This is a genomic window from Fictibacillus halophilus, assembly GCF_016401385.1.
GTDB classification, from domain to species: Bacteria; Bacillota; Bacilli; order Bacillales; family Fictibacillaceae; genus Fictibacillus; species Fictibacillus halophilus.
Genome location: NZ_JAEACF010000001.1, coordinates 974,242 through 1,204,927, shown reverse-complemented (window position 1 = coordinate 1,204,927; position 230,686 = coordinate 974,242). Strand labels below are relative to the sequence as shown.

At 39.4% G+C, this 230,686-nt stretch carries 224 protein-coding genes, 1 riboswitch and 1 other annotated feature (2 of these 226 running past the window's edge); of the genes, 8 read left to right on the top strand and 216 right to left on the bottom strand.

Annotation, left to right across the window (positions count from 1 at the left end; all coding sequences use genetic code 11):
* The 10 genes from I5J82_RS06320 to yneA all read right to left on the bottom strand — a co-directional run.
* A protein-coding gene (locus I5J82_RS06320; RefSeq protein WP_408610385.1) for an ABC transporter ATP-binding protein crosses the window boundary here: on the bottom strand, positions 1–1,129 show its 5' portion. Its footprint begins 674 nt before the window's first position; the window shows 1,129 of its 1,803 coding nt (coding positions 1–1,129); it begins with the start codon at positions 1,127–1,129; its stop codon lies off the left edge, out of view.
* Positions 1,126–2,877, bottom strand: a complete 1,752-nt coding sequence (locus tag I5J82_RS06315; RefSeq protein WP_198767113.1) for an ABC transporter transmembrane domain-containing protein — start codon at positions 2,875–2,877, stop codon at positions 1,126–1,128. The genes I5J82_RS06320 and I5J82_RS06315 overlap by 4 nt, the downstream gene beginning before the upstream one ends.
* Before the next feature lie 133 nt (positions 2,878–3,010).
* Positions 3,011–4,057, bottom strand: coding sequence for a tRNA 2-selenouridine(34) synthase MnmH (gene mnmH / locus I5J82_RS06310; RefSeq protein ID WP_198767112.1), 1,047 nt, complete (start codon positions 4,055–4,057; stop codon positions 3,011–3,013).
* 89 nt (positions 4,058–4,146) lie between these two features.
* Complete coding sequence (locus tag I5J82_RS06305) at positions 4,147–4,365, bottom strand: YneF family protein (RefSeq protein WP_066241071.1); 219 nt, start codon at positions 4,363–4,365, stop codon at positions 4,147–4,149.
* A gap of 77 nt (positions 4,366–4,442) precedes the next feature.
* Positions 4,443–4,883 (bottom strand): sporulation inhibitor of replication protein SirA, encoded by a 441-nt coding sequence (sirA, locus tag I5J82_RS06300; RefSeq protein ID WP_198767111.1) that lies wholly within the window; start codon positions 4,881–4,883, stop codon positions 4,443–4,445.
* 149 nt (positions 4,884–5,032) lie between these two features.
* Entirely contained in the window at positions 5,033–7,036 is a 2,004-nt protein-coding gene (tkt, locus tag I5J82_RS06295; RefSeq protein ID WP_408610384.1) for a transketolase, read from the bottom strand.
* 173 nt (positions 7,037–7,209) lie between these two features.
* Positions 7,210–7,494 carry a HesB/YadR/YfhF family protein gene (locus I5J82_RS06290; protein WP_198767109.1) on the bottom strand — a complete coding sequence of 95 codons (285 nt, stop codon included), beginning with the start codon at positions 7,492–7,494 and terminating at the stop codon, positions 7,210–7,212.
* Between the two features lie 103 nt (positions 7,495–7,597).
* Positions 7,598–7,837: a DUF896 domain-containing protein gene (locus tag I5J82_RS06285; protein WP_198767108.1), complete on the bottom strand. Its 240-nt coding sequence runs from the start codon at positions 7,835–7,837 to the stop codon at positions 7,598–7,600.
* A 59-nt stretch (positions 7,838–7,896) separates the two neighbouring features.
* The gene (locus I5J82_RS06280) at positions 7,897–8,541 is read right to left on the bottom strand and encodes a YneB family resolvase-like protein (RefSeq protein WP_198767107.1); all 645 of its coding nucleotides are present in this window, start codon (positions 8,539–8,541) and stop codon (positions 7,897–7,899) included.
* An 18-nt stretch (positions 8,542–8,559) separates the two neighbouring features.
* Positions 8,560–8,826, bottom strand: a complete 267-nt coding sequence (yneA, locus tag I5J82_RS06275) for a cell division suppressor protein YneA (protein WP_066393884.1) — start codon at positions 8,824–8,826, stop codon at positions 8,560–8,562.
* Positions 8,827–8,986: 160 nt separating this feature from the next.
* Between yneA and lexA the strand changes: the two genes are divergently transcribed.
* Entirely contained in the window at positions 8,987–9,601 is a 615-nt protein-coding gene (gene lexA, locus I5J82_RS06270) for a transcriptional repressor LexA (RefSeq protein WP_066289770.1), read from the top strand.
* 804 nt (positions 9,602–10,405) lie between these two features.
* On the opposite strand, the gene I5J82_RS06265 is transcribed toward lexA, so the two are convergent.
* From I5J82_RS06265 to spoVK, 7 genes are all read right to left on the bottom strand, one after another.
* Positions 10,406–11,431, bottom strand: a complete 1,026-nt coding sequence (locus I5J82_RS06265) for a hypothetical protein (protein WP_198767106.1) — start codon at positions 11,429–11,431, stop codon at positions 10,406–10,408.
* A gap of 101 nt (positions 11,432–11,532) precedes the next feature.
* On the bottom strand, positions 11,533–11,892 hold the full coding sequence (locus tag I5J82_RS06260) for a hypothetical protein (RefSeq protein ID WP_198767105.1): 360 nt from the start codon (positions 11,890–11,892) through the stop codon (positions 11,533–11,535).
* A 789-nt stretch (positions 11,893–12,681) separates the two neighbouring features.
* A complete protein-coding gene (glnA, locus tag I5J82_RS06255; protein ID WP_198767104.1) occupies positions 12,682–14,016 on the bottom strand; it encodes a type I glutamate--ammonia ligase in 1,335 nt (444 codons plus the stop codon).
* 74 nt (positions 14,017–14,090) lie between these two features.
* Complete coding sequence (locus I5J82_RS06250; protein ID WP_066393870.1) at positions 14,091–14,492, bottom strand: MerR family transcriptional regulator; 402 nt, start codon at positions 14,490–14,492, stop codon at positions 14,091–14,093.
* Positions 14,493–14,628: 136 nt separating this feature from the next.
* Complete coding sequence (locus I5J82_RS06245; protein WP_198767103.1) at positions 14,629–15,897, bottom strand: methionine gamma-lyase family protein; 1,269 nt, start codon at positions 15,895–15,897, stop codon at positions 14,629–14,631.
* Between the two features lies 1 nt (position 15,898).
* On the bottom strand, positions 15,899–17,155 hold the full coding sequence (gene hflX / locus I5J82_RS06240) for a GTPase HflX (protein ID WP_198767102.1): 1,257 nt from the start codon (positions 17,153–17,155) through the stop codon (positions 15,899–15,901).
* A gap of 39 nt (positions 17,156–17,194) precedes the next feature.
* Positions 17,195–18,148, bottom strand: a complete 954-nt coding sequence (gene spoVK / locus I5J82_RS06235; protein ID WP_198767101.1) for a stage V sporulation protein K — start codon at positions 18,146–18,148, stop codon at positions 17,195–17,197.
* Between the two features lie 274 nt (positions 18,149–18,422).
* On the opposite strand from spoVK, the gene I5J82_RS06230 reads away from it, so the two are divergent.
* Positions 18,423–19,046 carry a YitT family protein gene (locus tag I5J82_RS06230; RefSeq protein WP_198767100.1) on the top strand — a complete coding sequence of 208 codons (624 nt, stop codon included), beginning with the start codon at positions 18,423–18,425 and terminating at the stop codon, positions 19,044–19,046.
* A gap of 130 nt (positions 19,047–19,176) precedes the next feature.
* Here the strand turns inward: I5J82_RS06230 and I5J82_RS06225 are convergent, their stop codons facing one another.
* Complete coding sequence (locus I5J82_RS06225; protein WP_198767099.1) at positions 19,177–19,755, bottom strand: YhcN/YlaJ family sporulation lipoprotein; 579 nt, start codon at positions 19,753–19,755, stop codon at positions 19,177–19,179.
* Positions 19,756–19,857: 102 nt separating this feature from the next.
* Between I5J82_RS06225 and I5J82_RS06220 the strand changes: the two genes are divergently transcribed.
* Complete coding sequence (locus I5J82_RS06220; RefSeq protein ID WP_198767098.1) at positions 19,858–20,838, top strand: tyrosine-type recombinase/integrase; 981 nt, start codon at positions 19,858–19,860, stop codon at positions 20,836–20,838.
* 76 nt (positions 20,839–20,914) lie between these two features.
* On the opposite strand, the gene hfq is transcribed toward I5J82_RS06220, so the two are convergent.
* The 118 genes from hfq to smc all read right to left on the bottom strand — a co-directional run bounded on the left by hfq (position 20,915) and on the right by smc (position 143,415).
* Positions 20,915–21,151: an RNA chaperone Hfq gene (hfq, locus tag I5J82_RS06215; RefSeq protein WP_066393852.1), complete on the bottom strand. Its 237-nt coding sequence runs from the start codon at positions 21,149–21,151 to the stop codon at positions 20,915–20,917.
* A gap of 31 nt (positions 21,152–21,182) precedes the next feature.
* On the bottom strand, positions 21,183–22,130 hold the full coding sequence (gene miaA, locus I5J82_RS06210) for a tRNA (adenosine(37)-N6)-dimethylallyltransferase MiaA (RefSeq protein ID WP_198767097.1): 948 nt from the start codon (positions 22,128–22,130) through the stop codon (positions 21,183–21,185).
* Between the two features lie 9 nt (positions 22,131–22,139).
* Positions 22,140–24,026, bottom strand: coding sequence for a DNA mismatch repair endonuclease MutL (gene mutL, locus I5J82_RS06205; RefSeq protein WP_198767096.1), 1,887 nt, complete (start codon positions 24,024–24,026; stop codon positions 22,140–22,142).
* A gap of 14 nt (positions 24,027–24,040) precedes the next feature.
* Complete coding sequence (mutS, locus tag I5J82_RS06200) at positions 24,041–26,632, bottom strand: DNA mismatch repair protein MutS (RefSeq protein WP_198767095.1); 2,592 nt, start codon at positions 26,630–26,632, stop codon at positions 24,041–24,043.
* 104 nt (positions 26,633–26,736) lie between these two features.
* On the bottom strand, positions 26,737–27,309 hold the full coding sequence (cotE, locus tag I5J82_RS06195) for an outer spore coat protein CotE (RefSeq protein ID WP_198767094.1): 573 nt from the start codon (positions 27,307–27,309) through the stop codon (positions 26,737–26,739).
* Positions 27,310–27,767: 458 nt separating this feature from the next.
* Positions 27,768–28,202, bottom strand: coding sequence for a YlbF/YmcA family competence regulator (locus tag I5J82_RS06190; RefSeq protein WP_137789602.1), 435 nt, complete (start codon positions 28,200–28,202; stop codon positions 27,768–27,770).
* The gene (miaB, locus tag I5J82_RS06185; protein ID WP_198768930.1) at positions 28,202–29,713 is read right to left on the bottom strand and encodes a tRNA (N6-isopentenyl adenosine(37)-C2)-methylthiotransferase MiaB; all 1,512 of its coding nucleotides are present in this window, start codon (positions 29,711–29,713) and stop codon (positions 28,202–28,204) included. Before miaB ends, I5J82_RS06190 begins: the two co-directional genes overlap by 1 nt.
* A 236-nt stretch (positions 29,714–29,949) precedes the next feature.
* Positions 29,950–31,125, bottom strand: a complete 1,176-nt coding sequence (locus I5J82_RS06180) for a glycine C-acetyltransferase (RefSeq protein WP_198768929.1) — start codon at positions 31,123–31,125, stop codon at positions 29,950–29,952.
* A 24-nt stretch (positions 31,126–31,149) separates the two neighbouring features.
* Positions 31,150–32,190 carry an L-threonine 3-dehydrogenase gene (tdh, locus tag I5J82_RS06175; RefSeq protein ID WP_332873634.1) on the bottom strand — a complete coding sequence of 347 codons (1,041 nt, stop codon included), beginning with the start codon at positions 32,188–32,190 and terminating at the stop codon, positions 31,150–31,152.
* A gap of 182 nt (positions 32,191–32,372) precedes the next feature.
* On the bottom strand, positions 32,373–33,239 hold the full coding sequence (locus I5J82_RS06170) for a 2-oxoacid:ferredoxin oxidoreductase subunit beta (RefSeq protein WP_198767093.1): 867 nt from the start codon (positions 33,237–33,239) through the stop codon (positions 32,373–32,375).
* Position 33,240: 1 nt separating this feature from the next.
* Positions 33,241–34,983: a 2-oxoacid:acceptor oxidoreductase subunit alpha gene (locus I5J82_RS06165; protein WP_198767092.1), complete on the bottom strand. Its 1,743-nt coding sequence runs from the start codon at positions 34,981–34,983 to the stop codon at positions 33,241–33,243.
* A 354-nt stretch (positions 34,984–35,337) separates the two neighbouring features.
* On the bottom strand, positions 35,338–35,598 hold the full coding sequence (gene spoVS / locus I5J82_RS06160; protein ID WP_010193268.1) for a stage V sporulation protein SpoVS: 261 nt from the start codon (positions 35,596–35,598) through the stop codon (positions 35,338–35,340).
* Between the two features lie 331 nt (positions 35,599–35,929).
* The gene (gene rny / locus I5J82_RS06155) at positions 35,930–37,495 is read right to left on the bottom strand and encodes a ribonuclease Y (protein WP_066393834.1); all 1,566 of its coding nucleotides are present in this window, start codon (positions 37,493–37,495) and stop codon (positions 35,930–35,932) included.
* A gap of 375 nt (positions 37,496–37,870) precedes the next feature.
* A complete protein-coding gene (gene recA, locus I5J82_RS06150) occupies positions 37,871–38,917 on the bottom strand; it encodes a recombinase RecA (protein ID WP_198767091.1) in 1,047 nt (348 codons plus the stop codon).
* Positions 38,918–39,043: 126 nt separating this feature from the next.
* Complete coding sequence (locus I5J82_RS06145; RefSeq protein ID WP_198767090.1) at positions 39,044–40,285, bottom strand: competence/damage-inducible protein A; 1,242 nt, start codon at positions 40,283–40,285, stop codon at positions 39,044–39,046.
* 155 nt (positions 40,286–40,440) lie between these two features.
* Entirely contained in the window at positions 40,441–41,019 is a 579-nt protein-coding gene (gene pgsA, locus I5J82_RS06140) for a CDP-diacylglycerol--glycerol-3-phosphate 3-phosphatidyltransferase (protein WP_066393829.1), read from the bottom strand.
* Between the two features lie 42 nt (positions 41,020–41,061).
* Positions 41,062–41,928, bottom strand: a complete 867-nt coding sequence (locus I5J82_RS06135) for a helix-turn-helix domain-containing protein (RefSeq protein WP_198767089.1) — start codon at positions 41,926–41,928, stop codon at positions 41,062–41,064.
* 18 nt (positions 41,929–41,946) lie between these two features.
* Positions 41,947–42,723, bottom strand: a complete 777-nt coding sequence (locus I5J82_RS06130) for a DUF3388 domain-containing protein (RefSeq protein ID WP_066393823.1) — start codon at positions 42,721–42,723, stop codon at positions 41,947–41,949.
* A gap of 134 nt (positions 42,724–42,857) precedes the next feature.
* Positions 42,858–43,115, bottom strand: coding sequence for a DUF3243 domain-containing protein (locus tag I5J82_RS06125; RefSeq protein ID WP_066393818.1), 258 nt, complete (start codon positions 43,113–43,115; stop codon positions 42,858–42,860).
* Between the two features lie 69 nt (positions 43,116–43,184).
* Positions 43,185–43,910: an elongation factor P 5-aminopentanone reductase gene (gene ymfI, locus I5J82_RS06120; protein ID WP_198767088.1), complete on the bottom strand. Its 726-nt coding sequence runs from the start codon at positions 43,908–43,910 to the stop codon at positions 43,185–43,187.
* A 59-nt stretch (positions 43,911–43,969) separates the two neighbouring features.
* Positions 43,970–45,259 (bottom strand): EF-P 5-aminopentanol modification-associated protein YfmH, encoded by a 1,290-nt coding sequence (gene yfmH / locus I5J82_RS06115; RefSeq protein WP_198767087.1) that lies wholly within the window; start codon positions 45,257–45,259, stop codon positions 43,970–43,972.
* Positions 45,240–46,538 carry an EF-P 5-aminopentanol modification-associated protein YfmF gene (gene yfmF / locus I5J82_RS06110; protein WP_198768927.1) on the bottom strand — a complete coding sequence of 433 codons (1,299 nt, stop codon included), beginning with the start codon at positions 46,536–46,538 and terminating at the stop codon, positions 45,240–45,242. The genes yfmH and yfmF overlap by 20 nt, the downstream gene beginning before the upstream one ends.
* A 364-nt stretch (positions 46,539–46,902) precedes the next feature.
* Entirely contained in the window at positions 46,903–47,865 is a 963-nt protein-coding gene (locus I5J82_RS06105) for an ABC transporter permease (RefSeq protein WP_198767086.1), read from the bottom strand.
* Positions 47,865–48,917, bottom strand: a complete 1,053-nt coding sequence (locus I5J82_RS06100; protein WP_198767085.1) for an ABC transporter permease — start codon at positions 48,915–48,917, stop codon at positions 47,865–47,867. Before I5J82_RS06100 ends, I5J82_RS06105 begins: the two co-directional genes overlap by 1 nt.
* Positions 48,907–50,433, bottom strand: a complete 1,527-nt coding sequence (locus I5J82_RS06095; RefSeq protein WP_198767084.1) for an ABC transporter ATP-binding protein — start codon at positions 50,431–50,433, stop codon at positions 48,907–48,909. Before I5J82_RS06095 ends, I5J82_RS06100 begins: the two co-directional genes overlap by 11 nt.
* An 81-nt stretch (positions 50,434–50,514) precedes the next feature.
* Positions 50,515–51,582 carry a BMP family lipoprotein gene (locus I5J82_RS06090; protein WP_269819564.1) on the bottom strand — a complete coding sequence of 356 codons (1,068 nt, stop codon included), beginning with the start codon at positions 51,580–51,582 and terminating at the stop codon, positions 50,515–50,517.
* A 90-nt stretch (positions 51,583–51,672) separates the two neighbouring features.
* Positions 51,673–52,398, bottom strand: coding sequence for a GntR family transcriptional regulator (locus tag I5J82_RS06085; RefSeq protein WP_198767083.1), 726 nt, complete (start codon positions 52,396–52,398; stop codon positions 51,673–51,675).
* A gap of 196 nt (positions 52,399–52,594) precedes the next feature.
* Positions 52,595–54,961 (bottom strand): DNA translocase FtsK, encoded by a 2,367-nt coding sequence (locus tag I5J82_RS06080; RefSeq protein ID WP_198767082.1) that lies wholly within the window; start codon positions 54,959–54,961, stop codon positions 52,595–52,597.
* 119 nt (positions 54,962–55,080) lie between these two features.
* Positions 55,081–55,290: a YlzJ-like family protein gene (locus I5J82_RS06075; RefSeq protein WP_137789615.1), complete on the bottom strand. Its 210-nt coding sequence runs from the start codon at positions 55,288–55,290 to the stop codon at positions 55,081–55,083.
* Positions 55,287–56,027, bottom strand: coding sequence for a ClpP family protease (locus I5J82_RS06070; protein ID WP_198767081.1), 741 nt, complete (start codon positions 56,025–56,027; stop codon positions 55,287–55,289). The genes I5J82_RS06075 and I5J82_RS06070 overlap by 4 nt, the downstream gene beginning before the upstream one ends.
* Before the next feature lie 92 nt (positions 56,028–56,119).
* Positions 56,120–57,787, bottom strand: coding sequence for a ribonuclease J (locus I5J82_RS06065; protein ID WP_198767080.1), 1,668 nt, complete (start codon positions 57,785–57,787; stop codon positions 56,120–56,122).
* Positions 57,788–58,519: 732 nt separating this feature from the next.
* Positions 58,520–59,389: a 4-hydroxy-tetrahydrodipicolinate synthase gene (gene dapA, locus I5J82_RS06060; RefSeq protein ID WP_198767079.1), complete on the bottom strand. Its 870-nt coding sequence runs from the start codon at positions 59,387–59,389 to the stop codon at positions 58,520–58,522.
* A 12-nt stretch (positions 59,390–59,401) separates the two neighbouring features.
* Complete coding sequence (gene dapG, locus I5J82_RS06055; RefSeq protein WP_198767078.1) at positions 59,402–60,667, bottom strand: aspartate kinase; 1,266 nt, start codon at positions 60,665–60,667, stop codon at positions 59,402–59,404.
* Positions 60,668–60,688: 21 nt separating this feature from the next.
* On the bottom strand, positions 60,689–61,732 hold the full coding sequence (asd, locus tag I5J82_RS06050) for an aspartate-semialdehyde dehydrogenase (protein ID WP_198767077.1): 1,044 nt from the start codon (positions 61,730–61,732) through the stop codon (positions 60,689–60,691).
* A 153-nt stretch (positions 61,733–61,885) separates the two neighbouring features.
* Positions 61,886–62,479, bottom strand: coding sequence for a dipicolinate synthase subunit B (gene dpaB, locus I5J82_RS06045; protein WP_198767076.1), 594 nt, complete (start codon positions 62,477–62,479; stop codon positions 61,886–61,888).
* A 5-nt stretch (positions 62,480–62,484) separates the two neighbouring features.
* Positions 62,485–63,375 (bottom strand): dipicolinic acid synthetase subunit A, encoded by an 891-nt coding sequence (gene dpaA, locus I5J82_RS06040; protein ID WP_198767075.1) that lies wholly within the window; start codon positions 63,373–63,375, stop codon positions 62,485–62,487.
* Positions 63,376–63,676: 301 nt separating this feature from the next.
* Positions 63,677–64,918 carry a M16 family metallopeptidase gene (locus I5J82_RS06035; RefSeq protein WP_198767074.1) on the bottom strand — a complete coding sequence of 414 codons (1,242 nt, stop codon included), beginning with the start codon at positions 64,916–64,918 and terminating at the stop codon, positions 63,677–63,679.
* A gap of 78 nt (positions 64,919–64,996) precedes the next feature.
* A complete protein-coding gene (locus I5J82_RS06030; RefSeq protein WP_332873633.1) occupies positions 64,997–65,971 on the bottom strand; it encodes a polysaccharide deacetylase family protein in 975 nt (324 codons plus the stop codon).
* Between the two features lie 193 nt (positions 65,972–66,164).
* The gene (pnp, locus tag I5J82_RS06025) at positions 66,165–68,279 is read right to left on the bottom strand and encodes a polyribonucleotide nucleotidyltransferase (protein WP_198767072.1); all 2,115 of its coding nucleotides are present in this window, start codon (positions 68,277–68,279) and stop codon (positions 66,165–66,167) included.
* A 193-nt stretch (positions 68,280–68,472) separates the two neighbouring features.
* Positions 68,473–68,742: a 30S ribosomal protein S15 gene (gene rpsO / locus I5J82_RS06020; protein WP_066240919.1), complete on the bottom strand. Its 270-nt coding sequence runs from the start codon at positions 68,740–68,742 to the stop codon at positions 68,473–68,475.
* A gap of 139 nt (positions 68,743–68,881) precedes the next feature.
* Positions 68,882–69,820 carry a bifunctional riboflavin kinase/FAD synthetase gene (locus tag I5J82_RS06015; protein WP_198767071.1) on the bottom strand — a complete coding sequence of 313 codons (939 nt, stop codon included), beginning with the start codon at positions 69,818–69,820 and terminating at the stop codon, positions 68,882–68,884.
* A gap of 24 nt (positions 69,821–69,844) precedes the next feature.
* Positions 69,845–70,756 carry a tRNA pseudouridine(55) synthase TruB gene (truB, locus tag I5J82_RS06010; RefSeq protein WP_198767070.1) on the bottom strand — a complete coding sequence of 304 codons (912 nt, stop codon included), beginning with the start codon at positions 70,754–70,756 and terminating at the stop codon, positions 69,845–69,847.
* 80 nt (positions 70,757–70,836) lie between these two features.
* The gene (rbfA, locus tag I5J82_RS06005) at positions 70,837–71,220 is read right to left on the bottom strand and encodes a 30S ribosome-binding factor RbfA (protein WP_198767069.1); all 384 of its coding nucleotides are present in this window, start codon (positions 71,218–71,220) and stop codon (positions 70,837–70,839) included.
* A 31-nt stretch (positions 71,221–71,251) separates the two neighbouring features.
* Complete coding sequence (locus I5J82_RS06000) at positions 71,252–71,530, bottom strand: DUF503 domain-containing protein (protein WP_198767068.1); 279 nt, start codon at positions 71,528–71,530, stop codon at positions 71,252–71,254.
* Positions 71,527–73,818 carry a translation initiation factor IF-2 gene (gene infB, locus I5J82_RS05995; protein WP_198767067.1) on the bottom strand — a complete coding sequence of 764 codons (2,292 nt, stop codon included), beginning with the start codon at positions 73,816–73,818 and terminating at the stop codon, positions 71,527–71,529. The genes I5J82_RS06000 and infB overlap by 4 nt, the downstream gene beginning before the upstream one ends.
* Positions 73,819–73,833: 15 nt before the next feature.
* Positions 73,834–74,139, bottom strand: coding sequence for a YlxQ family RNA-binding protein (locus tag I5J82_RS05990; RefSeq protein WP_144700714.1), 306 nt, complete (start codon positions 74,137–74,139; stop codon positions 73,834–73,836).
* Positions 74,136–74,402 carry an RNase P modulator RnpM gene (gene rnpM, locus I5J82_RS05985; protein ID WP_197220793.1) on the bottom strand — a complete coding sequence of 89 codons (267 nt, stop codon included), beginning with the start codon at positions 74,400–74,402 and terminating at the stop codon, positions 74,136–74,138. The genes I5J82_RS05990 and rnpM overlap by 4 nt, the downstream gene beginning before the upstream one ends.
* 20 nt (positions 74,403–74,422) lie before the next feature.
* A complete protein-coding gene (nusA, locus tag I5J82_RS05980; RefSeq protein ID WP_066393741.1) occupies positions 74,423–75,526 on the bottom strand; it encodes a transcription termination factor NusA in 1,104 nt (367 codons plus the stop codon).
* Positions 75,527–75,545: 19 nt separating this feature from the next.
* Complete coding sequence (rimP, locus tag I5J82_RS05975; protein WP_137789633.1) at positions 75,546–76,016, bottom strand: ribosome maturation factor RimP; 471 nt, start codon at positions 76,014–76,016, stop codon at positions 75,546–75,548.
* Positions 76,017–76,172: 156 nt separating this feature from the next.
* Positions 76,173–80,474 (bottom strand): PolC-type DNA polymerase III, encoded by a 4,302-nt coding sequence (locus I5J82_RS05970; protein WP_198767066.1) that lies wholly within the window; start codon positions 80,472–80,474, stop codon positions 76,173–76,175.
* A 217-nt stretch (positions 80,475–80,691) separates the two neighbouring features.
* Complete coding sequence (locus I5J82_RS05965) at positions 80,692–82,404, bottom strand: proline--tRNA ligase (RefSeq protein ID WP_198767065.1); 1,713 nt, start codon at positions 82,402–82,404, stop codon at positions 80,692–80,694.
* Between the two features lie 27 nt (positions 82,405–82,431).
* Positions 82,432–83,694 carry an RIP metalloprotease RseP gene (gene rseP, locus I5J82_RS05960; protein WP_198767064.1) on the bottom strand — a complete coding sequence of 421 codons (1,263 nt, stop codon included), beginning with the start codon at positions 83,692–83,694 and terminating at the stop codon, positions 82,432–82,434.
* A 5-nt stretch (positions 83,695–83,699) separates the two neighbouring features.
* Positions 83,700–84,857: a 1-deoxy-D-xylulose-5-phosphate reductoisomerase gene (gene dxr / locus I5J82_RS05955; RefSeq protein WP_198767063.1), complete on the bottom strand. Its 1,158-nt coding sequence runs from the start codon at positions 84,855–84,857 to the stop codon at positions 83,700–83,702.
* A gap of 16 nt (positions 84,858–84,873) precedes the next feature.
* Positions 84,874–85,662, bottom strand: coding sequence for a phosphatidate cytidylyltransferase (locus I5J82_RS05950; protein ID WP_198767062.1), 789 nt, complete (start codon positions 85,660–85,662; stop codon positions 84,874–84,876).
* Positions 85,663–85,675: 13 nt separating this feature from the next.
* Entirely contained in the window at positions 85,676–86,431 is a 756-nt protein-coding gene (gene uppS / locus I5J82_RS05945) for an undecaprenyl pyrophosphate synthase (RefSeq protein ID WP_198767061.1), read from the bottom strand.
* A 167-nt stretch (positions 86,432–86,598) separates the two neighbouring features.
* Positions 86,599–87,156, bottom strand: coding sequence for a ribosome recycling factor (gene frr / locus I5J82_RS05940; protein ID WP_198767060.1), 558 nt, complete (start codon positions 87,154–87,156; stop codon positions 86,599–86,601).
* Positions 87,156–87,881 carry a UMP kinase gene (gene pyrH / locus I5J82_RS05935; protein WP_066393724.1) on the bottom strand — a complete coding sequence of 242 codons (726 nt, stop codon included), beginning with the start codon at positions 87,879–87,881 and terminating at the stop codon, positions 87,156–87,158. The genes frr and pyrH overlap by 1 nt, the downstream gene beginning before the upstream one ends.
* 335 nt (positions 87,882–88,216) lie before the next feature.
* Positions 88,217–89,095, bottom strand: a complete 879-nt coding sequence (gene tsf / locus I5J82_RS05930) for a translation elongation factor Ts (protein ID WP_066393722.1) — start codon at positions 89,093–89,095, stop codon at positions 88,217–88,219.
* Between the two features lie 102 nt (positions 89,096–89,197).
* Positions 89,198–89,923 (bottom strand): 30S ribosomal protein S2, encoded by a 726-nt coding sequence (rpsB, locus tag I5J82_RS05925; protein ID WP_144700734.1) that lies wholly within the window; start codon positions 89,921–89,923, stop codon positions 89,198–89,200.
* A gap of 157 nt (positions 89,924–90,080) precedes the next feature.
* On the bottom strand, positions 90,081–90,449 hold the full coding sequence (locus I5J82_RS05920) for a DUF6115 domain-containing protein (protein ID WP_198767059.1): 369 nt from the start codon (positions 90,447–90,449) through the stop codon (positions 90,081–90,083).
* A gap of 73 nt (positions 90,450–90,522) precedes the next feature.
* Entirely contained in the window at positions 90,523–90,798 is a 276-nt protein-coding gene (locus tag I5J82_RS05915) for a hypothetical protein (protein WP_198767058.1), read from the bottom strand.
* An 18-nt stretch (positions 90,799–90,816) separates the two neighbouring features.
* A complete protein-coding gene (locus I5J82_RS05910) occupies positions 90,817–92,157 on the bottom strand; it encodes a FapA family protein (protein WP_198767057.1) in 1,341 nt (446 codons plus the stop codon).
* Positions 92,158–92,168: 11 nt separating this feature from the next.
* Positions 92,169–92,933: a FliA/WhiG family RNA polymerase sigma factor gene (locus I5J82_RS05905; RefSeq protein ID WP_198767056.1), complete on the bottom strand. Its 765-nt coding sequence runs from the start codon at positions 92,931–92,933 to the stop codon at positions 92,169–92,171.
* Positions 92,934–92,959: 26 nt separating this feature from the next.
* On the bottom strand, positions 92,960–93,448 hold the full coding sequence (locus I5J82_RS05900; RefSeq protein WP_198767055.1) for a chemotaxis protein CheD: 489 nt from the start codon (positions 93,446–93,448) through the stop codon (positions 92,960–92,962).
* On the bottom strand, positions 93,441–94,073 hold the full coding sequence (locus I5J82_RS05895; protein WP_198767054.1) for a chemotaxis protein CheC: 633 nt from the start codon (positions 94,071–94,073) through the stop codon (positions 93,441–93,443). Before I5J82_RS05895 ends, I5J82_RS05900 begins: the two co-directional genes overlap by 8 nt.
* Position 94,074: 1 nt before the next feature.
* Positions 94,075–94,539: a chemotaxis protein CheW gene (locus tag I5J82_RS05890; RefSeq protein ID WP_233096419.1), complete on the bottom strand. Its 465-nt coding sequence runs from the start codon at positions 94,537–94,539 to the stop codon at positions 94,075–94,077.
* Between the two features lie 11 nt (positions 94,540–94,550).
* On the bottom strand, positions 94,551–96,557 hold the full coding sequence (locus I5J82_RS05885) for a chemotaxis protein CheA (protein ID WP_198767053.1): 2,007 nt from the start codon (positions 96,555–96,557) through the stop codon (positions 94,551–94,553).
* Between the two features lie 18 nt (positions 96,558–96,575).
* Positions 96,576–97,622 carry a protein-glutamate methylesterase/protein-glutamine glutaminase gene (locus I5J82_RS05880; RefSeq protein ID WP_198767052.1) on the bottom strand — a complete coding sequence of 349 codons (1,047 nt, stop codon included), beginning with the start codon at positions 97,620–97,622 and terminating at the stop codon, positions 96,576–96,578.
* Between the two features lie 7 nt (positions 97,623–97,629).
* The gene (locus I5J82_RS05875; RefSeq protein WP_198767051.1) at positions 97,630–98,487 is read right to left on the bottom strand and encodes a MinD/ParA family protein; all 858 of its coding nucleotides are present in this window, start codon (positions 98,485–98,487) and stop codon (positions 97,630–97,632) included.
* Positions 98,480–99,601 carry a flagellar biosynthesis GTPase FlhF gene (flhF, locus tag I5J82_RS05870; RefSeq protein WP_198767050.1) on the bottom strand — a complete coding sequence of 374 codons (1,122 nt, stop codon included), beginning with the start codon at positions 99,599–99,601 and terminating at the stop codon, positions 98,480–98,482. Before flhF ends, I5J82_RS05875 begins: the two co-directional genes overlap by 8 nt.
* Entirely contained in the window at positions 99,601–101,634 is a 2,034-nt protein-coding gene (gene flhA / locus I5J82_RS05865; protein WP_198767049.1) for a flagellar biosynthesis protein FlhA, read from the bottom strand. Before flhA ends, flhF begins: the two co-directional genes overlap by 1 nt.
* A 23-nt stretch (positions 101,635–101,657) precedes the next feature.
* A complete protein-coding gene (gene flhB / locus I5J82_RS05860) occupies positions 101,658–102,737 on the bottom strand; it encodes a flagellar biosynthesis protein FlhB (protein ID WP_198767048.1) in 1,080 nt (359 codons plus the stop codon).
* 4 nt (positions 102,738–102,741) lie between these two features.
* Positions 102,742–103,515, bottom strand: a complete 774-nt coding sequence (gene fliR, locus I5J82_RS05855; protein ID WP_198767047.1) for a flagellar biosynthetic protein FliR — start codon at positions 103,513–103,515, stop codon at positions 102,742–102,744.
* A 4-nt stretch (positions 103,516–103,519) separates the two neighbouring features.
* The gene (fliQ, locus tag I5J82_RS05850) at positions 103,520–103,789 is read right to left on the bottom strand and encodes a flagellar biosynthesis protein FliQ (protein WP_066393686.1); all 270 of its coding nucleotides are present in this window, start codon (positions 103,787–103,789) and stop codon (positions 103,520–103,522) included.
* Between the two features lie 13 nt (positions 103,790–103,802).
* Complete coding sequence (gene fliP / locus I5J82_RS05845; RefSeq protein WP_198767046.1) at positions 103,803–104,483, bottom strand: flagellar type III secretion system pore protein FliP; 681 nt, start codon at positions 104,481–104,483, stop codon at positions 103,803–103,805.
* Complete coding sequence (locus tag I5J82_RS05840; protein WP_198767045.1) at positions 104,476–105,138, bottom strand: flagellar biosynthetic protein FliO; 663 nt, start codon at positions 105,136–105,138, stop codon at positions 104,476–104,478. The genes fliP and I5J82_RS05840 overlap by 8 nt, the downstream gene beginning before the upstream one ends.
* A 7-nt stretch (positions 105,139–105,145) precedes the next feature.
* Positions 105,146–105,508, bottom strand: coding sequence for a response regulator (locus tag I5J82_RS05835; protein ID WP_197127729.1), 363 nt, complete (start codon positions 105,506–105,508; stop codon positions 105,146–105,148).
* An 18-nt stretch (positions 105,509–105,526) separates the two neighbouring features.
* On the bottom strand, positions 105,527–106,663 hold the full coding sequence (fliY, locus tag I5J82_RS05830; protein WP_198767044.1) for a flagellar motor switch phosphatase FliY: 1,137 nt from the start codon (positions 106,661–106,663) through the stop codon (positions 105,527–105,529).
* Positions 106,657–107,646, bottom strand: coding sequence for a flagellar motor switch protein FliM (fliM, locus tag I5J82_RS05825; protein ID WP_198767043.1), 990 nt, complete (start codon positions 107,644–107,646; stop codon positions 106,657–106,659). The genes fliY and fliM overlap by 7 nt, the downstream gene beginning before the upstream one ends.
* A gap of 34 nt (positions 107,647–107,680) precedes the next feature.
* A complete protein-coding gene (gene fliL / locus I5J82_RS05820; RefSeq protein ID WP_198767042.1) occupies positions 107,681–108,109 on the bottom strand; it encodes a flagellar basal body-associated protein FliL in 429 nt (142 codons plus the stop codon).
* Positions 108,110–108,322, bottom strand: a complete 213-nt coding sequence (locus I5J82_RS05815; RefSeq protein ID WP_198767041.1) for a flagellar FlbD family protein — start codon at positions 108,320–108,322, stop codon at positions 108,110–108,112.
* 48 nt (positions 108,323–108,370) lie between these two features.
* Positions 108,371–109,174 (bottom strand): flagellar basal body rod protein FlgG, encoded by an 804-nt coding sequence (gene flgG, locus I5J82_RS05810; RefSeq protein WP_198767040.1) that lies wholly within the window; start codon positions 109,172–109,174, stop codon positions 108,371–108,373.
* 83 nt (positions 109,175–109,257) lie between these two features.
* Positions 109,258–109,632, bottom strand: a complete 375-nt coding sequence (locus I5J82_RS05805; RefSeq protein ID WP_198767039.1) for a TIGR02530 family flagellar biosynthesis protein — start codon at positions 109,630–109,632, stop codon at positions 109,258–109,260.
* A gap of 21 nt (positions 109,633–109,653) precedes the next feature.
* The gene (gene flgD / locus I5J82_RS05800; protein WP_198767038.1) at positions 109,654–110,097 is read right to left on the bottom strand and encodes a flagellar hook assembly protein FlgD; all 444 of its coding nucleotides are present in this window, start codon (positions 110,095–110,097) and stop codon (positions 109,654–109,656) included.
* A gap of 6 nt (positions 110,098–110,103) precedes the next feature.
* Entirely contained in the window at positions 110,104–111,261 is a 1,158-nt protein-coding gene (locus tag I5J82_RS05795; protein WP_233096572.1) for a flagellar hook-length control protein FliK, read from the bottom strand.
* A 23-nt stretch (positions 111,262–111,284) separates the two neighbouring features.
* Entirely contained in the window at positions 111,285–111,851 is a 567-nt protein-coding gene (locus I5J82_RS05790; protein ID WP_198767036.1) for a MotE family protein, read from the bottom strand.
* Between the two features lie 14 nt (positions 111,852–111,865).
* The gene (fliJ, locus tag I5J82_RS05785; RefSeq protein WP_198767035.1) at positions 111,866–112,303 is read right to left on the bottom strand and encodes a flagellar export protein FliJ; all 438 of its coding nucleotides are present in this window, start codon (positions 112,301–112,303) and stop codon (positions 111,866–111,868) included.
* Positions 112,303–113,619: a flagellar protein export ATPase FliI gene (gene fliI / locus I5J82_RS05780; RefSeq protein ID WP_198767034.1), complete on the bottom strand. Its 1,317-nt coding sequence runs from the start codon at positions 113,617–113,619 to the stop codon at positions 112,303–112,305. Before fliI ends, fliJ begins: the two co-directional genes overlap by 1 nt.
* Entirely contained in the window at positions 113,616–114,407 is a 792-nt protein-coding gene (gene fliH, locus I5J82_RS05775) for a flagellar assembly protein FliH (RefSeq protein WP_198767033.1), read from the bottom strand. Before fliH ends, fliI begins: the two co-directional genes overlap by 4 nt.
* Positions 114,400–115,413, bottom strand: coding sequence for a flagellar motor switch protein FliG (gene fliG / locus I5J82_RS05770; protein WP_066393658.1), 1,014 nt, complete (start codon positions 115,411–115,413; stop codon positions 114,400–114,402). Before fliG ends, fliH begins: the two co-directional genes overlap by 8 nt.
* A 14-nt stretch (positions 115,414–115,427) precedes the next feature.
* On the bottom strand, positions 115,428–117,020 hold the full coding sequence (gene fliF, locus I5J82_RS05765; RefSeq protein WP_198767032.1) for a flagellar basal-body MS-ring/collar protein FliF: 1,593 nt from the start codon (positions 117,018–117,020) through the stop codon (positions 115,428–115,430).
* An 81-nt stretch (positions 117,021–117,101) separates the two neighbouring features.
* Positions 117,102–117,401 carry a flagellar hook-basal body complex protein FliE gene (gene fliE / locus I5J82_RS05760; RefSeq protein ID WP_153238548.1) on the bottom strand — a complete coding sequence of 100 codons (300 nt, stop codon included), beginning with the start codon at positions 117,399–117,401 and terminating at the stop codon, positions 117,102–117,104.
* 12 nt (positions 117,402–117,413) lie between these two features.
* A complete protein-coding gene (flgC, locus tag I5J82_RS05755; protein ID WP_198767031.1) occupies positions 117,414–117,860 on the bottom strand; it encodes a flagellar basal body rod protein FlgC in 447 nt (148 codons plus the stop codon).
* Between the two features lie 2 nt (positions 117,861–117,862).
* Positions 117,863–118,249: a flagellar basal body rod protein FlgB gene (flgB, locus tag I5J82_RS05750; RefSeq protein WP_198767030.1), complete on the bottom strand. Its 387-nt coding sequence runs from the start codon at positions 118,247–118,249 to the stop codon at positions 117,863–117,865.
* An 820-nt stretch (positions 118,250–119,069) separates the two neighbouring features.
* Entirely contained in the window at positions 119,070–119,849 is a 780-nt protein-coding gene (codY, locus tag I5J82_RS05745; protein ID WP_066393642.1) for a GTP-sensing pleiotropic transcriptional regulator CodY, read from the bottom strand.
* 24 nt (positions 119,850–119,873) lie between these two features.
* Positions 119,874–121,268: an ATP-dependent protease ATPase subunit HslU gene (gene hslU, locus I5J82_RS05740; protein ID WP_198767029.1), complete on the bottom strand. Its 1,395-nt coding sequence runs from the start codon at positions 121,266–121,268 to the stop codon at positions 119,874–119,876.
* Positions 121,269–121,288: 20 nt separating this feature from the next.
* Positions 121,289–121,828, bottom strand: a complete 540-nt coding sequence (gene hslV / locus I5J82_RS05735; RefSeq protein ID WP_198767028.1) for an ATP-dependent protease subunit HslV — start codon at positions 121,826–121,828, stop codon at positions 121,289–121,291.
* Positions 121,829–121,852: 24 nt separating this feature from the next.
* Entirely contained in the window at positions 121,853–122,758 is a 906-nt protein-coding gene (gene xerC / locus I5J82_RS05730; RefSeq protein ID WP_198767027.1) for a tyrosine recombinase XerC, read from the bottom strand.
* A gap of 61 nt (positions 122,759–122,819) precedes the next feature.
* Entirely contained in the window at positions 122,820–124,124 is a 1,305-nt protein-coding gene (trmFO, locus tag I5J82_RS05725) for an FADH(2)-oxidizing methylenetetrahydrofolate--tRNA-(uracil(54)-C(5))-methyltransferase TrmFO (RefSeq protein ID WP_198767026.1), read from the bottom strand.
* A gap of 13 nt (positions 124,125–124,137) precedes the next feature.
* Positions 124,138–126,213, bottom strand: a complete 2,076-nt coding sequence (gene topA, locus I5J82_RS05720) for a type I DNA topoisomerase (RefSeq protein ID WP_198767025.1) — start codon at positions 126,211–126,213, stop codon at positions 124,138–124,140.
* Positions 126,214–126,312: 99 nt separating this feature from the next.
* Positions 126,313–127,179 (bottom strand): DNA-processing protein DprA, encoded by an 867-nt coding sequence (gene dprA / locus I5J82_RS05715; RefSeq protein ID WP_198767024.1) that lies wholly within the window; start codon positions 127,177–127,179, stop codon positions 126,313–126,315.
* Between the two features lie 78 nt (positions 127,180–127,257).
* Positions 127,258–128,172 carry a succinate--CoA ligase subunit alpha gene (sucD, locus tag I5J82_RS05710; RefSeq protein ID WP_198767023.1) on the bottom strand — a complete coding sequence of 305 codons (915 nt, stop codon included), beginning with the start codon at positions 128,170–128,172 and terminating at the stop codon, positions 127,258–127,260.
* 35 nt (positions 128,173–128,207) lie between these two features.
* A complete protein-coding gene (sucC, locus tag I5J82_RS05705) occupies positions 128,208–129,368 on the bottom strand; it encodes an ADP-forming succinate--CoA ligase subunit beta (RefSeq protein ID WP_144700801.1) in 1,161 nt (386 codons plus the stop codon).
* A 201-nt stretch (positions 129,369–129,569) separates the two neighbouring features.
* Complete coding sequence (locus tag I5J82_RS05700; protein WP_198767022.1) at positions 129,570–129,728, bottom strand: small, acid-soluble spore protein, alpha/beta type; 159 nt, start codon at positions 129,726–129,728, stop codon at positions 129,570–129,572.
* Positions 129,729–129,773: 45 nt separating this feature from the next.
* On the bottom strand, positions 129,774–130,049 hold the full coding sequence (locus I5J82_RS05695) for an EscU/YscU/HrcU family type III secretion system export apparatus switch protein (protein WP_198767021.1): 276 nt from the start codon (positions 130,047–130,049) through the stop codon (positions 129,774–129,776).
* Complete coding sequence (locus I5J82_RS05690; RefSeq protein ID WP_198767020.1) at positions 130,046–131,509, bottom strand: hypothetical protein; 1,464 nt, start codon at positions 131,507–131,509, stop codon at positions 130,046–130,048. The genes I5J82_RS05695 and I5J82_RS05690 overlap by 4 nt, the downstream gene beginning before the upstream one ends.
* Positions 131,502–132,287 carry a ribonuclease HII gene (locus I5J82_RS05685; protein ID WP_269819563.1) on the bottom strand — a complete coding sequence of 262 codons (786 nt, stop codon included), beginning with the start codon at positions 132,285–132,287 and terminating at the stop codon, positions 131,502–131,504. The genes I5J82_RS05690 and I5J82_RS05685 overlap by 8 nt, the downstream gene beginning before the upstream one ends.
* A 268-nt stretch (positions 132,288–132,555) precedes the next feature.
* Complete coding sequence (gene ylqF / locus I5J82_RS05680; RefSeq protein ID WP_198767018.1) at positions 132,556–133,419, bottom strand: ribosome biogenesis GTPase YlqF; 864 nt, start codon at positions 133,417–133,419, stop codon at positions 132,556–132,558.
* An 11-nt stretch (positions 133,420–133,430) separates the two neighbouring features.
* Entirely contained in the window at positions 133,431–133,982 is a 552-nt protein-coding gene (lepB, locus tag I5J82_RS05675) for a signal peptidase I (RefSeq protein WP_144700811.1), read from the bottom strand.
* A gap of 84 nt (positions 133,983–134,066) precedes the next feature.
* Complete coding sequence (gene rplS, locus I5J82_RS05670; protein ID WP_066393605.1) at positions 134,067–134,408, bottom strand: 50S ribosomal protein L19; 342 nt, start codon at positions 134,406–134,408, stop codon at positions 134,067–134,069.
* 113 nt (positions 134,409–134,521) lie between these two features.
* Positions 134,522–135,262, bottom strand: a complete 741-nt coding sequence (gene trmD, locus I5J82_RS05665; protein ID WP_198767017.1) for a tRNA (guanosine(37)-N1)-methyltransferase TrmD — start codon at positions 135,260–135,262, stop codon at positions 134,522–134,524.
* Positions 135,262–135,777, bottom strand: coding sequence for a ribosome maturation factor RimM (rimM, locus tag I5J82_RS05660; RefSeq protein WP_198767016.1), 516 nt, complete (start codon positions 135,775–135,777; stop codon positions 135,262–135,264). Before rimM ends, trmD begins: the two co-directional genes overlap by 1 nt.
* Before the next feature lie 512 nt (positions 135,778–136,289).
* Positions 136,290–136,517 carry a KH domain-containing protein gene (locus I5J82_RS05655; RefSeq protein WP_066393598.1) on the bottom strand — a complete coding sequence of 76 codons (228 nt, stop codon included), beginning with the start codon at positions 136,515–136,517 and terminating at the stop codon, positions 136,290–136,292.
* A gap of 21 nt (positions 136,518–136,538) precedes the next feature.
* Entirely contained in the window at positions 136,539–136,811 is a 273-nt protein-coding gene (gene rpsP, locus I5J82_RS05650; protein ID WP_066393596.1) for a 30S ribosomal protein S16, read from the bottom strand.
* Between the two features lie 82 nt (positions 136,812–136,893).
* Positions 136,894–138,240 carry a signal recognition particle protein gene (gene ffh, locus I5J82_RS05645; RefSeq protein WP_198767015.1) on the bottom strand — a complete coding sequence of 449 codons (1,347 nt, stop codon included), beginning with the start codon at positions 138,238–138,240 and terminating at the stop codon, positions 136,894–136,896.
* Between the two features lie 15 nt (positions 138,241–138,255).
* Positions 138,256–138,579, bottom strand: a complete 324-nt coding sequence (locus I5J82_RS05640) for a putative DNA-binding protein (protein WP_198767014.1) — start codon at positions 138,577–138,579, stop codon at positions 138,256–138,258.
* A 274-nt stretch (positions 138,580–138,853) separates the two neighbouring features.
* Positions 138,854–139,834: a signal recognition particle-docking protein FtsY gene (gene ftsY / locus I5J82_RS05635; protein ID WP_198767013.1), complete on the bottom strand. Its 981-nt coding sequence runs from the start codon at positions 139,832–139,834 to the stop codon at positions 138,854–138,856.
* A gap of 14 nt (positions 139,835–139,848) precedes the next feature.
* Positions 139,849–143,415 carry a chromosome segregation protein SMC gene (smc, locus tag I5J82_RS05630; protein WP_198767012.1) on the bottom strand — a complete coding sequence of 1,189 codons (3,567 nt, stop codon included), beginning with the start codon at positions 143,413–143,415 and terminating at the stop codon, positions 139,849–139,851.
* A gap of 215 nt (positions 143,416–143,630) precedes the next feature.
* On the opposite strand from smc, the gene I5J82_RS05625 reads away from it, so the two are divergent.
* Positions 143,631–143,855, top strand: coding sequence for a DUF1128 domain-containing protein (locus I5J82_RS05625; RefSeq protein WP_198767011.1), 225 nt, complete (start codon positions 143,631–143,633; stop codon positions 143,853–143,855).
* A 50-nt stretch (positions 143,856–143,905) separates the two neighbouring features.
* Here I5J82_RS05625 and rnc read toward each other — a convergent pair whose 3' ends face one another.
* From rnc to I5J82_RS05570, 11 genes are all read right to left on the bottom strand, one after another.
* On the bottom strand, positions 143,906–144,616 hold the full coding sequence (rnc, locus tag I5J82_RS05620) for a ribonuclease III (protein WP_231607268.1): 711 nt from the start codon (positions 144,614–144,616) through the stop codon (positions 143,906–143,908).
* Positions 144,617–144,801: 185 nt separating this feature from the next.
* Positions 144,802–145,035, bottom strand: a complete 234-nt coding sequence (gene acpP / locus I5J82_RS05615) for an acyl carrier protein (protein ID WP_066240701.1) — start codon at positions 145,033–145,035, stop codon at positions 144,802–144,804.
* Positions 145,036–145,297: 262 nt separating this feature from the next.
* On the bottom strand, positions 145,298–146,038 hold the full coding sequence (fabG, locus tag I5J82_RS05610) for a 3-oxoacyl-[acyl-carrier-protein] reductase (RefSeq protein WP_198767010.1): 741 nt from the start codon (positions 146,036–146,038) through the stop codon (positions 145,298–145,300).
* Positions 146,031–146,981 (bottom strand): ACP S-malonyltransferase, encoded by a 951-nt coding sequence (fabD, locus tag I5J82_RS05605; RefSeq protein ID WP_198767009.1) that lies wholly within the window; start codon positions 146,979–146,981, stop codon positions 146,031–146,033. The genes fabG and fabD overlap by 8 nt, the downstream gene beginning before the upstream one ends.
* Positions 146,982–146,984: 3 nt before the next feature.
* Entirely contained in the window at positions 146,985–147,983 is a 999-nt protein-coding gene (plsX, locus tag I5J82_RS05600) for a phosphate acyltransferase PlsX (protein ID WP_198767008.1), read from the bottom strand.
* A 6-nt stretch (positions 147,984–147,989) separates the two neighbouring features.
* Positions 147,990–148,562 carry a transcription factor FapR gene (gene fapR / locus I5J82_RS05595; protein ID WP_198767007.1) on the bottom strand — a complete coding sequence of 191 codons (573 nt, stop codon included), beginning with the start codon at positions 148,560–148,562 and terminating at the stop codon, positions 147,990–147,992.
* Positions 148,563–148,733: 171 nt separating this feature from the next.
* Positions 148,734–150,770: an ATP-dependent DNA helicase RecG gene (gene recG / locus I5J82_RS05590; RefSeq protein ID WP_198767006.1), complete on the bottom strand. Its 2,037-nt coding sequence runs from the start codon at positions 150,768–150,770 to the stop codon at positions 148,734–148,736.
* A gap of 2 nt (positions 150,771–150,772) precedes the next feature.
* Positions 150,773–151,660: an L-serine ammonia-lyase, iron-sulfur-dependent, subunit alpha gene (gene sdaAA / locus I5J82_RS05585; protein WP_198767005.1), complete on the bottom strand. Its 888-nt coding sequence runs from the start codon at positions 151,658–151,660 to the stop codon at positions 150,773–150,775.
* A 12-nt stretch (positions 151,661–151,672) separates the two neighbouring features.
* The gene (sdaAB, locus tag I5J82_RS05580; RefSeq protein WP_198767004.1) at positions 151,673–152,335 is read right to left on the bottom strand and encodes an L-serine ammonia-lyase, iron-sulfur-dependent subunit beta; all 663 of its coding nucleotides are present in this window, start codon (positions 152,333–152,335) and stop codon (positions 151,673–151,675) included.
* A 96-nt stretch (positions 152,336–152,431) separates the two neighbouring features.
* Positions 152,432–154,108 carry a DAK2 domain-containing protein gene (locus I5J82_RS05575; protein WP_198767003.1) on the bottom strand — a complete coding sequence of 559 codons (1,677 nt, stop codon included), beginning with the start codon at positions 154,106–154,108 and terminating at the stop codon, positions 152,432–152,434.
* 15 nt (positions 154,109–154,123) lie between these two features.
* A complete protein-coding gene (locus tag I5J82_RS05570; RefSeq protein WP_066240675.1) occupies positions 154,124–154,486 on the bottom strand; it encodes an Asp23/Gls24 family envelope stress response protein in 363 nt (120 codons plus the stop codon).
* Positions 154,487–154,720: 234 nt separating this feature from the next.
* Here I5J82_RS05570 and rpmB point away from each other — a divergent pair, with 234 nt between their 5' ends.
* On the top strand, positions 154,721–154,909 hold the full coding sequence (gene rpmB / locus I5J82_RS05565) for a 50S ribosomal protein L28 (protein ID WP_066240673.1): 189 nt from the start codon (positions 154,721–154,723) through the stop codon (positions 154,907–154,909).
* Between the two features lie 222 nt (positions 154,910–155,131).
* Here rpmB and spoVM read toward each other — a convergent pair whose 3' ends face one another.
* The 17 genes from spoVM to I5J82_RS05480 all read right to left on the bottom strand — a co-directional run bounded on the left by spoVM (position 155,132) and on the right by I5J82_RS05480 (position 172,810).
* Positions 155,132–155,212, bottom strand: coding sequence for a stage V sporulation protein SpoVM (gene spoVM, locus I5J82_RS05560; RefSeq protein WP_007202502.1), 81 nt, complete (start codon positions 155,210–155,212; stop codon positions 155,132–155,134).
* A gap of 104 nt (positions 155,213–155,316) precedes the next feature.
* Complete coding sequence (locus tag I5J82_RS05555; protein ID WP_198767002.1) at positions 155,317–155,961, bottom strand: thiamine diphosphokinase; 645 nt, start codon at positions 155,959–155,961, stop codon at positions 155,317–155,319.
* Positions 155,958–156,530: an energy-coupled thiamine transporter ThiT gene (gene thiT, locus I5J82_RS05550; RefSeq protein ID WP_144700844.1), complete on the bottom strand. Its 573-nt coding sequence runs from the start codon at positions 156,528–156,530 to the stop codon at positions 155,958–155,960. The genes I5J82_RS05555 and thiT overlap by 4 nt, the downstream gene beginning before the upstream one ends.
* A gap of 88 nt (positions 156,531–156,618) precedes the next feature.
* Positions 156,619–156,725: riboswitch (TPP riboswitch) on the bottom strand.
* A gap of 20 nt (positions 156,726–156,745) precedes the next feature.
* Positions 156,746–157,393 (bottom strand): ribulose-phosphate 3-epimerase, encoded by a 648-nt coding sequence (gene rpe, locus I5J82_RS05545; RefSeq protein ID WP_198767001.1) that lies wholly within the window; start codon positions 157,391–157,393, stop codon positions 156,746–156,748.
* Positions 157,393–158,283: a ribosome small subunit-dependent GTPase A gene (rsgA, locus tag I5J82_RS05540; protein WP_198767000.1), complete on the bottom strand. Its 891-nt coding sequence runs from the start codon at positions 158,281–158,283 to the stop codon at positions 157,393–157,395. Before rsgA ends, rpe begins: the two co-directional genes overlap by 1 nt.
* A 2-nt stretch (positions 158,284–158,285) precedes the next feature.
* Entirely contained in the window at positions 158,286–160,307 is a 2,022-nt protein-coding gene (gene pknB / locus I5J82_RS05535) for a Stk1 family PASTA domain-containing Ser/Thr kinase (RefSeq protein WP_198766999.1), read from the bottom strand.
* Positions 160,304–161,062 (bottom strand): Stp1/IreP family PP2C-type Ser/Thr phosphatase, encoded by a 759-nt coding sequence (locus I5J82_RS05530; protein ID WP_198766998.1) that lies wholly within the window; start codon positions 161,060–161,062, stop codon positions 160,304–160,306. Before I5J82_RS05530 ends, pknB begins: the two co-directional genes overlap by 4 nt.
* Positions 161,063–161,069: 7 nt before the next feature.
* The gene (gene rlmN, locus I5J82_RS05525) at positions 161,070–162,155 is read right to left on the bottom strand and encodes a dual-specificity RNA methyltransferase RlmN (RefSeq protein ID WP_144700850.1); all 1,086 of its coding nucleotides are present in this window, start codon (positions 162,153–162,155) and stop codon (positions 161,070–161,072) included.
* Positions 162,148–163,521, bottom strand: a complete 1,374-nt coding sequence (gene rsmB / locus I5J82_RS05520; protein WP_198766997.1) for a 16S rRNA (cytosine(967)-C(5))-methyltransferase RsmB — start codon at positions 163,519–163,521, stop codon at positions 162,148–162,150. The genes rlmN and rsmB overlap by 8 nt, the downstream gene beginning before the upstream one ends.
* 2 nt (positions 163,522–163,523) lie before the next feature.
* Positions 163,524–164,453 (bottom strand): methionyl-tRNA formyltransferase, encoded by a 930-nt coding sequence (fmt, locus tag I5J82_RS05515; protein ID WP_233096418.1) that lies wholly within the window; start codon positions 164,451–164,453, stop codon positions 163,524–163,526.
* A 2-nt stretch (positions 164,454–164,455) separates the two neighbouring features.
* Complete coding sequence (gene def / locus I5J82_RS05510; RefSeq protein WP_198766996.1) at positions 164,456–164,929, bottom strand: peptide deformylase; 474 nt, start codon at positions 164,927–164,929, stop codon at positions 164,456–164,458.
* An 18-nt stretch (positions 164,930–164,947) separates the two neighbouring features.
* The gene (gene priA, locus I5J82_RS05505) at positions 164,948–167,356 is read right to left on the bottom strand and encodes a primosomal protein N' (RefSeq protein WP_198766995.1); all 2,409 of its coding nucleotides are present in this window, start codon (positions 167,354–167,356) and stop codon (positions 164,948–164,950) included.
* A complete protein-coding gene (gene coaBC / locus I5J82_RS05500; RefSeq protein WP_198768923.1) occupies positions 167,353–168,561 on the bottom strand; it encodes a bifunctional phosphopantothenoylcysteine decarboxylase/phosphopantothenate--cysteine ligase CoaBC in 1,209 nt (402 codons plus the stop codon). Before coaBC ends, priA begins: the two co-directional genes overlap by 4 nt.
* 141 nt (positions 168,562–168,702) lie before the next feature.
* Positions 168,703–168,909, bottom strand: a complete 207-nt coding sequence (gene rpoZ / locus I5J82_RS05495; RefSeq protein ID WP_066393535.1) for a DNA-directed RNA polymerase subunit omega — start codon at positions 168,907–168,909, stop codon at positions 168,703–168,705.
* On the bottom strand, positions 168,909–169,526 hold the full coding sequence (gene gmk, locus I5J82_RS05490; RefSeq protein ID WP_066393532.1) for a guanylate kinase: 618 nt from the start codon (positions 169,524–169,526) through the stop codon (positions 168,909–168,911). The genes rpoZ and gmk overlap by 1 nt, the downstream gene beginning before the upstream one ends.
* A 15-nt stretch (positions 169,527–169,541) precedes the next feature.
* Positions 169,542–169,799 (bottom strand): extracellular matrix/biofilm regulator RemA, encoded by a 258-nt coding sequence (remA, locus tag I5J82_RS05485; protein WP_066240628.1) that lies wholly within the window; start codon positions 169,797–169,799, stop codon positions 169,542–169,544.
* Between the two features lie 338 nt (positions 169,800–170,137).
* On the bottom strand, positions 170,138–172,810 hold the full coding sequence (locus I5J82_RS05480; protein ID WP_198766994.1) for a calcium-translocating P-type ATPase, SERCA-type: 2,673 nt from the start codon (positions 172,808–172,810) through the stop codon (positions 170,138–170,140).
* 97 nt (positions 172,811–172,907) lie between these two features.
* Between I5J82_RS05480 and I5J82_RS05475 the strand changes: the two genes are divergently transcribed.
* A complete protein-coding gene (locus I5J82_RS05475) occupies positions 172,908–174,617 on the top strand; it encodes an Rqc2 family fibronectin-binding protein (RefSeq protein ID WP_198766993.1) in 1,710 nt (569 codons plus the stop codon).
* Between the two features lie 586 nt (positions 174,618–175,203).
* On the opposite strand, the gene I5J82_RS05470 is transcribed toward I5J82_RS05475, so the two are convergent.
* The 47 genes from I5J82_RS05470 to I5J82_RS05240 all read right to left on the bottom strand — a co-directional run bounded on the left by I5J82_RS05470 (position 175,204) and on the right by I5J82_RS05240 (position 225,528).
* Entirely contained in the window at positions 175,204–175,863 is a 660-nt protein-coding gene (locus I5J82_RS05470; RefSeq protein ID WP_233096568.1) for a class I SAM-dependent methyltransferase, read from the bottom strand.
* 31 nt (positions 175,864–175,894) lie between these two features.
* Positions 175,895–176,533, bottom strand: coding sequence for an orotate phosphoribosyltransferase (pyrE, locus tag I5J82_RS05465; RefSeq protein WP_198766991.1), 639 nt, complete (start codon positions 176,531–176,533; stop codon positions 175,895–175,897).
* Positions 176,502–177,236 carry an orotidine-5'-phosphate decarboxylase gene (gene pyrF / locus I5J82_RS05460; RefSeq protein WP_198766990.1) on the bottom strand — a complete coding sequence of 245 codons (735 nt, stop codon included), beginning with the start codon at positions 177,234–177,236 and terminating at the stop codon, positions 176,502–176,504. The genes pyrE and pyrF overlap by 32 nt, the downstream gene beginning before the upstream one ends.
* Positions 177,209–178,147 carry a dihydroorotate dehydrogenase gene (locus tag I5J82_RS05455; protein ID WP_198766989.1) on the bottom strand — a complete coding sequence of 313 codons (939 nt, stop codon included), beginning with the start codon at positions 178,145–178,147 and terminating at the stop codon, positions 177,209–177,211. The genes pyrF and I5J82_RS05455 overlap by 28 nt, the downstream gene beginning before the upstream one ends.
* Entirely contained in the window at positions 178,144–178,914 is a 771-nt protein-coding gene (locus I5J82_RS05450) for a dihydroorotate dehydrogenase electron transfer subunit (RefSeq protein ID WP_198766988.1), read from the bottom strand. Before I5J82_RS05450 ends, I5J82_RS05455 begins: the two co-directional genes overlap by 4 nt.
* Positions 178,911–182,117 carry a carbamoyl-phosphate synthase large subunit gene (gene carB / locus I5J82_RS05445; RefSeq protein ID WP_198766987.1) on the bottom strand — a complete coding sequence of 1,069 codons (3,207 nt, stop codon included), beginning with the start codon at positions 182,115–182,117 and terminating at the stop codon, positions 178,911–178,913. Before carB ends, I5J82_RS05450 begins: the two co-directional genes overlap by 4 nt.
* Positions 182,110–183,207, bottom strand: coding sequence for a carbamoyl phosphate synthase small subunit (locus tag I5J82_RS05440; RefSeq protein ID WP_198766986.1), 1,098 nt, complete (start codon positions 183,205–183,207; stop codon positions 182,110–182,112). Before I5J82_RS05440 ends, carB begins: the two co-directional genes overlap by 8 nt.
* A complete protein-coding gene (locus tag I5J82_RS05435) occupies positions 183,204–184,496 on the bottom strand; it encodes a dihydroorotase (protein ID WP_198766985.1) in 1,293 nt (430 codons plus the stop codon). Before I5J82_RS05435 ends, I5J82_RS05440 begins: the two co-directional genes overlap by 4 nt.
* Entirely contained in the window at positions 184,471–185,391 is a 921-nt protein-coding gene (locus tag I5J82_RS05430; RefSeq protein WP_198766984.1) for an aspartate carbamoyltransferase catalytic subunit, read from the bottom strand. The genes I5J82_RS05435 and I5J82_RS05430 overlap by 26 nt, the downstream gene beginning before the upstream one ends.
* A 128-nt stretch (positions 185,392–185,519) precedes the next feature.
* Positions 185,520–186,839 carry a solute carrier family 23 protein gene (locus I5J82_RS05425; protein WP_198766983.1) on the bottom strand — a complete coding sequence of 440 codons (1,320 nt, stop codon included), beginning with the start codon at positions 186,837–186,839 and terminating at the stop codon, positions 185,520–185,522.
* 182 nt (positions 186,840–187,021) lie between these two features.
* Positions 187,022–187,564: a bifunctional pyr operon transcriptional regulator/uracil phosphoribosyltransferase PyrR gene (gene pyrR, locus I5J82_RS05420; RefSeq protein ID WP_197127665.1), complete on the bottom strand. Its 543-nt coding sequence runs from the start codon at positions 187,562–187,564 to the stop codon at positions 187,022–187,024.
* Positions 187,565–187,749: 185 nt separating this feature from the next.
* Positions 187,750–188,664, bottom strand: a complete 915-nt coding sequence (locus I5J82_RS05415) for an RluA family pseudouridine synthase (RefSeq protein ID WP_198766982.1) — start codon at positions 188,662–188,664, stop codon at positions 187,750–187,752.
* The gene (gene lspA / locus I5J82_RS05410; RefSeq protein WP_198766981.1) at positions 188,651–189,121 is read right to left on the bottom strand and encodes a signal peptidase II; all 471 of its coding nucleotides are present in this window, start codon (positions 189,119–189,121) and stop codon (positions 188,651–188,653) included. Before lspA ends, I5J82_RS05415 begins: the two co-directional genes overlap by 14 nt.
* A 342-nt stretch (positions 189,122–189,463) precedes the next feature.
* Entirely contained in the window at positions 189,464–192,226 is a 2,763-nt protein-coding gene (gene ileS, locus I5J82_RS05405; protein WP_198766980.1) for an isoleucine--tRNA ligase, read from the bottom strand.
* A gap of 92 nt (positions 192,227–192,318) precedes the next feature.
* Positions 192,319–192,544: a binding site (T-box leader), on the bottom strand.
* Between the two features lie 45 nt (positions 192,545–192,589).
* Positions 192,590–193,093, bottom strand: a complete 504-nt coding sequence (locus I5J82_RS05400; protein ID WP_137789726.1) for a DivIVA domain-containing protein — start codon at positions 193,091–193,093, stop codon at positions 192,590–192,592.
* A gap of 76 nt (positions 193,094–193,169) precedes the next feature.
* Positions 193,170–193,943 carry a YlmH family RNA-binding protein gene (locus I5J82_RS05395; RefSeq protein WP_198766979.1) on the bottom strand — a complete coding sequence of 258 codons (774 nt, stop codon included), beginning with the start codon at positions 193,941–193,943 and terminating at the stop codon, positions 193,170–193,172.
* Between the two features lie 9 nt (positions 193,944–193,952).
* Positions 193,953–194,228 carry a YggT family protein gene (locus I5J82_RS05390; RefSeq protein WP_233096567.1) on the bottom strand — a complete coding sequence of 92 codons (276 nt, stop codon included), beginning with the start codon at positions 194,226–194,228 and terminating at the stop codon, positions 193,953–193,955.
* 25 nt (positions 194,229–194,253) lie between these two features.
* Complete coding sequence (locus I5J82_RS05385; protein ID WP_198766978.1) at positions 194,254–194,676, bottom strand: cell division protein SepF; 423 nt, start codon at positions 194,674–194,676, stop codon at positions 194,254–194,256.
* 12 nt (positions 194,677–194,688) lie between these two features.
* Complete coding sequence (locus I5J82_RS05380) at positions 194,689–195,369, bottom strand: YggS family pyridoxal phosphate-dependent enzyme (protein ID WP_198766977.1); 681 nt, start codon at positions 195,367–195,369, stop codon at positions 194,689–194,691.
* A gap of 7 nt (positions 195,370–195,376) precedes the next feature.
* Positions 195,377–196,198: a peptidoglycan editing factor PgeF gene (pgeF, locus tag I5J82_RS05375; RefSeq protein WP_198766976.1), complete on the bottom strand. Its 822-nt coding sequence runs from the start codon at positions 196,196–196,198 to the stop codon at positions 195,377–195,379.
* Positions 196,199–196,271: 73 nt separating this feature from the next.
* A complete protein-coding gene (locus I5J82_RS05370; RefSeq protein ID WP_066289211.1) occupies positions 196,272–196,556 on the bottom strand; it encodes a YlmC/YmxH family sporulation protein in 285 nt (94 codons plus the stop codon).
* An 89-nt stretch (positions 196,557–196,645) separates the two neighbouring features.
* Complete coding sequence (sigG, locus tag I5J82_RS05365; protein ID WP_066240567.1) at positions 196,646–197,428, bottom strand: RNA polymerase sporulation sigma factor SigG; 783 nt, start codon at positions 197,426–197,428, stop codon at positions 196,646–196,648.
* A 121-nt stretch (positions 197,429–197,549) separates the two neighbouring features.
* Complete coding sequence (sigE, locus tag I5J82_RS05360; RefSeq protein WP_137789730.1) at positions 197,550–198,272, bottom strand: RNA polymerase sporulation sigma factor SigE; 723 nt, start codon at positions 198,270–198,272, stop codon at positions 197,550–197,552.
* 56 nt (positions 198,273–198,328) lie between these two features.
* On the bottom strand, positions 198,329–199,240 hold the full coding sequence (gene spoIIGA / locus I5J82_RS05355; protein WP_198766975.1) for a sigma-E processing peptidase SpoIIGA: 912 nt from the start codon (positions 199,238–199,240) through the stop codon (positions 198,329–198,331).
* 642 nt (positions 199,241–199,882) lie between these two features.
* Positions 199,883–201,067: a cell division protein FtsZ gene (ftsZ, locus tag I5J82_RS05350; RefSeq protein ID WP_198766974.1), complete on the bottom strand. Its 1,185-nt coding sequence runs from the start codon at positions 201,065–201,067 to the stop codon at positions 199,883–199,885.
* Between the two features lie 32 nt (positions 201,068–201,099).
* Positions 201,100–202,383, bottom strand: a complete 1,284-nt coding sequence (ftsA, locus tag I5J82_RS05345) for a cell division protein FtsA (protein ID WP_197127656.1) — start codon at positions 202,381–202,383, stop codon at positions 201,100–201,102.
* 137 nt (positions 202,384–202,520) lie between these two features.
* Positions 202,521–202,874 (bottom strand): small basic family protein, encoded by a 354-nt coding sequence (locus I5J82_RS05340; protein ID WP_198766973.1) that lies wholly within the window; start codon positions 202,872–202,874, stop codon positions 202,521–202,523.
* Position 202,875: 1 nt separating this feature from the next.
* Positions 202,876–203,583, bottom strand: coding sequence for a DUF881 domain-containing protein (locus I5J82_RS05335; RefSeq protein WP_198766972.1), 708 nt, complete (start codon positions 203,581–203,583; stop codon positions 202,876–202,878).
* A 5-nt stretch (positions 203,584–203,588) separates the two neighbouring features.
* A complete protein-coding gene (locus tag I5J82_RS05330) occupies positions 203,589–204,284 on the bottom strand; it encodes a DUF881 domain-containing protein (RefSeq protein ID WP_198766971.1) in 696 nt (231 codons plus the stop codon).
* Positions 204,271–205,044, bottom strand: a complete 774-nt coding sequence (locus I5J82_RS05325) for a cell division protein FtsQ/DivIB (RefSeq protein WP_198766970.1) — start codon at positions 205,042–205,044, stop codon at positions 204,271–204,273. The genes I5J82_RS05330 and I5J82_RS05325 overlap by 14 nt, the downstream gene beginning before the upstream one ends.
* A 227-nt stretch (positions 205,045–205,271) precedes the next feature.
* The gene (murB, locus tag I5J82_RS05320) at positions 205,272–206,183 is read right to left on the bottom strand and encodes a UDP-N-acetylmuramate dehydrogenase (RefSeq protein ID WP_198766969.1); all 912 of its coding nucleotides are present in this window, start codon (positions 206,181–206,183) and stop codon (positions 205,272–205,274) included.
* Positions 206,184–206,621: 438 nt separating this feature from the next.
* A complete protein-coding gene (gene spoVE, locus I5J82_RS05315; RefSeq protein WP_408610409.1) occupies positions 206,622–207,689 on the bottom strand; it encodes a stage V sporulation protein E in 1,068 nt (355 codons plus the stop codon).
* Between the two features lie 69 nt (positions 207,690–207,758).
* Positions 207,759–209,111, bottom strand: coding sequence for a UDP-N-acetylmuramoyl-L-alanine--D-glutamate ligase (gene murD / locus I5J82_RS05310; RefSeq protein WP_198766967.1), 1,353 nt, complete (start codon positions 209,109–209,111; stop codon positions 207,759–207,761).
* A complete protein-coding gene (gene mraY / locus I5J82_RS05305) occupies positions 209,112–210,086 on the bottom strand; it encodes a phospho-N-acetylmuramoyl-pentapeptide-transferase (protein WP_198766966.1) in 975 nt (324 codons plus the stop codon). It abuts the gene before it with no gap.
* Complete coding sequence (locus I5J82_RS05300) at positions 210,083–211,465, bottom strand: UDP-N-acetylmuramoyl-tripeptide--D-alanyl-D-alanine ligase (RefSeq protein ID WP_198766965.1); 1,383 nt, start codon at positions 211,463–211,465, stop codon at positions 210,083–210,085. Before I5J82_RS05300 ends, mraY begins: the two co-directional genes overlap by 4 nt.
* A complete protein-coding gene (locus tag I5J82_RS05295) occupies positions 211,462–212,928 on the bottom strand; it encodes a UDP-N-acetylmuramoyl-L-alanyl-D-glutamate--2,6-diaminopimelate ligase (protein ID WP_198766964.1) in 1,467 nt (488 codons plus the stop codon). The genes I5J82_RS05300 and I5J82_RS05295 overlap by 4 nt, the downstream gene beginning before the upstream one ends.
* A 224-nt stretch (positions 212,929–213,152) precedes the next feature.
* Positions 213,153–215,087 carry a stage V sporulation protein D gene (locus I5J82_RS05290; RefSeq protein ID WP_198766963.1) on the bottom strand — a complete coding sequence of 645 codons (1,935 nt, stop codon included), beginning with the start codon at positions 215,085–215,087 and terminating at the stop codon, positions 213,153–213,155.
* 63 nt (positions 215,088–215,150) lie between these two features.
* Positions 215,151–217,373 carry a penicillin-binding protein gene (locus I5J82_RS05285; protein ID WP_198766962.1) on the bottom strand — a complete coding sequence of 741 codons (2,223 nt, stop codon included), beginning with the start codon at positions 217,371–217,373 and terminating at the stop codon, positions 215,151–215,153.
* Positions 217,374–217,388: 15 nt separating this feature from the next.
* Positions 217,389–217,748, bottom strand: a complete 360-nt coding sequence (gene ftsL / locus I5J82_RS05280) for a cell division protein FtsL (protein WP_144700931.1) — start codon at positions 217,746–217,748, stop codon at positions 217,389–217,391.
* Between the two features lie 14 nt (positions 217,749–217,762).
* Positions 217,763–218,695, bottom strand: coding sequence for a 16S rRNA (cytosine(1402)-N(4))-methyltransferase RsmH (gene rsmH / locus I5J82_RS05275; RefSeq protein WP_198766961.1), 933 nt, complete (start codon positions 218,693–218,695; stop codon positions 217,763–217,765).
* A gap of 31 nt (positions 218,696–218,726) precedes the next feature.
* Positions 218,727–219,158, bottom strand: coding sequence for a division/cell wall cluster transcriptional repressor MraZ (gene mraZ, locus I5J82_RS05270; protein ID WP_144700935.1), 432 nt, complete (start codon positions 219,156–219,158; stop codon positions 218,727–218,729).
* A 128-nt stretch (positions 219,159–219,286) separates the two neighbouring features.
* A complete protein-coding gene (gene bshC / locus I5J82_RS05265; protein ID WP_198766960.1) occupies positions 219,287–220,909 on the bottom strand; it encodes a bacillithiol biosynthesis cysteine-adding enzyme BshC in 1,623 nt (540 codons plus the stop codon).
* Positions 220,910–220,989: 80 nt separating this feature from the next.
* Entirely contained in the window at positions 220,990–221,373 is a 384-nt protein-coding gene (locus tag I5J82_RS05260) for a DUF3397 domain-containing protein (protein WP_198766959.1), read from the bottom strand.
* 4 nt (positions 221,374–221,377) lie between these two features.
* The gene (locus I5J82_RS05255; protein WP_198766958.1) at positions 221,378–222,265 is read right to left on the bottom strand and encodes a ketopantoate reductase family protein; all 888 of its coding nucleotides are present in this window, start codon (positions 222,263–222,265) and stop codon (positions 221,378–221,380) included.
* 91 nt (positions 222,266–222,356) lie between these two features.
* Entirely contained in the window at positions 222,357–223,895 is a 1,539-nt protein-coding gene (locus I5J82_RS05250) for an acyl-CoA carboxylase subunit beta (RefSeq protein ID WP_198766957.1), read from the bottom strand.
* Between the two features lie 54 nt (positions 223,896–223,949).
* Positions 223,950–224,162, bottom strand: a complete 213-nt coding sequence (locus I5J82_RS05245; protein ID WP_144700945.1) for an acetyl-CoA carboxylase biotin carboxyl carrier protein subunit — start codon at positions 224,160–224,162, stop codon at positions 223,950–223,952.
* A 22-nt stretch (positions 224,163–224,184) separates the two neighbouring features.
* A complete protein-coding gene (locus I5J82_RS05240) occupies positions 224,185–225,528 on the bottom strand; it encodes an acetyl-CoA carboxylase biotin carboxylase subunit (protein ID WP_198766956.1) in 1,344 nt (447 codons plus the stop codon).
* A 166-nt stretch (positions 225,529–225,694) separates the two neighbouring features.
* On the opposite strand from I5J82_RS05240, the gene I5J82_RS05235 reads away from it, so the two are divergent.
* A complete protein-coding gene (locus I5J82_RS05235; RefSeq protein WP_198766955.1) occupies positions 225,695–226,174 on the top strand; it encodes an N-acetyltransferase in 480 nt (159 codons plus the stop codon).
* A 32-nt stretch (positions 226,175–226,206) separates the two neighbouring features.
* Here the strand turns inward: I5J82_RS05235 and I5J82_RS05230 are convergent, their stop codons facing one another.
* From I5J82_RS05230 to I5J82_RS05215, 4 genes are all read right to left on the bottom strand, one after another.
* Positions 226,207–226,779 carry an RsfA family transcriptional regulator gene (locus tag I5J82_RS05230; RefSeq protein ID WP_198766954.1) on the bottom strand — a complete coding sequence of 191 codons (573 nt, stop codon included), beginning with the start codon at positions 226,777–226,779 and terminating at the stop codon, positions 226,207–226,209.
* 87 nt (positions 226,780–226,866) lie between these two features.
* On the bottom strand, positions 226,867–227,628 hold the full coding sequence (locus I5J82_RS05225; RefSeq protein ID WP_198766953.1) for an enoyl-CoA hydratase/isomerase family protein: 762 nt from the start codon (positions 227,626–227,628) through the stop codon (positions 226,867–226,869).
* Positions 227,629–227,708: 80 nt separating this feature from the next.
* Positions 227,709–227,882 carry a 50S ribosomal protein L32 gene (gene rpmF / locus I5J82_RS05220; protein ID WP_066240492.1) on the bottom strand — a complete coding sequence of 58 codons (174 nt, stop codon included), beginning with the start codon at positions 227,880–227,882 and terminating at the stop codon, positions 227,709–227,711.
* 51 nt (positions 227,883–227,933) lie between these two features.
* Positions 227,934–228,452 (bottom strand): YceD family protein, encoded by a 519-nt coding sequence (locus tag I5J82_RS05215; RefSeq protein WP_066393415.1) that lies wholly within the window; start codon positions 228,450–228,452, stop codon positions 227,934–227,936.
* Positions 228,453–228,602: 150 nt separating this feature from the next.
* On the opposite strand from I5J82_RS05215, the gene I5J82_RS05210 reads away from it, so the two are divergent.
* Complete coding sequence (locus tag I5J82_RS05210; RefSeq protein ID WP_198766952.1) at positions 228,603–229,808, top strand: nucleotidyltransferase; 1,206 nt, start codon at positions 228,603–228,605, stop codon at positions 229,806–229,808.
* Between the two features lie 132 nt (positions 229,809–229,940).
* Here the strand turns inward: I5J82_RS05210 and I5J82_RS05205 are convergent, their stop codons facing one another.
* Positions 229,941–230,686: the 3' portion of a SepM family pheromone-processing serine protease gene (locus tag I5J82_RS05205; protein WP_198766951.1), read on the bottom strand. The gene runs 298 nt beyond the window's last position; 746 of the gene's 1,044 nt are visible here — the last part of the coding sequence; its start codon lies off the right edge, out of view; its stop codon occupies positions 229,941–229,943.

The following is a 230,686-nucleotide window of genomic DNA, read 5'->3' as shown; positions in this document are numbered from 1 at the left end:
TAAAAGAGATCCCTTTAAGAACTTCCTGTTCTCCATCATAAGAAAACGACACTTCTTTGAATTCGATCTTACCTCTTGAAATCGCCGGAAACTCATTCCCTTTCTTCACCGGCGCAGACTCTTCTTCATCCATGACTGTAAATACACGTCCTGCAGATACGATAGCTTGCTGAAAAATGGAAAGGCGCATCATCATCATATTAACCGGTTCAAAAAAGCGATCTAGATAATTGATAAAAGCATAGATGACACCGATCTCAACGGGAGAATTAAAAGATTTTATGCCAAAGAAGGAAAGAATCATTAACAAAGCAAGCATATAAACAAGATCAACGGCAGGCCTTAGCAACAAACCGTTGTATTTAATATTTCTGATCTGTGCATCATTATGCTCTTGATTGATTTTTGCAAACTCTTTTCGAAGTCTCTTTTGTTGATTGAACACTTGTACGATTGACATCCCTTGAAGAGATTCATTCAATTTTGCATTCAACTGGCTAAGTTTTTCTCTCATATCGTAAAACGACCTGGAACTATATTTACGGTACAACCACATGATCAAAACGATGAACGGCAAGATCCCTAAACAGAATAAAGCAAGTTTTACATTTAAATAGAACATGAACCCAAAAATACCAAATAAAAATACGATATTTTGAACAAACGTTGAGAGTACACTTACATAAAGATCTTTTACCGCCTCTGTGTCGTTCGTAATTCGCGATACTAAGCTTCCAACTGGTGTGCGGTCAAAGAATTTTAATCCTAACGAATGGACCTTTGTAAACACTTGGATTCGCAGTGTTTGAATAATATCTAGAGCTACAGATTGGAACAAAACGAATTGAACGTAGTTTACAACCGCTGAGATTACGATCAATGCAATGTATCCTGAAGCAAGTATCACCATAGCTCTTTGTTCAAAATTTCGAGGTGTGACAAAATCGTCGATGAACGTTTTAACGAGAATAGGACCCGTTAATTCAGCTGCAGTTGCGACTAATAACAAAAAGAAGGCGAATGCCAAACGCTTTTTGTGTGGTTTTGTATAAGACATGAGTCTTTTAAAAACAGACCACTGCTTCATTTGCTGCAATTCATCAAGTGTTGGTTCTTGTTCGGCACTCATTTGATTACACCTCCCTGTGAAATCAGCGTTTCCAAAGCTTGTTTTTCATATGTGTCTTTGTACCATCCTTCTTCGTTCAACAAGTTGTAATGAGTACCTCGTTGTACGATTGTTCCATTTTCCAAAACGATGATCAAATCGCAATGCGCGACCGATGATAATCGATGAGCTGTTATAATTGTCGTTTGATTTTGGCGTTTGCTCTTCAATTGCTGAAGGATGGATTCCTCTGTTTTTGCATCAACTGCAGAAAGTGAGTCATCTAGAATTAAAATTTCCGGACTCTTAATCAATGCTCTTGCAATAGAGATCCTTTGTTTTTGTCCCCCTGAAAGGGTGACTCCCCTCTCACCTACGACCGTTTCATAACCGTATTTAAATTGCGTTATATCTCTATGAATTGAAGCGAGTTCGGCAGCTTCTTTTATTTGCGAAAAAGGTGATTCAATCTTAGAGAATGCAATGTTTTCCGCTATAGTAGCTGAAAATAAAAAATGATCTTGAGGTACATAGCCGATCGAACTTCTTAATGCATGCAGTTTATAATCACAGATATCGTGATCATCAATAATAATATCTTCTGATTTTAATGGGAATTCACGCAGTAACAACTTGCATAGCGTTGTTTTACCACTACCTGTCTTTCCGACAATCCCAAGTGTCTGACCCCGTTTTAAAGTGAAATATATATCACTTAAAACAGGAGTGTTTGCAGTGTATGAAAATTGTTTCAACTGAAATGAGATATCACCTTTAGGACTATTTTCGATTGAACCACTATCCTCTATCTCTTCTTTAACAGCAAGAAGTGATTCAACACGATCATAAGAAGCTCTTCCTCGCTCTACGATATTAAACAACCAGCCAAATGCAAGCATAGGCCATATTAACAATCCGAGATAACTAGTAAAAGATACAAGATCTCCTATTGTTAGTTCGTTACGCGTTACGAGAATCGAGCCATAACCTACCGCTAAGAAAAAGGAGAAACCAATGATTAGTGATATTGTAGGATCGAACAAGGAATCAATACGAGCAACTGCCATGTTCTTCTTTACGGCATCTTTAGAAAGATCCGAAAAGCTATCTATATCATCTCTTTCTTGACCAAAAGCTTTAATCACCCTCGTTCCAGAAATACTTTCTTGCACTTTATCGTTTAAAGTCGAAAATGCCTCTTGTGCACTGTGAAATCTTTTATGCAGCATCGTACCATATTTGTTTGTTGCCCAAGCCATAACTGGTAAAGGCAGAAGACTAACAAGTGTCAGTTTCCAACTGATCGTTGTAGCCATTGCGATCAGCGTAAATCCGCCCATCATCAAGGAATCTACTAAAGTTAAAACGCCATCCCCTGCAGTCTGTTGTATAGCTTGCAGATCGTTTGTAGAATGAGCCATCAAATCTCCAACACGCCTCTTATGGTAGAACTGCTGTGATTTTTTTGTGAAATGTTCGTACAGCCTATTTCTTAATAACATCGCCAATTTAACGGCTGAACCGAATATCAAGATTCTCCAGATATACCGAAGAACATAGATGCCTATCGCAATTCCGATTAAAACAGCAGCATATTTCCATAAAATCTCTTCCGTTACCGTACCTTCTTCAATATGATCGACAATTAGCCCGACCACTTTTGGCGGGACCAATAACCCCAATGAGACAAATGCAAGCATCACGATTCCGCCTAGATATCGCCACTTTTCTTGTTTAAAATACCACATCAACTGCAGAAAAACCCTCAAAGCCCGTTCCCCCTTGTTTGCATATCAAAACAATTATAGTTTACCAATATATGAAAATTCCGAAAAGGAAAAAGTTTCACAAAAAAAGACCCAATCTGATGGGTCGTTTTTTTCAAAACACTTTAATCATCGATCAACTTAATAACTGATCTAATTGATTCTTAACTTCTGAATAGATGTCTTGATAAGAGTCGCTATACAGTCTAATGCACTCGCTGTCATATTGCTGTTGTGCGTAATCATATTTTGGATCATAATAGTTCTCTAGCAACAGCGCTACAACTTTTTCATAATTTAACGTGTTCAAGTTCTGTTGAATGTCTATCATGATCGATGAGGGAATTCTCTTTGAAAGCTTATTGACCGCTTCAACTATCTCATCTTTATGCAAAAGCGGCTCGTACACATTACAAATATATTGAACTCGTAAATGAAAAGGTAATTCCACATGAATTCGAACACCACTGTATTTACCTTCTAACAGAAAATCGGGTACGACTACTCTTCCAATTCGTTTACTCTCTGATTCAATAATAAATGATGAAGATTTCTGTAACTTTTTAAGCCGTTCGTAAAGTCTTGATTCAAATTTCTTTTGTGAAGAAGGGTGTTCTCCGATCTTTCCGAAAATCGAACCTTTGTGTCCTGCCATTTCTTCAAGGTTTAGTACGGGATATCCTTCTTCTTGCAACTGCTTTAAAAGTTTCGTCTTCATCGTACCGGTATGACCTTCGAGTACGATGATGTTTCTTGGTTCATCAGCCATCTTCCTAAAGGTAGATTCAATTTTCTTTCGATACGACCGTATGCCACCATCAAGCTGTAGGGTCTTCATTCCCATCATGTTCATCGTTTGAACAATGCTTTTTGAACGAAACCCACCTCGTGCGCAATAGATAACCACTTGTTTTTCAGGATTTTCATTACTTTGTGTATGGATTTTTTTATATAAAGATGGAAGTTTTGGTGCAACAACCTGAAGACCGCGCTCCATCGCTGCTTCTTTACTTTCCTGTTTATAGAGCGTACCGATTACTGCTCTTTCCTCATTAGAAAATATACTTAAATTATACGAACCAGGAATATGATACTCTTCAAATTCTTTAGGAGATCTTACATCAAAAAGCAAATATTGATTTGCATCTAACTCATCTATAGAAATCGTCTTAATGTTGTTCACTGCCATCATCCTTTTGTTGATGCATACCGCAATCTTAGAGTAGAACGAAAACAAGCACCCGATTCATTATCAGGGTGCTTGTCCAACATTTACTTCATCTGTTTGTTCATAGCCTGCATCATTTGATTGATTTTCTTTTGTGAAGGCTTTTGCCCCATCTGCATCATCATCACACGCAACATATTTTCATTAATCGGTGGATTTTTTTGTAAATAACTCATCATATACTTGCGGGCAATAAAAAATCCGATCGCAACACCTGCAATCAGTGAAAGTGCACACACAAGGATTATCATACCAGTACCCATTGTTAAAACTTCCTCCTTCATGTTGTCTAGAACTAGTTTACTACAAGTTTACCTACACATACAAGATTGAAAGAGAATTAAGTGGCATAGACCATGTTCAATTTAAACGGTGAGAGCCACCCAAATTTTCTTTCCCCGAAGTCCATCGCAAGAAAATAAGGTTCATATTGGCGTAATGCCTCAAAAATTACCGTTTCTGCTTCAAAGTTACCGATACTGTATAGATGCATATATTGATCTGTGAGTTCGATTCTCACGATGCTATCTTTGCAAGATAAAGAATACGTTTCTCCTTCTGAACGCCATTCATGCGTTTCTTTCAAATGGTTCCAGAAGTGTTTTTCTAACTGAGAAACAGATAGTAGAGAGGTTATGTAGCTGATTTGCTTTTGTAGGATGGTTTTAGATAAACCACTCGAGCGCTGTTCTTCAAAAAATAACTGAAATAGCTTATTTTCCTTGCCATAATAGGAATGGGCAACTTCTTTTGTAATTAGATAGATATAAAATTCTCTCATGATTAAGCTCCTCTCCGTTCATTTTCTAAGAGTATATACAATATACGGAAAAAAGCTTGTCTAAAAAGGTGCGCAAAATACAACTACTTTTGTCGAAACAGTAAGAAAAGGAGGTTTCCAGATGGAAACCCCCTTTTCATGTGCATATTTTATTGATTCAACATGTCTTTAACACGTTTTACGATGTTCTCAGGTGTGAATCCAAACTCTTTTTGGATGACTTCTCCAGGAGCAGATGCACCAAACGTATCGATTGTTAATGTGTCTCCCTCAAGACCGACATATTTATGCCAACCGAGTGAAGCTCCCATTTCAATCGCTAGACGCTTCGTAATATGTCTAGGAAGAACAGATTCTTTGTAGTCGCGATCTTGCTTATCAAAACTTTCCCAAGATGGCATTGAAACAACAGAAGCTGAAATTCCTTCTTTTTGAAGTAGTTCTTGTGCAGCAACTGCAATATTAACTTCTGATCCTGCAGAAAGAAGCAATACATCTGCATCCGTTTCAGCTGGTGAAACTACATAAGCTCCACGCTTAACACCTTCATATGCCTTCTCTTTTGTGTTCTTTAATATCGGCAAGTCATGACGGCTTAATACCAATGCCGTTGGTTGGTCCTTACTCTCAAGCGCTAACTTCCAAGCTGCATTAGACTCATAGCCATCAGCCGGACGAATCAAGTTAAGATTAGGCATCGCACGAAGAGAAGCAAGTTGCTCGACTGGTTCATGAGTTGGACCATCTTCTCCTACCATTACACTATCATGTGTCAATACATAAGTTACAGGAAGCCCCATTAGAGCAGATAGACGAATTGCAGGTCTTACATAATCAGAGAACACAAAGAATGTTCCACCAAATACATTTAGACCGCCATGCAGAGCCATTCCGTTCAGAGCAGCCCCCATAGCGAACTCACGAACACCAAACCAGATGTTTCGTCCGCTATAATCGTTGCGGCTGAAGTTATTTTCCCCTTCAATAAGCGTCTTGTTAGAACCTGCTAAGTCAGCAGATCCACCAAATAATGATGGTACACTCTTAGCTAGAGCATTGATCGCCTTACCTGAAGAAGAACGAGTAGCAATCGCTTTATCGTAGTCTGGAAGATCTTTATCCCAATTTTCTGGAAGATTTCCTTTGATTGCTTCTTGAAGTTCTTGAGCGAGTTCTGGATAAGCTTCTGAATAAGCTTTGAATTGCTTATTCCACTCTTCCTCTTTTCTTTGCCCTTCATTTTTCAGTTGTTCAAAGTGTGATTGTACTTCTTCAGGAACATGGAAATCTTCTTCAAACGTCCATTTGTACGCTTCTTTTGTAAGTAAGATTTCATCCTTACCGAGTGGTGCGCCGTGAGAAGCAGATTTGCCTGATTTATTCGGAGAACCATGACCAATAATGGTCTTGACTTCAATAAGTGTTGGCTTATTAAGTTCTTCACGAGCTTCTGATAATGCTTTTTCGATCTCTTCTAGATTTGTTCCATCTTCTACATAAAGTACTTGCCAACCGTATGCTTCGAATCTTTGTTTTACACTTTCTGAGAAAGAGTGATGAAGATCGCCATCTAAAGAAATATCATTGGAATCGTAAAGTACGATCATTCTTCCTAGTGCAAGATGACCTGCAAGTGAAGCAGCTTCAGCAGAAACACCTTCCATAAGGTCACCATCACCACAGATCGAATAAGTAAAGTGATCGATCACTTCATGTCCATCACGGTTATATTTTGCAGCTAAATGACGCTCAGCCATAGCCATTCCTACTGCCATTGCAATTCCTTGACCAAGTGGACCAGTTGTTGCTTCAACACCAACAGTATGACCAAATTCAGGGTGACCCGGAGTCTTACTACCCCATTGTCTGAAATTCTTCAGATCATCAATTGTTAAGCCATACCCACTTAAATGTAGCAAGCTGTATAACAACATCGATCCGTGCCCTGCTGATAATACAAAACGGTCACGGTTGAACCATTCAGGATTTGCAGGATTGTGGTTCATAAATTTTGACCATAAGCTATATGCCATAGGCGCAGCACCCATCGGCATACCTGGATGCCCTGAGTTCGCTTTTTCTATGCTGTCGATAGAAAGTGTTCTTATCGTATTAATTGCTAATTCATCAATAGTTCGTGACAAAAAAATCATCCCTTCATATGTACTAAACAGTTTTGACTTTCATAATAAACGTTCACGTGCAATTAGACAAGACAAACACATTATTAGCTATAGTTATTTTACCATCTACTCATGAAAACATACAAAAACCGCCTGTTTTCCTACAACATTTTCGTTGTATTAGAACAGGCGGTAAAATTCTATTAAGCGAGCCCTGGTAAGTGACATGAAAAATAATCTGTGCTTTCATCATAATCAAGTTTCATATTCTCCACCAACCATTTTTCTTCATTCCGAACAAAGAACCGAAGACCTTCGACCTCTTGAACGTAATCGTCCTCTTCAGGCACTGCAGGCGTCACACCAAGTGAAAACCCTCCCGAGTCGCCACTTCCTGCATATTTAACAAATAGTCTTAAAGCCTCTGACGCTTCTAAAGTTATGTCCTTATAAAGGTTCGCAGCTGCACTTGTAATTGAAAAAGTCAAAATATTCTCCCCTTTCAAAGTTGTTATATAACAGTATATACTAATATCTATTTAATGCAACAGAAAAAATGCCTATTTACAGGGAGTAAATAGGCATTTCATATTAATGTTTAAGGTTATTTTTATTATCTTTACTTCTTTTTAATTTTTCAGGTGTTACATCATCACCATTCGGATCAACAAAAGTCATACCATGCAAATCTTGAACGAAAGATTTCCGGAAAACTTGTAAATATTCTTCTCGTAGTTTCTTTTGTTCAGCTTTTTCTGCTGATGTTAGATTGGTTTGTTTTGATTTTCTAGACAGTTCATTTATCCGTTGCATTTTATCTTTAGATAACATATTAAAACCCCTTTTCAAAGCATTCTTCACTCTATCCTACAGCAGAATGAAAGGAATTTCTAGTTATCTGTATTTTCCACATGTTCTTTGTATCTTCTATGTACGGTCGCTTTAGAAACATCAAAGCCCAACCCTCTAAGTGTTAAGGCTATGTCATGAAATGTAAGCTTCATGTTCTTTAATCGTACGATTTCAGAAATCGGCACTTCTTTTTTGTCTCTGCCACCACCGGTTTGATTTTTTAAGTTTTTTTGAGGTTTATAGCCTTCTTTAACAGCTTTTCTCATTCCACGCTTAATCTTCATGTTATGAAGCTTGCGTTGGTATTCTTCTACAGTAGACACAATATCAAGCACCATTTCATCCGCTTCTGTTAACGTGTATTCTCCATTATTAGAGAGTGTATATACTTTAATGTTGTATTTGATCAACTGATGAAGTATAGCCATTTTTGCTTTTCCTCTGCCTAAACGAGTATCATCTTGTACAAGTAGGCATTGAAACTCTCCATCCCTTGCAAGATCTAATACATTTAACAATTCTTCTCGATCTAATGAAAATCCACTTGCCTTTTCACGGTAACAATTCACAACTTCAAATTTAAATTGTAGCGCTAACTTCATTAATTCCGCTTCTTGTCGTTCTAATGAAGTTATTTGTTCTTCTTTATCTGTACTAACTCTGGAATAAATGATTGCTTTCATTGTTTAAAACCCGCTTTTTTATTTATTGACTGGTATGATTACTTTCTGACCTGGAAAAACAGCTGCCGCATTTACACTGTTCTTTTTTTCGACCCATTTTATAAATTCCCAATTGGAATAATGATGTTTGGCATTATACTCTTCAGAAAGACTCCACAGTGAGTCTCCCTCCTGTATGGTTACTTCAATATATTGAGCTTCTTGTGAGGCAAGATTTGATAACGTAAAAAATATACCACCTAACAACCCTAAAAATACAATAACATGCATTGTCCCTTGTTTCATTGTGATATCCCCTTTCAACAAACGTTTGTTCGCATCTCTTAATAGTATAATAACTGGAACGTTTGTTCGGTGTCAACTATTTTTTCGAACTTATGTTTGTATCTCGTAATTCCCCATGATATACTTTTTATAGATAAAAAATTCGGTGAGGTGCTAAAAAATGACTAAGTTATCCAGACGACAATTGGATATATTGGCTTTCATAAAAGAGGAAGTATCACAAAAAGGGTATCCGCCTTCAGTTCGTGAAATCGGAGAGGCAGTTGGCCTTGCTTCAAGCTCAACAGTTCACGGACATTTAGCAAGACTTGAAAAAAAGGGTCTTATTCGAAGAGATCCAACAAAACCAAGAGCGATTGAAGTTTTAGGATTAGAAGACAACATTCCCTCTGTCCGTTCTGTATCAATTCCTGTTATCGGTAAAGTAACAGCAGGTCTCCCTATCAGTGCGGTTGAGAACGTAGAAGAATACTTCCCGTTACCTGAGCACGTTGTTGGTGATGAGAACGTCTTCATGTTATCTGTTGTTGGTGATAGTATGATTGAAGCAGGTATCTTTAATAAGGACTTAGTGGTTGTGAAACAGCAACCTACAGCAAATAACGGAGATATTATCGTGGCTATGACCGATGAAGATGAAGCGACTGTAAAAAGATTCTTCAAGGAAAAAAACCATATTCGATTGCAGCCTGAGAACTCATCAATGGAACCTATCATCTTACAGAGCTGTACCATATTAGGTAAAGTAATCGGCGTATATCGAAGCATTCATTAACTGTACATAAGAAGCGTCTATAGCTGTAGATGCTTCTTTTTTATTGACTTCGTTCAGCATGGATACGACAACTTTTTATGCAAGAAAGACGACATCGTTCAGTTCTTTTGGAACAGTGACCGCAGCGTGATGGTAATAATCAATTATACACAGATGAAAGGTTTATATATTTATCGAGATAGGGTTGGGTGAAAACGTGACTATATATAATAGGTTGCGTTTTTTCATCCACTCACGTTAAAATAAATCAAAGAACTCTCTAGCTTTGGTCGGCAGGGTGGGTTACTTTTTTATGCATTTCTATCAAACTTGTCCCGGCTCCATATACTCGCTCAGCCTTCCTCACTTTCGTTCAGAAGGACGCTTTCTGCTCTTCACGAGATATTCCGCCTCGTTTATTGAAACACAATTATTCCGGAAAATTTTCAATTAGCTTCGTTTTAAATGAATTTCGTTCAATTAAAAATTGATATGCTATCTTTTTTGTACATTATTGAATGTGTAAAAAAACACCCTTTATTAATTCCTTCACTATTATCAATAGATTGAACCATTTCCTTGCCACTACCCAGTTTCGCCAAATTAAAATTTGCCTTACTGGTGAATTATGAAAATAAGGTCCCCTTAGAATCTCAGCATTTTTCCATATAAAATTAACAAACTCATTGTTTTTTAATATTTCCATTTTTAATGGCACCCTCTAGCTCAGGATATATAAAGACTAATCTCCTTTATTCAGCCCAATTTAAAAAAGACCAGAAAAAATACTGGTCTTTACAGTAACCAAATTTATGCCTGTTAACATTAATTTAATTTAAATTTAATAAGCTTAGATTCTTCAATCCAGCCAATAAAAGCATCTGTATTTGTTTCAACTTCAACCAGTATCCAATTTCCCTCTTTCTTAATAGGAAATACAACAGTATTTTTCGATACAAGCTCAGGAGAGGCTAAACGAGATTGTTTCTGAGGACGATTTCTAAGATGGCTCTCTATTCTTAAAAAGCCCAGTTCTCCCATAGGTTTTTCAATTTCGGGATTTTTAATAAATGCCTTTTTTACTGTTTTAACATCTTCATTCTGACTGATTTTTTGGCTAATCTCTTTGGCAACTTCATAATCATGATTACTTGCTGCAATGCTTGCTAAATAAATTGTAAGTCCTAAGAATAAATTCTTTAAAATAGCTTTGGCAATATCTACACTTACACCCTCAATAACCATCCACAAGAAACCTCGTAAACGATCCTTTGGTGCCATTTTTTTAGCATGTGTAGATTCTATTGCATTCTCAATTACAGCCCTGAATTCAGCTTGAGTCATATTACCTACCAGTTCTGATTTATCGACAGTTAAAGAGTTAGTTATATCCGTAGTGTCTTCCTGCTGCTTTAAATTTTTTATTTTATCTTCTGCCAAAATTTCATTAATAACACTTAAATGATCAAAGGTTATGTCTTTGAACAAATTATTAAAATTTATAGCACTTGTTTTGTTAAAAATGTATTTCATAAAGTATGAGTAATTATCCGAATTTGTAATTGCAACATTCTTAATAAAGTCATTTTGAATATGGCTTATACTCTTAAGACGGTCCAGAGTTTGTGTATTTTCAGGGGAAATATGAGAATAATTCTGTTTAAATTGAATAAGCGCAGCACTATAGTTCACTCTTTTTAACATATTATTATAATCATTAGTAATATCGGTAAACTTTCTTATATCAGCAAGCACTTTTTGTTGCTCCTTTAAAGAAGGAATTGATAAAAGTTTGTTAATTTCTTGTTGGTGCTTCCTAAATGCATCCAAAGCATCTGTTATGTTACTCATTTGGCTCTCTCTCCCAATAATTATAAAGTCGTACATATATGTACGTATCATCCAGCTTAAATAAACAACAGGACAAAGCTTTATTATCTATAAAAGTGTTTTCACTTAAGAATTCTTTTTCTTGTAATTTCATCGGTAATTACTTTTATACTATCTAACGTAGATTCTTTATGTTTCTTAATCTTGCGAGTTATTTCCGAAGAACTTAGATGTTCTACGAAATGTTCTACTCTGTCGTGCGGAGGTGAGGTTTCTTCATTATAATAACTTTCATAATGTCCTAAGCTTCCATCATCTAAAGTAGCGATCAATTCATCGAAAGTTTGTGTAATATTTGCCATCTGTTTTAATACAAATTGTAGGTTTTCTTCGCCTTCTATGGTTTTTACAAGCGTAGATGAGTTAGCCATCAATTTGTTTGCTAACAATAAACGAATTTCTTCTAATTTGCTTACCATCATATCAAATTCCTCCAAATCATTTCTTTTATGTGATTTATAGAATGAAAGAAAATTATTCCAATTACAACTCTACATTATTCATTGCGTTTATTCATTAATTATCTATCAATAAGTTAGTTTTTAATGTTAAGAGGATTATGAAATAAAATTTGGAACGTAATTGAGTATTCGGGAAAACGACCGTTTAATTGACAAATTTAAAAAAGTAAAGAAGACGGTTTTTTTGTAAAAATCAAGAAAAAATGTCCGAAAAAGGGTGCTATGGGCAAATATTAAATTTTGGTGAAAGGAAGCGACAAGAACTAAAAAAACCATGTGGTTATTTTCACATGGTTTTCCTGTGTTGCCAGCTTTTTTAGGTTCATGGCAGCGAAAGTAAGCATCGCTTGCAAAAAAGGGGGGAAGCAGTTTGGAATTAACCAAAGAAGAAAAATATAAGATTTATCTACAGGAAAAAGAACGAATGGAACAGCTGCTACTGGACGAAGAGAGAATTACTCTTTTCGATTGATTATCGAGGAAACTTTTATTTAAAAACTAAATATCAGTTAAACGACTCGGTCATAGAGACATTACGGTGACAAGTAATACCTATGCGCACGTAACCGATAAGTTGAAAACTTCATCTGTCGATATCAGTACGAAAAATACATGGACAGTTTGTCTGATGTCAAAGAAAAATAAAAATTGCGGGGCAATCATGGGGCAATCTCTCCTAATAGAGAATCACCTCACGAGTTACCACGCAATTTTTTTGTCAAAACGCTGTTATATCAACGTTTTAAAGGATTAATACATGCTCATATATTGTTCGCGTTCCCAAGGGTGAACTTGTGTACGGAACATATCCCACTCGATCTCTTTTGCTTCAATGAAGTGCTCTGTAGCATGTGCTCCAAGAGCTGTTGTAAGAACTTCGTTTTTGCTGAATAGAGTTAGAGCTTCTTTTAATGTTGCTGGAAGATCTTTGATACCTTCTGCTTCGCGCTCTTCTTTATCCATAACATAGATGTTTCTATCGATTGGCTTTGGAGCGTTTAGCTTGTTCTTGATTCCATCAAGACCAGCTGCAAGCAATACTGCCATAGCTAGATAAGGGTTAGCTGTTGGGTCAACGCTTCTTACCTCAATTCGAGTACTGATGCCACGAGAAGCCGGGATACGAATAAGCGGGCTTCTGTTTTGCATAGACCATGCCACATAACAAGGCGCTTCGTAACCAGGTACAAGTCGCTTATAAGAGTTTACAGTCGGGTTCGTGATCGCTGTAAAGTCTTGTGCATGCTTTAAGATACCTGCTAAGAAATGCATGGCAGTTTCGCTTAAACCTGTTTCTGATTTCGCATCATAAAACACGTTTTCTCCATCTTTGAATAGAGACATGTTCGCGTGCATACCTGATCCGTTCACACCGAACAACGGTTTAGCCATAAATGTTGCATGAAGACCATGTTTACGTGCGATTGTTTTAACGGCTAATTTAAACGTTTGAATGTTATCACATGTGCTAACCGCATCAGCATATTTAAAATCGATCTCATGCTGACCAGGTGCTACTTCATGGTGAGAAGCTTCAATTTCAAAGCCCATATCTTCAAGTTCTAGAACGATATCTCTACGGCAGTTTTCACCAAGATCTGTAGGTGCTAGGTCAAAATACCCACCTTTATCGTTTAGTTCTAGAGTCGGCTCACCCTTCTCATCATTCTTGAATAAGAAGAATTCTGGTTCCGGTCCAATGTTGAAATCAGAGAACCCTAGCTCTTCCATCTCTTTTAAAACACGCTTTAAGATTCCACGAGGATCTCCATCAAACGGGTTTCCATCAGGCATAAAGATATCACAGATCAAACGTGCAACTTTACCCTTTTCAGAAGTCCATGGGAAAATCATAAATGTATCTAAATCAGGATAAAGATTCATATCTGATTCTTCAATTCTAACGAAACCTTCGATTGAAGATCCGTCAAACATCATCTTGTTATCTAAAGCTTTTTCAAGCTGACCGATCGGAATCTCAACATTTTTGATAACACCCAATAAATCAGTAAATTGTAAACGGATAAATCTTACGTTTTCTTCTTTTACCATTCTTAAGATATCTTCTTTAGTGTACTTAGACAAATCTTTCTCCTCCTTTAAATATAAAGCGCCTAAATATGGCGATTGTTCACATCGTAAGTATTATTTAATGATCTTTAATGAAAAAACCTGGAAAGTTCTCCTTGTATCAATGAGGTTTTTCCATGCCTGCCAGCATGAATCAATTCCCTTTTTAACCTGCGATGAAGCGCAGATTCGGAAATTTGTTGAACACCTTGCACATTCGGCTGGTTTTTGATTAATTCGGCTGCCTGTTCATTCAATTCAAAGACACGTTTGATTCCAGCTAAATTTACGCCTTGTTCAAGAAGTGCTTTGATCTCAAGAAGTTTATCAACATCATTAAATGAAAATAAACGACGGTTCCCTTCAGTTCGTGCAGGATGAATTAGATCATGCTCTTCGTAATATCGAATCTGACGAGCTGATAGTTCAGTCAGCTGCATAACGATGCTGATGGGGAACAAAGGTAAGTTCCTACGATTCATATCGTTCATATTGCCTACCTCCTTTCAACTTCTTTTTATATCTTATGTCACAAAAGCTCACATGTCAATCCTAATGTTAGAAAAATTAACATCAAAATAAAAAAAGAGACGAATCGCCTCTTTCCCTTGTTTCGTTTATAATTTTTTATTTATTAATAAGCCCATGAGTTAAAAGTTCATCGACAGCTGATAATACGGCAATCTTTACGTGTTCATAGGTGAGACCACCCTGTACGAATGCTATATATGGTGGGCGGATCGGGCCATCAGCTGTAAGCTCAATGCTCGCTCCTTGAATAAAAGTACCTGCTGCCATGATTACATCGTCTTCATAACCAGGCATATAATCGGGATATGGAATCGCATAAGAGTTGATCGGAGATGCTTTTTGTATAGCTTGACAGAATTTTATCATACGATCACGGTCTTTAAAGATTACAGATTGGATAAGATCGGTTCTCTTAGCGTCATAAGAAGGACGCGTTTCCATTCCTAGTTCTTCTAATAGAGCAGCTGTGAATACCGCTCCTTTTAATGCTTGTGCAGTTACATGTGGCGCAAGGAAGAACCCTTGGTACATTTCTTGAAGACTATAAAGCGACGCTCCTGCTTCGCGGCCAATACCAGGGGAAGTTAATCGATAAGAAATCCTGTTGATCAAGTTCTCTTTTCCAGCGATATAGCCACCTGTTTTGGCAAGACCTCCACCAGGATTTTTAATCAATGAACCTGCAATAATATCGGCTCCTGCTTCGATTGGTTCTCTTTCCTCAACAAACTCCCCATAGCAGTTATCCACAAACACAATCACATCTGATTTGATTTCTTTCACGAAAGTAATCATCTCTTCTATTTCAGTTACAGAAAAAGATGGACGATCCGCATAACCTTTAGAGCGTTGAATTCCGATCACTTTCGTACTTTCAGAAATCGCACGCTGAACTTCCGCGAAGTTAATCGTGCCTTCAGGAGTCAGATCTACATGTTGATACGAAATGTTGTATTCCTTTAATGACCCTTCACCCGTTCCCCTGATTCCTACAATTTCTTCAAGCGTATCATAAGGTTTACCCGTTATATAAAGCAGTTCATCTCCAGGACGAAGCATTCCAAATAAAGATAGTGTGATTGCATGAGTACCTGAAATGATTTGCGGCCTAACGATTGCAGCCTCTGCTCCAAAAACATCGGCAAATACCTTTTCTAAAGTATCTCGACCAGAATCATCGTAGCCATAACCAGTAGAAGGATGAAAATGGTGGTCTCCTACTTGATTATTTTGAAAAGCCCTCAACACTTTAATCTGATTTTTTTCACATATGTCATCAATAAGATTATGTTGTTTAGTTATACGTTCTTGTACCGTTTTTGCAGTATGTTTTAGTACCTCTTCATTTTGAAACTGTGAATACATGTTATTCTCCTTTGTTGCTTATGGACGGAATGGAAGAGGTAGATAAAGCGTATCCCTTGCATTCATAGACCAAGTCTTCTTTATTGAACTCTTGACTGATTAGTATCGTTTCTCCACGTAGTTGTGATAGAAGCTTACCATCATGTGCTGGAACTTTAACCTCATAAAATGTCATCTGCTTCATCACTTCTTTTTCGATCCTTTCAAGTAATAAGGAAACATCCTTACTCTCTAAAGCAGAAATGGATATGGATGGATTTTCTGGAATGAAATCTTCTCCGAACTGGTCTTTTTTATTATAAACCGTAAGCATCGGTATGTGGGATGCTTTTAGATCACTTAAAATACGTTTGACCGTTTGTTCATGTTGGATGCGATCCTCACTAGACCCGTCGATCACATGGATAAGAAGATTTGCTTCTGCTGCTTCTTCAAGTGTAGACCTGAAAGCTGCGATCAATGACGTTGGTAGATCTTGAATAAAACCTACCGTATCTGTTAACAGCATCTGAAACCCACTTTTTAGTTTAACTTTTCGAGTCAAAGGGTCTAGCGTTGCAAAGAGTTGATCTTCTTCATAACTATCAGCTTCTGTTAATTTGTTAAAGATCGTTGACTTCCCTGCGTTCGTATAACCTACAAGAGCTGCTTGAAAAGCGCCCTGGTGTTTACGGCGTTCTCTGTATCTTTCTCTATGACTTACAACTGAATTGATCTGTGTTTTAAGTTCGTGTATACGAAACCGAATATGACGTCTATCTTTTTCGAGTTTGGTCTCTCCGGGACCTCGAGTTCCGATCCCTCCACCTAACCTGGAAAGACTTGCGCCTATACCTGATAAACGAGGGAGTAAATATTCAAGCTGAGCAAGTTCTACTTGAAGCTTTCCTTCCCTCGTCTTGGCACGTTGTGCAAAGATATCTAATATTAACTGTGTTCGATCAATTACTCTAGCGTTGAAGTGCGAAGATAAGTTGCGAACTTGAGAAGGTGATAACTCACTGTTAAAAATAATGATATCTGCTTCAAGCTCTTCTTCAAGTGTGATAATTTCTTCAACTTTACCTTTACCGATAAAAGTAGCTGAATCATATCGGTCTCTTTTTTGCGTAACAACAGCACAAACAGTACCTTGAGCTGTTTTCGTTAAAGATTTTAATTCTTCCATTGAATAAAAAAAACGCTCGTCGTTCTGCCGTGGAAGCTGACATCCGACGAGTATCGCTTTTTCATGAACTGAATCGTTGTTTTTGTTCAAATTTGCGATCCCTGCTTTCCATAGTCTCCTCTCATCATATCAAATCGAATCCCGTTCTTCTAGCACAAGGTCATCACTTTGAATCGTCATTAATGCCCTTCTATCTTGATTACTTTCGTTTAAGAGCCTGACTGATTGCCTTCTTACCGCCTTTTCAACCATATTACGGATGTATCTTCCGTTTGAAAACGATCCTGGATTGCTGTTCTTTATCCGCTCGATGTGACTTTTTAGTTTCCATTCACAATCTCTTGTCAGAATGTACTCCCTTTCTGTGATCATTCTCTTTGCAATTTCCATTAATTCCTCGACCGAATAATCAGGAAACGAAATAACAATTGGAAACCTAGAAGGTAAACCCGGATTTAGTTTTAAAAATCGATCCATTTCTTTAGGGTAACCAGCTAAAATAAGTATAAAATCGTGCTGTTGATCTTCCATAGCTTTTACGAGGGTGTCGATCGCTTCTTTACCAAAGTCTTTCTCTCCACCTCGACCTAAAGAATACGCTTCATCAATGAACAATATTCCACCGCTTGCTTTCTTTAAAAGCTCGCGTGTTTTTTGAGCAGTATGCCCAATATATTCTCCGACCAAATCAGCCCGCTCTGCTTCGATCAGATGACCTTTTGAGAGGACTTTCATCTCATGAAACAAAGTGCCTAATTTTCTTGCTACGGTAGTCTTTCCAGTACCTGGGTTACCTTTAAATAGCATATGAAGAGCTTGTTTCTCCGCTTTTAATCCTAATTCTTGACGGCATTTATTAATATGAAGCCAAGCATAGATCTCCTTAACATGAAATTTTAAGTCGTCCATTCCGACTAAACGGTTCAAATCTTTTTCCATCTTGATGAGAGGTTGGTGCTTTTCGATTGTTTTCTCTTTTTTTCCTGCTAGTGCTGCTCCATCGTCGATTTTTGATTTTTCATTCGCTTGGTTTAAAACGATATTGATCTGCCTTTGCTTTTTTATTGCAATAGGTTCATTCAATAGGAACCACCTCACTTTGCCAGTCAAATCATAATACGCAACAATATCCGTTCCCGTGACAAATGCCTATATTGTTTCTTGATCCACTGTTATTTAATTTATGTTGAAGTCTTATGATCTACTACAAAGACAAGCTTTGTTTTTGTGATGAATAAATATATAGATATTTGTAAGCGCTTTCTATTTTCAGATGAATAAAAATACTCAAGTATGCAAGATTTCCGTGTTATGTTAAATAATGTGAAAAAGTACAAATTGAATGGAAGAAGAAATCATGCATATCAAACTACAAAAAAGCTTGTTAATCTTAATCGGATTGTTTTTAACGGCGATTGGCATAAAATTATTAAACATACACACACTTACGTTTGGCGGTACAGCTGGCATCGCTACACTAGTTTCATTTATGACGAATTGGTCATGGGGCATTTTATTCCTTATCGTGAACTTACCCTTTTTTATTCTATCGATCAGAAAATTAGGTTGGAATTTCTCACTCCTGACGTTTCTTTGCATCATCCTCATCTCAGCCATCTCAGATTTGATGGATTACCTTACTCTTCCTCTGATCTCGCCGATTGCTGCGGCGATCATTGCTGGAAGTCTGATTGGGATAGGCGTTAGTTTTGTATTAAATTCAGGAGCATCATTAGGTGGCATACACATTCTAGCTCTATATTTAGAGCAAAAATCTAATATTAATCGAGGAATCTCCTTGTTTGTTACAGATTTTATTATCGTTTCTTCTGCTGTAGTCATGTTTGGATTTAAAAATGCACTAATATCTATCATCGCAATATCTGTCGCTTCCTTTTTGACCGGAAAATTAAAAAGCGCTGTTAAACCATCAGAACCTGTGTATCAGACAACTGATACAGAAACCCTTCAAAATAGTTAAGAGCATTCTCCGTAATAAGAGAATGCTCTTTTTAATTTCGTTCAAACATTATTTGTTTACATAGTAATTATTATGTAAACACGCTGTCTATCTTTGTCATTTTCTGCGCTTGCTTAGGAAATAAAAGTTTTTATTCGTAGAGATCATCACGATTATGATTCATCTCTTCGTGCATTTCTTGCCTCTCTGTAGATTTCGACTGCCCTTTTAATGGCTTAATTTTCCCGATTAAAATCCCAAGCTCATTATAGACTCCACTTTTTGAATCATGTTTACTATGTGACGCAGTTTTTCCAAGCTTCTTGATTTGCTCTATCTTATCTGGGTCCGTTGTAATGGCCGCATTTCTTCCATGCGCATTTCCTTTTAACCCGTTATAAACGTCTTGGCGCAGTTGATCGTTTTCTTTCCCCGGTGAAACAGGTTCTTCAGGAGCGATGCCGACTAGTGTATAGATACCACTTACAATGACATAGGCCTTATCTACTCCGTTTACTTTTTCCGCCAGCTGTACAAGATCCTTTGATTGATGAACTTCATCAGAGTTTTCAACCACTAACGGTGAATCTATCTGTGTATTCGGTTTTCGTTCTGATGGATCGTATTTTACTTGCTCGGTATCTAGCGTTTCATCTCCAGAACCGGTTTTGCCTGAACAAGCACTTAAGAGAAGAACTGAAGATAGAACGAACATTGCTGATTTCCGCATATTTAACCATCCTTTTTTCCATAGTTTTCATTGGACTTTGTTGAAATATGCAAAAAATAGACGCTTTGCTATAATGGGAAAAAGAGGTTATAGGAGGCAATTATGGAAGATTATCCACACTTACCCGAATATGCCGATTCATTTATTGTTCACTTACAAAAAAAAGATAGAACGAACAGCACGATAAAACGCTATTATTATGATCTTTTAGATTTTTTTGCATGGGTTAGGGTTATGAAGGAAAACGATGATTTACAAGTGATACAGCACCTGGATGCTGTTACGTTAAATGAATACTTTCTTTTTCTTTCCGAACAACGAGAATATCGAACCGCCACAAGCAAACGAGTTTTCACCGTTATTAAAAGTCTCTTTTCCTTCCTGCACGCTAATAGAAAGATTTCATCCAATCCTTTTTCTGACCTAGAGCAAACCCTTAAAGAAGACACTCATTTTACGGATGATGATTTTATTTCTGATGAAGAATACAAGGTGCTTTTTCAAACACTATCTTCATATGAGGGACTAACGGAGAAACAGCAAAAATATAGACACCTTTTGATCAAAAGAAATGAAGCGATCCTCTCACTTCTCTATCGTTATGGCATCACACTTCAGGAAATCACGCATATTGAAATGAAGCATGTGCATTTCACACAGCATGAATTAAAAGTAATCAACAAAAAAGAAACAAGATTGATCTCTCTTGACGATGAGACACAACATCTATTATACGAATATAAGGAAGATATTCCTGAAGCCATAAGGCCAAGAAAATATTCTTCAGATCGTTTCTTTATCGCGTTTGATTACCAAAGAGGAACATATCGGTTTGACTATGGAAAGTATGAGCCAAAACCGTTAACGGTTATCGCGATACAGAAGATGCTAAGACAAGAGATCCGTCGCTCTGGTCTAAGAGAAGGAATCAGCTCTCAACACTTAAGAAGAACAGCCATCTTAAACCTTTTAAAAGAAGGAAAAGCTGAGGAAGACGTTCAATTATGGTTTGGATTAAAATCAAATCTCACTCTAAACCGCTATGAAGCCTATTTAGAAACAACTGAAATGAAAAAGGAATAATCAAGAGGCAGACATATCTTGTACAATTTAAAAACTCCCTATCAACCTTATGTTAGGTCGATAGGGAGAGTTTTTTTTATTCATTTGTATTTGCAGAAGACAAATCGACATTTCGATGTGGGGTGAACGTTGAAATGGCATGCTTGTATATGAGGTGCTGTTTTCCTTCTGCCTCTAGTACAACCGTAAAGTTGTCAAACCCCTTTACTAAACCTTTAAGCTGAAAACCATTCAGCAAATATACGGTCACATAAATGTTTTCGCGACGTAACTGGTTTAAGTAATGATCCTGTAAATTGATTGATTGCTTCATGTGAACAGATCCTCCTCTTTGGGCATTACCCTTATACATTCTCGGAAATTTCTAATTTCCCTTCAACAAAGTGCTGAATTTCTTGAAATTTTTTGTGAAACGGATCTTCGTCCATGGCAAACCATTCTACATCCATCTGGTTACGAAACCATGTGAATTGTCTTTTTGCGTATCGCCTGGAGTCTCTTTTTAACAATGTGATCGCTTCCTCTAAAGTACTTTCCCCCGAAAGGTACGGAAAAAACTCTTTGTAACCTATCGCTTTAGCGGCCAGACTATTTGTAATGTCTTGTTCAAAAAGCATCTTCGCTTCGTTAAGTACCCCTTTTTGAACCATAAGGTCCACTCGCTCGTTTATACGTTTGTATAAGCGCTCTCGATCCATCGTCAATCCCACTAAGGCTAATTGATATAAAGATTCCTCTTCGTTCATCTTTCCTTGTTCAGTAGACGGGGCATTGCCTGTTGTATAGTAGATTTCCAGTGCTCTTATAACACGTTGCACATTGTTCGGATGAATTTCTTTAGCTCGCTCTGGATCGACTTTGTGTAGTTCAGCATGCAATGCCTCTGAACCTTCAATCTCTGACTTTCTTTGTAGTTCGTCTCGCATCTTGTTATTTCGGTTCGCATCTGAGAATTCATAATGATGAGTAACAGCTCGAACGTACAACCCCGTTCCACCTACAATTATCGGAATCTTACCCCTTTGATTAATATCTGTTATTCGTTCCCTCGCTAGCTTTTGAAATTCAGCAACTGAGAATGACTCTTTAGGATCCTTAATATCGATCAAATAATGAGGAATACCTTCTTTCTCTTCCTCAGTAATTTTGGCTGTACCGATGTCGAGACCTCTATAGATCTGCATAGAATCGCCGCTAATTATCTCACCATCGATCGCCTTAGCAAGTTCGATACTGGTTTTTGTTTTTCCAACAGCCGTTGGGCCTACGATCACTACTAATTTTTCTTTCATCGTTTACTCCTACATCACTCTTTTGAACATCTTCTCAAGTTCATACGTTGATAAATGAATCGTTATCGGTCTACCGTGTGGACATGTATAAGGATCTTCAGATGTTCGCAAAGATTCTAACAAAGCAAAAATCTCATCGTTCCTTAAATGATGGTTCGCTTTAATAGAGCCTTTACATGACATCATGATCGCTGCATCTTCTCTTAATTTTTCTATATCGATTCTTCTATAATCGAGTACCTGCTGGATAATATCCATCATGATTTCTCTTTCATATCCTTTTGGAAACCATTGCGGGTGCTCTCTTACGATAAAAGTATTCTGTCCAAAGGTTTCTAAAAACAGACCTACTTCCCCGAGAGTCTCTAAATGACTCTCAAGAAAGGCAGATTCACTCGCCGTGAATTCGAACGTGTATGGAACTGCTAAAAGCTGCACTTCTCTGTCCACTTGTCCCACTTTTTTTCTAAAATACTCATATTTAACTCGTTCTTGCGCAGCGTGTTGATCGATTAGATACAATCCGTTCTCATTCTGAGCAAGAATATACGTTCCATGCATCTGTCCGATCGGGTACATAACAGGAATTTTATCAACAGATGCATCTGGAAGATGATGTTCATACTCTTTCGTTACTGGTATCTCAATCTCTTCAGAATTCGGTAGTAAATCTACCGCAGACTCATCAATCTCATCAACTTCCTGTGAAGTCTCCCTAATTAGAGAAGGATCAGCATCTGGAGTCGGACTCATGATTGAACGGTTAACACTTTGAGCAATTGTAAAATCTGCTGTTACGTTTTTGGGAACTTCTTCCTTTTTACTTTGATAATCAAAAGAAAATGAAGGCTGTTCTTCTCGATCATTCTCTCTTTGTTCTTTTTTCTTAAATTGAACATCTGGAATTAACTGCTGATTTCTGATTACTTTTCTGAGCTCGTTTTCAACAAGTTGGACCAGTTCCGCTTCTTTACTCAACCTTGCTTCATGTTTGGATGGATGAACGTTAACATCTATAATTGTCGGATCCATCTTAACGGATAATATGGCAATCGGAAAACGGCCGATCGGAAGGAACGTGTGATAAGCATTCTGTACAGCTTTTGATAGTGCATAGTTCTTGATATATCTTCCGTTCATAAAGAACGACATATACTGACGGGACGCTCGGTTTATTTCAGGTTTTGCTATATATCCTGTTACTTCATAATCTAATGAAGAAAACGAAACTGAGATCATATTTTTTGCGGTTTGTATCCCATATACAGATGCAATGATCTGCAGCAGGTTTCCGTTACCAGAAGTGTGCAGAAGCTCTTTTCCGTTATGCTTTAAACGAAATGAAACATCCGGGTTAGCAAGAGCAAGCCTGTTCACTAGATCGCTGATCGTACCTAATTCTGTCTGAATGGTCTTAACATGCTTCAATCTGGCTGGTGTGTTATAGAATAAGTTACGAACAGTAAGGTCTGTGCCTTTTCTGCTATTTGTCTGCTGCTGTTTTACGATTTTACCATTCTCAATGAACAGGTAAGCACCTGGCCCATTACCTGTTGATGATTTAAGTTCGACTTGAGAAACAGAGGAGATACTAGGTAAAGCTTCTCCTCTAAAACCCATAGTACGAATATGGATTAAATCTTGTTCACTTTTAATCTTACTCGTCGCATGTCGGTTAAAAGCAAGTACACAATCCTCCGGCTCGATTCCGTCCCCGTTATCTAGAACACGAATGAGTGATAACCCACCTTCTTCAACTTCAATCTCTATTCTCGTAGCGTTCGCATCGATTGAATTTTCTACAAGTTCTTTTACAACAGAGGCTGGGCGTTCAACAACTTCACCAGCAGCGATCTTATTGGAAAGATGTTCATCTAGCTGTACAATTTTGCCCATTCGTCACGCCTCCTTTATTTTACTTTTTTTTGCAGTTTGTATAACGCGTTCATCGCATCAAGAGGAGTCATCTCTAATACATTTAAACTTCTTAACTCTTTGATCAACTCTTGCTCTTTAGGGTCTCTTCTATTCGTCGTCTCCTTTTTTTCAACAAAAAGACTCAACTGACTTTCTTGAAGATCCTCTTCCTTGGTGACTGAAACTTCCTGAATAGGAAGTGCTTCTCGTTTTTCTTGATTTTCATAGGTTTGTAAAATTGTTTTTGCTCTAGAGATCACCGGTTCTGGAAGTTCAGCGAGCTCTGCCACTTGTATACCAAAACTTTTATCTGCTTGTCCATCAATGACTTTATGCAAAAATACAAGACTGCCATTCTCTTCAACTGCACTTACAAACACATTTTTTAAAGATTTAAGAGACTCTTCTAAGACGGTAAGTTCATGATAATGAGTAGAGAACAGCGTTTTTGCAGCAATTTCTTCATGAATGAATTCAATGATGGATTGCGCTAATGCCATCCCATCATATGTTGAAGTCCCTCGTCCGATCTCATCTAAAAGAATCAAACTGTTTTCAGTTGCACTCGTCAGAGCAAAGTTCGTCTCAAGCATCTCGACCATGAACGTACTTTGTCCTCCGACTAGATCGTCAGCCGCTCCAATACGCGTGAAGATCTGATCAAACATGGGAAGCTCAGCACGATCCGCTGGAACAAAGCATCCAATCTGCATCATGACAGCTGTAAGTGCTAACTGACGCATATACGTACTCTTACCCGCCATGTTTGGTCCCGTAATTAAGAGCATATTTCTATCGTTATTTAGAACAATGTCATTAGGAACATATTCTTGTGCATCCATGACTTTTTCTACAACAGGATGTCTGCCATTCACAATCTTTACGATTCCATCCTCTGAAACTATTGGTCTCACATAACGGTACTGCTCACTGATCGCAGCAAAAGATTGCATAACATCGAGTTCAGAAATAGCTGATGCAAGTTCTTGCAGTCCTGGTATAAATTGCTTTACAAACTCTCTGACTTCCAAGAAGAGTGTATATTCTAATCCTGAAATCTTCTCTTCCGCTTCTAATATGATTCTTTCTTTTTCTTTCAGTTCTGGCGTAACATATCTCTCAGCGTTCGCGAGTGTCTGTTTTCGTTCATAACGATCTGGTACTTGTGAAAGGTTAGATTTTGTAACCTCGATGTAGTATCCAAAAATCTTATTAAAACCTATTTTTAAAGACTTAATGCCTGAAGCTGCTTTTTCTTGTTGCTCAAGAGAAGCGATCCATGCTTTACCGTTACTGCTCGCATCTTTATACTGATCAAGTTGCTCATTGTAACCCGCTTTGATGAGTCCACCTTCTTTAATATGGATAGGAGCATCATCGTGAATAGCAGAATTTAAGTAGTCAGCGAGTGTTTTATGTTCATTCATCTTTGCATGAAGCTCAAGCGCATATTTCCCTTCAATGCTCTTAATCTTTTCTTTTAAGACCGGAACACTGAACAATGATCTCTTCAATTGAACAAGATCTCTTGGACTAGCATTTCCGTAGGATATTTTGGCGATCAATCGTTCCATGTCATAAACAGACTTTAATTGCTCTTTGATCTCTTCACGAATAAAGAACTCACCGATCAAGTTTTCGACTAGCTGAAGCCGCTTCTCGATCGTTTCTTTCACGAACAACGGTTCTTCAACCCATTGTTTAAGCTTTCTTGCGCCCATCGCTGTCATCGTGGCATCCAACAACCATAATAGCGAACCTTTTTTCCCTTTAGCCCGGATTGATTCTGTTAATTCTAAGTTCCGTTTCGAAAAGGCATCTAGCTTCATTCTTTTATCGTTCTGCTGAAATTCAACAGCTTTAATATGGTGAAAAGATCGCTTTTGCGTATGAGTTAAATAGTGAAACAACCTTCCTGCTGAACGTAATAAGATGGGGTCAGGAATCGTCTGAACGAGATGATCAAACTGATTCTCAACAGAACTCTCTTCCTGAATCGAAACCGAAGCTTGTCCGGTCTGAGTAACAGTGCTCGTCCAAGCATCATACAATTCTTTGTTTCCAACAATCTCTTTAACACCGTGACTTAAAAGTAATTGAATAAACGATAACTGATTTCCGGTATATGTATATCCCTTCAACTCACCTGTAGAAAGATCACAAAGAACGTATCCATATGAATCGTTATCTTTTTCGATCGCTACCAAAAAATTATTCTCTCTATCTTGAAGAAGATGATCATCAATAACCGTTCCTGGCGTAATGATCTGGATAACTTCACGTTTCACTACCCCAACTGATTGTTTAGGATCTTCTACTTGTTCACAGATTGCTACTTTGTGGCCATTTTCAACTAATGTTTTTATATAACCTGCGGACGAATGATAAGGGATTCCACACATTGGAATTCGATCTTGAGAGCCTCCATCTCTGCTTGTTAGTGTGATCTCGAGGATTTGAGATGCTCGAACAGCATCCTCAAAGAACATTTCATAAAAATCTCCTAGACGGAAAAATAAAAAGGCATCCTGATGAGCTGCCTTGATCGATAAATATTGTTGAATCATTGGAGTATATTGAGCCATAATTTCACCTTTTTCATAACATTTCAATGTCGCTATTATAACATAATTCACAGCATCTATCGTTTTCTCTGCATGAAAAAAACGGGAAGCTCTCTCCCCGCTTATTATTCTTCTAAGTCACCTATTAAAAAGTTCGGATCAAGATCTTCAAAGTTCTCATCTTCAACATCATATTCCCAATCTCTAGTCTCTACATCATCAAAACCGTCCGGGTTCACATACACACATACTTTTGTTTCACCGATAATTTCACAAACAAACTCTCTTTCTACTTGAACGATGACTTTATTTCCGTTCGGGGAAATCGTCGCTTCTAACGTATTAGGCTCTTGAAGTGCGCGGCACGTAACTTCGTATTGATCACCTAACGCGTTCTTATCTCTGACACTAAGATCCACTTTGTCTACAAAATGAATGGTCTCTGTCACGACTTCCGTCCGAGTATTATCATTGTAGGAATACCACACGTTGATGTCATAGCTTCCTTCCACATCAACTGCTTCACCATTCCGCTTCGGTTTATAGGCATGGTTGATGATCCAGCATCCTAAAATGCTGCTCGGACGATGACTCGGTGCAATGGTATGCGTGGCCTGAGAAAATTTTCTGCCTTTTCCGCAAACCGCTTTTGTGATGATTTCTCTGTAAGTCAGCTCTTGTTCTACGCGTCTTGACATACATGAATCCCTCCTCTACCAATCTCCATACAGTATATGCTGGGCGGATGCCTATTGTGTCTTCATTGTTTGAAACACAATTAGTGTAAGTATATGGGCGTTTGTTGTCCAATGTTCTCAAAATATTATTCGTTGCGTACGATACGTGAAATTATTTTCACAACTTTTGTTGCTTTTGCAAGTGGATGATTATCCCTCTAGGATGCTCGCTTTACGGGGTATGTTAGTCTAAAGGGCACTGCGGAATTTGTCGACGTTTGTAGACTCGTGGATAAATGGGGAAAACTTTTGGATTGAGAGCCAAATCTCGTGGATAAACATCAGAAACTTTTGGATTGCATACCAAAACTTCTGGATTGAAGGCATCTGATACCTCTATGGGTATGTGCGAAACACCCAATAAACTGTAATGAAACTCAAATAAAAACACGATGTCTCAAAAGACATCGTGTTTTTATTTAGTGACAGCCGCAGCCGCCAGGAGAACAGCCTTCTTGAGAGCCCGTAGTCCCTTTTAAAAGGTCCCCGCCAGTTGATTCGATGATCTCATCTGTTACTTTGTTAGAGATCGTATGGGAGACCATCTGTAAAATATCATTCACATCACTTTGAGATTGTTTAAACTCTTGTACAACCGGAATGCTATCAAGCTCAGCCATCAACGCGTCAATCTTTTCTTCTACTTCTCTTGATGCTTCATGCTTTTGATAATGTTGAAGATTAACCGCTTGTTTTTGTAGATTCTTAATCTGTCCCATCAACCTTGCTACATTTGAATTAGAATTGATCTGAGCTTCTGCTTTTTTAAAAAAATCAACTTCATCAGTCGTTGCGATCATTTTTGCAAGTTCTTTTGCTTTTCCCAAGATTTCTTCTTTTGTATATGTGCTCATTAGCCTACCACCTCTGATTTTTCTTCTATCCAGTCTCCGCCAAGGTTCCATGTTTTCGCATCGGTAATCTGGACTTTAACAATTTCACCTATTAAGTGCTTAGGAGCTTTAAAGTTTACTACTTTATTGGAACCAGTGTGACCTGTTAGTACATCAGGATTCTTTTTACTTTCACCCTCAACCAGCACTTCCACAACTTTACCAACATATGCTTTGTTCTTTTCTAAAGAGATATCATTCAGCATGGCGTTCAGCCGCTGCAGACGCTCTCGTTTCACTTCCATCGGAACATTATCTTGCATCTTTGCAGCTGGAGTGCCTTCACGAGGTGAATAGATAAACGTGTAAGCCGCATCATACTGCACTTCTTTAACAAGAGATAACGTCTCTTGGAATTGTTCTTCTGTCTCATTTGGGAAACCTACGATAATATCCGTTGTTAAGGCTACATTCGGCATCGCAGCTTTGATCTTGTTTACAAGCTCTAAATAATGCTCACGTGTGTATTTGCGAGCCATCAATTTGAGTACATCGCTGTTTCCGTGTTGAACAGGCAGATGCACATGATCTACGATGTTTCCGCCCTTCGCAAGTACTTCAATCAATCGATCATCAAAATCTCGCGGATGACTAGTCGTAAAACGAAGTCTAGGAATATCAATCTTACGGATCTCATCCATTAGATCTCCTAGACCATACTCCAAGTCTTCGAAATCTTTACCATATGCATTCACGTTCTGACCTAAAAGCGTTACTTCTTTATAGCCTTCTCTCGCAAGCTGTCTTACTTCCTCGATGATATCCTGCGGATAACGGCTTCGCTCTTTTCCTCGTGTGTAAGGAACAATACAATATGTACAGAATTTGTCGCAGCCGTACATAATGTTGACCCAGCCTTTAACGTTTCCTTTACGCTTTCTTGGGAGGTTCTCGACGATATCCCCTTCTTTAGACCAAACTTCAACTACCATCTCCTTTGAGAATAATGCGTTCTCGATGATTTGAGGCAGACGATGAATGTTATGAGTACCAAAGATCATATCAACTTGAGGGTACGTGGAAAGAATACGGTTAACGACAGATTCTTCTTGTGACATGCACCCACAGACCCCTAGAAGAAGATTAGGGTTGTTCGCTTTCGTATGTTTTAAATGTCCCAGTTCACCAAATACTTTATTCTCCGCATTTTCGCGAATGGCACATGTATTTAGAAGAATTACATCAGCATCTTCAGTAGAATAAGTGGTTTCATAACCCATTTCATTCAAAATGCCTGCCATAACTTCTGTATCATGCTCGTTCATCTGACATCCATACGTACGAATATAAAACTTCTTGCCAACACCAATATTTTTTAGATTTTCCGGAATCGAAAAATCTTTTAATATTTGTACTTGTTCTTTACCACGCTTTTTCGCGTCTTTTAAAGAAGGCGGTGCATACGTAGATTGAAAGTATTGTGAGTAGTCTCTTTCTTTTTCGTTCGTCTTCACTTTTTGATTGTCTTTCATATCCAAGACATCTTCACTCCTTATTGCCTTTACTGCTAGGTAATCCGTTCATAATAAATCTCGTATTTCATCCAACTGTAACATTATATCAAAAATTGGATTATAGTTAAACTTGTAATCGTTTTAGTTTACATAATATAATTACGGTTTATTAATAATACTATATAATGTGCTCAATAAAAAAGTTGACCTTAAAAAGCTTACTAATGCGCCTTTAAAGTCAACTTTACAAGTATCTAAATGATATTTAATTCTTTTCCTGCTTTTTCAAAAGCATCTAATGCAGCTTGTAGCTCCTCTTTCGTATGCTGAGCGGTTACGATCGTACGTACGCGAGCTTTTCCTTTTGCCACGGTTGGGAAAGCGATACCTTGAGCAAACACACCATACTTCAATAAAGTATCTGAAAGTTTGTGTGCGAGCGCATCATCACCTACTAACACTGGCGTGATTGGTGTTTCACTTACTCCCGTATTAAACCCAAGTTCTTTCAATCCAGCTTTAAAGAACTTCGTGTTTTCCCATAGTCTTTCCATATGTTCTGGCTCTTCTTCTAATACATCGATCGCTGCTGAACTTGCTGCGATGACTGCAGGGGGATGAGATGTACTAAACAAGAATGGACGACCTTTATGAATCAGGTAGTCTCTTAACGTTTGCGTACTTGCAATATAACCGCCAAGTACTCCAATTGCTTTACTTAACGTTCCAACTTGAATGTGAACGCGTCCGTTCAAGTTAAAATGATCAATCGTACCACGGCCGTTCGTACCTAACACTCCACTCGCATGTGCATCATCTACCATCACGAGTGCATCATACTTCTCAGCAAGCTCTACGATTCCAGGTAGTGGCGCAATGTTACCATCCATTGAGAAAACACCGTCTGTTACGACGATTCTTTTTCTAAATTCTTGTGTCTCTTTTAAAGCCGCTTCTAAATCTTCTAAATCTACGTGTTTGTAGATTCTTCTTTTTGCTTTCGTTAAACGAATGCCATCAATGATCGATGCATGGTTTAACTCATCTGAAATAACAACGTCCTGATCTGTTAGAATAGCAGAAAGAATTCCTTGGTTCGTTGAAAAGCCAGATTGAAAGACAAGACATGCCTCTGTATGCTTGAATTCAGCAAGCTTTTTTTCAAATTCCTCATGCATGGATAGTGTTCCAGCAATCGTACGTACAGAACCTGTACCAACTCCATATTCTTCAACAGCTTTTAGAGCTGCTTCCTTCATCTTCGGATGACTCGTAAGACCTAAGTAGTTGTTGGAAGAAAGCTGTATCACTTCTTTTCCATTGATCACAACTTTAGATCCTTGTTCTGATTCTAAAGGTACAAGCTTTCTAAACGTACCTTCTTCCTTCATGTGGTCCAATTCTTCTTGCAGGTATTCAAAACCTTTCATCACGATGTTTTGCCCCTTTCGATTTTAAGGAATAAGAACTACTTTTCCGCAATTTCCTTTTATCATGAGATCAAAGCCTTCTTCAAACTTTTCAAGTGGAAGTGTATGAGTAATGATCGTTTCTGGATGCATATTTCCTGACTGTAAAAGTCCTGAAACCTGTTGCCATGTTTCATACATTTTTCTTCCCGTAATTCCTTGAACCGTAACTCCTTTAAATACTACATCGTTCGTTAGGTCGATTTCAACAGGCTTTACAGGCAGGCTTAGTATTGAAACACGACCGCCGTTTGTGATCATCTTGAATCCTTGATCGATCGCAACAGGATGACCGCTCATCTCACAAACAACATCCACCCCATTACCATCTGTTAAATGCATTACTTTTTCAACTGGATCAATGGATTTCGGGTTGATCACTTCTGTCGCACCTACTTTTTTAGCAAGATCTAAACGATAATCGTTCAGATCGATAGCGATTACCTGACTTGCACCTGCTGCTTTTGCAACGTTAACCGCCATTACTCCTATCGGGCCACATCCGATGACAGCAACTGTTTTACCTGCAACATCACCAGCTAACACAGTATGAACAGCATTTCCCATCGGCTCTTGAATCGAACCATGTTCAAACGGCATCTTAGAATCATTTTTCCAGATGTTCTCTGATGGCATTGCTACATACTCTGCAAAACAGCCATGAGTATCGACGCCGATAATCTTTGTGTTCTTACAGATGTGAAACTGTCCTTTAAGACATTGTGGACAAGAATGACAGACTATATGTGTTTCAGCTGAAACATGATCTCCAACAGAGACATTTGTAACAGCACTTCCTACTTTTTCAACAACACCTGAAAACTCATGTCCGAATACATATGGCGTTTTCACACGACTCTGTGACCATTCATCCCATGTGTAAATATGGACATCTGTTCCACAGATCGAAGTTGCTTTAACTTTGATCAATACTTCATTCTCATTAATTTCAGGAATATCTACTGTTTCTAATCTAGCTCCATAACCCGCATGATGCTTAACTATTGCTTTCATTTTTCCTTGCACAGAAACACCCCTCACTAAAACCTTAAATATCATATCCATAAATTATTGTACATGGATTGAACAACAAGGTAAAGAGCAGTGTCCATCCCAAGCGGACATTCGCGGATACCCAAAAAAAATTTCACAAAAATTTTTTATTAAGAAAAAAAGCCCCTCTCCTATTTTAGGAGAAGAGCTCTGTCTTACATAAATTCTGCCATCAATTGATTGAACTTTTCTTCAGGTAAGTTCAAATCAACTTTTGCAAGTGCTTCTTTGCTGTATCCGTGTGCAAGATCTTGATAAGAAGGTTTTACCTTATCTTGATAGATGATCCCTTTTACAAGACCTTTGTTTTCCATTAGTGTCTGCATAGCCATCATACGGTTTGAAGAATCATAGTCTTCAATCGTGCTTAAAGATACGAGATGCTCTTTAAACCAATCGTATGTGTTCACTTTATTGTATGTCACACATGGGGAGAATACATTGATCAATGAGAAGCCTTTGTGGTTGATTCCTGCTTCGATGATCGATGTTAACTCTTTTAAGTCCGTTGAAAAACTTTGAGCAACAAACGTAGCTCCAGCAGTTAAAGCAAGTTCCATTACTCCGATCGCTGATTCTACAGATCCTTCTGGTGTACTCTTCGTTTTAAATCCAACATCAGATCGAGGTGATGTTTGCCCTTTTGTTAAACCATAAATCTGGTTGTCCATAACAATATAAGTAATATCGATGTTTCGTCTGATCGCATGTACGGTATGACCCATTCCAATCGCGAATCCGTCTCCATCACCACCTGAAGCGATAACAGTGAGATCACGGTTTGCCATCTTTACACCTTGTGCGATCGGCAATGAACGGCCATGGATTCCGTGGAAACCATAAGATTTGATATACCCTGAAATACGTCCTGAACAGCCGATTCCCGATACGACAGCAAGGTCATCTGGTTCTAAACCTACATTTGCAGCTGCCCTTTGAATAGCCGCTTGTACAGAAAAATCTCCACATCCTGGGCACCAGTTTGGTTTGATGCTGTTACGAAAATCTTTAAATGTAGCCATATTAAACCAGCTCCTTGCATTTCATGACAACTTCTGATGGTAAGAAAGGATTCCCATCATATTTTAACAAGTTTTTAATTTTCTCATGCTGTCCAACATTCATTTTTAATATGTTCGCCAGCTGTCCTGTCGCGTTGTTCTCAACTACGATAACGCTCTTTGCGTTGTCGATCATCGACTTCATCTCATCGGCAGGGAACGGATGGATCAAACGAATGTGAGCATGATTGACTTTTAATCCATCTGCTTCTAATCGAGGAATTGCTTCTTCAATAACTCCTCTTGTTGAGTTGAAACCGACTAAAAGAATATCCGCTTCTTCATGAGGAGCTTGTTTAACAACAGGTACGTTAAAACGTAGGTTTTGAAGTTTACGCAGACGTTTATCCATCTGTTTTTGACGATTAGCTGCTACTTCAGACGGCTTTCCTGTCTCATCATGTTCAACACCTGTTACATGGTGTATCCCATTCTTCATACCTGGGATTACGCGAGGAGAAATACCATCTTCTGTTACTTCATAACGCTTAAAGTATCCATCTTTATCATCTGTATCTGGGAGCTCTTGTTTTGGATCCAGCTTCCCACGTCGAATCTCTACGCGGCTATAATCTAATGGTTCTACCGATTGTTTACCTAGCGATAGCTGTAGATCTGTAAGCAGAATAACAGGAATCTGATATTCTTCTGCAATATTTAGCGCCTCAACAGCGTCATAAAATGCTTCCTCAACCGTACTTGGTGCCATAACCACTTTAGGAATCTCACCATGCGTACCATAGATCATCGCCATCAAATCGGATTGCTCTTGTTTTGTAGGCAATCCTGTTGAAGGACCTCCACGCTGAGTGTCTACAACTACTAAAGGAACTTCTGTCATTCCAGAAAGACCTAACGCTTCCATCATTAATGATAGACCTGGCCCTGCTGAAGAGGTAATCGTACGTACCCCTGCATAGTTCGCTCCAATTGCCATCGTACAAGCAGCAATCTCATCCTCTGTTTGAATAACCGTTCCGCCAAACTCTGGCAGCTTTTTAATCAGATACTCCATGATCTCTGATGCTGGTGTGATCGGGTAAGCGGACATGAATCGAACGCCTCCTGCTACAAATCCTAAAGCGATTGCATCATTACCAATCATGAACATTCTCTTTTTGCCGTCTGCTTTATTTAATTGAAAGCCATCGATCTGGCCACCAGATAATTCATTGAAATGGTCTGCACCTTTTTGGATCGCTTCCATATTCTTTTCTACAACTTTTGCACCTTTACGAGCAAAAATCTCTTCTACAACTTCTAAATAGCTTTCCACAGGAAGACCTAAAACAGCGCTAGTCGCTCCGATCGCTACCATGTTTTTCATTAGAGATGTGCCAAGCTCGCTTGCAATCTCTGTAAAAGGCACCGCATATAATCTAACATTAAGGTCGTCCGGAACAGTAGGATTGAATTTTGAATCTCCAATCACTACTCCTCCATCGCGAAGCTCATGTACATTCACATCGATCGTTTCTTGATCGAATGCTATTAAAATATCAAGATCATCAGAGATCGAACGGGTTTCACTCGTGCTTACACGAATTTTATTGTTGGTATGACCGCCTTTAATTCTGGAAGAAAAGTGTCGATAGCTATACAGATAGTAGCCCTGGCGGTTGAGTGCCATCGCAAAAATTTCACCTGTACTATCAATTCCTTCACCTTGCTGTCCGCCAACTTTCCAGGAAAGTTGATCAATCATGTACTCCACCCTTTCAGTAACCCAAACGTTAATTTTTTCAATCAATAGTTTGATTTAGTATGGTTTCATGTTGTGTTGAACGTGCTTTATCACGTTTACTAAAATTATGTACTAAACGTCTACAATTCTAGACTTAACTTTATAAAAATGCAAGTATTCGCCTAGTATCATTCAAACTATTACAAATAATGTAAATAAATGAAAACGCTTAAAAAAATTGGTACTCTCTTAGAATTCTAGATATGTTTCCCCATTTCCTTCTCTTATTCTCCTGATCTCTTCTAAAATGAAAATAAGTCTATAAAACTAAAAACCTGCTTGCTCATTTGAATGAGCAAGCAGGTTTCACTTTAATTAGCGTGGTTCAACAATTAATTTAATGGCCGTTCTTTCTTCCCCATCGATTAAGATATCTGTAAATGCTGGAATACAAATGAGGTCAACTCCGCTCGGTGCTACGAAACCTCGTGCGATAGCTACTGCTTTAACAGCTTGGTTTAATGCACCTGCTCCGATTGCCTGAATTTCAGCGCCTCCACGTTCTCGGAGAACGCCAGCAAGTGCACCAGCTACAGAGTTGGGGTTAGATTTTGCTGAAACTTTTAATATTTCCATTGTTTAGAACCTCCTTCAGGATAGATACCTGTTCTACTATATTCATTGATTAAGGCTTGTATTCCTGCCGAAACAAAATTGAGTATTCTCTCTCTTTTTGCTGTTTTGCTAAAGCAGCTGCCCTATGAATAAACCCCGGTATTCTAGTACCCTTAACAAAGTTCTTTCAAACCATAATGTGGTTTTTTATGAAAAAAACTGTGATTGACCTAACGAGTAAACAGTTTTAATGTGCTATACCTTTTTCCTTATCTTTTTTTCAAGCATTAACTAGCCGCTAAATTTTTCATATAAAAAAGCGATGGAATTGATCTCCCACCGCTTTGTTTGTTTATTTTGCGTATTCAACTGCTCGAGTCTCACGAATGACTGTAACTTTAATGTGTCCTGGATAATCCAGTTCACTTTCAATCTTTTTCGTAATATCACGTGCTAGTCGGTATGATGCTACATCATCAATCATATCCGGTTTAACCATGATACGTATCTCACGGCCTGCTTGGATCGCAAAAGATTTTTCAACACCATCAAATGATTCTGAAATCTCTTCTAACTTTTCAAGTCTGCGGATATACGTTTCAAGCGTTTCACGGCGTGCTCCTGGTCTTGCAGCAGAAAGTGCATCGGCTGCTGCAACAAGAGTTGCTATGATTGAAGTTGCTTCAGTGTCTCCATGGTGAGACGCAATGCTGTTGATTACTACTGGATGTTCCTTGTACTTCGTAGCAAGTTCAACACCAATATCAACGTGACTGCCTTCTACTTCATGGTCGATTGCTTTACCAATATCATGAAGCAAACCAGCTCGTCTTGCAAGATGAACGTCTTCTCCTACTTCAGCTGCCATTAATCCAGCTAAGTAAGCCACTTCAGTTGAATGTTTTAGTACGTTTTGACCGTAACTTGTACGATACTTTAAACGACCAAGAATCTTAATCAAATCAGGATGAAGTCCGTGAACACCAACTTCAAAAGTTGTCTGTTCTCCTACTTCGCGGATATACTCATCCACTTCTCGACGTGATTTTTCAACCATCTCTTCAATTCGTGCAGGGTGAATTCTTCCATCCTGTACAAGCTTGTCCAAAGCCATACGTGCAATTTCACGGCGGATCGGATCAAAACCAGATAGAATAACGGCTTCTGGAGTGTCATCAATAATTAAGTCAATTCCAGTTAACGTTTCTAATGTCCTAATGTTTCGTCCTTCACGTCCAATAATTCTTCCTTTCATTTCATCGTTAGGAAGGTTTACGACAGAAACTGTAGTTTCTGCTACGTGATCGGCTGCACAGCGTTGGATAGCTAGGGAAAGAATTTCTTTTGCTTTCTTGTCCGCTTCTTCTTTCGCGCGGTTCTCCATTTCTTTTACCATCATCGCCAACTCATGTGTCATCTCGTTCTCAGTTTCAGTCATGATAATTTGGCGGGCTTCATCCCTGGTAATGCTGGAAATGCGCTCAAGCTCTCGCTGTTGTTCTTCTAGCAATTCCTCCACTTTGCTTTCAATCTCTTCAATTTGTCGCTGTTTTTTGGTGAGAGACTCCTCACGTCGCTCTAAAGATTCCTCTTTTTTGTCAAGAGTTTCACTTTTTCTGTCTAGGATCTCTTCTTTTTGAACCAATCGATGTTCTTGTTTTTGAAGCTCGTTTCGACGTTCGCGAATTTCGCGTTCAGCTTCGGTACGTAGCTTATGGATTTCATCTTTTGCTTCTAACAGCGCTTCTTTCTTGCTGGCGTCAGCATCGCGCTTTGCATCTTCAACAATTTGCGCAGCTGCTCGTTCTGCGCTTGAAATCTTCGCTTCAGCAATTGATTTCCTAACAAGATATCCGACAATAGCACCGACACCTAGTGAGACAAGCAAACTGGAGATGAATACTGCTAAACTTGGCATATTCCCACCTCCTCTTGCTTTCTGCTTTTCATACTGCATTTTTGGCGTCAATCGTCTTACATGTGCTGTGCACCATTCATGTCGTACAAATTCTATACATATCTTTTAATTTCATAAGAAATCAAAATATATCTTCATTTTATAGGTGTGCTAAAGGCTTGTCAAGAGAGTCAATCTTCTATAATAATTGGTTGACTTAAAAATAGCAAGGAGCATATTTTGCCTGCTATATTCACTATTCAGTGGAGCTATTCTAGTTGCTTTTTGTCACTCTATAGAGATTAATCTCCGATTTAGCATGAAAACAATTATACTTTAGAAAAGATGCATTAAAACAGAAAAAGACCGGTCGCACTTGACCAGTCTTCACGATTGCTATTCTGTTAACTCAAACTCTTCCTCTAAGGAAGGAGCTTCTACTTCAGCTGTCGCTTTGCCTTCTAGCTGATAATAGTTGCGGATCTCTGCTACGATTGCTGATGCAATCTCAGGGTTTTCTTTCAGGAATTGCTTAGAGTTCTCACGTCCTTGACCTAAACGTTCGCCTTCGTAAGAATACCAAGCACCACTCTTTTGAACGATGTCAATGTCCGAACCGATATCGAGAATCTCACCTTGATACGAGATTCCTTCTCCGTACATGATATCAACCTCAGCCGTTCTAAACGGTGGAGCTACTTTATTTTTTACGACTTTAATCTTTGTTTTATTACCAACAACATCCTGTCCTTGTTTCAGCTGTTCAGCACGACGTACTTCTAGACGAACGGATGAGTAGAATTTTAAAGCTCTTCCCCCTGGTGTTGTTTCAGGGTTTCCGAACATAACGCCAACTTTCTCACGAATTTGGTTGATGAATACCGCGATGGTTTTCGATTTATTAATGGCACCCGAAAGCTTACGAAGCGCTTGAGACATTAGACGAGCTTGAAGACCAACATGAGAATCTCCCATTTCCCCTTCGATCTCAGCTTTAGGAACAAGGGCAGCAACGGAGTCAATGATTAAAATATCTACTGCTCCACTTCTTACGAGAGCTTCAGCAATCTCTAACGCTTGTTCGCCTGTGTCAGGCTGAGACAATAAGAGCTCATCAATATTAACGCCTAGCTTTTGTGCATATTCAGGGTCAAGTGCATGCTCAGCATCAATGAATGCCGCTTGTCCACCATTACGTTGGACTTCTGCAATGGCATGAAGGGCAACAGTTGTTTTACCAGATGATTCAGGCCCGTATACTTCGATAATTCTTCCGCGAGGATAACCGCCGATTCCAAGTGCGATGTCTAAAGTGATCGATCCACTGGAAACTGTTGAGATTCGCTGTTCTGTTTGTTCACCCAATTTCATGATGGAACCTTTACCGAACTGCTTTTCAATTTGGCGTAGAGCCATATCTAGAGCTGCTTTTCTATCGCTCATTCAATTCACTCCTCAAATTCATTTTACATGTATTTTTGTTTCATTAATTCTGTTACTTGCTACTTCTCTATCATATCTCTTTTTTGTTCATTTGCCAATCATTTTACGAACATTTATTCGATTTTTTTATTGTCCTTCTTTGACCAATTGATTTAAATACCTAAATCCATGCTTTACTGCTCTTTCACGAATTCCTTTTCTTGAACCTGCAAGTTTAAATGAGTAGGAATGCGTGTGATTCCCAATTGATATTCCGATGAACACCGTACCAGCCGGCTTGTCTTCTTGTGCATCAGGACCCGCAACACCCGTAAAACTGATGCCGATATCAGTCTTTGTCTGCTTTCGAATTTCCTCTGCCATCCACTCTGCGCATTGTGAGCTAACAACACCATGATCTGTAATTAGAGTATGAGGTACTTTAAGCATCGATTGTTTTAATGCGTTCGAATAAACAACTACTCCACCTTGATAAACAGTAGAGGCACCAGGAAAATCAGTGATGATCTTGCTGAATAATCCACCAGTCAAGCTCTCGGCTGATGCAATCGTCAGCTGATTATTTCGAAGAAGATCAAAAGTCTGACTCTCTAGCGTTTCATCATCGTATCCATAAAAATATGAACCTGTACGACTTAATACTTCTTTTTCTACTTCATCTAGCAGTCTCTTCGCCTCAGTTTCTGAAGGGTGAGCTGCAGTCAGCCGAATCGTAACTTCATGTTCAGATGCTAAAGGCGCAATTGTAGGATTGCTTTGTTTTTCGATTAAATCTTGAAGCTTTGTTTCTAAGACTGACTCTCCAATACCAAAAAACTTTAATACTCGCGAATGAAACTTAGTCTGTACATCCATTTTAGAATAAAGATAAGGAATAACATAGTTGTTAAACATCGGTCTCATCTCGCTAGGTGGTCCAGGCAGAAGTATACACGTGTTGTTACCATGAGTAAACGCCATTCCAGGTGCCATACCGTTATCGTTTGGCAGTACGGTAGATCCTTCTATAATGAGAGCTTGCTTCTTGTTGTTCGGTGTCATCTCCCGATTGGTTTGAACAAAATAATTGGTTATATACTGTAATGCAGCTTCATCATGAACCAATTTCTTTTGAAACAGTTTTGCGATCGTTTCCTTCGTAAGATCGTCTTTTGTTGGTCCAAGACCTCCCGTAAAGATGATCAGGTTCGATCGTGACCTGGCTGTTTGAATAACTGATGAGAGACGGTTCTCGTTATCACCTGCTACTGAGTGATAAAAAACGTTCACTCCGATGTCAGCAAGTCCTTTTGAAATAAATTGAGCATTCGTGTTTGCGATCTGTCCTAATAAAAGTTCACTGCCAACTGCTATGATTTCTGCGTTCAACTCATACACACTCCCTGATTGTATTCTCTGATTTCATATCATTCAAACTTATATATTCTAACAATCTCTATCATTTCTTCACGTTTTTTTGCGTTTTCTCCTTTAGCTAATAAAAAAACAGGAGTTTTCTGCTCCTGTTTTTTCTGGATTCATGATTACTTTGATTTTAATAGAATATGTTTGCTGTTCACGAAATACTCCCAGCCAGAGTATAAGGTAATCAGTGTAGCAGCCCATAAACTGATCGTTGCAAAAGGTAAACCAATCCATGCAAATGGGAGATTATGAAGCAACAAAGCTGAAATCGCAATAATTTGAATCCACATCTTCAGCTTACCCATCTGTCCTGCTGCAATGACCTCGCCTTCTGCAGAAGCAACAGCACGGATGCCTGTTACAGCGAACTCTCGGCTTAGAATAACGATAACCATCCAAGCAGGTGCAGCTCCAAGTTCAACTAATCCTACAAGTGCCGCTGAAACGAGCAACTTGTCTGCAAGAGGGTCCAAAAATTTCCCTAAATTCGTAACTAAGTTATATTTTCTTGCATAATAGCCGTCAACCCAATCTGTGCTGGATGCAAAGATAAAGATCAGCGCTGCTACAAAATGAGTGACAGGCAATTCTTCACCCGCTATTTTCCAAACTCCCCAATCAAAATCGCCCAATAGAACGATCATAAAGAGTGGAATCAAAAAAATCCTAGAAATGGTAATCTTATTAGGTAAGTTCAATGCAATTCCTCCAAAATACGGTCAAAATCAATTTCGTTTTAACTATTGTTGAGCCTTACGTATCACGATTTTTTGATGAATCAGTTCAGTTGCTGGAACAGGATATGTGAATGCTTCCCCATTAATTTTAATAGATGTTACATGAGAAGCGCCAATATTTAGTGTTACCTCTTTTGCAGATGACAGATCAAAGGTTTCTGTTTGACCATCATTCATCTGATTATCAAAATAGCTTTTCTTTGTCTCATCTTGAATCCCTACGTAACTAGGGCCTTTTGCACTCAGTTCCACGACTAGTTTATCCGTATCTTTCAGATCATAAGTTGTTACTTTTCCGATCGTTTCAAGCTTCGTTAACGATTGCTGTTTCTCCTCTTCTTTTGGAGCTTCAGCATCTTTTTCTTCAGTAGAGTCTTCTTTTTCTTCATTTTTTTCTTCTTTTTTCTGCGGTTTGTTTTCATCAGCATCTAATAATACTCCTGGAGCATCATTGCCGCTTTTCGCTTGATCATTTCCATCAGGAAGAAGCTTCCACACGACGAAGAGAATAACCACGATCAAAACTCCAATAAGTAAGATCGGTATCAATCTCTTTAAAAGAGAATGATCTTCTGATACTCCCGACCGTTCTCTTTTTGAACGCGGTTCGAACTCTGTTGTTGGTTCTTTTGCCGATTTTGGTATCTCATGAGCATATTCATCAAAGATGGTCTCATAATGCAAACCTACAGCTTCACAATAATTTTTAATAAACGCTCGAGCATAAAACGATCCAGGAAGTACTTCATACTTTCCTTCTTCAATGGCTACAAGATATCGTTTTTGTATCTTCGTTGCCGTTTGAAGTTCTTCGAGTGACATTCTTTTTTCTTCACGTTTTTCTTTTAATAACTTACCGAGTTCTGTCAACCTTCCCACCTACTTACGTCATTCTAAATTTCCGAATCCTGTTTGATCTTGTTTCAGAGCTTCATATGTAATTTCTTCATCACGATGACTCTTTAGCTCGATAATGTAGTCAAAATCATCAAGTGTATATTCCGTTTGCTGAACAAAAAGATCAGGATGTTCCACAACTTTCGCTGCAGGAAGCCTCATGATCTCTCGTATGAGCTGCCAATGCTTATCGTTCATATTACGTGCTGAGACTGCACCATCGATAATAAAAACGTGGTCAGAATCGTATTCATCATCCGCAAGCATGCTTCTAACGGTCTGGCGCAACAACGTGGATGAAATAAAGACCCAACGTTTATTCGCACAAACACTGGATGCTACGATACTTTCAGTTTTCCCAACACGCGGCATGCCTCTAACGCCGATTAATTTATGTCCTTCAACTTTATATAATTCAGCTAAAAAGTCAACTAATATACCAAGTTCATCTCTGATAAAACGAAACGTTTTCTTATCGTCAGCATCGCGTTCAATATATCTGCCGTGTCTAACAGCAAGACGATCGCGAAGCTTCGGTTTTCGAAACTTGGTTACTGTAATGTTATCCATTGAATCTAAGATCGATTGAAGCCTGTTGATCTTTTCTTCGTTATCAATGATCAGAAGCATTCCACGTCGCTCGTTATCAACACCGTTAATCGTGACGATATTAATTCCAAGCATACCTAATAAGGAAGATATATCCCCTAGGAGACCCGGCCGGTTTTTATGTATCTCATACTCTAAATACCATTCTTGCTCTCCCATAATTCATCTCCTTATTCTTTCAAAATGAAACAAAATTCTACATCTATTCTTGTTTCTAATAATAAATGATTTCAATTTATTATGAAAGCAAAATAAAAGGATGTTAAGAAAAAATTCTTAACATCCTTCACCATTTAGCGGCTTCCGTCGTTTTGAACTAGCTTGACCATCATGTTTGCGATGGCGTGTCTTTCGTTTTCATCGGCCACTTTCCAAAGATCGGCAAGAACTTTTTCTTCCTCGTTTTTTGGTTCTACGTGGTTCGCTAAGTAGCCACCGATCTCAGTTGCTAAGTTCGAGATCGTATCGTGGTTCATACCTTCGTGTTCCGCGTGATTTAAACGCTCTGCCAAGAAATCTTTCCATTGACCAAAGTTGTCTAATACAGACATGCTGTCTCCTCCTTCAAGGTTGATACAGCATTAATATCTCTTAGTTTCACCCTTTTTATACATGTTTTTTTAAGTAAACCACGATCCGTTTATGGAAAGGATGTGACCGGATATATAATCTGCTTTCTCACTCATTAAAAATTCAACGGCATGAGAAACTTCACGAGGTTCTCCAAACCGACCCGCAGGTATATCCTCCGCTAATGAACGCTTCTCCTCATCTGTAAACTGGTCCATCATAGGAGTGGATATCACTCCTGGAGAAATACCGTTCACTTGAATATGACTAGGAGCTAATTCTTTTGAGAGTGCTTTAACAAACGTATTCAATCCGCCTTTTGCGGCAGAATAGACCGTTTCACATGCAGCGCCGACATCTCCCCAAACAGATGTGACCATGATGATCTTTCCAGATTTTTTTTGTATCATATTCGGCACAATCGCTTTCGTCAGTGAGATCGCACTTAAAAGATGCAACTGCATCGTCTCTGTTATTGATTTATCTGTAAAATCAGTGAGAAGACCAAAATGAGCAGAACCACAGTTATATACGAGCACATCAATAGGCTCTTGAATTTGGGTCCATAGAGCTTTTGGTCCCTCTGCTTTAGACAGGTCAGCAGAGACAATAAAGACGGGTACACCATATCTATCCTTTAATTCGTTCTGCAGCTTTTCTGCAGCACTTCGATTGGTGTTGTAATGAAGATACAACCGAAAACCATTTGATGCTAACATACGGCTGATCTCGCTTCCGATCGCTCCTGATGCTCCTGTGACAAGCGCGTTTTTCAATGTTAATCCCTCATTGCTGTAAAAAAACACCCTACCTCAGCAGGATGTTTTTAAATTTATTATGACTTCTTTTTTTGTACTTGGCAAACGGTCATCACTTCTTTTTTAAAGTGATTTTGTAAGACGTGTTCAACATCACGAACAGTTAATGATTCAAAAACTGGAATCACATCAAAGAGGTCCATTTTATTGAACGCATAACGAGTGAACTGGTTCGCAATAAACTCAGGTGAGTTCAATGATCGTAAAAAAGCGCCAATCTTCTTTTTTCGAGCACGATCAAATGAATTTTCATCAATCGTCTGTTGTTTAAAGGATTCAACCATTCCAGAGATTCTTTCAACAAATTCATCTGGAGATCCAGTATCTCCTCCAAGCATGCTAAAACCAAACCCATTCTCTTCTGTGTAATCAAATGAAAAAGTTTGATCGATCAATCCCTCGTCATATAATATTTCATAATTCGGAGAGCTTTTTCCGAACATCATTTCTAAAAGAAGATTTACACTTAGTTCATGTTTCATTAACTCTTTACCTTGACGATTAGGAGTGGCTTCTTTATAACCCATATAACACTTAGGGGTCTGTACCGTCATCTCGATCACTTTCTTGGATTTCGCAACCGTTTGTGGCTCCTCGTCAAAGAATCTTTCAATTGGTTCTTTTTCTTTAAACGTTTTTTGTGATTGGTTGTCTTTAACGAAATTTAAAATATCTTTAGCATCTACCGGACCCACGATAAAGAGGATCATATTGCTCGGATGATAAAACGTCTCATAACATTCATAAAGATCATCTTTTGTAATCTTAGCGATGGATTTTTCTGTTCCAGCTATATCGATCTTTACCGGATGATGATGATACATATTTTCAATCAAGCCAAAATAAACGCGCCAATCTGGATTATCATCGTACATTCTGATCTCTTGACCGATGATTCCTTTTTCTTTCTCAACCGTTTTTTCAGTAAAATACGGTTCTTGAACGAAATCAATTAGCGTCGTTAAGTTCTTCTTCACATCACCTGTTGTCGAGAATAGATAAGCTGTTCTGTTAAAAGTAGTAAATGCGTTAGCAGACGCACCTTGTTTACTGAAATCTTGAAATACGTCTCCGTGCTCTTTTTCAAATAGTTTATGTTCAAGAAAATGTGCGATTCCATCAGGAACTTTGACATTTTCATCTTTTCCTAGTGGTTTAAAATGATTATCGACCGATCCGTAATGAGTCGTAAACGTAGCATATGTTTTATTAAAGCCCTTCTTTTCCAGAACATATACCTTTAATCCATTTGCTAGTTCTTCATAATGCAGCGTTTCGTCTAATTGATCAAACGTTTTCATTCCCATTCTTGCCAGCTCCCTTCAAGAAGAATATGGTATCAAGTGTTACTTTTTTAGCTACTGCAACCACATCATCTTTTGTTACTTTTTTTATTCCTTCCATCCACTCTTCAATGGATCGATCCGTACCAGCAACAACATTGTGATACAGCACTTCTGATAGACCTATCGGGTGATCGATCGTCTCTAACACTTGGTTGTTGATCATCGCTTTCGTCTGTTCAAATTCAGATTCTGTGATATTGCCCTTTTTCATTTCATCATGCTGTTCTTTAATTATTTTTACTGCCTTTTCGTAGTTGGCAGTTTCAATTCCACTCATAACAAAAACAGCACCTTTATGGCTCTCGAAACGAGAAGCGGCATAATAAGCCAAACTTTCTTTTTCACGCACGTTCATGAACAACTTAGAATGAGAAAACCCACCGAAAATACCGTTAAACACTTGTAGAGCGAAATAATCATCGTCTGCATAGGTAGTATACGTGCGATATCCCATATGTAACTTTCCTTGTTGAACATCCTGCTCTTCAAAGATTTCCTTAACTTCAGAAATCCTCTTTTCATCTGCAGCATTCACCGCGTTAGCCTCATCTTCATTTCTATCTTTCGAAAAACGAAAATGCTTACTAACCTTGTCAACCATCTCATCCGTTGAAATATCACCGATCACATAAAGATCGATCTTATCGTTTTTTATCACATCCTGATAATAATCAAATAGCTCTTTTGAAGTTATCGAATCTACTTCATCACCGTTACCATAGACGTTTAAACGATAAGGTTCAGAGTCGTACATTTCTTCTAAAAGCCGTTTATTGGCATAACGCATCTTGTCATCATAGATCGATTCGATCTGCTGTTTCAGACTGCGCTTCTCTTTTTTTACGATTCCTTCTTTAAAAACGTCTCCTTCTAGAGCTGGTGCTAAAAGAACTTGAGATAACAAATGGAAAGCTTTATCAAGAACAGGTTCTGAATTGGATAAAAATTTCTCGTTCGCTACCTCCATCCGAATACTGATCACCTGATTTTCACCTTTTTTGGAAAGATCCGCATTTAAAGTAGCTCCATAAAGATCATCCAAAGCACTTCTAAGTTCTTTTGAAGAAGGAAAATCTTTTGTGCCGCTCTGTAAGACATAAGCAAGCAAAGCTCTCTTTGTTACGTTCTTTTCGTTGATCGGTTCTTTAACCTGAAGTATGAACGATGTGGTCTTATACTTTTTTGTTTCAATCGTATGTACAGTCATGCCGTGGAGATTGGTTTTTTTATGATTAACAATTCCCATTGAATAAGTACCCCTTTCATTATGTCTACATCCTAGTTTACCCATTTTCGATATTTGACATGACATTCCTCCTTCTAAAAACAAAAAAAGTCCGCTTATCGGCAGACTTTTTTATTATATGTTACTCTAAGATGTTTTTGAAAGCAGTTGACCTTCGTTTTTAGGATGCTCGCTTTCCACGGGGCAGGCATCTCTACAAGTAAATGCTACTAAAGTAAGATTCCTCGTCGCATGCCTTGCGAGAAGTTTCTCATCTGGTAGGCACGCACCTTCCACTACAATCAACTGTTCATAGAAGAAAAAAGTTTAAATAGCAGCAATCTCTATATACTACCGCCATCTAAGTAGACATCAGTTTTTATCTTTTTCCCTTTTCGTAAGGTGTACCAAGAGCTTTCGGTGCATCCGCACGTCCTACTAGACCCGCTAAAGCTAGTATCGTAAGAACGTATGGAGCGATAAGCAAGAATACTTTCGGAATATCTTGCAGACCTGGAATCTGTGCTCCAGATATACTGATCGCTTGCGCAAGACCGAAGAATAAAGCAGCTCCTAAAGCACCTAGTGGATGCCATTTCCCAAAGATCATAGCAGCTAGAGCCATGAAACCTTGTCCTGTTATCGTAGAGTGTGTAAAGTTTCCTGAAATAGAAGCTACATATACAGCTCCACCTAGACCAGCTAGAGCACCACTCAATAAAACGCCAACATAACGCATCTTTTTAACGTTGATTCCCATCGTATCTGCAGCCATCGGGTGTTCACCTACAGAACGAAGACGTAGACCAAATGGGGTTTTGTAAAGAACATACCATACGATTACAGCCACAAATACGGCTAGATAAGAAGTCAGATACGCATTTGAGAAAAATAGTTTTCCGATAATCGGAATATCTGACAAGAACGGAATGTCACTTTTAGAGATACGTTGTGAAATAACAGGTGTTTGCCCGGCGTTAAAGATTTTTTTCGTTAAGAAGATCGCGAGTCCCGCAGCCAAAAAGTTGATCGCTACACCACTAACAACTTGGTCTGCTTTAAGCGAGATACTTGCAACAGCATGAATAGATGCAAATAGTGCTCCAACGATCATTGCAACTACAAAACTAACCCATGGTGCTGCTCCAGCTAATCCGAACTGTTCGCCATAATAGATTGTTACGGCACCTGTAAAAGCACCAAATAGCATTAGGCCTTCTAAGCCGATATTTACAACTCCTGAACGTTCACTAAAAACGCCACCTAGAGCGGTAAAGATTAAGGGAGCAGCTGACACGATAGCAGCAGGTATGATTAGTGCTAGAATATCCATAAAACTCATCAGATCTTACCTCCTCTGTTCACACGGTTCATCAACCAATGAACAAGATAGCTGCACGCAACAAAGAAGATGATTAAAGCGATAACGATTCCAACAAGTTCTGTCGGAACTCCTGCCATAGCTTGCATATTCAGTGCACCAATCTTTAGTCCGCCAAACAATGCAGCACCTAAAATAACACCGATCGCACTGTTAGCACCAAGAAGTGCAACCGCGATCCCATCAAATCCTACTCCGGTAAAACCGGCATTGATCGTCATGTATTGATACGTACCTAGACCTTCCATACTTCCTGCAATTCCCGCAAATGCTCCTGAGATGGCCATAGAAAGGACGATATTTTTTGAAACGTTGATTCCAGCGTACTGAGATGCATGCTGGTTAAACCCTACAGCACGAAGCTCATAACCTAATGTTGTTCTCCATAATAAGAACCACATGATCACTGCAGCAACGATTGCTACAATGATTCCATAGTGAAGTGTAGAATTGTCTGTTAGCTCTTGCAAAAACGGCGAAGCGAGAGAAGCTGTTTCTTTTACGTTCTCTGTTCGCTCACCTGGAGCAAGCATGAAGTTACGGATGATTTCATTCGTACTATAAAGTGCGATATAGTTCATCATAATTGTAGTAATTACTTCATGAACTTTAAAACGTGCTTTTAAGATACCAGGAACAGATCCCCAAAGTGCGCCCGCGACTCCAGCTGCTAGAATGGCAAGCGGAATATGAATAATGGCCGGAGCATCAACAAAAATCCCCACATAAACGGCAGCTAGCCAACCGACTAAAAGCTGTCCTTCTACTCCAATATTGAATAAGCCGGTTCTAAACGCAAATGCTACAGCCAAACCTGAAAGAATAAGAGGTGACATCTGTCTGATTGTTTCACCCAAATAGTATGAACCGCCAAAAATCCCTTCAAATAGAGCTGCATATGCTTCAATCGGTGGATATCCGCTTATGAGCATGATAATGCCGCCGATAAGAAGTCCTAAAAATACGGAGATAAGAGGCACTAGAAATTTCATTTTGTTTGTATTATTCTGCATGAACGGTACCTCTCTTTCCTCCAGCCATCAGTAGACCCAGCTCTTGTTCTGTTGTTTCTTTCGGATTTACGATCGCAACGATCTTTCCTTCATACATCACTGCAATTCGGTCACTCACGTTGATGATCTCATCCAATTCAAAGGAAACGAGCAGAACGGCTTTGCCATTATCTCTTTGTTCGATCAGTCTGGAATGGATAAACTCGATCGCTCCAACATCCAGTCCACGAGTTGGCTGAGCGGCGATCAAAAAGTCCGGATCGCGGTCAACTTCTCTTGCGATGATCGCTTTTTGCTGATTTCCACCGGATAAGGCACGAGCTGGTGTGTAAGCATCAGGTGTACGAACATCGTATTCCTCAATCAACTTTTTAGCTTTGTCAAAGATCGGTTTGAAGTTTAATATTCCTGACTTAGAATATGGCTTTTGATAATAGGTTTGGAGAACCATGTTCTCTCCTACTGAAAAGTCCAATACAAGTCCATGCTTGTGTCTATCTTGTGGTATATGACCGAGTCCGTTCTCTGTAACACTTCTAGGAGACTTATTCGTAATCTCTTTATCACGCAGATGTATAGACCCTTCGTGGACTTTATGAAGACCCGTGATCGCTTCTAATAGTTCAGATTGTCCGTTTCCATCAACCCCTGCGATTCCGACGATTTCCCCAGCATGTACAGTCAGGTTCAGACCGTTTACCGCAGGTACTTTTCTGCTATCATGAACGACAAGATCTTTAATCTTTAATACAGCTTCTTTAGGTACGGCATCAATCTTTTCAACTTTAAAGTTTACTTCACGACCAACCATCATCGCTGCCAAAGAATCAGGGTTAGAATCGCTAACGTCTACTGTACCAACGCCTCTTCCTCTTCTTATAACCGTACAGCGATCACACACTTCCATGATCTCTTTTAGTTTATGAGTGATAAGGATAATGGACTTGCCTTCATTAACAAGCTTTTTCATGATCTGAATAAGCTCTACGATTTCTTGAGGAGTTAAAACGGCTGTAGGCTCATCAAAAATGAGAATATCTGCTCCTCTATAAAGCGTTTTCAAAATTTCCACACGTTGCTGCATCCCAACTGAGATATCTTCTATCTTTGCGTAAGGATCTACACGAAGTCCATATTGATCTGAAAGAGCTTGTACTTCTTTAGCCGCTGTCTGAAGATCAACTTTCCCGCCTTTTGTAGGTTCTTTTCCAAGAATGATATTTTCGGTAACAGTAAACTTATCAACGAGCATAAAGTGCTGATGAACCATCCCAATACCAAGCGAGTTGGCAATATTCGGATCATTGTTCACCACTTTATTTCCTTTTACGAAGATCTCTCCTTGTTCAGGCTCATAAAGACCGAACAAAACGTTCATTAACGTTGATTTACCTGCACCATTTTCACCTAGTAAGGCATGAATCTCCCCTTTTTTAACTTGAAGCGTGATATTATCATTTGCGACGATTCCAGGGAATTCTTTTCGGATATTGCGCATATCGATTACATATTCCATATTCTTGCTCCCCCCTTATTGCATAAGGAAGGACTTGGCTTATGCCAAGTCCTGGCCAATTATTAAACTAGCTTCATAGAATTACTTTAAGTTCTTTTTAAACTCTTCAAACTCAGCGTCTGTTTTAGGAACTTTCACTTCTCCAGCGATGATTTTCTTTTTGAAATCTTCAACAGATTGAAGTGACTTCTCTTCAACGTTCTCTTGAGTTGGAGCGATACCTACTCCATCTTCTTTAAGACCGAACTCTACGATTTTTCCACCTGGGAATTTACCGTTCATCGCTTGTTCAGAAACTTCGTAAACCGCTTGGTCTACACGTTTTACCATTGAAGTAAGCGTTACGTTCTCAGGCATACCTTCTTCGTGTTGGTCACGGTCAACACCGATTACCCAAACCTTTTCACCGTTCTTCTTACGGTTCTTCGCTTCAGTGAACACACCCATACCCGTTCCACCAGCAGCGTGATAGATTACGTCAGCACCTTGTTGATAGAACGTGTTAGCGATCTGTTGTCCTTTTTCAGCTTTGTTGAAGTCTTCTGCATATTGAACCATTACTTCAGCATCAGGGTTAGCTGTTAATACCCCAGCTTTAAATCCGTTTTCAAACTTTTTGATCAGTTCACTGTTAACACCGCCAACGAAACCTACTTTGTTCGTTTTTGATTGCATACCAGCTACTAAACCTACTAAGAATGAACCTTCATGCTCAGAGAACGTAATGTTTGCTACGTTGTCACCTTTAACAACCATATCAACGATTGCAAGCTTTGCATCAGGTTGTTGTTTTGCAACAGTTTCAACATCAGTTCCCATCAAGAAACCGATACCAAATACTACATCATATTTTTGACGAATAAGTGAGTTCAGGTTCGGCTTGTAATCACTTTGTGCAGTTGATTGCAAGTATTTGTACCCTTTGCTCTCTTCTAAACTATTATCTTTACCAAACTTCGTTAGACCTTCCCAAGCTGACTGGTTGAAAGACTTATCGTCTACACCGCCAGTGTCTGTTACCATTGCTACTTTAAAGTCTTTTTTCTCTCCTCCGCCAGAAGACTTCCCGTCATCAGAAGATCCACATCCGGCAAGAATCGTACCGGCAGTTAACATTGCAGTTACCATCAATCCTAATTTCTTTTTCAAGTCATTTTCCCCCTGTAAGTGTTTTCATTATAATGACTAAAACCAATGCTGCAAAATAAAGTACCGATCACCCCCTAAAAAAGACTTTAATTATAAGCGCTTTCTTAAAACAGAGAATAAAAACTTATCAGATCTAAAGTAGTTGCAAGAATAAAGTACAGGTTCATCAAATTGATCATAGTGCATTTGCTTTAAGATGAGGAGTGGAACGCGTTCATCGCTTTCCAAAATCTCAGAAACTCTGTCATGATATCCGATTGGTTCAATATTTGTTACCGCATACATAACACGTCTACCTGTTTCTTTTTCCAACATCTCAAGGAATGATTCATAATCGTGTAATCCTTTTGCCGGGAACAGATGTGCTGGCATATGGTCTTTACAGAAGACGACTGGTTCACCGTCTGCAGTACGTACCCGTTCCATCATCATGAGTCCTTCAGGCAATGAATCGTTAAACTTACTAAGCAGTTCTTCCGTAACATCAGTCATCTGTGATGTTAGGAAAATAGTCCCAGCTCGTTTACCTCCTCTTTCTATCATATCGGTCACACTGTAGAGTTCTTCAATCCCTGATGAGAACAAAGCACGAGTTCTTACAAAAGTACCAACACCGTGTTTTCGAATGAGTACGTTTTCATCTTCTAAAATACGAAGCGCCTCTCGCAGTGTAGCTCTAGAGATACCAAGCTGTTTTGATAGTTCAAATTCAGAAGGAAGTTTTTCTCCCTCTTTGTAAATACCTTCTTCAATATCTTTCTTTAACTTTTCAATCACTTTTATATATAACAAGCGATGGTCAGCCTTTATTGACATTACAAAACCACCTTAACTAAGTTGTTCGACGTATGACAAATTATTAGTAGAATCGACATTACTATACCATTTTTATTTCTATAAATAAATACTATTTTTACAAATTTTTAATAGGTATTCTTTGGTTTTTACATAAATTGAATTAAATTCCAACCACAAATGAAAACGAGCCCGTATGAGCTCGTTTTCCTAAGACCTATGAACTAGATGCTTCTTTTTCATCCGGCATAGCAGAGATTAGCACTTCTCGTGGTTTAGATCCTTCATATGGTCCTACAATTCCTTTCGATTCCATCGAGTCAATCAATCTTGCCGCTCTTGAATAACCGATGCGAAACCTTCTTTGAAGCATGGAGACGGAAGCTGTCTGCATATCGACGACGAGTCTGAAAGCATCTGAAAACAAGTCATCTTCAGACTCCATAACCGCAGGTTCCGCTTCTTCTGTAGGAATCATCTCTGCTTGATATTGAGCTCTTTGCTGCGACACACAGTGATCTACGATCGCTTCTACTTCTTCATCCGATAAAAATGCGCCTTGAACGCGGACAGGCTTTGAAGCTCCTGAAGGGAAGAACAACATATCTCCTCTTCCTAAAAGCTTCTCAGCCCCTCCCATATCAAGTATCGTTCTTGAGTCCGTTTGTGATGATACACTAAACGCGATTCTAGACGGGATATTCGCTTTAATAACACCTGTAATAACATCAACAGAAGGTCGCTGTGTTGCAATAATCAAATGTATACCCGCTGCTCGAGCCATCTGAGCAAGACGGGTGATCGCGTCCTCAACATCACCTGAAGCAACCATCATCAAGTCAGCAAGTTCATCGACAATAACCACGATATAAGGTAAGAAAGGCTGTTTTGCTTCACCTTTGGCGTTTTGTTTTCGGATCGATTCATTGTACCCCTCGATGTTTCGTGTACCGCTATGAGAAAATAACTCATACCTACGTTCCATCTCAGAGACTACTCTTTTTAATGCTTGAGCTGCCTTCTTAGGCTCAGTTACGACTGGTGCCAGGAGATGTGGTATCCCATTATACATATTTAATTCTACCATCTTCGGGTCAATCATCATCATTTTCACTTCGTGTGGTTTAGCTCTCATCAGAATACTCGTAATAATGCCGTTTACACACACACTTTTACCGCTTCCGGTTGCTCCTGCAACAAGTAAGTGGGGCATCTTAGAAAGATCTGCGATAATCGGTTCACCTGAGATATCTCTACCTAGACCGATCGCCAGTGGTGATTGTTGACCAGAAAATTGTGGGGCCTCAAGAACTTCTCTTAATGTCACCATCGAAATCTCCTGATTTGGCACTTCGATCCCAACAGCTGATTTTCCTGGTATCGGTGCTTCGATCCGAATATCTTTTGCTGCTAATGCCAGAGCTAAGTCATCTGATAAATTCACAATCTTACTTACCTTAACACCTACATCTGGATAGACTTCATATTTTGTAACTGCAGGGCCGAGGTGAACTTTAAGAACTTTTGCTTTTACCCCAAAGCTCTCAAACGTTTTTTCAAGTTTTTTCGCGTTACTTTTACTTGCAGCATATTGCTTGTCTTTATGCTGACCGCTATTTTGTGGCGTTCTGAGGTGTTTCATCGTTGGAAGCTGATAATGTTCGTTCTGAATCACTTCATCACCAAAATTAACAGGTAAAGGTGAAGGTGTAGCTGCCGGCTCATCTTCAGTTCTTCTGACTTCCTTTACATCTTCTTTTTCTTCGTTTTCACCGTACATCTGAGGTGCAAATTTCAACTGAACACCATTCTCTGTTTGTTGAACTCTTTTAGTGAAATCTTCAATGACAGGATCTTCAGAGATGATGATTTCTTCTGTATCGTCTTCCTCATCAACAGTTGCAGGTCTTAAATTTTTCTTTTCTTTTGCTTTTTTTATTCTTTCTTCTGAAAGTGACGTTTTCTTTTCTTGTAGATACTCTTTCATTTTTGAAGTTGCCGAACTCGTTGTATCGACTAGTTTCTGAAGAAGAACCGATAACGATTTACCCGAAATCAACAGAAGACTTCCAATTATAAGAAAGAAGATGACAAGTTTTGTTCCACCAGCACCAAACAAAAAATAAAAAAGAGCAAAACCGATAGCTCCTACAAGTCCTCCACCAATATCATTGGTTGAAGTTTCCCCTTGAAGCTGCATCCAATAAAGATCCCATGTGTTTCTTATGACCGAGGCATCTTTCCATTCTCCACCGTTTGTTAAATGTTCAAACAAAGTCAAGTGGCTTAATACTAAAAATGAGAAGAAAAGAATATATACACCTGTTAATTTCTTGGATATTAGGACCGGCCAACTTCTTTTCCAGATCAAATAAAAGGATAATAATATACAAGCGAGCAGAAGAATGCCGTACCATTCCCCGCTAAAGAATCTCAGAAGATGAACAAATGCCATTCCTACATTTCCCATCTTAGCAAGTGCTAGAGAGGACAATGCCAAGATGGTAAGTCCCGCTATCTCAAACGTCAGCTGTTCTTTCCATCTCCCTTTATTCTTAGCTTTCTTTTTTTTGTTTTTTGCCATTTTTTTCACCTCACCAGCATCCAATATTATGTATGTATGAACAAAAATAGAAAGAAAAGCAGCCCTGCAAATCATTAGGCTGCTTTAAAATAGTATAGCATAATTCTTAGATGACTTTTTCAAAAGTTTCGCAGCACCATTCCTGGTTGACAGTCTTCAAGTAAAAAATGAGAAGGGTCTGTGCTCATGATCTGAACGATCTTTGTTTCATCACCCATACGTTCTACAAGGACAGGTACATTATTATAAAGTATTACATTCTGCGCTGACTGTTCGTTTCCTTCTTCGGGAAACATCAATTCGAAAGGCTGCATCGTGTACCAGATCATTGTGGTAATCCTTTATCATCTTCTTTTCTGTTTGCTTCGATCAGTTCGTTTAACTTCTTGATCGCTTGGCCTACTCCGCCTACAGCGTTTATGAGTCCATCACTTACGGCATCTGTTCCAATAACATTTGTACCGATATCCCGTGTGAGATTTCCTTTAGAAAACATCAGTTCTTTAAATCGCTCTTCTGTGATTTCAGAATGGCTCGTTACAAAAGAGATGACCCGGTCCTGCATCTTGTCTAAATACTCAAACGTTTGCGGCACCCCAATCACCAGACCTGTTAATCGAACCGGATGGATGGTCATAGTAGCCGTTGGTGCGATAAACGAATAATCAGCGCTGACCGCTATTGGAACTCCTATGGAATGTCCTCCTCCTAATACCAGGGAAACACTAGGCTTTGAGAGGGATGCGATCATCTCAGAGATAGCAAGGCCAGCCTCCACATCTCCGCCAACTGTATTCAGAATGACAAGAAGTCCTTCAATCTTATGATTCTGTTCGATGGCTACTAATTGCGGAATCAAATGTTCGTATTTGGTCGCTTTGTTGTTAGGAGGAAGCTGCATGTGCCCTTCGATCTGACCTACGATCGTCAAACAATGTATGCTTGAGCCTTCCATTGTAGGAACGTTCGTTTGTCCTAACGATTGTATCTTTTGAATAAGTCCCGAGCTATCGTCCTTCTTGGGTGCATCTGTCTGTGGTGCTTCTGTTTCTGGTGTCTGATCCATAATTCATACCCCTTCTAAGTTAGGTTCTTCTTAGTATGGGCGTTATTTCCATTCATATGAGAAAAAAAATAAAAACCCGCTATACCAGCGGGTTAAATTTCCATAATGATCGGCATGATCATTGGTCTTCTCTTTGTTTTTTCAAACAGATACTGACTTAATGTATCTCTGACGTTTGACTTCAGACTAGACCATTCTTTCATATTTTCGTTCATGCACTTTTCAAGAACGTCACGGACTTTTGTATTCGCTTCCTGAAGAAGAGCTTCACTCTCACGAACATACACAAAGCCTCTTGAGATGATCTCAGGACCTGAGATCAGCTTATGTGAATCTTTGCTGATCGTAACAACGACTACTAAGATTCCATCTTGTGATAAAAGTTTACGGTCACGAAGCACGATGTTTCCGATATCTCCAACACCAAGACCATCGACTAATACGTTTCCAGAAGGTACTTTTCCAGTTTTTTGAGCGAATCCATTAGCGAACTCTACCACTTCACCTTTATCAACGATAAAGATGTTGTCTTTTTCAACTCCAACTTCGATCGCCAATTTTTGATGTGCTTTTTGCATCTTATACTCACCATGAACGGGCATAAAGTATTTAGGTTTCATCATACTGAGCATGAACTTAAGCTCTTCGGCACTACCATGTCCTGATACGTGGACCTTTTTCTGACCAAATATAACGTCAGCTCCTGTACGCATCAGTTTATCAACCATCTTCGCAACTGAGGTTTCATTGCCAGGTATCGGGGTAGCGGCAATTACAACTGTATCTGAAGGACGAAGAGCGATCTGTTTATGTGATTTTTGTGCCATTCTAGACAACGCTGCCATCGATTCACCTTGGCTCCCTGTTGTTAAGATGACTACTTTTTCATCACTGTAATCGTTTGCTTGATCTATCGTAACTAATAGATCTTTTTCGATCGTTAAATAGCCTAGTTGTGATGCGATATCTACGACTTTCACCATACTTCTTCCGTTAACAGCTACTTTTCTGTTTGTTTTTGCAGCTGCGTTCATTACTTGCTGAACACGGTGAACGTTTGAAGCGAATGATGCGATGATGATTCTTCCTTTTGCTGCTTGGAATACATCAAGGATCTCTTGTCCAACTTGTGCTTCTGGACCCGTAGATCCTGGGCGCTCTGCATTCGTACTGTCTGAGAGCAGACACAGTACTCCTTCTTCAGCCAATGCTGAAATCTTGCCAAATTCCGTATGCTGTCCATCGATCGGCGTATGATCGATCTTAAAATCACCAGTATTTGCAATAATCCCCTGTGACGTGTGAATTGCAATACCTACTGCATCTGGAATACTGTGATTTACGTGGAAGAAGCTTACCTTCGCACTATTAAATGATAGTTTTTGGTTCGTTTCGATCATGTTTAGTTCAGTGGAACGCAAAAGACCTGCTTCTTTTAGTTTTGCTTCTACAAGTCCTAACGTCAAACGTGTTCCATAAACGGGCACGGGTACTTGTCTTAAGACATATGGAAGTCCACCGATATGGTCTTCATGGGCATGAGTTAAAAAGATTCCAGTCACACGCTCCAGGTTTTCCTTTAAGTAGGTCACATCTGGTATGACAATATCAATTCCAAGCATTTCCTCTTGAGGAAACATTAGACCAGAGTCCATAACAAAAATTTCCTCACCTGTGTCTACTACATACATGTTTTTGCCGATCTCACCGACTCCGCCCAAGGCAAAAACTTTAATTTTATCTCTATTTTGTTTTGACAATGTGTATATTCCTCCTATGTTGTATGTAAAAAAAATAAATCCCGATCACGTCACTTAAAAACATTATACTCTATGAGAGGAATACAAAACAAGACTGAGCAAAAGACAAATAAAAATAAGGTTATAGTTGTACGTAATCGTATTGAAACTTGGTCCTATTTGTAAATTTGCCTGTGCTATTGGATACTCAACAACTTTGAATGGTTTTAAGCACTATTTTTACGCTTTATGATTTGATTATGCCTTCAAATATGCTTGGTCAAATGAATGGACTGGGAAGATTTTTGTTTCTTCAAAATTATTTTTAAGTCAAATACTCTCATATTTCGCAAGGTTCTCCCACTATATTTAGCTTTAAAAGAAGAGTTTCTGTTCTTTCTGAAAAATTATTGCAATGAAATGTTTTAATTCCTCATTGACAAATTGATTGGAGCGCAAGGTTGCCGACTCCTATGGGACGAGCGGTCAGGTGGAGACTCCTAATGGCGCAAAGCGGCAGTCCCAAAAGTGGAAGTGACTCGTTCAGCCCCGAACAAGCAAAAGGTAAATGGGCTTGGAAGGCGCACTTTGCTCATCACAGACCGTTTACCTTTTGACCTTGAGGGGGCAAGTCACTGCAACTAGACAGGAGGCTCACCGTTCGCCCATTTCATACTAAAGAAAAAAGGCTTCGCATATAAACTACATGCGAAGCCTTTTTTTAATGACTAGAAGAAAATCCAGTCTACTTTTTTATAGGCTGTTTAATCTGTTTGAGAGTGCTTCTCTTTCAGATTGATTTAAAGGGAGTAACGGCAATCTAACACCGCCAACATCAAGTCCTCTTACTTGTAGTGCTGTCTTAACTGGAGCGGGACTCGGCGCTTTAAAAAGCTCCTGCATAACTGGGAGCAACTTTCGGTGAATACGAGCAGCTTCTTTATTTTCGCCGTCTCTAAACGCTTTGATCATCGTTTGCATCTCATTACCGATCACATGGGAAGCCACTGAAACGATTCCCGCACTTCCTATTGCTAAAGAAGGAAGGGTTAGACCGTCGTCACCGCTGTAAACAACAAAGTCGTCCGGAGTATTTTCAATAACCTCACTCATTGTATCTAAATTTCCGCCTGCATCTTTTAAGGCAACAATGTTTGGTACTTCAGCCAGCCGAAGGACGGTTTCAACCGAAAATGTAATTACTGATCTTCCCGGAATGTTATACGCCATGATTGGAAGGCTTACTGCACTTGCAATAGCTTTATAATGAGCAACGATTCCTTCTTGACTAGGTTTATTATAATACGGTGCTACGATCATAATAGCATCCACACCGATTTCTTCAGCCTTTTTTGAAAGATCAATGGATGCTTTCGTATTATTGCTTCCCGTTCCCGCAACCACAGGAACTCTTCCATCCACCACTTTTACAACGTGTTTAAAAAGTGCTATTTTTTCTTCTGTCGTTAATGTCGCTGATTCTCCGGTAGTCCCAGCTACTACTAAACTATCCGTTCCATTGTTGATCAGATGGTTAACCAGTTTCGTCGTTCTGCCAAAATCGATGTTCCCTTTGCTGTCAAAAGGTGTTACCATCGCGGTGCTAATACTTCCAAAATTCATTTCCTTCACTCCTCAATACTCATTAAACTGCTGTTGTACAATTTCTTGTAAACTCGCAGATATACCTTCCTCATTCAAACGAAAAGCGGAATGAAGAGCATTTACCGATTCAATAAGATCTGCTTTCTTAACGAGGACCCAGATCGTAGTATGCGAATCAGCAGATTGTAAGATCTGTATGTTCCTACTAGATAATGATTCTACGATAGCTGCTGTAACCCCTGGTGTTCCTGCGATACCAGCTCCAACTGCAGATACTTTGGCACAATCTCTGTTCACTTCAGGCTCGTATCCTAGATCTTTTAATTTTGCTAATGCCATATCCGTCTTGTCTTCCATGATCGTATATACGACACCTTTTGGACTTATATTGATAAAGTCTACTGAAATCTGTTCTTGTGCCATGGCTTTGAACACTTTTGTATGAAGATCATACTGACCATCGTTCGCATACACTTTAATTTGGGTAATGTTTGAGACATGAGCAATACCCGTTATGATTGATTCTTGAACGTCTTTACCAGCAGGTCCTTTTACCGCTGATGTAACAAGCGTTCCCGGAAGATCTGAATACGTGGAACGAATTCTTAACGGAATCTTTGCTTGCATGGCAATCTCCACAGCACGTGGATGAATGACCTTTGCTCCCTGATAAGCCATGTTACAAATCTCAGCATACGTTACGACAGATAATGGTCTTGCATCTTTCACAAGTCTTGGGTCAGCAGTCATTACCCCTTCTACATCTGTAAAAATATCAATAAACTCAGCCTCTAAAGCAGCTCCTAAAGCAGAAGCACTCGTGTCGCTTCCACCTCTTCCAAGTGTTGCGATATCCCCAGATTTGGATTGCCCTTGAAAACCTGCAACGACTACTACTTGATTGTTTTCAAGTTCAGACTTTATACGGTCTACTTTCATATCTATAATTCTTGCATTAGAAAAATCATCGTTTGTTCTGAACCCTGCTTGAGGACCTGTTAAAGCAACAGATGAAAGACCTGTTGTATTTAACAATCCAGAAAATACGACTGATGAAATAATTTCTCCACAAGACAACAAAAGATCTTGTTCTCGATTAGAAATCTTGTTCTTATCTCCTACAAGACTTAATAAAGTGTCCGTAGCATACGGATCACCAAAACGTCCCATTGCAGAAACGACACAAACTACTTTATAGCCTTCTTCGACAGCATTTTTAATGTGACGAATCGCTTCGATGCGTCCTGTGTCATCTTTTAAAGAAGTTCCCCCAAATTTTTGAACGATTATCTTCATGAATGCACCTTCTTTATAAAATTAAAGCAGATTTAATTTAATTAAGCTCTCTGCGATTTGAACGGAGTTATATGCAGCACCTTTAAGTAAGTTATCTGACACGACCCACATGTGATAGGCGTTATCACGGTCTAAGTCTTTTCGTATTCTTCCAACAAAAACGTCAGGCAAGCCTGCTGCTATTGCCGGCATAGGATAGATCTGATTTTCAGGCTGATCCTGAAGTGTAATACCAGGAGCTGTTTTTAGTAGTTCTCTGATTTCTTGAACAGAAGGGTTTCCATTCTCGAACTCTGCATATAAAGATTCTGAATGTCCTGTCTCAACTGGTAATCGTACACAAGTTGCTGCGATCTCTAAATTTTCTAAATGCATGATTTTTTTTGTTTCGTTCATCATCTTTAGCTCTTCAAACGTATAGCCGTTCTCTTCAAATTTATCAATTTGTGGAACCGCGTTAAATGCAATCTGATAGTGCTTTTTGTCTGAAGCACAAGGCATGATGGAGGCCTCGAATGATTCATCGTTCAGAATCGCTCTTGATTGTTCTTTTAGCTCTTCAACTGCTTTAGCTCCAGCACCTGAAACAGCTTGATAAGTAGAAACGATCACTTTTTTAAGTCCGAACTTTTCGTGAAGAGGCTGAAGAGCAACGACCATCTGAATCGTTGAACAGTTCGGATTCGCAATAATTCCGTTATGTTTTAATAGATCTTGTTCGTTCACTTCAGGTACAACAAGTGGTACGGTCGGATCCATTCTGAAAGCGCTCGTGTTATCTACAACGATCGCACCTCTTTTCACCGCTTCATGTGCAAGAGCTTTGGATACAGACCCTCCCGCAGAGAACAAAGCAAGATCAACACCTTCAAATGCTTCAGGAGTTGCTTCTTGAATTGTATGAGATTCTCCATCAAATGTGATGACCTGTCCTGCGGATCTTTTACTCGCAAGAAGTGATAATTTTTTTATTGGAAAGTTTTTTTCACTTAACGTATTTAACATCTGCTGGCCAACTGCGCCAGTTGCTCCTACTACAGCTACATGAAATGATTTTTGGCTCATACTTTATAAACTCCTTTATTGTTTAAGGTAAGCAAACTACAACAGAAGGAGAAACTCAAAGTTTTAGTTTCTCCTAGTTAATCCATATAATTTATCATATTTTATCATAAACTTTGAGGTTATGAACGGATTTTCTTCTGTTGTTTCAATCTATTACCCTAAATCTCTTACCCTAAGAACAGGCTGGAGCTGTTTCCCTTGAATGGCTAGCTCGATCGTGTCAATAAGGGTGTCCATGTGCGCGACTAATGAGTTTTGCTTTTTGACTGGATCGTCTTGACTGAATGGAATGAAATAGATATTCTTTGTAGCCATCAACCTCATGATATTAACACCGTTCAGTCCTAGTCCGTCATTTGTAGATATGCCGAGAACGACCGGTTTTTGGTTACGAAGCGTTGCTTTTGCTCCCATTAATACGGGGGAATCTGTCATAGCATTTGCAAATTTGCTTATCGAATTTCCGGTCAACGGAGCAATGACCATACAATCAAGTGGTGTTTTCGGTCCAAATGGTTCAGCCTTTACAATAGAATCAACTGGTTCATTTCCTGTGATCTGTTTAATCTTTTCCACCCATTCCCCTTCCACTCCAAAACGTGTAGATGTGTGCCCTACGGTATGTGTAAAGAATGGAGAAACATTCGCTCCTAACTCGACAAGCTTTTGAATTTGTGGAAACACGGCATCATACGTACAGTGAGATCCCGTCAATCCAAAACCGATATGCTTACCTTTAAATTCCATGATAATTACCCCTTCCGCTTAAATTCGTTGATTAAGAGCTGCGAAAGTACATTTGCAACAATCTTACCGGCTGTTTTAGGAGCAACAATTCCTGGTAGGCCAGGTGCAAGAAGTGCTTTGATCCCGCGTTTTTCTGCATATCTAAAATCAGTGCCTCCAGGCTTTGAAGCTAGATCAACAACTAATGTATGTGAAGGAAACTTTGAGATTACATCAGCATTAACAATCTGTGTGGGAATCGTATTAATACAAACATCCGTTTCATAGACTTCATTCTTTAAATCATCTAAGTGAAAAGGAATCATCCCCATCTCCGAGATCCTCGCCATATGTTCAGATTTTCTAGCTCCCACCTTTACGCGCGCTCCTAATGCTTGAAATGTTCTTGCAACACTCATTCCTACACGTCCAAATCCAAGGACAATTGTATTTGATTGATGGATGGTGATATCTGTGTGCTGGATGACCATCATGATCGTTCCTTCAACAGTAGGGATGCTGTTATAGATCGCAACATCATCTCTTTCAAATAACTTTGTTAGTTTTCTATTGCTGCTTTTTGTAATCGCATCTAAATAAGAATTGCTGATACCTGAGAATACTTGGCAATGGTCTTTCGTCTTTTTAAGATGATCTTCTGTTAAAATCATTTTTTTATTAGAGAAAATAGTATCGATCTCCCCCTGCGTTCCTGTGCCGCTTACAGGCAGAATGATGCTGTCTAACTTTGAAAAATCCACTTCATCTATATCCATTTTTGAAGCTCCAGTGAATCCATGATCAAGTTGGTCATAACCGATAAGTGTAAGTATCGCATCCAGTTCTGTTAGTTTCCGAATAACTTCTAACTGTCTCGCATCGCCGCCAAAAACGGCGATATGCAAATCCGTTAACATTCTTTCTCCCCTTTCTCCGTTGTTCCTTTTCTTGCAGGGGATTGCTATCCACGTTCACCATCATATGAACACCCCGCCTATCTGGTTACAGAAAGACATTCTGCACAACGGTATAACTCATATTTAAAGTTGTTTTCATACGCTAAATAACACGATCATAAGCTTTCAATCAACACCATTATATTCATGAGTAACTCCTATGTTTGGGGCATTCAGAAAACGTTAAGCCCATTTTTAAAGCGTATATCTGAAAACGAAAAAAAAACCCGGAAGAATTCCGGGTTTTGTAACGGTATATTTGCTATTGAAGTCCTTTTGGAAGTTCTCCTTGCGGACTCACTAAAGAAGCTGAACATCCTTCACTAAAGATAGATTGAATCAACGTGTCTACATCGCCTTTTGACACATTATCGATGGACTCGACCATATCATCAAGAGTACGGTGGTAACCCAAGATGAGCTCATGTTTTCCATTGCGACTCATTCTGCTGTTGGTGCTTTCAAGACTCAGCATCAAGTTTCCTTTTATCTGTTCTTTAGAGTTCTTCAGCTCTTTGTCAGTAATTCCGTTCTCTTTTAAATCATCTACTATATTTAAAATCGTATTATACAATTCATCTAATTGATGTGGAGCTGTTCCTCCATAAATAGTAAAGATTCCATTATCCTGAAACGCTGAATGATAAGAGAACACTGAATAAGCTAATCCTTTCTGTTCTCTTACTTCTTGAAACAAACGGCTAGACATGCTTGATCCAAAAATGTTATTAAGAATGATCAAACTATAGCTGCGTTTATCTTTCAGAGAAAGTCCTGGAAAACCAAGACATAGATGTGCTTGTTCTGTTTCTTTCTTACGGGATAGCTTCTCAGGATGAAAAACTGGAGTTTGAATTTCTGGTTTTATGACTCCGCTTGTTTTGTAGTCACCGAACCATTTCTCAACTTCCTTTATGAACGATTCATCGACGTTTCCAGCGACAGATATAACTACTTCTTCTGGAACATAATGAGTATCCATATAATCTCGAAGCGTATTCCCCGTAAACGTGTTCAATGTTTCTTCTGTTCCTAAAATAGGAAAACCGAGTTCATGATTTTGAAAACTAGCACGGCTTAACATATCATGAACAATATCATCAGGTGTATCTTCATACATTTTTATTTCTTCTAAAACAACATTCTTTTCTTTCGATAACTCTCCTTCATCGAAGGTAGAATTAAAAAACATATCCGCTAGTACTTCTAGAGCATACGGTGAATGCGTATCTAGAACTTTTGCATAATAACAAGTGTATTCTTTTGAAGTGAAAGCATTCACTTGTCCACCGATGCTATCAAAAGATTCAGCAATTTCTCTTGCAGTCCTCGTCTTTGTTCCTTTAAAGAACATATGCTCCAGAAAATGCGAGATTCCATTGTTTTTTGTGTTTTCAAATCTTGAACCTGTGCCGATCCATACACCGATCGCTACAGAGCGTACAGTTGGAATGTTTTCCAAAACAATTCGCACGCCGTTTGAGCATGTATATCTCTTAATCAAACTTGTTTCCCCCTAGCTGTCAGTTGTTCCACAATAATCATAGGAACAATATACCATTATCGTAACACGTACACAACTTTACTTGATGGTTTTAGGTACTAATCTCGTTTCATCCATCAAGTCTGTTACCGTACCTATGCTATATCCTTTTTCTTTTATTCCTTTAATTAGTTTATCTAAACCAGCAGAAGATGATTCCGTTGGGTGCATCAAAATCATAGCACCAGGATGTACTTTACTGAGCACTCTGTTAACCATTTCATCAGGATTAGGCTTTCTCCAATCGATCGTATCAACCGTCCAAAGAATTGTTTTCATATCCATCTCTGAGGCAATTTGCACAACGTCGTTACGAAAGCTGCCACTTGGAGGAGCAAACCACTTTGGGTGTATGTCTAATGTTGCGTGTATCACTTCATTCGTTTGTTTAAGTTCCTCATTAATTCGCGAATTGGTCATCTTCTTTAAATCCGGATGGGAATATGCATGATTTCCGATCTCATGTTTTTCTTCTGCGATCATCTTAGCAAGTGACGGATTCTTCTTCACCCATGAACCATCTAGAAAATATGTTGACTTTACATTATTTTTTTTCATCGTCTGGAGCATACCAGGCAGGTACTCATTTCCCCATGCAACGTTTACTAACAAAGTAACCATAGGTTTTTCAGGATTACCTCTATAAATAGGTGATGCAGGAAGGTCTTCAAGATGAATACTTGGATTTATTTGCTTTATAACAAGTTTATTATTATCAAATTTATTCGCTTTTTTCATTGCTTTAAAGGATGCTTCCATATCAACAACAATGCCATTATAACCGGGAGTGGCTTTCCAGACTGGATCAATTTCTGCATTTTTAGGAGGACGATTTAGCTCCTTCGCTTTTTCTTTGATCTGCTGATAGATTGAATTAGACTCCATTTGTGAAACGGCAGTGCTCTGAGCCTTCAAACTCTCAATATAGGTGCTTGTAAAAGGATTATGCAACGAAAACGCTATCGAAGTGATAACCAATACTACTAAAGACCATTGAAGAATTTTATTTTTCACGTAAACTCCCTCCCTGTAACCAAGGTATGTAGGATTTGGACAGGTTAGAACGTTTAAACAATCCTCACGATAAAGAGAGAGATAGTATGGGTAAAATATCAAGATCATCAATAACACGGAAAATAAACAATAAAAAAAGACTGACCATAAGGATACAGGGGTATCCGTTGGTGCAGTCTTTTTACTTCCTATCTTATACGTTTTGCTGCTGTTCGTTCTTTGCTTTTTCTTCTTTCAGTACAACTTTGCGAGATAAGTTTACGCGACCTTGATTATCAATCTCCATGACTTTAACCATGACCTCGTCACCAAGCTTCACAACATCTTCAACTTTTCCTACACGCTCTTCAGCAAGCTCAGAGATATGAACGAGTCCATCTTTACCGCTGAATAGTTCTACGAACGCACCAAACTTTTCGATACGTTTAACTTTACCCATGTAGTACTCTCCTACTTGAACTTCACGAACAATATCTTCGATGATTTTCTTCGCTTTTTTGTTCATAGCTTCGTCAGTTGAAGCGATGAAGACTGTACCATCTTGCTCGATATCAATCTTAACACCAGTTTCTTCAATGATCTTGTTGATGATCTTCCCGCTTGGCCCGATTACATCGCGGATCTTATCTGGATTGATCTTCATTGTTAAGATCTTAGGAGCATATTGAGAAAGTTGTGTACGAGACTCTGAAAGTGTAGCAAGCATAGACTTTAGGATGATCATACGCCCTTCTTTAGCTTGCGTTAAAGCTTCTTGAAGAATTTCACGATTAATCCCTGAAATCTTAATGTCCATTTGAAGAGCAGTGATACCGTTTGGTGTACCTGCTACTTTAAAGTCCATATCTCCAAGGTGATCCTCCATGCCTTGAATATCCGTTAGCACCGTTACGTCTTCACCGTCAGAGATCAGACCCATAGCAATACCTGCAACAGGAGCTTTGATCGGTACACCAGCATCCATCAATGCAAGCGTACTTGCACAAATACTTGCTTGTGATGTAGAACCGTTGGATTCTAATACTTCTGATACGAGACGAATCGTGTATGGGAACTCTTCTTCGTTCGGAATCACTTGCTCTAACGCACGTTCACCTAGTGCACCATGACCAATCTCACGTCTGCCTGGTCCGCGCATAAAACCAGTTTCACCTACACTGAATGGAGGGAAGTTGTATTGGTGCATAAAGCGTTTAGATTCCTCCACACCAAGACCATCAAGAACTTGAACATCTCCAAGAGCTCCTAACGTACAGATGCTGAGTGCTTGAGTTTGTCCGCGTGTAAATAGACCCGAACCATGAGTTCTAGCTAAAATGCCTACTTTTGAAGAAAGTTGACGGATCTCATCCGTTTTTCTTCCGTCCGGACGTACTTTCTCCTTAAGGATCAAGCGTCTCACTTCTTCTTTGATGAGTTTATGTAAAACCTCTTTTGCTTCGCTGGCTTTATCTTCATCTTCTTCATAGCGAGAAGCGACGTTTGCACTAACAGCGTCTAAAGCTTCTTGACGTGCATGCTTTTCAACAACCTTAACTGCTTCTTTCACATCGTTCCCAACAAATTCACGAACTTCTTGTTCAACATCTTTATCTAACTCATGAAGAACAATCTCCATCTTTTCTTTACCGATTTCAGAAACAATCTCTTCTTGGAAAGCGATTAAGCGTTTGATCTCTTCATGACCGAACATGATCGCTTCAAGCATAACTTCTTCAGAAACTTCTTCTGCGCCAGCTTCAACCATGTTTATGGCATGTTTAGTACCCGCCACAACTAACTGAATATCACTTTTTTCATTTTGTTCAACCGTTGGATTGATCACAAATTTGCCTTCGATTCGACCAACAGTTACTCCAGCGATCGGTCCTTCAAAAGGAATATCGGAAATAGACAACGCAAGAGATGACCCTATCATTGCAGCCATTTCTGAAGAACAGTTTTGATCCACACTCATTACGGTGCTGACAACTTGTACTTCGTTACGGAAACCATCTGCGAATAGAGGACGAATAGGACGGTCGATCAAACGACTCGCTAATACAGCTTTCTCGCTTGGACGCCCTTCACGTTTAATAAACCCACCTGGAATTTTACCAACTGCATATAAACGTTCTTCATAGTTTACTGTCAGCGGAAAGAAACTAAGATTTTTAGGCTGTTTTGATGCAACAGCTGTTGAAAGTACTGCAGTATCGCCATATCTGACCATTACAGCACCGTTCGCTTGTTTTGCTAATTCTCCAATTTCGAACGTAAGCGTTCTACCCGCCCAGTCCATTGTAAAAGTTCTTTTTTGTTGATCCATTTTACTTGGTACTCCTCTCAACACTTAGAAAAATCCTATCATATTATGGTTCTATTATATCCTAACGTAGTCCTTCCTAAAAAGAAAAACTCGAAAGAATTTACTCATACATACCAAGAATAACATGTTTAGTGCCGTTTATGGATGAATGCTTGCAATAAAAAAAGCGGGAAATATATCCCGCTTTGCTGGATTAACGACGTAATCCAAGTCTTCCGATCAATTCGCGGTAACGCGTGATGTCCTTGTTACGTAGGTACGTTAACAAGTTACGACGCTTACCAACCATTTTCAATAGACCACGACGTGAGTGGTGATCTTTCTTGTGTGTACGCAAGTGATCATTCAACTCATTGATTTGTTCAGTAAGGATAGCGATTTGAACTTCTGGTGATCCAGTGTCCGTATCATGTACCTTATACTCGCTGATTAGTTCGTTCTTACGCTCTTGAGTAATAGCCATCCTTTTCACCTCCTTAATAATAGAAACACCAATTACCGAGCAAACGTCGGTGACTCGATTTGCCAAGCAATGGTTATATGCACATTAAAATGTACAGTTATTATCATAGACTTTTTATAGAATAAATGCAAGTTTTTTATTACAGTGATTGTATGATCTCATATGTTCTGCTTTTATCTGCATGAAGCTGAGCAATAAGCTCTTCTATTCCACTAAATTTCTTCTCATCACGAATTCTCTTCAACCAAGTGATTCGAACATCTTCACCGTATATTTCATTGTTGAAGTCAAAGATATGAACTTCAAGTGAAGGTTTTATTTGATCATCTTTAAATGTAGGTTTGTAACCTACATTCGCCATCGCTAGATAACTTTTTTTATGGATGGAGACTTCTACTGCGTAAACTCCCACTTTTGGTAATGAATATTGATCCGTATCAAGGTTTGCTGTCGGGAACCCGATCGTACGACCACGCTTATCCCCATGAATTACCGTACCGTTGAGTTTATATCTTCTACCCAGATAAGGCTCGATCTCATCGACTCGTCCTTCTTTTAGATAGTTACGAATCAGTGTGGAGCTTATTTTTTGGCCATCCTTTTCGATCTTTTCAATTACAGTCTGCCCAAATTGTCCGTTTGACTCTTTTACTAACGTTTTAACGTTTCCTTTTCCATACTTTCCATATGAAAAATCAAAACCAGTAACAACATGGACTACATGAAGTCCAATCACATACTGATCAACAAACTCCTGTGTATCAAGACCTGCAAAAACATGATCAAATTTCACAAGATAAAATCGCTCTACACCCATCTCCTCAAGAATCTTCTTTTTTTCTTCTAAAGGTGTGATATAGGTCCAATTTTGATCACTCTTACCTAATACGACGGACGGATGTGGATGAAAGCTCATAACAGCAGGAACGGCGTTGTTCTTCTTAGCAAGCTCTACTGCCGTGCTGATCACACGTTGGTGCCCTACATGGATTCCGTCAAAATAACCTAGAGCCAAAATAGTTGGTGGAAGGTTATCTGGTTGAAAATGATGCGGATGACTTATAACAATCGTTTCCAAAAACTCACCTACTAACTTCTTTCGTTAATCAATGGCTAACACTTTAACCGGTTTTATTAAACCAGGTTTTGAAGGATGAATCTCATAAATGGCTAGACATTTTCCTTCTTCATTATAAACACCAAACGGACTTTGTACCAAATCATTTGGTGCTTCAAGTACAGAACCATTTTTTATCTTGAACAACAGATCTTCTGTAACTGTCCATGTCGGAAAGTGAGAGATTCCTTTTTCAAGAGGAAACAGGTAATCTTCTAAAGGCTTCTCACCGCTTTCAAGCTGCTCAAACGTTACACAGTCTTCTAACGAAAAAGGTCCTGATGCTGTCCTGATCAAAGATGACATATGTGCCGGATATCCAAGCCTCTCACCGATCTCAACAGCAAGCGTCCTCACGTATGTACCTTTAGAACATCGTACTCTGAATGAAAATACAGGACGTTCTTTACTTAACACGTCACCATCGTCAATTAGTTCGAGTTCATGGATGGTCACATTTCGTTTCGGGCGTTCAACAGTGAGTCCTTGTCTCGCATATTCATAAAGTTTCTTTCCGTTTACTTTAACAGCTGAATACATCGGGGGAATCTGTTCGATCTCTCCTTGTAAAGACTTTAAGATGTCTTTTATATCAGAAAATGAGATATCTTTTTCTACTTGTTTCTCTACTACTTTTTCACCGTGAGCATCTTCTGTTTCTGTAGAGAATCCTAAAGTGACCTCACCTATATATTCCTTGCCATAGTCTGACATATACTCTGCGATCTTCGTCGCTCTTCCTATACAGATAGGAAGTACCCCAGTCACCTCTGGATCTAACGTACCTGTGTGACCTACTTTTTTGGTAGAAAAGATTCTTCGTATCTTTGCCACACAATCGTGGGATGTCATACCAGCAGGTTTTTTCAATGCCAAAATTCCTTGTCTTGCACTCATAAAAGCTTCTCCTTTGATCACATTATCTCTTTTGTAAGCAAAAAATGGATAGACAAAATTAATTGCCTATCCATTTGCTATTATGGTTTCGGATGCTCTTCATTTTCTTCGTCTTCTTCATCATCACGTTTGATATCAGACAAAAGACTTTCGATCTTGCTTCCATAATTTAGAGATTCATCAAATTTAAAAAAGATGTCTGGTGTTTTACGCATGCGGATTCGTTTTCCGATTTCCGTACGAATAAACCCTGTTGCTTTCGCTAAGCTTCGTAATGTTTGTTCCTTTTGATCGGCATCACCAAACACTGAAACATAAACAGTTGCCTGCTGTAAATCACCAGTTACATCTACCGCCGTAACGGTCACAAAACCTACGCGGGGGTCTTTGATTTTTCGGCCTATAATGTCACTAAGCTCTTTTTTCATCTGTTCCCCAATACGATTGGAACGGATTGTGCCCATTTTTACTACACCCCGTTTCTTGCCACTTGCTTTACAGCCACTCGATGTTTGAACGTGTAACTTCCAACTCAGTAATAGATGTAATGATCGCAAGTGCTCTTTGCAATTCTTTTTCTGCTATTATTTTGTCCGAAGAAACGGTAACCATACTTATCTCTGCGCGCTGCCACAAATCTTGATGATCTGTTTCGGATACAGCTATATTTAAACGTTGACGAAGCCGGTTTACCGCTTTTTGAACAACGGAACGTTTATCTTTTAACGACTGTGCTTCATATATGAAAAACTCAACCGTTAAGAACCCGATCATTTTACTTTAATTTCTTCCATGATGTAAGCTTCAATGATGTCGCCTTCTTTAATATCATTGAACTTTTCTAACGTGATCCCACATTCGTATCCAGCAGATACTTCTTTTGCATCGTCTTTGAATCGTTTAAGTGCATCGATCTTACCTTCGTAAGATACAACACCGTCACGAATCAAGCGAACTGTGGAATCTCTTGTGATCTTACCTTCAGTAACGTAACATCCAGCGATCGTACCGACTTTAGAAACTTTGAATGTCGTACGAACTTCAACTTGCCCGATAACTTTTTCTTCGAATTCCGGATCAAGCATTCCTTTCATCGCTGATTCGATCTCTTCGATTACGTTATAGATAATTCTATGCAGACGAACATCTACTTTTTCAGCGTCAGCTGTACGTTTCGCACCATTATCAGGACGAACGTTGAAACCGATCACGATTGCGTTTGAAGCTGAAGCAAGCATGATGTCATACTCGTTGATCGCTCCAACACCAGAGTGGATGATTTTAACTTTTACGCCTTCAACATCTATTTTTTGTAATGATCCTGCAAGTGCCTCAACAGAACCTTGAACATCACCTTTGATGATGACATTTATTTCTTTGATGTCACCTTCTTTAATCTGATTAAAGAGGTCATCCAGGTTTAGTTTAGAAGACTCTTTACGCTGTGCATCCTGCTGTTTTTTGAAGCGAGATTCACCAACTTGACGAGCTTTTTTCTCATCCGCGAAGACCATGAACTGATCTCCAGCTTGTGGAACATCATTCAAACCGGTAATTTCAACTGGTGTTGAAGGTCCTACTGTTTTAACTCTGCGGCCAAGATCGTTCACCATCGCACGAACACGACCATATGTGTGTCCAACTACGATTGGATCTCCAACGTTTAACGTACCAGATTGCACGAGAAGAGTTGCTACAGATCCACGACCCTTATCAAGCTGTGCTTCAATTACAGTACCAATTGCAGTACGGTTTGGATTTGCTTTTAATTCTTCAACTTCAGAAACAAGGTTGATCATTTCAAGCAGATCGTCAATTCCGTCACCTTTAATCGCAGATACGTTTACGAAGATCGTATCTCCACCCCAAGCTTCAGAAACGAGTCCGTGCTCAGTTAGTTCTTGCATAACGCGATCTGGGTTAGCAGATTCTTTATCCATTTTGTTTACAGCAACGATGATTGGAACTTCTGCTGCTTTTGCATGGTTGATCGCTTCTACTGTTTGAGGCATTACCCCGTCATCAGCAGCAACAACAAGAATCGTAATATCTGTTACTTGAGCTCCACGAGCACGCATTGTTGTAAACGCAGCATGTCCAGGAGTATCTAGGAAAGTAATCTGTTTTCCATTGTTCGTAATTTGATATGCACCGATATGCTGTGTAATACCACCAGCTTCGCCTGCAGTTACCTTCGTGTTACGAATCGCATCAAGAAGCGTTGTTTTACCGTGGTCAACGTGACCCATTATCGTAACAACTGGGGGACGAACTTGAAGATCTTTTTCTTCATCTACGATTTCATAGTTTTCAAACTCAGTTTCATCAATGATGATCTCTTCTTCTACTTCAACATCGTAGTCAGCTGCGATCAATTCAATCGCTTCTTTATCAAGCTCTTGGTTGATTGTTGCCATGATTCCAAGACCCATTAACTTTTTAATGATCTCAGAAGTATCTTTGTTCAACTTTTTAGCAAGTTCACCAACTTGAAGTGATTCTGTGAAAGTAATCTTACTTGGCGTTTCAAGAACTTTCTTCTGCGGAGCTTGTTGTTGCTGATTTCCGCCACCTCTGTTTTGCTTGTTGCGATTGTTGTTGTTCTTGTTGTTGTTTCTATTGTTGTTTTGGTTTCTGTTGTTATTATTCTTGTTGTTTGAATTATTGTTATTGCTCTTTTGATTGTTGTTGCTAGTCTTGTTCTGATTGTTTTGGCTGTTAGTATTAGTGGACTTTGGTCCTTTAGCTTGTGGCGAGTTATTGTTCTCTTTTTTTATTTTCATATTACTCTCTTTTTGAACTTCCTTTTTATTAGATTTGGTGTCATTACCAGGGTTGCTATTTTTCACATCTGATTTAGGGAGTTGATTTTGATTTGTTGATTTTGGTTGATCTTTATTGGTCTTTGGACGATAAGCTTCATCCAGCTTTTTAAGAGCTGCCTGATCAATCATAGACATATGATTCGCAACGTGGACATCCATCGTTTTGAGCTTTTCAATAATGTCTTTACTTTGAACATTTTTCTGTTTCGCATATTCGTATACGCGGATTTTACTCATATGTTCACCCCCGAGTTAGTGATCAAGAAGTTCCTTTAATCTCTTAGAGAATCCTTGATCATTTACAGCAACTACAACTCGTTGCTCCTTACCAATAGCCCTGCCTAAAACATTGCGATCTTCCACCCAGGCAAGATCAGTTTTGTAAAAGCGGCATTTATCGGTAACTTTTTTCTTTGTATTATCAGAAGCATCTTTTGAAAGCAGAACAATTTTCGCGTTTTGCTTTTGGATGCTTTTCACAACCAGTTCTTCACCGGATATGACTTTACCGGCTCGAGCTGCTATTCCAAGAAAGTTTTCCCAAGGAGTTGGTTTCAAGATGTATGACTTCCTTTTTCAAGCTGTTCAAATAGATCAGCTGGAATCTTTGTTTTGAGATGTGACTCAAGAACCTTTTTCTTTTTCGCTTGTTCGATACAAGCAGGTTCATGACAAAGGTAGGCTCCTCTTCCGGATTTTTTCCCTGAAGTGTCGACAGAGACTTCTCCTTCTGGTGAGCGGACAATACGTGTTAATTCTTTTTTAGCCTTCATTTCTTGACAGGCTACGCATTTTCTCATCGGAATTTTACGTGTTTTCATTGTCTCCACCTCGTCTTTTCTTACTCTTCATCCTCATCAGTATCTTCGAAAAAATCACTGCGAGCGTTTGATGGATCGTACACACCTGATTCTATTGCTTCTGTTTCACTTTTAATATCAATCTTCCAACCTGTTAACTTCGCAGCGAGACGAGCATTTTGGCCTCTTTTACCAATCGCTAATGAAAGTTGGTAGTCAGGAACGATAACCGTTGTCATCTTTTCCTCTTCATTCACTTGTACTTCAAGTACTTTTGCTGGACTTAGTGAATTTGCTACATATACAACTGGATCTTCACTCCATCGAACAATATCAATCTTCTCACCGTTCAATTCGTTTACGATCGTTTGAACACGTGCACCTTTTTGTCCAACACAAGAACCAACCGGATCTACTTCAGGATCAGCAGCATGAACGGCAATCTTTGAACGGTCACCCGCTTCACGAGCGATCGATTTAATCTCAACCGTTCCATCATAGATCTCTGGCACTTCAAGCTCGAATAAGCGTTTCAAAAGACCTGGATGTGTTCTAGATACTAAAATTTGAGGACCTTTTGTCGTCTTTTCAACTTTAGTGATGTACACTTTGATGCGGTCGTTCGTGGTATGAGATTCACCAGGCATCTGTTCAGCAGCAGGTAGAAGAGCTTCCACTCTGCCTAGGCTGACATACATATAACGGTGGTCTTGTCGTTGAACGATTCCTGTGATGATATCTTCTTCACGATCAATAAATTCTGAGAAGATGATCCCTCGCTCTGCTTCACGAACGCGTTGTGTTACTACTTGTTTAGCTGTTTGAGCAGCAATACGACCAAAATCTTTTGGTGTAACTTCTTCTTCTACGATATCTTCTAATTCATAGCCAGGGTTGATCGCTTGAGCTTCTGCAACTGAGATCTCTTGACGATCGTCCTCAACTTCTTCAACCACATTTTTTCTTGAAAAGACACGGATACTTCCTGTGTCTCTGTTAAAATCAACACGAACATTTTGCGCTTGATGAAAATTGCGCTTGTACGCAGAAATAAGGGCAGCTTCAATCGCTTCAATAATAACTTCTTTACTAATCCCTTTTTCCTTTTCTAACAATGTAAGTGCATCCAAAAGCTCGGTACTCATTTTTCTTCTCCCCTCTTCATTAAAAAACAACCGCAAGACGGGCGTTGGCCACTTTAGCATAAGGTAACTCTACCTTTTTCACTTGCGTTTTCACTCTAATCTCCATGAACAGCGTTTCACCGTCAAAGTCTTTTAAAAGTCCTTCGTATACTTTTTCGCCGTTTAATGGCTCGTAAAGTTTAATGTTTACATTTTTGCCGATAGCATTTTTCACATCTTCAGGTTTCTTTAATGGTCTTTCAACACCTGGAGAAGATACTTCTAAAAAGTAGGGCTGTTCGATCGGATCAAGTTCATCGAGTTTTTCACTTAATTGTTCACTGACAGTCCCGCATTCCTCGATATCAATTCCACCCGTGGAATCAATATATACACGGAGAAACCAGTTTTTACCCTCTTTAACAAATTCAACGTCAACAAGTTCAAGTCCTAGTTTTTCAACGATTGGGGTTACAAGCTCTGTTGTGAGCTCTGTAATCTTCTGACTCATTGCTGCCCTCCTTCTTACTGAATGACCTCAAAACGTAACGAAAGAGTGGGGAGCCCCACTCTTTCGCCGACAGTTATTCATTCAACAGTATTTCCAAAAATACTATACCATAACCAATAAAATACTGCAACTGATCAAGCCTTCAAGAAGCCCTTGTTAAAAGAGCGAAAGCTGGTTTGCATCAGGCATTCCTTCTAAACATCCTTGATCATCTAAGTACTCAATAATGGTCTTAGACAACTTCGCACGCTGCTGAAGATCTTCTTTAGAAAGAAATTCACCTTGCTCTCTTGCTTTTACAATGTTTAAAGCTGCGTTTGTACCTAATCCTGCGATCGAATTGAACGGTGGGATTAGTGTATCACCTTCTACTAAGAAGTCTGTTGCGCTCGAGCGATAAAGATCGATCTTCTGAAACGACAGCCCTCTTTCACACATCTCAAGAGCTAACTCTAGAACAGTTTGCAAGTTCTTCTCTTTTGTAGAAGCATCAAGACCTTTAGCAGAGATCTCTTCGATCTTTGTCTTTAATGCTTTGGATCCTCTGATCATAGACTCCACATCAAAATCATCCGCTCTTACTGTAAAATATGCCGCATAGAACCAGATTGGATAATGAACTTTAAAATATGCGATACGAACGGCCATCAATACGTATGCTGCCGCATGGGCTTTAGGGAACATGTATTTGATCTTCAAACATGAACCAATATACCAATCAGGGACATCGTTCTTCTTCATCTCATCGATCCACTCATCCGGCAGACCCTTTCCTTTACGTACACTCTCCATAATCTTAAAAGCAAGCGACGGCTCCAACCCTTTATAGATCAGGTAGACCATGATATCGTCACGACAGCCGATAACGTCTTTTAGCACACAAGTGCCGTTTGCGATCAATTCGTTCGCGTTATTAAGCCATACGTCGGTACCATGAGATAGTCCTGAAATCTGTACAAGTTCAGAGAAAGTACTTGGTTTTGTTTCTTCAAGCATCTGTCTTACGAACTTTGTTCCGAACTCTGGAATACCTAACGTACCTGTCTTACACATGATCTGTTCTTCGGTAACACCTAACACTTCTGGGCCTGAAAAGATCTTCATCACTTCTGGATCAGAAGCAGGAATGGTCTTCGGATCAATACCGCTTAGATCTTGAAGCATACGGATAACGGTCGGATCATCGTGCCCGAGTATATCAAGTTTTAATAAGTTATCGTGAATCGAGTGAAAATCAAAATGAGTCGTCTTCCATTCCGATCCACTATCATCGGCTGGGAACTGAACAGGACAGAAATCATAGATGTCCATATAATCTGGAACAACGATTATTCCTCCTGGATGCTGACCTGTTGTTCTCTTTACTCCTGTACATCCAGCTACGAGTCGATCAACTTCTGCCGATCGGATCGTTAAGTTATTGTCTCCTGCATACCCTTTTACGTAACCATAAGCTGTTTTTTCAGCTACGGTACCTATTGTCCCTGCACGATACACATAATCTTCACCGAACAGTTCTTTCGTGTAGTTATGTGCTCTAGGCTGATATTCACCTGAGAAGTTTAAGTCAATATCAGGGACTTTATCTCCTTTGAAACCAAGGAACGTTTCGAACGGAATATCTTGTCCATCTTTAATATAAAGTACTTCGCATGTTGGACATTCTTTATCAGGCAGATCATAACCAGAACCAACAGAACCATCGTTAAAGAAATGGGATTCTTTACACTTCGGACAAACATAATGAGGAGGCAATGGATTTACTTCAGTGATCTCCGTCATTGTCGCAACAAACGACGAACCGACTGATCCACGCGACCCTACAAGGTATCCATCAATCAACGATTTTTTTACAAGTTTATGTGAGATCAAGTAAATAACCGCAAATCCGTGTCCGATGATACTCTTTAATTCTTTTTCCAGCCTCTTCTCAACAAGTTCAGGAAGATTCTCACCATAGATGCTTCTTGCTCGGTTATAACTCATAGAGCGTACTTCTTCATCTGCGCCCTCGATCTTTGGTGTATATAGATCATCAGGGATCGGTTTGATCTCATCAATCATGTCGGCGATCTGTCTCGTATTTTCACAAACTACTTTTTGAGCTCTTTCTTCACCTAAGAAAGAGAACAGATCCAACATCTCATCCGTCGTTCTAAAATGCACTTCTGGAAGAGTTTGTCTGTTCAGCGGATTCGCTCCACCTTGAGAAGAGATCAAGATCTTTCGATAGATCGCATCTTCAGGATTTAAATAATGAACGTTTCCTGTTGCGACAACCGGTTTGTTCAATTTCTCTCCAAGCTGAACGATGTTAGACAGGATCTCTCTTAAGTTCATCTCATCTGCGACTAATTCTCTTTCGATAAGATGATAATAGTTACTTGGTGGCTGAACCTCTAAGTAATCATAAAACTCCGCGATCTTTTCAACCTCTTCGATCGGTTTTTGCATCATACCCTCAAACACTTCACCTTTATCACAAGCTGAACCGACGAGTATGCCTTCTCGTAGTTTACTTAACCGTGATCTCGGAATACGTGGTGTTCGATAAAAATAAGATAGATGAGATTCAGAAACAAGTTTGTATAAATTTTTCAGCCCTTCTTGTGTCGCAGCTAAAAGTGTACAGTGAAACGGCCTTGATCGCTGAAATCCACCTTGCCCCATGTTATCGTTCAAACGATCGTGATAGAAGATATCCTTTTCAAACGTCTCTTTTAGAAGCTTCCATAATAGATAACCAGTTGCTTCAGCATCATAGATAGCTCGGTGATGCTGAGTGAGTTCGATATCAAACCTTTTACAAAGCGTATTCAACCTATGATTCTTTAATTGTGGAAGTAGGAACCTTGCCAATTCTAATGTATCAATGACTGGATTCTTCGCTTCGCCTAATCCTATCTTGCGTAAACCTTCGTTCAAGAATCCCATGTCAAAGCTCGCGTTATGCGCTACTAGGATATCATCACCCATAAACGCATGAAAATCTCGAAGTACTTCTTCGATCTCAGGTGCGTTCTCGACCATATCATCAGTAATTCCTGTTAATTCAATCGTCGTTTGAGAAAGAGATTCATGAGGATTTGCGAACCTTTCAAATCGTTCAATGATTTCTCCTCCACGAATTTTCACAGCTGCCAGTTCAATAATTTTGTTATAAACAGCTGATAAACCCGTTGTCTCAACGTCAAAGACAATATACGTTTCGTCCGTTAATTTTCTTGGTGCTTCATTGTAAGCGATTGGTACACCATCATCTACAAGATTCGCTTCAAGTCCATACAAAATCTTGATCCCGTTTTTCTTTCCTGCGCTATAGGCTTCTGGGAAAGATTGAACACCAGCATGATCTGTTATGGCGATAGCTGGATGACCCCATTTCTTTGCCTGTCCCACTAGGGAAGAAACAGAAGATATCGCGTCCATCTGACTCATCGGTGTGTGAAGATGAAGCTCAACACGTTTGTTATCTTCATCCGCTAAATCTTTTCTGAATTCAGGTTTGATCTCATTAATATCGTTCGCGATCATGACTAGATCTCTGACAAACGTATCATTTTGAATTCCGCCTCGAACTTTTAACCACATACCCTTTTGAATACCTTGAAGGATAGGGATATCTTCCTTATCTCGAGAGAATATTTTAATTAAAAGAGAATCTGTGTAATCGGTAATCTTAAATGTTAATAGTGTACGTCCACTTCTAAGCTCTCTCGTTTCGGAATGAAAGACATACCCTTGAATCGTTATGCGTCTCTCTTCATCTTGAATCGTTTGGATCGGAACAGGTTCATCCTTGATCGAATAACCAATCATAATATCTGTTCTTGCTGCAGGACATTCAGATCGATTAGCAGCTTTTTCTTTTTCAACTAATGCTTCCATTACTTTATTCTGATCTTCTTGTTTTCTCTGTTCGATAAACTTTTGAAAATCTTCTTCAGAGTGTTTAATCTCTGTTTTAACCATTACAGAATGAAAGCCAAACTGACTGTACATCTCCTTAATAACAGGAGAAAGCTTTCTTTGAACAAGTGCTTCTTCTGCATCATTTCTTACTGTAAGACTCAAAAAATTGCCTTCCGCAATAGGATCTTGCGTAGAAAGCATACTTCCTAGACTTGGTGCTGCTGTCTCTACTAACTTTTCTTTGCACAACGGCCAAAAGCCAAGAAGTTCTTCTGCTTGAAAACTCTCTTTCGTTTGAAGAGAAAAAGACACTGTAGCGATATGTTGAAAAGTTTGGCGAAGGCTGGCACTAAACCATGCATAACTATCAGGAGTTAATGGACGCAGTAGTCCTATTATAAAATGCCAGCTTCTATTTGTTTTATCTATCGTTAGTTTTTCGATCGTTCCTTCCGAAAAACCTGCTTTCATCTCATCAGGCATACCTAGTTGTTCTAAAAGAAGAGATAGCCTTTCTTGTCTGATCTGTTGATCATTCCCGCTCATACGAACCTCCTTATTAAGGGGTTTAATTATGTTTTCACATGACTAACCAACGTATTTTTTTATACGTTTCTTTATCTATTATACTATAGCTATAAATCATCAGCGTGGATTATCATCATAAAGATTAGATCAATGTTCGTAAAGTACAAAGAGAAAGGCACCTCTTGTAATGAGAGGCACCTCCTCTATTAGTATTATAGATTAACACAAAATCTCTTTAATTCTTAAGCTTGTCCCACTCTTTTTTAATAAAATCGCTAAGTTCAGAAACTGGCACTTCAAAAGATTCGCCGCTCTTACGAATCTTCACTTCAACGATGCCTTCTGAAGCACGTTTTCCAACCATAACACGAATCGGCAATCCGATAAGATCGCTATCTGTAAATTTCACACCCGCACGTTCAGGGCGATCATCATATAAGCAATCAAAGCCATCGTTCTTGATTTGCGTGTACAGCTCATCTGAAAGTGCTGCTTGTTCTGCGTTCTTACTGTTTACAGCAATTAAATGCACATCGAACGGAGTTAATGATAACGGCCAGATCAACCCTTTATCATCATTGTTTTCTTCAGCTACTGCCGCTAATGTACGTGAAACACCTATTCCATAACAACCCATAGACATGATTTGATTCTTACCGTTTTCGTCTAAGTAAGAGGCTTTCATCGGCTCGCTGTATACTTTACCAAGCTTGAACACATGCCCGACTTCAATTCCTTTTGCAAAAACGATTGTCCCTTTACCATCTGGAGACAGATCACCTTCAACAACAAAACGAAGATCAGCTGTTTCATTGAACTCAAAATCTCTAATTGGATTAACGTTTATATAATGGTAGCCAGATTCATTTGCGCCACAAACTGCGTTTACCATAAATGGCACTGCTTGATCCGCAATTACTTTAACTTCTTTTGGAGAGTGAACCGGTCCGATAGATCCGTGTTCAGCATTCAACCATTTTTTTGTTTCTTCTGCCGTAGCTAATACTACTGCTTTAGCAGAGAGCACATTCTTAAGCTTGATCTCATTAACCTCATGATCTCCTCTGACTAACACTAAAACAGGTTGTTCATCAGCGATATAAAGCAATGATTTAATCACTTTTGAAGGTGCAACTTGTAAGAAATCTGATACCTCTTCGATCGTTTTCGCATGCTTCGTTTCTACTTTCTCAAGCTCCATAAGAGTTTCAGATGAACGTTCTTCGCGAAGTACAACAGGAGCCATCTCTATGTTCGCTGCAAAATCTGAATCTGTCGAATACGCGATCAAGTCTTCACCAATTTCAGATAGAACCATGAACTCATGATTATCTTTACCACCGATTGCACCTGAGTCTGCTAAAACTGCACGGAAGTTTAGTCCGCAACGGCTAAAGATAGCGGAGTAGGCATCTTTCATCGCTTCATACGTATCATCAAGACTTTCTTGCTTATCATGGAAAGAGTATGCATCTTTCATAATGAACTCTCTTCCGCGCAGCAATCCGAAACGTGGACGCTTTTCGTCTCTGAACTTTGTTTGAATTTGATATAGATTAAGAGGAAGCTTCTTATATGATTTTACTTCGTCTCGAACGATGCTCGTAATCACTTCTTCATGTGTAGCTCCAAGAGCAAAATCACGCTCGTGTCGGTCTTTTAATCTCATTAGTTCAGGGCCATAGCTATACCATCGGCCACTTTCTTGCCATAGTTCAGCAAGCTGCAGTGCTGGCATCATCATCTCTTGTGAACCAGCACGATTCATTTCTTCTCGTACAATATTCTCTATTTTATGAAGAACCTTTTTCCCCAATGGAAGAAAAGAATAAATACCAGCAGCATTTTGACGGATAAATCCAGCTCTTAACAAGAGCTGGTGACTTTTAACGTCTGCATCTGCTGGAACTTCTCTTAAGGTTGGCATAAACAACTGACTTTGTCTCATAATCTCTACTCCTCAAATCATCCCTAATTAACCAAGAAAAATTTTCTGTATATCATTCCATGTAACAACAAGCATCAATAACATCAGAAAAGCGAACCCGATAAAATGAACCATTCCTTCTTTTTGCGGATCGATCGGCTTTCCTCTTAATGCTTCAACACCTAAGAATAGAAGGCGTCCGCCGTCAAGTGCCGGTAAAGGCAACAAGTTAAAGATCCCTAAGTTGACACTTAAGATAGCTGCCCATTGAAGTAGCATATATACACCAGCTTTTGCTGCTTGATCTGTATACTCATAGATTCCAAGCGGTCCAGAAAGCTGATCGATTCCATGCTGCCCCGTAATCAATTGTCCGAGTCCTGTAAATATTGCGGTTGTCATAAACCATGTTTGTTTAGCCCCATATTCTAAAGATCCAACAAAAGAGGATTCAGTATATGGACGTGCCCCGATAAAACCTTCGTTCTTATCATCAGCCCCTTTACGAGAACCAAGCGTAACAGGAACCACTTTCTCTTCACCATTACGGTTTATTGTAAACATTAATTTTTCACCAGGGTTTTCTTGGATCACGGACACTAACTCTTTCCAGTCGTCCATCTTTTCGCCCTGAACAGCAATAATTTTATCCCCTTTAATCAAGCCGGCTTTCTCAGCACCCGCACCTTCTTGGAGGGTACCTAGTCTCGATTCATTCGTCGGAATACCTTGCATGAGTGAAAATACAACCAAGATCACGAAAGCTAGTAAAAAGTTCATTGCAGGACCAGCAAAGATTGCAAGTGTTCTCTGCATGATCGTCTTAGATCCAAACTGCCGATTATAAGGTGCGATTTGCATCTCTTGGTGATCTGCTACAAATAGTGCATCTTCTTTTACTTTGTAAGTCGATGGTCCAGAGTCTTCATTTTCGAAACCCGTCAAATACAATTCACGTTCTAGATCAGCTTTTTCAATGGTAATCGTCTTTTGAACCGGATATTTGTCACGGTGATTGACTACGATTTTCTCCACTTCATCTGCCTGGTTGAAGATTAAACCAACTCTGTGACCTGCCTTTAGTTCAATACCTTCTGGATCTTCTCCAGCCATACGTACGAACCCTCCAAGCGGTAAAAGACGAATCGTATAGACCGTTTCCCCTTTCTTGAAGGCAAACACTTTTGGGCCGAATCCAATAGCAAACTCACGACACAAGATACCTGCACGCTTTGCCAGCAATAGATGTCCGAGTTCATGAAAGAAAATTAAAGCACCTAAAATGATGATAATGGCTATCACAGTGTTCATTCCCATTACCTGCCTTTACTAAGTAGTGACTCAACATATTGACGAGTCCTTTTATCTGTTTCTTGTATTGTCTCAAGATCTGGTTTACTGACGTTGGACAAATTCTGCATAGCTCGTTCGATCATCTCTTCAATCTCAAGAAACGAGATATGACCATTTAAGAACAATTCAACCGCTTTTTCATTCGCAGCATTCAAGATCGTCGGCATCAAGCCTCCAGCTGTTCCTGCTTGGAATGCAAGTTTTAAACATCTGAATCGGTCGTAATCCATTTCTTGAAAATGCAACTTCCCAACTTCCCATAAGTTTAACCTTTTCCCGTTTATTAATTCAAGTCGATCGGGATGTGTAAGAGCGTATTGTATCGGCACTCTCATATCTGGTTGTCCCAAATGAGCGATTATGCTCGTATCAACAAACTCTACCATAGAGTGTATGATACTTTCCTTATGTAAAATGACGTCTATTTTCGAATAATCAAAGGAAAATAGCCAATGAGCTTCAATAACCTCTAAACCTTTATTCATCATTGTCGCGGAATCGATCGTAATTTTCGCACCCATAGACCAGTTTGGATGATTCAAAGCTTCCTGTACTGTAACGTTTTTTAATTCTTCACGTGTTCGATCTCTAAAACTTCCACCTGAAGCGGTTAATATCAGCTTTTCAACACGTTTTGTATCTTCACCGTTTAAACATTGATAGATTGCTGAATGTTCAGAGTCGACCGGAAGAATAGCCACGTTGTGCTTCTTTGCTTTTTCCATAACAAGATGTCCGGCAGTCACAAGCGTTTCTTTATTTGCTAAAGCGATTGTCTTTTTTGCTTCGATCGCTTTTAATGTGGGAAGTAAGCCTACACTTCCGATCACTGCGTTCACAACTACCGTTGAATCAGTGGAAACCGCGGCTTCAATCAACCCTTCCATACCTGAGACAACTTTTGTAGATGATGTTATCTTCGAACGAAGAATTTTTGCATCTTCTTCGTTTTGAACGGCGCAAATTTCAGGTTGAAATTTCTGTATGATTTTTTCAGCAGCCTCAATATTCTTGCCTACAGACATAGAACTTAATTTGAATTGATCTGGATGAGAGGCGATCACATCTAAGGTTTGAACACCGATCGAACCTGTTGCACCAAGTAAACTAACTGATTTCATCCTATACCTCCTAGCGTTATCCTATCAAATGAAGCACGTGGAGCAACGGGAATACAAATAACGCACTGTCTAGTCTATCTAATATTCCGCCATGTCCAGGAAGCAAAGTACCAGAATCTTTCACATCGTAGATTCGTTTGAATGCCGATTCTGCCAAGTCACCTATCTGTCCAAATATACCTACAATAAGTGAGATGAGTAGAATATTAAATAGCGACATATCCACAAAATGAGTCAAATAACTGATAACACCTACAACAATACTAAAGAAAATCCCTCCAACTGCCCCTTCAATCGTTTTGTTCGGGGAGATAACCGGCCAAAGTTTTCGTTTCCCAACCGATTTCCCAACAAAATAAGCGCCAGAGTCAGTAGCCCATATCATGAATAGGATTAAGAATAAAAGTTGGACCCCACCTTCTAATATTCTCGTTTCTAATAAATAGAAAAACCCAAAACCTACGTATATGGAACTAAAAAGAACAAACGAAATATGATTGTAATCTGTATTGTTCTTTTGTACAACAGTTACGACTAGTAATAGAAGAACTGCAAGTATAATGGCATCAGTTTTAGTAAAGGGTTCTAAAGAACTCATCCAGTCCTCTGGCAAAGCAATCAAGACTGCTAATAGAAATCCGATTCCCCCAACGAAACTTAGCTCCATCCTTTTCATTCGCAATAATTCAAACATGCCAATCCCAGTTAGCAATAGTATTAATAGTGAGAACGGCCAGCTTCCATAAAGGGTAATCCCTATAAATAAAACGGCTGCGATTACACCTGTTATAATCCGTTGTTTCATAAGTCCTCCTTAATTAAACACCGCCATACCGCCTGCCTCGTCCGGCAAATTGTGATACAGCTTCTCGTAGATGCTCTTCAGAAAAATCTGGCCATAGCACTTCAGTAAACCAAAATTCAGAATAGGCAAGCTGCCAGAGCATAAAGTTACTTAATCGAACTTCACCACTTGTACGAATCAAAAGATCCGGGTCGTTTAGATCATGCGTCATTAAATGCTGTTCAATCATTGAATCATCTATTTGTGACGGCTCTAATCTTCCTTGTTTCACTTCAGAAGCTAATGCTTTAACTGCCGCTGTAATCTCATCACGGCTGCCATAATTAAGCGCAAAGTTTAAGATTAACCCTGTGTTGTTCTTCGTCTTGTTAATCGCCTCATCTACAGCTTTTACAGTGTGAAGTGGTAATAACTCTTTTTTACCCATTATTCGCACTTGTACGTTCTCTTTAATCAAATCTGGAAGAAAAGTGTTTAAAAATTCTCCAGGAAGTTTCATTAAAAAGTCGACTTCTTCACGAGGACGTTTCCAATTTTCAGTTGAAAAAGCATATAGGGTCAGTACTTCTATCCCGATCTTATTCGCTTCTTTAACGATTTTACGAACTGTTTTCATCCCTTCATGATGTCCGGCAATTCGTGGCATGGCTCGTTTCCGTGCCCACCTTCCATTGCCATCCATAATAATAGCTACATGTTTTGGAATGTTTTCTTCTTTGAATGTATGGTTCTCTGGACTTTTTTTCTTAAAGAAAAGCTTGTCAAGCATGTATAAGCCTCCATCTTCTTAGACTTCATAGAATCAACCTCTTAGAGAGGTATTCTCCATATGCCAATCACCTTATCTTTTAAAGTCTAGCAAAATGGTGATATTGTCTAATAAAAAAGCCCCCTTTTATAGAGGGCTTTTTATATTTAATTGTACATGGAAAAGCTTTATACTTCCATGATTTCTTTTTCTTTAACTGAACTTACAGAATCAACTTCAGCTGTGTATTTATCAGTAAGTTTTTGAACATCATCGTTATAACGACGTAGTTCATCTTCTGTAATCTCAGCTTCTTTTTCAAGTTTCTTCAAATCGTCATTAGCATCACGGCGAACGTTTCGAAGAGCAACTTTCGCTTCTTCAGCAAACTTTTTAACAAGTTTAACTAATTCTTTTCGGCGTTCTTCTGTTAGAGCTGGAATCGCAATACGAATCACTTGACCATCGTTAGAAGGTGTTAGACCAAGATCAGACTTTAGGATCGCCTTTTCGATATCTGCCATTGCTGATTTGTCGTAAGGCTGAATCACCAATAGTCTAGCTTCTGGAGTTGTTACACCTGCTAGTTGATTGATCGGTGTTTGAGTTCCGTAATAATCAACTTGTACTCTGTCTAATAGAGAAGGGTTTGCTCTACCTGCACGAAGTGTTGAATACTCGCGTCTTAGAGCCCCGATTGCTTTTTGCATCTTTTCTTCTGCTTGAGTTAAAACTTCTTTTGCCATTAGTTTCTCCCCCTTATAACGGTTCCAATTTTTTCTCCGGCAACTGCTCGTTTGATGTTTCCTTCTTCCATGATCGAGAAAACAACTAACGGGATGTCATTATCCATACATAGTGATGAAGCAGTTGTATCCATTACTGCTAGTCCATCTTTTAAAAGATCAAGATAAGACAATGTCGTATACTTAACAGCGTTCTCATCCAATTTCGGATCTGCTGAATACACGCCATCCACGTTATTCTTAGCCATTAAGATGACTTCTGCTTCAATTTCTGCTGCTCTTAGTGCTGCTGTCGTATCTGTTGAGAAATACGGGTTACCCGTTCCTGCTGCAAAAATAACGACGCGCTTTTTTTCAAGGTGACGAATGGCTTTTCTTCTGATATAAGGTTCTGCAACCTGACGCATTTCTATAGATGTTTGTACTCTTGTTTGAACCCCGATGTTTTCAAGACTGTCTTGAAGGGCTAATGAATTCATTACAGTAGCAAGCATGCCCATATAGTCTGCTGAAGCACGGTCCATTCCCATCTCACTGCCCGTCTTACCACGCCATAGGTTTCCGCCGCCTACTACTACAGCAACTTCTACGTCGAGTTCAACGATTTCTTTTACTTGTTCTGCAATTGACTGAACGATTTTTGGATCGATTCCAGAAGTTTGTTCACCTGCTAGTGCTTCTCCACTTAATTTCAAGACGACTCGTTTATATTTTGAAGTAGTCATTTGTCCCTCCATCACCTAAAAAAATGTATTTAATTAGTTTTTAAGGCTGTTTATACTGAATAGCTTCGTCGCTTTGTGAAAGTAGTTGATCTCCGTTTCAGGTGTTCCCTTTCCGCGGGGCAACCGGTGAGCCACTTGCCGCTTTGCGCCACTAAGTGTCTCACCTGACCGCTCGTCCCGCAGGAGTCTCGCACCTTACACTACAATCAACAAATCAAGATGTTCTGTAAAACACTTAAGCTACAACAACATTCAAGTAAGTAAAGCCATTAAAACCAAGGTTATTTCTGTAAAAAAAGAGGAACACAACGTGCTCCCCTCTTTTCAAACTGTGCTTACTTTTTAACTTGAGACATTACTTCCTCAGCGAAGTTGTCTTCACGCTTCTCAAGACCTTCTCCTACTTCAAAGCGAATGAAGGCTTTAACAGTAGCACCTTTGGAAGCTACATATTTACCAACTTTTTGGTCTGGATCTTTAATGAAAGATTGGTCGTTTAAGCAAATATCTTCGAAGTATTTACCAAGACGTCCTTCTACCATTTTAGCTACGATGTTTTCAGGCTTTCCTTCGTTAAGTGCTTGTTCAGTTAACACTTTACGCTCACGTGATACTTCTTCTTCACTAACTTCGTCACGAGAGATGTATTTAGGGTTTACTGCTGCAACGTGCATAGAAACGTCTTTCGCAACTTCTTCTTCAGTAGTTCCTTCAAGTACTGAAAGAACACCAATGCGTCCACCCATGTGAAGGTAAGCGCCGAATGCTGCATTCTCGTCTTTTTTCAAGATTTCGAAACGACGAAGTGTAAGTTTCTCACCGATTTTAGCGATTGCTGCGTTGATGTAGTCATTTACAGAAGTTCCGTTAAAATCAGAAGCTAATGCATCTTCAACTGAAGCTGGCTCTGTAGCCAACAAGTGGTTCCCTAGTTCAGCGATTAAGTTTTTGAAGTTTTCGTTTTTCGCAACGAAATCAGTTTCAGAGTTCACTTCAAGGATTACCGCTTTGTTTCCATCAACGATTACAGAAGTTAAACCTTCTGCAGCGATACGGTCAGCTTTCTTAGCAGCTTTCGCGATCCCTTTTTCACGAAGGTAATCAATTGCCGCCTCCATGTTACCATCTGTTTCAGTTAATGCTTTCTTACAATCCATCATACCTGCGCCAGTTTTCTCACGCAATTCTTTAACCATTTGTGCTGTAATAGCCATGTGTTTTTGCCTCCTTATGGGATATGTAGTGCTAGTTGTGCTTTTACATAAAAAGGGTGATAAAGGGTCATCCCCTCTACCACCCTTGAGCATTCCATTTAATTAAGCAGTAGTCTCTTCTTCAGCTGCTTCTGCTACTTCTTCTCCGCCTTGGTTAGCTTCGATGATAGCATCTGCCATCTTACCAGTAAGAAGTTTAACTGCTCGAATTGCATCATCGTTACCAGGGATAACGTGATCAACTTCGTCCGGATCACAGTTCGTATCAACGATAGCGATGATCGGGATGTTTAATTTACGAGCTTCAGCAATCGCGATGCGCTCTTTACGAGGGTCAACTACGAATAATGCGTCAGGAAGCTTGTTCATGTCTTTGATTCCGCCTAGGAACTTTTCAAGACGCTCCATTTCCTTCTTAAGAAGAATAACTTCTTTCTTAGGAAGTACTTCAAAAGTACCGTCTTCTTGCATTTTTTCAAGATCTTTTAAGCGGTTGATACGCTTGCGGATTGTACCGAAGTTTGTTAATGTTCCACCTAACCAACGTTGGTTGATGTAGTACATGTCAGAACGTTCAGCTTCTTCCTTAACTGAATCTTGAGCTTGTTTCTTAGTTCCTACGAAAAGGATTTTCCCACCGTCAGCTGCGATGTTACGCATAACATTGTAGCACTCTTCAACTTTCTTTACTGTCTTTTGAAGATCGATGATGTAGATACCGTTTCTTTCTGTGAAAATGTAACGAGACATTTTCGGATTCCAACGGCGAGTCTGATGACCAAAGTGTACACCAGCTTCTAACAATTGTTTCATTGAAATTACTGCCATAATGGCACCTCCTAGGTTTGTTTACCTCCGTTTGTTTCACCTTTGAGCAATAACTGACTTAGTCAGCACCACATTGCTCAAATCCGCAAACGTGTGTGATTAACACCGAGAAATAATATAACATGTTTCGTGCATTTTCTGCAAGTCTTTTTGCTTGCTATCGATAAAATTTTAAAAGCAACTCTACTTCACCTTTTCCTCGGTGCAGCATTTTTGCAATTTCTTCAGCATTATATCCTTGTTGAGCTAATATTAATACTTCGTTCGTCTCTTTAGAGATATGATTATCTAGAGAAGCTTTCGAATCAGCTTGGGTCTCTACAGATTCTATCTTAGATGTAGGGATTTCATCAATACGTGTAGAATCATTTTGCTGCTGTTGTTTTTGTGAAAATTTTACGATCATATCATGCAAGCGTTCATTCTCTAGCTTCATCTCTTCTGAAAACAGTTCAAGAAGTTCTTCTACTTCTTCGGTTGTCTTTGTGTCATGGGAGATATTCTGATGCTGAATTTTTTTGTGCAAATTAAAAACTAAAAACAAACATACTATGTTTAGTGTGAAACTGAGGAACACTAAGGTGTACATCGCATTCATCCTAACCTAAATAATCGATTTTCTTTCCTTTATAAGGATGACTCGTACTCTTGGAACTCGTCTTTTCTTGTTGGTTCTGGTGATTTGTATGGAATAAACCTGAATCAGTCGCTTCTTTTTGATTGACTCGTTCTGATTCTTTCTTGTCTTTTTTTCTTATCTCTTCAGTGTTCTGCTGTTGTTGAAGAAGTCCCCTGTTCATAAGTTCTATACTTGCTTTAGAAGCATCAACTGTTCTTGGAATCGCAACTTGAAGCTCAATTAGTTTAAGGCTCACAGCATCCTCATCCAATTCTTATAGAGTGTGAACAACAATTTCCTTCTCTTCAATAAATACTTTCGCTGCACTGAATGGAGATTGAATTTTTCGTTTATATTTTCCGATACAGATCTCAACATTTGGGTGAAGCGTGCCTTTTATTTGGATAGAAGACTGTGAAGAATTTTTACATTTCTCAATTTCCTTTTGAAGCTCAACAATCTCATGGTTCGATTGAGAAATCGTATTTACAATTCGATTAATCGTTTGTTGATCTGTATTTTTCTGGATCAACACGATCTTTAAATGATTTAATTTCTCCAAATTCTTTTGCAGTTCAAGAATCTTTTGTTCATGTTGTATGATCTCTTTCTCCATTCTATCATTTGTCTTTATGTATAATAACGTTTTGGAGTTCGTATCATTTCCTATATCATTCGCTGAAATTCCATTTCCCGCAATACAGGTGCCACCTGATATATTTCCTTTACCGCTCGTACATGTAACGTTCGATTCTGCCTCACAATGACTGTGAAGAATTGTTTGTGCTACCATTATGTTTCCTCGGGCGTATACATTTCCTTGACTTATATAAAGGGAAGTGAAGTCTCCTCCACAACGAACCGTTCCTTTACCTTGACCTAAAACACCGCCACCTATAACAACGTTCCCATCTGTAGTAATATCTGCTGCTTCAACGACTCCTTCGACTCTAACATCACCTTTTGCTGATATTTTAAATCCTGAAGGTACGTCACCGCTTATATGAACATTTCCAACAAAATCAATATGTCCAGTCTTTAAAGAAACATCCCCATCTACCCGATAAACCGGATAAATGTTTACACGATTATTCTGGAAAGTAACCTCTCCGCTCGCTGATGCATAGACACATTGTTCACTATCGTTATAAACGGTATTTTCGCCATTTTTCACTAACAAATCTTTACCTTTTTTTGCAGGTAACACTTTTCCAAAAACACTTATTCCTGCTATGCCTTCAGTTGCATTTTGTTTCCTTGCTAAGATCTCTCCGAACTCAGCTGTAGGAATTGTAAAAAGTCGTTTAAAATCAAGCTTCGCATTTTCGTTTGTATCAAGTTTTTTCTCATTTGAGAAGGAGGGTATAAGTTTTGCAGGCTCTCCATCTCTCGGTTGTTTCCCTTTTGCAATCTCAGCGGGAAATGCGAAACTATCTAGAGTTTCTGCTACTAAACTCAATACTTCATTTCGAATTCCGTGTCTTATACCTTTCGATTCGATCCAAGCTAAAAGTCTAGAAAACGTGACTTCACCAGATGGAATTTCAACTTCATTTTTTAATAAAAGAGCCTGTGTTTCACGATCTTCAAATTTAATATTAAACCATTGATCCATATCCCTACTCCTTACATATATCGTTGTAGAACCTGTCGAATTCGAAAGAGAGCTCTTGAGTGTATTTGAGATATTCTGGATGTAGATAGACCAAGGACTTGTCCGATTTCAGTCAATGTTAATTCCTCAAAGTAGAACAAACTGACTACAAGCTGCTCTTTCTCAGATAATTCTTTAATCACTAATGCAAGCTCACCATGAAGTTCTTCCTGCAACAAACTATTTTCAGGTGTAATCGCTTTTTTGTCTTCAATTGTATAACTAACTTTTTCGCGACTTTCCGTTTCTTTGTTCTCTTCATCAATTGATAAAACATTGGCAAGGAAGCTTTCAGACATAACGGTTGTTACTTCATTTTCTGAGTATCCTAATTCATCAGCAACTTCTTTTGCGCTAACGGAACGAAGATTTTCTTGTTCTAGCCTTTCAATGGCAGCTTCAACTTTTTTTGTTTTTTCTCTTAAACTTCTTGGAAGCCAATCTTCTCTTCGTAAGCCGTCTAAAATAGCCCCACGTATTCGAAAGGAAGCGTATGTATCAAATTTCAGATCTCTTTCAGGCTCGAACTTTTTTAGAGCATCGTATAACCCTAGCATACCGAGGGATCGGAGTTCATCTTTGTTAACACTTTTAGGCAAACCAACCGATATACGTTGTACGTGATAATTGACAAGTGGTAAATAAGCACGCATCAGTTCGTCACCTGCTTCTCGATCACGACTCGTGTTCCACTTTTCCCAGCAAGATTGTTCTTCTAATAAAGATGGCTCCGTCATGGTAATCCTCCTCGTTTTTTTGGTATTTATATTACCTTTGTTCCTGCATTAACCGTTTTAATCGTTAATAAAGTGTTCTCAGGGTTGAACTCAATGGTCCTTCCACTAGAGCCTCCAACATCACTTGCTAACAAAGGAATCTTAAGTGCAGACAGTTCTTCTTTAACACGTTCAACGTTTCTTGGACCGATTCGCATCATTTCACTTCCGGAGGTGAACTTAAACATCTGTGCGCCTCCAGCTATTTTTGCTTTTAACGTCTTTCCGTTGGCACCTCTCTTAATCAGCATGTCATATAAACTCCTAATGGCTGTATCCGCATACTTTCCTTCATTTAACGTAGGAGTTTTTGAAAGCGACGAATCCGGAAGCATGATATGCGCCATTCCTGCGATTTTTTTTACTTGATCAAAGAGTATGACGCCCACACATGAACCAAGACCTGTTGTTCTAATTGTGTTTGGAGGGGAAACGAGGTTAATATCAGCGATTCCCACCTTTATGATTTCACTCATCCAACGGAACTCCTAATGCATGAAAAATTTTTGAGAAGGATAGAGGGTCAGGCAACAGAAAAAAGTGACCTTTTACCTCGTCTTGTCTTTCTATATCTGTAAAAGCAGTATCTATAACAATGGCATAATCGCTCACAGTAGATACTTCGAACAATCCAAAACTCAAAATTGCTCCAGCCATGTCAATACTCGTTGCAGGTACAGATGGCTGTAAATTCAGCCCTGTAAAATCAGAGAACGATGTCAGATATGAACCTGATAGAATGTTCCCTACTTCCTGAAGAGCAGATAATGAAATGTCAGATTCATCTCCGTTTGTTAGCTGTACTGTTTGGCCGACTAATAAATCTTCTAAAAGTCTCTCAGCTTGATCTACCGGAAGCATGAAGAACATACATCCGGGAGCATCGCCTACGATTCTCAAGAATACAGAAGCCACAACGTTCTCTGCTCCGCCAACCATCTCAGATATCTCTTCAAATGAGGTGACATTCACTGAAGGGACTTTCATATCAACAGCTTTGTTCAGCATCGTTGATAACGCTGTCGCTGCATGCCCCGCTCCAATGTTTCCGATCTCACGTAAAACATCCAGATGAATAGGCTGAATTCTTAAAAAATCCATCTTAATGGATACTCTCCTTTGTAGGCTGAACATCCAGCTTTTCTGGGTTCAAAACCTTAACAAGATCGAGCAGGATCAATAGTCGCTTTTCAAGCTTCGCAACACCATGGATATACTCGGCATCAACACCACCAACTACTTCAGGAGGAGGCTCGATCGACTCTCTATCTAGATCGATTACGTCGTTCGCTGCATCAACGATCAGTCCAGCTTCAATCGAACCGACTGACACAATGATGATTCGAGTTGTATCCGTATGAGTTACTTCTTCAATTTCGAATCGAGAACGCAAGTCTATAATAGGCGTAACGACTCCTCTTAAGTTAATTACCCCTTTTACGAATGAAACCGTCCTTGGAATTCGAGTAATCGGCTGCATTCTTTCAATCGATTTCACGTGCTGGACTGGAACTGCATATTCTTCATCTTTTAATTGAAATATGATCACTTTTTCTTCATTCATCATGATTAACCACCTTATTTAATGAGTGCATTGCAATCGAGAATTAATGCCACTTGTCCATCTCCTAGAATCGTTGCGCCAGAGATAGCAAATACCGATGTTAAATACTGACCAAGTGATTTTAAGACGATTTCTTGCTGTCCGATAAACGAATCAACAACTAGTGCTGCCATCTTATCCCCTTTTCTCACTACGACTACAGGAACGTGCTGACCGGAATCTGTTGAACCAGGGACTTCGAAAACGTCTTTCATATTTACAAGCGGTACCACTTTGCCTCTAAAATCAATCACTTTTTGATTATGAGCTGAAAGAATGTCTTCTTTCTTAATGATGGCTGTTTCAATGATCGAAGATAATGGAATCGCGTATTTCTCACGACTGATTTCAACGAGCATGACAGACATGATCGATAGAGTCAGAGGAAGCTGTATAGAAAAGATCGTTCCTGAACCTTCCGTTGAATCAACAGCGATAGAACCACCTAACGATTCAATCTTATTTTTCACAACATCTAGTCCCACTCCACGTCCTGAAATGTCTGAAACGACATCTGCAGTAGAAAAGCCTGAAGCGAACAATAATTCAAAACACTGTTTATCGGTCAAATTTTCAGACATTTCTTTCGTGATGATCCCATTCTCGATTGCTTTACTCAATACTTTTTGTTTATTTATACCCGCTCCATCATCTTGAATCTCAATAAACACATGATTTCCGCTATGAAATGCTCTTAAATAGATGGTTCCTGTCTCATTTTTACCTTTAGAAGAGCGTATCTCAGGGTTCTCGATGCCATGGTCAATCGAGTTTCTAAGTAGATGAACTAGCGGATCACCGATCTCATCAATTACGGTTCGATCAAGTTCAGTTTCAGCACCTACGATCTCAAGGTTAACCTTTTTACCGAGATCTTTCGCTAATCCTCTGATCATCCTTGGAAAACGATTGAAAACTTGCTCTACAGGAACCATTCTCATCGTCAGGATAATATTTTGAAGATCTCCCGATACACGAGACATTCGTTCAACCGTTTCGTTGAGTTCCATGCTTTTTAATGATTTTGATATCTCTTCAAGCCGCCCCCGGTCAATGACGAGTTCCTCAAACAAGTTCATGAGCTGATCGAGCCTCTCTATATTGACGCGGATCGTTTTCCCGCTGCTACCAGCGTTTGAAGTTTGCTGTGGTTCACTTTTTTTATCTTGGGATGTTACTTCTTGTTGCTCTAATTTTTTGTTCTCCTCGCTCTCAGAGTTTGACGAGATGTTAAGTTGATCTGCCTTGATATCATTCACTTCTACTGCATCAATCTCAGAAACTTTTAAGATACGTTCTTTAACGTTTTCGGCGGACTCTTTCGTGAGGATGGAAAGCGTAAAATGAGTTCCGAATTGTTCTGTTTCAAGCATGTCTACTGCTGGCATCGTTTTAATGATCTCACCGATCTGTTCGATCACTTCAAATACCATATATACTCTGGCCGCTTTTAAGATACAGTCGTCCCTTAATGAGATTGAAAGCTCGTAAGCGTGAAATCCTTGTTCTTTGGATTGAATAATAATCTGCTTTTCATATTGATCATAAGCATGTAACGATTTTGCTTCATTTTTTGTGTCGGCTTGAATCTTCTTTGGAACTTCTCCCTTTTCAAGGGCCTCTAAATCTCTCACCGTCTCCGTCACATCACGTTTACCGCTGCCGCCTTCTGAAATTTCTACTACCATCGCTTCTAAGTGGTCAAGCGACGCGAACAGAACATCTAGGACAGAAGATGAAACTTCTATCTTGTTATTACGAATCGCATCAAGAACATTTTCCATACAGTGAGTAAGGCTAGCTAGATCTTCATAACCCATCGTAGCTGACATTCCTTTTAATGTATGAGCAGAACGGAAAATCTCATTTACAATTGAAAGTTCTCCAGGTGATTTTTCCAGCAGCAGCGCTTGTTGATTAATAGACTGTAAATGTTCTTTGCTCTCCTCAATGAATATGTCGAGATATTGTGTCATTTCCATCGTATAATTCCTCCTATTTTACAAATGGTTCTGAATAGCTAATCCAATTGACTCTAAATGAACAACTTCATCTACCTTTTTAGTAAGCACCGCGGCTTTTGGCATCCCATAAACGATGCAGGATTCTTTTGCCTCCGCAATAACTACCGTCGAACCCGCTTCTTTTAAATCTACGATCCCATCCGTGCCGTCCGATCCCATTCCAGTCATAATAACAGCTACCTTTTGATAGTCTTTAAGTTTGCTAGCAGAACTGAACAGTACGTTAACTGCTGGTCGATGTCCCCCTACGGGATCATCTTTGTGTAAAGAAACGTACAACCGTCCTATTTTTTCGTAGAGTCGTACATGAAAACCACCTGGTGCGATGTAAACATAACCTTTTTGTAACAGCTCATGATCCTCCGCCTCTTTTACACTAACGTTGGATAACGAATTCAATCGATCTGCTAATGATCTCGTAAATCCTGCCGGCATATGTTGTACGACAACAACGGGTGCATCCAGGTCTCTAGGAAGCTTAGTGATTACTTGTTGTAACGCTCTCGGACCGCCAGTCGATGTACCTATTAAAACGAGTTTATCTTTGTGCTCTATCTTTAAAGTTCTCTTAGGCACATTGTCTTCAAGTTTATAAGGTAATACAGCTTTTTTTGTTACGATATTAGCTTTAGAAGAAGTGATAACTTTTTCTATCAAACTATTCTTCACTTTATGTAAATCTAACGAGATGGCCCCAGATGGCTTAGCGATAAAATCAATAGCTCCTGCTTCCATAGCTAGAATCGTATTTTGTGCACCAACTTTTGTTGTACTTGATAATATGATGATTGGAACAGGACAACTCTTCATAATCGTTCTTGCGGCGTCAATGCCATTTAGTATAGGCATTTCAACATCCATCGTAATAACATCTGGTTTTAACTTAAGTGTTTTATCAATAGCTTCTTGTCCGTTTCTTGCTGTATCGATCACCAAAATTCTTGGATCTTCACTTAAGAACTCTTTGATCAGCTTCCTCATAAAGGCAGAATCATCCACAATTAGCACTCTGATCTGTTTCATGCAGCATCTACCTTTCTCTAAAAAATGACTTTAACTTACCGATGAAAGACTTATAAGACACTTCATGCTGTTTCACCGCACCCACATAAGTTTCCGCTAATTGATACACAGCCCTGGATGCTATCGATGATGGTTTATAAATAGAAAAGGGAATCTGTTTCTTCACAGCATGTAATACATTCTGGTCCATCGGTATTTTACCTAAACAGATCAGTTCTTTTTGTAAGAATTGTTTACAAACATGACTTAGTTTATCAACCGTTTCTCTTCCTTCTCTTGCATTCTCATATCGGTTGATGACTAAGTAGAAGGGAAGGTCCTTATCTTTCATATAAATGAATTTCATCATTGAATAGGCATCTGTTAGTGAGGTGATCTCAGGAGTTGCGATCACCAATACCTCGTGGCTTGAGAGCACAAATTTTAAAGCTGTTTGTGTCGCGCCTGCACCCATGTCTAAAAAAATATAATCATAAAATCTCTCTAGTTCTTCTAGTTGTTTCATGAAATGTACCAACATATCATCCGTAATGCTTGTAAGAGAACCGAAATTCCTCCCGCCAGCAATCGTATGAAGTCCGTCTTTCCCCTCTTCAATGATCTCCCATACAGATAATTGATTCTGTAGCATATCCATCATATGCTTGGGAGATCTTCTGCCAAGGATTAAATCTACATTTCCCATACCTATATCAAGATCTAGTACTAAAACGCGCTTTCTCATCTGAACCAAAGAAAGGGCAAGATTCACCGTAACATTTGTTTTACCAACTCCGCCTTTACCACTGACTACAGAGATTACTCTTGCACTGTTTGACGAGGCAGAAACCAACTGTTTTCGAAGACTACTCGCTTGATCAAGCATGCTGTGACTTTTCCTTTAATAGCGTTTGAACAAGTTCATCCGCATCTGCCTCAAACATATCATCAGGAACGTTCTGGCCATTCGTAACATAGCCGATTGGTACATTGTTTAAGATTGCAAGGTTTAATAAAGAACCGTACGTCTTCGTTTCATCTTTCTTCGTAAAAATCACCTTATGAACCGGTAAACTCTTAAACTGACTATAGATGGTCTCCATATCCAGATATTTTGAAGTTAAAGAAAGGACGAGATAGTTTTTCATATCTTTATCAAAATGAATGATACGTTGTAGTTCTTCGATATAAAAACGATTTAAGAAATTTCTGCCTGCCGAATCTACGAGAACTAGATCATAATCTATAAACTTTTCTTTAGCTTTCTTAAAATCATCAGCCGTATAAGCGACTTCACATGGAATGTTTAATATTTCAGCGTACGTTTTTAGTTGGTCGATAGCTGCGATCCGATAAGTATCTGTTGTAATAAACGCGACTTTCTTTCCGTCTTTTAAAACCGCTTTTGCTCCAATCTTAGCTATCGTCGTTGTTTTACCAACACCCGTAGGTCCGATCAAGTTTAAAAATTTCGATTCATAATGAAAGCCACCAAACTCACTTTTTGCCATTCTTGCACTTAAATAATGGCCGATCCACGTATTCCAGTCATAATTGTCTCGCTCCATTTCATCGAGACTTTCGTATTTATTTGATAAAGCAGGAATAAGTTCTTCCATTATTTTTACATCTACTTCTTGATTTAAAAGAAAAGTTTCCCATTCTTTAACAAATGGTGCTCTATCATCTGAAGATTTTGATTGCACGGTCAAAGTGTGAACCATCTTCTTTAGTTGACGAATTTCCTTCGTCAGTTCCTCATCTTGAAACACAGGTTGCTGTTCTTTCACAATATTCTTGTTATGATGCTTTGTTTGGTGATAATCTACGTCTTGATCTAATCCAGCGAAAATTTCAACGTTCTTCTTAGTAAAGAATCCGAAAAAACCTCCAACTTGAATCTCTCTCGTATTTAAAATGACTGCACCACTGCCAAGATCGGCTCTTACTAATTTCATAGCTTCTGGCAAGTTATGTGCTGTATACTTCTTCACTTTCATCAGATGTTCACCACCCCTACACTTTTCACTTCAAGCTCAGGTTCCAATTCGTTATATGATAAAACCGCAACATCCGGAAGATAACGCTCAATCAGTTGCCTTACGTACATTCTTACAGCTGGTGAACATAAGAGGACAACAGATTGATCAAAACTTTGTCCAGATTCAAGTTCAGTTGTAATGCTATCAAAGATCACTTGAGAATCTTGAGGATCTAGTGACAGATAATTGCCATGTTCGGTTTGCTGAACAGCATCAGCTATCTTCTTTTCCACCGAACCGCCAAGCGTGATAACATGCAGCGGTTCATTTTCATTCGTATAGCTTTTTGAGATCTGTCTAGATAAGCCTTGTCTTACATACTCTGTTAATAGATCTGTGTCTTTAGTCATTTTTGCAAAATCTGCTAATGTTTCAAAGATTACTGCTAAGTTTCGTATCGAGATTCGCTCTCGTAAAAGTTTAGATAACACCTTTTGTACTTCTCCGATCGTTAGTGCATCCGGGGTTACTTCTTCTACAATGGCAGGATACGATTCTTTTAAGTGATCCACAAGTTGTTTCGTTTCTTGTCTGCCAATCAATTCGTGTGCATGTTTTTTGATCACTTCTGTTAAATGAGTCGAGACTACTGATGGCGGATCTACAACTGTGTATCCTGAGTATTCAGCTCGCTCTTTCATCTCTTCACCGATCCAGATGGCTGGAAGACCGAATGCCGGTTCCATCGTATCAATACCTTGTACCTCTTCATTATCGATACCTGGACTCATCGCTAAATAATGATCCAGCAGCAACTCACCTTTTGCGACTTGACTGCCTTTAATTTTGATTCTGTATTCATTCGGCTGAAGCTGGATGTTGTCTCTTATCCTTACTACCGGTACGATCATTCCAAGTTCTAAAGCAAGCTGTCTTCTGATCATAACGATCCTGTCTAACAGGTCACCACCTTGCGAAGTGTCTGCTAATGGAATAAGGCTGTAGCCAAATTCAAATTCGATCGGATCGATCTGCAGAAGGTTCACGACAGATTCAGGGCTTTTAAGCTGTTCGGTTTGAATATCTTCTTCCACCACTTCTTCTTTTTCTTTTTGCTCACGCTCAGCTTTTAATAGAAGATAACCGCCGATCACTAATATTCCTCCTACCATAAGCGTAAAAAAGTCATTGATCGGAGTGAATAATCCAAGCATGATGATCGTTCCTCCGGCAACAAAAAGCATGGTCGGATAAGCAAGCAATTGTTTGCTAATATCAAACCCTAAGTTTCCTTCTGATGCCGCACGTGTCACAATAATTCCTGTCGCTGTAGAAATGATCAGCGCTGGAATCTGCGATACTAATCCATCACCAACGGTCATTCTTGTAAACAATTCTGCACTCTCACCAAAGCTAAGGCCCATCTGAAGCATCCCGATGATGATTCCGAACAACATATTGATCAAGACGATGATAATACCAGCAATAGCATCACCTTTAACAAACTTACTCGCTCCGTCCATCGCTCCGTAAAAATCTGCTTCGCGTTCGATCGTTTCACGTCTTTCTTTCGCTTCCCGATCTGAAATCATACCAGCGTTTAAGTCTGCATCAATGCTCATCTGCTTACCAGGCATCGCATCGAGTGTAAATCTTGCAGCTACTTCTGACACACGTTCAGATCCTTTTGTAATTACGATAAATTGAATGATAATAAGAATAAAAAATACGACGATACCAACAAGTATATTTCCACCAACAACAAATTCACCGAAAGTATGCACAACGTTTCCTGCATCTCCTGTTGAAAGGATGCTCCTCGTTGTCGAAACGTTTAGCCCTAGTCTAAAAAGCGTCACTAACAATAACAATGACGGAAATATAGAAAATTGGAGAGGCTGTGTTGTGTTCATGGCAATTAATATGATTAAAAGTGCCAGAGATATATTCGTTATGATTAAGAAGTCCAACATAAACGTTGGCATTGGTATGACGAGCATGGCGATAATAAGAATAACGCCCGCTAAAACACTCATGTCTCTAGCTTTCATCTGTTAACTCTCCTATTCATTCCTTACGCTTTGTTCTTTACACGGTATACAAAGGCTAAAATTTCAGCTACTGCTTTAAAAAGATCTTCAGGAATCACATGCCCGATCTCAACGCGGGCGTACAGTGTTCTTGCTAGAGGCTTGTTTTCTACAACCGCTACGTTATGCTCTTTTGCGATCTCTTTGATGCGTTGAGCGATAAGATCCACTCCCTTTGCCACAACAACTGGAGCATCCATGCTGTTATCGTCATACTTTAAGCAGATCGCATAATGTGTAGGGTTTGTGATGATAACATCCGCTTTAGGCACTTCTTGCATCATTCGCCTCATAGCCATCTGTCTTTGTTTTTCCTTGATCTTCCCTTTAATCTTAGGATCACCTTCAGATTTTTTGTATTCGTCTTTAATATCTTGTTTAGACATCCTAATATTTTTTTCAAAATCGTATTTTTGGTACATATAGTCAAGAAACGCAAGAAAAAGTAAAACGAGTGAAGCTGCAAAACCCATTTTGACCGCAAGTCCTCCAAAGACAGGAAGAGACGATTCAATGCTCACTAAGCTCATTCTTAAATAGATATCGCGTTCACTCCAAAGAATAAAAAAAGTCACACCACCGATAAGTAGAATCTTAAGCATTGATTTTGATAGTTCTACTAGAGCACGTACCGAGTAGATTCTCTTAAATCCGGATAAAGGATTGATCCGTTCAAGTTTCATTTGAATCGCTTCTGTTGATAATAAAAATCCTACCTGCAAATAGTTCCCTAAGACACCAGCGATCATAGCGGCGATCATTACGGGAGCTATGATTATTGCAACTTCAAGCGAAAGTTCCCAAAACAGCTTAGGAATACTAGATTCCGTCACGTTATAAAGAAGTTTCTTATCTAAACTATAGGCGAAGAGATGAAGCAATCTTTGACCCATCCAGCTCCCCATGAAGGAAAGAAACATAACAGATGCAAACAGCACAAGTGCAGCATTGATGTCAGCACTTTTGGCTACCTGACCTTTTTTTCTGCTCTCCTGTCTTTTTTTCGGTGTTGCTTTTTCTGTTTTTTCTCCTGAAAAGTATTGTAAAGTAATTGGATATCTCATCAAATTATGCCGCCCCTAACAATTCCATTAAGTTAATCATGCTGTCACGCATCTGTCCGACCAGCATCTGAACAGATACAAAGAACGCGGGCATTACTACTAAAAACAATACAAGTGCAATTAAAATCTTAACCGGCAGACCGATAACAAAAATGTTCATCTGTGGTACGGTTCTTGCTACGATTCCAAGTGCTAGATCGGCTAGAAACAACGTACCAACGATAGGAATCGCCATCTGCAGAGCAACTAAGAACATACCTGAGAACACACTTAGTACAAATCTCGTAATCCCGCCATCTCCAAAATTAGAAATCGCTGAATCAATGGGTAAAAATTGATAGCTATAAAAGATTCCATCAAGTAACATGTGATGCGCATCTGTTGCTAACAAGAACAGAATCGCAAACGTATACAGATATCTACCCATCAATGGAGTCTGAATGCCGGTTTGCGGATCAAACACGTTTGCAATCGCAAAACCCATCTGTAGATCAATAAATCCCCCAGCTACTTGAATAGCGTAGAAAACAATCGCTGCAATAAATCCGATGGATAGTCCTACCATCGCTTCCTTAATAATTAATAGAAAAAAGGTAGCATCTAACGGAATTGGTTTTGGGTCAATCGCGTACAACATGATCCAAGATAAAAATAATGATAATCCGATTTTATGCATGACAGGTAAATTTTTATTGGAAAACACAGGAATTGTTAAGTAAAATGCCGATACTCTAGTTAGGATTAATAAAAAAGCAGGGAATGCAACTAAATCTACCATTTCATCATCCTATATAAGTGTGTAAATTTTGAAAGATATTTGATGTGAAACCTAATATTTGTGAAAGCATCCAAGGTCCGAAAAACACAAGTCCTACTAACACAGCAACAATCTTTGGTATAAAAGCGAGTGTTTGTTCCTGAATCTGAGTTGTTGCTTGAAAAATACTGACGATCAAACCTACAATCAGGGCTAAAAGCATAAGCGGACCACACAAAAGCAAGGTCATGTATACCCCTTTTTCTGCTAAAGAAATTACAAATTGAGAATCCATGTTTCCACCTGTCCTAATAGCTTAATAGCAATGATTTAACGATGAGGTACCAGCCATCAACCAGTACGAATAACAAGATCTTAAATGGCAGTGATATCATAACGGGCGGCAGCATCATCATCCCCATAGCCATTAAAATAGACGCGACGACCATATCAATGATCAAGAATGGTACAAAAATCATGAATCCAATCTGAAAGGCTGTTTTTAGTTCACTTATAGCAAAAGCTGGAACAAGTGTCGTTAAAGGGATATTTTTAATACTTTCTGGCTTCTTTGCACCTGAATATTCCATAAACAGCATAAGATCCTTTTGTCGAGTATGCTTTGCCATAAACTCTTTAATGGGAAGACTTCCTTTGTCAAACGCTTCTTCCTGAGAGATCTCACCTTTTACTAACGGCTGAACAGCCTCTTTGTTAACTTCATGCATCACTGGCGCCATGATAAAGAAAGTTAAGAATAATGCAATCCCAATCAGAACTTGGTTAGGTGGCATCTGCTGCGTTGCCAGTGAAGTTCTGACGAAGGATAAGACAATAATGATCCTCGTAAAACAAGTCATAAGAATTAAGATACTTGGAGCAAGCGAAAGGACTGTTAAGAGCAGCAACAGCTGAATCGTAGTTTCCATGTTCGCTGGATCGCTATTATTAATAAAATCCAAGTCTAATCCAGGAATAAATTCATTCATGATGTTTCCCTTTCTCTAGCACTCTCTGAAGTTCTTTTTGCTGATTCTTCTTATCTTGGACGATAGATTGAAGCATATTCTTAAATGTTTTAGTCTGATCCTTTGTTCCCGTTTGGTTTGAGTTCTTACTCGACTCTTCGTTTCTACTTTTCATCCACTTTACTTTCAATTGGTCAGTCAAACTTGAAACATTTTGAGACGGACGCTGATCGAGTATCATCTGAACTTCAACTTCATCTGTAATCTCTTTTAGAAGTGTTACCGAATCACCGACACCTACTACCAAGACAGAATTACCCGTTTTGATCAGTTGTACAGAACGGTTCTGTCCAATTCCAATCCCTCCTAGAGACTGAAGGTTTTTCCCGTCTTGAAAACTGACAGATTTTCTTTGAATAAATCGTAAGACAAAGAACAAGATCGCTAGAACGATACCAAGCATAAACACGAGCTTGACGAGCATCATAAATGTGCTTTCGCTCTTAGAATCGACAGGGCTACTATCTGCTGGTGATTTTTCCTTCTCGCCCTTTTGATCCGAACTATTTATAGTGTCATAAACACTTTTCCCTGAACCGCTGCCTTCCGCTTGTACACTTAATGGTACAAGCGCAAGACAAACTGCTGCAAAAAAACTAATTAACCATCGATACATGAAACGCTTATCCTAAAGTCTTCTTGATCGCTTCGATTACACGGTCAGCTGCAAACGGCTTAACGATAAAATCTTTTGCCCCAGCTTGAATCGCATCGATTACCATTGCTTGCTGACCCATTGCTGAACACATGATAATTTTTGCATCAGGGTTTGTTTTCTTGATCTCTTTTAAAGCGGATATACCGTCCATCTCAGGCATCGTGATATCCATCGTAACTAAGTCTGGTTTTAATTCTTGGAATTTCTCAATCGCTTGTGCACCATCTGCCGCTTCACCTACAACATCAAATCCATTCTTAACTAAAATATCCTTGATCATCATTCTCATAAACGCTGCATCATCAACAACTAAAATACGTTCTCCCATTTCACTTACCTCCGATAATTATTTCAATTTTTCTAAACGATCACGCTGGCTTAAAATTTCAGTTACACGAACTCCGAAGTTCTCATCGATAACAACAACCTCGCCTTTTGCGATCATCTTTTGATTCACAAAGATATCAACTGGTTCACCAGCTAGTTTATCGAGCTCTACGATCGAACCTTGAGACATTTCCAAAATATCTTTAATCGTTTTTTTCGTTCTTCCTAGTTCAACTGTTACTTGCAGTGGAATGTCTAACAGCATGTCTAAATTCTTCGTATCTCTTTGGTTCGTCTCATAATCTCCAAAGTCTGAAAAGCTTGCCGGCTGGATGGAAACGTCTCTCATCTGCGGTTGATAAGCAGGCTGATGATCATTTCTTGGCTCACTAATAGGACGCTCTTGATATTGATCTACCGGTGCAGTTGGTTGAGCAACTTCTTCATGTGGTACATGATCTGCTACTGGTTCTTTTTCAACAACTGGTTCAGGATTCATCAACTTATGTACAAGGTCCTTTGAGAATTCAGCGTCAATGAGCTGCATGATATTCGAATCTATCAGTTCACCCACTTTAAGTCGGAATGAAACTTTTACTAAAATCTCTTCGTCAGGAATCAAACTCGTGTTTGATTCCATATCCAAAAAATCAATTTTAGGTGGAGAGATATCTACTTTTTTATTAAAGATCGTAGACATCGAAGTAGAAGCTGATCCCATCATCTGATTCATTGCTTCACCAACAGCACTTAGTTGCAATTCTCCAAAATCAGGAGAAGGATTTGTGCCTTCACCGCCAAGCATCAAATCTGCAATAATCTGTGCATCTGTCTTGCGGATCACTAACAAGTTAGCCCCTTCAATGCCTTCTGTGTATGTAACTTGGACCGCAACATGCGGAATAGGAAATTCATCTTTTAAATCTGTTCTTTTAACGACTGTTACAGTAGGCGTCGTAATTTCTACCTTTTGATTTAATAGAGTAGAAAGCGCAGTTGCAGCACTGCCAAAGGAAATATTACCAATCTCTCCTAAAGCATCTTGTTCAATTGATGAAAGGTATTCCTCATTTTCGGTCATTCCGGACGAGGAAGGACTTCCACCATTCAGCAAAGTATCAATCTCGTCTTGTGATAGCATATCTCCACTTACCATTGATGCTCATCCTCCTTAATGGTTTCAATAATTTGTACGGCAAGCTTTTTCTTTATTTTTCCGGGTTGCCCAAAAAACTTTGGATGATCTTCCACTTTAATTACAAGTGGGAAATTAATCCGTTGATCGAGTTCTATACAATCACCAATTGATAAGTTTAGAAACTCTTCTATTGACATATCTGAAGAACCTAATTCAACTTGAATAGGCAAAAAAGTATTCTTTATCTTTTTTTCAATAAATTCGGACTCTCCAAGATTTCTTTTTGTTTTATTTTGCATCCAATGGTGTACAGATAGCTTTGGTATTATAGGTTCTAAGACCACATGAGGAAGACAAATGTTGATCATTCCACTCGTATCGCCAATCATCGTATTTAATGAGATCACCACTACCGTTTCATTCGGAGAAACCATCTGTAAAAATTGAGGATTCACTTCCAAGTCGACCATAAATGGTTCTATTTCAATGACACTTGTCCATGCTTCTTTAAAATTATCAAGTGTGTTTTCAAATAATTGATTCATGATTCTTGTCTCGATCTCAGTTAAACTCTCGATCTTATTCATTCCAGCGCCGCTACCGCCCATCACTCTATCAAGCATGGCATAAGCGATATTCGGATTGACTTCCATTAATATACGCCCTTCAAACGGATGTGCCTCAAACACATTCAAAAGCGTCATCTTTGGAACAGAACGAATGAATTCCTCATACGGAAGCTGATCAACTGACGCTACACCGATTTGGACGTACGTTCTAAGTTGAGCCGAAAAATAAGTAGTCAATAGTCTTGCAAAATTTTCATGTATTCTTGTTAAACTACGAATCTGTTCTTTCGAAAAACGAAGTGCTCTTTTAAAATCGTAAACTTTTATTTTATTTTCTGACTCTTCTTTTTTTAGCTCTTCTGCATTCATCTCCCCTGTGGAAAGCGCTGAGAGAAGAGCATCTATTTCGTTTTGCGACAAAACATCAACCAAGAGTCTCACCTCTTTTCATGCGGTTTTTAATGAATTATTGTATGATCTTTTGAGTTGTGTAGACTCTGACTACTTTCCCGTCTTGCATAATCTTATTTATCTCTGTTTTTAATTTGTTCTCTAAGGAAATTAATCCTTTTTGACCAGACAGTTCTTCTGTTTTTTTACTCGAGATTTCATATATGATCAAGTTATTAACTTGAAACAATCTTTTTTCAAGTTCATGTTTACCATCTTTATTATTTGCTTGAATCTTGAACTGAATCTTCACATAAGACTGATCCGCAAGATTTGTTGACATTTCGTTGGTTTCGACCAATAGCTTGTCCAGTTCTTCTGCTGTTGGTTCAGAAGCTTCTGTTTTCGGCGAGAATTGTTTAAATCCGTAATAACCTGTTGCACCGATAAGACTTATCCCTACAAGCATGGAAAGCATGATGGTTATCGCTTTATTTTTCCCCAACTACAGACCCTCCTTTTTCTGACTTAGTGGCAATAGCGTAATATTTCTATAAAAACCTGTAATTAATTTAGTCACTTCTTCTTCACTTTCTTTGACCACAAACTTCTTGCCTGTTGTTAAAGTGACGGTAGTATCTGGAAATGATTGAATCTGTTCGATGTAGATCGCATTCAGTGTAAACGTATTGCCATTTAGTTGTGTTAATGAAATCATGAGTTTCGGAGTTAAGCCTTTTCCAGCTCACCCCTACCTCCCTTCACGTTAACGTTTTAAGTTCACAAGTTCTTGAAGGATCTCATCAGATGTTGTAATGATTCTTGTATTCGCTTGAAATCCACGCTGTGCAACAATCATCTCAGTGAACTCTTCAGATAAGTCTACGTTGGACATTTCGAGAGCACCTGCTACTAGTGTGCCTGCACCGCCAGTTCCGCCTGGAGTGGATGGTAATGGGTTTCCAGAGTTAGTGCTCTCTCTATATTCATTACCTCCTGCTTTTTCCAAACCTTCATTATTTGCAAACTTTGCAAGTTCAATTTGGCCAGCTGTTGTAAGAACACCTGCATTATTTATAAAGCTTACAGTTCCATCTGCCCCCACACTAAAACTTTTTGCATCAGGGGGGATAGTTATCTTTGCATTACCTGTAGCTAATAAAAATTTTCCATCTGCATTTACGATTTGCCCTGTTTTATCTAGATAAAAATTTCCGGCTCTAGTATAAGTAACCTCTGTACCTGACATTAATTTGAAAAATCCATCTCCAGAAATCCCTAAGTCAAGTGGTCTAGCTGTATTTTGCAAACTACCTTGAGTATGCACTGTATCGATTGTAGCCAATTGCGAGCCTAGTCCTACTTGTTTTGGATTAACTCCACCTCTTCCCCCAGCTCCAGCAGTTGGAGCACTCGCCCCAGCAATCTGCTGACTCACAAGATCTTTAAAAGTTGTACGGCCTTTTTTAAATCCGTACGTATTTACATTTGCGATGTTATTACCGATTACATCTAACTTCACCTGAAAGTTTTTCATACCACTGATTCCTGAATACATAGAACGTAACATTTGTTTTTATCTCCCTTACTTGGTTTATTAACTGCGTCTATCAATCGGCAGTTTTGTGAGCCTCCTGTAAAGGTCCAGCTCGTTTATTCGTCTATGACGATCGCACCATTGATGTTTGTAAAGATCTGAGATGTACTTTCGTTTCGATCTAACGCTGTAATCACGGTTTGATTTGGCGCATTCACAACAAGCGTGACATTCTTCATGATCACTAATGAGTCTTTAATGCCTTTTTGTCCAGCTTCGATCACCTTTTCGCTTATCTTGTTCCAGCTTGTTTCTGATATCTTAATATTTCTATCTTGCAGTCTTTTTTGAGCGTGCTTACTAACCGTGAGTTGGTTCTCAAGCTCTTTATGAAAAACAGACTGAAAAGATTGATCTGTATTTTTCTGCTGTCGATGTTTCGGGTAAAGCATCGGCTGGTACAATTGATGAGCGTGTATACGTTCGCTCATGTTTTCCCCTCCTCACTTTGCCTAATCCGATATTTTAATTACTTGGTAACTTGTAATTTTTGTTCCATCACTCATTTCCAACATGACAGATCCTTTTTCAAACAAAACAGATTTCACTACAGCTTCTTTTTCTTCTATCTTTTTGTTCCCCCCTGCGTCAACGGTTTCCGTTTCGTAGGTTACTTGTTTACCAATCATCTGGCTTTGTTGTAGTAATGAAGATTCTGTTTGAAACGATAGGAATTGCTGCATTGTTTGATTCATGTTTGTCATTTGTTCTAGTGAAGAAAAGCTAGCCATCTGTGCGATAAACTCACGATCTTGCATCGGACTTGTAGGGTCTTGGTTTTGAAGCTGTGTGATTAAAATTTTTAGAAAATCATCTTTTCCTAAGATGTTAGAACCTGTTTGCTTTGTTTTTGCTTGATAATTAGAAAGCATAAGATCTTCAGAGATCTTGGTCATCACTCATCACACCTTTTCGTTTAATACCACTTGCGATAATTGTTCATCAAATGATAGATGATCGGATTTCTCATCCTCAGATACGTTCTCATCTGCATGCTCTTGATCTTCATGATCTTGATTATTTTGATCACGGAAATCAAAGGTCTGTTCGTCTCCATTTAGAAAGACATCGATCTTTTTAAAGTCTATATCTTGACTTGTGAAAGCTTGTTTCAATTGTGTGAGCTGGCTTTCCAAGGCATCTTTCGCACCTTGACTAGATGCAATGATTTTTGCTGTGATCTCACCATGTTTTTGGATAAGATGTATCTCAATTTTGCCGAGTTGTTCAGGTGTTAATTGTATCTGCATCTTCGTAAATCCAGATTCCGTAACGAACAGCTTTCCTCTTGAAATAATCTGTTGAACCTCACGAACAAATTGCTCTTTTTGTCCTTCTCCTTCCGAAACAGGTACCTTTAACGTCCATTGCTCTAGAGGAGAAAGTGGAGCTTGTACCGTTTGAAGTTCCTTTGGAGCGGACACATTTTGTTCGATCAATTTTGTCGGTACGAACCGTTGAAATGCATGATCAGCAAAACTTTTTACCTTTTTCTCGGCTGATAGTGTTTCAAAAACTTTTAAGAACGTATTCTTATCTTTATCTGATGACTCGCTAAGAAGCTTTTTTAACTCTCCAAAAATCTGCTCTGTTTGCTTTGTTATAGAATCTTTTTGATCTAGCTTCACTCCTGGAAACCATCGTCCAATTATTTCTGTGATCTGCTTCTGGTCTTTTTGAGATAATGGACCTGTCTCTTTGCTAAAAGCAAACTGCAATAACAACGCTAGTTTCATTTCCGGAGTAGGATTTACAGCAATGTCTGAGAAATCAATCTCACTTTCAAGAAGCTTTTCAATAACTTCCTTCATTTCGGGTGGCAGTTCGCTTAATAATGATTGAACGTTTTCGTTATTTAATAGATCAGAATTCCATTCAAGCCCCTCAACGCCCCCTAAGATACTAGCGATCATATCTCCTAGATCTTCAGGAAGCTGTTCACTCTCGACACCAGAAGATGCTAACAGTTGAGAAAAGAGAGAATCTATACCGTTTCCTTTTTGCGAAGAAACTGATACTGGTGAAGTCTGTGCTCCTGATACAGCTGGCTGCGAAATCATTAATTGCAAGTTTACACCTCCTTTTATAGAGACTTGTTTGACATGAGTACCGTAAGTTCTGCTGCACGTTTTGCATCGAGTTTGGCAAGGATCGCAGCCTGCGTTTCAGATTGTAAAAGTGTTAGGATGCCCATGATTTGATTGTTGTTCATCTCCGACATTACGGCTGCAGCATCTTTTGCTGACATTGCTTCATATAACTTCTTTAATTGCTCATTCTCTTCATCTTTTACCGTTGTTTCTGCATCTTCGACTTGCTTTTCTAATAGGGCAATATTGCTTTTTAGATCTGTTACTTCTTTCTCTTTCTTTTGCAGATCAGCAGATAGTATTTTAATGTAATCTTCTTGTTCATCTAACTTTGTTTTCCACTGATTCTCTTGAACATTGTTCGTTACAGCTACTTCGGACTTTTCGCTAAAAACATTTTTGATAACAGGTATGTTTTTACCAGTGTTTTTTGCTTCTTCCCATACGTCCACTCCCATGAACGACAGAACGATACCGAATACGGTTAGTGCAAAAACAAAAGGTACGAAGATTACTAATAAAAACCAAACCATTCTGCTGGATTTTTCGTTCTGTTTCATCTGATCACCCGAATTTACGACTTCGCAAAACGCAATACTGAAAATTCGTCGTTCTGCTTATTCTCATAAGAAGCAACTTCCACTTTATATGCGCTGAGCTGTCTTTCTTTTAGCTTTTCGTATTTTTTCACTTCAATCGTCTGCTGTAATAACCTTTGTTGGATAACTTGCATTCTCTCTCTTGCTCTTTGTAATAACGGTTGTAATTCTTTGATCTTATTCGTCATGGATAACAGAAAACGCTGTGTATTCTGCAGATCATTTACTACGATTCTCTGCTGAAATGTATAATTCGATTGGTTCTCGATGTCTTCTTTCCTTTTCAGAAGGCTGTATATCTCTTCTGCGATGCTTTCGAACGCATGTACAGCTTCTCCTAATTCCTGTTCAATCGATTCTTTCTCTTTTTGTTTAACAGACAAAACTTTTTCCATAGAAAAATGGAATGACATCAACCTTCATCCTTTCCAAACTCGATCAACAGCCGCTCGAGAGCTTGTTCATAACTGACATCTTCATCTACTTGCTGTTTTAGAAACGCTAGAATGTTAGGATACATCTGAATCGCTTCATCCACTGATTTAGAGGATCCCCTCTTATATGCCCCAATGTTGATCAAGTCTTCTGCTTCGACGTAGGCTGACAAAAGTTCTCGGAGACGTTCAGCAGCTTGCCGATGTTCTTTTGGAACGATATCGTTCATAACCCTGCTAATACTCTTGAGAATGTTTACTGCAGGAAACTGCCCTTTATTGGCTAAGTTTCGATCTAAGATAAAGTGTCCATCAAGAATCCCTCGAACAGTATCTGAGATTGGTTCGTTGAAATCATCTCCATCTACTAAAACGGTGTAAAAAGCTGTAATCGTTCCGTTCTTATTTGTTCCAGAACGTTCTAATAATTTCGGAAGAACCGCGAATACGCTCGGTGTGTATCCTTTTGTTGTTGGTGGTTCTCCAACAGCTAACCCGATCTCACGCTGAGCCATTGCAACGCGAGTTACCGAATCCATCATCAACATGACGTTCTTGCCTTGGTCTCGAAAATATTCAGCGATGCTCGTTGCCGTCAGTGCCCCTTTTATCCGCATTAAAGCCGGTTGATCTGAAGTAGCAACGATTACAATAGATCGCTTTAAACCCTCTTCACCAAGATCTCGTTCAATAAAATCAAGAACTTCGCGTCCTCGTTCACCGATTAGAGCGATAACGTTAAGGTCAGCTGTAGAATTACGTGCCACCATACCGAGCAACGTACTCTTACCCACTCCACTTCCGGCAAAAATACCCACCCGCTGGCCTTTTCCAACCGTTAACAAACTATCGATCGACCGAATACCGAGCTGAATACTTTCATGAATTCGTGGTCTATCCATCGGATTCGGTGGCTCGTTCTCTGACGGATAACGAAACAACCCGCGAGGCAGAGGAGAGCCATCCAATGGAACTCCCATACCATCAAGTACCTTTCCGATCAAAGAAGGTCCTACTTTTATTTCTAACGCACGATGTGTTGCTTCTACTAAACTGCCAACTGCAATATTTTTTACAAACGTAAATGGCATCAATAAGACATTCTCTTCCTGAAAGCCAACTACTTCTGCTTTGATTCTTTGCTTGTTGTTCCCCGTGTGTATATAACAGACATCACCGATTGACGTTTTAGGTCCTTTAGATTCAATCATTAGCCCCACAACCCGAATCACTTTTCCATATTTCTTATAGGAATCGATTGATTGAAGGGATTCTATCATATGTTCCACGTTCATTGATCTGACACCTCAAGTTGTTCTAGCAGTTTTTCTCTGATCTCTTTTAGCTGGACGTCGAGTGTTGCGTCGATCTTTCCAAAAGGAAACTCGATTACTGCACCATTCTCAGTCAAATTCTCGTCTGGATAGATGAAAAGAGTCGCTGTAGAATGAAGCATGTTCTTTAGTTCTTCACGGTAATTTAGCGTGAGTTCAAACCATTGCGGTGGAACGTATAGCTTGATCTCTTCAAACTCTCTAGCTTCTTTTACAAGTTGTTTTACGATAGAAATCCACGTTTCAGGTGTTTCTTGTAGCTTTTCGCCTAAGATTTTTTCCGCCGCTGCCATGGCGAGGATGACCATCTGTGGTTCGGCTTCACTTAAGATGTTATGGTAGTCGCTCCTTAACGTATCAATAAAACTCTTCACTTCAAGTAATTGCGAAGCCCAGCTTTGGTGTCCTTGCTCTAAACCATTTTGAAAGCCAGCATCGTATCCTTCATTCTTCGCCTGTTCGTAAGCCGCTTCCAACTTCTTTTTCCAAGAAGCCTCTTCGTCAGCTAATCTTTGTATTTGTGCCGCCTTGTATTCTTCTACTTCCTTTGTTATAGAAGCTGCTTCGCTCTTAGCTTCTTCAAGCAGGTTATACGCTTGATTTTTTATAGAGATGACCTTCGACTCTTCATCCTCATCTTCTAAAAGATTTCTCGTTGTAAATATTGAGAGTGCTTGAATACCTATTACAACTTCATTTGTTTCAGCCTTCTCATTGTGATTGTGAAAAGATTTTATGACTTTAGACAATCACATCATCTCCTCCGCCTCGAGCAATCACGAGCTCACCGGCTTCTTCAAGTCTTCTGATGGTTCCAACGATTCTAGACTGAGCTTCTTCAACATCACGAAGTCGAACAGGTCCCATAAACTCCATTTCTTCTTTAAAGTTCTCAGCCATACGCTGCGACATATTATTGAACATCACTTCTTTTACTTCCTCGCTGGATGCACGTAAAGCAAGAAGTAGATCCTCGTTCTGCACTTCACGAATAACTCTTTGAATTGCGCGATTATCAAGTGTAACGATATCTTCAAATACAAACATTCGTTTCTTGATCTCTTCCGCTAACTCAGGATCTTGAATTTCAAGCGCATCCAAGATTGTCCGTTCGGTGCTTCGATCTACACCGTTTAACACTTCGACAACTGCTTCAACTCCACCAGCTTGTGTGAAATCCTGTGTAACGGTAGCAGATAACTTTCTTTCTAAAATCTGTTCCACTTCATTGATCACTTCAGGAGATGTTCGATCCATCAATGCGATCCTTTTCGCAATATCAGCTTGCATCTCTTGCGGAAGTTCAGAAAGTATTTGACCAGCCTGTGAAGAATCCAAGTAAGATAAGATCAGAGCAATCGTTTGCGGATGCTCGTTTTGAATGAAGTTTAATATTTGACCCGGATCAGCTTTTCGAGCAAAGTCAAACGGCCTTACTTGTAACGTTGAAGTCAAACGATTGATGATCTGCATCGCTTCGTCTTTACCTACCGCTTTCTCAAGTACCGTCTTCGCATAGCCGATTCCACCTTGGGTAATATAATCTTGCGCAAGAGCTAACTGATGAAATTGTGTGATAATCTCATCCTTTAACGTTGAATCTACTTTTCTAACTTGTGAGATTTGAAGTGTTAATCTCTCAATTTCTTCTTCACTTAAATGTTTATATACTTGGGCAGCCACATCAGGACCTAAAGAGATAACGAGGATTGCCGCTTTCTCTTTACCAGATAGTTCTTTCATGCCTTTTGCCATCGTTCGTTACCTCCTTACTCCTCTGAAAGCCAAGTTCTTACTAGCTTGGCGAATTCTTCTGGCTTTTCTTTAGCCATTCGTTCTAATTGTTCCTTACGAACTGTTCCCTCTGACCCTTTTTCTTGGTTTACATCAGGTACATAGTAAGACTCTTGCGGCTCATCCATCTCGAATTCTTCAATCTTGGTTTCAATCTCTGTTCTTCTTTTTCGAGACAGCAGGAAGATTAATAGAACAATGACGATTAATAAGATGCCACCTACAATGTAGATCCAGAATGGAATACCTGTAGACACTTTGCTTGTTTCTTGTTTGCCGTTGAACGGCTGTGCAGATACAAATATTTTTTCTTGAATATCATCTTCAGATAATGTTCCATTAATATCTTTAGAGATGCTTGTTCTTACGATCGCACTCAATATTTGTTCAATATCATCTAATCTCTCTTGTGGTAACGATTCTGGTTTGTTAGGAGTTGGTGGCTCCACCATTACTTGAATACCTAGATCTCTTATCTCATAAGGACTTTCCACAATTTCTTTACGAATCTTGTTCACTTCGTTATTGATACGTTCTTCTACTTTTTCATAGTCTCCGTTTGAACCAGCAGCTGAACCTGGATAGTTAGTTACCTCTTGATCACCCGTTCCTGCGACTCCACCTGCTCCTGCACCTTCTCCAGTAAACGTCTCTCTTATTCGCTCAACGCTTACTTCGATGCCTTTCATGTTTTCTTTATCAACTGGTTCTACAATATTCTCTTCACGTTTTTCTTCCGTAAAGTCAATATCTGTTGTCACTGTAGCAACTACTTTACCTTGTCCCATGATGGTAGATAACATCTGTTGAACTCTTCGTTGTAAGTCTCTTTCAACATCCTGCTTGATCTTTCTTTGCTCATCGTATTTTGAAGCTGAAGCAGTAGAGTGCACAGAATTCAAATCATAATAATTAAAGTATTGATCCGTAATAACTATATTTTCCATAGGAAGGTTACTCACACTCTTTGAAACGAGATGATAGAGTGCTTTTACTTGGTCTTCATTTAATTTTGCTCCCGTTCCTAAGGAAAGGACAACAGATGCTGAAGCTTTTTCTTCTTCTTGGTTCACCCACACACTGCTTTCAGGAAGGGTAATCATAACGCTCGCATCTTCAACCCCGTTGATGCTCTTTATTAAACTAGCAATCTCTGTCTGTGTCGCTTCTCTTTCTAAAACACCAAACTCTTTGTCTGTTATTCCAAAACCTGATTTTTCACCAAAATATGAGAAATCAATATTTCCGCTTTCAGGCAATCCTTCTGCAGCTAGCTGCACTTGCAGGTTATTCACTTGTTCTTCGGGAACCAGTATGGTTTTGCCGCCATCTTGTACTTCGTTTGCCACACCTTTGCTATTTAAATTCTCTTGTATTTGACCTGCTTCCTGAGGGGAAAGATTTGAATACAAAGGAACAAGGTTAGGTGTTGACATCATGATGGTTACAAAGATAAAAGCTGCGATAATTAGAAAGATTCCTCCGAGAATAAATCCCTTTTGTACATTAGAACGAGCTTTAAAGCGCTCTGTCGTTTGCTTGATGATGTTTTTCCATTTCTCTTTCATTTTTTCCCCCGATAAACGCAATAAAAATTTTTAATAGATACCCCCAAAATCGAATGCTAATATCGAATTATATAACAGAGCCTATACTTGCATCCTCATAATTTCCTGGTAGGCCTCAACAACTTTATTACGAATCTCAAGAGTCGTTTGCATCGTTACACTTGCTTTTTCGGCAGTAATCATCACTTGGTGAAGATTATCCATGTTTCCGTTCATCAAACCTTGAGTAGCTTGATTAGATTGCGCTTGCGTTTCACTTAACGTATCTAAAGCTCCCTTTAGATAGCTTTTAAAATCTTCTTGAGCTTCATATGGTGTCACTTTTGCAACCGATGTAGGGTTACTAATATTCTGAAGTGAACCGATTGAAATTTTGTCCATGTTTCAACACCCCTAACGGCCAATTTCTAATGCTTTTAAGTACATGCCTTTTGCTGCGTTTAATGCAGTAACATTTGCTTCATAAGATCGAGTTGCACTCATTAAATCGACCATCTCTTTTAGTGGGTCTACATTTGGAAGTTGAACAAATCCTTCTTCGTTCGCATCAGGATGTTCAGGTTGATAAACCGTTTTGAATGGCGTTTGATCATTGACTACTCCATTTACTTTAACACCAGACATTTTCCCATTATTGACAGCCTTATTAAACATGTTTTTAAAACTAGATTCACCCGCACCTAACACGACCATTTTGCGTCGATACGGTTCCCATACACCGTTTTTAAATTCCCCACGTGTCGAATCGACATTTGCCATATTAGAGGAAGCAACATCCATTCTAAGCCGTTGAGCGGTTAAACCGGATGCCGATACATTCATTGCATCAAAAACTCCCATATTTATCTCCCACCTTTAACAACCATCTTAATTGAATTAAACTTTCCATTAATCCGCTGTACAAGTGTCTGATAATAAAGCTGATTCTTTGCTAATTCTGCCATCTCTTTATCTACATCAACATTATTTCCATTATGATTCATCACAGTATTCGTTTTCTCTTTCACATGAAAAGAAGATGATGATTCAGTACCGAATGAAAAATGACGCTGATCTGTTCGATGTGCCTGCAAGCTTTTTTTGAGTTCCTGGTTAAAAACAGTTTCTTTTGCTTTATATCCAGGTGTGTCCACATTAGCCAAGTTATTTGAAATGGTCTTTTGTTTTAATGCTGATCCATCTAATGCCATCTCAAGGTTTTTCATGACTGAACTAGAGAACAAGTCCACCACTTCCCTCTTTTTTACTATAGAAGTTTCAATTTATGTTAAATCTTACCTCACCATCATATTTTAAGTGATTTATCCAAAAAGTGTCTATGTATTTTTTCCCAAACTGACTTTTTTCGATAGAAAGGACTATATTTCGACCGTGACTTTATGCCTAATTTTAAAAATAGTAATAAAATCCCTATATTTATACGGTTTTTGGTACCTCTTTACCACGTTTGCATTTAATATACAATTTTTTCACAAATAAGTCTGTTGAGTATTTCTATTTATCAGATATTAGAAGATTTTAATACTCCTTTTTTAAAGATTTTTACTATCAATCTTCGTCAATCTTCGTATAAAAAATCGCTGATTTAAACCATAGGAGTAAATCTTTCCCGCTATAAGCAAACATTCTTATAAGCAGTCTTTTTTAAAGGCTCTTTTCTAAAAGGTTTTTGCTTTTTTTATTTACCCCTATGACAGTTGATTGTAGTGGAAGGTGTGAGATTCTAGGCTAGGACTGGCCGGCAGTCCTCATAGTGAAAGTGGCTTGTTCAGCCTCGACAAGTAAAAGTAGGACGGGCTTGGAAGACGCACTTTGCCTTCTTGACCATTTAGCTTTTGACCTCGAGGGGCTAGCCACTGCAACTAGACAGGTGAAACACTTAAGAGTAAAACGTACGAATGTGGCTCACCGGCTGCCCAGCGGAAAGCGAAGCACTTGGAGCGGAAATCAACTACTTTCGGAAAGCAACAATGTATACGTAAACAGTCATTTTTAATAAACAAAAAAAACCAGCTCTGGTTATACAGAGCTGGTTCTGATTATTAATAATTATGAAGTTTTAAGCTTTTCAAGTTCAAGCAAGAACTTATCATTTAACACTTTGATATAAGTACCCTTCATACCTAGAGAACGTGATTCAATTACACCAGCACTCTCTAATTTACGAAGCGCATTTACGATTACAGATCTAGTAATGCCCACTCTGTCTGCAATCTTACTTGCTACTAGTAATCCTTCGTTTCCTTCTAATTCTTCAAAAATGTGTTCGATTGCTTCAAGCTCACTGTAAGATAATGAACTTATAGCCATTTGTACAACAGCTTTGTTACGAGCTTCCTCTTCGATTTCTTCCGCTTTCTCGCGAAGGATCTCCATTCCAACTACTGTAGCACCATACTCAGCAAGAACAAGATCATCTTCTTCGAAAGATGTAGACAGTCTAGAAAGAATAAGAGTTCCTAATCTTTCACCACCACCTACGATCGGTACAATCGTCGTTAATCCTGTAGAGAACAAGTCTTTGTTTTCAACAGGAAATGCCGTATAATCGCTCTCTATATCAATGTTTGAAAGAGATTCCGTAATGTTGAAAAGATTTTTCGTGTAATCTGTAGGGAATTGACGATCCTCGATCATCTTCTTCATACGCTCGTTCTCAATTTCTTGTTTAAGAGCGAGGCCTAGCAGTTTACCACGACGACTGACTACAAAAATATTTGCTTCAATCACCGTGCTAAGTGTTTCAGCCATCTCTTTAAAGTTTACTTGTTTTCCACCTGTTTGTTGAAGCATCGAGTTGATACTTCTTGCTTTGTTCAATAAATTCATTGTATTTCTTCCTCCTACTGCATCCTATAATATATATTGGCTCAGATCCTTGTTCTTTGCGATGTTAGCCAGTTTTTCTTCTACATACTCGGGTGTAATGGTAATTTGATCTAAGCTGATATCAGGCGCTTCAAAAGATAGATCTTCTAATAAGCGCTCCAATATGGTATGAAGTCTTCGTGCTCCGATATTATCGGTGTCTTGATTCACTTCATAGGCAATGCTTGCAATCTTAGCAATAGCATCGTCAGAAAATTCAACATTTATACCTTCCGTACTCAATAGAGCTTTATACTGTTTTATGATCGCATTATCAGGCTCTATTAATATACGTGTAAAATCCTCAACAGACAAGCTATTTAGTTCAACTCGGATCGGAAATCTTCCTTGTAGCTCTGGAATGAGATCTGAAGGTTTTGAAATGTGAAAAGCTCCGGCTGCGATAAAGAGGATATGATCTGTCTTGATCGAGCCATATTTCGTCATTACCGTAGAACCTTCAACGATCGGAAGAATGTCTCTCTGAACACCTTCACGGCTCACATCCGCAGAGTTTTGGTTCTTTCCTGCAATCTTATCGATCTCATCTATAAATATAATACCTGTTTGTTCGGTCTTGTAAACTGCTTCACTCGTAACATCGTCCATATCGATTAGCTTAGCCGCTTCATCTTGTGTCAATACTTTACGAGCTTCTCGAACAGTGAGTTTTCGTTTTTTCTTTTTCTTCGGCATAAGACCGCCGATCATGTCCTGCATGTTCATTCCTACTTGTTCTATGCCTGAACCTTGGAACATGTCTAGCATTGAAGGGTTCTGTTCTTCAACTTCTACCGTAACAAGATGATCCTCCATCTCCCCTAGCGCCAGCTTTTGCGCCATTTGGTTTCGTCTCTGTCTAAGGTCGGCAGCGTCATCTTGCTGTGGTTTTTGCTCTTGCTCTTGATTACCGCCACCAAAAAACATTTCTAACGGGTTTTTAAAGCTCGTTTCTGTTTTTTTACCAGGAACTAAAAGCTCTACAAGTCTTTTGTTGGCATTTTGCTCTGCTTTGTCCTTTACATCATTCATCTTTAACTCTTTTACAAGTCTTACTGAAGTTTCTACCAGGTCACGAACCATTGAATCAACGTCACGTCCAACATAACCAACTTCGGTGAATTTAGTTGCTTCAAGTTTAATGAAAGGAGCTTGAGCTAATTTTGCTAATCTTCTAGCAATCTCTGTCTTTCCTACACCAGTAGGTCCGATCATCAGAATATTTTTAGGTGAGACTTCATCACGCAGCTTGTCGTCGAGCAAACTTCTTCTATAGCGATTTCGAAGCGCAACAGCGACAGCTTTTTTAGCATCATTTTGACCTATAATATACTGATCTAACTTTTCCACAATCTGTCTTGGAGTTAATTGACTGTTCATTGCAACCGCTCCTTTACTTTTTACAATTCTTCTAAAACAATCTCTGTATTCGTGTAAACACAAATTTCGCCAGCAGTCTTTAAGGCTGCAAGAGCGATTTCTTTTGCAGAGAGTTCAGGTGCGTGATTCTTCAGTGCCCGACCAGCAGCTAGAGCGTAATTACCACCTGATCCAATCGCGAGAATCCCGTCGTCCGGCTCGATTACTTCACCAGTACCTGAAATCAATAACATATGCTCTTCGTTCATTACGATTAATAGAGCTTCAAGTTTTCTTAGAACTTGATCTGTTCTCCATTCTTTAGCCATCTCTACTGAAGCACGCTGCAGATTACCACTATATTCTTCCAACTTGCTCTCAAACTTCTCATATAGCGTGAAAGCATCTGCAACCGAGCCCGCAAATCCGGCAAGCACTTTTCCTCCAAACAGCTTTCTTACCTTTTTGGCTGTATGTTTCATAACAACCGCGTTGCCGAACGTAACCTGACCGTCTCCAGTCATAGCGGATTTGCCGTTATGCTGAATCGCAAAAATTGTAGTAGCATGAAATGTTGACATTGAAAAATCCCTCCCTTTTTGTTTTTATGCTCGAGGATGCGCATTATTATAGATTTTTTTCAAATGACTTTTTGAAACATGTGTATAAACTTGTGTAGAGGAAAGGCTAGAGTGCCCTAAAAGTTCCTGAACCGCTCTTAGATCTGCGCCTTCATTCAGCATGTGCGTCGCAAACGTGTGTCGCAAAACATGCGGGCTGATATGTATGGTAAGGGAAGATTCCTCAATTAGTTTATTTAATATAGTTCTTACGCCTCTAACGGTTAAAGGTTCCCCTTTATAGTTTAAAAATAATGCATCCGACTTTTTCTCCGTTTTTTCTAACAGCAGCTTGCGGCCGTTCTGTATATACTTTTCAAGAGATTCTCTTGCAAACGAACCAACTGGAACATATCTTTCTTTTTTTCCTTTTCCTTTTACAAGCGCTATCTCTACGTTTAAATCAAGATCTTTCAGCTGCATTTTACACAATTCACTGACACGAATACCAGTTCCGTACATTATTTCGAGGATGGCTTGATTTCTTTGTCCCATCGGGGTTGTAACATCAGACACATTAAAAAGCCTCTCCAACTCTTTTTCATAAAGAAATTGAGGAAGCATTCTTGCTTTTTTAGGGAGTGATGCCATAGCAAAAGGATTGTGTTCTTCGACGATCTTTTCGCGGTTTAAGAACCGATAAAAACTTCTCATCGCCGATATCTTTCTTGCTACCGTATTTCGAGCATACTTCTTCTCATGAAGTGTCACTAAATATTGCCTGACTAAAACATAAGAAACAGCAGCGAATCCTTCGATTGCTTGCTGTTTCAAAAAAGAAGTAAAATCATTAATGTCTTTTTCATAGTGTTCAATCGTATAAGGTGAACAGTTCTTCTCGATCATTAAATAATTCAAGAAATCCAACACATGTTGGCGTTCTGATACCATTTCATACACCTCACAAAGCCCCTAAATCGTAACACAATTTAGGGGCTAAATCAATACATGTTCACAAATTTGTTATAAAATTCTGAATTGTTTCCAATGCTCTTTCTGCTAGAGCTGTATTACGCTCTTGTTTGTTTTTAATTCTTTTTTCAAGAGGTGGTAGAAGGCCAAAGTTAGCATTCATCGGCTGGAAATTATCTGGATTAGCCGTTGTAATATAATACGCCATGCTTCCGATTGCTGTTTCTTTCGGGAAAACAGCTAGTTCTTCGCCTTTTATCAGTTTTGCAGCGTTGATTCCAGCGATTAAACCTGAAGCAGCACTTTCAACGTACCCTTCTACACCAGTCATCTGACCTGCAAAGAAAAGGTCTTTTCTTGCTTTTAACTGATACGTCTCTTCTAAGAGGCGTGGCGAGTTCAAGAACGTATTACGATGCATTACTCCATATCGAACTACTTCAGCATTCTCTAAGCCTGGAATCAGTCTTAAAAGCTCTTTTTGAGGTCCCCATTTAAGATGCGTTTGGAAACCTACAATATTATATAAAGTTCCTGCACTGTTATCTTGTCTTAATTGAACGACTGCATATGGAATCTTTCCTGTTTTCGGATCTTCGAGACCTACTGGTTTCATCGGTCCGAACAATAATGTTTTCTTCCCTCTTTTAGCCATAACTTCTACTGGCATACATCCTTCGAAAAAGATCTCTTTTTCAAATTCTTTTAGAGGTACTGTTTCAGAAGTGATTAACGCTTCATAAAAACGGTCAAACTCTTCTTCTGTCATCGGACAGTTTAGATAGGCTGCTTCACCTTTGTCGTAACGAGACTTTAAGTACACCTTGTCCATATCGATGCTGTCTACTTCGATAATCGGTGCAGCTGCATCATAAAAATAGAGATACTCTTCACCCGTTAACGAGTTTAGCGATTTGGATAAGTTATCTGAAGTTAATGGTCCTGTTGCAATAATGGTTGGACCTTCAGGAATCTCTGTTACTTCTTCAGTGATTACTTCTACATTAGGATGATTCTTAACTCGCTCTGTTACAAGGCTAGCAAATTCATGACGGTCAACCGCCAAAGCTCCACCAGCTGGAACAGCACAATCATCTGCTGATGAAATAATAACAGAGTTTAATTTTCTCATCTCTTCTTTTAGTACACCAACAGCATTCGTTAGCGTATTAGCACGAAGTGAGTTCGAACATACTAGTTCTGCAAACTTCTCTGTATGATGAGCCGGCGTTTGTCTAACCGGTCTCATCTCGTATAATTTTACTTGAATTCCTCGGCTAGCGATCTGCCAAGCTGCTTCACTGCCAGCAAGACCTGCTCCGATTACGTTAACATGTTGATTCATGAAGATAAACTCCTTACTTTGCTTCCTCTTCAGCATAATCGCAGGATACACATTGAACGACTTTGCCTTTTTTCGTTTTCTTTTCTACTAACATACTATTACACTTCGGACATGTTCTTGCAATAGGTTTATCCCAAGAAACGAATTCACAATCTGGATAACGGTTACATCCATAGAAAAGTCTTTTTTTCTTACTCTTCCGCTCTACGATTGTTCCTTCATGACAGGTTGGACACGTAACACCGATATCTTTCACGATTGGTTTCGTGTTTCTACAATCTGGGAAGTTTGAGCATGCCATAAACTTTCCAAAACGTCCCATCTTATAGACCATCTCATGTCCACATTTCTCACAATCTTCACCGGCTGGTTCATCTTTAATCTCTACTTTTTGCATTTCTTCTTCTGCAATCTTAAGCTTCTTTTCAAAGCCTTTATAGAAGTCATCGATGATTCTGATCCAGTTTTCTTTTCCGTCTTCTACCTCGTCAAGATCACTTTCCATCTTGGCAGTGAATTCAACGTTAAAGACCTCTGGAAAGAATTCCAGTGTCATCTCTAAAACAAGCTCACCAAGTTCTGTCGGAATAAATTTCTTTTCGTCAAGAGCTACATATCCACGTTTTTGAATCGTATCTAGCGTTGGTGCATAAGTTGAAGGTCTACCTATCCCCAGTTCTTCCATCGTACGAACAAGCCTTGCTTCCGTATAGCGAGGAGGTGGCTGCGTAAAATGCTGAGTTGGTTCAAGATCTTTCTTCTCGACTTTCATGCCTTCTTGAACATCTGGAAGAATACGATCTTCTTCTTTTTTTCCATCATCATTGCCTTCAACATAGACTTTCATGAATCCAGGAAACTTAACTTTTGATCCAGTCGCCCGGAAGTAGATTCCATTGTTCTCAAGATCCACAGTCATCGTATCAAGAATGGCTGATGCCATTTGGCTTGCTAAGAATCGTTCAAAGATTAACTTGTAAAGTCTCAGTTGATCTCTTGAAAGGTAAGCCTTCAAATCTCGTGGGTGATACATAACAGAAGTAGGACGAATCGCTTCATGGGCATCTTGAGCGTTCTTTCCGGATTTCTTTTCCACTCTTGATTTGTTCACGAACTGCTCTCCATATTCTTTCTCGATGAATTCAGCCGCTTCCGTTTTAGCTGTATCAGAAATACGTGTAGAATCTGTACGCATATAGGTGATCAGACCGACAGTACCTTCTTTTCCGAGATCAATTCCTTCATATAATTGCTGTGCGAGCATCATCGTCTTTTTAGCACGGAAGTTGAGTTTTCTAGCCGCTTCCTGTTGTAGTGAAGAAGTGATGAAAGGTGGCGAAGGATTTCTGCGTCTTTCTTTTTTCTGAACAGAATCAATCTTAAATTGTTTGCCCTTTATCGTGTTTAGAATCTCTTTAACTTCTTCTTCATTTGAAAGATCTTTTTTCTTACCGCCCACTCCATGAAACTGAGCTTCAAAATCCTCTCCAGAAGCACTGAAGATTCCTTTGATCTTCCAATACTCTTCGGGTTGGAAAGCTTCAATTTCTTTCTCACGCTCAACGATCAAACGCACCGCAACCGTCTGTACACGGCCAGCGCTCAAGCCCTTTTTAATTTTCTTCCATAATAATGGACTGACTTTGTATCCTACTAGTCTGTCTAACACCCTTCTTGCTTGCTGCGCATCAACTAAGTCCATATTGATCTTTCTTGGTCGTTTAAAAGAATCTTTTATCGCATTTTTTGTAATCTCATTAAATACAACTCTACATTCAGAATCTAAATCAATGTCCAAACTGTGAGCAAGATGCCATGCAATTGCTTCACCTTCGCGATCCGGGTCAGCTGCGAGAAAAATGCGTTTCGCTTTTTTTGCTGCAGTCTTTAAGTCTTTTAAAATTGGACCTTTACCGCGGATCGTAATGTATTTTGGTTCATAGTTTGCTTCTACATCTACGCCAGTCTGGCTTCTGGGAAGATCACGTACATGTCCCATAGATGCTTTAACGTCATATTTGCTCCCAAGATATTTTTTTATTGTCTTTGCTTTTGCGGGAGACTCAACAATGACTAAGTATTTTTCCATTTACAGTTTATCCCCCTTTAAGGGTTTAGTGAAATCTTCCCTATTATTAAATAATGTATCTGCATTTGTCAAACTGTTTCCTCATTTAAATGAAAACGGTTAGAAACTTTCATTTTGAATATCTTCTGCACTCATGACTAATTTTGCTCCATTTTGAATCAAAAAATTGGTTCCGTTCGCACACTCTTCTAAAATCGATCCAGGAATCGCAAACACATCTCTTCCTTGCTCAAGTGCTTGATCAGCTGTAATTAACGAACCACTTTTTGTTCGTGCTTCTGCAACAAGCGTTGCACGGGTGAGACCGCTTATTATACGGTTACGCAATGGAAAATGCCAGCGTTTTGGTGTAACCTGTGGTGAAAACTCAGATAACAAAATGCCTTGTTCACTAATTTTTTTGGCTAGTACTCTGTTTTCTTTTGGATAGATCTGTAACAGGCCTGAGCCCAGAACGGCTGCTGTTAAAGACTTGCTTTGAATACTTAACTCATGAGCGAACGTATCAATCCCTTTAGCTAATCCGCTGATCACGACCCACTTGTCATCTAGTAACGGACCAAGAACCTTTTGCAAAGCTTGTTTTCCCTGGTTGCTAGGATTTCGAGTACCGACCACACTAATCATTTTATCCCGATTTAGCACTGTCCAATCGCCTTGTCCATAAAGAACCCAAGGCGGGTCATAAATGTTCTTTAACAGCGGTGGATAATTTTCATCGAATATCGTTACAGCTGAAATCGATTGTCTTATTAGATTCTTCATTATGTATGTACTATTATTTTGTTTCATGTGTTGATAGAGACGCTTTGCCGTCAGTTCACTCAAACCATACGACATTTTCAACCTGCGAATGTCCATTGAAAAAACAGTTCTTAGTTCAGGATCAGCAACAACTATTGATCTTAATTGATTCCAAGTAAGTGCTTCGCAATGATGAAGAAAGATTAAGCGTTCTTTATCCAAACTTCATTCCTCCTCATGAAACAATTCAATGTAAACAAAAAGCTCCCGATCTGGGAGCTTTTCACGTTGTAATCGTTATTACGCTTTTGCTTTATTTGTTACACAGCGATCATATAGATCGTTTTCTTTCAAAGCTTCAACTAAAGTTTCACCCATAACTGAAGGCGTTGCTGCAACTTTAATTCCACAAGCTTTCATTGTTTTGATCTTCTCATCTGCAGTACCTTTTCCACCAGAGATGATCGCACCTGCGTGCCCCATACGTTTTCCTGGAGGCGCTGTTTGACCACCAATGAATCCTACTACAGGTTTAGTCATGTTCGCTTTTACCCATTCAGCGGCTTCTTCTTCAGCAGTTCCACCGATCTCACCGATCATGATTACAGCATATGTGTCCTTATCTTCGTTAAAAGCCTTTAATACATCGATAAAGTCAGTCCCATTGACTGGGTCCCCACCGATACCAACTGCAGTAGATTGACCGATTCCACGCTCTGTAAGCTGGTGTACAGCTTCATACGTTAATGTTCCAGAACGTGACACTACGCCAACATGTCCTTTTGTATGGATATATCCTGGCATAATACCAATTTTACATTCTTCAGGAGTGATAACACCTGGGCAGTTCGGACCAACTAGACGAGTCTTTTTGCCTTCCATATAACGCTTAACTTTTACCATATCCATTACTGGAATACCTTCAGTAATACAGATCGCTAAATCAAGTTCAGCGTCAACAGCTTCAATGATCGCTTCTGCAGCAAACGCAGGAGGAACATAGATGACAGAAGCGTTTGCTCCTGTTTCTTTAACTGCATCAACAACCGTGTTGAAAACAGGAAGACCTTCAACTTCCGTGCCACCTTTACCTGGTGTAACACCGCCTACAATTTTCGTACCATATTCAAGCATTTGTTTTGTATGAAAAAGTCCTACAGAACCTGTAATACCTTGAACGATAACTTTTGTATCTTTATTAATAAAAATGCTCATGCATCAATCCATCCTTCCTACGATGTTTTCTAATATTACTTAACTAAAGCTACGATTTTCTCTGCACCATCAGCCATAGAATCAGCAGCTGTAATGTTTAGGCCAGATTCTTTTAGAATCTTTTTACCAAGATCAACGTTAGTACCTTCTAAACGCACAACAAGAGGCAGCTCAAGGCCAACTTGTTTTGTTGCTTCAACAACGCCGTTCGCGATGATATCACATTTCATGATTCCACCGAAAATGTTAACAAAGATACCTTTAACATTTTTGTCAGAAAGAATGATCTTAAATGCTTCTGTTACCTTCTCAGTAGTTGCGCCGCCCCCAACGTCAAGGAAGTTAGCCGGGTCGCCGCCGTAGTGTTTAATGATGTCCATTGTTGCCATAGCAAGTCCAGCACCATTAACCATGCAGCCGATATTCCCATCAAGAGAAATGTAGCTAAGATCGTATTTAGATGCTTCGATTTCTTTTGCATCTTCTTCTTCAAGATCTCTGTATTCTAAGATGTCTTTGTGACGGTATAAAGCATTAGAATCAAAGTTCATCTTTGCATCTAGTGCCATAACATTTCCGTCACCTGTTACAACCAATGGATTGATTTCTGCGATTGAACAGTCTTTTTCAACGAAAGCCGTATATAGACCAATCATAAATTTCACTGCTTTTCCTACTAATTCAGTAGGGATGTTGATGTTATAAGCAAGTCTTCTTGCCTGGAATGCTTGAAGGCCGATCGCTGGATCGATTACTTCTTTGAAGATTTTTTCAGGTGTCTTTTCAGCCACTTCTTCAATTTCAGTTCCGCCTTCTTCAGATCCCATCATTACTACACTTGATGTTGCACGATCTAGTACAAGACCGATATAGTATTCTTTCTTAATATCACAGCCCTCTTCGATAAGTAAACGCTTAACTTCTTTACCTTCTGGACCTGTTTGGTGAGTTACAAGAACTTTTCCTAAGATTTCATTTGCGTATGTACGCACTTCATCGATATTTTTAGCGACTTTAACGCCACCTGCTTTACCGCGACCACCTGCGTGGATCTGTGCTTTAACAACAGATACAGTGCTCCCCAGTTCATTAGCAGCTTCAACAGCTTCTTCAACGGTAAATGCTACTTTCCCGTTTGGAACAGCCACACCATATTTTCTAAGTATCTCTTTACCTTGGTATTCGTGGATATTCATTTACTCTCCATCCTCCTATCATGGTGAAAACTTAAAGTACCGTTATCATTGTATAAGACCTAGTCTATTATGTCTACTATTCTTCAGAAAATTGCAAGCGCATACACAATTTTAGCCAAAATAAAAAACCAAAATCACTTTAAAATGACTTTGGTTTCATCGCTTTTTCGTTCCCTTTAGGAACGAAAACACCTTCTTTTTTCATTTGTTTTTTTTGTTTTTCTGTTCTTTGATTATTTTTGGTGTTATCGCTTCAGATTCGGCAGCAGAACGATACATTCCAAATTCTTCAGCCATCTCTTCTTTAAACTGGTTCACTAGTTGCTCGGATTGTTGTACAACTAATTTATTTTTAGGCATTGAACACACTCCTTTTAAGATAGGAATGCCCCGTTTCAATGACATTTATGTAGTTTTTCCTGCTTCTTTATCCAGGTGATATATAAAAGCGAAAAGTTCAGCTACCACTTCATACAATTCTTCAGGAATACTCTCTTCGATCTCTAGCTTCGATAATAAATGGACTAAAGAGGGATCTTCCTGAATCGGAATGTTATGTTCATCTGCTGATTTAAGAATACGCTCTGCTGTTTCCCCTTTCCCCTTTGCAATCACAACCGGCGAGGTAGATTCGAGGGGATTGTACTTTAAGGCCACAGCTTCTTTTTTACGATCACTCATACTCTTAGATCCAATCCTTTATACGAGATAGATGTCTCGGTATTTTTAATTTTTTCGTTTTGAGAACTGAATGTAACAGAAGATAGCGTATAATTCATATTCTTCATACTGTCCTTTAACGTGTTCAACAACGGTTCTGAAAATTTTTCGATGGAAGGATGTGCATTATAAATCTTTAATGAAACGATTCTGTTCTGAATCTGAACATCTACAGCTACATCTTTAAGATGCTTCATTTCTAACCAAAAAAGCATCCTGCAGTGATCCGGATTCAGCCCTTTTCCATCTTGCTTTTTGCTCTCCCAACGAACCGTCATCTCTTTCGGATTCTCAGATTGACTAAACGGAATATGAAGGATAAACTGTTGCATATTCTCGTTACTTTGTATATTCTGCAACTGCTGGCCAGTTAATCTATTTAAAGCCTGTTCTGTTTTTTGCTGTATGATTTCAGGCAGCTCCAGACGGTCAGCGTTCTGCTGCAGGTATAGAAGCTGAGTTTTTAACGTCTCTGCTTGTTTTACTTGTACGGGATCTTGGAAAATGTTTTTTTCATGCAACAGACCAGATTTAATCAGCCACTTTTTTGCGGCTACAATAAATTCTTGCGATGCGTTCGGATTTATTTCTTTAGAAACTTTTATCCCATCGTCTTTTAATAATGTTGGCATGTTTTCTTGCACATCATTTATACCTTCCTGAACCTTCATTGGATCTGGATGTTTTCCATTCAATGGCATAACTATTTCTGCTGTGTTTTTTATATCAATACTTCTCACTCTATCTTGAATAGGAGCCGACTGCTTTCTTGCCTCGTTACCTTTAAATACATAAAGGTCTTTTAATAGTTCCACTGTTTTCGCAACAGCTTTATCTTTATGAATAAAGGGAATGAGAGCCTCATAGAGCTGTTTGAATTCATCACTTGAACCTGTACTGCTTTTCAGACTGAAAGTTACTGCTTGGACGATTTCTTGCTTTGGAGGCAATTGAAGCTCCATCATTCGCTGAACAATTGCTTTTTTTTCGTGAAATGGCAACTCATTTGTAAATTTTAAAATCTCTGAAATGGTTTTAACGTTCTCTTTTAATAGAGGCAACTTTTCTATGATAGCAAAATCAATTGCTTTTTTGTTTAAATCGGAAGCTGGAAGGCTCCATCTCGATAAGATCTGTTCAGAAGTAGATTTAACTGGATCCATATCCATCTTTTTTAAATAGATCGTATCGTTCTTCTCTGACACTTCAAATAGATAGTTTTCTCCTTTGATTAAAGGCGCTTCTAATTTCGCATGAAGTGTTGAGCCATTATAAAGAACCTTCGCTGAATGATCAGGAAAGATTTCTAAAATCTTAGCCGAAATGAACTGATTAAGCTTCAATATTAACGGCACTTCAGTCGGTCTAACCGGGTTTAACGGTTTTCCATTAATTTGATTGAATTGTAACAGGTTAATCACTTCCTGTAATTTTAATAAGTTCTCCTACCGGACTAAAAGATTTACGGTGAATTTCTGTCGGTCCATATTGCTGAAGGGCGTTTAAATGATCCTTCGTTCCATAACCCATATTGGAATTCAATCCATATTGAGGATATTTTTCATGCAACATCTTCATATACCGGTCTCTTGTGACTTTTGCAACGATTGATGCAGCCGCGATGGAAATACTCTTCTCATCGCCTTTAATTATTTTCAATTGATCGATCGCTAATGGGACTTCCATAGCATCAATTAATAGCTGATCTGGACTAACATTTAACGAACATACCGCTTCTGTCATTGCCAGTTTAGACGCTTGATAAATGTTGATCGCGTCGATCTGATCAGGTTGCACTATATGAACACTATAAGAAATAGCATCCTTAATAATTGACTCATATAGTGCATCTCTTTTTTTCTCAGATAACTTCTTAGAATCATTGACACCTGGCAACATGTACCCTAGAGGTAAGATCACCGCAGCTGCCACGACAGGACCTGCTAACGGACCACGTCCTACTTCATCGACACCCGCGATCAAGCTTTTACCCTTTGCTTGGCATTGCTCTTCGTAAGTATGCATTAACTTCAGTCTCGTTCTCTCAGCCTCTTCTCGCTCTAAGCGTTTGGAAAAGGATTGGAATAATTTCTTTGCACCTTGTCTTTCATCTTCAGAGAGGATTTTCAGTAGATGTACTAACTCGTTATCTTCACTGGTTTTTAATTTATGTTCCCATTCTTTTATCGACAATTTCATGTTCATCACGCTCTTTATGTATGTATTATCGGCTTATACCTTAGTTCTATATAGAAGGATGTTTTCGTATACTTTGATGCTCTGTGCAAGTAGTTGATTTCCGTTTCAGGTGCTCGCTTTCCGGGGGGCGTGCAGTGATCCCCAGGAGTCTCGCACCCTCCACTACAATCAACTTCTCAATGTTGCCTTTTTATAGTACATCAAAGCACTTAGAAAGCCTTTATAATTTTAAAAACAGGCACTTACGTCAGCGCCTGTTCATTCTAAACTATTTAATTTCAAACTCATTTGGTCGCTCATATGACAAGCGTCCTAGCTTTTCTGCTCGAAGGTCTCGCAATACAATCTCAGCGGTCTTTTCAAGATCCACTTCTCCGCCACTCATCATACAACCACGTTTCTTTCCGATCTCTTCGAAAAGGGGCAGTGAGTCATCTGGAATCTCAGACAGCTTGTATCGTTCAACTAGACGCTCTTCGTAGTGTTCTCTTAAATACTTAATCGCATATAAGACTACTTCGGTAAAATCAAAGAGCGTTTCCTTAATAGCTCCAGTAACTGCTAATTTTAAACCGATTGACTGGTCTTCAAATTTTGGCCACAAGATCCCTGGAGTATCTAATAATTCTAATGTCTTACCTGCTTTTATCCATTGCTGCTTTTTCGTTACACCAGGTTTATCCCCTGTTACAGCAATGTTTTTTCCAGCCATACGGTTGATGATCGTGGACTTACCAACGTTAGGTATGCCGACAATAAGTGCTCTAACCGCACGTGGTTTGACGATTCCCTTTGCTCTCATCTTATCGAACTTCTCTTTTACTAGCTCATGAGCAAGCGGTTCTATTTTTTTTATCCCTTTACCATCTTGCGAGTTAATAGCAAGAGAGGGAATTCCTTTTTCTGAAAAATAACTTTCCCACATCGATGTTACTTTTGGATCAGCCAGATCAGCTTTGTTCAAAAGTACAATTCGAGGTTTCTGTCCAAGAATTTCATCGATCATAGGATTTCTAGAAGCTAGAGGAATTCTAGCATCCACCAACTCAAATACGACATCGATCATTTTGAGTTTTTCAGTTATCTCCCGGCGCGCTTTGGCCATATGTCCAGGAAACCATTGAATGGTCATGTTATCTCACCCTACTTTACAAATCCAATATCCTTTAACGGCCAGAAACGGAAAGATGCTTTTCCTAAAATCGTATCATCATCCACAGTTCCAATATTTCGGCTGTCTTGAGAATTTCTTCGGTTGTCACCTAATACAAATAGCTGACCTTGAGGAACCTTTTGCTTACCCGTTACTTCAAGTAACTTAAAATCATAAGTGAAGTTTCCATCTTTTGTTTTCTTTTTATACGCTTCTAAATATTCTTCTTTTACCTGTTTACCATTTACATAAAGAGTATCATCTTTGTATTCGACCGTATCTCCAGGTAAACCGATTACACGTTTTATGTAATCCTTTTCTTCGGTTGCATGGAAGACTACAATATCGAATCTTTTTGGATCGCCAATCACATAGGAAAACTTGTTAACGATCAGACGATCTCCGTTGTGCAGAGTTGGCATCATAGATTGTCCATCGACCACGACGGGTGCGAAAAGAAAAAATCTGATGATTCCTGCTAATAATAAGGCTGCCGCTAATGCTTTAATCCATTCCCACGTTTCGTTTTTTGTACGTGCCATTCTTAATCCTCACCATCTCTAGAAATTCCTTACTTATAATATGGAAAAAGGAGCTTGAATAAGTCAAGCTCCTTTCGAGAATTATTAGCGAATTTCTTTAATACGAGCTGCTTTACCGCGAAGTGCACGTAGGTAGTATAGCTTCGCACGACGAACTTTACCACGACGAACTACTTCAAGGTTCGCGATCTTCGGTGAATGTAATGGGAACGCACGCTCCACTCCAACACCATAAGAAATTTTACGAACAGTAAACGTTTCAGAAATTCCTGATCCACGCTTCTTGATAACTACACCTTCAAAAAGCTGGATACGCTCACGAGTACCCTCGATTACTTTCACGTGTACACGAACAGTGTCACCTGAACGGAATTTTGGTAAATCTTTTAATTGATCTTTCGCTAGATCTGCAATAAGCTGTTGCATAGTTTATTGCCTCCCTTCCCATGGATGTTCTTGCTAAATGATAAAGCAGCGGAACACCGGATTAAACGGGCATAAGCCACAAACAATATAATACCATATAACTCAAACAGTGTTCAAGTTGTTTTATTATCTTTTATCTCTTTAAGCCAATTTTCTTCTTCTTTTGTTAATTTTATTTTCTCTAACAAGTCAGGCCGACGTTCATACGTCCGTTTCAGAGACTCTTTTTTGCGCCATATTTCAATGTTCTTATGGTTTCCCGACATCAGAACATCAGGAACTTTCATCCCTCGGAAATCGGCAGGTCTCGTATACTGAGGATGTTCTAACAACCCTGTGCTGAATGAGTCCTCTTGGTGTGATTCTTCTTTACCAAGAACATTAGGCAGAAGTCTTCCAACTGCATCTATGACGACCATTGCCCCAAGTTCTCCACCGGTTAGAACATAGTCACCGATTGAAATCTCATCTGTCACAAGGTGTTTCCTAACTCGTTCATCATAACCTTCATAATGTCCGCACAAAAAAATAAGATGTTCTTCTTCGGCCAACTCTTCGGCTTTTCTCTGAGTAAACGTTTCTCCTTGAGGGCAAAGGAGAATAATCCTAGGCTTTACAGTTACCTCTTTCGTTAGATGTTCAACCGCATCAAACAATGGCTGAGGAGTAAGGACCATGCCTGCTCCGCCTCCGTATGGGTAGTCATCTACATTCCGATGTTTGTTGCTTGAAAACTCACGGAAATCGATCACTCGAAGTTCAAGAGCGTTCTTCTCCTGTGCCTTTTTTAAGATTGAATGGCCAAAAACGCCTGAAAACATTTCTGGAAAAAGGCTTAAGACATCTATTTTCATTAGAATAGTCCTTCTAATGGCTCAATAACAATCTTTGCTTCTTTCACATCCACTGATTTAACAACAGAAGGAATGTACGGGATAAGAATATCTGAACCGAATCCTTTTCTCTTAACTACCCAAACATCGTTTGCTCCAGGAGACAATATCTCTTTTACTTTTCCAAGTTCTTCACCTTCAACAGTGAAAACGGAGCAACCGATGATATCATGATAGAAAAATTCTCCTTCATCTAACGGAACAGACTGATCCTTTGGCACTCTAAGTAGATTTCCTTTAAAACGTTCTACATCATTAATGTTATGGAGGTTTTCAAATGTCAAAAGATCAAATTGCTTATGCTTTCTATGCGTTTCAATCTTTACAGGTATATGTTCTGTTCCCATATCTACATACAACGTGTTTCCTATCTTGTAGCGTTCTTCAGGAAAATCAGTTCTGGAGATCACTCTGACTTCTCCTCTAATTCCGTGTGTATTTACAATCTTACCGACGTTCAACCATTCATTTTCCATATTGATAAACTACCTCCGTACAAATTAATCACTTTACTTATAATCTAAATTTTAGCATAAAACTCAGTATATATACTTCTAAAAATGGGTTCGTATATAAAAGGTGCTTCAGAGTTATTTTTATAATTTTCATTGAAACGCTTAGGATTCAAAGTCCCCACATCTTAAAAAGCTTTATAATACCTTCTAATCTGAATTATTTTTATTATTGGTCTCCATCGTCATGTTGATTGGAGTGTAAGGTGCGTGCCTACCACTTGAGAAACTTCTAAGTAAGGCATGCGACGAGGAAGCTTACATCGGTAGCATTCGCTTGTAGACGCAGGAGCAAGGAACTCCCTTAGAGCGGTCAGGTGAGACACTTAATGGCGCAAAGCGGCAAGGGGCTCACCGCCTGCCCCGCGGAAAGCGAGCAACCTGTAACGGAAATCAACTACTTGCAGAGGGCATAACAATTTGCTATAAAACAGCCTTGAATAAAAGAAAAAAGGAAGAGGTTTCCCTCATCCTTTTTAGACGATTTCAATTGAAATCCTTTTATTTTGATTCGTTCCTGCTGCATTCACAACCGTTCGAATCGCTTTAGCCACTCTTCCTTGTTTACCGATGACTTTCCCCATATCCGTCTGGTTAACAGTTAGTTGATAAACAAGTCGGTGTCCTTCTTGAACCTCTTTGACGCTAACTTCATCTGGGTGATCAACTAGAGCTTTCACAATTGATTCGATCAACTCTGTCATATCTGTTCCCCTTCGTCAAAATTATTTTTGGTTTTTTGCGTTATGGAATTTCTCCATAAGACCTGCTTTTGAGAATAGGTTACGAACAGTGTCAGATGGTTTCGCACCGTTTGTCATCCACTCAAGAGCTTTCTCTTCGTTAATTTTAACTTCAGCTGGGTTAGCAACTGGGTTGTAAGTTCCGATCTCTTCAATGAAACGTCCGTCACGAGGAGAACGAGAATCTGCTACTACTACACGATAAAAAGGAGCTTTCTTAGCACCCATACGCTTTAAACGAATTTTTACTGCCATTATAACTTGCACCTCCGAAAATAGTTCACACAAAATAATATAATAGTATAAATTGACAGGTTTGTAAACCTGAAAATTCAGTTTACATAAAAGGGAATTTGAATCCACCTTTTTTCTTTTTGCCATTCATCATTCCGGACATTTGTTTCATCATTTTCTTCATGTCCTCGAATTGTTTGATGAGGCGATTTACTTCTTGTACCGTGCGTCCGCTTCCTTTAGCGATACGGCGCTTACGGCTGGCATTAATAATTTCAGGCTGTTCTCTTTCATGAAGAGTCATCGAACGAATGATGGCTTCAACGTGACCGATCTGTTTTTCATCGATCTGGACGTTTTTGAGACCTTTCATCTTATTCGCACCCGGAAGCATGCCAAGTATTTCATCAAGCGGTCCAAGATTTCTCACTTGTCCCATCTGATCAAGAAAATCATCGAACGTGAACGACATATCACGCATCTTTTTCTGAAGATCTCGCGCTTTCTCTTCATCGACTGAGGTTTGTGCCTTTTCGATAAGAGTAAGCATGTCACCCATTCCTAAAATTCTAGAAGCCATACGATCTGGATGGAAAGGCTCTAAAGCATCCATCTTTTCACCTAGACCAACAAATTTAATAGGAAGACCTGTAACAGCTTTAATCGAGAGTGCGGCACCACCACGTGTATCTCCATCAAGTTTGGTTAATACAACACCAGTGATTCCTAACGCTTCGTTAAAGCTCTCTGCTACATTCACGGCATCTTGACCAGTCATCGCATCTACAACTAAGAAGATCTCATCAGGTCTTGAAATTTCTTTAACCTGCTTCAACTCATCCATCAGCGTTTCATCAATGTGTAAACGCCCCGCTGTATCAATAATGACATAATCGTGATGATCTTCTTTTGCTTTTTCGATGGCTGACTCAGCAATTTTGACAGGACTTACTTGATCACCCATCTGAAACACAGGAAGATCTAACTGCTTTCCTACTGTTTCTAATTGCTTGATCGCAGCAGGACGGTAGATGTCAGCTGCAGCCAGTAGCGGTTTACGATTTTGCTTTTTGCGTAAATGATTCGCAAGCTTTCCTGTTGTTGTTGTTTTACCAGCACCTTGGAGACCAACCATCATAATAACGGTTGGAGGTCGGTTGGAAACGGCAATCTTGCTTTGTTCCCCACCCATTAGGGTTGTCAGTTCATCGTTAACAACTTTTACTACTTGCTGTCCTGGTGTCAGACTTTTTAAAACTTCTTGACCAACAGCACGTTCAGATACTTTTTTCACAAAATCTTTTACTACTTTAAAGTTAACGTCCGCCTCAAGAAGAGCAAGGCGTACTTCCCTCATCATTTCCTTTACATCCGCTTCATTTACTTTCCCTTTTCCACGAATTTTTTGTAAAGTGTTCTGAAGACGGTCGGCTAAACCTTCAAATGCCATCTCACTGAACGCCTCCTATTCCATATTTTCAAGGCGATCGATAATTGCAATTACGTTATCAGGTTCAGAATTCAGAAGCTCTCTTAAAGATGACAGCAACTGTTCACGTTCCTGAAACTTTGCAAAAAGCCCTAACTTTTCTTCATATTCTTCCAGCATCGCCTCTGTCCGTTTAATATTATCATAAACGGCCTGGCGGCTGACATTATATTGTTCAGCAATTTCACCGAGAGAATAATCGTCCAAATAGTACAAACCCATATAATTCTTCTGTTTAGGGGTTAATAATGCTTGGTAAAAATCAAATAGATAATTAATTCTCATTGTTTTATCTAGCATTTTTCCACAACCCTTGTTAAGTGAAATGCCTTTACGTGATTACTATACAACCCATGGTTTTAGATGTCAAGTTTTTTTCTTAACAGAGAAGAATTGATTTAGATTTTGAAAAGTTTTGAAATTATATTGACTAGTTTTGGCTTTATATTGAGGAGATTTGACTTTATATTGACTAATTCCATTTATATATTGACCAGTTCCAACTTGCGCAACTTATTCTAAAATCTATAAAAAAAGCCTTTTAGCTCTATATAGAGCTAAAAGGCAGTAAATTTTATTCTTCTTCTGTCCCTGCAAACAAACCATATACAAACTGATCAGCATCAAACTCCTGCAGATCATCAATTTTCTCACCAAGTCCTACAAACTTGACTGGAATATCTAGTTCATGACGAATCGCTAAAACGATCCCACCTTTTGCCGTTCCATCAAGCTTTGTTAAAACTAAGCCAGTTACATCTGTTGATTGTCCGAATGTTTTTGCCTGGTTCATAGCGTTCTGTCCTGTTGTAGCATCAACAACAAGCAAAACTTCATGAGGAGCACCAGGAATCTCACGTTCGATGACACGTTTCACTTTCGAAAGCTCGTTCATCAAATTCACTTTATTTTGAAGTCTTCCAGCGGTATCACAGAGTAATACATCAGCTTTCCGAGACTTAGCAGCCTGTATGCTATCGTAAATGACAGCTGCAGGGTCAGCTCCTTCATGGTGTTTGATCACATCAACTCCAGCACGTTCTCCCCATACTTCAAGCTGATCGATCGCACCTGCACGGAAAGTATCTCCGGCAGCCAAGATTACTTTCTTCCCAACATTCTTTAACTGATGAGCCAGTTTCCCGATCGTTGTTGTTTTACCAACACCGTTCACTCCTACGAATAGAATAACGGTCATACCATCAGTCTGTATGTTCAGCTTATTATCGCTTTCTTCTTTTTGAAGCATCTCAGCTAATTTCTCAGTGATCGCTGATCGAAGTTCCATTGGATTTTGAATGTTTTTAGTTCGTGCAACATCTTTCAGTTGATCAATAATATCAAGAACGGTATGAACCCCAACATCTGCTCCGATCAAGATCTCCTCTAACTCTTCGAAGAATTCTTCATCCACTTTTCTAAATCGTTTTAGCAGATCGTTAACTTTAAATGAAAAAGAGTTCCTAGTCTTCTCTAGTCCACTTTTAAACTTTTCAGATGATTCCTCAGATTGTTGTGTTGAGAATTTTTCTTTTAATCGTTTCAAAAAACTCACTATCAATTTCCTCCCTATGATGTTACAAGTTCTTTTGTTTCTTCAAGCCTCACGGAAACAAGCTTCGAGACACCAGACTCCTGCATGGTGACTCCATAAAGTACATCTGCTTCTTCCATCGTACCTTTTCGATGCGTAACAACGATAAATTGCGTCTCTTTACTGAATGCTCGTAAAAATTTAGCAAAACGATTTACGTTCGCATCATCTAATGCTGCTTCAACTTCGTCTAAAATACAGAACGGAACAGGTCTTACTTTTAGAATTGCAAATAATAACGCAATAGCAGTTAATGCACGTTCTCCACCAGATAACAGACCTAGTTGCTGCAACTTCTTGCCTGGTGGCTGCGCCATAATATCTACACCGGTTAAAAGCATATCATCAGGCTGAGTTAAAACGAGATCAGCTCGACCACCACCAAATAACCCTTTAAAAATAACACCGAAGTGTGAACGAATAGAAGTAAATGTCTCTTCAAAACGACTCTTCATCTCTTCGTCCATTTCGGAGATCACGCCATAAAGGGTATCCTTTGCTTCTGTTAGGTCGTTTCTTTGTTCAGTAAGAAAATTAAAACGCTGACTCACCCTGTCGTACTCTTCAATCGCTCCAATATTTACTGCCCCGAGCTCTTCGATCGCCATCTTGATCAACTTTACTTTTCGTTTTGCGTCTTGAAGCGGCATCTCTAATCGATGCTTCATCTTCGCACCTTCATAAGAAAGCTCGTATTCTTCTCTAAGATGTGTAAGCCTTGATTCTAGTTCTACATCGAGGCGATTAATACTAACCTCTTCTGTTCTAAGCCCGTCATGAAGTTGTTTATATTGCCTTTTAGCCTCTTTTAATCCGATCTCCATACTTTCGATCGATCGGAAAGAATCTGTTCTTTCTTTTCTTCGTTCTGCAATTAGTTTTAATGCATTGTTCTTTTCATGTCTTCTCTGTTGGATCTGTTCATCAAGAGAATCTTCACCAGAAGAGCTTGAGTTCATCTCTTCTTCAAGAAGCCAATAATCTTCTTCTGTTTCTTTGCTCTTTGCTTCCACTTCGTAAAAATCTTCTTGAATTCTTAAGCACTTTTCTCGCTGATTGGCAACCTGCTGCTCGAGTTCAGCTGCTTTAATCTTTAATAGTGTTAGTGCTTCTCTAAGTTCTTCTTTTGAGCTCTGATTATTCTTCTTTTTCTCTGTAAGGTCAGCAATCGTTTTTTCAAGTTCTTTTCCAGACTTCAAAGCAACATCGAGTTTTTTCTGAAGTGCTGTGAGACGTGTATCTGCTGCAGATCTTTCTGATTCATAGGAATTCTTTTCGCGATCATAAAGCTTTAGCCTGTCATTTAAACTTTTCTCTTCCATCTCAACTTCTCGTAAAGAAGATTTCAGCTCTTGTTCCTGTTCTCTTAAGAGCTCTCCTTCCGTTTGTAGAGATTCAAGTCTTTCTTTCTTATTTATTACTTTAGATCGTAATTCACTAACTTTTTCCTCTAGTTGAAGTGTTTGCTTCTCCATTGTTGCCACTTTGTCTGTAAGAGAATCAATCTCTCTTTGTCTACTTAATAGAGAGTTGCTTTTTTGTTTTAAGCTTCCTCCAGACATAGAACCTCCAGGAGACACGACATCTCCTTCAAGAGTAACGATTCGGTAACGGTAGCTCACTTGCTTTGCAATTTTGTTTGCACCTGCTAAATCTTTGGCGATGATAATATTTCCTAATAGATTGCCTACAATGTTTTGATACTTAGAATCAAACGTAACGAGGTTTGCAGCAACGCCGACAAAAGATTCAATAGAGCTTGCCTGATGTGCATCTGCACTAGAAATCTGACGCGGCTTTATTACATTCAACGGTAAAAATGTTGCTCTTCCTGCTCTCGATTGCTTCAAAAATTGAATAGCTTTCATAGCATTCTGTTCATGATCTACAACAATATGCTGCATGGAAGCGCCTAGAGCCGTTTCAATTGCCGTTTCTACCTCAGAAGGTACCGATAAAAGCTCCGCTACCGCTCCTTCAATACCAGAGAGCTTTGTTTCTTTCGCTTTTAGAACCTCTTTAACGCCTTGCATGAAACCTGCGTATTCGTCTTGCATTGATTCTAGCATCTCTTTTTTAGATTTGAACTGCTGAATAAACTGATACGCTTGGTACAATTTATCTTGAAGACTTCTCGTTTCCTGATCCTCGATCGAGATTTCTGATTTTAACAATTGATATTCTTCTTGCTTTGTTTTCAGCTGTGTTTCTGCTGCTTGATAAGCAGCTTCAGCATTCTTTCTTGTTTCCTTTAAAGCTTCTCGTTGTTTCAAGTATTTTGTATTCTCTTCATCTAATCGAGTGCTTTTAGAGCTCTGCTGCCGAGCCTGATCCTCAATATAACGTATCTCGTTCTTAATCGTTGTTTGTTCGTTCAAGCGCTCAAAATAGTCACTTTTTAACTTTTCAAGTTCTGCTTCAACATCCATCTCAAGTACTGACAATCGGCCTTCTTCGTCTTTTACTCGATTTTTGATGCTTTTTAATTGCTTTTCTTTGTCCTGTAACGCATCTTTTTCAACAGAAAGCTGATTTCCCAACTCTTCTTTTTTTGCCTTGTAAACTTGAATTTGTTCTAATAAAGATGTTTTATTTTGATCGTAATTCTTTTTACGTTCTTTTAAGACCTCTTTCTTACCTTCTAGTTTTTCCAATGTTTCACTAGCTAGTAGAAGAGCACTTTGTAGTTCGTCGATCGATTCATCCATCGCTTGCATATCAAGTCGTGCTCTTTCGATCTTGGTCTCACCTTGTTTCACTTTTACAGAAAGAACTGATTCTTGCTTCTGTAGTTCTGCAACAAGTTCTTTTTGCTTTTCCCATCGAACATGCAAGTCTTCGATCTCTTGAACAAGAACAGCTGTTTCAACGATCTCAAGCTCTTCCTTCTTCTCCAGGTAATCTCTTGCAATAGAAGCTTGTATTTTTAGAGGCTCGACTTGTCCTTCTAATTCGTGAAGAATGTCTTCCACACGATTTAGGTTTTCTTGCGTTTCGGTAAGCTTAATTTCTGCTTTTTGCTTTCGGGTCTTATACTTTAATACACCGGCAGCTTCTTCAAAAATCTTTCTACGCTCATCAGATTTGCTGCTTAAAATCTCTTCTACCCGACCTTGCCCGATTATAGAGAAAGCTTCTCGACCAAGTCCTGAATCCATAAAAAGCTCTACAATATCTTTTAATCGACACTGTTGTTTATTGATTAAGTATTCACTGTCTCCTGAACGATACACTCTTCTTGTGATCGATATTTCATTGTAATCAAGCGGCAAATGCTGATCTTCGTTATCTAGTGTAAGTGTAACTTCAGCCACATTTAATGGTTTTCGGTTATCACTACCTGCGAAGATGATATCTTCCATCTTAGAGCCTCTTAAAGACTTCGCTGACTGTTCACCTAGCACCCAGCGCACAGCATCTGAGATGTTACTTTTTCCGCTTCCGTTCGGGCCAACAACCGCTGTAACCCCTTGTACAAATTCAACTTGTATCCGCTCTGCAAATGATTTAAATCCTGCTACATCAATTCGTTTGAGGAACATCATTAAATCCCCCTTTACTTCTCACATTATGCTTTCCCGTTTTTAAGTTAACGGGCGCTCTATTTTAATTAAATATGTATTTTATTCTTTAACCTTTTTATTTTATCATAGATTCACTCATACATAGTCACAAAGATTACAGTGTGCTAAAATGAAATGTGTTTAAACTTAAGTAAAATCTCACATGAAGATATGTGGATAAAAAGGAGCCCACCATGGACTTGACAACTCAAAATCATGAGAACTTATCAATTATGATTGAAGGATTAAAAAAGAAACTTCAGCTTGTTAACAGCGGACTCATTCAACCGGAAGACTATGAACTGTCAAAGTACGATGACATTAAAGAACTTTATGATATGGTCATGAAGATGCCATCATTCAGCATTCGAGACATGGAAGGCATCGTTGAAGAACTTGCCTCTCTTAAAACAAAGTAACAGAAACCCCCTCACACGGCTTATTGCCTAATGTTAAGGGGGTTTTTTGTTTAGCTCTTTTTAGAAACTCTCTCTATCGCTTCTTGTGCCGCATGTTGTTCAGCTTCTTTTTTTGATCTTCCATAACCGATTCCGAAACTAGCTTCATTCAATCTTACCTCTGACACAAACTCTCGATTGTGTGCCGGTCCTTTTTCTTGAATGATTCGATAGTCGATATGACCTAATCCTTCACGCTGTACATATTCTTGTAACTGACTTTTAAAATCCATCACATGAGAAAAAGCACCTTCGTTTATTCGTGGCACCACATACTGATTTAAAAACTCTTTTACTTTTTCGAGTCCTTGATCGAGATATAGCGCTCCGATAAATGCTTCAAAAACATCTGCTAAAAGGGCTGGTCTTGATCTTCCTCCAGTATTCTCTTCACCTTTTCCCAATAAAACAAACTCACCAAAATGTAGATCGTTTGCAAAGAGAACTAACGAAGGCTCACATACGATTGCTGCTCTAAGTTTCGTAAGCTCACCTTCACTCATATTTGCAAACTTGCTGTATAAATATTGAGATATGGTCAATTCAAGAACGGCATCACCTAGAAATTCAAGTCTTTCATTATCCTCAAACGTTCTTCCTCGATGCTCATTCACATATGATGAATGCGTAAATGCCTGAGCTAACAATTTTTCATTTTGAAACTTAATGTTTAAACGCTCTTGTATCGGGGCTACTTTTTGAATGCGCACCTTGTCATCCATGCCCTTTTTGGAAGCAGATTTAAACCGATTTTTCACCGTTTTCTTTTGAGTTGAATGTTGTTTTGAACCTTTCATAAACTTCCTCCAAAAATCTCGTAAAAGGGCTATTTTGCTATTAATTTTTTTTCCTGTTAAAAAGGGAAGAAAGCCCCGCTGTTTTGCACGGGACTTTATCCGTCTTACACTTATTGTTTGCTGTTTATGTAATTTACAACGTCACCAACAGTTGCAATTTTCTCAGCATCTTCATCAGAAATTTCTAGTTCGAACTCATCTTCAAGTTCCATTACTAGTTCAACTACATCAAGAGAGTCAGCACCAAGATCTTCTTTAAAGGAAGCTTCAGGCTTAACCTCAGATGCATCAACACCTAAACGGTCCACAACAATCTTTGAAACTCTATCTAAAACATCTGCCATTTTGTGTGTCACCTCCTTTCAATAGTATATTCGTTTTCCCATTAAAAAACTAGAGGGATTTATAGTCATTAAAGGTTCTTTTCTTATGATGGTTGCTTTTCATGTGCTTTTAATAAGGCATCATTGACAAGTTGATTGTATTGTAAGGTGGGAGACTCTTGTGGCTCACCACAAGCTACCCGGAAAGCGAGTACCTGAAACAGAAATCAACCACTATCAAGTTCAACTTATGGAAAACAGCCTCATTTAAAGTCCATCTTTACTACATCACCATTCCGCCGTCGACATGGAGTGTTTGACCAGTGATATAAGAACTCGCATCACTCGCTAAGAAAGCTGCCGCTGATGCGATATCTTCAGGCTGCCCAAAGCGAGCAAGCGGAATGCCTCTAAGCATTTCCGATTTAATTCCTTCTTCTAGTTTACCAGTCATATCTGTCTCGATAAAACCTGGTGCAATTGCATTAACGGTAATTCCTCTAGAAGAAAGTTCTTTTGCAGCTGTTTTCGTTAAGCCGATCACTCCTGCTTTTGCAGCTACATAGTTTGCTTGTCCTGCGTTTCCAGATACACCAACGATTGAAGCGATGTTAATGATGCGCCCTTTTCTTTGTTTCATCATCTGTCTTGTTACAGCTTTTGTAGTCAGGAATACTCCTTTAAGGTTCGTGTTGATAACCGCATCCCAGTCTTCTTCTTTCATTCTCATCAATAGGTTATCTCTAGTGATTCCTGCGTTATTTACGAGAACGTCCAGACTTCCAAATTCATCAACAACTGTTTTTACCATGTTCGTAACATCTTCTGATGAAGATATATCCGCTTTAATGGCAAAAGCAGTTCCACCGTTTTCTTTTATTTCGTTTACGACTTCATTAGCCTTCTCTTCACTTCCAGAGTAATTCACCGCTACTTTAGCGCCATTTTTTGCAAAATACAAAGCGATCGCTCGTCCGATTCCTCGAGAGGCACCTGTTACTAAAACTGATTTTTCATTAAGCATCCACAGACTCTCCTTTTAGTTTCTCAACTGCCATGTTAATCGTCTCTAAATCACTTACAGCTATTACGTTAGCTCTTCGATTCACCTTTTTAACTAACCCAGAGAGAACTTTTCCTGGTCCGATCTCAACAAACGTATCAACACCTAGGTCCATTAACTCACGAACCGTTTCTTCCCAACGAACTGGCGAGTATAGTTGTTCGATCAACTTTTCTTTAATATCATCACGATCGGTAATAGCTTTCGCCGTTACGTTAGCAATTACAGGTGTGTTTGCTTCATTTATCACAATTCGATCTAAAATTTCGTTGAATTTATCTGCAGCTGGTTTCATAAGGGAAGAATGAAACGGTCCGCTTACCTGAAGAGGAATCACTTTGGCTCCTTCTTCTTTGGCAAGGGCACTGGCTTTCTCAACTCCACCAACGGTCCCGGAAATAACAATCTGTCCTGGACAATTAAGATTAGCGATCTGAACGCTCTCTTCACCGCTAGAAGCTTCATTCGTAATTGTTTCTAATCGTTCTTGATCAAACCCAATCACAGCTGCCATCGTTCCAACACCTGCAGGAACAGCTTCTTCCATGAGCAATCCTCGATTCCTAACCGCGTAAACCGCGTCTTCAAAAGAGAGACTGCCTGCTGCTACAAGTGCAGAGTATTCACCAAGGCTATGACCAGCCACATAATCGGCTTGAATTCCACGTTGTTTTAACAGTTCAAGAACAGCTGTTGACATCGTTAATAATGCAGGCTGTGTATTTTCTGTTCTTTTGAGTACATCTTCAGGTCCTTCAAAGATAATATCTGAAAGCTTCATAGCAAGTTTTTCATCAGCTTTGTCAAAGATAGCTTTTGCTGATGCTTCCTGTGATACTAGCTCTTTACCCATTCCTACTGCTTGAGAGCCTTGTCCAGGAAAAAGAAAGGCGATTTTCCCCATCTCTTACTCCTCCTTGTTATCTTGGGATTGTACATGATTTTGGATCGTAGGTACCACGTTCTTCTCTATCATGCTTTTGGTTTGTTTGATTGCGTTCAACATTGCATTCGCATTTGAAGAACCATGCGCTTTGATCACAGGTGCTGCTAGTCCGAACAAACCAGCTCCACCGTACTCTGTATAATCCAATTTATCTTTAATGCCTCTTAATTTAGGTTTTAAGACACCTGCTGCAAGCTTTGAAGTTAAACTTGATGTTAGCTGTTCCTTGATCATCGAAAACATGCCCATGGCAGTACCTTCAATAGATTTAAGTACTAAATTTCCAGCAAATCCATCACACACCACTACGTCGGCCGCTCCCATTAAAAGATCTCTCGCTTCCACATTACCAACAAAATTGATATCTGCTTCTTGTAAGAGAGGAAATGCAGCTTTCGTTAGAGCGTTCCCTTTTTCACTTTCTGTTCCAACGTTTAACAATCCTACTCGCGGCTTTGCAACACCTCTAACTTCTTTCCAATACACAGAACCCATCAATGCATATTGCAAGAGGTGCTCTGGTTTTGCATCCATGTTGGCACCTACATCTAAGAACAAAAATCCGTCTCCATTCAAAGTTGGAAGTGTCGGAGCAAGGGCTGGACGATCAATGCCTTTGATACGGCCAACATAAAACAACCCACTCGCCATCAAAGCACCCGTATTTCCAGCAGAAATGTAAGCATCAGCGTTTCCTGATTTCACTTCATTTGCCGCTATTACCATCGAAGCATTCTTTTTACGGCGAACAGCTCGAACTGGTTCTTCTGATGTTTCAATTACTTCATCCGTGTGAATGATTGTAAACGCGTGCTTTTCAGGCAAATGTTTCACGATTTGATTCTGATCTCCAACTAACGTAATTGAAAGCTCTGGATATTGCTCTTTAGCTAGCATTGCACCTTTAACGATCTCTTCTGGTGCATTGTCGCCACCCATTGCATCTATTGCGATATTCATGCTGATTTAACTTCCTTCCTTTGGATCTTGTGCAGATCTATACATTGTAAATTCACCTTTAAAAACAGGCTCATTCTCTACATAACTGATAACTTCTACAATGGTTCGCTCTTGACCCGTTTCTTTTACTTTTGCTTTTGCAACCACTCTCTCACCTACTCTAACAGGACGAGAAAACCGAATATTCGCTTTTGCTGTTAAAGCCAGTTCATCATTAATAATCGCCACCGCGAGCGAGTTCGCCTGAGCAAATACGTGATGGCCTCTTGCGATTTTATTACGAGAAAAAACATGTTCTTCTTTTATGTCTAATATAGAAATAGCTGATTCATCTAACTGAAGGTCAATGATTTCTCCGATGACCTCTTCAAGCGGCAGCGCTTTTACATCATCCAGTTTTGTTTCAGCAACAGACTTTATTCTTTCTCTTAGCTCTGGAATGGAAAGTTCCAAACGGTCAAGCCTAATCGTCTGAACACTAACACTGAACTTTTCTGCCAATTCTTCATCTGTTATAAAAGGGGTTAACTTAATCGTTTCCTTTAACAGCTCTTGTCTCTCTTTTTTTGATTTTTTCATAGTTTCTTCCTTCTTCCATACAAAGGTCTCATATATGAGAAAGATAGTGAGTGAATATGCAGTGCGTAGAAAAGCAGGTTACGCTATTACAGCGTACCTGCCAATTTATCTTTCTGCTATTAAGAGCTGGTACTAATAGTAGTATATAGTATCAATACTCTTCTTTCAAGATTAATCTAGTCTTTCTTTGTCGAGCACACCTTGCCTTGTTAAAACTTCTCGGATCAATCGATACGTTTCATCTCTCCAGAACTCTTCTGATTGAACGAGTCTAGCCGCATCGTTTCTAGCCGTTTCTAAAATTCGATAATCATGAACGAGGTCCGCTACTTTAAAGTTCGGAACACCGCTTTGCTTATTACCGAAAAAATCACCTGGCCCACGAAGCTCAAGATCTTTTTCTGAAAGCTCAAACCCATTTGTTGTTTCCGTCATAATCCTCATCCGTTCTTGACCTTCCTCAGATTTCGGATCTGCGATAAGGACACAATAGGATTGTTCGCTGCCACGACCCACTCGTCCTCTTAACTGATGAAGTTGAGAAAGTCCGAATCTTTCAGCGTCATATATGACCATGATGGTAGCGTTTGGAACATTCACCCCGACCTCTACAACCGTCGTAGAGACAAGGATCTGACAAACATTCGCTGCAAACTTTCTCATCACTTCATCTTTTTCAGTGGAATGCAGTCTTCCGTGCATGAGACCTACTTGGTAGGTATGGAAGTAAGCACTTAGTTGAGCATGAACGTCTATAGCATTCTGCACATCTATTTTTTCTGATTCTTCGATTAATGGACAGATTACATAAGCTTGTCTGCCAGATTCGATTTCTTTTCTAATAAAATCAAGAACACGTTCAAGCATTCCGTGTTTAGCCCAATGAGTGATGATTGGTTTTCTTCCTGCTGGCATCACATCAATTGTTGAAACATCCATGTCTCCAAACGCGGATATTGCAAGTGTTCGTGGGATAGGAGTCGCCGTCATAAAAAGAACATCCGGACTCTCCCCCTTTTCCCTTAACACCCTTCTTTGGTTAACACCAAACCGATGCTGCTCATCTGTAATTACCAGACCGAGACTATTAAAATTCACTTCTTCTTGAATAAGCGCGTGTGTACCAACCATGATCTGAATCTCACCTTGCTGTAAAAGGTTCAATGTTTCATTTCGCTTTTTCCCTTTAACGGAAGACGTTAAAAGGGCTACCGTTATTCCGAAAGGAGCAAAAAGCTCTTTCAACGATTGGAAATGCTGTTCAGCAAGGATTTCTGTTGGAACCATCAACGCTCCTTGTCGGTTAGCCGTAACTGCTGCATATAAAGCTACAGCCGCAACTACTGTTTTACCAGAACCAACATCACCTTGAAGCAGCCTGTTCATTCGGCTAGAATCTGATAGATCTCTTAGTATTTCTTCGACTACCCTCAGCTGCGCTTCCGTTAACTGAAACGGTAAAGAACGAATAAACGTGTCTACTTGGTTTCGATCAAACTGCAAAGCTGCTCCTTTAGATTGCTGTCTGTTCCATTTTCTAAAGATCTGCATCTTTAGTTGAAAATACAACAACTCTTCATACGCCAGTCTTCTTCTTCCAGCTTTTAACGCTTTAAAATCTTCAGGGAAATGCATCATCTTAAGAGCTGACTCTCGATCTGGTAGTCGATAGGATTCACGAATCTCTTCGGGAAGAGGATCCTCGATCTGTCCAGAAAACTGCCGAAATGCTGAATCTATAATTTTACGCATCGTTTTTCCATAAAGAGAGCCTTTGACCGAATAGACCGGTTCAATTTTATGGTCATCACTGAATGTACCAAAGTGAACATCACTGACAGTTAACGTCATTTTATTCCGATCCCATTTACCTGTTACCGTAAGCGTCTGACCTAAAGCAATCTGATTCTTTAAGAAAGGCCGATTGAAGATCGTAGCCGTAATCAAATATTTACCGATCAACATTCTAAATGTTAGACGCGATTTTTTCTTTGGAAAATAACGCAGAGAAGGTTCAGAATGAACCTTCCCTTCAATCGTTGCTTTTTCATCATGTGCAATCTCTGCGAGATCTTTCTTTTGGTAATCTTCATATCGATAAGGTAAATATTCTAAAAGATCTTCTACTGAATGAATACCCATGCTAGTTAGCTCTTCAGCTTTTTTCTCTCCAATGCCATTTACAGTTGTTATAGATTGATTCAGCATCTTTACTTCTCGTTCAGTGGGATGCCGAAGATTTTTGCTTCAAGCTCTCTTCCTGTTGGTGTAGCTGCTAACCCTCCAAGCGCAGTTTCACGGAGAGCAGATGGCATTGATAAACCGATCTTATACATAGCATCGATTACTTCGTCACACGGAATACGGCTAACAATCCCAGCAAGTGCCATATCCGCCGCTACGATAGCATTGCTTGCACCCATTGCGTTTCGTTTTACACAAGGAACTTCTACTAAGCCTGCAACAGGATCACAAACGAGTCCTAGCATGTTCTTTAATGCAATGGCCATCGCTTCGGCCGATTGCGAAGGAGACCCACCTGCTAGTTCTACGATCGCGGCTGCTGCCATCCCTGTAGCAGAACCTACCTCTGCTTGGCATCCACCTGCTGCTCCAGAAATAGAAGCGTTGTTTGCTACAACAAACCCAAACGCACCTGCTGCAAATAAGTACTCGATCATCTGTTCTCGGGTAGGGTTTAATTTTTCTTTCAACGCAAAGAGAGTACCAGGAACGACTCCTGCAGATCCTGCAGTAGGGGTAGCACAGATCGTACCCATCGCCGCGTTCACTTCATTCGTTGCCATCGCTTTACTTACTGCATCTAGCATCAGTTCGCCAGATAGAGACTTACCAGATTTAATATAGTTTTGAAGAAGCTTTCCATCCCCGCCGGTTAGACCAGAATGAGATTTCACATCTTCTGTAATTCCCCGTAAGACTGCTTCTTCCATCACTCTTAAATTTCGATCCATGAATCCTATAACTTCTTCTCTAGAGCGTCCAGTAACATCCATTTCTTGCTGTATCATAATCTCTGAGATCTTACATTTTTTTGATTCTGCTAATTCTATTAATTCAGCTACATTACGAAACATACTTCTCACCTCTTAATCGTGTATCTTTACTACTTGTTGAACAATTGGGAGAGAATTTAGTTCGTCAATGATGATTTCATCTGCATTTTGATCAATCTCAATAACCATCAATGCTTCTTTCCCTTTTTCTTTTCTTGATACTTCCATATGACCAATGTTGATCTCATGCTTTGCCAATATATTTGCCACTCCTGCTATCGCTCCATATTTATCATTATGAACGATCAAAAGAGCTGGATGATTTCCAGATAATCGTAACTCAAATCCGTTCAGTTCAGTAATCTCGATTTTCCCGCCACCGATTGAAATTCCTACCACTTCAATCTTATCGTCCTCATCACCAATAATGACACGAGCCGTATTAGGATGGTCGGTTATTGCGTCCTCAGCCGTCATCGTAACCATGATCCCTTCTTGCTCCGCTATTGTAAGCGCATCCACAATTCGAGTATCAAACGTGTCATAATCAAGAATTCCGCCAACAATCGCTACATCCGTCCCATGACCACGATAGGTTTTAGCAAAAGAGCCATAGAATGAGATGGTTGCGTACTTAGGTTTCCTGCCAAATAGGCTTCTCGCTACTCGTCCGATTCGTGCAGCGCCGGCTGTATGTGAACTAGAAGGTCCTATCATAATGGGACCGATAATATCAAATACACTTTTATATTTCATGACGTTCTCCTTCAAGTTGCATTTTTTCCCAATAAAATAAGTATTCCCTCTTAACTTTATCACACTTTAAGTTTAAGAGAGAATACTTTTCATTTTTTACTCTACTGATAAGATGAATGAATAGATCGGTTGCTTACCGTTATGAATTTCAGCTTCAGCATCTGGATACTTTTCTTCAATAAATTCAGCAAGTTCCTGCGCTTCTTCTTCAGAACTATCTTCACCATAGATAATCGTAACGATCTCTGAATCTTCATCGAGCATATTTGAGAGTAGTTCTTTCGTAACTTCTTGTTTATCTGTCTTAGAAGTTAGAATCTTTCCTTCTGAGATCCCCATAAAATCACCTTTTGCAATTTCAACACCATCGATCGATGTATCACGAACTGCATAAGTGACTTGTCCTGACTTAACAGAAGTAATGGCTTCATTCATCTTCTTTTCGTTCTCTGCCATATCAGCAGAAGGATTGAAAGCTAATATAGAAGCGATACCTTGTGGCACTGTTTTTGTGCGGATGATTACAACTTCTTCATCAACAACACTTGCAGCTTGTTCAGATGCCATGATGATATTGCTGTTATTAGGAAGAATGAACACTTTCTCAGCATTAACCTCAGCAATCGCTTTTACGATATCTTCTGTACTTGGGTTCATCGTTTGTCCACCTTGGATAACTGATGCACCCATTGATGAAAACATCTCTTCGATTCCTTCACCCATCGCAACCGTAACGATACCATATTCCTTTTTCTTCTCAGGAGTAGATTGTGAGTACGAAGGAATCACTTCGTTCTCGCTCTCTAAAATCGCTGAGTGTTGCTCACGCATGTTTTCGATCTTGATGTTGATCAAGCTGCCATAACGATGTGCAAGTGTTAGCATGTTACCAGGTTGTTCCGTATGGATGTGAACCTTTACTACGTCTTCATCAGCAACAACTAGCAAAGAATCACCATGTTGACTTAACTCATTACGGAAGTTGATCTCATCGAATGGATTACTTTTGATCTTTTTATCTTCGAACCTTACCATGAATTCTGTACAATATCCGAAATGGATATCTTCCGTCTTCATGTGCATCTGAGCTTTATGATGCTCAGCGTTAACAAGATCACCCATGGAAGGAGCGTTAACAGATACTTTTGGCAGCTCTTTGCCTTCTAGGACAGCCAAAAACCCTTCATAAACAGTGACTAACCCTTGTCCACCAGAATCAACAACACCCACTTCTTTTAGAACTGGAAGTAGATCAGGAGTACGGTTTAAGGAAGCTTTCGATTCTTTAACAAGCTCTTTCATAATGTATAGGATATCGTCTGATTTTTTAGCTTCTTTTACTGCTTTTCTTGCAGCATCTTTAGCTACAGTTAAAATCGTACCTTCTACTGGTTTCATTACAGCTTTATACGCAGTTTCTACACCTTTATCAAATGCATTGGCAAATTCAGCAGCGTTAATCGTCTCTTTTCCTTCGATTGATTTAGAGAATCCTCTAAACAACTGTGAAAGAATAACACCAGAGTTTCCGCGCGCTCCCATAAGTAGGCCTTTTGCAAAAGCACTTGCAACAGCACCAATTTGAATAGAAGTGTTTTTTTCTACTTCTTTAGCACCAGAGGTTATCGTTAAATTCATGTTCGTTCCTGTATCACCATCTGGTACAGGGAAAACATTAAGTGCGTCGACCATTGCTGCATTTCTTGTTAGATTTGAAGCACCCTCGAGTACCATTTTTGAAAACTTTTTTCCATCTAATACTTTTAAAGACACAAAACTTCCTCCTAACTAAGGGGTTGTCACCCTGACACCCTGAACATAGATATTGACTGAGTCAACCGCCAAACCAAGCATTTGATCCAGGGTATATTTCACTTTGTTCTGAACGTTATGAGCCACTTCAGAAATCTTTGTTCCGTAACTAACGATGATGTACATGTCAATATGTACTTCATCCTCTTCTTGTCGAACAACGATCCCTCGGGAGAAATTTTCACGTCCTAAAAGTTCAGTTATTCCATCCTTTAATTGCTTCCTTGATGCCATGCCAACAATTCCGTAACAATCAATTGCGGCTCCACCGGCGATAGTGGCAATTACTTCATTAGAAATATCAATTTGACCATAGGTTGTTTTCATTTCAATGGACATGCTTACATCCCCCTTTAATTTGTTAAATGGCTAACAAATATTTTACTATACATCAGCCTATTTTGAAAGGACTACTACATTTCACACTATGTAAATAGTATTGTCAAGGAAATTTACTTGAAAACCTTTTACGAATATGTTGCATTGCTTCTGAAGTCATGCTAATATTATTTAGTATTTAACATACGATTGAATTGATGCAAAGCTTTTTTGCTGTAAAGGAGGTTCACCTACATGGCTCGTAAATGTTTTATTACTGGAAAAGGACCTAAAACTGGTAACAAGCGTTCTCACGCAATGAACAAATCAAAGAAAAGCTGGGGAGCTAATGTCCAAAAGGTTCGTATTCTTGTGGACGGAAAGCCTAAACGCGTATACGTATCTGCTCGTGCCCTTAAATCTGGCAAAGTTGAACGTGTATAAATAAAAACAGCAGCAGCCGCTGCTGTTTTTTTCTTTGTCCAAAAGCACTTTGATAACCAAAATAGATTCAAGTGGACAGTATTTTTTAAAAAGTCGACAGTAAAAAGCTGAAAGCGGACAGTATTTTTTTTAAACCGGACAGTAAATTTTAAAAACTAGACAGTATTTTATTATCATTCATAAAACCAAACAAAAAAAGCGCACAAGCGCTTTTTTTGTTTGTTATCCTTTTTTGAAAGAACCTAAGACGGCACGTACGAAGCCTCCCAAGAATTTAGGAAGTTTAATGGTATAAAATTTCATCTTACCCCTCCTCCAGGCCCATAAAAAATGATAAGAGCTAAACATAAATACTTTATTCCCCTTTTTATAAAAAGGTGCTTTGGGGGCCTGTATTCCGTGATTTTTTAATCACGGCTCTTTACCATCAATATTATGCCGGAGTCAAAAGAATAAGTACCACTTTTATTTACAAGCTCATTGGAAACACATAATGATGATCCAGCCTGAAGCTTAGCTTGTTCTAACGGATATTTAAATCCCTCTAAAGTTATGCCTGTCACTTCTTCACTTTGAGCTAGAAACGAGATGTATGAATATCGATGATCCTGCTCAATATCATAACATCCCGGTAAATGTAGAGAGATTTCATTTCTGTTATCAATAATTTTAACGTCTGTACGTACTCTCAGAGATCGATATAATAATTGGATGTTCATCAATTCATGATCTAATCTTCCACCAGTAGCACCAAATATGAGTATTTGTTCCGGGTTCTGTTCCAACGCCCACTCTAGTGCGAGCTCCATGTCTGTAGCATCTTTTTCAGATTGATATTTGTTCACTTTTATGGATGAGTCTAAAATAATTTTTTTCTCATCATCAGAAACAGAATCAAAATCGCCAAATGCATGCTGAGGGAAGATGCCATTTTTTAATAGAAAGAGCGTTCCTCTGTCGACACCGATCCAAATGTGATTCCTTTTGAGATCATAGGGCTTTAGATCAGGGATCAGATGTTCAGGACCACCTGCGACGATGTTTATCTTCATGCTGCTTGGTGATGACCATTACGTGCGGCATGTAGTAGTTTCGGTGCTGTATTCGTTAATAGAATGACAACTAGCGCCGTAATCGCAAAAATAACAACCATAAATGATCCATTGTATAAGAACGAATAAAGCCAAACATTCATTTCTTTTGGAGCAAATTCACTAAAGAAAATAACACCAGATAATACATGCGAAATTAACCTTAACGTACATCCTACAAAAATCCCTAGAACCATTAAAGCTGTTCTTTTTGATCTATTTTGAGCAAGTGATGGTGCGAATGCACCTGCTACTCCCGCTAAAGCAAATGCAAGCGGATAATCAAGTATGACTTGTGCAAAATAATAAATTTGAGGATTGATAAGAAGTTGTAACAACCCAACGACTAATCCGGTAAAAACCCCTGCTTTTAAACCTCTTCTAAATGCTAAAAGAAAAATAGGAACCATTTCGAGAGACACCGATCCACCTTGTGGCCAAATCCCTTTGAAGCTGATCAATCCTAAAATGAGTGAAAGTGCAGCCATAATCGCAATTTCAGCCATTAATAGTACTTTACCATTGTTCATTAATACTCCCCCTAGTATGTCGTTAGAATAAAAACAAAAAAAGCAACCGGCATGTGAGCTCGGTTGCTTTTGAGTTTTACATTCAAAAAGTCATACGACTCCACATCCCTACGCAGGTATGATCCAGCTTCAGGTTCAAAGGGTCGGGAGAACACTCCCCTCTCAGCCCTTTAAAGGACTCCCCCTGTGGTTGCTTATTTTATTTTTTCAATTAATTATACACCACGAATGGCTGCTATTGCATCCTTTAAATCTTTCTTCCCATAAATGGCAGATCCAGCAACTAATACATTCGCACCAGCCTCGACACAAAGACGAGCCGTTTCAGGATTCACTCCACCATCAACTTCAATTTCAACATTCAATCCTTGAGTTTTAACTAGATCGGATACTTCTTTGATCTTGGGCACTACACTCTCAATGAACGCTTGTCCACCAAATCCAGGATTAACGGTCATTAACAATACAAGGTCAACATCTTGAAGTATATGTCTGATAGAGTCTACTGAAGTAGCTGGATTAATAACCACACCAGCTTTTACTCCATGTTGTTTAATCAGTTGCACCGTTCGATGAAGATGTGGTGATGCTTCTACATGCACAGAAATAATATCAGCACCTGCTTTTGCAAATTCTTCAATGTATCGATCTGGATTTTCTATCATTAGATGTACATCTAATGGAAGTTTCGTTACAGGGCGAATCGCCTGAACAACAAGCGGTCCAATCGTGATGTTTGGTACGAAATGACCATCCATCACATCGACATGAATATAATCCGCACCTGCTTCTTCTACAGCTTTTATATCATCGCCTAACCTGGAGAAGTCAGCCGACAGAATGGAAGGAGCTATTTTAATCATCAGTACCTCCGTTTTTGATCTTTAATTTCTTGTAAAAAGCTTACGTAATGGTCATAGCGGAACTCTGGAACGACTCCATCCTCTACTCCCTTTTTAACTGCACATTTTGGTTCTGACGTATGTGAGCAGCCTCTGAACTTGCAATCTCCTCGAAGCTCATTCATCTCTGGAAAGTACATCGATAAATCTTCTGCCTCAATGTTTAAGAAGTCTAACGAGCTAAACCCAGGTGTATCAGCAACTAACCCATTACCGAAAAGAATGAGTTCCACATGACGAGTCGTGTGCTTCCCTCGGCCTAAATGGCTTGAGATCTCGTTTGTTTCAAGCATTAACTCTGGATTGATCGCATTTAAAAGGGAAGACTTACCTACACCAGACTGCCCTGCAAAGACGGTAACTTTATCCTTGAAAAGCGGATAAAACATTTCAAGGCTATCATCTGTTTTCGTCGAAGTTGGAATGACTTCGTAACCTAGTGTTTTGTACGCCTCAATATAATGGTTGATCTCCTCAATATCATCAGCTTTCTGTATAAGGTCCATTTTCGAGATACAAATAACAGGCAAAATATCGTTCGCTTCGATGTGAACAAGGAAACGGTCTAATAAAAGCGTGCTAAAATCAGGTTCAGTAGCTGAAAAAACAAGAATAGCTTGGTCTACGTTCGCGATAGGAGGACGAACTAATTCGTTTCTGCGTTCCTTCACATCAAGAATGTATCCATCTGTTATATTGCTTGACTCGTATTCTACCCAGTCCCCTACCAACGGATTTACTTTCTTTTTGCGGAAATTTCCTCTTCCTCTGCATTGGAAAACTTCAGACTTACCATTTTCCTTAACGTAATAAAAACCGGCTAACGCTTTAACAATTCTTCCTTCAGGCATGCTTAATCACCATCGTCCCCTTCCTCATCATCTCTACTCATCCGTCCACTAGCACCTCTAGCGTCATCATAATTGATCGTCTCAGATTCCTCTTCTTCTCCGTTGATATACACAACGTATGAAGCAGAGCCACCTTCAGCAATCGTTAGAGGTAGCTGATATTTCTTTTTGTCTGTGACCTGTTCTTCCACAAACACTTCATTTGAGGCATTCTTATCTGAAAATACAATCTTTACTGTAACTGGCTCTCTTTTGTCCTTCTTATCTACCTTTACTTCAATATCTTTTGTTACCTTTCGATCTTCAGCAGGTTGGTCCTCTTCAGTAGGTGGTGGTTCTTCTTCTACTGTTTCTGGACCATCTGAAAGAACAACAGAAATGGTTGCTCCTTTTTCAACTTGAGTGAAAGGCGATGGAGTTTGCGAGATTACTCTTCCTTTTTCGACTGTATCAGAGAACTCTTTAGAGAATTCAACTGTAAGTCCAGCATTATCAGCAAACGTTTTTACATCTTGCTCAGATGCACCGATTAAGTTCTCAACTTGAACCGTTGGGGTTCCAGAACTAACCGTTAGTGTAACTTCCGTCTCTGCAGGTGTTACTTTTTCATCACGATCAGGACTTTGTTCGAGCACAGTACCTTCTGGCTCAGTGTCTGACTCTTCATAGTTGATATTGACCTGTCTGAAACCATCTTCTTTTAAACGTTCTTTCGCATCTTCTACATTATAGCCTTCTACATCAGGCATATTTTCCTTTTCAGGTCCTTTTGATACGAATAATGTGACGATTGCTTGCTGTTTCACTTTTGTTCCTGGAGTTGGATCTTGCCTTACTACAAGACCTTCTTCTATCTCGGGATCAAATATTTCCTGCCGTTTCACTTCAAGACCTTCGGCTCTCAAGCTATCAAAAGCATCTACATATTCTTCTCCCACAACATCTGGAACACCTACTTCTTCAACATAAAAGATAGAAGGCATCATTGTGAAAGCAGCAATTCCCGCTCCGCCTAATAACAGAAGTGAAATAAGTAAAATGAGCCACCAGTTTCTTTTCTTCTTAGGTTTCTCGGGCTTTTTTTCTTTTTCTCTTTCTTCTACTTTCTTCACAGGTGTTTCGATAGGTGGCGCGACTATAGGAGGAATGTACTTTGTTTTTTCATCTTCCTCGTTTTCTTCGTTCCATTTTTGTTCATACATACGGTCTGGATCTAACGCTGAATTCATATCCCTCAACAGTTCATCAGCACTGTCATATCTTCTTAAAGGATTTTTAGCCAACGACTTTAATACAATATTCTCCACACTTTGTGGGATTTCAGGATTCAATCTTCGCGGTTCGATCACGTTTTCCTGAAGATGTTTTAGCGCAACAGACACCGGTGAATCTCCAACGAACGGAACTCTCCCTGTAACCATTTCATAGAGTACAGCACCAAATGAATAAATATCTGATTTTGCATTCGCGATACCGCCTCTCGCTTGTTCAGGTGAAAAGTAGTGAACAGATCCAAGAATTGAGTTTGTATGTGTGATCGTTGCTGAAGTAATAGCGAGCGCGATTCCAAAGTCTGTTAACTTTGCTGTACCGTTATCTGTAATTAATATATTATGCGGTTTAATATCACGATGTATGATTCCGTGATCATGAGCGACCGCCATACCTGAAACGATCTGCTTCATAATATGCAGAGATTCTTCTACAGATATTTTTCCGTGTTCTTTTATGTATTGCTTTAGTGTTTTTCCCTGCACATATTCCATCACGATAAAATAGATCTCTTCATCTTCTCCGACATCATAGATGCTCACAATGTTCGGATGGTTAAGACTTGTTGCTGATTCAGCTTCTCTTTTAAATCGTCTGATGAAATCTTCGTCTTTATTAAACTCTGAGCGAAGAACTTTTACTGCTACATCTCTATCTAAAATTAAATCTTTTGCTCGATAAACGATGGCCATTCCGCCGTCACCAATAACTTCTAAAAGCTTGTAGCGGCCACTGACTCTTTTTCCTATCATGTTATTGCTTCCCCTTTTGTTTCTGTGTCAGAACTATTCTGTATAAGGATAGCAGTAATGTTATCTTCTCCACCGGCATCTTTTGCCCAAGTGATCAATCGTTCTACCTTCTCAGTAACAGATTCCATAGGATCTTGGAATACTTCTTGAATCCGTTTAGACGATACTTTATCTGATAGACCGTCAGAACAAAGCAAAAGATAGTCACCGTTCTGCCAAGTGATTTTATTAAACTCAGCTTCTACAGTTTCATCAGTACCTACAGCTTTCATGATCATGTTTCGTCTTGGATGAATCTCTGCCTCATCCTCTGTAATCTGACCAGATTTCACTAATTCTTGGACAAGTGAGTGATCATCCGTAACTCGTTTCAGTTCACCATAAGAATATAGATAACATCGGCTGTCACCAATATGAGCCACTGTAATTTCTTTGTTCGTACCCAAAGCAACCACAATTGTAGTGCCCATACCTCTCGTCTCGGGATTCTCCTGAGAAAAATCAAAGATATGTTTATTCGTATCTTTTAAAACATTCTGGATCCATTCTTTCACATTTTCCATATTTTCTTCGAATTGAGACCATGCTTCTTTCATCACTTTTAGGGCTTCTTGGCTAGCGATATCGCCTGCCTTATGTCCACCCATACCATCTGCGATAACTGCAAGAAAGTGTTCACCCTTTGTGAACACTTCCCCGCTGTCTTCATTATGCTTCCTTACCATTCCAACGTCTGTTTGAAAGGCAATTTGCATCTTCCCGTCACCTCGTCTCTTCTTTACGTTCCTTGGCACGCAGCTGACCGCATGCAGCATCAATGTCATGTCCTTGTTCTCTTCTGATGGTGGCATTAATGCCTCTTGAGGTTAACGTCTCTAAGAACTTGAAAATTTGTGTTTTTGGTGTTCGGACATAGTCTCTTTCTGGTACATAGTTTACTGGAATTAGATTTACGTGACACTTAATATCTTTGATCAAGTCTGCTAACTCGTTCGCGTGTTCCACGGAATCGTTAACTTTACCAAACAAACCATATTCAAACGTCACTCGGCGTCCTGTCTTTTTAATGTAATAACGAATAGAATCCATTAGTTCGTTTAACGGATACATTCTATTTACTGGCATCAATCGGCTTCTAGTCTCTGTGTTCGGCGCATGCAAAGAGATCGCAAAGTTGATCTGCATACCTTCGTCCGCAAACTTGTAGATGTAAGGTACCACGCCACTAGTTGAGATCGTAATATGTCGTGCTCCGATATTAAGGCCTTGATCGTGATTGATAATCTTTAAAAACGACATAAGTCCTTCATAGTTATCAAAAGGCTCTCCTATACCCATAACAACTACTGAACTTACTCTTTCTTCTGTCTCATCAAGCGCGCGCTGAACTTGAAGGACTTGAGCTACAATCTCACCTGCTAGAAGATTACGCTTAAGTCCACCTAATGTGGAAGCGCAGAACGTACAACCTAATCGGCATCCTACTTGAGTTGTTACACAAATACTATTTCCATATTCATGTCTCATAAGAACTGTTTCAATTGAATAACCGTCTTGAAGCTCGAATAAAAATTTGATCGTACCGTCTGAAGACTCCTGACGCACTACTTCTTTTAAGGGTTTGATATAAAAGTCTTTCTCAAGCTTTTCACGAAGACCTAAAGGAAGGTTCGTCATTTCCTCAAAAGAAGACACACGTTTTTTATACAGCCATTCAAAGATCTGTTTTCCTCTGAACTTTGGTTCTCTTATATCGGTAAGCCACGCTTCTAACTCATGAAGCTCTAAAGAAAAGATAGAAGGTTTGATATTTGGCTTTGTTTGTTTTTCTGTTAAAGGTTTAAGCATGTTTCTCACCACCTGTTGTCTTTTTTCTGTATGCTGCTATATAGAATCCATCACTATTAAAATAATGAGGCATGATCTGAAGATCCGATCTACCATCTATTATATAGGATTTTATGCTACGCGGCATTTTTTCCGCAAATTGGGAGTCCCACTCGAATTCTGGATGATTTGATAAAAACCAATCCGCAACATTATCGTTTTCTTCTTTATCTACTGTACACGTACTGTACACAAGTAATCCGCCATCTTTGACCATCTCTGAAGCAGCGTGCAAAATATCTCTTTGAATGCTGGTCAACCTTGTGACATCTTCTTCTGTTTTTGACCATTTCAGATCAGGCTTCTTGCGAATAACACCAAAACCACTGCAAGGTGCATCAACGAGTACTCTATCAAAAGTTCCGGTTTCAAACGCTTCGGAGACTTTTCGTGCATCTAAAACGGAGGCTTCAATATTTTCAAGCCCAAGACGTTCTGCTTGTCTTTTGATCAAGTCAATCTTATGAGCATGAAGGTCAAGCGAAACTACTTTTCCTTCTCCCTGCATCAGTTCAGCCATATGTGTTGACTTTCCACCTGGTGCGGCACATGTATCTAGAATCGTTTCTCCTGACTCAGGAGAAACGGCTCGTGCTACTAGCATGGAACTTTCGTCTTGTATCGTCACAAGACCTTGTTTATAAACTTCAGTCGCTGGAAGATAGCCTTCCTTAATAATGATACCTTCAGGAGACAATTCTCCTTCTTCTGCTACAATTCCTTCTTCTAATAGAAGCTCCAGAACGTCTTTTCTATTGCTTTTCTTTGTGTTCACTCTTGCGGTTACTGGAGAGGCTAGTAAGTTTGACTGTGCCATTTTTTCAGCATCATCTTGTCCGAACTGCTCTTTCCAGCGGTCAAACAACCATTGAGGCATACTGTATGAAAGAGCTTCTTTTTCAATGCCTTCTTCTGCCTTTTTATCCATGGCCGCTGTACCTTCTCGCTGAAGTTTACGCAAAATACCGTTCACAAGGCCCGCTAACCCCTGGTTTCCGCGTTCTTTCGCTATTTCTACTGCCTCATGAATAATCGCATGATCAGGAACTCTATCTAAATATAACATCTGGAAAATAGACAGTCTTAGCAAGGAAAGTACCCAGCGGTCTTTTTTCTTAATCGGTTTGTTCAACAATTGATCTAAATAAAAATCAATTGTATTTTTTCGTTGAATCGTTCCGTACACGATGTTTGTCAAAAGCGCTTTATCTACACTCTTTAGATTCGTGTTCTGCAATGTCTGATTCAATTGTAAATTGCTATAAGCCTGGTTCTGTTCAATTTTAAGTAAAACGTCCAGGGCGATTGCCCGAATGTTGTTATCCAACTCTACTCACCTAATCTCAAGCCTTTTGAAATGCTTGCTCCTTTAAGATAATCACTTGCTAACATTCTCTTTTTTCCTGAAAGCTGCAAGTCTGTAATAATAATGCTTGTTATGTTTCCTGTTGCTACCTGAAGACCTTTCTCATGAATACCAATTACAGTCCCCGGCTCAGCATCAGCACTTGTTTCCTTCTTTTCACCCCACCACACCTTAAGTGGCTGTCCGTTTAAATACGTATAAGCAACTGGCCATGGGTGTAGCCCACGAATGTGGTTATAAATTTCTTCACCCGTTAATGTCCAGTCTATCTTTTCTTGTTCTCGAGTGATGTTCCAAGCAAAGGAAACTTCTTCATCCACTTGTGGGACAGGTTTTAATTTCCCTTCCACAAGCTGAGGAATGGTTTCTGACAATAGTTTCGCGCCAGCTACGCTCAACTTATCATGCATAGAACCTACATGATCATTTTCTTCGATTTCAACTTCAACTTGGGTAAGTATATCACCTGCATCTAATTTTTCAACCATATACATGATTGTAATACCTGTCTTGTCGTTTCCATCCATTATACTCTTGTGAATCGGAGCACCTCCGCGATACTTTGGAAGCAACGATGCATGAACGTTGATACACCCATATTGAGGCGTTTCAAGAATCGCTTTTGGTAAAATCTGTCCATATGCCGCTGTGACGATTAGATCTGGTTGTAGAGCGATGATGTCTTCATAGTCTTCTCGCAGTTTAATAGGCTGATACACAGAAATTCCATGTTTAATCGCTTCTTCTTTAACAGGTGTTTGCTTTATCTCTTTTTTTCTACCTACAGGCTTGTCAGGTTGAGTGACAACACCAACGACATTGTAACCATCTTCAACGAGCTGACGAAGAACAGGTACGGAAAAATCAGGCGTTCCCATAAATAATACTTTCATGTTTATCCCTCCTGTTCTTCCGTTTCGTAATATTCGATTACTTTTGAAGTAAATAAAATTCCGTGCAGATGATCGATTTCATGTTGGATAGCACGAGCAAGAAAATCACTCGCTTTTAATGTGAACTCTTTACCGTTTTCGTCTTGAGCTGTAACGGTAACTTCAAAAGGACGTTCAACTTCACCAAATAATCCTGGAAAACTTAAACATCCTTCAGGACCACTTTGGCTACCAGATGTTTTCTTGATAACCGGGTTGATCAGAACAAGCTGACCAGTCTCATCACCAACATCTACAACAGCGATCTGTTCTGCGATCCCGATCTGAGGTGCAGCAAGACCTACTCCTTCTGCTTCATACATGGTCTCGAACATATCTTTAACTAACTTTTTTAACTTATTATCAAATCTCGTTACTGGCTCACATTCAGTCTCTAAAACTGGATGTGGATGTTCTACAATTTTAAGAATGGTCATTTTTATCTCCTTAACTAGCTACATAAGTGTTTGGGCGTTTAAATCACCCGTTATCTGAAGATCTTTAATCTCTTTATCTTTTTGAAAATGAGCAATAATCTCTTCAAACCAGGTTCTTAGCTCTGGCTCATTTTTGTATTTTATCATGACCTGATAGCGATATCTATCCTTCACACGTGCAATCGGCGAAGTAACTGGACCAAGAAGCAAACTATCTGATGATAATCTCTTCGATAGATAAGTGGCTGCTTTCTCGCTCGCTTCAACAACTTGCATGAGATCGAGATGACTGAACGTTAACAGCCCTAAATAATAGAAAGGTGGATACTGATGAAGTTTCCGAGTTTGCATCTCATGATTATAAAAGGTGTGATAATCGTGTTTTGATGCTAGTTGTATGCTGTAATGCTGTGTATCATATCCTTGTACGATTACCTTTCCTTCAAGTTCGTGTCTGCCTGCACGTCCGCTCACTTGTGTCAGGAGCTGAAAGGTTTTTTCTGACGCTCTGAAGTCTGGCAGATGAAGCATCGTATCAGCTGCTAAAACTCCTACTAATGTAACTTTTGGAAAATCAAGCCCTTTTGCAATCATCTGTGTACCAAGCAAAATATCAGCTTCACCATTTTCAAAGGCCGTTAGCAGCTTTTCGTGACTTCCTTTCTTTGAAGTCGTGTCAACATCCATCCGGATCACGCGCGCTTCAGGAAGGACTTTTGCAAGCTCTTCTTCTACTTTCTGTGTTCCGGTTCCAAAAAAACGGATATGTTCGGAAGTACAACTAGGACAAACAGAAGGTGTACTCTCTTTATAACCGCAATAATGGCATTTTAATTCACCAAAACGCTTATGGTAGGTTAAAGATATATCACAATGAGGACATTGCGCTACGTATCCACAATCTCTACAAAGAATAAAAGAAGCATAGCCTCTTCGATTTAAGAACAAAACCGATTGTTCTCCCTTTTGAAGCCCATCTTTCAGCTTGTCCATCAATGCAAGTGAAAACATAGAGCGGTTCCCGTTCTTTAATTCCTCTCTCATGTCGACTATGGTGACTTCTGGCATCGGATTAGCATGTACACGATTAGCTAGCTCTGCTAACTGATACCGTCCTTTTTGAGCTCTTGCATATGTCTCGAGCGCTGGTGTGGCGCTTCCAAGAACAATTGGACATGAATGATATTTCCCTCTCCATATCGCGACATCTCGTGCGTGATAGCGTGGGTGATCTTCTTGTTTATAACTTGTTTCGTGTTCTTCATCTATAATGACAATCCCTAAGTTTTGGAACGGAGCAAAGATCGCAGACCTGGCTCCAACAACGACTGAAACTTCTTTTCTAAGAATCTTTCTCCATTCATCATATTTTTCTCCAATGGATAATCCGCTATGAAGAACAGCAACCGCACTACCGAAACGGCCTTTAAAACGGTTTACCATCTGTGGTGTGAGTGAGATCTCAGGTACGAGTACGATTGCTTCTTTTCCTTTATCCAGAACATTTTGGATGGACTGCAGATAGATCTCTGTTTTCCCGCTTCCCGTTACGCCATGTAGAAGTACAGTTTCATGTTTATTGTTCTCGATAGAATGTAGAATCGGTTTAATCGCATTTTCTTGATTTTCTGTTAATAGAAGAGGCTGTGTGCGTTTCATGGTACGCCCTTGAAACGGATCGCGATAGACCTCTTTTTCTTCTATAAAAAGAATTCCCTTTTTAGATAATGTTTGTGCTGTTGAGAGAGTAGCTCCTGTTTCATTCAAAATTTCCTGCAGAGAGTACTCTCCATCTGGCCGCTGTATTAGTTCTAAGAGAATCGCCTTTTGTTTCTCAGCGTTTTTGTTCAACTTGTGGATCTGTTCATCAGCTAAAGTCCGGTCTTTGATAGAAACGAATTTCCGCCGCTTTTTGTTCGCTTTATTTTTCACTTTATAAACAACGTCAAGTATTCCTTCTTTTGCAAGTGCCTGCAGTACCGGCAATAAATCAGGATTTGATTTCGTCACATCACTTACATGAATCTCATTGTTAGTTGAGAGAAGGGTATGAATTGAATCCGGAAGTTTATCAGGTTTGATCACTTGAAAAGACTTTTCGTAAGTGGCTTTCATCGCAGCTGGCAACATGGCTTGATAAGCTGTAATGTAAAAGCTAAGCGTATTTTCAGCAAGCCACTTGCCTAGCTCGATCAGTTCGGAAGTTAAAACAGGGAGCGGGTCCAGAATTTCCGTAATGTTTTTTATTCCTTTTACTGTGGACGTTGTTTTCACCTCTAAAATGAAGCCTTGAAGCTTTCTCGGCCCAAACGGTACGATAACACGCATCCCAGGTTCTGCCCATTTTTCCCAAACAGCAGGAATTTTATAGTCAAAAGTTTTGTTTACACTTCCTGAAGGAACGTCAACTACCACTGCAGCGATCATCTTTTCATCAATTCCATAACTTCTATCAATATTTCATGTGCTGCACTTTCTTTTGACAGAATCGGCAGAACCTTCTTAGAGCCATCCTTCTTGATCATAATAATTTCGTTCGTGTCACTTCCAAAACCAGAACCTTCTTTTGACACATCATTACCTACAACCATATCGAGGTTTTTTCGAATCATCTTATCTTTTGCGTAGTTCTCAAGGTTTTCAGTCTCAGCCGCAAATCCTACTAACACTTGATGTTCCTTTTTCTCACCTAATGATTGCAAAATATCTATCGTCTTTTTCATCTCAATCGTCCAAATATCATTTTTCTTCTTAAATTTGTTTGAATGAACCGTTACAGGTGTATAATCAGCTACTGCTGCACATTTAATGACAACATCTTGTTCATGATAACGAGACATTGTCGCTTCATACATATCTTTAGTGGAAATGATATTTTCAATGGTAACGCCTTTTGGAACTGGCAGTGCAGTTGGTCCTGTAACAAGGGTTACTTCTGCACCTAGTTTTTTTGCAACAGCTGCTATTGCATACCCCATCTTGCCTGACGAATGATTTGTAAAATAACGAACAGGATCCAATTCTTCCCTAGTTGGACCAGCAGTTACGAGTATTTTTTTTCCTGTTAACGGCTTATCTTCTGCTTTTTGTTCATTAAAATAGGTATGAACAGATTCTATTAGTTCTTCAGGTTCAGCAAGTCTCCCTTTACCGATCCATCCACATGCTAAAAGTCCTTCGTTCGGTTCTATGAAGCGCCATCCAAATGAAGCTAATGTTTCCATATTCTTCTTCACGGCCGGATGGTTGAACATATTTACATTCATCGCAGGTGCGATCAGTACGTCTGCTTTTGTTGCAAGCAATGTGGTTGTGAGCATATCGTCCGCGATACCGTTAGCTAGCTTACCGATGGAGTTTGCCGTTGCTGGGGCAATTAATACAAGATCCGCCCAGTCAGCAAGATCTATATGGCTAACAACTGCTGGATTTTTTTCTTCAAACGTATCCGTATAAACTTCTTCTCTTGTTAGCGTTTGAAAGGTAAGTGGCGTAATGAATTTTCGTGCAGATTGAGTCAAGATCACTTTTACTTCGTATCCGTTTTGAAATAATCTGCTTGCTACTGTCGCTGCCTTGTATGCAGCTATTCCGCCTGAAACAGCAAGCAATATTCTCTTCTTTTCCATAATAAACCCCTTCCGCCGCTCTTGACTTATACATGCTAACTCTATTTTACAGCATTTATATGTAATAAAAAATCTATTGAAATCTGTCGAGAACAAAAAAATAACAACCTTTAGTCAAGGTTGTATATTTTTTCGCTTGTTCTATTAATCTTCTGGAGTTTCTCCGACTTTCATTAATACACCGGATTGAATTTCTTCAAGTGCTTTACCAACAAACTTGTGTGATACAGGTTTTGCAATCTGCTGGTTATCGTATTTTTGAATTTCTCTAGCACGTTTAGAACTAAGTGTAACTAGTGAGTATTTTGAATCTATCTTTTCCATAAGAGAATCGATGGATGGATATAGCATTATTTGTCATCTCCTAAAATTTTTTCGTATTTTGGACGAACTCTGTCCACACGGCAATGCTCGGTAGTAATGATCGCTTTGATTCGATTGCAAGCAGCATCAATCTCATCATTCACTACAGAATAATCATAGTGTCTCATGAGTTCGATTTCTTCCTTAGCTACAGACATACGGTTGTTGATCAAATCTTCTGTTTCTGTACCGCGTCCAACAATACGACTTCTTAACTCATCCAGACTAGGCGGTGTTAAAAAGATGAACACACCTTCTGGAAAAATATTTTTAACTTGAAGTGCACCTTGTACCTCGATTTCCAAGATAACGTCTTTACCTTCATCAAGCGTACTATTCACATATTCAATCGGTGTTCCATAATAGTTGCCAACATATTCTGCCCACTCGAGCAGCTGTTTATTTTCAATCATATCAAGGAACTCTTCTTTTGTTTTAAAGAAGTATTCTACCCCATGCCGTTCGCCTTCACGCGGCTTTCTAGTCGTTGCTGAAACGGAATATTGAATGTCCAGCTTTTGTTCACGAAGCGCTTTACACACCGTTCCTTTTCCAACGCCCGACGGACCGGAAAGAACAAACAGAATGCCTCTTTCTTTTTCCATAAAAACCTCCACAACCTAACTTTCTTCTGAGCCCTCATCAACCGACATCAGTCTATGAGCTACTGTTTCAGGCTGAACAGCTGACAAGATGACATGATCACTGTCAGTCACAACAACCGCTCTCGTTCTGCGGCCATATGTAGCATCAATCAGCATGTTTTTTTCTCGTGCGACCGTGATTAATCGTTTAATCGGTGCAGATTCAGGACTGACTACCGCAATAATTCGGTGAGCAGCAACAATATTTCCGTACCCAATGTTAATTAATTTCATCTCTAAACGCCCCTAACCTGCTACTATTCTAGCCAAATGGAATAACGGGTCATACGCTAATTGTACGATATTGTGAAAAACTGTACACATGTTCTTATATTTTAGCACATAAATCCTGAAATCTAAACTAATTTCCCTATTTTTAAGGAAATAGCGTTAAAAACTTGAAGCTATTCCTTCGCCTTGGATAGCACCATGGAATTTGGTTGAAGTCTAGAATCGCTCATAAAAGTCTGGAATCGCTCGTCCAGCGTGCTTCACAGCCGCTGGACGAGCACATATCACACTTAAAATAAGAGAAGCTGGTACCCAAACATACGGGAACCAGCTCTTTTTGTTTATCTTGCTTCTTTTTTGAATAACTGAAATCCTGCTAGAGCAAATGTTGGAATAGATGCCATGCCAAGAACGAGCAGCCATTGTCTTATTGAGAGCGGAACCGTATGGAAAATATCTTGCAATGGTTCTACGTACATGACCACTAGCAATAATAGAATAGATGAAATAACAGCCAAGACTAGGTAACCGTTCTGAAACGGATTTCTATGAAAAACAGATCGCTCACTTCTGCAATCGAACACGTGGATCAACTGTGCCATAACAAGTGTAGCAAAAGCTACGGATTGCGCGACGATCAGTTGATCTGGGTTCTCTTTTAAGGTAACCCAGAACGCAAGAATGGTAGCTCCACCAATCAAGAATCCCCTTGAAACGATCTTCCATCCAAGCCCCCTAGAGAAGACACCTTCTTTGGCTTGCCTTGGTTTTCTTCTCATAACATCTTCTTCTGCTTGGTCAACACCTAACGCCATTGCTGGCAAACCATCTGTCACCAAGTTTACCCATAGAATCTGAATCGGTACTAATGGCAATGGTAAGCCCATGATCATCGCAAAAAGCATAACTAAAATCTCACCTACGTTGGACGCTAGAAGATAACGAATAAACTTTCTAATATTTTCATAGATGTTTCTTCCTTCTTCAATCGCAGAGCGGATCGTGGCAAAGTTGTCATCACCAAGTACAAGCGAGGATGCTTCTTTCGCCACGTCTGTTCCTGTTATACCCATCGCAATACCGATGTTAGCTGACTTGATAGCTGGTGCATCATTGACGCCATCACCAGTCATTGCAACAACATGGCCTCTTCGTTGAAGAGACTTTACGATTTTTAATTTGTGCTCTGGAGAAACTCGCGCGTAAACGTACACATCTTCTGAAACTTTGTCCAATTCATCGTCGCTTAATTGAGCAAGCTCAGCACCTTCCATCACTCTTCCACCGTTAGGCAACATGTTTAGTTTTTTCGCGATACTCGCTGCAGTTACTACATGGTCTCCCGTTATCATGACAGTTTTGATACCCGCAGTCTGACAATCTCTGATACTTTCTTCGACTTCAGGACGTGGCGGATCCATCATTCCCTGTAATCCGATAAATGTAAGACTTCTTTCCGCAAAAGAAGCTTGTGAATAATGCTCTCCTTCTTTTAACGGACGAATGGCAACGGCAATCGTTCGCAATGCTTGACTGCCTAGTGCATAGATCGCTTCTTTTATTCTTTCTTTATGAGCTTGTTTGATCAATTGTTTTTTATCATCCCACACAATATAATCACTTTTCTCGAGTAATACGTCTGGTGCTCCCTTTACCACTAGCATCTGATTTCCTTCAGTATCCCGAACAACAACACTCATCATTTTTCGGGTAGAATCAAATGGAAACTCATGCTGAATCGTAAATTGTTCACTTAAAGATTCTTTCGTAATTCCTGCTTTGTAAGCACTAACGAGTAACGCCGTTTCTGTTGGGTCACCAACTTCTAACAATGAGCCTTTCTTACCTTCTTCTATCATGGCATTGTTACAAAGCGCGGCATATGCCAAGACTTCTGTGAGCTTATCTTCTCGTTTATTGTTTTCTTGAATCCCGCCACCAATGACTTCAAAACCTTCTTCATTAACACTCCACTGTCTGCCTTGAGACCAAATACGTGTAACCGTCATCTTATTTTGAGTCAGTGTTCCCGTTTTATCAGAGCAGATGACAGTTGCACAGCCTAATGTTTCTACAGACGGAAGCTTTCGGACAATCGCTCGTTTTCGTATCATTTTTTGAACACCTAGCGCGAGTGCAATCGTAACGATAGCTGGAAGTCCTTCTGGAATGGCAGCAACAGCTAACGACACACCTGCTAGAATCATGCTATAGAGGTCATGTCCTTGCATAACACCTGCTAGGACTACTAAGACGGTTAACAGCAGTGCAAGAGCGATTAAAATTTTTCCAAGCTGTTCAAGTTTCATCTGAAGAGGCGTTGCAATGTTTTCAGCAGTTTGTATGAGGTGTGCGATCTTCCCCATCTCGGTTTTCATGCCTGTCGCTACAACGATACCTTGTCCCGTTCCTCTTGTGACCATCGTGCCCATGAACGCCATGTTCTCTTGATCACCAAGGTTCAGGTCTTCAGCAGAAATAAGATTGTTATGTTTTTGTGCAGGAACTGATTCTCCTGTGAGTGCTGATTCCTCGATCTGCAATCCTGAAGTTTTTAAAAGTCTAATATCTGCTCCTACACGATCACCGCTTTTCACTTTTATCACATCGCCTGTTACGACGTCTTTCGCAGCGATTGAAACCCATTTGCCTTCTCTTAGAACCTGCGCACTAGGTGCAGATAATTCTTTTAGTGAAGCTAAGGATTTCTCTGCTTTTCTCTCTTGGATAAAACCAAGAATTCCGTTCATCACCACAATTAGGATAATGGCGATCGCGTCTAAATATTCTCCTAAAAAGCCGGATAACAATGTAGCCGCTAAGAGGACGAGGACCATAAAGTCTTTAAATTGTGCAAGGAACATTAAGATGGCAGACTGCTTCTTTCCTTCTTCTAGCTGATTCGGTCCATCTAACTTTAACCTTCGTTCTTGCTCACTTTTCGAGAGCCCTTCTTCCATCCTGCTGTTAAGAATGGATTCAATTTCGTCTTGCGGCAGCTGGTACCAATTCATAGCTTCCACCTCTGATAAGATTAGTTAATAGCATTTATATGCAGGCATGTCCGCAAAAATGCTATACTATGAATCAGAAATAAGAGGTGACCATAACATGAGTTTTGACGGAATAATGACACGTGCCATAACAACTGAACTACAAAACACACTTACTTCAGGACGTATCTCAAAAGTTTATCAGCCACATAAGACAGATCTTGTTTTTACAATCCGTGCGAATGGAAAAAATCATAAACTTTTATTATCTGCGAATCCTTCATTCGCCAGAGTACATCTCACTGAACATACGTATGAGAATCCAGATACTCCTCCTATGTTCTGTATGCTTCTTAGAAAGCATTTGGAAGGCGCTTTTATTGAAAAAATTGAACAGCTTGATCTTGAAAGAATCATAACGATTACCACTAAAAATAGAGATGAGATCGGGGACGAAACGACAAAAGTACTCTATATTGAAATCATGGGAAGACACAGCAACATCATTTTAGTCGACCAAAAATCACAGAAGATTGTTGATAGCATCAAGCACATTCCTAGCTTTCAGAACCGTCATCGTACCATCCTTCCAGGCTTTGAGTACATCATGCCTCCTGCGCAAGAAAAAACAGATCCTTTTACAGTGACAAATGTAGATGAATTTGTTTCTAAGATTTCTTGGAACGAAGGAAAATTGGATAAACAACTCGTAACCAGATTCAGCGGGTTCTCTCCTTTAATCGCTAAAGAAATCGTGCATAGAGCAGGACTCTCGGTTAAAAACGAAGTTGCCGACGCCTTTTTCAGTGTGATGAAGCAACTATCAAATCAAGAATATGAACCTCAAATGATCACAAACGATAAGAAAGAATATTTTTCAATTCTCCCTCTTCATCATGTGTCAGGGGAAAGCCGATCCTTTGATACGGTCAGTCAGATGCTCGATCGGTATTTTTATGGTAAAGCGGATCGTGACCGAATCAAACAGCAAGCAAACGATCTTGAAAAATATCTATCGAACGAATATGACAAGATTAAGAAAAAGATAGGAAAATTAGAGAAAGAACTTCAGCAAACGCATAATGCCGAGGAGTATCAACGAAAGGGCGAACTTCTCACAGCGTATATGTATTTGGCGAAAAAGGGAGATAAAGAAGTTGAGGTAGAAGATTACTTCTCGGAAGATCAGCCACTCGTAAAAATCACGCTTGATCCTCTTAAAACGCCTGCTGATAATGCGCAAAGTTACTTCAAAAAATATGGAAAACTAAAAAAATCAGTTTCTATTATTAAAGATCAGATTGAAAAAGCAAAGAATGAATTGCTTTATTTTGAGCGTCTGATCGTTCAGATGGATTCAGCATCCATGAAAGATGTTGAAGAAATTAGAGAAGAGCTTGGTGAAGGCGGTTATTTGAAACATAGACAAAGTAAGAACAAGAAAAAACAAAACAAGACGCCTCAACCTGAAAAGTTCACATCCACTGATGGAACAGAAATCTTAGTCGGTAAAAACAATAAACAAAACGACTATCTAACCTTTAAGTTATCAAGAGCAAATGAAACATGGCTTCATACGAAGGACATTCCAGGTTCTCATGTTCTGATTCGATCGTCGAGTCCAAGTGAAACAGCTATTAAGGAAGCTGCTGTTTTGGCAGGTTTTTTCAGCAAAGCAAAAAATTCGAGTTCGGTTCCTGTTGACTTTACGTTAGTAAAACATGTGAAGAAGCCTAATGGGGCAAAGCCTGGATTTGTTATTTATGATAATCAGCAAACACTTTTCGTGACACCTGATGAAGATCTTGTTTTTCGGTTGAAAAAGTAAGCCTATTTTGAGGACTGGCTATGATGTTTTTTTGAATGTGTTGATTTCCGCTACAGGGTGCTCGCTTTCCGCGGGGTGTGCGGTGAGCCACCTAGCGCTTTGCGCTGATAGGTGTCTCACCTCTCTTGTTACAGTGGCTAGCCCCTCGAGGTCAAAAGTTAAATGGCTAAGAAGGCAAAGAGCGTCTTCAAACCCATTCATCTTTTGCTTGTCGGGGCTGAACAAGCCACTTCCACTTTTCGAACTGTCACACTGATCCCGCAGGAGTCTCGCACCTTACGCTACCTAGCTTAAGAAAGCGCTCCATTTTCGTATCATTCTTTTATCTAATAAATACAAATTACAGTATCCGAGATTGGACAGATTAATTGCTGAAATGGACAGATTGTGGCCCCAATCGGACAAATTATATAAGCAATTGGACAGATTCCCCACTCAATTGGACAGATTCTTATTTTTGAAGGTCATTTAGGGCGCTTAAATCATACGTTCTCCCTCTTGTTGCACCTGTATAGAGCCATTTCAAAGATACTAAGGGCTTGGATGCTTACGGAAGTCCAAATTAAAAACGCAGAGCAGCTTGGATTTAGCTGTTCTGCGCTTTTTTTGCTTTACTGATAATGGCTAAGCCACCTAACACTTCATGATGTTGAACCTCAGTAAATTTTAGGTTGTGGAGTAATTCTGTCATTTCATCTGTTGAATAACGATGTCTTCTCGTACTCACATTTGACCATTTTAATAGGGCTGTTCGTTCGAACCCTAAAATGTCATGCTCCTTTGCGTAAGAAGCAGCGTTTTCTTGACTCATTTTTCCACTCGGATTCAGCATGACGATTTGACCATCATCTTTTAGAACGCGATGAACCTCATGGATTCCTTTAGCTGGATCGGGCAATAAAAACATCACACAGGTGGATAATGCTAGATCAAACGAATGATCTGTAAACGGAAGATTCTCTGCATCTGCAACGATAAACTCACTTTTACCACTTAATTCATGATAAAAGAACTGCTGAATACTAGCCTTGATCATCTCTGAAGACAAATCTACGCCGACAAGCCGATTTGCTTCCTCAGCTCCACGCAACAGCAATCTTCCCGTTCCGCATCCCACATCTAGAACGTCTTTTTCACTCCATGACCCTGTTACTTCTTTTAAATGATCATGAACTTCCTTAAGCCAAGTCGTCCTTGCCATGCTATCAAAAAAGGAAACAAGCTCATCAAATTCTTCACCGTTCATTTTTCTCAAAATGTTAATCTCCTTAAGAAAACTATTTGGAAAAAGAGGCAGCTCCCCAGTGTTCTGGGTCTTGTTGCCATTCTTTTAATAAAGAAAGCCCTTGTTCACTTATCTTTCCGCTTTCTTGTGCTTCCTCTATTAATGTACTAAAGTTTGTTACGGTTTGAAAAGAAATATCCAACTCACCGAGTGCTACATCAGCCTTTTTCAGACCATAACTAAAAATGGCTACAACACCGAGCACTTCTATCCCTGCTTCACGAAGAGCAAGTACGGATTGAATAGAGCTTTTGCCGGTTGAGATCAAGTCTTCAACAACTACTGCCTTCTTACTTTTATCCGTTAACCCTTCAATCTGATTCGTTTTTCCATGAGCTTTCGCACTAGATCTTACGTAACACATTGGTAATTCCATCTGATCAGCTACGAAAGCAGCATGAGGAATACCTGCTGTTGCTGTTCCTGCGATAAGATCAGCTTCTGGGTAATGCTTCTCTATTAACGCGGAAAGCTCTCCAGCTACTTGTTTACGAATCTCAGGATACGCAATAATCAACCGGTTATCGCAATAAATGGGAGACTTCATCCCAGAGGACCACGTGTATGGATTTTCTGGTGACAGAGTTACGGCCTCAATGTTAAGCAAATGTTGGGAAGTTGTAGTTTTCATGACTATCTCTCCATTCTTTTAGTATTTCAGAATAAGTTGTAACAGGTGTGTCTGATTGGGTGATACTTCTGCCGATCACCATATAATCCGATCCTTTTAACGCAGCTTCTCTTGGTGTGGCAACACGAGCTTGGTCATGTGTATCAGCGCCGCCGGGACGAATCCCTGGAGTGACAGTCAAAAAGTTCTTTCCACAAACCTCTTTGATCTTCATAGCTTCTTGTACGGAGCAAACGACACCATCTAATCCTGCCTTTTTCGCAAGTTCTGCATAATGAGTCACACACTCTTTCATATCAACATCCTTAATCAAGAGCTCTTCGTTCAATACTTTTTCTGTTGTACTTGTAAGCTGTGTGACCGCAATTAATTTTGTATGATGAGCACCTGCTGCTAGTAAACCTTCTTTTGCAGCTCTCATCATTTGAGTTCCGCCTGCGGCATGAACATTCACCATGTCAATATTGAGTCCACCGAGGACATTCATGGCTTTATGAACAGTAGTCGGAATATCATGTAGTTTTAAATCCAAGAAGATACGAAAGTTTTTTTCTTTCAGCCATTTGATAAATGAAGGTCCTTCTGCATAAAAAAGTTCCATACCCACTTTCACATATGGAGACTGTCCTTCAAAGCTTGATAGGAAGGATTTAGCTTGATCTGCATTCTTAAAATCTAACGCGATGATAACGGGGTTTTCCATTGCTTCGTACTCCTTCCTGTCATCTCACTAATATTTTCTACACCAATTTCATCTAACAGCTTAGGAAGTTGCTCGATGATCTCGGGACAAACATAAGGATTTACAAAGTTTGCAGTACCGACTGCAACAGCTGATGCACCAGCAGACATCATCTCAAGAACATCTTCTGCTGTGCTGACACCGCCCATACCGATAATCGGAAGTGATACCTTTTGACTTACTTCATAGATCATGCGAATGGCTACAGGTTTTATGGCTGGCCCTGAAAGTCCGCCCGTCTTATTTGCCAAAGTTGGATGACCTGTTCTCCAATCGAGCTTCATACCAACTAGTGTGTTGATCATCGAAAGACCATCAGCGCCTGCTTCCTCTACTGCTTGTGCCATCTCAACAATGTTAGAGACATTGGGCGAGAGTTTCACATAAACGGGTTTTTCAGATACGGCTTTCACTTTTCTTGTCAGATCTGCAGCAGATTTGTAATGTGTGCCAAATTGAATTCCGCCTTCTTTCACGTTTGGACACGAAATGTTAAGTTCTACAGCAGACACTCGAGCAGATGAAGAGATTTGTCTTGTAACTTCGATATACTCTTCTTCTGTTGAACCGGCTATATTAGCTAAGATTGGAATGTTATAAGGTTCCAAAGCAGGAATTTCATTTTCTATAATTTTCTTTACGCCTGGGTTTTGAAGTCCGATAGCATTTAACATTCCGCTTTCTGTTTCAGCTACTCGAGGGGTAGGATTACCGAAACGTCCCTCTAGAGTAGCTGCTTTTATCGTAATACCACCTAGTACACTTAAGTCATACCACTTGGCATATTCTTTTCCGAATCCAAAACAGCCGGATGCAGGAAGGATAGGATTTTTCATATTTAACCCTGGCAATGAAACATGCAGCCTACTCATAGTACAACCTCCCCCATCTTAAATACCGGCCCATCACTGCAGATTTTCACATATCCTGATTCTCTCGTTTCGGTTGGACATACACAGGCAAAACATGCGCCTATTCCACAGCCCATTCGTTCTTCTAACGAAAGATATCCCCGAAGGCCTACCGCTCTCTCTTCAACTGCTTTCAGCATGATCGCCGGTCCAACAGAGTAGATAACAGGTTCATTTTCAACGACGTTCATCATCGCGTCTGTTACAAATCCTTTTATTCCGAGAGATCCATCAACGGTAGTCACGATGGTTTCTCCGATATCTTTGAACTTTTCGATGTAGAAGCTGTCTTCAATAGATTGATAACCTAGAATAAATGTTACTTCTATTCCTTTTTTCTTTAAATGTTTACCAAGGTAATACAGGGGGGGCACTCCTATTCCTCCCCCAATGAGCAGTGCGTTTTTGTTTTTATCCATTTCAGCCAATTCAAATCCGTTACCTAGCGGACCTAGTACATCTACAACTTCACCTGCTGATTTTTGACTAAGCTGTTTTGTACCTTCGCCTTGTGCACGGTACAAGAGTGTTACTTCTTCTCGGTCAAGATCGACATCACAGATCGAAAGTGGTCGGCGTAATAGTTTTGAAGAATGATTTCCTACAGAGACATGGAGAAACTGACCAGGTGTAGTCATGCTACCTACACCAGAGCCAGTCAATTTCATCTCAAATATATTTCTAGCGATCTCTATGTTCGATGTAACGTTCAACAAGTGCTTCTTCATACGAGCACCTTGTCTTTTTTTGTGAATGCTGAGAGTGCGTGTGCTGAAAACGAGATAGACTCAAGCACTTCTAATAGAGCGACTGACGTATCTAAGTTTGTCAAACATACCACTCCGTTCTCTGCGCATTCTCTTCGAATGCGGAATCCGTCTCTCGCCGGAATCTTCCCTTTTGTTAACGTGTTCACTACAAATTGCGCTTCGTCTTTACGAATAACATCAAGTAGATTTCTTCCTTCAGATCCGATCTTGCCAACAACGTCTACTGGGATACCTTCTTGTTCAATGATGTTCGCGGTTCCTTCAGTTGCCATAATTGTATAACCGATCTCATAAAATCTCTTCACCATCTCAAGCGCTTCTTCTTTGTCTTTATCTGCTACCGTAAAGAGTACAGTTCCGTGCGTTGGAATTTTCATACCAGATGCGATCAAGCCTTTGTATAGTGCTTTTTGAAGATTCTTATCTCTTCCCATGACTTCACCTGTAGATTTCATCTCAGGTCCTAAATACGTATCCACACGACGTAGTTTAGCGAACGAGAACACAGGAACCTTAACGGAAACTTCATCTGCTTCCTTCTGATAGCCTGTTTCGTATCCTTGACTAACTAGATTCTCACCTAAAATGACTTTTGTAGCGACGTTAGCCATCGGTACACCCGTTATCTTACTTAAAAATGGCACTGTACGGCTTGAGCGCGGATTCACTTCAAGTACATACACTTCATTCTTATGCCAAACGAACTGGATGTTCAAAAGTCCGATGATTTTCAAACCTTTTGCGATTGAAATCGTTCTGTCAATGATTTTCTGTTTGATCTCTTCAGGCAGCGTTTGAGGAGGATAAACGGCGATTGAATCTCCAGAGTGAACACCTGCACGCTCTATATGCTCCATCATTCCTGGAATGAAAACATCTTGTCCGTCTGAGATCGCATCTACTTCAATCTCTTTTCCTTCCAAATATCTATCGACTAGTACCGGATGATCGGGATTTACTTTAGCTGCGTTTTCCATATACTGAAGAAGCTCGCTTTCTTGGTACACGATCTCCATTGCTCTACCACCAAGCACGTATGACGGACGAACGAGAACAGGATATCCGATTGAATTCGCGATAGTAACGGCATCATTAACGGAAAATGCTGTTTTTCCAGCCGGTTGCGGAATCTCTAGTTGTTTCATTACTTGTTCAAATCGCTCTCTATCTTCAGCTAGGTCCATGCTGTCTAAAGATGTTCCGAGAATTTTAATTCCTCTTCTTTCAAGCTCTTCTGAGAGGTTGATCGCTGTTTGACCACCGAATTGTACGATAACGCCTTCTGGCTTCTCATGATCGATTACATGCATAACATCTTCTACAGTTAGCGGTTCGAAATAGAGCTTGTCAGACATGCTAAAGTCAGTTGAAACTGTTTCTGGATTGTTATTGATGATGATTGCTTCATAACCTGCTTCTTGGATCGCCCATACCGTATGAACGGTCGCATAATCAAACTCAATACCTTGTCCGATTCTGATCGGACCAGACCCTAGAACGACTACACTCTTTTTGTCAGTGATGATTGACTCATCTTCTTCTGCATAAGTGCCGTAATAATAAGGTGTAGCGGATTCAAACTCTGCCGCACACGTGTCAACCATCTTGAAGACCGGCTTGATTCTCTCGTTCAATCGGAACTGATACAGATCATACTCGTCCATTTCCCAAGCTTCTGCAATCCAACGATCGCTAAATCCTTTTTCTTTTGCTTTCTTTAAAATGACTGCATCTTTCTTACGTTCTTTTACTCGTTTCTCTAATAAAATGATGCCATGCAGCTTTTCTAAGAAGAAATAATCAATTTTTGTCCATTCATGTATCTGTACTACAGTAATCCCCATTCTTAGTGCTTCAGCAATATAGAACAGCCTTTCATCATCTGCTCTCAAGATTTTTTCTTGTACTTCAGATTCTGTTAAGTTTTTCTCTTTAACATCAAGGTGGAATGCGGAAATCTCAAGAGATCGTACCGCTTTTAAAAGGGACTCTTCAAAGTTTCGTCCGATCGCCATAACTTCCCCTGTCGCTTTCATCTGTGTTCCAAGCTTACGGTTCGCTCCTTCGAACTTATCAAACGGCCATCTTGGAATCTTTGAAACGATATAATCAAGTGCCGGCTCGAAACATGCATAAGTAGTTCCCGTCACTGGGTTTTTAATCTCATCTAGTGTGTAGCCTACTGCGATCTTTGCTGCTAACTTCGCGATCGGATAACCTGTCGCTTTAGAAGCTAAAGCGGACGAGCGGCTTACACGCGGATTTACTTCGATCACATAATATTGTGAGCTTTCTGGGTCTAGAGCGAGCTGTACGTTACAGCCTCCCTCAATTTTTAACGCTCTAATAATTCTTAATGATGCGTTTCGTAAAAGTTGATAGTCTCTATCCGTCAATGTTTGACTTGGTGCTACCACAATCGAGTCACCGGTATGAATTCCTACTGGGTCAATGTTTTCCATATTACACACAACGATTGCCGTATCGTTTTTATCACGCATCACTTCATATTCGATCTCTTTGAATCCTGCGATACTTTTTTCGATTAATACTTGTCCTACAGGACTTGCATGCAATCCGGATGGCGTAATCTCCAAGAACTCTTCTTCATTTGTTACGATTCCGCCACCTGTCCCACCAAGTGTAAACGCAGGACGGATGATTACCGGATAGCCATTCTCGGCAACGAACTCTCTTGCTTCTTCCATGTTATGAACGATTGCACTCTCAGGAACTGGCTCGTTCAACTCTCTCATTAATTCTCTGAACAAGTCACGGTCTTCCGCTTGTTGGATAGAAGGAAGCTTTGTTCCTAATAGTTCTACGTTGTATTCCTCGAGAACGCCTGAATTAAAAAGCTCTACTGCTAGGTTAAGACCAGTTTGTCCGCCAAGTGTGGCAAGTAGTCCATCTGGTCGTTCTTGACGGATGATTCGAGAAACAAACTCAAGATTTAGAGGTTCGATGTAAACTTTATCCGCCATATTAGGATCAGTCATGATCGTTGCAGGATTAGAGTTAACTAGAACAACTTCATATCCTTCTTCTTTTAAGGCTTGGCAAGCTTGTGTACCCGCATAATCAAATTCTGCAGCTTGTCCAATCACGATTGGTCCGGAACCAATCACTAGAATTTTTCGGATGTCATGTCGTTTAGGCATATTGCATCAAACCTTCTTTCTTAGTTGTTTTAATCATGTTCATGAAATCATCAAAGATCGGATTTGAATCTTGTGGTCCTGGCGATGCTTCTGGATGATACTGAATAGAAAACGCTGGCTTCATATTATGTTTTAACCCTTCAACCGTTCCATCGTTTACCGCTTGGTGTGTTAGAACTAACTCTGAATTTCTTAGAGACTCTTCTGTTACTGCATAACCATGGTTTTGTGAGGTGAGCGCAATTTTACCTGTCTCAAGATCTTTTACAGGATGGTTAGAACCTCGGTGTCCGAACTTTAGCTTTTCAGTATCAGCACCGCATGCAAGCGCTAATAGCTGATGCCCTAAACAGATCCCTAAGATCGGGATGTTATTTTTTAAAAGCTCTTGAATCATCGTTATTCCTGAGTGGACGTCTTTTGGATCTCCAGGTCCGTTACTCAAGAGCACACCATCAGGCTGAAGACGAATGATATCCGCTGCAGATGTGTTGTGCGGAACAACGATCACATCACATAATCTTCTAGATAACTCTCGTAACATTCCACTTTTCACTCCAAAATCTACGACTACTACTCGGTAACCGCTGTTTGGTAAGTGATAGGGTGTTTTTGTTGATACTTTTGTTACTTGATTCGTTATTCTCTCTTCTGCATTCAAGTTCTTTATCACTTCTTCAGCATTTTCTATAGAATTTGTCATTCTACCTTTTAGCGTTCCGTGCTGTCGGATTTTTCTTGTAAGTTTACGTGTGTCAATACCATATAATCCAGGAATATCTTTGGCTGTCAGCCAGCTGCTTAGGGATTGCATGCCCTCATGATGGTTTGGAAACTCAGCATGCTCATTCACAATGATTCCGCTCGTTGCAGGACGGATCGATTCGTAGTCTGAACGATTGATTCCGTAGTTCCCCACTAGTGGATACGTAAAGCAGATAATTTGATCACAGTATGAGGGATCCGTCATCACTTCTTGATATCCTGTCATACTCGTTGTGAATACTACCTCTCCACTAGATTCGCGTTGTGAACCAAAAGCTAATCCGTTAAAAATCGTTCCATCTTCTAAAATTAAGTAGCGTTTCATACTAAGCTCTCCTCTCGTTGATAAACAAACTTTCCTCCAAATATGGTCGCAACCGGCCATCCTATGCAGTTCCAGCCGTCAAACGGTGTGTTCTTTCCTTTAGATACAAAATCCTTAGCATTGATTGTTTCTTCTTTTTCTAGATCGATGATTGTAAGGTCTGCAAGTGATCCTTCTTTAAGTCTTCCATATGGCAGATTAAAGCTTTCAGAAGGCTTCTTCGTCATCTTGTCCACAAGTTCTTGTAGCGTGAAACATTTCTTTTTCACAACAAGCTCTGTATATAGCAGAGGAAAAGCAGTCTCTAGGCCCACGATTCCAAAAGGTGCAAGTTCAACATTCTGTGCTTTCTCTTCTTCACTATGTGGAGCATGATCAGTTGCGATAAAATCTAGCGTGCCATCTTTTAGTCCTTCTATTAGAGCCTGGCGATCAGCCTCACTTCTTAAAGGAGGATTCATTTTATAGTGTGTATCGTTACCCTTAATGTCTTTATCGCTTAAGATCAAATGATGAGGCGTAACTTCTGCAGTGACTTTAATTCCTGCAGATTTCGCATCTCTTATGACTCGAACTGATTCTTTCGTACTCACGTGACAAACGTGATATCTAGCATCTGCCGCTTCAGCGAGTAATACATCACGTGCGATGTGTACAGATTCACTAACGGACGGAATTCCAGGCAGATTTTCTTTTTTCGTAAACTCACCTTCGTGGAAAGCACCTCCTATAGGAAGAAGCGTGTTGTCTTCACAATGTGCTACGATGACAGCACCATAGCGATTTGCCTCCTTCATCGCGTTAAGCATCATCCCCGCTGACTGCACTCCCACTCCATCATCCGTAAAAGCGAATGCGCCACCCTCTAGAAGTGTTTCAAAGTCTGTGAGTTCACTCCCAATCTGTCTCGTAGTAATCGATGCGTAAGGAAGTACTCTGCAGTTTGCCGTGTCTTTGATCTTACTCTGTACAAGAGCTAATGTTTCCTTGCTATCTGGTACAGGTCGCGTGTTTGGCATCGCAGCCAGAGTTGTATAGCCACCTTTTACGGCTGCTTTCGTTCCTGATGCGATGGTCTCTTTATGTTCGCCACCAGGCTCTCTCAAGTGAACATGAAGATCTACAAATCCTGGTGTTACTAACTTTCCTGCAACATCAAACACTTCATGATTCTCTATCGCGATATCTTTCTCTACCTTTTGAATTCTGTTATCCACAATTAAGATATCCGTTTGCACAAGATTGTTGTTTCCGTCTAGAATCTTAGCGTTTTTTAATAAGTAGCTCATCGTTAATAGCCTCCTGATTCGTATTCAATGCCCATCTCAATACCGCCATTCGAATAAAAACACCATTCTGTACTTGCTTAAATATTCTTGAGCGTTCACACTCAACAAGTTCATCTGCTATTTCAACGCCTCGATTTACAGGAGCTGGGTGCATGATAATGCTGTGTGCTTTCATCCTTTTTTCTCTTTCAACCGTTAAACCATATTGCTGATGATAATCTTCTTTCGTGAGATGCATTGACGCGCTATGTCTTTCGTGTTGTATTCTGAGCATCATAAGTGCATCAGCTTGTTCGACCGCCTCATCCATTGGGATGAAATCGTCTTTCCATTCATCTACGAACCATTCTTCTGGTCCTGAAAATAATACTTTCGCTCCCATCTTTCGGAGGACTTCTGCGTTTGAGCGAGCAACACGGCTATGTAGGATATCACCTACAATTACAACGGTTAATCCTTGCAGTACAATAAATTCTTGTTGTATCGTCAAAAGATCTAACAGAGATTGGGTCGGGTGATTGCCACATCCATCACCAGCATTGATGATCGGAACATTTATTTTTTCAGCTAAGCCGTCGAAATAGCGATCTTCGGGATGCCTGATAACAAATGCCTCCACTCCTATTTCCTCTAGCGTTCGTAACGTATCATAAAGCGTCTCGCCCTTTTGCACGGATGAACCGTTTACTTCTACGTTTAAAGGTTTCATGCCAAGTCTGTGTTCTGCCGCTTCAAAGCTAAACCTAGTTCTTGTACTTGGCTCAAAAAATAAATTTGCGATCAACTTTTGTTTGAAGATCTCGTCTTGCTTTCCGCTTTTAAACTCTTCTGCTTTTCTCAATATGAATTGAATGTCTTCAATCGATAACTCATTCATTGTTAGTAAATGTTTCATGCTACTCTCTCCTTTTGACATAAAAATAGCACCCTGAAATATTTTCAGGGTGCTCTTAACAGAAGAAGAACATCGTTCCTCTCTTGTCGTCACCCTTTTAAGTCTCTCGTACTTAGTTAAAAGGTGTTTTATGCGGCTGTGTCGTTATCGTTTGTTTTGAACATCTTGTTTATCAAATCTTTGTCATTCTCTCGTCCTGGGAGCACTAGGTTTAAAACGATACCAATAAGAGTTGCTAAAGCCATACCAGCAATTTCAAAGTTTGCATTAATTTTTAATGCTGCTCCACCAATACCTGTTACTAAAATGACTGATGAGATGATCAAGTTTCTTTTATTTCCAAAATCGATATTGTTGTCTACTAACATTCGTAAGCCTGATGAAGCGATGATTCCGAATAAGAGGATGGAGACTCCTCCCATAACCGCTGTTGGAATCGTACTGATCAGTGCGGTTACTTTCCCAGAGAAGCCAAACAGAATCGCTGTTACGGCTGCTCCTCCGATCACGAAGACCGAATATACGCGAGTGATCGCTAACACTCCAATATTTTCACCATACGTTGTTACAGGAGGTCCTCCGATTAAAGAGCCGATGATTACGCCCATTCCATCTCCTAAGATCGAGCGATGAAGACCTGGCTTTTCAATAAAGTTTCTCCCGACTACTTTTGAAAGTACGAGCTGGTGTCCGATATGTTCTGCAATCGTTACCGCAGCAACTGGCATCATGATCATAGCGATACTCCACGTAAAGTCAGGTGTATAGTTTACAAAAGGTACGAAGAAATCTGGTGCTTGAATCCACTTCGCTTCTGCTACTTTCGAAAAATCTACGATTCCTCTGAAGTATGCAAAGGTAAAGCCGGCAATGATTCCAATCAGAATCGGAATGATTCCTAAAATCCCTCTAAAGAAGATCGAGCAAATGATTGTTACCGCGAGAGTAAATAAGGCTACCGTAAAGTGCATCAAGCTATATTTTTCTGTTGCCGGATCGTTCATCGCCATACCAACTGCTACATTTGCTAACCCTAAACCGATTACGATGATTACCGGACCGACTACTACAGGCGGTAAAACTCTCATAAGCCACTTAAAACCGAATCCTTTAATCAAAAGTGCTACCACTCCGTAAACTAATCCAGCTAAAAAGCTTCCGAGCATTGCTGCCTCTGGCCCTCCAAAAGCTTTAACCGTTAAGATCGGTGTGATAAAAGCAAAACTTGATCCGAGATAAGCAGGAATTTGTCCTTTTGTTACTAAGAGATAAGCTAACGTTGCAAGTCCACTTGATACGAGTGCTACACCCGGGTGAAGTCCCACTAAGAATGGTACTAGCACTGTAGCGCCAAACATCGCGAACAAGTGCTGCAGGCTCAATGTTAACCACTGAACGGGTGATGGTTTATCATGTACATCTAAAATCGCTTTAGTCTGGTTTTCCATATTATTGACCTCCTGATTGGTAACACTTATTTTTGCAAAGGATATAGAGTTTTCAGCTCTTTGCAATAAAAAAACCTCTTCTGCTTTTTGCAAAAGAGGCCGCGGAGGCACAAGTGTACACGTATCGTGCCACTTGATCAATACCTCCCTTGCCAGCCTCTCTGGACTGAATTTAAAGGGACTTATTTAGTTGTTGAGATAGATACTTCATCGAACCCATCTACTTCTATTAAAGAAGCGGAAATTATTTCTTCACTTGATGTTGGAACATTCTTTCCAACATAATCTGCTCGAATTGGAAGCTCTCTATGTCCTCTGTCAATGAGAACCGCAAGCTGTATGTTAGAAGCTCGTCCTAGATCCATGATGGCATCCATTCCCGCTCTAACTGTTCTACCTGTATAAAGAACATCATCTACTAGGATTATCTTTTTGTCTGTCACTTCAACTGGAATATCCGTTCCTTTTACTTCAGGTTCAGAATTGTCCGTTTTGATCTTAAGATCATCTCGGTACAATGTGATATCAATCACACCAACTGAAACAGCATTTCCTTCAATCTGTTCGATGCGTTCAGCAAGACGCTTTGCAAGAAATTCACCACGGGTTTTTATGCCAGCTAATACGATGTCTTTAACTCCCTTATTACGCTCGATAATTTCATGCGCGATTCGAGTAAGAGCTCTTCTGATCGCTTGGTCATCCATTAATACTGTCTTTGACATAACTACCCCTCCTTTTGTTGCCTTTAACCGTTATTCCCCAAAAAAAATCCTCCCGTCACGCACGACGAGAGGATAGAGAAACCCTAAAAGAATTCTCATAAATAACGTTTCCTTCTCAGCCTCACGGGACTAAAGTTAAAGGACTATTTAAGTTACATTGATTATGACAAACCCTTAGACGTTTGTCAACTTCTTTTCTCTAATAGATCTAATAGTTCAACCATATCAGCTGGTATTTCTCGCTCAAACTCCATATATTCACCTGTTGTTGGGTGATCAAAACCTAGCGTTTGTGCATGAAGCGCTTGACCTTCGATTTGCAAAGTCTTAGAAGGACCATACTTTGGATCTCCAGCTAACGGAAATCCGATATATTTCATATGAACACGAATTTGGTGTGTACGCCCCGTTTCTAGCTGACACTCGACAAACGTGTAATTTGTAAAACGTTTGATCACATTAAAGTGTGTTACAGCATCTCGGCTGTTTTCATCTGTTACCGTCATTTTTTGACGATCACTTTTGTCTCTTCCGATCGGAGCATCAATCGTTCCTTGGTCATGTGGCATCACTCCATGAACGATGGCTTTATAGACACGTGTTGTTGTTTTTGCCTTAAGCTGATTAACAAGTGATTCATGAGCCTTATCGTTCTTTGCGACCATCAATAAACCAGATGTATCTTTATCAATACGGTGGACGATCCCTGGACGAAGTACACCATTGATTCCAGATAGGTCTTTACAGTGTGCCATTAGTCCGTTGACAAGTGTTCCACTGTAATGGCCAGGTGCGGGGTGTACGACCATCCCACGAGGCTTATTTACAACGAGTACATCAGAATCTTCAAAGACGATATCCAGATTCATCTCTTCTGGAACAACATCTAGTACTTCTGGTTCTGGAATATCAATCTCTATCGCATCACCAGTTGCACATTTATAATTAGACTTTACGGGTTTTCCTTCTAACAACACAATCTTATCTTTTATCCAGTTTTGAATCTGAGATCGTGACCAATCATCTTGGACATCAGACAAAACTTTATCAATACGGTTTCCTGCTTGTTCAGGAGTTACCGTATATTCAAATTTGTTCATTTTCTGGCTCCTTCTTTTTGCTTTCCATAAAACTTTGAATAAAAATCAAACCAACACCGACTACAAGTGCACTGTCGGCTACATTAAAAATCGGGAAGTCATAGCTGCCGATGTAAACATTCAGAAAATCAACAACTTCTCCGCGAAGCAAACGATCGATAAAATTACCAATAGCCCCCCCTAAGACTAGAGCAAGCGCTGTTTTAAGCAGTGTATCATGAGCATGTTTTTGTAGATAATAAATCACTGCACCTACAACTATTACGGTAATAATAATAAAAAAGTATCGCTGATCTTGGAGAATTCCAAAAGCGGCTCCCCTGTTTCGGTGAGAGGTTATGTAGAATACTTGATCAATAACAGGAATAGATTGCCCTAATTCCATATTCTTTACGATTAGCCACTTTGTTACCTGATCGATTACCAAGATTAACAAAGCTACAAGATAATAAAACAATAGAACTCCTCCGATACAGAAATTAATGTCTTTATGAATTGTAGCACAGCCATCGGACGTTCTACAATTTAATTTGTGTCTGTTATCAATGATGTACACCGGAACAAGTAAAAAATCCCGCAAAATGCGGGATTTACTTAATATTAACTGTTTGAGTAAACCTTGTTGCTCTTGTAAGTAGTTGATCTCCGTTCCAGGTTGCTTCGCTTTCCGCGGGGCGACCGGTGAGCCCCTTGCCGCTTTCCGCCCTTAAGGGTCTCATGCACTCCAATCAACTTCAATGAAGAAAACGAAAGTGAGAACATCTATAGCAACATTCGTTTAGAAAACAGTCTTAAATTGTTAAGCGTAATGCTTCTCAACGATATCTGCACAGCTTGCACAAAGAGTAGGATGGCTATCATTCTTACCAACATCTTCAGATACAACCCAGCAGCGTTCGCATGTTTCACCTTCTGCCGAGCTTACCGAAACAGCTACATGCTCATACACTCCTGCAGATTCAGGAGCTTCTGATTTAACTCCTCCAACTTCAGCTTTAGAAACGATAAAGAGCTTATTCAGATCTTCTACTGATTCTAACCATGGTTTTAATGCTTCTGTCGGATAAAGAGTGATGGAAGCAGTTAGTGACTTACCAATTGTTTTTTTGCTTCTCGCTTCTTCAAGTGCTTTTAATACTTCATCACGAACATCCATGAATACATCCCAGTCTTTTTCAAGCTTTTCTGTACCTTGGTAGTTCTTCACTTCTGGCATCGTTGTTAATTGAACACTCACTTCATCAACGCCAGGGATGTATTCCCATACTTCATCAGCCGTATGAGAAAGAACAGGAGCAGAAAGCTTTGTAAGTGCCATTAATGATTGATAAAGCACAGTTTGAATGCTGCGACGTTTATGATCGTCCTCTGCTTGGATGTATAAAGTATCTTTTGCCATATCTAGATAGAATGAACTCAACTCAATCGTACAGAAGTTGTGAATCGTATTATATACCGTGATAAACTGATATTCCTCGTAAGCTTTTTTTACTTTAGCTACTACTTTATCCAGTTTAACCATCATGTATTTTTCTAGATCAGGCATATCTTCAAACTTCACAGAATGCTGCTTCGGATCAAAACCATGCAGGTTACCTAACAAGAAACGAAGTGTATTTCTGATCTTACGGTAAACCTCAGCAACTTGTTTTAAGATGTCGTCCGATACACGAACGTCTGATTGATAATCAACAGAAGATACCCATAAGCGGATGATGTCTGCACCTAACTGCTTCATCACCTTGATCGGATCTAGTGTATTACCAATTGACTTACTCATCTTACGTCCTTCTCCATCTAGAACGAAACCATGGCTTAAGACTGCTTTGTAAGGAGCTTTGCCTGTGATTGCTACAGATGTAGAAAGAGAAGAGTTAAACCATCCACGATATTGGTCAGATCCTTCTAAGTAAAGATCTGCAGGTCTTACTAAATTTTCTCTCTCTTCAAGAACACCCCAGTGAGATGTACCTGAATCAAACCAAACGTCCATGATATCCGTTTCTTTAGAGAAACGGCCGTTCGGGCTATGTGGAGAAGTAAATCCTTCCGGAAGTAGATCTTTTGCTTCTCTTTCAAACCAGATGTTTGATCCATGCTCTCTGAACAATTCTACAACGTGACTAATCGTTTCTTCTGTAAGGATCGCCTCACCATCTTCGCCGTAAAAGACTGGGATTGGAACACCCCAAGCTCTTTGACGAGAGATACACCAGTCTTCACGATCTTTGATCATGTTGTGTAGACGTGTTTCACCCCAAGTTGGAACCCAGTTTACTTCTTCGATCGCACGAAGCATATCTTCACGGATACCTTTGATCGAAGCAAACCATTGAGCAGTTGCACGGAAGATTACCGGCTTTTTCGTTCTCCAATCATGTGGATAAGAGTGAGTGATGAATGAAAGCTTTAGAAGAGCACCTTTTTCTTGTAATTGTTCTGTAATCGGCTTATTCGCTTCATCGTAGAACAAACCTTCAAACCCAGGTGCTTCCTTCGTCATAACACCTCTATCATCAACCGGACACAATACTTCTAATCCATATTTCTTACCTACTAAAAAGTCATCTTCACCGTGACCAGGAGCTGTATGAACACAGCCAGTTCCTGCATCCGTTGTTACATGATCGCCAAGCATGACTAGTGAATCACGGTCATATAAAGGATGACTGGCTACGGCATGCTCAATGTCAGCACCTTTAAAGCGTTTCACTACTTCAGCTTGTTCCCACTCAAATTCTTTCGTTAGAGATTCTAATAGGGCTTCAGCAACAACATATTTTCCATTTTCCGTTTGTACTGAAACGTAATCTAATTCTGGATGAACAGAGATGCCTAAGTTTGCTGGAATCGTCCATGGAGTCGTTGTCCAGATTACAAGTTTCTCATCTGCATCAAGAACACCTTTTCCATCCTTTACATCAAACGCTACATAGATTGAAGCTGAGCGTTTATCCTGATACTCGATCTCTGCTTCTGCTAATGCTGATTCAGATGATGGAGACCAGTATACTGGTTTTAGACCTTTGTAGATCAGATCTCTTTTTGCCATTTCGCCAAATACTTCGATCTGTCGAGCTTCGTACCCCTTATCTAATGTGATATATGGGTTATCCCAATCACCACGAACACCTAGACGTTTAAACTGCTCACGCTGATGATCAACTTGCTTCAATGCATACTCTTCACAAAGCTTTCGGAACTCTGCAACAGTTAGTTCTTTGCGTTTTACTTTGCCGCTCTTCGTTAGTGCTGTTTCAATCGGCAACCCATGAGTATCCCACCCCGGAACATAAGGAGCATAGTGACCTGTCATAGATTTAAAGCGCACGATAATATCTTTTAGGATCTTATTCTCTGCGTGTCCGATATGGATATCCCCATTGGCATACGGTGGTCCGTCATGCAGAATAAACGGAGGTAAATCTTTCGTATTTTCCAACACCATTTCATAGATGTTTAGTTCTTTCCATTTGTCTTGAACGACAGGTTCTCTTTGAGGAAGATTTCCTCGCATCGGGAACTCTGTTTTCGGCATTAATAACGTGTCTTTATAATTCATCATCTTTCCTCCTTCATTACGATACAACGTGACAGATGACCGAAAGTACCGTGTTAAAACAAAAAACCTTCTCGCCCCTACTGCATTCTTACAGTAGGGACGAGAAGGTTATCCCGCGGTACCACCCTAATAGGTTCATGCAATAACATGAAACCCGCTTAGTCATCCGTAGCGTGGATGAAGCGCCTGAACTTACTCCTTTTTTCAGTTCAGGAACTCAGGGGTGATCTTCGAATACTTCTCTATACTAGGCTCACACCATTTCCTAGATCGCTTTAATAGATAAAAGTAATTTACTGTCCCCGTCTTCGTCACATATTAATCTTAGAAAAGTATATGCGATTTTTCAAAGTAATGTCAAGCTTACGACTTTACTTCCTGAAGTTCATAGCCTTCAAGATTATCAGGTGCATTCAAAGAATCCCAATCATCGTTCTTTAACATCTCAAGTTGAGCTTCGATCAACATTTTGAAACGTGTTCGGTAGACAGAAGACTGTTTCTTCAATTCATCGATTTCCATTGAGATCTTTCGAGATTTAGATAGCGATTCATTAATGATTCTATCCGCATTTTTTTCCGCTTCTTTTACAATTAAGCGAGCTTCTTTCGTAGCTGTGCGTTTTACTTCTTCTCCTGTTTCTTGAGCAATCAGAATCGACTTATTTAGAGTTTCCTCAATGTTTTTAAAATAAGAGATCTTTTCTTCAAGGTTCGCTACCGTTTCCTCTAGTTCTTTCTTTTCTCGGATCACTGTTTCATAATCTTTGATGACTTGATCTAAAAAGTCATTCACTTCATCTTCACTATACCCTCTGAAACCTCTTGTGAATTCCTTGTTATGAATATCCAGTGGTGTTAAAGGCACAACGGCCACCTCCATTGATGCATTATTTTTTACCTAATTTCGACAAATTTTCTGTCAATCCTTCTACTTACGCAAATTATTTTAAAAGCCCGTAACGAATACGCCACTTTTCTTTCTTAGTCGTTCCCTCAATCGCAATGAGTTTACTCCTGCCAAATCCTCTTACTGAAAGCTCATCACCTTCCATCATTTCAGTTGAAACATGATCGACGATCTTATGATTGAGCTTAACCCGTCCTTGTTGAATCAAGGGAGATGCTTTTGCGCGAGATAGGTTGTACACCTCAGCGACAACAACATCGAGCCGCAGGGAAGACACAGTCCCGCTCTTTTCGTTATATTCTGTCTTTACTTCAATTAATTCATCTTCTTGAATCGTATGTAACTGAATACCTGTCTTTCCGACTTTCGTTAAGTTCAATTCGATAAATCCAGCAATCTCGGTTGCACATATGAACTGAACACGATCTCCTGAAATTAAAATATCACCATACTTCCCTCTTTTAACACCGATGTTCATTAAAGCACCCAAAACATCTCTATGTTCGATCGTAGAGAATTTAGCAGGATATTGAATGTCATAACAGACTAATTGAAAATCTTCGTTTTGAGCATCGAAATAATCGGGATAGATCAATGCTCTTTTTCGCTCAGAAAAAGAAGAGCCTCCCCACAAAGAGAGGCGAACTTCTGTATCGTTTCCAACGATGGTTTTTACGATCTCTTGTTCTCTTGGATCAAGAAAGTCAGTCAGCCTTGGACTATACCTCTCCAACACCTCCGACTTCCAGTGCAAGACCCGGTCCACAAATTCATGCTCTTCTGGTCTATAATGCTGATAGATGCTCATAGAAAACCCCTACAGTGAACGAGCTACCATCTGTGCGATCGCCGATACTCCAAAACGCGCAAAGTGCAGAGCCATTAGAGCTACGATCGGAGAAAGATCAATCATGCCAAGTGGCGGAATAATCTTTCGAAAAGGAGATAGATATGGTTCGACTAGCCTCGCGATCACTTGACCGATGGATGACTCACGAGCATTTGGAAACCAAGATAATAGTATGTATCCGATAATCATGTAATAGTAGATCTGGATAAGAGTTAGTACTACGTCTTCAACTGCATAGATCATATTCAATAATTTTCACCTGCCTGATTTAATCTTCTTCCATCATTTCTGAAATCGTTCCGGAAACATCAACATTTTCAGGAGTACACAAAAATGTATTCGGTCCTAACTTTTGAATGTCACCACCGATTGCATAAACAGTCCCTGATAAAAAGTCTACGATTCTTTTTGCTTGATCATGCGGAATTCTTTGTAAATTCATAACAACAGCTCGTCGATTCTTTAATTGATCTGCGATATCCTGTGCTTCTGCATATACACGAGGTTCTACTAGAACAACTTTAACTTGTTGCTGAATACTTTGAAGACTTACTACGTTCGGTTTTCCTTTTTTCGTATGAGAAGGTGTGATTTCTTCTTCTTCAGGCATTGATTCTTCCTCATAATCCTCTTCATAATCATAATCGTCTTCCAGATCAAAAAAACGCTTGAATTTTGTTTTAATTCCCATCTGTACCACCTCCTAAAATTCTTTTCCTACTAAACTTGTCCCAATTCTAATAAATGTTGCACCTTCTTCAACAGCAATCGAAAAATCGTTAGACATTCCCATAGATAGTTCTGTACATGGAGCATGAACCATTTCTTGCTTCTGTATTTCCAATTGAAGTTGCTTTAATGTTGAAAACACGTTTCTGATTAAGGATTCATCATCAGTAAAAGGAGCCATAGTCATAAGTCCGACAACCTTTATACGATCGTAGTCTTTTAATTTATCGACAAAATCTACAACATCTTTTACTGGCAAACCGTGTTTGGAATCTTCTTCTGCTACATTAACTTGAACAAAGCACGAAATAGTCTTTTCTGCTCTTTTTTGTATCTCATTCGCTAGACTTAAACGGTCTAATGAATGAATGTAATCCACGTGCTCAATAATATCTTTTACTTTTCTAGTTTGCAAAGTGCCGATAAAGTGCCATTTAACAGGCATGTCTTTCAGAAATTCTTTTTTTGATAACAAGCCTTCTATCCTGTTTTCACCAATATGTTCAATACCTGCTGAAACAGCGGCTTTTGTTGTTTCCTTACTCACATATTTCGTCACAGCGATTAAATTAACGCCCTTTGAAGATCTGTTTTTTTTCTCACAGGCTCTTTGAATTTCTTTTAAAATGTGTTCTTTGTTTTCTTTGATTCCCAATTCTGGATTAATCCCCTTTCCTGCCTATATAACTCATCATTCTTCCCGTCTTGCCATTGTCTTTACGATGCGAAAAGAACACATCGTTCTGACAGCTCGTACATTGATCTGAAACAATTATATTTTCAGGCAGTACTCCAGCTCTTAAGAGAAGGATTTCATTCAGTTTTTTTAAGTTTAATTGATAATTTCCTGCTGTATTTTTCTTATAAACGCTGTCTTCAGCATGTCCGTCTAACGCTACCTTTACTTCATTTATTACTCGATCATCTACTTCATAACAGCAATGACCTATAGAAGGACCAATTGCGGCTAATACTGACTTCACATCAACATTCTCTTCAACATGCCACGTGTTGATCATTGCTGGACCGATCTTTGCAACAGTACCTTTCCATCCCGCATGTGCGAGTCCTATCAAATGATCGTTTGGCGAAAAAAAATAGAGAGGAACACAGTCTGCATAAAGAGACGTTAAAAGGATATTTTCATCTGATGTATATAAGCCATCTGTATCAGGTAAAGCTGTTTCGAAATCTAAAGAGCCTAATCCTCGATCTTCTTTAGTTACCTTTACAATATTAGCAGCATGAACTTGTTTAGACCCTACCCAATTTTCAACAGGAAAACTGATATCTTCTGAAAAGAATTTTCGGTTTTGCCTAACCTTATCAGGATCATCATTCACATGAAAACCCATGTTCATAGAATCAAAGGGCATTGTACTATTCCCGCCTTCACGAGTTGTGAAACCCGCTAGAACCTTAGAATTTATCTTCATCCAACTCTTTAGTGCAAGATGCTTTCCAGATTGCTCAAATGTGTTCATATGTATGTACTCCTCCTGGAAAGTTTTATCTTTATTTTACCACATTTTCAGGCAAGAAAGAAAAAAGAACCGTTTATTTCAATTGATCAAACGGTTCTTTAACATATTCATTTAATTCACTAGCTTCCATATGTCTTACAAGAATAACATCTGCACCGATCTTCACTATATTTCTCCAAGGTATCACGATGTCGTTTTCTCTTGCAAAAAAACCAAGCATCTTTCCTGCACCAGGGATGATGATCGCATCTATCTTTCCAGTATTTAAATTGATTTCAAGATCAGCTATATGACCAAGCTTCTTTCCATTCGCAACGTTAACAACATCTTTCACTTGAAAATCTGATATCTTATTCATCTGCAACCCCGCCCTTCTTCTATCAGTATATGAAGGACAAAGCTAATTCATGTTTCTGTCCAAAAATAAAAAACCCGTGAAAACGGGTTTTAGCTGCTTTGGATATTCTTATTCATCTGAGAGATCGCTGCTTTTTCAAGTCTTGATACTTGCGCCTGTGATATACCGATCTCATCTGCTACTTCCATTTGCGTTTTTCCTTGAAAGAAACGCATCGTTAAGATCATTTTTTCTCTATCATTCAAACGTCGCATTCCTTCTTTTAAAGCAATTTCCTCAATCCACTGCATGTCTTTTGCTTTATCATCGCTGATTTGATCCATAACAAAGATCGGATCACCGCCATCATTGTAGATCGGTTCGAATAGTGACACGGGATCTTGGATGGCATCAAGTGCAAAGACCACTTCTTCTTTCGGTACATCTAGAGCTTCTGCAATCTGTTGTGCGGTTGGCTCCCGAGATAGTTTGTTCATAAGCTGATCTCGAACTTGCAGTGCTTTATATGCGATATCCCTTAAGCTTCTTGAAACTCTTATCGGGTTATTGTCTCGAAGATACCGGCGAATCTCACCAATGATCATCGGAACCGCATAGGTAGAAAACTTAACATTCTGACCTAGATCAAAATTGTCTATGGACTTCATCAGCCCAATACAACCTACTTGAAATAAATCATCTACATGCTCTCCGCGGTTGTTGAACCGTTGAATGACACTCAGAACGAGTCTGAGGTTTCCGTTGACCAAAGTTTCGCGTGCATCAGGATCACCTTTATGCATCTTATCAAAAAGAATACGCATCTCTGGATTTTTTAAAACAGGAAGCTTTGATGTGTCAACTCCGCAAATCTCAACTTTATTTCTTGTCAAGTCTTTTCCCTCCTGCCGGGAGCTAATTTCAAATTAAGTATCACCGAACGGAGGGAAATTTATGCAATTGTCATTTTAGAGAAAATGGTAAGAACTTATCAAAACCTATATAAAATATGTGCTAAACCATTTTATTAAATTCTTTTTGGAGTCTCTTTATGATCCTTTTTTCAAGCCTTGAAATATATGACTGAGAAATACCGAGCATATCTGCAACATCCTTTTGTGTTTTCTCTTCACCACCTGATAGACCGAAGCGAAGCTCCATGATCTGTTTTTCACGATCATTTAATGTAAATAGCGCTTTTAATAAAAGTTTACGATCTACATTAGCCTCAATTCTTCGCGTTATAATATCGTCTTCAGTACCTAGAACATCTGAGAGCAAAAGTTCGTTTCCGTCCCAATCCACATTTAACGGTTCATCGAATGATACTTCTGAACGCGTCTTGTTGTTACGGCGTAAATACATCAAAATTTCGTTTTCAATACACCTTGACGCATAAGTGGCGAGCTTGATCTTTTTTTCTGGGTTGAACGTGTTCACTGCTTTAATCAAGCCTATCGTTCCTATACTGATTAAATCTTCAATGTTAATCCCTGTATTCTCAAACTTTCGTGCAATGTATACGACTAAGCGAAGATTTCTTTCGATCAAAAGAGATTTGGCAGCTTGATCACCAGAAGGAAGCTTTTCAAGCAAAACCGCTTCTTCTTCTTTACTAAGCGGAGGAGGTAAAGCTTCGTTTCCACCAATGTAATAAATCTCGTCTGACTTGAGCCCCAACTTAAATAGTAACTTATACCAGTACATTGTCATCTTTAAACGCCACTTATTGAACATGTTAACTCCCCTTTCATGTTATCTTCTTTTAGGTTGTTGTCTCGTACTATCGTTTTTTAAGACGCTTGTACATGTTGCAGGTACATTTTAGGATGAACGATTGCATCGAACTGACCTTCGCTAGATAATACAGTCCAGCTCAAACCTATAAGACACTGTGGAGATGCTACAGATACTCCATCTTTTTCAATTTCAACGCTATCGGGTTTTATACAAGCTAAAAATTGCTGATGCCCAACTGCACGGTACGGTACGATGCGCAGCCTATTCAGCCAAGGGTGTTCATTGTCATCTGTATTCATTGCAAGAACATCTTTGGCAGCGGTTTGAATGATTTCTGGAAAAGAATGACCGTGTTTGTTCATATCAAGGATCATGACAGGCATTTTAGAAATTGGATCATATAATTTATTACCGGTATCAATAAGTCCATTTGCAGATAAAGATATTTGATCAATTTGGATGTTAACTTTGACAAGACTGTTGGAATCCATTTTTTCCACAGAAATGTCATCTACCCTTTTCTTTGAAAAGTACCAAAGAAGAGGCACACCTGCTACAACAAATAGCCAGCTGATTGGGTCACCCATACCTGAACTTTTTGTCGTTATAACTCCATTCATAATCACAGCATCACTTTGCATAAAATAATGAAGACCAAAAATACCTCCACCTGTCACAAAAGAAACAAAATAAAACATGGCGATATTCTTCATGACAAATTTGAAACGCTTAAATCCAAACGCCACAATCATGATAAAAATAGAAAGAATAAACTTCATAACCGGTTGTGAAAATAACATAAGCTCTGGGAAGATCACTAAAAACACGTAACTTGATGCTAATAAAGAAGCAAGTAGGATTCTCTTTTTCGATGCATTGCGCTTGAGCACATACGCTGTCAGAGAGATTAAAACATAATCAATGCAGAAATTAAGAAACCAAATGACATCCAAATAAAGGGTCATTGGTTTTCTCCTTTCTTAATTTTGAAATCAGTATAACGTATAGGTTGTTTGAAAGTCTGTCAGTTTATGAGAGAAGTAAAGTTCTTATTTTCTCTATTTTTGTCAAAATAACTTATATGTTAGATATACGCTTTTCGGACAAGAATATGACAAAAAACTGTATGCTTAGCATTGTTGCTCATGAAGGAGGTCAATTTCCGCTGCAGAGCTCGCTTTCCGCAGGGTATGCGGTGAGCCCATTCGCCGCTTTGCGTCATTGAACGGTCTCACCTGTCCAGCTTCAGCTCCCATCCCCTCGAGGTCATAAGGAAATAGTCCACGAAGGCAAAGAACTCCTTCATGACCCATTTCCCTTATGCTTGTCGTTGCTGTTCAGTCGCTTCCTCATTCAACAATCCCACTCATCATGCAGGAGTGTCGCCCTTACTCTCCAATTAACTATTCATTGAAGCATTTTTCAAAAATTTTGATAGCAACATTCTTCTTCTCAAATAGCTGCCCCACGGAAAGCGAGCAAACTGGAACTGAAATCGACTACTAACAAATGCAACAATGAATTCAAAAACAGCTTTAGGAAGATGTTTTTTGCAAAAACAAAAAAGCATGCTCTCTAAAATAGAGAACATGCTTTCATTTTTGTATTTATCTTCTTCTGTTACGGCTGCGGTTACGCAAGAAAGTTGGAATATCAAGCGTATCTGAATCAGCATTCGTGTAAGAAGTATTTCTAGATTCTTGATTCTCTTCACGTGTTTGCCCTTGGGACTGGCTTTGTGGTTGAGATTGACTTTGAGAAGAATGAGACTGATTAGAAGTAGGAGCTTGCTGCATTCTAGGACGCTCAGCTCTCTGTTGGTTGTTAACCATCTTTTCAGTTTCATCAAATCCAGTTGCGATAACCGTAACTAGGATCTCATCTTTTAATTCTTCGTTAATTACGGAACCAAAGATCATGTTTACTTCAGGATCTGAAGCAGATGAAACGATATCTGCCGCTTCGTTCACCTCATAAAGACTCAAGTTAGCTCCACCAGTAATGTTCATCAATACACCTTTTGCTCCATCAATAGATGTTTCAAGAAGTGGAGATGAAATGGCTTTTTTCGCAGCTTCTGCGGCACGGTTCTCACCAGTACCTACACCAATACCCATCAGTGCAGATCCACGTTCAGTCATGATTGTTTTTACATCGGCAAAGTCAAGGTTGATCAATCCTGGTACAGCGATCAAATCTGAAATACCTTGTACACCTTGGCGAAGAACATTATCCGCTTCACGGAAAGCCTCGAGCATCGGAGTATTTTTATCTACGATCTCTAGCAATCGATCATTCGGGATAACAATCAATGTGTCAACTTTTTCTTTTAATACAGAAATTCCACCAACAGCTTGTGTAGAACGTTTACGTCCTTCAAAAGTGAACGGTCTTGTAACAACACCAACTGTAAGAGCGCCAAGATCTTTAGCGATCTCTGCGACTACAGGAGCTGCACCAGTACCTGTACCGCCACCCATTCCAGCTGTTACGAATACCATATCAGCACCGCTAAGTGCTTCTTCGATCTGCTCGCGGCTTTCTTCAGCTGCTTTTTTACCGATATCAGGATTTGCACCTGCCCCAAGTCCTCTTGTTAATTTCGTTCCGATCTGCATTTTCACAGGTGCTTTAGAAAGATTCAAGGCTTGTGCATCTGTATTTACACAGATGAATTCTACACCTTGTACACCGTGTTCGATCATACGGTTTACAGCGTTGCTTCCGCCGCCACCAACACCAATAACTTTAATTGTCGCCAATTGATCCATATTCATATCAAACTCTAACATGAGCGTTCCTCCTAATGACTAGTTCCTTAATGTTATTCAAAAAATAAACCAAACCAGTCTTTGACTTTTGATTTCATGCCACCGGATTGTTTTTCTTGTCCCGATTTTTGGCTGGATTGTTGCTTCTTTTTAGGTAAAGGTTCTCCAGCGTTATCAGCTAACGCAGTAGCAACTTCTTTTCCTTGAACTTTAATATTTTTGTGAGTGAATTGGATTAATCCAACACCTGCTGTAAACTTCGGTTCTCTAACCCCGATATAATCCGGCAATGAAACGCGTACGTTCTGCTGGAAAATATCTTGAGCGAGTTCAAGGACTCCTGGAATTGCAGCAACTCCACCTGTAATCACAAAACCGCCTGGCAGTTCGGAGTATCCGCGCTGATGCAATTCATCATCAATCATCTCAAATATTTCAGCCATACGAGCTTCAATAATTAACGAGAGTTCGTATTGCGAGATTTCTTGTTCTTGTGAAGATCCAATTTGCGATACTGTAAATGTCTCATCTTTTGACGCATAATCCACGAAAGAATGACCATGCTTCAGCTTAATCTTTTCTGCATCTTCAGCAGAAGTTCTTAATCCGATGGATATATCTTTTGTGATAAAGTCTCCACCAATCGGAAGAACTGAAGTTAACTGCATGGTTCCTTGATCAAAAACAGATAGTGTAGTAGAACCCCCACCAATATCGATTAGTGCTACACCAAGCTCCATCTCATCTCGTGAAAGTGCAATCGATGATGTTGCCAATGGCTCTAAACAAATGTCTGCCACTGTAAGTCCAGCTCGTTCTACGCATCGTAATAAATTATGTAAGATTGTTTTGGAACCAGTTATCACTGTTCCTTCCATCTCAAGGCGAACACCTAACATGCCTCGGGGATCAATAATCTCATCTGTACCGTCAACAATAAATTGTCGAGGAATCACATCTATAATTTCGCGTTCTGGAGGCACTGACATAACCTGAGCTGCCTCTATGACTCTAGCAATGTCTTCATCACCGATTTCTCGGTCTTCTCTTGATACCGCAACTACACCGTGACATGGCTGAAGTTGAATATGGTTTCCTTTTACACCTACGATCACTGCATTAATAGGAATACCTAACATTCTCTCTGCTTGCTCTACGGCTTTTCTTATGGAACGAACAGTTTCGTCAATATCTACAATGGAACCTTTTCTGATTCCAGCTGATTTTGCATGGCCAACACCAATAACATTAAAGGACTCACTAGTCATTTCTCCAATGATCACTTTAATATTGGATGTACCGATGTCTAAACTTACATAAATTTCATTGCTGTTCATTCTGTGGCACCTCCTTACCTTTCATCCAATAAATCTTCTTAAATTTTTTAGTAATCCCTTGATTTGCGCTTAATTATGGAATAAATTCCACAAACAACGGGTTATCCCTCTTTTTTTTTACCGTTTTTTCAAATTTTTTAGGCCTTTTTGCGCGAATCTGACCATTTGGAAATAATTAAGCGTCTAATAACAGCGATATTATTAAACAACCTAACACCAAATGCAAAAATTGCAGCTAGATACAGGTCAACACCAAGATGTACCCCTAAGTACGCGAGCCCTGCAGCCAATAAAATGTTAAAGAAAAAACCTGTAATGAACACTTTATCTTCAAAACTGCCTTGAAGATGTGCACGTATACCACCGAATAAAGTATCAAGTGCAGCTAAGACAGCGATTGATAAATAATTTGCATATTCTGGAGGGACCCGGATATCAGACATGAAACCTAATAGTAGACCTAATAACAGTCCAAGTACCGGCAACCACATCTTACGTTTCCTCCTTTGCCGGTTTCATAAACTTCACCTTCATATCTTTATCGAAAGCTGGCAAAATAACTTTAGCTGTTTGTTCAGATTCGACGAGAAAATTTTCTCGGATAAACTCCTCAACAGCTGGTGAAGCAATGATCTTCTGATGAAGTTTTTCATTGTCTTTTGCCAAAACTCTGATTTCAATCGGAAATGAAGAAACAGGCTCATTGTTTATGTAGATGTTTCCATTCACTTCCCGGATCGGGGTTTTAGATACAACACGTTGTCCATCTATACTGATCTCATTTGCATCGTATCGATTTAATTCATTTACAAGTCTTCTAAGCATATCAGGATCTATTTTTGGAACAGGTTGATCTACTCCAATTAGCTCTTCATTAAAAGGTTCGATCGTTATTACGATTCCTTGTCCGCTAATCGTTGTTAATCCTGCCTGTTTTTTTAAATCCCTTAGCGCTTTTTCCATTGCTTGGATTTTTTCGTCTTTTCCGTCACCTTTATATTGGTTTAGGAGTTCACTATAACGTTCAAATTCCTCATTAAGCTCCTGCTGACGCTGTTTTTCTTTTTCCAAATCAGCTCTTAATTCCCATAAATCTCTAGTGTCCCGAACAACAGGATTGTTTGTGGTCTCAAATTGGATCGCCAGCATTCCGCCAAGTATGAGGGCAATTGTTGCAAACATGAATTGTCTTTCTTTCAACTAACTCATCCCTCTTCTGTAATAAATGGCTCCATCTCGATCGCGCTTTCTTGCTCCACTCTTACTTCTACACCGTCATTGACAATTTTATCGACGATATAGAGATTCAAAGATTTCTCTAGGGTTGTGGAATTCCCGATTGCTGTAATAACAAAGGGTGCAGGATATTGATTACCATCCACAGAAACGACAGGACCGATACAAGCGATATACGTATCATGAGAGATCCTTTGACCGTTTATCGCAATTGCTTCTGCGCCTGATACGTGAAGTTCGTCAATGACACTTCTTATATGTTCTTCATGGACGATATAATCGTTAGGGTTCTCCCCTTCCGGTATATAGGAGGAGTCTTGAAGAGTAACTTCTACCCCCTCCCCTTTCACTTTTACGTTTCCTACTACCATTCTGAGCTCTTTTAAATCTTCTACTAGTTTAGAAGATATCTCCTCTTGATCTGCCAGCTTATTTTCTTTCTTCTCAACATTTTGCTGCAGACTTTGAAGATCGCCTGCTAATTCTCTATTCGCTTTTTGAAGATTTAATATTTGGCTTCGCAATGAATCTTCTTTTTTCCATTCATTGTTCTGCACAACATTTTGCTTTTCGATCTGTGCTCTCTGATAGGAGAAAGATAATATGAACCCAGTAACGAGAAGGATTAAAGATAGGAAAAGATGCGTCCCTTTAATTTTGCTCATTACTTTCCTCCACTTGGTTGTATCGTTCAAAACGTGTGCTGATTCCTAAATAGAACGTGCCCTTTTCATCAGGCTTTAACTCGCTTACTAAAGACGGATAAGCTGTCAGCCTTTCTGAGAACTTTGAGATCGTTGTAACCACTTTGTTTCCATCCGTCATAAACAACGTTAGTTGATTCGAGCTGTTGGATGAAGGCGTATGTGTGATCTCAGATATACGATGAATGATCCCTTCAGGCAGCTTTTGCAGTTCCTGTGCCATCATCTCTAATTGTTCTGGGTCCTTCCAGCTGACGATTACAGGAGCATTTACAGGTCTCTCATTTTTCTTTAAGGGATCTAACATCTTGCCGTTCTGAAGCATCGGGTAGTATACATTCTCTTTTCTGAAATACCCGACTCGTTGAAATTCACTCACTTTGATGACTACTTGGTTAAAAAATTTTTTTTGGATTGAAACGGAACTAACCTCTGAGATACGCTCGAGCCGCTCCATAATTTCATCCTCAGATACATTTAAATACTTTGTCTTTGTAGAAATTTTACTTTTTTCGAGAATCTCATTGTCGGTTACAAAATAGTTGCCTGAGACGGTAATTTTCTTCACATGACTAAGATCAGATTGAAAATAAACGACGACCAACAATAACAGGAAGAAAAAGGACAAGTAATAAATAAGACGACGATTTGCTTTTTGTTTTCGATGTTCTTTCAGCTTCGGAATTCGGTCCTCAATCTTGACAACCTTTACCTTGTCCATCCTCTTCCTCCGTTTTATAAGTTAGTACAAGAAACATTAACGGTTGACAGAAATAAAAGAACTTGGCAGATAGACGCCAAGTCTTCAAAAGGTACTGATAACAGTCCAACTGTCAGAAGATAACGAAATGTATGGTTCGTTTTGAAACGTCAAAAGTTAATTTTTTCTTGTTCTTTGTATTATAGCACGGATAAGCCGCAATTCAGCACTATTTATCCAATTTTTTGTTAATCATTTCTACCAATGATCTCAACTTCTGTATGAAGCTCGACACCATGCTTTTCTTTAATTGTTTTTTGTATATAGCTGATAAGATCCAGCACGTCTTTTGCTTTTGCATCTCCAGTATTCACAATAAAATTAGCGTGCATCTCAGAAACTTGTGCACCACCTACTTGAGTCCCTTTAAGCCCTGATGTCTCAATGAGGTGTCCTGCATAATTAGGCAGCGGATTACGGAACACACTTCCACAGCATGGATAGTTCCATGGCTGAGTGTTTCTGCGATAATCTTTATTCTTCTTAAGCTCTGCCATGATGGTTTCTTTATCGCCCTTATCCAAAACGAGGATGACTTCCACACAGATTCCACCTGTCTCTTGAAGGACAGAAGTACGATAAGAGAAATTCAGTTCTTCGTTAGAAAGCCAAGTAAGCTCACCATCCGGTAATAAAATCAAAGCTTTTTCAACGATCTTTGACATATCTGATCCATGTGCTCCTGCATTCATGAAAACAGCGCCGCCAACTGATCCTGGAATACCTGCAGCAAATTCAAGGCCCGTATAAGCCTCACGTGACATTAAAGTGGCAAGTGGAATAAGCGAATATCCCCCACCAACTCTTATGGTGTTATCATTTTTTTCAAGGTGGTTGATCCCCTCCCCTACCTTGATGACAACCCCTTCGATTCCTCCATCTGCAACAAGGAGGTTAGACCCTCTCCCGATTGCTCGTATCGGTGCGTTCGCTTCTTTTATATAACCTAATGCTTTTTTCAGACTTTCAATATCTTTCGGTTCATAAAAAAGATCAGCTGGTCCTCCAATTTTTAAGGTGGTATGATTTTTTAATGGCTCATTTACAAGGACAGTCCCTAGATCTTCACTTTTTAATTTCTCAGCTAATTGGCTATACATAATTAAAAACCCCCTACGTTCGTACGCATCGTTCTATTTATATGCTATGCGTTAATCTTTTCCATGTTTTCATTGTCCTTAAACATCGACAAAGAAGTATTCGAATGAATTACTCTTTTTGTTACTTATTTTAAAAGAAAACCACTTGATGCTCTTGAAGGTAGTTGATTTCCGCTCCAGGATGCTCGCTTTCCGCGGGGCAGGCGGTGAGCCACATTCGTACGATTCTCGTATAAGTGTCTCACCTGCCCGCCTGTCCCGCAGGAGTCTCGCATCCTTGCACTCCAATCAACTTTTCAATGATGGTTTAATACATTTTATAAGCAACAATCTTTTGAATATAACTTCAGAAAAAGAAGTTACCCTGCCATAATTGACAGGGTAACGTCTTTAAATCGCTATGTTTAGAATAAGAGAATTTCCTTTGAAACTCAAGTATTAATACCTTGAATACCGGCTAATATTGAGGATTACTCCAATAGACGCGAGCATCAGAGTTAATGAAGATCCTCCATAACTTAAAAATGGAAGTGTTATTCCAGTTACAGGCATCAAACCTGTTACAACTCCGATATTAATCATCACCTGTATTGCGACCATCCCTATAATTCCTATCGCTAGAAAGCTACCGAATAGATCTGGGGCTCCTAAAGCAATTCTGATTCCACGCCATAAGAGAAGACTAAACAGGATTAATACAAAAACAGCACCGATAAAACCTAGCTCCTCTGAGAGGATCGCAAATATAAAATCCGTTTGCGGCTCAGGTAGGTAACCGAATTTTTGCCTACTCTGCCCTAAACCTAATCCAAGTAAACCACCAGGTCCGAGTGAATAGAGAGATTGGATAATTTGAAATCCACTTCCTAAAGGATCACTCCAAGGATCGAGAAAAGAAGTAATCCTCTTGATTCGATAAGGAGCAGAAATAATTAATCCCGCAAGTCCGATAAGACCGATTAAAGCCATTCCTACAAAATGAGAGATACGCGCACCTGCAACAAAAACCATCACGATACTTGTTCCTACCATCACAGCTCCAGTTCCTAAATCTGGTTGAAGCATGATCATTCCAAAAGCGATCATCACTAATCCGAGAGTAGGCACTAAACCTTTTTTAAGAGAAGTGATCTTTTTTTGATGCTCTGATAAATACTTAGCTAGGAAAGTAATCATGGCTAGTTTCATAAATTCAGACGGCTGTATAGAAAAAGCACCTACACCAATCCAACTTCTTGCACCGCCTCGAACCATACCAATACCTGGGATAAGAACAGCGATTAATAATACAAAACAAATAATCAGAAGAATCTTTGACCAGACTCTCCACGTCATGTAATTGATGTTCATGATAAAAAACATCGCTGCAATACCAACACCGGCAAATAACAATTGTCGCTTGGCAAAAAAGAACGCATCATCAAACTTGTATAGACCTAAATCTGCACTCGCGCTATAAACCATTATTATGCCGATCGATAACAACATAAGCGTAACTATGATCATTATAATATCAGGGGTTGATCTCGTTGCAGGCAATGGGAAACACCTCAACTCTTCTTATTTGTACAAACCTTATTTAAGTTTATGCACAGAGTTGATAAACATGTCCCCTCTTTGTTCGAAAGTCTTATATTGATCCCAGCTTGCACATGCAGGGGATAACAAGATAACGTCTTCTGCGTCCGATAGACTGTACGCAAGGGGGACAGCATCTTCCACATTATCAGCACGTTTTATCGTTTCTATTCCTGCCTGTTTCGCAGTTTCAGCTAATTTATCTGCTGTTTGACCAAAAGTAACGATTGCTTTTACATTTTTTAGTGACGGAAGTAAATCATCGAAAGAATTCCCTCGATCAAGTCCACCAGCTAGTAAGACTACTGGTTGTTCAAATGCAGACAACGCTGCATTCGTTGCTAATATATTTGTGGCTTTCGAGTCGTTGTAAAAACGCCGGCCGTTAAAGTCTCCCACATACTGCAAACGGTGTTTAACTCCAGGAAACGTAGTTAGAACTTGATGTATTTGTTTTAGAGTTGCACCTGCTAATAACGATGCAGCTACAGCTGCCATAATGTTTGAAAGGTTGTGTTTGCCTGGTAATACGATTTCATTCAGATCAATAACTTTTTGCTCCTGAAAATAAATTGCACCTTCTTCAACATAAACTCCGCTTTCAAACTTTTTCGTCACAGAAAAAGGAATGTGTTGAGCTTTAGAATCCTTCATTAAATGGGATACACGTTCATCATCGGCGTTATAGATCACATAATCAGAGAAATCTTGATTCTCAGTGATCTTTGCTTTAGCTCTTCCGTATTCATCAAGAGAACCGTGATAATCTAAATGTGCTTCAAATAGGTTCAGAAAAACTGCAATCTGTGGCTTAAATCGCTCTGTTCCCATTAACTGAAAGCTAGAAAGTTCAGCTACTAATATATCTTTCTCTGTAGACTCCGCAGCAACCTCCGAGAACACAGTGCCTATATTCCCAGCTACAATTGGTGTCTTATCACTGTTTTTTAACATATCACCGATAAGGGTAGTCGTAGTTGTCTTACCATTTGAGCCTGTAATCGCAATAATCGATGCGTCTGAAATCATACCTGCGATTTCCACTTCTGTATAAACAGGAATGTTTCGCTTAACAGCTTCAGCGATCAAAGGGTTCTGATACGGAATTCCTGGATTTTTCACGATGAAGTCCAACTCGTGTTCTAGTAATGTCAACGGATGATCTCCACAAACTACTTTAATCCCAAGCTCCTCAAGTTTTTCCGCTTCCACATTTCCTTCTCTAGGGCTTTTGTCGTTCACCGTTAAATGTGCCCCGAACGAATGAAGCAGTTTTGCACCAGCAAAACCGCTCTTAGCTAATCCTACGATTAAAATCTTCTTGTCTTTAAAAAATGTAGTGTCCTTCATCTATACCCACACCTCTAAATAAATTCCTAATGCCGCAAATACCAATCCTACAAGCCAAAATGTAACAACAATGCGCCATTCACTCCAGCCTGACAGTTCATAATGATGATGAAGCGGACTCATCTTAAACACACGTTTACGAGTTAATTTAAATGAAGCTACTTGTATCATGACAGAAAGCGTTTCGATTACAAATACTCCACCAATAATAACAAGTAAGATCTCAAGCTTCGTTAGTATCGCAACCGCACTAATCGCGCCTCCTAGCGCGAGTGAGCCTGTGTCTCCCATAAAAACTTTCGCTGGGTGTGCATTAAAAACTAAAAAGCCAAGTACAGCACCAACCACAGCCACACAAAAAATAGCAGCTTCAAATTGGAGAATGGTAGAAGATAACACTGCAAATGCACCAAAGGCAATAGCCGCTGTTCCTGCCAACAATCCATCCAAACCATCTGTAAGGTTAACCGCGTTTGAAGCACCGATTAACATGAATACCACTAAAACTGGATAAAACCATCCTAGATCAAACGAAAAATCTGTTCCAGGAACCGAAATTTCCGTTGAAAAATCAATCGCTCTTAAACCAATGAAGAAAAGAGCCGCAATGATCAATTGACCTATTAATTTTTGTTTCGATGTTAAGCCGAGATTTCGTTTCTTTACTACTTTAATAAAATCATCTAAAAATCCAATAAGTCCGTATCCTAAAGTAACGAGGATAAGCAAATGGGTTTCAGCAGTAACTGCAAAAAACTTCGCAGTCATTGCATAGGTTGCGATGACAAGGGCTAAGACGATTACAATCCCGCCCATAGTAGGTGTTCCTTGCTTCTTTTGGTGAGATTTTGGGCCTTCGTCACGTATGCTCTGCCCAAATTTTAATCTTCTTAATAACGGGATAAAAAACGGCGAACTTAATACCGCGATTAAGAAGGATGCAACTAATGTAAATAATAAGACTTGCTCAATCATTTTTTCGACTCCTGTTCTTCTTCTACAAATTTCGAGACAAGGGTTTCTAGTACCATCCCTCTTGATGCTTTAAAAAGAATAGCAGTGTCTTTCGATAATAATTTAGTAATTGGTTCTTCCGCTTCTTCTTTTGTCAGACATTGAATAACCTCAAGGTCTTTGCGTTTTTGTTTCTTTAGTTCATCTGCAATCCAAGCACCTTTTTGCCCTACACATATCACATGAGAAATCGTGTCAGCCACATGGTTAGCTATGTTTCGATGCATCTCTTCCTCATTTGAGCCTAATTCATACATATCTCCAAGAACTGCTACCTTGTTAGAATAATCCTTCAGTTCAGCAAGTGTATCTAAAGCTGCGATCATACTAGTTGGACTCGCATTATAGGCGTCGTTGATAAGAAGTGTATCCTTCTTACCGCTTTTCATTTCAAGACGCATGGATGTAACTTTAAGGCTCTCAAGTCCTTCAAGAATCTTATTTTCCTCTATATTCAAATAATGCCCTACTGCAATGGCATATGCTGCATTTTTGATATTATGACGGCCTAACATTGGTATGCGATACACAGTTGTGCCTTCTTCTAATGAAAACGTCACGCCATTTACATCTGTCTTAAGGTTAGATAACTTTAGTGTATTTGAATCACCGAAACCTACTTGTAACACGTTCTCACCTTTTACATGTGAAAGAAGCGGTTCATCTCCATCGATGATAAACAACCCGCCTTGTTTTAAACCATCTGCAATCTCAAGCTTCGCTTTAGCAATTCCTTCACGACTACCTAATTGTTCAAGATGACTTTCACCGATATTCGTAATAACAGCAACATCTGGCTCTGCGATCTTACTTAGAAGAGATATCTCACCATAATCACTCATACCCATTTCTAGAATTAATACTTCTGTATTTTCTTCCATCGCTAGAATGGTCAAGGGCATTCCAATGTGATTGTTGTAATTCCCTTGCGTTTTAAATGTCTTAAAGTTTTCAGAAGAAACACTTTCTATCATATCTTTTGTCGTTGTTTTCCCGTTACTACCCGTTACAGCTACAACAACAGGATTAACCTTTTTCAAATAATATTTCGATATTTCTTGTAAAAAGGTCACAGTGTCTGTTGTGTATAGAATAGGAAAATCCTCCGGTAATCCGTCTGGAAGATCTTTTCCTTCTTGCCAGACCGTAGCTGTGCATCCTTGCTGAATGGCATTCAGTAAAAAATCATGACCATCAAAGCGCTCGCCAGCTATCGGTAAATAAAGAGCATTCTCACTTTTATGTCTTGTATCTTTTGAAACACCTTCTAATATAAGGTTTTCATATTTCCCACTCGTACGGTCTGCTAATGAGACCAGTTCTTTAAAATCTAATTTCATTTTTTCACCGCCTTAATTGCTTCCCTTGCAACGACTCTATCATCGAATTCGAGTATGTCTTTCCCAATGATTTGATATGTTTCGTGCCCTTTTCCGGCTATAAGTATAACATCGTTTGCGCTAGCCTGTTCGACCGCATGTTCAATGGCTTTTTTACGGTCAGGGATGGTCACATAATTCCCTTCATCCACGCCCTCTTCCATATCTTTCAAGATTTGAAGAGGATCTTCTGTTCTTGGATTATCACTTGTGAAGATGGCATGATCAGCTAAGTTTGCAGCAATTCCTGCCATCAGTGGCCGCTTCGTCTTATCACGGTCACCACCACACCCAACGATTGCCGTTACTTTTCCTGTAGCGAATTCTTTAATGGTTCGTAACACGTTCTCTAAACTATCCGGCGTGTGAGCGTAATCAACGATAACGGTATAGTCTTGACCTGCTATTACAGGTTCGAATCTGCCAGAAACTCCATTTACATCCTTTAGACTTGTAAGAATTGTATCCAGATCTAATCCAGATAACAAACAAGCCGTTGTTGCTGCGAGCACATTATAAACAGAAAACTTTCCTATAAGCTTCAATGTAACATCTCTTGAACCTATCGGTGTATGCAGAGTAAACGTAGTGCCTTGAGCTCCAATCGTTATATTGGTTGCACGAACGTCGCTATCAGTATCAATTCCATAAGAAACAACCTGTGCGGAAGTTACCCTTTCAAACATCTTTGAAGCTGGGTCGTCACTATTAAGCACAGCCACTTTACGATCTGATTTGTTATAAGTATTACCCATTTGAGAAAACAGAAGACTCTTTGCATACTGGTATTCTTCCATATTTTTATGGTAGTCCAAATGATCTTGTGTCAGGTTTGTAAAAACAGCGATATCAAAGTCACATCCCCATACTCTTCCTTGAACGAGAGCATGCGAAGAGACTTCCATTACAGCCGCCTCAACTTTTTCTTCGGTCATTTGATAAAAGGCATTCTGCAAAAATAATGAATCAGGTGTAGTATTAGCTACCTTAAAGCTCTGATCTTTTATTTTCATTTCGATCGTGCCGATCATTCCAGTACTTTTCCCAGCATCTCTTAAAACTTTTTCAATAAGATGTGACGTTGTCGTCTTCCCATTCGTACCAGTGATTCCAATCAAATGGAGTTTTTGCGAAGGATGGCCATAAAAGGCATCCGCTAATACCGCAAGAGCTTTTTTTGTGTTTTTCACTTTAATAACAGGAATGTTAACATCAATATCCTTCTCAGCTAAAATAGCAGCAGCACCATTATTAGCAACTGTTTGTGCAAAATCATGTCCGTCAAACAGAAGTCCTTCCATACATACAAAAAGACAGCCTTCCCCAGCTTTCCTGGAATCCATTTCAATGGAGGTAATTTCAGGATTGGCTTGGATATCCATTTCATAGTTCACTAAATATGTAAGCAGTTCTTTTAATTCCATTAATCCTGATCTCTCCTCTAATCATCGTTAAGCATATATTTTAAAAAAGCGTAGTTCGCATATGTTGCAGCTCATAGAAAGGGTCTTTTTTTGTGATATCTTATGTGGCTTATATATAAGTACGCCAAAAGTACCATCATTCTATAAAAGAGCGTTTTATATGCATCTTTAAAGAAAATAAGCCAAGCAAGATTCCGCGCTTGGCTATGTGTACATTCTTTATTTTAATCTTCCACTTCTTTTTTGTCACCCAAAAATAAACGAATCGTCTTGCCAGCTTCTAGCTTAACGCCAGCTTTAGGAGCTTGCTGTACAATGTAATTCCCTTTTCCGGAAGTTTCTATTTTAAGATTATACAACAGATTCGTTAACTCTTTCGTTTGTTTTCCAACTAGATCTGGAACGACTATTTCCGGAGCATCGAGCCATGTTTTCTCTTTTTCTATCTGATCTTTTTGCTTTTTAACACCCATGGCAGAGAGACTGTCTTCTATAATATTACCTACGATTGGCGCTGCCACAATTCCACCAAACTGAAGGGTTTCTTTTGGATTATCTATTGCTACGTACACAACGATCTCCGGGTTATTAGCAGGAGCCATCCCAATAAAGGAGACGATATGGTTGTTCTTTAAATAGACGCCACCTTCAGCCTTTTGAGCTGTCCCCGTTTTCCCTCCGACCCGATAACCATCAACGAATGCATTCTTACCCGTACCTTGAGCTACAACACTTTCTAGTGCTCGCCTTACTTCCTTAGACGTTTTTTCAGAGATCACTTTTCTTTTAAGTTTTGGTGTCTGCTTACTAACTACTTTTCCTGTGATGGGGTCAACTAATTCTTTAGCTATATATGGTTCGTATAGATAACCTCCGTTTACGGCCGCAGACACTGCAGCTACTTGTTGAATCGGAGTAACAGAAACACCTTGTCCGAAAGCAGTTGTTGCAAGTTCAAGCGGACCAACACGATCTAAAGAGAATAAGATTCCTCTACCTTCACCAGCCAAATCAACACCTGTCTTTTCTCCAAATCCAAAGTCTTTAATATATTCAAAAAGTTTATCTTTACCTAAACGTTGACCTAGGATTACGAACCCAGGGTTGCAAGAGTTTTGAACTCCCTCTAAAAAGGTTTGACTGCCATGCCCTCCTGCTTTCCAGCATTTAAGCTTCCTCCCTGCAACTTCGATTGATCCCGGATCGTGAAAATGGTCCTTATCTAGATCAACTTTATCTTCTTCGAGTGCAGCAGCAAGCGTGATAATTTTGAAAGTAGAACCCGGTTCATATTGTGCCCAAACTGGTAGATTTCGATTGTAGACTTCTGGTGAAACACGCTTGTACTCTTCTGGGTCAAAATCTGGTCGTGAGCTCATACCTAGAATTTCTCCAGTATTCGGATTCATCGCTATAGCGATTGCCCCATCAGGGTCATAAGTGGCTTGTGCGATATCGAGCTCTCTTTCGATAATCGTTTGAACGCGTGAATCTGTCGTTAATCTTAGGTCATATCCATCTTTCGGTTTTTCATACTTGTCCGATAACGATGGCATTCTTCGTCCCCTTGCATCTGAGAAGAAGGATATATGACCTTTTTCACCATTTAGCTGTTCATCATAATACAGTTCTAGACCTGTAAGTCCTTGACTGTCAATTCCTGCAAAACCTAACACATGAGAAAGATAAGATCCATACGGGTAATGTCTCTTACTATCTTCTGCAACAAAAACACCAGGTAGATTCAATGCTTCAACTTCTTTTGCTTTCGTATTACTGATCTTTCGTCCTCCATTATCAATTCTAACGATAGAGGCTTTCTTAGTGAGCCTTTGGTATACTTCTGTTTTAGATATATTTAACAAAGCAGCCAACTTTTCAGCAGTTTCATTAGGTTCCTTGATTTGTCTTGGAACGACAAAAACGGTCGGAGCACTAATATTTGTAGCGAGTACCACGTCATTACGATCTAGAATCTTCCCTCTTTTAGGTTCGAATGGAATGTCTCTGCTCCAAGAATCAAGGGCTTGATCAGTCAACATATCTCCAAGCACAAATTGAACGTATCCGAGTCTAACTGAAATGACAAAAAAGAAAGCTATTCCAAAAACAAGAACAAAAATTAAGCGCCTGCGTACAGTTACATTCGAAACTCGCACACACAATACCTCCCTTGTATGTCTCGTTTCAAATATATGCTTGTACACAAGCGCCTAGAACATTTAGTCTGTTACTGGCAAATCTTCATCTTGAGACTGTTCTTCTGTAGATCCTGTTTCTTCAACGTTCTCTTCTTCTTCAGAATCTGTTTCTGATTCTGTTACTTTAGGAGGTTCTAGTTGAACAACAAAGAAATCTCCTTCTTTTACTGGGTTTCCAGGTTTAATGCTTTGCTTTACTGCAAATCCGCTTCCTGTAATGGTTTCTTTCAATCCAAGAAGTTTACTGATTCTTAATATATCCATGTAAGACCAGTCTTTAACATCAGGCATCTTTGCATCACCAGACGTTCTCAAGATGACTCTTTCACCTTTCATCACATAAGCACCTTCATAAGGTTCCTGGTTAGTTATATCATTCCCTGAACCGATGACGGAAACTTGCATGCCAAGTTTTTCTAAGTCACTTTTTGCCTTCTCGGCAGACTGACCGGTGTAATCTGGTAATTCTTTACCGTACGATTTCTTTACTTTAGAGGACTTATCATTCACTTTGGCTTCGGGCTGAATGTTTAAATATTGCAGCCCACTTTTCATAACACTTGTAAAAATGTTAGCTACAGGTGTAGAACCCATCTCAGGAAACTCTACCTTAGGACGTTCAACAGCTACATAGACTAACAGTTTAGGATCATCTTTAGGAGCCATTCCCAAGAAAGAGAACACGTTTTCTCCCCACCCAGAGATGTACTTTCCGTCTTTTCCTACAATCTGTGCCGTTCCAGTCTTTCCAGCTACACTATAACCGTCAATCATATAGGGTTTACCCGTTCCGTCTGTAACTACTGTTTCTAAAATGTCTCGAACTTGTTTCGAAGTTTCTTCAGAAATCGGCTTACCTGCTATTTTCGGCTCATTTGATAGCACTGTCTTCTTCGTTTCTGGGTCCATGATCTTGTCGATCACGTATGGCTTCATCATCTTACCGCCGTTTGCAATAGCTGTCGCGGCTTGAATCTGTTGAATCGGCGTGATCGTTGTTCCTTGTCCGAACGCAGTCGTTACTTTCTCTATCTCATAGTTATAAAGAATCGATCCGCTCTTTTCATTCGGCAGGTCAATATTCGTCTTTTGATCTAAACCGAATTTTGAGAGATAACTTCTATATTTCTCATAACCTAGCTTTTCACGTACAAGTTTTGAGAAGGCAACGTTAGAAGAATTTTGAACTCCTTCGTTATAAGTAATCGGTCCCCATCCTCTTTTATTATGATCGTAGATCGGTCTTCCGATGTTCGGAAGCTTATACGAACCAGATTGGAACACTTCATTACCATTATATTTACCTTCTTCAATGGCAGCTGCCAAAGTAAAGATTTTCATTGTAGACCCAGGTTCAAATGGATAAGAGACAGCAAAGTTCGTATAGTTTTTTATATCCTTATCGTTCGGATTAAAACTAGGTGAATTACTCATCGCGAGAATTCTTCCTGTTTTCGGATCAGCAACAATTCCGGTTATCTTTTCTGGTTTATATTTCTTAGCAGCTTCTTGCACCGCTTCATCTAGATATAGCTGAATCTTTTCATCAAGTGTTAAATAGATATCTTGGCCATGTTTTGGTGGTGTGATTGATTCTTTATTTGCTGGAATTGCCCGACTGAACGCATCACCGACAAATGAGATCTTGCCATCCTTTTCTTTCAAATACTTGTCTAGCGATTTTTCAAGGCCCATCAGTCCGGTCTGAACACCTTGTTCACCATTTCCTGTGTACCCTAATACATGAGCCGCAAAGCTCTGGTTAGGATAATATCGTCTAGATTCTCTCAAAAAATCAACGCCAGGAATCTTCATCTTTTCAATCTGTTCTTTTTTTCGATATGAGACTTTTCTTCCAGAAGGAATCTCTACTTGAAACCTGCCTTCTTTACTCAAAAGTTCTTCTAGGTCTTCTTTGTCAGAATCTAATACTTTTGAAAGTTTTTCTGCAGCTTTCTCTGGGTCTTTTATATGGTTTGGATACTTTTTATCAAGAATGGCTATCACGCTGTAGGATGGAATATCTTGGGCTATTACTTCTCCGTTCCGATCAAACATCGTGCCTCGCTTCGCGTCTAAAACATCACTCTTCAACCATTTTCTTTTACCGTATTCTATTAGGTCTACCCCTTCTGCTGATTGAGAAGAAGCCACGAGAAAGAATTTACTCGTTAATACAAAAAAGAGCACGGTAAACACAACCATCAGAATACCTGCTCCAACGTTTTTTCTTTTTAATTTCATAACAACACCTGCTTTTTAGTCCTGAACCACTTTTACGTTCTTATCGTCAAAGATGAATCCTTGTTCCTTTGCCAACTTCATGATGCGTTCTGGATTGCTTAGTTCTGTTACTTGAAGGTGGTAATCTTCAACGATCTTTGTTTCAGCAGTAAGGTCTTTTTGAATACTCTCAACTTCAGCAGTTGCCTGATAAACAGACGCGTATAGAGAAATGAGCCAAATCAATCCGGCAATTAAGACGACCCCCATAGCTCCCCACAATACGACTTCACCTTTTGTAAATATTTTTCGGGATGGTTGCTGTACCGGTTTCGGGTTTCTTTCTGGCTGTAACTGTACTTGTTGTTTTTGAACTTGATAGGCTAAATTGCTCACTTTAGCTCTCCTCTCTATTTTTGTTTTTCCGCGACCCTCAATTTCGCTGAGCGTGATCTTCTGTTTTCTTCAAGCTCATTGTCTGTAGGTACGATTGGTTTTCTCGTAATGAGTTTTAATTCTGGTTTGTATTCTTCTGGTATAACCGGCAGTCCTGGAGGGAGTTCCGGACCTGTGCTTGCTTTTTTTAGTATATTTTTACACGCACGATCTTCTAAAGAATGAAATGTGATAACCGCAATCCTACCACCGACTGCCAATAGTTCAATGGAATCTTGCAGGGCATCTTCAAAAGCGTTCAATTCATCATTTACAGCGATACGAATGGCTTGGAATGTCCGTTTTGCAGGATGGCCGCCTGTTCTTCTTGCAGGAGCAGGTATAGCATCCTTTATTATTTCGACAAGTTCGCCAGTTGTTTGAATTTCTTTTTTCTCACGGGCCGCTTCAATCTTTCTAGCGATCTGTTTAGCGAATTTTTCTTCGCCATATCTTGAGATGATCTTCATCAACTCATTGAACGTCCATTCATTCACAACTTCTTTAGCTGTAAGATCACTTGATTGATCCATTCGCATATCAAGTTCAGCGTCATGCTGATAGCTAAACCCTCTATCCGCTTCATCTAGTTGCGGAGATGATACACCTAAATCAAAAAGGATGCCATCCACTTTATGTATGCCACGTTTAGAAAGCTCTTCTTTAAGATGACGGAAATTGCTGCGAATAATCGTATACTTTCCTTCATGTTCCTTTAGTACCTGACGGGCGTTTTCAATAGCTATGTCATCTTGATCAAATGCATATAGATGGCCAGTTTCTAATTGAGACAGAATAAGTGCACTATGACCTGCGCCACCTAACGTACAATCAACATAAATTCCATCTGGTCTCACGTGTAAAGCATCTACTGATTCTTGTTTTAAAACGGTTATATGGTCAAACATGGAAAATTCCTCTCTGCAATAAACTTAAAGGTTATAAATCAAAGTCCATCAGACTTTCTGCAATTTCTCCAAATGAGTCTTCTGATTTTGAGAAGTATTCTTCCCAAATTGATTTACTCCAAATTTCAATTCTATTCGACACACCTATCACTACGCAATCCTTTTCTAGTTTTGCATAGTCTCTGAGCGGAGATGCAATGTTCACTCTTCCCTGTTTATCTAGCTGACATTCAGCAGCTCCAGAAAAGAAAAAACGAGTAAATGCACGTGCGTCCTTTTTAGTGAACGGCAAACTCTTCAGTTTATCTTCGATGACTTTCCACTCATTTAAAGGATATCCGAATACACATTGATCCAACCCGCGAGTTAAAATAAACTCTGTGCCTAGTTCTTCACGAAATTTGGAGGGGATGATCATACGTCCTTTTTCGTCGATGCTGTGCTGATACTCTCCCATGAACATATGATCACCCCACTTTCTCCCCTAAATCTACCACAACGCTCCACTTTTCACCACTACAAGTATTATTCGTGTACAAAAAAAAAAATCCTGCTGTAGGACAGGATTTTTTCTAAAATATTTTATCGTTTTTATACGTATACAATCTTATGTTTTCCATTGAATTGATAAGGGTATTGTACAAGTTTGTTCACCAGATAAGAGCCTTCTTCATTTACGAATTGATAGATGTTCCAAACCCTTTCTTGCAAGATCCCAGTTGGTTTTAATTGGAGCATGATCTCATCAAATTCGGCAAGTGGTTCTTTTACCTTTTTTCGAACACGTTGTTCTAACTTATTCTCCATATAGTCGATCTCTGATAAGATTCTTTTCATATTTTGATCAGCAACGGGAAGAAGCTTTGAATCTATATCTTCTGCTAACTTTATCAACTTTTCATATGAAGCGGTGAATTCTGCTTTTACTGATTGAACGGTTTCAAAAGTTTCGATTGGGCGGTTTGAAGCAAACCACTCACGTTTATAACCATCCGTTCCATTCTCTAAAACTTGTTTCACCGTTAATTTTTTTGAATGGAGCAACTCGTTTACTCCAGCTGTTACGAGAGTAAAAGATAGCCTCGGTGTCAATATAGGCATCATTCTATTAAATTGGCTGAAAACCTTTCCAAGTGCAGCCCAATAGGCAATCTCACCTGGTCCAGCAACAAACGATAACACGGGTAGTAGAAACTCTTGCATCAAAGGACGTGTCACTACATTATTGCTGAATTTTTCTGGGTGTTTAATCGCTTCTTCAAGAAGTTCTGATTCAGAGATCGTGAAATCTTTCTCTTTAGAGGAAAATCCATTTTGATCACGATATAATAATATTCGTTCCTGATTCTTCGTATAAAAGAGATGAGCATTGTTTTCTTGAACTTCTATCGGCGCTGAATATCCACTTCTGCACAGCTCTTCCGTTTGAACATTAAAAGCATTATCAATCTCACTGTTATGAACAATCATCTCTTTTAACATCGTGGATTGCAGTTTTTTAAATCCAGGATCTCCAGAATCCAATACGATTAAGCCTTCTTCAGAAAACCATTTAGAAAGAAGTTTTGCAAAAAAAGTAACGATAGAATCTGATTCGTTCAAAATACGTTCCGTCTCTGCGAGTAGGTCGCTTGTATAAGCTGTCTCACCAAAGGAGCGAAATACTTCCTTTAACCAGGGTCGAACTTCTTCTCTGTTCCATTCCCATAAGGAGGCAGAAGATTTCACACTGCTTGCTGACTTTAATGAAACTTTTTTAGCAGTGTTATTCTTTGGAACCATAACATGATTGATCTCATCCATATCATGATCTTCACCAGCTATCCAAAATATTGGTACTACGGGAATATTTAATTCTTTTTCAGCTTGCTTGGCTAGTTGAATGGTACTGATGCACTTGTAGATCACTAAAAGTGGTCCGGTTAGAAGTCCCGCTTGTTGTCCGCCAACGACAGCTAAACTATTTTCCGCATTCAGTTTTTGTATATTTTTTATTGTTGTGGCCGAGGAACCAATTCTTTGATTATAAGAAGTCAGATAATCGGTAAGACCCTTTCTAGGAAACGAATAACGCTTCAATTCCTGTTGTCTTTTTGTCCATTCATGTTTATCATAGGGAGATTTGTAATCAAAAAAACGGACAACCTCCTCATCTCCGTTGGAGTACCCTTCTAAAAAAGGCGATGTATGAAGCTGCATTTCCTCCAGTCTCATTTATGAACTTCCTTTCTACGTATCAATTACATCCTTAACGAGTATAGCAAAGAACGAATGAAGAACATAAAAAATATGCTCTAAATGTCCAAAATACGTGAAATGATTCCATATGTCATCAATGAAAAGTAACCGATTGACAGAACAAGGAACTGCAAACGCCAATTTAACCTAAGTATTTTTCCGATAGACAGATCCAAATCATTCTTCCAGATCACATATGTAAAAAGTAAACAGCCGAATAGGAACATTAATAGAAGAATCCAATAATAAGATTGGCCCCAAATTTCCATAGTCATTCTTTCAATGGCTAAAAATAAAAATAACGTTGTACAATCAACACCCGCCTTAAAGGCCTTTCTTCTTTTTTTTGTAAGCTTTAGCATACTCTTATTTACAAGAAAAAAAACAATATAAGGAACGGTTATTAATGTAGCAATAATCGCACCTACAATACTAGCCAATCATTCATCCTCTCCAATCCAATGCATTGATTGCTTCATATGCAAAACGAGAATAAGGGGTTTGGATCTTCAATTCAATCCCTCGCTTAATAATTTCACCCGTAATACTCTCTATTTCAGTTTGCTTACCGCTCTCTACACTCTTTAACATAGAGGATCGGTTTAATGAAGTATTTCTGCACAGGACTAACAATTCCTTCCATAACACTTCGCGCTGTTCTGTCATATTTAAAACAGAAATCGTTTCTTCAAATAGTTCTTTCATTATGAAGAATGCATGTGAATTTGTTAATAGTTCTCCATTTGTTATTCTTAACAATGCTGTAAGTGGATTGATGGATGCATTCATTATTAGTTTTTCATAAACCATCGGTTCCCAGTCTTCTTCTATTAAAGTAGGAAAACGGCTTGAATGAAGAAGTTTGCTCCATGTCTGCTCAGAATCCCCTCTATAGGAAGAAAGTTTAATCCTGCCTTCTCCGAGATGATGAACTGTGGAAAAATCTTTCTTAATCGCTCCGTGTTCAACAACACCAATACTTATTTGTTTCTGTGGCATGCTTTTTAAAAAAGATAGATGACTAATTCCATTTTGTAAAAAGAGAAAGGAAACTTCTCTGTAACTGATCAACCCCATTAATTCGTTCATCGCTGTTTGTTTAACTGCGATAATGCATGAAGATTCTTCACCCGTATATTCAGCAAAAGACTTCGCATCGACCATTACAGTTGTCTCCGAACCATTCAAACCTCTGTATGTCAGTCCAGACCTTCTGAGCGCTTCTGCTTGAGCTAAGCTTCTTGTATAAATAACAGGTTCTTTCCCATTTTGTTTTAAAAAATAGGAAACTAATAACCCGATTGCCCCACCGCCAATGACACTTATTTTCATTATAAGGCTCACCTCTTTAATGTATAACTCGATCTTATCATATTCTAAATCATACTAAAAAAACCTCCCAAGTACGGGAGGTTCAATCCTATTAAACAGGATAAACAGGATGCTTTCGCTCACTGAATACCATTTCTTTGTTTTCGTAAAATGCAAATCTGTTTTTAAGTTCGTCTCTTAAGGCTGAAGGTGAAACGATATCATCAATGATCATTTCAGACGCTAGCTTATAAATATCAATATGCTCTTTATATTCTTGTTGCTTTTGCTGAACAAATTGAATCCGCTCTTTTACATCTTCAATCTCATTAATCTTATTAGAATACACAGCGTTTACAGCTGCTTCTGGTCCCATAACCGCGATCTGAGCCGTAGGCAACGCAATACAACAATCAGGTTCAAATGCAGGACCTGCCATCGCATATAAACCAGCTCCATATGCTTTTCGGACGATCACTGAGATCTTCGGTACAGTTACATCACTCATCGCCGCAATTAACTTTGCTCCATGACGTATAATTCCAGCTCTTTCTACTTTCGTTCCGATCATAAAGCCTGGAACATCTGATAAGAAAAGAAGAGGAATTGAGAATGCATCACAAAGTGTGATAAAACGTGCCGCTTTATCAGCAGAATCAACAAACAAGACGCCGCCTTTTACTTTAGGCTGATTCGCAATAATTCCAACTGGTTTTCCCTCAATACGTCCAAAACCTGTCACGATCTCTTGAGCGAATAGCTTTTTCATCTCAAAAAAACTACCCTCATCAATAAGTCCATCAATAAATTCATACATATCAAACGGCACATTTTGATTTTCTGGTACGATCGCTTCCAACTCTCTTCCCTCTTTAGGAGCGATAGCATCAACTTCAGGAGCTTTTAATTTATAGTTACTCGGGAAATAAGACAAATATCTCTTCGCTTCTTCAATGGCTTCTGTTTCATCCACTGCTAGAACATCCCCGCATCCACTAACAGAACAATGCATTCTTGCTCCGCCCATTTCTTCAAGAGTCACTTTTTCTCCAATTACTTTTTCAGCCATTCGTGGACTTCCTAAATACATGGATGCATTTTGATCGACCATGATCACGATATCACAAAAAGCAGGTATATATGCTCCACCTGCCGCTGATGGACCAAAGAGAATACAAACTTGAGGAATCATCCCAGACATTTTTACTTGATTGTAAAAAATCTTACCCGCTCCACGGCGGTTCGGAAACATGTCGATCTGATCGGTTATTCTAGCACCTGCTGAATCGACAAGGTAAAGCATCGGAACTTTCAACTTTTGTGCGGTCTCCTGTATACGAATGATTTTTTCAACTGTTCTTGCTCCCCAAGATCCCGCTTTAACAGTCGAATCATTGGCCATTACACAGACCGTTTTTCCGCCAAGTTTTCCTATCGCAGTTACAACTCCATCTGCTGGTAGGTCTCCTGCTTGATTGTTCGCAAATTTAGCATCCTCTACGCTGTATTCACCATTGTCAAAAAGAAGTCTTAGTCGGTCACGAACGAACATCTTATTTTGAGAACTGTTCTTCTCATGATATTTCTGCGGACCACCAGCTTCAATCTGGTCGATTTTTTCTTTTAATTGGTTTTCTAATTTTGCTACCATGATATACCTCCTTCAAGAGAGTGAGCGCTCGTTCAGATTGTTTGCATGTTAAATTTATTTAAGTGTAACGAGAACATCGCCCTCATTCACAAAGTCACCAGATGCAAATTTAATGTTTTCTACCGTCCCTGCATCAACAGCGTCAACGGGTATTTCCATTTTCATAGATTCTAAGATAATAACCGTTTGCCCTGCTGCTACTTCATCGCCTTCACTCACCAATACTTGCCAAACTGTGCCTGCCATAGATGCTGTAATTTCTTTCATTTCTCTCTCTCCTTTTGTCTAATTATGGTTTTGAAACTTTTCTCTTACTCAAATAGCTAGTGGTATAATCACCTTTTATAAAATCCTCTTCTTTCAAGATCATTTGAAAGAGCGGTGTGTTCGTTTTCAGTCCGCTTACCTCTAGCTTGTCAAAGAATTCAACCGCATTCTTGATACATCCTTCACGATTGGAATCGCTTACAATTATTTTCGCGATCATAGGATCATAAAAAGGTGTGACAGCATTTCCACTTTCATAACCTGAATCGATCCTTACATTCTCAGTACTTGGCCAAATAAGTTTTTCAATCTTACCAGGTGACGGGAAGAAAGTGATTGGATCTTCTGCATAAAGTCTAAACTCTATCGCATGGCCTTTACTCATGATTTCCTCTTGAGTCAATGGAAGCTTTTCGCCTCTAGCTACTTGAATCTGCCATCTTACTAGATCAAGTCCTGTAATGCTCTCTGTAACGGGATGCTCAACTTGAAGTCTTGTGTTCATCTCTAAGAAATAAAAATCTCCGTTTTCACTTACGACAAATTCAACGGTTCCCGCATTCACATAGTTTACTGCTTCTGCTGCTTTAACAGCCGAATCAGTAATTTTAGAACGAAGGCTTTCTGTTAAGAATGGTGATGGTGATTCTTCGACTACTTTTTGATTTCTTCGCTGAACACTGCAATCTCGTTCAAAAAGATGAACGATGTTTCCATGTGTATCACCCATGATTTGAACTTCAATATGTCTAGCATTTTCGATACATTTCTCGATAAACATTCTGCCAGATCCAAAGTAGTTCTTTGCGCGCTCTTGAGATGAGACAAAATGTTTACGAAGATCTTCATTGTTATCGCATTTTACCATTCCGATTCCGCCACCACCGCTGCTAGCTTTAAGCATTACTGGATAACCGATCTGTTCGGCAAGTTTTACACCTTCTTCAACATCTTCGATAGGCTCGATCGTTCCAGGTACGATTGGAACACCCGCTTGCTGCATCGTTTTTCTTGCCATGATCTTATCGCCCATCCACTCGATGGTTTGAGGCGCGGGACCTATGAATGCTATTCCAGCTTTCTCTATCTTTTTGGCAAACTCATCATTCTCAGATAATAATCCATAACCTGGATGGATAGCGTCTACCTCATGTTTCAGAGCGACTTCTAGGATTACGTCACTCTGCAGATAGGATTTCGCCACCGGAGGTTCACCAATATGTACCGCCTCATCCGCAGCTTTTACAAAAGGGAGGTCTTTGTCTGCTTCAGAATATACTGCAACCGTTTGAATGTCCATTTCCTTACACGTTTGAATAATTCGCAGTGCGATTTCACCACGATTAGCGATTAATATTTTTTCCATGTTCATCCTCCTTCCTGTTGTCAACATTACCTTTTTCGACATAAAAACCAAAAAATCCTTTTTGTAAGCGTAAACTAAACGAATATTTTATTTTTAAAGAATTTTTCGCATAATTAGTATATACTATAACTATAGAGAAAAGTACAGAAAGACTGGGGGAGAACATATGTTAAAGTATGAAGTTAAAAAATTATTAGTTAACTATAAAACACTTGAAGAATTTAAGCAGTTCAAAGAATATGGAGTACAAGAATTGTCGATGCTTGAGGACCTTCAGGAGAATATGATCGAAAACGACAGTGAGTCTCCGTTCTACGGAATTTATTATGGCGATAAACTAGTAGCACGAATGAGCTTGTATCAGATCGAAGCTGCTTTTGATCAATATTTTGATCCTCCACAAGATTATTTAGAACTTTGGAAACTAGAAGTATTGCCTCATCATCAGACAAAAGGTTTAGGAAAAGCTTTAGTAGAGTTCGCAAAAACGTTCCGCCTTCCGATCAAGACGAATGGCAGACAACAATCTGGCGGTTTTTGGGAGAAGATGGGCTTTGAAGCTGTCACATACAATCAAGATCGTGACCGTGGTCAGAATCCATATGTTTGGTATCCAACAGGCGTAAGTGAACAACGCCTTGCATAAAAAATAAAAAGATGGCGTCTGCCATCTTTTTTTTAATTTCTAACAGGAACTTCTACTAACTTCCTCGCTCTGTCCATGATCTGCAATACATCTTTATAATCACGGTATACGGTTTCATATTCTTTATTCACTTTGCTAAGTTTACTTTTCAGCGTTCCGTTTTCCTTCTTAAGGTTCTGAAGCTTCAACAGTAATGCTTGATTTTCAGCTTCTAAGTTCTTTGAAACAGGCTTTTCAGCTTGAAGTTGCTGCAAATACAATATGATGTCATTTAAAGAGAGAGGCGTACCATTTTTCGCGTTATTGGAATGCTCAATGTGAAGTGATTCTTCTTTATGATTTTCAATGGTTGAAGCAAACTGTTTAACTTTTCGTTTATTTCGCTCTTTGCGCACTTTTTTAGCCTCAGTTATTGCTTTATCATATTGCTTACGAATGAGTGAGTTCCACCGGAATCCACAGGCTGCAGGTGTTCTCGTTAATTTCTCTCCTACCTCTTCAAAAGCAACGAGCTGTGTACTTCCCTCTCGAATATGTCGAAGAGTTACCTCAGCAAGAATAGCATCTTCATCTTTTGTCCAGGCATCCTGGCGCAAATTTGTCATTTAGATCCCCCCATTTTAGTGGTTTGTAATATGAATATGCTAGTGCTAGATAAGATAGACTTTTTATTCTACTAAAATGGGGAAAACTTATTTTTTTAAGAATGCCTCTACTCTTTTATGATGTTCATCTGACGCCCATAACTTTGCACATCGTTGAATCTCATTTTGAACGCTCTGTTTTATCTTTTCCTTATCTAATCTTTCAAGCTGAAGAGCTTTATAAGACTCGATGACGCCAAGAGGTTGAGATGTAAACCTGCTTACATAGCGTTCTGTTTCTTTCAAGCTGTTTCCTTTAATGACGTATTGGATAAATCCGTAATCCATGCTTTGCTTAGCTGTCACAGGAGTGGAGCTGTATAAGAGATCCATTGCTCTCATTAGGTTGATTCTTTCTAAGAGGTATGTTCCCCCTCCCCAACCCGTTGAGATGCCTAAACGCCCTTGAATAAACCCCACTTTCGCCTCTGCACGAGCAAGTCTAATATCACACGCGGATGCAATTTCGCATCCGCCTCCAACTGCTGATCCGTTTAAAAGAGCTACAGTGGGTTTAGGAAAAAAGAATAAATCAAGAAGGATGTTTCCCATTTTTGATAACATACCGTACGCTTGTTCTTCAGTCTTTAATGAATGAAAAGCACTAAGGTCTCCTCCAGAACAAAACGCTTTTGTACCTGATCCCGTTATGATAAGAACTTTTACCTCTTCGTCCTTTTTTGCCAAGTTTAAAAGAGTTGATAAATCCTTCATCACATCGTAATTTATAGCATTACGTACTGTAGGGCGATTTAAAGTTATCCACCCTATTCCATTCTTTTTTTCCCATAAAACAGGTTGCTCGTTCACTATCTACACCTCCGATACAAAAGAAAACGCTTTATTTATGTATATGAAAAAACAGGAAGCCTATAGCTCCCTGCTTTTCATTACTTGCTAACTACTTCTTTTCCTTTGTAAGATCCACACTCACGGCAAACGCGGTGAGATAACTTGTATTCTCCGCACTGTGGACACTTTACCATACCAGGCATGGAAAGCTTGTAGTGTGTACGACGCTTCGCTTGGCGAGTTTGAGAAGTTCTGCGAAAAGGTACTGCCATTTGTATCCACCTCCTTAAAGGTTCTAGAAAGAATCATTATAACCTATTCTTTCACTTTTTGTCTTCGTCAAAAAATTTAGCCAGACCTTCCAAACGCGGATCAATCCGGTTTTTCATGTCTTCATCCGTAACCCTCTTCCATCCTTTTCCTTCCTTAGGAGCGGGACTGTCTGTCACATCAGCAGCCGTAATTTTCAACGGTTTTTCAAGCAAAATATGCTCTTCGATGACAGGGAGAAGGTCAACGTAATGTCCTTCGACTTTGTGAAGGCTCTCTTCATCTTCGTATTCCGTATAGTTCGGATCGAAAATAAAAATTTCCGTCGTTTTTACCGAGAATGGAAATTCCACATCTACCAATGTGTTGGCACATGGCAACACCATTTTTCCTTTTATGTTTAAGTAAAAAGTGGCTTTTTGCTGAGTTACATCTGCATGTCCTTCTACGTGAACAGGATCAACGCTTCTGATCTCCGGGTCTTTTTCCATCACTCCGCTCGCATCAACATTTTGTTCAAACGTTAACGGTTTACGGTAAAAATTTTTAATTTCTTGTAGTGACCATTTCATGTCTTTATCACCTCAAGGCAACAGTAGTAATTATATCGGTCATCAAATAAAATGTCAATATTTTATCTTTACACTGATACTTTTGATTCTAAACTCTTTTTAGTACAATGTAAACAAGTATAATCGAACGTTTAAAAGGAAGTGGAACAGTTGAAAGCAACTGGTGTTGTTGTTGAATATAATCCGTTTCATAATGGGCATTATTATCATTTACAAGAAACGAAAAAAGCTACAGGTGCTGATTGTATTATCGCCGTGATGAGCGGTAATTTCCTTCAACGAGGAGAACCTGCTCTTTTGTCAAAGTGGAAAAGGACAAAGATGGCTCTTTTAGGTGGAGCAGATCTCGTTATTGAACTTCCTTATTCTTTTGCTACTAGCCATGCGCCTCGTTTTGCATTTGGTAGCATTTTTTTGCTGCAATCTCTTGGTGCAGAGTCATTTTGCTTTGGAAGTGAATCTGGGGATGCTGAACTTTTCAACAAGACTCATGAATCGGTAAATGCTCAACAGGAAACCTATCAAGAACTAGTTCGTACATTCATGAGCAATGGGCTATCCTATCCTTCAGCTGCTTCACGAGCATATGAATCACTTGATATTCCATTAGCTCTCGATCTCAGTAAACCGAATAACATCTTAGGTTTTGAATATGTAAGAGCCAGCCGTGAGTTAGGTTCTCAAATTACACCGGTTACGATAAAGAGAAAAAATGCTAATTACCATGATGTAATGCTAGGTAAAGGTAACATTGCGAGCGCAACAGCAATTAGAGAAGCTATTTTCACAAGTGATACCAAACAAGCAGCACCTTATATGCCAAGCTACACATTTGAGTTGTTAGCTGAAGAACGAAGCGATAAAGGTACTTTAATGAATTGGGAACGCTTTTATCCTCTTCTTCGTTATCAACTATTATCTACAAGTCCCAGTGAAATAAACCGTTATTATGAAGTTGAAGAGGGTTTAGAGTATAGGATGATTGAGGCAATGAAGAGATCTGACTCTTTTGAAACTTTCATGAAACATATAAAGACTAAGCGTTATACATGGACAAGACTGCAACGCGCGTGTACACACGTTTTAAATAAGGTCCAAAAAGAAGAGATGTTGGCCATTCTAGACTCCCCTCCCTCATACATTCGCGTGTTAGGAATGACAGGTATAGGAAGGGATTACCTAGGATCTGTGAAAAAGTCATTAGACCTTCCTCTCGTTACTACTGTCTCTAAGCATGATTTTGCTGGATTGAGGATGGAAGCGAAGACATCTTTAGTATATGCTCAAGGGGCATCTCGGAATATTATACGAGCTGAGAAAGAAGAATTTAATACTCCGCCAGTAATGGTGAAATGATTGAGAAGCTAGTTTTCGGGGGCGAGCGCTCGTATTTTTCGTATGGCGCTCGTCGTAGCGTGCTTAGCAGCCGCTCCGACGAGCTAAAAAAGGATGCAGAAAAGCCAATTCTGGCCACTGCATCCTTTTTGTCTACAATTTTTTCAAATAATCCAGTGCATCGTTCAATGTTTTAACTGGTACAACCTTCATCTTAGAGCCTATATCCTTTTGAGCCTTTACCGCATCACTGTAGTTATCTCCATCAACAGGAGCAAAAAAGATCTCCGCCCCAGCTTCATCAGCTGCTACAATTTTTTGTTGTATACCGCCGATCGGTCCTACATTCTTTTGAAGGTCCATCGTTCCGGTTCCTGCAATCTTCTTTCCATGTGTAAGATCATCTGGCGTTAGCTGATCCATAATTTCTAACGTAAACATCAACCCAGCTGATGGTCCTCCGATCTGCGAGGTATCAATTTTCACTTTCGGATCTGTTACGATTGAAACATCTGCGACAGGAGAGGTGATACCAAGACCGGCTTTTGGTCCTTGATCTTGAATATACTTCTTTGGAAACTCCTCAATATTTAAGTTCACATTCAATTTTTTATCGCCACGTAGTATGGTTAAGTCTACCTCATCTCCTGCTTTTTTCGGAGCGAGTGTATCAAGAAGTTTCTTTGTTTCCATAACCGGATTACGGTCAACAGCAATAATTTTATCTCCAACTTTTAACTTTTTTTCTGCAGGCATTCCAGACATAATTCCCGTAACATAAACACCATGGTATTCAATGTCTACTTTTTTTCCTGCCTCTTGATAAGCTACTATCGTAGCAGCATGCTGTGAATCTTCCATCATCTGAAGTTGTCTTTGGTTGTACTCTTCATCCGTCT

Bases quoted from the DNA above. Each gene is read 5' to 3' on its own strand.
- I5J82_RS06305 (WP_066241071.1), bottom strand. From the start codon at position 4,365: ATGGGTACTGGTATGATAATCCTTGTGTGTGCACTTTCACTGATTGCA.
- sirA (WP_198767111.1), bottom strand. From the start codon at position 4,883: ATGAGAGAATTTTATATCTATCTAATTACAAAAGAAGTTGCCCATTCC.
- tkt (WP_408610384.1), bottom strand. From the start codon at position 7,036: ATGATTTTTTTGTCACGAACTATTGATGAATTAGCAATTAATACGATA.
- I5J82_RS06285 (WP_198767108.1), bottom strand. From the start codon at position 7,837: ATGTTATCTAAAGATAAAATGCAACGGATAAATGAACTGTCTAGAAAA.
- I5J82_RS06280 (WP_198767107.1), bottom strand. From the start codon at position 8,541: ATGAAAGCAATCATTTATTCCAGAGTTAGTACAGATAAAGAAGAACAA.
- yneA (WP_066393884.1), bottom strand. From the start codon at position 8,826: ATGAAACAAGGGACAATGCATGTTATTGTATTTTTAGGGTTGTTAGGT.
- lexA (WP_066289770.1), top strand. From the start codon at position 8,987: ATGACTAAGTTATCCAGACGACAATTGGATATATTGGCTTTCATAAAA.
- I5J82_RS06265 (WP_198767106.1), bottom strand. From the start codon at position 11,431: ATGAGTAACATAACAGATGCTTTGGATGCATTTAGGAAGCACCAACAA.
- I5J82_RS06260 (WP_198767105.1), bottom strand. From the start codon at position 11,892: ATGATGGTAAGCAAATTAGAAGAAATTCGTTTATTGTTAGCAAACAAA.
- I5J82_RS06250 (WP_066393870.1), bottom strand. From the start codon at position 14,492: ATGAACGATATGAATCGTAGGAACTTACCTTTGTTCCCCATCAGCATC.
- I5J82_RS06245 (WP_198767103.1), bottom strand. From the start codon at position 15,897: ATGTATTCACAGTTTCAAAATGAAGAGGTACTAAAACATACTGCAAAA.
- I5J82_RS06230 (WP_198767100.1), top strand. From the start codon at position 18,423: ATGCATATCAAACTACAAAAAAGCTTGTTAATCTTAATCGGATTGTTT.
- I5J82_RS06225 (WP_198767099.1), bottom strand. From the start codon at position 19,755: ATGCGGAAATCAGCAATGTTCGTTCTATCTTCAGTTCTTCTCTTAAGT.
- I5J82_RS06220 (WP_198767098.1), top strand. From the start codon at position 19,858: ATGGAAGATTATCCACACTTACCCGAATATGCCGATTCATTTATTGTT.
- hfq (WP_066393852.1), bottom strand. From the start codon at position 21,151: ATGAAGCAATCAATCAATTTACAGGATCATTACTTAAACCAGTTACGT.
- miaA (WP_198767097.1), bottom strand. From the start codon at position 22,130: ATGAAAGAAAAATTAGTAGTGATCGTAGGCCCAACGGCTGTTGGAAAA.
- mutL (WP_198767096.1), bottom strand. From the start codon at position 24,026: ATGGGCAAAATTGTACAGCTAGATGAACATCTTTCCAATAAGATCGCT.
- mutS (WP_198767095.1), bottom strand. From the start codon at position 26,632: ATGGCTCAATATACTCCAATGATTCAACAATATTTATCGATCAAGGCA.
- cotE (WP_198767094.1), bottom strand. From the start codon at position 27,309: ATGTCAAGACGCGTAGAACAAGAGCTGACTTACAGAGAAATCATCACA.
- I5J82_RS06190 (WP_137789602.1), bottom strand. From the start codon at position 28,202: ATGAGCACATATACAAAAGAAGAAATCTTGGGAAAAGCAAAAGAACTT.
- miaB (WP_198768930.1), bottom strand. From the start codon at position 29,713: ATGAAAGACAATCAAAAAGTGAAGACGAACGAAAAAGAAAGAGACTAC.
- I5J82_RS06180 (WP_198768929.1), bottom strand. From the start codon at position 31,125: ATGAAAGGTTTTGAATACCTGCAAGAAGAATTGGACCACATGAAGGAA.
- I5J82_RS06170 (WP_198767093.1), bottom strand. From the start codon at position 33,239: ATGGCTACATTTAAAGATTTTCGTAACAGCATCAAACCAAACTGGTGC.
- I5J82_RS06165 (WP_198767092.1), bottom strand. From the start codon at position 34,983: ATGATTGATCAACTTTCCTGGAAAGTTGGCGGACAGCAAGGTGAAGGA.
- spoVS (WP_010193268.1), bottom strand. From the start codon at position 35,598: ATGGAAATATTAAAAGTTTCAGCAAAATCTAACCCCAACTCTGTAGCT.
- rny (WP_066393834.1), bottom strand. From the start codon at position 37,495: ATGCCAAGTTTAGCAGTATTCATCTCCAGTTTGCTTGTCTCACTAGGT.
- recA (WP_198767091.1), bottom strand. From the start codon at position 38,917: ATGAGCGATAGAAAAGCAGCTCTAGATATGGCTCTACGCCAAATTGAA.
- I5J82_RS06130 (WP_066393823.1), bottom strand. From the start codon at position 42,723: ATGGGAGAGCAAGAATGGTATTTAGAGTATGAGATACATAAAAACCGG.
- I5J82_RS06125 (WP_066393818.1), bottom strand. From the start codon at position 43,115: ATGTCTGTATTAGACAACTTTGGTCAATGGAAAGATTTCTTGGCAGAG.
- yfmH (WP_198767087.1), bottom strand. From the start codon at position 45,259: ATGGGAATGAAAACGTTTGATCAATTAGACGAAACGCTGCATTATGAA.
- I5J82_RS06105 (WP_198767086.1), bottom strand. From the start codon at position 47,865: ATGAGTTTTATGGATATTCTAGCACTAATCATACCTGCTGCTATCGTG.
- I5J82_RS06100 (WP_198767085.1), bottom strand. From the start codon at position 48,917: ATGCAGAATAATACAAACAAAATGAAATTTCTAGTGCCTCTTATCTCC.
- I5J82_RS06095 (WP_198767084.1), bottom strand. From the start codon at position 50,433: ATGGAATATGTAATCGATATGCGCAATATCCGAAAAGAATTCCCTGGA.
- I5J82_RS06085 (WP_198767083.1), bottom strand. From the start codon at position 52,398: ATGTCAATAAAGGCTGACCATCGCTTGTTATATATAAAAGTGATTGAA.
- I5J82_RS06080 (WP_198767082.1), bottom strand. From the start codon at position 54,961: ATGGCAAAAAACAAAAAAAAGAAAGCTAAGAATAAAGGGAGATGGAAA.
- I5J82_RS06075 (WP_137789615.1), bottom strand. From the start codon at position 55,290: ATGATCTGGTACACGATGCAGCCTTTCGAATTGATGTTTCCCGAAGAA.
- I5J82_RS06070 (WP_198767081.1), bottom strand. From the start codon at position 56,027: ATGGATCAGACACCAGAAACAGAAGCACCACAGACAGATGCACCCAAG.
- dapA (WP_198767079.1), bottom strand. From the start codon at position 59,389: ATGAATTTTGGAAGTATTAGCACCGCGATGGTAACACCTTTTGACAGC.
- dapG (WP_198767078.1), bottom strand. From the start codon at position 60,667: ATGAAGATAATCGTTCAAAAATTTGGGGGAACTTCTTTAAAAGATGAC.
- asd (WP_198767077.1), bottom strand. From the start codon at position 61,732: ATGAGCCAAAAATCATTTCATGTAGCTGTAGTAGGAGCAACTGGCGCA.
- dpaB (WP_198767076.1), bottom strand. From the start codon at position 62,479: ATGGAATTTAAAGGTAAGCATATCGGTTTTGGATTGACGGGATCTCAC.
- dpaA (WP_198767075.1), bottom strand. From the start codon at position 63,375: ATGTTAACGGATTTGCATATCGCCGTTTTTGGCGGCGATGCGAGACAG.
- pnp (WP_198767072.1), bottom strand. From the start codon at position 68,279: ATGGATCAACAAAAAAGAACTTTTACAATGGACTGGGCGGGTAGAACG.
- rpsO (WP_066240919.1), bottom strand. From the start codon at position 68,742: ATGGCTATTACTCAAGAGCGTAAGAACGAACTAATCAGCGAGTATAAG.
- truB (WP_198767070.1), bottom strand. From the start codon at position 70,756: ATGAGTGCAAGACAAGGAATTTTGGCATTGAAAAAACCTGCTGGTATG.
- rbfA (WP_198767069.1), bottom strand. From the start codon at position 71,220: ATGGGCACAATCCGTTCCAATCGTATTGGGGAACAGATGAAAAAAGAG.
- I5J82_RS06000 (WP_198767068.1), bottom strand. From the start codon at position 71,530: ATGATCGGGTTCTTAACGGTTGAGTTTTTCATATATGAAGCACAGTCG.
- infB (WP_198767067.1), bottom strand. From the start codon at position 73,818: ATGAGTAAAATCCGCGTATACGAATATGCGAAACAGAAAAATGTTCAA.
- rnpM (WP_197220793.1), bottom strand. From the start codon at position 74,402: ATGAAAACACGTAAAATTCCGATGAGAAAATGCGTAGCCTGTCAAGAA.
- nusA (WP_066393741.1), bottom strand. From the start codon at position 75,526: ATGAGTACCGAGCTTTTGGATGCACTTACATTGTTAGAAAAGGAAAAA.
- rimP (WP_137789633.1), bottom strand. From the start codon at position 76,016: ATGAGTCAGAAGATTACAGAGCTCACAACAGAGCTTGTAACCCCAATC.
- I5J82_RS05970 (WP_198767066.1), bottom strand. From the start codon at position 80,474: ATGAGCGGGAATGATCAACAGATCAGACAAGAAAGGCTATCTCTTCTT.
- I5J82_RS05965 (WP_198767065.1), bottom strand. From the start codon at position 82,404: ATGAGACAAAGTCAGTTGTTTATGCCAACCTTAAGAGAAGTTCCAGCA.
- rseP (WP_198767064.1), bottom strand. From the start codon at position 83,694: ATGAACACTGTGATAGCCATTATCATCATTTTAGGTGCTTTAATTTTC.
- dxr (WP_198767063.1), bottom strand. From the start codon at position 84,857: ATGAAATCAGTTAGTTTACTTGGTGCAACAGGTTCGATCGGTGTTCAA.
- I5J82_RS05950 (WP_198767062.1), bottom strand. From the start codon at position 85,662: ATGAAACAACGGATTATAACAGGTGTAATCGCAGCCGTTTTATTTATA.
- uppS (WP_198767061.1), bottom strand. From the start codon at position 86,431: ATGCTTGACAAGCTTTTCTTTAAGAAAAAAAGTCCAGAGAACCATACA.
- frr (WP_198767060.1), bottom strand. From the start codon at position 87,156: ATGGCAAAAGAAGTTTTAACTCAAGCAGAAGAAAAGATGCAAAAAGCA.
- pyrH (WP_066393724.1), bottom strand. From the start codon at position 87,881: ATGACTACTTCAAAATATAAACGAGTCGTCTTGAAATTAAGTGGAGAA.
- tsf (WP_066393722.1), bottom strand. From the start codon at position 89,095: ATGGCTATTACAGCACAAATGGTTAAAGAATTGCGTGAGAAAACTGGC.
- rpsB (WP_144700734.1), bottom strand. From the start codon at position 89,923: ATGGCAGTAATTTCAATGAAACAATTGTTAGAAGCTGGTGTACACTTT.
- I5J82_RS05910 (WP_198767057.1), bottom strand. From the start codon at position 92,157: ATGGATCAATGGTTTAATATTAAATTTGAAGATCGTGAAACACAGGCT.
- I5J82_RS05905 (WP_198767056.1), bottom strand. From the start codon at position 92,933: ATGACGGAGCCATCTTTATTAGAAGAACAATCTTGCTGGGAAAAGTGG.
- I5J82_RS05900 (WP_198767055.1), bottom strand. From the start codon at position 93,448: ATGAGTGAAATCATAAAGGTGGGAATCGCTGATATTAACCTCGTTTCC.
- I5J82_RS05895 (WP_198767054.1), bottom strand. From the start codon at position 94,073: ATGGATTTTTTAAGAATTCAGCCTATTCATCTGGATGTTTTACGTGAG.
- I5J82_RS05890 (WP_233096419.1), bottom strand. From the start codon at position 94,539: ATGATGAATGAAGAAAAAGTGATCATATTTCAATTAAAAGATGAAGAA.
- I5J82_RS05885 (WP_198767053.1), bottom strand. From the start codon at position 96,557: ATGGAAATGACACAATATCTCGACATATTCATTGAGGAGAGCAAAGAA.
- I5J82_RS05880 (WP_198767052.1), bottom strand. From the start codon at position 97,622: ATGAAACAGATCAGAGTGCTAATTGTGGATGATTCTGCCTTTATGAGG.
- I5J82_RS05875 (WP_198767051.1), bottom strand. From the start codon at position 98,487: ATGCTTGATCAAGCGAGTAGTCTTCGAAAACAGTTGGTTTCTGCCTCG.
- flhF (WP_198767050.1), bottom strand. From the start codon at position 99,601: ATGAAAGTGAAGAAGTATACAGCACATAACTTGCCAGAAGCTATGAAA.
- flhA (WP_198767049.1), bottom strand. From the start codon at position 101,634: ATGAAAGCTAGAGACATGAGTGTTTTAGCGGGCGTTATTCTTATTATC.
- flhB (WP_198767048.1), bottom strand. From the start codon at position 102,737: ATGAGATATCCAATTACTTTACAATACTTTTCAGGAGAAAAAACAGAA.
- fliR (WP_198767047.1), bottom strand. From the start codon at position 103,515: ATGGTAGATTTAGTTGCATTCCCTGCTTTTTTATTAATCCTAACTAGA.
- fliQ (WP_066393686.1), bottom strand. From the start codon at position 103,789: ATGGATTCTCAATTTGTAATTTCTTTAGCAGAAAAAGGGGTATACATG.
- fliP (WP_198767046.1), bottom strand. From the start codon at position 104,483: ATGAATGAATTTATTCCTGGATTAGACTTGGATTTTATTAATAATAGC.
- I5J82_RS05840 (WP_198767045.1), bottom strand. From the start codon at position 105,138: ATGTATCGATGGTTAATTAGTTTTTTTGCAGCAGTTTGTCTTGCGCTT.
- I5J82_RS05835 (WP_197127729.1), bottom strand. From the start codon at position 105,508: ATGGGAGAACGTATTTTAGTTGTTGATGATGCAGCGTTTATGAGAATG.
- fliY (WP_198767044.1), bottom strand. From the start codon at position 106,663: ATGGTAAGTGGAGATATGCTATCACAAGACGAGATTGATACTTTGCTG.
- I5J82_RS05815 (WP_198767041.1), bottom strand. From the start codon at position 108,322: ATGATTTCATTAACACAACTAAATGGCAATACGTTTACACTGAATGCG.
- flgG (WP_198767040.1), bottom strand. From the start codon at position 109,174: ATGTTACGTTCTATGTATTCAGGAATCAGTGGTATGAAAAACTTTCAG.
- I5J82_RS05805 (WP_198767039.1), bottom strand. From the start codon at position 109,632: ATGAGCGAACGTATACACGCTCATCAATTGTACCAGCCGATGCTTTAC.
- flgD (WP_198767038.1), bottom strand. From the start codon at position 110,097: ATGACCAAGATCTCTGAAGATCTTATGCTTTCTAATTATCAAGCAAAA.
- I5J82_RS05795 (WP_233096572.1), bottom strand. From the start codon at position 111,261: ATGATTTCGCAGCCAGCTGTATCAGGAGCACAGACTTCACCAGTATCA.
- I5J82_RS05790 (WP_198767036.1), bottom strand. From the start codon at position 111,851: ATGAAACAGAACGAAAAATCCAGCAGAATGGTTTGGTTTTTATTAGTA.
- fliJ (WP_198767035.1), bottom strand. From the start codon at position 112,303: ATGTCATTCCATTTTTCTATGGAAAAAGTTTTGTCTGTTAAACAAAAA.
- fliI (WP_198767034.1), bottom strand. From the start codon at position 113,619: ATGAACGTGGAACATATGATAGAATCCCTTCAATCAATCGATTCCTAT.
- fliG (WP_066393658.1), bottom strand. From the start codon at position 115,413: ATGGCAAAAGGCATGAAAGAACTATCTGGTAAAGAGAAAGCGGCAATC.
- fliF (WP_198767032.1), bottom strand. From the start codon at position 117,020: ATGAAAGAGAAATGGAAAAACATCATCAAGCAAACGACAGAGCGCTTT.
- fliE (WP_153238548.1), bottom strand. From the start codon at position 117,401: ATGGACAAAATTTCAATCGGTTCACTTCAGAATATTAGTAACCCTACA.
- flgC (WP_198767031.1), bottom strand. From the start codon at position 117,860: ATGGGAGTTTTTGATGCAATGAATGTATCGGCATCCGGTTTAACCGCT.
- codY (WP_066393642.1), bottom strand. From the start codon at position 119,849: ATGAATTTATTGAACAAAGCAAGAAGTATCAACTCGATGCTTCAACAA.
- hslU (WP_198767029.1), bottom strand. From the start codon at position 121,268: ATGAACAGTCAATTAACTCCAAGACAGATTGTGGAAAAGTTAGATCAG.
- hslV (WP_198767028.1), bottom strand. From the start codon at position 121,828: ATGTCAACATTTCATGCTACTACAATTTTTGCGATTCAGCATAACGGC.
- xerC (WP_198767027.1), bottom strand. From the start codon at position 122,758: ATGGTATCAGAACGCCAACATGTGTTGGATTTCTTGAATTATTTAATG.
- trmFO (WP_198767026.1), bottom strand. From the start codon at position 124,124: ATGAATCAACATGTTAACGTAATCGGAGCAGGTCTTGCTGGCAGTGAA.
- topA (WP_198767025.1), bottom strand. From the start codon at position 126,213: ATGGAAAAATACTTAGTCATTGTTGAGTCTCCCGCAAAAGCAAAGACA.
- sucD (WP_198767023.1), bottom strand. From the start codon at position 128,172: ATGAGCATTTTTATTAATAAAGATACAAAAGTTATCGTTCAAGGTATT.
- sucC (WP_144700801.1), bottom strand. From the start codon at position 129,368: ATGAATATCCACGAATACCAAGGTAAAGAGATACTTAGAAAATATGGT.
- I5J82_RS05700 (WP_198767022.1), bottom strand. From the start codon at position 129,728: ATGCCTAAAAATAAATTAGTTGTACAACAATCCGAGCAACTAGTGAAC.
- I5J82_RS05695 (WP_198767021.1), bottom strand. From the start codon at position 130,049: ATGAGTGATCGTAAAAAAGAAGCTGTGGCCTTAAAGTACAATCCCCTC.
- I5J82_RS05685 (WP_269819563.1), bottom strand. From the start codon at position 132,287: ATGAAATTGTCGATAAAAGAATGGGAACATAAATTAAAAACCAGTGAA.
- ylqF (WP_198767018.1), bottom strand. From the start codon at position 133,419: ATGACCATTCAATGGTTTCCTGGACATATGGCCAAAGCGCGCCGGGAG.
- lepB (WP_144700811.1), bottom strand. From the start codon at position 133,982: ATGGCACGTACAAAAAACGAAACGTGGGAATGGATTAAAGCATTAGCG.
- rplS (WP_066393605.1), bottom strand. From the start codon at position 134,408: ATGCAACAGCTTATTGCAGATCTAGCGAAAGATCAATTAAAAGATTTA.
- trmD (WP_198767017.1), bottom strand. From the start codon at position 135,262: ATGAAAATAGATGTCTTAAGCCTTTTTCCAGAAATGTTTTCAGGCGTT.
- rimM (WP_198767016.1), bottom strand. From the start codon at position 135,777: ATGGAAAATGAATGGTTGAACGTCGGTAAGATTGTAAATACACACGGA.
- I5J82_RS05655 (WP_066393598.1), bottom strand. From the start codon at position 136,517: ATGACAGAGTTGATCGAATCAATTGTGAAAGCTCTAGTTGATCACCCA.
- rpsP (WP_066393596.1), bottom strand. From the start codon at position 136,811: ATGGCAGTAAAAATTCGTTTAAAGCGTATGGGTGCTAAGAAAGCTCCT.
- ffh (WP_198767015.1), bottom strand. From the start codon at position 138,240: ATGGCATTTGAAGGTTTAGCCGACCGTCTTCAGAACACTTTACAAAAA.
- I5J82_RS05640 (WP_198767014.1), bottom strand. From the start codon at position 138,579: ATGCTAGATAAAACAATGAGAATTAATTATCTATTTGATTTTTACCAA.
- smc (WP_198767012.1), bottom strand. From the start codon at position 143,415: ATGTTCCTCAAACGAATTGATGTAGCAGGATTTAAATCATTTGCAGAG.
- I5J82_RS05625 (WP_198767011.1), top strand. From the start codon at position 143,631: ATGGACTTGACAACTCAAAATCATGAGAACTTATCAATTATGATTGAA.
- rnc (WP_231607268.1), bottom strand. From the start codon at position 144,616: ATGGATGACAAGGTGCGCATTCAAAAAGTAGCCCCGATACAAGAGCGT.
- acpP (WP_066240701.1), bottom strand. From the start codon at position 145,035: ATGGCAGATGTTTTAGATAGAGTTTCAAAGATTGTTGTGGACCGTTTA.
- fabG (WP_198767010.1), bottom strand. From the start codon at position 146,038: ATGCTTAATGAAAAATCAGTTTTAGTAACAGGTGCCTCTCGAGGAATC.
- fabD (WP_198767009.1), bottom strand. From the start codon at position 146,981: ATGGGGAAAATCGCCTTTCTTTTTCCTGGACAAGGCTCTCAAGCAGTA.
- plsX (WP_198767008.1), bottom strand. From the start codon at position 147,983: ATGAATATCGCAATAGATGCAATGGGTGGCGACAATGCACCAGAAGAG.
- fapR (WP_198767007.1), bottom strand. From the start codon at position 148,562: ATGAAAAAATCAAAAAAAGAGAGACAAGAGCTGTTAAAGGAAACGATT.
- recG (WP_198767006.1), bottom strand. From the start codon at position 150,770: ATGCTGAATCAATCTATAACAACTGTAAATGGCATTGGAGAGAAAAAA.
- sdaAA (WP_198767005.1), bottom strand. From the start codon at position 151,660: ATGTTTCGTAATGTAGCTGAATTAATAGAATTAGCAGAATCAAAAAAA.
- sdaAB (WP_198767004.1), bottom strand. From the start codon at position 152,335: ATGAAATATAAAAGTGTATTTGATATTATCGGTCCCATTATGATAGGA.
- I5J82_RS05570 (WP_066240675.1), bottom strand. From the start codon at position 154,486: ATGTCCATTGAAATGAAAACAACCTATGGTCAAATTGATATTTCTAAT.
- rpmB (WP_066240673.1), top strand. From the start codon at position 154,721: ATGGCTCGTAAATGTTTTATTACTGGAAAAGGACCTAAAACTGGTAAC.
- spoVM (WP_007202502.1), bottom strand. From the start codon at position 155,212: ATGAAATTTTATACCATTAAACTTCCTAAATTCTTGGGAGGCTTCGTA.
- I5J82_RS05555 (WP_198767002.1), bottom strand. From the start codon at position 155,961: ATGAAGATAAACATCGTCGCAGGTGGTCCTGAACATCTGATCCCTGAT.
- thiT (WP_144700844.1), bottom strand. From the start codon at position 156,530: ATGAACAATGGTAAAGTACTATTAATGGCTGAAATTGCGATTATGGCT.
- rpe (WP_198767001.1), bottom strand. From the start codon at position 157,393: ATGATTAAAATAGCTCCTTCCATTCTGTCGGCTGACTTCTCCAGGTTA.
- rsgA (WP_198767000.1), bottom strand. From the start codon at position 158,283: ATGCCTGAAGGAAGAATTGTTAAAGCGTTAGCCGGTTTTTATTACGTT.
- pknB (WP_198766999.1), bottom strand. From the start codon at position 160,307: ATGATAGGAAAAAGAGTCAGTGGCCGCTACAAGCTTTTAGAAGTTATT.
- I5J82_RS05530 (WP_198766998.1), bottom strand. From the start codon at position 161,062: ATGCAAATTGCCTTTCAAACAGACGTTGGAATGGTAAGGAAGCATAAT.
- rlmN (WP_144700850.1), bottom strand. From the start codon at position 162,155: ATGCTTAAACCTTTAACAGAAAAACAAACAAAGCCAAATATCAAACCT.
- fmt (WP_233096418.1), bottom strand. From the start codon at position 164,453: ATGAAAGTATTATTTATGGGAACGCCTGATTTTTCCGTACCTGTTCTT.
- def (WP_198766996.1), bottom strand. From the start codon at position 164,929: ATGACCATTCTTAAAATTGTAGAACATCCACATCCAGTTTTAGAGACT.
- priA (WP_198766995.1), bottom strand. From the start codon at position 167,356: ATGATCGCTGCAGTGGTAGTTGACGTTCCTTCAGGAAGTGTAAACAAA.
- rpoZ (WP_066393535.1), bottom strand. From the start codon at position 168,909: ATGCTATATCCATCCATCGATTCTCTTATGGAAAAGATAGATTCAAAA.
- gmk (WP_066393532.1), bottom strand. From the start codon at position 169,526: ATGGAAAAAGAAAGAGGCATTCTGTTTGTTCTTTCCGGTCCGTCGGGC.
- remA (WP_066240628.1), bottom strand. From the start codon at position 169,799: ATGAAATTAATTAACATTGGGTACGGAAATATTGTTGCTGCTCACCGA.
- I5J82_RS05480 (WP_198766994.1), bottom strand. From the start codon at position 172,810: ATGAATTGGTACCAGCTGCCGCAAGACGAAATTGAATCCATTCTTAAC.
- I5J82_RS05475 (WP_198766993.1), top strand. From the start codon at position 172,908: ATGAGTTTTGACGGAATAATGACACGTGCCATAACAACTGAACTACAA.
- I5J82_RS05470 (WP_233096568.1), bottom strand. From the start codon at position 175,863: ATGAACGGTGAAGAATTTGATGAGCTTGTTTCCTTTTTTGATAGCATG.
- pyrE (WP_198766991.1), bottom strand. From the start codon at position 176,533: ATGAAAACTACAACTTCCCAACATTTGCTTAACATTGAGGCCGTAACT.
- pyrF (WP_198766990.1), bottom strand. From the start codon at position 177,236: ATGGAAAACCCCGTTATCATCGCGTTAGATTTTAAGAATGCAGATCAA.
- I5J82_RS05455 (WP_198766989.1), bottom strand. From the start codon at position 178,147: ATGAGTAGGCTGCATGTTTCATTGCCAGGGTTAAATATGAAAAATCCT.
- I5J82_RS05450 (WP_198766988.1), bottom strand. From the start codon at position 178,914: ATGAAGAAGCACTTGTTGAACGTTACATCGAACATAGAGATCGCTAGA.
- carB (WP_198766987.1), bottom strand. From the start codon at position 182,117: ATGCCTAAACGACATGACATCCGAAAAATTCTAGTGATTGGTTCCGGA.
- I5J82_RS05440 (WP_198766986.1), bottom strand. From the start codon at position 183,207: ATGAAACGCTACTTAATTTTAGAAGATGGAACGATTTTTAACGGATTA.
- I5J82_RS05435 (WP_198766985.1), bottom strand. From the start codon at position 184,496: ATGAGCTACTTATTAAAAAACGCTAAGATTCTAGACGGAAACAACAAT.
- I5J82_RS05430 (WP_198766984.1), bottom strand. From the start codon at position 185,391: ATGAAACATTTACTAACAATGAATGAGTTATCGATTGAAGACATTCAA.
- I5J82_RS05425 (WP_198766983.1), bottom strand. From the start codon at position 186,839: ATGGAAAACCAGACTAAAGCGATTTTAGATGTACATGATAAACCATCA.
- pyrR (WP_197127665.1), bottom strand. From the start codon at position 187,564: ATGTCAAAGACAGTATTAATGGATGACCAAGCGATCAGAAGAGCTCTT.
- I5J82_RS05415 (WP_198766982.1), bottom strand. From the start codon at position 188,664: ATGAACAAATTTGAATATACGGTAACTCCTGAACAAGCAGGAAACCGT.
- ileS (WP_198766980.1), bottom strand. From the start codon at position 192,226: ATGAATTATAAAGACACGTTATTAATGCCGAAAACAGAGTTCCCGATG.
- I5J82_RS05395 (WP_198766979.1), bottom strand. From the start codon at position 193,943: ATGAGCATCTATCAGCATTATAGACCAGAAGAGCATGAATTTGTGGAC.
- I5J82_RS05390 (WP_233096567.1), bottom strand. From the start codon at position 194,228: ATGATCTATGCAGTTGAAGACGTAGTACTAACTCTTATCCAGATCTAC.
- I5J82_RS05385 (WP_198766978.1), bottom strand. From the start codon at position 194,676: ATGGGAATTAAAACAAAATTCAAGCGTTTTTTTGATCTGGAAGACGAT.
- pgeF (WP_198766976.1), bottom strand. From the start codon at position 196,198: ATGAACACATTTGAGCAATCTGGAAAGCATCTTGCACTAAAGAGTTGG.
- I5J82_RS05370 (WP_066289211.1), bottom strand. From the start codon at position 196,556: ATGAATAAGATATCAGATTTTCAAGTGAAAGATGTTGTTAACGTTGCG.
- sigE (WP_137789730.1), bottom strand. From the start codon at position 198,272: ATGTTCAATAAGTGGCGTTTAAAGATGACAATGTACTGGTATAAGTTA.
- spoIIGA (WP_198766975.1), bottom strand. From the start codon at position 199,240: ATGACCCTTTATTTGGATGTCATTTGGTTTCTTAATTTCTGCATTGAT.
- ftsZ (WP_198766974.1), bottom strand. From the start codon at position 201,067: ATGTTAGAGTTTGATATGAATATGGATCAATTGGCGACAATTAAAGTT.
- ftsA (WP_197127656.1), bottom strand. From the start codon at position 202,383: ATGAACAGCAATGAAATTTATGTAAGTTTAGACATCGGTACATCCAAT.
- I5J82_RS05340 (WP_198766973.1), bottom strand. From the start codon at position 202,874: ATGTGGTTGCCGGTACTTGGACTGTTATTAGGTCTACTATTAGGTTTC.
- I5J82_RS05330 (WP_198766971.1), bottom strand. From the start codon at position 204,284: ATGAGCAAAATTAAAGGGACGCATCTTTTCCTATCTTTAATCCTTCTC.
- I5J82_RS05325 (WP_198766970.1), bottom strand. From the start codon at position 205,044: ATGGACAAGGTAAAGGTTGTCAAGATTGAGGACCGAATTCCGAAGCTG.
- murB (WP_198766969.1), bottom strand. From the start codon at position 206,183: ATGTATAGCCAATTAGCTGAGAAATTAAAAAGTGAAGATCTAGGGACT.
- spoVE (WP_408610409.1), bottom strand. From the start codon at position 207,689: ATGATCATAGTTACGCTTATGTTGTTATCGATCGGCATAATAATGGTT.
- murD (WP_198766967.1), bottom strand. From the start codon at position 209,111: ATGAAGGACACTACATTTTTTAAAGACAAGAAGATTTTAATCGTAGGA.
- mraY (WP_198766966.1), bottom strand. From the start codon at position 210,086: ATGATTGAGCAAGTCTTATTATTTACATTAGTTGCATCCTTCTTAATC.
- I5J82_RS05300 (WP_198766965.1), bottom strand. From the start codon at position 211,465: ATGAAATTAGATTTTAAAGAACTGGTCTCATTAGCAGACCGTACGAGT.
- I5J82_RS05295 (WP_198766964.1), bottom strand. From the start codon at position 212,928: ATGGAATTAAAAGAACTGCTTACATATTTAGTGAACTATGAAATGGAT.
- I5J82_RS05285 (WP_198766962.1), bottom strand. From the start codon at position 217,373: ATGAAATTAAAAAGAAAAAACGTTGGAGCAGGTATTCTGATGGTTGTG.
- rsmH (WP_198766961.1), bottom strand. From the start codon at position 218,695: ATGTTTGACCATATAACCGTTTTAAAACAAGAATCAGTAGATGCTTTA.
- mraZ (WP_144700935.1), bottom strand. From the start codon at position 219,158: ATGTTCATGGGAGAGTATCAGCACAGCATCGACGAAAAAGGACGTATG.
- bshC (WP_198766960.1), bottom strand. From the start codon at position 220,909: ATGAGACTGGAGGAAATGCAGCTTCATACATCGCCTTTTTTAGAAGGG.
- I5J82_RS05255 (WP_198766958.1), bottom strand. From the start codon at position 222,265: ATGAAAATAAGTGTCATTGGCGGTGGGGCAATCGGGTTATTAGTTTCC.
- I5J82_RS05250 (WP_198766957.1), bottom strand. From the start codon at position 223,895: ATGGTAGCAAAATTAGAAAACCAATTAAAAGAAAAAATCGACCAGATT.
- I5J82_RS05245 (WP_144700945.1), bottom strand. From the start codon at position 224,162: ATGAAAGAAATTACAGCATCTATGGCAGGCACAGTTTGGCAAGTATTG.
- I5J82_RS05240 (WP_198766956.1), bottom strand. From the start codon at position 225,528: ATGGAAAAAATATTAATCGCTAATCGTGGTGAAATCGCACTGCGAATT.
- I5J82_RS05235 (WP_198766955.1), top strand. From the start codon at position 225,695: ATGTTAAAGTATGAAGTTAAAAAATTATTAGTTAACTATAAAACACTT.
- I5J82_RS05230 (WP_198766954.1), bottom strand. From the start codon at position 226,779: ATGACAAATTTGCGCCAGGATGCCTGGACAAAAGATGAAGATGCTATT.
- rpmF (WP_066240492.1), bottom strand. From the start codon at position 227,882: ATGGCAGTACCTTTTCGCAGAACTTCTCAAACTCGCCAAGCGAAGCGT.
- I5J82_RS05215 (WP_066393415.1), bottom strand. From the start codon at position 228,452: ATGAAATGGTCACTACAAGAAATTAAAAATTTTTACCGTAAACCGTTA.